The following is a 230686-nucleotide window of genomic DNA, read 5'->3' as shown; positions in this document are numbered from 1 at the left end:
GCTGGTCGGGCACGACTTCTACCTCTTCGTCGACTCCGAGACGAAGGAGCCGAGCGTCGTCTACCGGCGCCACGCCTACGACTACGGCGTCATCCACCTCAACACGGACCCGATGGTCACTCAGGCGGACGCCCCCGAGGCGGGCGGCACGCTGGGCGGCTGACCTCGTCCCCGGTGACTGCTGAACAGGTGCCCCTGGAGCGTGTGTGCGCCCCCAGGGGCACCCGTGTGCGCCCCCTCGGGGACGGCTCTGTCACCGCGTTGTCGTCCGGGCATGGAATCATGGCGGCAACGGCTCAACCGGTGGGTCGTTGCCTTGCGTTGGCGATGGCACTGGACCACGGCCACAGCCTTCAGGGGGAGGAACGATGGCGGACAGCTTCGGACCGATGCATGACGGGGATGCCGTAGGTGGCGTCGTCGGCATGGGCCCGGACGGGGGCGCTCCCCGCAAGGAGCCGATCAGGGTGCTGGTGGTGGACGACCATGCCCTGTTCCGCCGTGGGCTGGAGATCGTGCTCGCCGCGGAGGAGGACATCCAGGTCGTCGGTGAGGCGGGCGACGGGGCGGAGGCCGTGGACAAGGCGGCCGATCTGCTGCCGGACATCGTGCTGATGGACGTACGGATGCCGAAGCGCGGCGGTATCGAGGCGTGCACCTCGATCAAGGAGGTGGCTCCCAGCGCGAAGATCATCATGTTGACGATCAGCGACGAGGAGGCCGATCTCTATGAGGCGATCAAGGCGGGTGCGACGGGTTATCTCCTGAAGGAGATTTCCACGGACGAGGTCGCCACGGCCATTCGCGCGGTGGCGGACGGGCAGTCGCAGATCAGTCCTTCGATGGCGTCGAAACTGCTCACCGAGTTCAAATCGATGATCCAGCGGACCGATGAGCGCAGGCTGGTGCCCGCGCCGAGGCTGACGGACCGTGAGCTGGAAGTGCTGAAGCTCGTGGCCACGGGGATGAACAACCGGGACATCGCCAAGGAGTTGTTCATCTCCGAGAACACCGTGAAGAACCATGTGCGGAACATTCTGGAGAAGTTGCAGCTGCACTCCAGGATGGAAGCGGTGGTGTACGCGATGCGGGAGAAGATTCTCGAGATCCGCTAGGGCTGCGGTCAGTCGAGGGCGCGGGCGAGTTCCCGGGTGAGGGGGACGCGCAGTTCGGGGGCGTCGACGCGCTCCACTCGTACGTCTGTGCAGTCCACCCAGCTCGCCGCCTCGATCAGGGCCTGGGCGACGGCGGGTACGGCCTTGGGGCCGTCCAGGGTGATCTGCCGGGCGACCAGGGTGCGGCCCTCGCGGGCGGGGTCGACGCGGCCGACGAGCCGGCCGCCGGCGAGTACCGGCATGGCGAAGTAGCCGTGGATCCGCTTGGGCTTGGGCACGTAGGCCTCCAGGCGGTGGGTGAAGCCGAAGATCCGCTCGGTGCGGGCCCGCTCCCAGACGAGGGAGTCGAACGGGGACAGCAGGGTGGTGCGGTGGCGGCCGCGCGGAGGTGTCTCCAGGGCGGCCGGGTCGGCCCAGGCCGGTTTGCCCCAGCCCTCGACGGTGACCGGGACGAGGCCGGAGCCGGCGATCACCGCGTCGACCTGTTCGCCCCTGAGGCGGTGGTAGTCGGCGATGTCCGCGCGCGTGCCGACGCCGAGGGAGCGGCCGGCGAGGCCGACCAGGCGGCGCAGGCACTCGGTGTCGTCGAGTTCGTCGTGCAGCAGGTCGGCGGGGACGGCGCGTTCGGCGAGGTCGTAGACGCGTTTCCAGCCGCGGCGTTCGACGCAGACCACTTCGCCGTACATCAGGGCGCGTTCGACGGCGACCTTGGTGCTGGACCAGTCCCACCATTCGCTGGTTCTCTTCGCGCCGCCCAGTTCGGTGGCGGTGAGGGGGCCCTCGGTGCGGAGTTGCTCGATGACCTGCTCGTACGTGCCCGTGGGGAGGGTGTGGTTCCAGTGCGGGCGGTCGCGGTAGGCGCGGCGGCGGAAGGCGAAGTGGGGCCACTCCTCGATGGGGAGGATGCAGGCGGCGTGGGACCAGTACTCGAAGGCGTGGGGCCGGGCCCCGGGGGTGGACTTCCAGTAGGCGTTCTCGACGGTGGTGCGGCCGACGGCTCCGAGGCGGGCGTAGGGGATGAGTTCGTGGGACCGGGCGAGGACGGAGATGGTGTCGAGCTGGACCGCGCCGAGGTGGCGCAGGACGCCGCCGACGCCGGCTCTGCGGTCGGGGGTGCCGAGGAAGCCCTGGGCGCGCAGGGCGATGCGGCGGGCCTCGGCCGCGGAGAGTTCGGTGGCGGGGGGCGGGGTCGTCATGGTGCGCACGATAGGCGGTCGGTCTGACAGCGGGCGGTGAGCTGCGGGTTCGCCCGCGTTCAGGGGTGGGTGGGGTCGGGGGGTGCCGGGAGGTAGGGCGCCGCGGAGGGCAGGCCCAGGTCCGAGGGGAGCAGGGAGGCCACCCAGCAGTCGCGTCGTACGCCTTTGTTGTTGATGGCGGAGCGCAGGGTGCCCTCGAGGGTGAAGCCGGCGTGTTCGGCGACCGCGCGGGAGGCGCTGTTGCCGACTTCGGCGCGCCATTCGACGCGGTCGACGGCGAGGTGGGTGAAGGCCCAGCGGGCGGCGGTGAGGGTGGCCTCGGTGGTGTAGCCGCGGCCGCGGTGTTCCTTGGTGGTCCAGAAGCCGACCTCGGCGGTGCCGAGGGAGCGCATGGTGAGGCTGAGGAGGCCGGTGAGGCTGTTGTCGGGGAGGAAGACGCCGAAGGTGAACATCGAGCGGTTCGTCCAGCCCTCGGGGGCGAGTTGTTCGGTGAAGCTGCGGGCGTGTTCGGGGAGGTAGGGGGAGGGGATGGTGGTCCAGCGCTGGATGTCGGGGTCCTGGGCGGCGGCGTGGACCGCGTCGGCGTCCTGAGGGCCGACCGGGCGCAGGACGAGGCGGCCGGTGGTGAGGGTGACGGGCTCCATCGGCCGATTCTGCGGGTGCGGACGGGCCGGGCGCCATGTTTTTGCGCTGCGTGAGCGGGTGATCACAATTCGCGCAATTCGTCCGGCGGGCGCGGCACCATCGACGGGCCCCGGCCGTTGTGCCTGTGAAGGAGAAATTCGGCGCTGCCGTGAGGCAGTGTGCGGTCCGCGTCACGGCAGGCCTCCCGGCGTGGCGGGGTCCTCGCATACGATGGCCGTTGCTCAGTGAGTCACATGAAACCGACCGTCCCAGGCCCGACCGGCAAGGAGACCAACCCCCGTGTCCGTCCTCTCGAAGATCATGCGTGCAGGCGAAGGCAAGATCCTGCGCAAGCTGCACCGCATCGCGGACCAGGTCAACTCCATCGAAGAGGACTTCGTCGACCTCTCCGACGCCGAGCTGCGGGCCCTCACCGATGAGTACAAGCAGCGGTACGCCGATGGGGAGACGCTGGACGACCTGCTGCCGGAGGCGTTCGCCACGGTGCGTGAGGCCGCCAAGCGTGCTCTGGGCCAGCGTCACTACGACGTGCAGATCATGGGTGGTGCGGCCCTGCACCTCGGCTATGTCGCCGAGATGAAGACCGGTGAGGGCAAGACCCTGGTCGGCACGCTGCCCGCGTATCTGAACGCTCTGTCGGGTGACGGCGTCCACCTGATCACGGTCAACGACTACCTGGCCGAGCGCGACTCCGAGATGATGGGCCGGGTCCACAAGTTCCTCGGTCTGTCCGTCGGTTGCATCCTTGCCAACATGACGCCGGCCCAGCGCCGCGAGCAGTACAGCTGTGACATCACGTACGGCACGAACAACGAGTTCGGCTTCGACTACCTGCGCGACAACATGGCGTGGTCCCAGGACGAGCTGGTCCAGCGCGGCCACAACTTCGCGATCGTCGACGAGGTCGACTCCATCCTGGTCGACGAGGCGCGTACGCCGTTGATCATCTCGGGTCCGGCGGACCAGGCGACGAAGTGGTACGGCGACTTCGCCAAGCTGGTCCAGCGCCTCAAGCGCGGCGAGGCGGGCAACCCGCTGAAGGGCCTGGAGGAGACCGGCGACTACGAGGTCGACGAGAAGAAGCGCACGGTCGCCATCCACGAGGCAGGTGTCGCCAAGGTCGAGGACTGGCTCGGCATCGACAACCTCTACGAGTCGGTGAACACGCCTCTGGTGGGTTACCTGAACAACGCCATCAAGGCGAAGGAACTCTTCAAGAAGGACAAGGACTACGTCGTCATCGACGGCGAGGTCATGATCGTCGACGAGCACACCGGCCGTATCCTCGCGGGCCGCCGCTACAACGAGGGCATGCACCAGGCGATCGAGGCGAAGGAAGGGGTGGACATCAAGGACGAGAACCAGACGCTCGCGACGATCACCCTGCAGAACTTCTTCCGCCTCTACAACAAGCTGTCCGGCATGACCGGTACGGCGATGACCGAGGCCGCCGAGTTCCACCAGATCTACAAGCTCGGTGTGGTGCCGATCCCGACGAACAAGCCCATGATCCGCAAGGACCAGTCGGACCTGATCTACCGCACCGAGGTCGCCAAGTTCGACGCGGTCGTCGACGACATCGCCGAGAAGCACGAGAAGGGTCAGCCGATCCTCGTCGGCACGACGTCGGTCGAGAAGTCGGAGTACCTGTCGCAGCAGCTCAGCAAGCGGGGTGTCCAGCACGAGGTGCTGAACGCCAAGCAGCACGACCGCGAGGCGCAGATCGTGGCGCAGGCGGGCCGCAAGGGCGCCGTGACGGTGGCCACGAACATGGCCGGCCGTGGCACGGACATCAAGCTGGGCGGCAACCCGGAGGACCTCGCCGAGGCGGAGCTGCGTCAGCGCGGTCTCGACCCGGAGGAGCACATCGAGGAGTGGGCCGCGGCGCTGCCGGCCGCCCTGGAGAAGGCCGAGCAGGCCGTCAGGGCGGAGAAGGAGCAGGTCGAGGAGCTGGGCGGGCTGTACGTGCTCGGCACCGAACGGCACGAGTCGCGTCGTATCGACAACCAGCTGCGCGGTCGGTCCGGCCGTCAGGGGGACCCGGGCGAGTCCCGCTTCTACCTGTCGCTGGGCGACGACCTGATGCGTCTGTTCAAGGCGCAGATGGTGGAGCGCGTGATGTCCATGGCGAACGTGCCGGACGACGTGCCGATCGAGAACAAGATGGTCACGCGCGCGATCGCGTCCGCGCAGTCGCAGGTCGAGCAGCAGAACTTCGAGACGCGTAAGAACGTCCTGAAGTACGACGAGGTGCTCAACCGTCAGCGTGAGGTCATCTACGGTGAGCGCCGTCGGGTCCTCGAGGGCGAGGACCTCCAGGAGCAGATCCACCACTTCATGGACGACACGATCGACGCGTACGTGTCGGCGGAGACCGCGGAGGGCTTCGCCGAGGACTGGGACCTCGACCGGCTCTGGGGCGCCTTCAAGCAGCTGTACCCGGTGAAGATCACCGTCGACGAGCTGGAGGAGGCGGCCGGTGACCGTGCGGGGCTGACCGCCGAGTTCATCGCCGAGTCCATCAAGGACGACATCCGTGAGCAGTACGAGTCGCGGGAGAAGCAGCTCGGCTCCGAGATCATGCGCGAGCTGGAGCGGCGTGTCGTGCTGTCGGTCCTGGACCGCAAGTGGCGTGAGCACCTCTACGAGATGGACTATCTCCAGGAGGGCATCGGCCTGCGCGCGATGGCGCAGAAGGACCCGCTGGTCGAGTACCAGCGCGAGGGCTTCGACATGTTCTCCGCGATGATGGACGGCATCAAGGAGGAGTCCGTCGGCTACCTTTTCAACCTGGAGGTCCAGGTCGAGCAGCAGGTCGAGGAGGTGCCGGTCGAGGACGCGGCGCCGGTCGACATGGAGAAGCAGGACGTGGTGCCGGCGCAGGTGCGTCCGGAGATCCGCGCCAAGGGTCTGGATGCCCCGCAGCGGCGGAACCTGCACTTCTCGGCGCCGACCGTGGACGGCGAGGGCGGCACCATCGAGGGCGAGTTCGGCGACGACGAGGAGCCCGTGCGGTCGGAGGCGGACGGTCTGACGCGCGCGGAGCGGCGTAAGCAGGCCAAGGCCGGGCGTCGGCGCAAGAAGTAGTCACGAGCGGTGGCGGGAACGGGCGGCCGCGAACAGCGGCCGCGAGCCGTGGGCTCGTGACCCCTTCCCGTGGCTGCCTCGCGTGAGGAGCCGGGAAGCAGTCGTGGCCGTGTGAGGCGCCGGTTTCGAGGGCCGGATCACCTGTGGGTGGTCCGGCCCTTCGGCGTTCGCGGAGTGGTTCGGGCCCGGTCGGCGCCGCGGGGTGCGGAGACGGGCTCAGTCGTCGTCGGTGTGCGGCCTGCGGGGGCCGCCGAGTTCCACCGCGGTGCAGCGCCAGCGGCGGTCCGCGCCCCGCTCCAGGCGGAACGCCATCGCGCGCAGGCGGTCACCGGCGCCGATGCGGGCGAAGACCTCCAGGGCGCCGGGGCGGGCGACGTAGTAGCCGATGTCACGGACGACGGGGTGGCTGCCGCGGGCGGTGCGCAGGGGGCCGCTCTCGGCGAGGTGCGCCAGGTCGTCGTAGGCGTGGCCGACGGTGTGGCGGAGCATGGAGTGGACGGGGCGGCGGCCGCTGAGGACGGCGAGGAGGCGTTCGGCGAAGAGGTCGGTGGTGCTGGGCTGTCCGGGCTGGGTGAGGGGCCTGCGGGGGCTCTGGGCGGGGACGGTGGGTGTCGTGGTGGGGAGGGCGCGGGGCGGGCCGGCGGCGGCCGGGGGGCGGTTGTCGGCAGGGCGGGTGTGGGCCGAGGCGGTGGTGCCCGGTGAGCCGGGCGGACGGCCGCCGGCGGGCGCGGGGCGGGTCCCGCCGGTGGGGACGCGGGGCGGGGTGCCGGCGGGGCGGCGGGTGTCGCCGCGCCCCGGAGGTCGGCTGCCGGGGGTGCGCTGCGTCCTGGTCATGACCTTGTTCACTGGGTGTCCCCGTTCGCTGAGCCCGGCCGACATCGCCTACCGAGCGGTAACTTGCGTTGTGGATCTTGTACGTGGTCGCGATGCGTGACGGCAAGTGAGCGGAGTGTGGTGGCGGCAGGTCGGGCAGCTTCACCTATCCGGATGGTGGGGAACGGGAAACACCCAGGTGGCAGCGGTGTGCGGGGTGAATTCCGGGGCGTCGGGTGGACGTCCGCAGGGGTGCGGGCAGGGACCCGAAAGGGGACGCCCGCACGTATCCTGGAGCCCCTTCGCAGCTGCGGGGGACACCGAGCGGAGCCTTCGACCACGAAAGAGCGGCCCACCATGCGCGTCTACGTCCCCCTGACCCTCCCCGGTCTCGCCGAGGCGCACAAAACGGGGGAGTTGGGGTCGTCCGGGCCGCTCGTGGCGTACGCGGTCACGCCCGGACTGCGCGAGTGGTACATCTCCGACGACATCGAGGAACTCGAGTACGCGGCCCTCGGCCGGGCCGCGCTCGCCTCGCTGCGGCTGCTGGCGGCGGACCCCGCGGCGCCGCGGCGGCGCGTGGTGATCGCCGTCGACGTACCCGACGGCGCGGCCACGGCCGACCCCGACCGCGCCCTGGAGCCGACGGCGCTCGGCGAGGTCCGCGTCGCCGGGACCGTGCGGCTGGCCAAGGCGGCCGCCGTGCACGTCGACGCCGACGACGCGGAGGCGGACGTGACCGCCGCGGCCGCCGCGCTGCCGGCGTCCGACACCGGGGACGACGACGCCCAGTTCGTCGTCGACGGGGCCGAGGACCACGAGCTGCTGTGGTTCGCCCCGCAGGAGATCGCCAACCTGGTGGGATCGGACGGCTGACGGCGCTCGGGAGGGGGCGCCGGCCTGGAGGCGCGGAGGTCCGTACGCTCGGCGACGCGGCATCCGGATGCCCTTGGCCCGATGGCCGGAGCCGCGTGCCTCGGATCGGCCTTCGGACGGACCCCCGCGCCGGCTCCCAGGTCGGCCTTCGCAACGGACCCCCGCGTCGGTCCCCGAGGTCGCCCCGCGGGCCCACCCCCCGCGTCGGCCCCCGAGTCGCCTTCCAGGCCGACCCGTGCCCCGGTCCCTGTTCTCCCGCCTGTCAGTGGGGGCGGGTACGTTTGCGGGTATGGGGAAGCAGGCTGGGGCGCACATCGTGTGGGACTGGAACGGGACGCTGTTCCACGACAACGACGCCATCATCGGAGCGACGAACGCGGCGTTCGTCGAGTTGGGGCTGGAGCCGATCACGCTCGAGCGGTACCGGGCGCTGTACTGCGTGCCGGTGCCCAAGTTCTACGAGCGGCTGTTGGGAAGACTGCCCACCGACGCCGAGTGGCAGGTCATGGACGAGGTCTTCCACCGGTACTACGCCGAGCACCGGGTGCGGTGCGGGCTCACCGCCGGGGCGGCGGAACTGCTCGCCGGGTGGCGTTCGGCCGGCCGCAGCCAGTCCCTGCTGAGCATGTACGTGCACGACGAACTCGTTCCGCTGGTCCAGGGCTTCGGGATCGAGCCGTACTTCGTCCGGGTCGACGGCCGGACCGGGCCGTCCGGGGGCAGCAAGGCCGAGCACATGGTGCGCCACCTTCGGACGCTGAGCGAGATCGACGTGGAGCGCACCGTGGTGATCGGGGACGCCGCCGACGACGCGGTGGCGGCGCTGCACGTGGGGGCGCGGGCCGTGCTGTACACCGGGGGATCGCACAGCCGGGCCAGTCTGGAGAAGGTCGGCGTGCCCGTGGTGGACAGTCTCCAGGAGGCCGTCGAGACGGCGGAGCGGATCGCCGCCTGACGGTGGCGCCGCCGACGGCTCACGGCCGCGATGCGCGGCCTTGCGATGCGCGGCCTCGCGGCTAGGCGACCCTGCGGCGCGCGGCCCCGGTCGGCTCACGGCTCCATGCCCCGCCGCCCCGCCCCGCCCTGCGATGCCCGCACCGCCGCGCCGTTCGACTGCGCGTGAGGGCTGGGCGGGTGGGCGAGGCGTGAGGACTGGGCATGAGGGCCGGCCGCCCCATGAGCACGCGCCGTCGAGCCAGGCCGGGTCAGGTCACCGGCGCCTTCACGCGCAGTACCTTCAGGAACTCGCGCATCCACGCCGGGTGGTCGGGCCAGGCCCGGGAGGAGACCAGCGTGCCGTCGACGACCACCTCGGTGTCCCGGAAGGTGGCGCCGGCGCTCTGCATGTCGAGTTCCAGCGCCGGGTACGCCGTGACGCGGCGGCCCGTCAGACCGTCCACCGCGGCCGTCAGCAGCGGGCCGTGGCAGATCTGGGCGACGGGCTTGTCCGTGTCGAAGAACGACTTGAGGATCTTGCGCAGCTCGGGATCGTTGCGCAGGTACTCGGGCGCGCGGCCGCCGGGGATCACGACGGCGGCGTACTCGCCGGGGTCGACCTCGGAGAAGGCGAGGTCGGCGGGCCACGTGTAGCCGGGCTTCTCGGTGTACGTGTCGAAGCCGGGTTCGAAGTCGTGGACGACGAAGCGGAGTTGTTTGCGGGCGGGAGCGGCGATGTGGACCTCGTAGCCCTCCTCGCGCAGACGCTGGTAGGGGTAGAGGACTTCCAGGGACTCCGCTGCGTCGCCGGTGACGACGAGGATCTTCGTGGTCATGTCGGGCGGGCTCCTCTCGGGCGGGCGCTCTCCACGGGCGACCTGCCTCTGGCCGGAGGCGCTGCCGGGCGGCGGGCCGCTTCCACGGTCCCGGAGCCGGGGCGGGCGTCGACGAGGCGGTCGCTTCCAGAGTGCCCGCAGCCGGGGCGGGCGTCGACTTCTGTCCTTCGCCGCTCCCGCCCCTCTCGCCGCTTCCGCGCGCCCCGCCCCCTTCACACACCACCCCCCACCGCACCCCTGTGCAGAACGTCAAACTTCCACCCCCGGTTTTGTACACATACGGCTCATGACGGGCCCCCCGTGAGGAGCGATAGCCTGGGTGGCGTGATCAGCGCGATAGCTCGCGGGGGTGCGGTTGCCCCTGCCCCGCGCCCGGAGCGTGCGGACGACATCCGCCGCCGGGCGTCAGTCGCTGATCCTCCAGGGCGGGACGGGGCCACCAGGGCCCCCAGGACGCCGTACACACCCCACGAGCAGACGGCGCGGAGAGCAACGTCACACCTGCGGGGCATGTCGGGAATGGTCGATACCCGTCCGTTGCTCTCATCCTGCGGCATAGCGTCGGAGCAGCCCGGAGACCCCGGGCCGTGGCGTCGAGCCGCAGGGGAAGAGACCGTACTTCCTTCTACGTCACGCAACGGCGCGCGACAGGAGCCAGAGGACAATGCAGACCAAGCTGGACGAAGCCAAGGCCGAGCTGCTCGAACGGGCGGCCCGGGTCGCTGAGAACAGTCCGGTCGGAGGGCACCTACCGACCGGGACGACGGGCGAGGGCGGTCCGGGGATCCCGGGCACACCGGACCACGCGTCCGTGCTCTCGTTCCTCCAGCGCTACTACCTGCACACCGCCCCGGAGGACCTCACCGACCGCGACCCGGTCGATGTCTTCGGAGCCGCCTTCTCGCACTACCGGCTGGCCGAGAACCGGCCCCAGGGCACCGCGAACGTACGCGTCCACACGCCGACCGTCGAGGAGAACGGCTGGACGTGCAGCCACTCCGTCGTCGAGGTCGTCACCGACGACATGCCCTTCCTCGTGGACTCGGTGACGAACGAACTGACCCGTCAGGGCCGCGGGATCCACCTGGTCATCCACCCGCAGGTCGTCGTCCGCCGTGACGTCACCGGCCGGCTCATCGAGGTGCTGGAGGTGCCCCTCGGCGCCGCCGAGCTGCCGCACGACGCGCACATCGAGTCCTGGATCCACGTCGAGACGGACCGCGAGACCGACCGGGCCGACCTCAAGCAGATCACCGCCGACCTGCTGCGCGTCCTGTCCGACGTCCGCGAGGCCGTCGAGGACTGGGAGAAGATGCGCGACGCCGCCCTGCGGATCGCCGACGACCTGCCCGGCGAGCCCGTGCCCGGCGACCTGACCTCGCCCGACGTGGAGGAGGCCCGCGAGCTGCTGCGCTGGCTGGCCGAGAACCACTTCACCTTCCTCGGCTACCGCGAGTACCAGCTGCGCGAGGACGACTCCCTCGCGGCCGTCCCCGGCACCGGGCTCGGCATCCTGCGCGCCGACCCGCATCACGCCGACGGTGACGCCCACCCCGTCAGCCCCTCCTTCGAGCGGCTCCCGGCCGACGCCCGCGCCAAGGCGCGCGAGCACAAGATGCTCATCCTCACCAAGGCCAACAGCCGGGCGACGGTGCACCGGCCGTCGTACCTGGACTACATCGGCGTGAAGAAGTTCGACGCCGAGGGCAACGTCGTGGGCGAGCGCCGGTTCCTCGGTCTGTTCTCCTCCGCCGCCTACACCGAGTCCGTGCTGCGCGTGCCGGTCGTGCGGCGCAAGGTCGACAGTGTGCTGAAGGGCGCCGGCTTCTCGCCCAACAGCCACGACGGACGCGACCTCCTGCAGATCATGGAGACCTACCCGCGCGACGAGCTGTTCCAGACACCGGTCGACGAACTGCGTGCCATCGTCACGTCCGTGCTCTACCTCCAGGAGCGGCGCCGGCTGCGGCTCTACCTGCGCCAGGACGAGTACGGCCGCTACTACTCGGCCCTCGTCTACCTGCCGCGCGACCGCTACACCACCGGCGTACGGCTGCGGATCATCGACATCCTCAAGGAGGAACTGGGCGGCACCAGCGTCGACTTCACCGCCTGGAACACCGAGTCGATCCTGTCCCGTCTGCACTTCGTGGTCCGCGTCCCGCAGGGCACCGAGCTGCCGGAGCTGTCCGACAGCGACAAGGAACGCATCGAGGTGCGTCTCGTCGAGGCGGCCCGCTCCTGGGCCGACGCCTTCCAGGACGCGCTCAACGCCGAACTCGGCGAGGAGCGGACGGCGGAGCTGCTGCGCCGCTACAACAACGCCTTCCCCGAGGGCTACAAGGCCGACCACACCCCCCGCTCCGCGGTCGCCGACCTCGTCCACATCGAGCGGCTCACGGAGGAGCGCAACTTCTCGCTCAGCCTGTACGAGCCGGTCGGCGCCGCCCCCGACGAGCGCCGTTTCAAGATCTACCGCAAGGGCGACGCGATCTCCCTGTCGGCGGTGCTGCCGGTCCTCAACCGCCTCGGCGTCGAGGTCATCGACGAGCGGCCGTACGAACTGCGCTGCTCCGACCGCAGTGTCGCCTGGATCTACGACTTCGGCCTGCGGCTGCCGAAGTCGCTGGGCGGCGGCACCGGCGACCAGCTCGGTGACGACGGGCGCGAGCGGTTCCAGGAGGCGTTCGCCGCCACCTGGACCGGCAAGGCGGAGAACGACAGCTTCAACGCGCTCGTGCTGAGCGCCGGGCTCACCTGGCGCCAGGCGATGGTGCTGCGGGCGTACGCGAAGTACCTGCGCCAGGCCGGTTCCACCTTCAGCCAGGACTACATGGAGGACACCCTCCGCACGAACGTCCACACCACCCGGCTGCTCGTCTCCCTGTTCGAGGCGCGGATGTCGCCCGACCGGCAGCGCGCCGGCCTGGAGATCGTCGACGCGCTGCTGGAGGAGCTGGACGCCGCCCTCGACCAGGTGGCCTCCCTCGACGAGGACCGGATCCTGCGGTCCTTCCTCACCGTCATCAAGGCGACCCTGCGCACGAACTTCTTCCAGCACACCGCGGACGGCACCCCGCACGACTACGTGTCGATGAAGTTCGACCCGCAGGCCATCCCCGACCTGCCGGCGCCGCGCCCCGCGTTCGAGATCTGGGTGTACTCGCCGCAGGTGGAGGGCGTGCACCTGCGGTTCGGGAAGGTCGCGCGCGGCGGTCTGCGCTGGTCCGACCGGCGTGAGGACTTCCGCACCGAGGTCCTCGGCCTGGTCAAGGCGCAGATGGTGAAGAACACCGTCATCGTGCCGGTCGGCGCGAAGGGCGGCTTCGTCGCCAAGCAGCTGCCGGACCCGGGCGTCGACCGGGACGCGTGGCTCGCCGAGGGCATCTCCAGCTACAAGACGTTCATCTCCGCGCTGCTCGACATCACCGACAACATGGTCGCCGGGCAGGTCGTGCCGCCGGCCGACGTCGTCCGGCACGACGAGGACGACACCTATCTGGTGGTCGCCGCCGACAAGGGCACGGCGACGTTCTCCGACATCGCCAACGAGGTCGCGCAGGCCTACGACTTCTGGCTCGGCGACGCCTTCGCCTCCGGAGGGTCCGCGGGCTACGACCACAAGGCGATGGGCATCACCGCGCGCGGCGCCTGGGAGTCCGTGAAGCGGCACTTCCGCGAGCTGGGCGTGAACACGCAGGTCGAGGACTTCACCGTCGTGGGCATCGGTGACATGTCCGGTGACGTGTTCGGCAACGGCATGCTGCTCTCCGAGCACATCAGGCTCGTCGCCGCCTTCGACCACCGGCACATCTTCATCGACCCCGAGCCCGACGCGGCGACCTCCTTCGCCGAGCGCCGCCGCCTGTTCGAGCTGCCCCGCTCCAGCTGGGCCGACTACGACACGGCGCTGCTGTCGGCCGGGGGCGGCGTCTTCCCGCGCACGGCGAAGGCGATCCCCGTCAACGCGCATGTCCGGGCGGCCCTCGGCATCGAGGAGAAGGTCGCCAAGCTGACCCCGGCCGACCTGATGAAGGCCATCCTCAAGGCGCCGGTGGACCTGCTGTGGAACGGCGGCATCGGGACGTACGTCAAGTCGTCGGCGGAGTCGAACGCCGACGTCGGCGACAAGGCGAACGACGCCATCCGCGTCGACGGCGCCGACCTGCGCGCCCGGGTCGTCGGCGAGGGCGGCAACCTCGGCCTGACCCAGCTCGGCCGGATCGAGTACGCCCGCGGCGGCGGCAAGATCAACACCGACGCCATCGACAACAGCGCCGGCGTGGACACCTCCGACCACGAGGTGAACATCAAGATCCTGCTCAACGGCCTGGTCACGGACGGCGACATGACCGTCAAGCAGCGCAACAAGCTGCTCGCCGAGATGACCGACGAGGTCGGCCGGCTCGTCCTGCGCAACAACTACGCGCAGAACACCGCCATCGCGAACGCCCTCGCCCAGTCCAAGGACATGCTCCACGCCCAGCAGCGCTTCATGCGCCACCTGGTCCGTGAGGGTCACCTCGACCGGGCGCTGGAGTTCCTGCCCACCGACCGGCAGATCCGCGAGCGCCTCAGCTCCGGCCACGGCCTGACCGGGCCGGAGACGGCCGTCCTCATGGCGTACACGAAGATCACGGTGTCGGACGAGCTGCTGCGCACCTCGCTGCCCGAGGACCCCTACCTGCGCGGACTGCTCTACGCCTACTTCCCGAGCGCGCTGCGCGAGCGGTTCGCCGAGCAGATCGAGAACCACCCGCTGCGCCGTGAGATCACCACGACGGTCCTGGTCAACGACACCGTCAACACCGGCGGTACGACCTACCTGCACCGTCTGCGGGAGGAGACCGGCGCCTCGCTGGAGGAGATCGTGCGGGCGCAGACCGCGGCCCGGGCGATCTTCCGTTCGGCGCCGGTGTGGGACGCCGTCGAGGCCCTCGACAACCAGGTCGAGGCCGCCGTCCAGACCCGGATCCGGCTGCACTCCCGCCGCCTGGTCGAACGCGGCACGCGCTGGCTGCTGAACAACCGGCCGCAGCCGGTGGAACTCGCCGAGACCGTCGACTTCTTCGCCGACCGCGTCGAGCAGGTCTGGGGGCAGCTGACGAAGCTGCTGCGCGGCGCGGACCTGGAGTGGTGGCAGCAGATCTCCGACGAGCTGACCGGCGCCGGCGTGCCCGACGAGGTCGCCAACCGGGTGGCCGGGTTCTCGTCGGTGTTCCCGGCGCTCGACATCGTGTCGGTGGCCGACCGCATGGACCGGGACCCGCTGGACGTCGCCGAGGTGTTCTACGACCTCGCCGACCGGCTGCACATCACCCAGCTCATGGACCGCATCATCGAGCTGCCGCGCGCCGACCGCTGGCAGTCCATGGCCCGCGCCTCCATCCGCGAGGACCTGTACGCGGCCCACGCGGCGCTCACCGCGGACATCCTGGCCGTCGGCGACGGCGCCTCGACACCCGAGGAGCGCTTCAAGGCGTGGGAGCAGCGGAACTCGGCGATCCTGGGCCGGGCGCGCACCACGCTGGAGGAGATCCAGAGTTCGGAGACCTTCGACCTCGCCAACCTGTCGGTGGCGATGCGGACCATGCGGACACTGCTGCGCACGCACCGGTAGGGCTCGGAGAAGGGAAGGGGGTGCCCCCGAGCCGGTGAGGCTCGGGGGCACCCCCTTCCCTTGCACCGTGGGCGTGGGCGTGGGCGTGGGCGTGGCGTGGGACGGGCGTCAGGCCTTCGCTGCGGCCGGGCGCGGCTTCTTCCTGGGCTCCGTGAAGGCCTCGTACTCCTTGAGGACCTCCTCGGTGGGGCCGTCCATGCGCAGCTCGCCGCGCTCCAGCCACAGCACCCGCTCGCAGGTCTCGCGGATCGATCCGTTGCTGTGGCTGACCAGGAAGACCGTGCCGGCGTGCTCGCGCATCGCGCGGATGCGGTCCGCCGACCGCTGCCGGAACTTCGCGTCACCGGTGGCCAGCGCCTCGTCGATCAGGAGGACGTCGTGGTCCTTGGCCGCGGCGATGGAGAACCGCAGCCGGGAGCCCATGCCGGAGGAATACGTGCGCATGGGCAGGGAGATGAAGTCGCCCTTCTCGTTGATGCCCGAGAAGTCGACGATGTCCTGGTAGCGCTCCTTGATCTGTTCCCGGGTCATGCCCATGGCCAGGCCGCCGAGGTAGACGTTGCGCTCGCCGGTCAGGTCGCTCATCAGGGCCGCGTTGACGCCGAGGAGGGACGGCTGGCCGTCGGTGTAGATCCTGCCGTTCTCCACCGGCAGGAGGCCCGCGACCGCCTTGAGCAGGGTCGACTTGCCCGAGCCGTTGGTGCCGATCAGGCCGATCGCCTCGCCCTTGTACGCCACGAAGGAGACGTTCTTGACGGCGTGCACCGTGCGCACGCCCGCCGCCTTCTCGGTCTTCTTGCGGCGCACGATGCGGTTCAGGGCGGCGGTGGCGGAACCACGGCCGCCGGTGGTGCCGTTGACGCGGTAGACGATGTCGACGTGGTCGGCGATGACGGTGGGGACGGGCTCGTCGGCGGTGCCGGTGCCGGTCATGTCGGTGAACGGTGCGTTGTCAGCCACGGCCGTACGTCTCCTCAGCCTTCCAGAAGTAGATGAAGCCGCCGACGCCCGCCAGCAGCGCCCAGCCGACCGCGGTCGCCCATACGTGCGGCGGGAGGTTGTCGGCGTGGAAACTGTCGATCAGCGCGAACCGCATCAGGTCGATGTAGATGGCCGTCGGGTTGGCCCGCAGCACGTCCGCGACCCAGGACGGCAGGTCGCTGTGCTTGCTGAGCAGGATGTCGATGCTCCACATCACGCCCGAGACGTACATCCATGTGCGCAGGACGAACGGCATCAGCTGGGCGATGTCCGGGGTCTTCGCGCCGAGGCGCGCCAGGATCATCGAGACGCCCGCGTTGAAGGTGAACTGCAACAGTAGCGCCGGGATCGCCAGCAGCCAGGAGACGGCCGGCGGCACCCCCACGACGAGCAGGATCATCACCAGGGCGGCCATCGAGAACAGCAGCTGTTGCAGCTGCTGGAGACAGAACGAGATCGGCAGCGCGGCCCGGGGGAAGTGCAGCGCCCGCACCAGACCGATGTTGCCCGAGATCGCCTTGGTGCCCGCCATGATCGAACTCTGGGTGAACGTCCAGATGAACACACCCGTCACCAGGAACGGGATGTAGTCCGGGACGTTCTTCTTGGTCTGGAGCAGGACGCCGAAGATGAAGTAGTACACGGCCGCGTTCAGCAGCGGGGTCATCACCTGCCAGACCTGGCCCAGCCTCGCCTGGCTGTACTGCGAGGTCAGCTTCGCCGTGGCGAACGCGGTGATGAAGTGGCGGCGCGCCCACAGCTGCCGGATGTACTCGGGCAGGGAGGGGCGGGCGCCGCTGACCGAGAGGCCGTGCCGGGCCGCGAGGGCCGCGAGGTCTTCATGGGCCTCGGCCCGCGCCTGGGGCGGTGTGTGGAGGACCTGACTCACATCCGCTGCTTTCACTCGGGGGTGGGGGTGCGTGCGTCCGGCTGTCCCGCCGCGGGCCGGCGTTTCCTTACACTTCTCATCACGTTTTCTTACGTCGGGACGGCACCGTATCGTCGCAACGTGAGCGTAGGCCGAGTGGGCGTCGGAACGCAACCGTTTCGTCGTCACGGCGGTGTGGTTCCGTTGCGGCGGCGAGACCGTTCCGACGCGGCGGCGAGACCGGGGCGACGCCGGGACGAGACGGATCCGTCGCCGGGACGAGACCGTAGCGTCCCGACGCTGGACCGTGAGGCCGGGTACGCGCCCGTGGCCAGGCCGGCACGGGCGCGACGCCGGGACGGCAGGGGCGGGACGTCGGCTCGGCACGGGCGGCGTCGCCAGGACGGCACTGTTTCGTCGCGACGACACGACGAATTGCGTAAGGACGGGCCCGTATCGTCGTCTCGCCCTATGCTGGTCGGCATGACGACGAACGCCGACGGGCCCCAGACGCGTCCTCGCCGCCGGACCCCCGCGGGAGCGGCCGTGCTCCGCGAGGACGTGACGGAGGCCATCCGCGCGGCCGTGTTCGAGGAGCTGGCGACCGTCGGCTACGCGCGGATGTCCATCGAGGGCATCGCCCGCCGTGCCGGAGTGGGCAAGACCGCCGTGTACCGGCGCTGGCGCTCCAAGCTGCACCTCGTCCTCGACATCGTCTCGGCGATGGCCGTCCAGGGCCTGCCGGCCCCGCAGACCGGCAGTCTGGAGGGCGACCTGCGGGTGCTGTACGAGGTGACGTCACGGGCGCTGCGGCATCCGGTGGCCTCGCAGATCATCCCCGACCTCCAGGCCGAGGCGGCCCGCAACCCGGAGATCGCCGAGGCCATGCAGAAGGCTCTCCGAGACGGACAGGAGGGCGTCGCCCTGAAGATCGTGGCGGCGGCGGCGCAGCGCGGCGAGGTGCGCGGAGAGCTGGACGACGAGTTGGCGCTCGACCTGATCTCCGGTCCCCTCTACTGGCGTTCGGTCGTGATCCGCAGCCCCAAGCTGCCCAAGGGCTATCTGGGCGCACTGGCGCGGGCGACCGCCGAGGCGATCAAGGCGCTGTGAGTGGAGGGGCGGGCACGCCGTAACCCGGCTGCCCGCCACCCTGGCCCGCCACCCTGGCCCGTCGCCCGTCGCCCGTCGCCCCCGGTCCGGCCCGCGTCCCTCGCCGTCGCCCGTCGCGCCCACGCCGGCCCGTCCCCGCCGCCGCCCTCCTCTCCCACTACGTCGAGGAGTCTCCGCGGCGGGGTTGGCCGGCGGTCCCGGAGCCGTCACACCCGAGCCGCCGCCGGGTGCTGCCGTACCCAGCCCTCCCAGGCCGAGGTGATCATGTCCTGGACGTCGAGCTTGGCCTTCCAGCCCAGTTCCGCGGCGATGCGGTCGGCGGAGGCGACCACGCGGGCCGGGTCGCCGGGGCGGCGCGGGGTGACCGTCGGGGGGCGGTCGTAGCCGGTGACGGCGTTGACGCGGTCGATCATCTCGCGGACGGAGACGCCCTCACCGCGGCCGATGTTGAGGGTGAGGTCCTGCCCGGAGGAGGCCTTCAGGGCGTGCGCGGCGGCGACGTGCGCCTCCGCCAGGTCGACCACGTGGATGTAGTCCCGCACGCAGGTGCCGTCGGGCGTGGGGTAGTCGTCGCCGAAGATGCGGGGCGCGGCGTCCTGGGTGAGGCGTTCGAACACCATGGGCACCAGGTTGGACACGCCGGTGTCGGCCAGCTCGGGGCCGGCCGCGCCCGCCACGTTGAAGTAGCGCAGCGAGGCCGTGGACAGGCCGGCGGCCCGTCCGGTCGCGCGGACCAGCCACTCCCCGGCCAGCTTCGTCTCGCCGTAGGGGGAGATCGGCGCGCACGGGGTCTCCTCCGTCACCAGGTCGACGTCCGGCATGCCGTAGACGGCGGCCGAGGAGGAGAACACGAACGACGGGATCTCGGCGGCGGTGACCGCTTCCAGGAGGACGCGCAGCCCCTCCACGTTCTCCCGGTAGTAGTGCAGGGGCCGGTGCACCGACTCGCCGACCTGCTTCTTCCCCGCCAGGTGGACGACCCCGGTGACGGCGTGTCCGGCGAGGGTGCGGGAGAGCAGCGGACCGTCCAGGGTCGAGCCCACCACGAGCGGCACACCGGGCGGCACGCGCTCGGCGACGCCGGTGGACAGGTCGTCGTAGACCACCGCGCGCTCGCCCGCCTCGGCCATCGCCCGTACGACGTGCGCCCCGATGTAGCCGGCACCACCGGTGATCAGCCAGGTCATGTCCTGGTCCCCCCTCGTCGGTGAGTGGCGCGTCCGCCTGGTGAGTGGTCGATTTCACGGGAAAGAATCCATGATGACCCGCGATGACCCATGATGACCCCACCTGGGGTCGTCTCACAGTGAAGCAGGCGCCCGGCACTCCCGCAGGGCCCGTGGACAACCCCCGAGCGCCGGCGATCTCTCACGGACCGGCCGCCCCGCTCACCCCCCGTCGCCCAGTTCCTCCTGTCGGGCGGCCCCGTCCAGCGCGGTGGTGAGCTGGTCCAGGCGGGTGCGCAGCTCGCCGATCTCGTCCAGGCCGAGGCCGGTCGCGGCGACGATCCGGCGTGGCACCCGCAGCGCCCGCTCGCGCAGAGCCGTGCCCTCCTCGGTGAGCCGGACCTCCACCGAGCGTTCGTCGCGGGCGCTGCGCTCGCGTCGCACCAGGCCCGCCGACTCCAGCCGCTTCAGCAGCGGAGAGAGCGTGCCGGAGTCCAGCCGCAGGTGCTCGCCCAGCTTCTTGACGGGCAGTTCGCCCTGCTCCCAGAGGACGAGCATCACCAGGTACTGCGGGTAGGTCAGCCCGAGGTCCCTCAGGATCACGCGGTAGACGCCGTTGAAGGCGCGCGAGGCGGCCTGGAGGGAGAAGCAGATCTGGCTGTCCAGGCGGAGCCAGTTCTCCTCCGGGCCGCCGGTGGCGGCGTCGGCGGCGGGGGTCGACATCGGGGTCATGCCTCCAGGGTAGCTCTTGTCAGCCATTTAGTTGTGCGCAATTTAATTGTGTGCTCTACTTGTCGTCGTGAGGCCGCCCCGACGCGAACGGCGTGAGGGCGGGCCACGACGGACACCCCGAACACGGACTTCCGAGAAGGATGGTTCAGCCATGGACGCGCTCTACACCGCAGTCGCCACCGCCACCCACGGCCGCGAGGGCCGCGCCGTCTCCTCCGACGGCAGGATCGACCTCGGCCTGGCCATGCCGGTGGAGCTGGGCGGCGACGGCCAGGGCACCAACCCCGAGCAGCTCTTCGCCGCCGGGTACGCGGCCTGTTTCGGCAGCGCCCTCGGCCTGGTCGGCCGGCAGGCGAAGGTCGACCTGTCCGACGCCGCCGTGACCGCCGAGGTCGGCATAGGCAAGCAGGGCGAGGGCTTCGGCCTCAAGGTCGCCCTCCGCGTCGAGCTGCCGGACAGCGTGGACGAGGCGACCGGCCGCAAGCTGGTCGAGCAGGCCCACCAGGTCTGCCCGTACTCCAACGCCACCCGCGGCAACATCGAGGTCGACCTCGTCATCGAGTGACCGCCGTCACGGAGCGACCCGCGCCAGGACCTCACCCGTCTCCCGGCTCCACGCCACCACCACGGCCTCCTCGGGCACCCGGTGCCAGCGCGTGAGCAGCAGCCAGCGGACGCGGTGACGGCGGACGATCGCCGACCGCTCGGCGCGGGTCGACTCCGGGGCGAGATAGGCGCGCACGTCCGCCAGCCGCCGGAGCCGCTCCCGCTCGTCCAGGGCCGTATCCGGCCAGGCGGGGGCGGCGAGGTTCGGCCCGTACCCGGCGATCATGTGGACGGCGTAGTACCCGTCGGCGATCACCACCTCGCCGGGCGCCATGTACCGGGCGGCCCAGTCGTACGCCGGCCACCGCGGCGGCTGTGCGAAGCCGACCGGGTCCACCGCGCGCGGGACCACCGCCCCGGCCTGCACCGTGAGGAAGCCGACGCAGGCCGCGACCGCCGCGACCGCCCCCAGCACCCGCCGCCCCGCGCCCCACGGCCGGGGCGCCGCCAGTTCCACCGCGAGCGCGAACTGGAGCGGCACGAGGGTGAGCCCGAGGATCCGCCCGTAGGTGTAGTGGCCGCTGACCCAGCCGTACGCCACCACCAGCAGGTCCAGGGCGAACATCAGCACGAGCGGATCGCGGAGGCCGTTCCTGCGGCCCCGCAGCCACAGCGCCGGTACGCCCAGCAGCGCCAGCCAGAAGTGCCCCGCGAGACCCTCGTACAGCCGCCGGTGCATCGCGTCGACACTGCCGTCGCCGACCAGCGCGAACACGTCGAAGTACGGCCAGGCGACGGCGACCGGCAGAGCCGTCGCACCGGTGAGGGCCCAGCGCAGCACCACCGCCGGGCGCCGTCCGCGCTGGCGGCCCGCCACGAGCGCCACACCCCCGGTCACCGCCGCGACCGCCGTGATCGGGTGCACCAGAACGATCACCGCGTACAGCACGCCCAGCGCCGCGTACCCGGCGAAACCGCGCAGCCCGTTCGGGCCCACGAACCGCACCGCCCGCGCGTCACGCGCGCGCGTGGCCGTCCACGCCCACGCCCAGAACGCCAGCCCGATGGCGAACGTCGAGGGATAGCCGAGGTTGCCGGTCATCGACATCAGGTTGAGATAGCCGCTCCACCAGGCCCGTTCGGTGCCCCACAGCAGGGTCATCGCCGCCAGTGCCAGCACCGGCGCCCACGGCCGCGGGGTCAGCACGCGCGTGAAGCGGCCGATCCCGGTCAGCAGCACCGCCAGGTTCACCGGCCCGGCGACCCGCAGCACCTCCCAGCCCGACAGCCCGGTCAGCCGCGCGAACACTCCCTGCGCCACCGCGTACGGCGAGTAGTAGGGGCTGCCCGCGCCCGGCAGGTCGCCCGTCGGGTGGCGCGGGTCGAACAGGTCGGCCCGCAGCCGCTCGACGACCGCGGCGTGCTGCCCCGCGTCGCAGCACAGCGGCACCCGCCAGTACGCCAGCGACATCACCAGCCAGAACAGGAGTCCGAAGACCTGGTACGGGGTCGGACGCCGGCCACGCCCGCCGTGCAGCGCCGTCGCGCCGCGCACGGGACGCCGGGTCAGGACGGCGACGCTCATCGGACCAGAACAAAGAGGGGCATTGGCGGTATGTTCCCGCCCGCGTCAACGGCCTTACGTCCGTCACCTCATCGAGTGAGCAAGATCGGCCCGTTCCTGCGCCGGCAGGGCCACCCGGCCCCGCACCAGCGGCTCCAGCAGCAGGGGCAGTCCCAGCACCGGCAGCAGCCACGCCAGCACGATCAGCCGGCCGCCCCAGATGGCCATGTCGGGGTGCCCGGCCTGGGTGAGGACCCCGGTGGACGCGGCGGCGACCACCAGCACCCCGAACGCCCGCCGCGGCCCGCGCAGCGCCCCCCACGCCCCGGCCGCCAGCGCCGCCAGGAACAGCGGCTCCCACAGTTGCCGGCGCAGCCACTCCGGCCAGAACCGCTGCTGCAACTGCCAGAACTCCGCCCACGGGCGCTCCCGGTCCGGCCGGGCGAAATGGTGGGTCAGCAGGTCCTGAAGGCTCTCGGACTGGGACGGATGGCGCAGCAGCGCCGCGAGCAGCAGCGTCCCCACCGCCCCGCAGGCCCCTGTCACCGCCACCGCCACGACCCCGCGCCCCACCGGCCGGCCGCGGCGCCGACGCCGTACGGCGATCAGCGCGCCCGCGGCCGCCAGGGTCAGCCCGAGGAACAGGGCCTGCGAGTGCTTGACCGTGAACAGGGCGGCGAGCGCGCCGCCCACCAGCCACACCCCGGCCCGCACCCGCCCGTCCAGGGCCAGCGCGCCGCCCCACACGGCCACGAGCGTCAGCGCGAGCAGCAGGCCCTCCGCCATCGGCCGCATGGCGGTCGCGCCGCACGGCAGGACGTAGTAGAGGGCCTGCCCGGTCAGGCAGACGCCGGCCGGTGCGCGCAGGCTGCGCAGGACGAGGAGGACCAGCACCCCGCCGGCCACCGTCGCCACCACACCCGCCGCCCACATGCCCCACTCCACGCCGAACACGGCGAGGAACGGCACGAGGAACACCGGATAGCCCGGCCGCGCCTCGAAGATCCGCATGAAGCGGTCCGGCATGAACGGCACCGTGTGCCCGCCGGTCTGCCCCGCGGCCAGCCGCGCCCCGACGTTGCGCCACTCCCGCTCCCGGCACCGGGCGAACACCTCGGCGCTCGGGTCGGCGCGGTGGAACCGCACCACGTCCACGCTCTGCCGCCGGGCCGCGATCGACGCCTCCCCCTCGCACGCCCAGTCGATGGCCGCGGCCGCCGCCCGGTGCTTGCCCTCCCCGCGCAGACTCAGCGCGTAGGACAGGTAGTTCTTGCTGTCCGGGGTGGACCGGCCGGTGACGTTCGCGAGCTGGATCAGCGCGTACACCACGGCCAGGACGAGGACCCAGGCGCGCGGGCGCAGCCTCACCTGGAGGCCAGCACGTCGCCCGCGACGGCCGGGGCGGGCACCCGGAGCGTGGCGGGACCGGTCATCTCCTCGCCCAGCAGCAGCGTCCGGACGACCCGCTCGGCGGCCCGCCCGTCGTCGAACACGCAGAACCGTTCCCGGAACACGGCGCGCAGCCGCGCCGACTCCTCGTCGCGCCAGCCACCCGAGTTCATCAGCCGGACCAGCTCCGGATAGCCGCGCGAGACATGGCCGGGCGCCTCGGCGGTGATGTCGAAGTAGGTGCCCCGGCTCGCCGTGTACGCGCCCCAGTCGTCGGCGTGCACCACGATCGGCCGGTCCAGGTTGGCGTAGTCGAACATCAGGGCCGAGTAGTCGGTGACCAGCACGTCCGAGGCGAGCATCACGTCCTCGACGTCCGGGACGTCCGTGGCGTCGACGACGATCCCGCGCCGGTGCAGGTCGGAGAGGCCCGTCCCGCGCGCGTGCCCGGTCGCCAGGGAGGGGTGCAGCCGCACCACCAGGGTGTGGCCCTCGCCGAGGTCGGCGGCGAACCGGGCCAGGTCGATCCGGTCGACGTGGCCGCCGCGGACGTACTCCCGGCGGGTCGGCGCGTACAGCACGACCGTGTGGTCCGCGGGGATGCCGAGGCGGGCGCGGACCCGCGCCCCGGCCTGCGCGTCGGCGGTCACGAGCACGTCGTTGCGCGGACTGCCGGTGCGCGCCGAGGCGAAGTGGCAGGGGTAGGCCCGCTCCCACACCAGCTCGGAGTACGGGTTGGCGACCAGGCTGTGGTCCCAGCGGTCGGCGCGGCGCAGCATCTGCGGCACGTCCACCCCGTACCGGGCACCGGGCCGGTCCAGCAGGTCGGCCGCCATGTACTTGAGCGGGGTGCCCTGATGGGTGTGGATGTGGACGCTGCCGGGCCGCTTGGCGAGCGTGCCGGGCCAGTTGACGTTGTTGACGAAGAAGCCGGCCCGTGCGGTCACCCGGCGGTAGGCGGGGGAGTCCAGCAGCACGTGCTCGACCCCCTCGGGGAGCCCCGCCGCCGTCTCCTCGTCCCGTACGACCCACACCCCGCGCAGGTGCGGGGCGATCTCGCGCGCCTTGCGGTACACGGCGCCCGGATCGCCGAGCACGCCCCGGTGCGAGAACGCCGAGTACACCACCAGCCGCGGATCCAGCGGACGCCTGGCCTGCACGGCGCCCACGCCCCGGCGTACGCGCCCGGCGGCCGACCCGCGCGCCTGCGCCGCGCGCCGGGCGAGTTCCCGCCCCGCCCGCCCGCCCTGCCGCCGGACCACGTAGGCGGCGTACGGCCCTCGCAGCACCCGCAGTCCGGCGGGCACCGGCTCGCCCGCCGGACGGTGCCGGGCGAACAACTCGGCCGTACGGCGGAAGAACTCGCCCCGGTCGCGGGGGGGCAGCCGGTCCGGCTTGGCGAGGATGTCCAGACAGTGCTCGCCCATCTTGCGGTGCAGGTAGGGCCGCCAGCTCGCCAGCTCGGGACGGGAGTCGACGAAGGCGAAGACCCGCTCGTACTGGTCGTGGATGTCGAAGTGCTTGCGGCTGGTGGTGGACAGGATGTTGCCCTGGCGGCGCTGGCGGTAGTTCAGGCAGATCCGGTCCAGCGTGGCGACGCGCCGCGCGCTGAGCATGACCGGGAAGGTCCAGGGGGTGTCCTCGTAGTAGCCGGGCGGGAAACGGAAGCCGTTCTCCTCGACGAAGTCCCGCCGGTACACCTTGTTCCACACGACCATCAGCAGATCGAGGATCTCCGGGTGCTCGGCGGCCGTGAACGCGGCGTCGCCGCAGTCGGCCAGGACGTGCGCGAGGGCGTTGCGGCGGGTGCCGCCCCACCAGTAGGTGCGCGCGTAGTCGAAGACCAGCACGTCGGGGTCGGCCACCTCGTCGAGGCGGTCGGCCATGGCGCGCAGGGCGCCCGGGGTGAGGGTGTCGTCGCTGTCGAGGAAGAACAGGTAGTCGCCGCTCGCGTGCGGCAGGCCCGCGTTGCGGGCGCGGCCGAGGCCGACGTTCTCCGGCAGGTGCAGGACCCGTACCCGGTCGTCGCGGGCCGCGTACTCGTCGAGGATCGCGCCGCAGCCGTCGGGCGAGCGGTCGTCGACGGCGATCACCTCGAGATCCCGGTACGACTGCTCCAGGACCGAGTCGAGGCACTCGCGCAGGAAGCCCTGCACCTTGAAACAGGGGACGATGATGCTGAAGCGGGGCACTGCGGGAGTCAGCTCCTTACGAGGGTGGACGCGGCGGGGGCGGGGACGCGCTCGGCGAGCGGCCGCACGGGTGGGATCGCCTCCGCCGGCTCGCCGAGCAGCACCCGGCGCACCACGCGCTCGGCGGCCCGGCCGTCGTCGAACTGGCAGAAGCGGGTCCGGAAGGCGTTCCTGAGCGACCGGGACGCGTCCGAGGCGTACGAACCGTCGGCGAAGACGCGGGCCAGCTCCTCGGGCGTGCGGGCGACCGGACCGGGCGGGGCCGCCATCAGGTCGAAGTACACGCCCCGCGTCTCGGTGTAGACGTCCCAGTCGTCGGCGTACACGACGATCGGGCGGTCCAGGTTGGCGTAGTCGAACATGATCGACGAGTAGTCGGTGATCAGCGCGTCGGCGGCCAGGCAGACGTCCTCGGAGGAGCGGTGCCCGGTCACGTCGATGATCCGGCCGGAGCCGTGCCGTACGCCCCGGTCGTAGAAGTAGTGCGCCCGCAGCAGCACGACGACGTCCTCGCCGGCCGCCTCGCAGAACGCCTCCAGGTCCAGGCCCGCGTCGAAGCCCGTCCGGTGGTCGCGGTGGGTGGGCGCGTACAGCACGGCCGTCCTCCCCTCCGGGACGCCCAGCTCCCGCCGGACGCGGGCGACGTCCTCGGCGGTCGCCGTGCAGAAGACGTCGTTGCGCGGATAGCCGTACTCCAGATGCTCGTACGAGCCGGGGAAGGCGCGCTCCCACATCTGGGTGGAGTGGGTGTTGGAGGACAGGTTGTAGTCCCAGCGGTCGACGCGGCCCAGCAGTTTGGCGAAGCTGCCGGTCGCCGCCGCCACCACCGGGTACGTCGACTGGTCGACGCCCATCTTCTTCAACGGGGTGCCGTGCTGTGTCTGCACATGCACGCTGCCCGCGCGCTTGACCACGCCCTCCGCGAAGTTCGCGTTGTTGACGAGGTACTTGGCGCGGGCGAGGAGCTGCCAGGCGCGGCGGCTGCCGATCACGGCGTGCTCCACCCCCGGCGGCATGGTGTGCGCCTGGTCGGGCTCGACGAGGAACACCGAGCGGATGTGCGGGGCGAGTTCGGCGACCTTGGCGTGGATCGCGGCGGGGCTGCACGCGTAACCCCGGCCCCAGTACGCGCAGTACACCGCCAGGTCGGGGTCGATGCGCCGGCGCAGCTGGAGCCGGTAGTGGAGGCGGGTGCGCAGTCCGCGGGGGCGCGGGATCCGCTGGACGGCCGCCGACGCCTTCCGGTTGGCGTCCCGCAGCGCGCGGAAGGCGGTGTACGCCCCCGCCGCCAGCAGCCGGTGCTGCACCCCCAGGCTGCCGCCCGGCCGGCGGAACCCGGCCGGCCGGTGGCGCCGGTACAGCGCGGCCGCCCGGCGGAAGAACGCCCGGCGGCCGGCGGCGGGCAGCCGGGCCGGGTGCGCGGCCGTCTTCAGGACGGCGGCGAACAACTGGGCGAACAGGGCCCCGGTGAAGCCGCGTTCGGCGGCCCTGGTCAGCACCAGATCCGTCTGCTCCAGCAGGTCGGCGTGGTGCTCGCCCGGCAGGTTCAGCCGGCTGCCCTGGCGCCGCAGCAGATGCCGTACGACGACGCGGCGCAGCACCGCGGCCCGCTCGGCGTGCACGGTGACCAGGCCGCCGAAGCCGACGTCCGTGAAATGGCCCTCCGGGAAGGCCAGTTCGTGCGCGGTGAGGAAGGAGCGCCGGTAGGCCGCGCTCCACACGGGCAGCTGTACGCCGCTCACCTCGGGGACCTCGGCGGGCGCGAAGGCACCCCCGGGGGCCTTCGCGAACAGCGGGGCCGCCGGGTTGGCCGGCTCGCCCTCCCACCACGGGACGCGCTCGTGCTCGGCGTACAGGACGTCCACCTCGCCCGTCTCCGCCAGCCGGGCGTCCAGCGCGGTCAGCGCGCCCGGCACGAGGGTGTCGTCACCGTCGAGGAACAGCAGGTACGCGCCGGTCGCCGCCCGCGCCCCGGTGTTGCGCGCTCCCGCGAGCCCCGCCGACGGTGGCGAGAACACCGGGGTCACCCGGCTGTCCCGCGCGGCGTACCCGGCGGCGACGGCCGCCGCCGGGACGTCCGGCGCGTCGCAGACCGGGATCAGCTCGAAGTCGCCGAAGGACTGGCCGAGGACGGAGTCCAGCGCCAGGGACAGCCGGCCGGCGACCCCGTGGGAGGGAACGATGATGCTGAAGCGGGGCATGCTGCTCTTTCTGTGTCTGGCTCGGTCGGGTTCGGGCGGGGTGCCGGCACCTGGTGCCGCGGCTCCTAATGGCTGGTGACCCGAGGGCCCGAGGGCTGCGGCACGGTGCTCAGCGCGGGCCGCGTCTGTGCCGCCGCCGCCGACGGCACGGGACGGCGCTCGGCGAGCGGCACCACGGGCGGCAGCTCCGTCTCGCCCAGCACGACCCGCCGTACGACGCGCTCGGCGGCGCGTCCGTCGCCGTACGGGCAGAACCGCTCGCGGAACGTGGCGCGCAGCTGGGCCGAGCGGGAGCCGTGCCAGTGGCCGGTCGCGAAGATGTCGACCAGTTCGTCCTCGGTGCGGGCGACCGCGCCCGGCGGGAAGGCGCGCACGTCGAAGTAGGTGCCGCGGGCCGCCTCGTAGGCCTCCCAGTCACCGGCGTGCACGACGATCGGGCGGTCCAGGTCGGCGTAGTCGAACATGATCGACGAGTAGTCGGTGACCAGGGCGTCCGAGGCCAGGCAGAGGGATTCCACACTCGGGTGGCCGCTGACGTCGATGACCCTGCCGCCGGCGGGCAGGGCGGCGGGCTGCCAGTAGTGGGCGCGGGCCAGGATCACGAAACGCGGGCCCAGCCGGTCCACCAGCCGCTCCAGGTCGAGGGCGGCGTGCTGGGTGCGGCGGTAGTCGCGGTGGGTGGGGGCGTACAGGACCGCCACCGTGTCGCGGGGGATGCCCAGCTCCTCGCGCAGCCGGGAGACATCCTCGGCGGTGGCCCGCTGGAAGACGTCGTTGCGGGGATAGCCGTACTCCAGGGTGGTGTAGCCGCCGGGGTAGACGCGTTCCCAGGTGAGGGTGGTGTGGCGGTTGGCGGACAGGACGTAGTCCCACTTGTCGACGCCCCTCAGCAGCTCCGCGAAGTCCATGTCACGGGCGGCCGCGGGGCGCTCCTGGAGGTCGAGGCCCATGTGCTTGAGCGGTGTGCCGTGCTGGGTCTGCACGAAGACCTGGCCGGGGCGCTTGACCAGCCGGCGGTCGAAGTTGACGTTGTTCACCAGGTACTTGGAGCGGGCCAGCGCCGTCCAGTAGGCGGCCGTGCCGGGCCGCAGCGGGCGCGGGCCCGGCGGGACGGCGTGCTGGTGCTCGGGGCGGGCGATCCACGCCGTGCGCACCTGCGGGGCGAAGGCGCGGAACGCGCTCTCCAGCGCGCCCGGGTTGCAGCCGTGGCCGCGGCCCCAGTAGGCGGCGAAGACCGCCCGGTCGGCGCGCAGCGGGAGCCGCAGCTGGATCCGGTAGTGGACCTGGAGACAGGCGGCCTTGAGGGCGCCGCCGAGTCGCGCGGCGAGCCCGCCGACGCGGCGGCGCAGGGTCGCGGCCGCCTGGAGCGTGCGGTAGGTGCGGTGCAGACCGAGGTGGACGAGGCCGTGGCGCACCCGCGAGCGCAGCGGGACGGGCGCGCCGGGCGTGCGGTAACGGCGGTAGTGGGCGCGGGCCAGGCGCAGGAACTCGCCGCGCGAACCGCGCGGCAGCCGGTCCGGCATGGTGAACACCGTCGTCAGGTGGTCGACCATGCGGCGGAACAGCACCGGCCGCCAGTGCGCGAGTTCGGGCCGCTGGTCGATGAACGCGAACACCCGGTCGTACTGGTCGAGGACGTCGAAGTGCCGGCGGCTGGTGGTGGACAGGATGTTGCCGCCGCGGCGCCGCCGGTAGTGGACGCAGACCCGGTCCAGGGTCGCGATCGACCCGGCGGCCATCAGCGCCGGATAGGTCCACGGCGTGTCCTCGTAGTAGCCGGGGGGGAAGGTCAGGCCGGTCCGCTCGACGAAATCGCGCCGGTAGGCCTTGTTCCAGGCCACCATCAGCACCCTCAGCAGCCCCGGCCGGTCCTCCAGCCGGAAGGGCGCCGGGCCCCGCTCGGTGAGCTGCTCGGCGAACCGGTTGCGCTCGGTCTCACCCGTCCAGAACGCGGTCGCGTAGTCGTACACCAGGACGTCCGGCTCGCCGGTGTTCTTCAACCGGTCGGCGATCGCGCGCAGCGCGTCCGGGGTGAGCGTGTCGTCGGAGTCGAGGAACAGCAGGTAGTCGCCGGTGGCCTGGGCGAGACCCGCGTTGCGCGCCCGTCCCAGACCGGCGTTCTCCGGCAGGTGCAGGGCGCGCACGCGGGGATCGCGGGCCGCGAACTCGTCGATGATCTCGCCGCACGCGTCCGGCGAACCGTCGTCGACGGCGATCAGTTCGAAATCGGTGTACGACTGCGACAGCACGGATGCCAGGCACTCGTGCAGGTACGCCTGAACCTGGTACGCGGGGACGATGACACTGAACCTGGGCAAGGGACATCCATGGGTCGGCGCGGACGACAGGGCCTGGTCCGGGCAACGGCCGATGGAGTGACTTGGTTACGTTCGCCTACGGCATCCGGGGGACACCGGGTGAACGGAAGGGGGGTGGACCGGTGACGTCCACCCCCCTTGCCGTACCGACTACTTGACCGCGCCGGCCATCACGCCGGACACGAACTGGCGCTGGAACGCGAAGAACACGGCCAGCGGGATCACCATCGAGATGAACGCGCCGGGCGCCAGCACGTCGATGTTGTTGCCGAACTGGCGTACCTGGGTCTGCAGGGCCACCGTGATCGGCTGGCTGTCGGCATCGGTGAACACCAGTGCCACCAGCATGTCGTTCCACACCCACAGGAACTGGAAGATGCCCAGGCTCGCGATCGCCGGTCCGCCCAGCGGCATCACGACCCGTGTGAACAGGCGCAGTTCGCCGGCGCCGTCCAGCCGCGCCGCCTCCAGCAGTTCGCGGGGGATCTCGGCGAAGAAGTTCCGCAGCAGGAACACCGCGAACGGCAGGCCGAAGCCCACGTGGAAGAGGATCACGCCCAGCACGGACCCGAAGAGGCCGACCTTGCCGAACAGTTCGGCGATCGGGATCAACGCCACCTGCACGGGCACCACCAACAGGCCCACCACGGCCAGGAACCACCAGTCCCGGCCGGGGAACTCCATCCACGCGAACGCGTATCCGGCGAGCGAGCCGATGACGACGACCAGGACCGTCGCCGGGACGGTGATCAGCACCGTGTTGACGAGGGAGCCGGTGATGTCGCCGTTCTCCAGCAGCTTTCGGTAGCTGTCCACGGTGAGCTGGGACGGCTCGGCGAACACCTTCCACCAGCCGCTCGCGCTCATGTCCTCGGGGGAGCGCAGCGAGGAGATCAACAGGCCGATCGTCGGCACCAGCCAGAACAGGCCGACCAGGATCAGCACCACCCGGACCGCACCGCCGCCCAGCTTCTCCACGATCCGCGCGCCCACCGAACGCTCGGGCTTCACGCTCCCGACGGGGCCCTTCATCGCCTGACCTCCCGCCGCAGCCGCCGTACGTTACTGCGCTCTCCCGGGGGACGACCCCCGGACCCCCAGCCACCCGACGGGTGCGCGCTCATCGCCTGACCTCCCGCCGCAGCCGCCGTACGTTACTGCGTTCACCCGGGGGACGACCCCCGGACCCCCAGCCACCCGACGGGTGCGCGCTCATCGCCTGACCTCCCGCCGCAGCCGCCGTACGTTGAACCACATCACCGGGATCACCAGCAGCAGCAGGAAGACCGCGATGGCGCTGGCGATGCCCGGCTGGTCCTCGGAGAAGCCCTTGCGGTACAGCTCCAGGGCGAGCACGTTCGCGTCGTCCTGGGAGGAGCCGGGGGCGATGATGAAGACCAGGTCGAACACCTTCAGTACGTTGATCATCAGGGTGACGGTGACCACCGCGAGGACCGGCGCGAGCAGGGGCACGGTGACCCTGCGGAACACCTGCCACTCGTTCGCCCCGTCCACCCGGGCCGCCTCCATCAGCTCCCGCGGCACACTCGCCAGCCCGGCCGCGATCAGCACCATCGCGAAGCCCGCCCACATCCAGATGTACGACCCGATGATGGCCGGTGTGACCAGCGACGGGCCCAGCCAGTCCAGGCCGTTGTACGCCTCCTGGAAGTTGCCGGCGGGCAGCCGCAGCCGGGCCCCGTCGGCCGCCTCGGGCAGGGTGAAGGTGCCGTCGCCGGCCGCGGTGGTCGACGCCACGACCTTGCCGTCCTTGACCGCCTCGATCCGCATCCCGGCGTAGCCCAGCTCGGCCGGGTCGGGGGCGCCGAGCGTGCCGACGCCCTTGCCGCGGGTGAAGTCCTGCCAGGTCGTGCCGGTGACCTTGCCCGGCTCGGGCCGGGCCGGCGCCGCCTTCTTCGCGCTGTCGGGCATCTGGTCCGGGGCCACGCCGACGAGCGGCAGCGAGACCGGAACGCCCGCGCGGACCGGCTCCTTGGTGAGGAACGCGCCGCCCTTCGCCGACTCCAGCGGGGACTGGCGGCCCGGGTGGGCCTTGGGGAACGCCGACGACTGCGCGAACGTGTCGTGCACCCCGACCCACACCGCGTTCGCCACGCCCTTGTCCGGGTCCTGGTCGTACACGAGCCGGAAGATGATGCCGGCGGCGAGCATCGAGATCGCCATCGGCATGAAGACGACCAGCTTGAACGCCGTCCCCCAGCGGATGCGTTCGGTCAGCACCGCGAAGATCAGTCCGAGGGCGGTCGCCACGGTCGGCGCGAACACCACCCACAGGACGTTGTTCTTGAGCGCCGTGCGGATGCCGTCGTCGGTGAAGAGGGCCCTGTAGTTGTCGATGCCGGCGAAGCCTTCGCCGGACTGGTCGTAGAAACTGCGGACGACCGAGTACCCGATCGGGTAGACCACGAGCGCGCCCAGCAGCACCAGGGCGGGCAGCAGGAACAGCGCCGCCACCGCCCTGCGGGTGCCGGTCACGCTTTTGCGCGAGCGAGGAGGGGCGGGGGCTCCGGGAGCCCCCGCCACGTCGGCCGATGCCATGACCGGCTCAGTTCCCGTACGCCGCTGCCGCGTCCGACTCCAGCTTCGCCTGGATGCCGGCCACGTCCGTCGGGTTCTTCAGGAAGTCCTGGAGGTCCTTCCACTCGCCCTTGCCGGGCGTACCGCCGAACGCCTGCGGGGCCTGGTCGGACATGTCGAAGCGGAAGTCGTCGCCCGCCGCGACCAGCGCCTCGGCGATCTTGCGCTGCACGTCGTTCGGGTACGCCGCCAGGTCGACGTTCTTGTTCGGCGAGAGGTAGCCACCCAGCTTCGCCTGGATCTCCGCCGCGTCCGGTGAGGCGAGGAAGGTCGCCAGCGCCTGCGCGCCCTTGGAGTCCTTCAGGATGACCGCCGCGTCACCGCCGGAGACCACCGGCGCGGTGTCGCCGACCTTCGGGAACGGGAACACCTTCGCGTCCGTGCCCACCTTCGCGTCCGTCTGCGCGATGTTGACCTGCACGAAGTCGCCCTCGTAGACCATCGCGGCCTTGGGCTGGTCACCGCCGGAGAAGGTCTGGGTGACGGAGTTCGGGAACTGCGTCTGGAGGGCACCGTCGGCGCCGCCCGCCACGTAGTCCTTCTTGCCCCAGATCTGCGCCAGCGTGGTCAGCGCCTCCTTCACGGAAGGGTCCGTCCACTTGATCTCGTGCTTGGCCAGCTGGTCGTACTTCTCCGGGCCCGCCTGCGAGAGGTAGACGTTCTCGAACCAGTCGGTCAGCGGCCAGCCGTCCGCGCCCGGGATCGAGAAGGGGGTGACGCCGGAGTCGTAGACGGTCTGCGCGGTCTTCAGCAGTTCGTCCCACGTCTTGGGTTCGGACGCGCCCGCGTTCTCGAAGACCTTGGTGTTGTACCAGATCAGCGACTTGTTGGCGGCCTTGTAGTAGACGCCGTACTGCTCCGCGCCGACCTTGCCGATGTCCTGCCAGCCCTGCGAGTAGTTCTTCTGCAACTCCTTGAGGGCCTCGGGGCCCAGCGGCTTGGCCCACTTCTTGTCCACGGCCTGCTTGATGGCGCCCGGCTGCGGCAGCATCACCACGTCCGGGGGCTGACCGCCCGCGATCTTGGACCCGAGGAAGTTGATGATCGGGTCCTGCGCCGGTACGAAGGTGACCTTCGCGCCCGTGCGTTTCTCGAACTCGGCCAGCACCTTCTTGAAGTTGGCCTGCTCGGGGCCGGTCCAGACGGCGGCGACCTCCAGCGTCGTGCCGTCCAGCTTCGGAAGGGCCAGGGCGTCGCCGGACGCCTTCGGGCCGGTGCTCTCGTTTCCGCCGCTCTTGTCGTCGTCGCCGCCGCACGCGGTGAGCGAGAGCGCGAGTGCTCCCGCGAGGATCGTGGCGGCCGCCTTTCCGGTCCTGCGGGTCCGGATGGTGTTGCTCGTGCTGCGCATCACTGCCCCGTTCTTCGTTCCTCGTCGAACGTCGAGCGCTGTCCCGTGGCACTGGTCTACGCCGGGTGCGTGGGGTAGGCAAGTGCGCATGCGGTGTCAAGCGGGAGATCGTGACCGCGTCGTAACGCTCTCCCGGACCTTCCCGGGGACGGCACCCCCGGACGGGCCCGGTCGCCCTGCGCGGTGCCCGGCGGCGCTGCCGCTCAGAGCAGCGAGGGCACCTCCGCCGCCGACACCTCGCGCGCCGCCCGCTCCAGGGCGCTGGCGAGCAGGGCGAGGTCGGTGGGGCCGTTGCCCAGTTCGCGGACGGGTCTGCGGGTCGGGGGGTCGCCCATCCGCTGCCACTCCAGGGGGACCACCGTGGGGCGCAGGGTGGCGGTGCGGGGGATGCGGCCGGTGACCCGGCCGCCCTGGAAGGGGGTGAGCCGGCCGTCCGCGCCGCGGAGGCGGCCGCGGCCGGGGGCCGGTTCGTCGGGGCCCGAGCCGGGAGCGTCGAGGAAGATCCGCAGCGTGGCCTGCCGGGCGGGCTCGGACTCGGCCGTACGGCCGCCCGGACCGGTGGCGGCCACCAGGTGCACGCCGAGCCGCTCGCCCTCGCGGGCCACCGCCTCCAGCGCGCGCATGACCGAACCGGCGGCCGGGCGGCCGGGGGAGCCGAGCGCGGGTGAGACCAGGGCGTCCAGATCGTCCACCACGACGGCCAGGCGGGGCAGCGGCGGGGCCGCCTCCGTCCGCCGGCGGGCCGCCGCGCCGGGGCGCAGCCGCAGGGTCGAGCTGGGCGGCGTGTCGAGGTCGGCGGCACCGGTCCCGCCGCCGGCCGCCTGGCGCTGCGGGACGATACGGCCGGACACCGCGCGGTGCGTGTGCCACTCGGCGAAGTCGGACCGCCCGAGCAACTCCGCCCGCCGCTTCAGCTCGGCGCTCAGCGACTGCGCGAACTCCCGCATGCGCACCGGGTCGTTGGCGGTGAGATGCGTGGTGACGTGCGGTACGTCGGTGCAGACCCGCAGGCCCTCGCCGTGGCCGGTGCCCGCCTTGCCGACGGTGTCCCGGCCGTCCAGCAGGACGATGCCGAGCCGGTCGGGGCGCTCGGCGGCGGCCAGCGAGGCGACGACCGCCCGCAGCAGCTCCGTACGCCCGCTGCCGGGCGGGCCCTCGATCAGCAGGTGCGGGCCCTCGGCGGACAGGTCCACGCCGACCGGGCCGCGCGGGCCCGCGCCCAGCACGGCCGAGGCCCGGCCGCCGAGCGCCTCGCTGTCGTCGGCCGCGTCGGCCCAGCGGGCCATCAGGGAGGCCGGGGTCGCGCGCGCCAGGCCCAGCTCGTCCAGCAGGCGGGCCGACTGGGGCAGCGGGACGGACACGCGCGCGGGGCGCTCGCCGCCGGAGACGACCTCCGGGCGCAGCGGCGCCAGGGCCCGCGCGAACCGCTCCGCCCAGGCCGCGGAGACCGCGTCGACGGTGCCGACCGTGCCCTGACCCACCGGGCCCGGCCGCTCGGACTCCGACCCGGCCGGGGCGACCCGCAGCAACCGCAGCGCGGTCGCCACATCACCGCTGAGCAGGGCGACCGCCCCGCACGCGCGGAAGGTGGGTGCCGCCGCGCAGGCCGCCTCGTACATGTCGGTCACCGGCGCGGCGGGGGAGGCGGCGGCCGTCTCGGCCAGACAGAGGACGTGGATCCCGGCCCGGGGGCCGGCCGTCGCCAGCCGGGCCGTCACCTCGCGCAGGTCGGCGCCGCCGGGGTCGCCGTCCACGACGAGGACCGTGTACGGGCCGGGGAAACCGTCCTCGTCCGCCACCGCCCAGGAGGGACGGCGGGGTGTGCCGCGCGGGGCGGGGACGGGCGCCGCCGCACCGTCCGTCAGACGGTCCTCCAGACGGCGCAGCAGTTCGTCGGTGCGGGCGGTCGCCTGGTCGCGGTCGTGGGCGAGGAGGAGACGGCAGTCCTGGCCGTGTCCGGGGCGCAGCTGCGGCAGCCAGCCCAGCCAGGACCACTCGGCGACGCGCTCCTCCTCGGAACGCGCGCGGTCCGTGCTGATCAGGACGATCTCCAGCAGGTCCGGGGAGTGCAGCGCGGCGAGCTGCGCCAGCACCGCGCGGGCCAGCCCGGCCAGCCTCGGGCGCGGTCCGGCGAGGCCCAGGGCGCCGACCTCGCGCAGGCCCACCGTCACCGGCACGGCCGGCAGCAACGATCCGTCGGGCGCCACCCGGTCGGCCGTGCCCAGCCGGACCGCGAGCGTCTCGGGGTGACCCGGTCCGCGCTCCCACAGGCGCGGGCCGGGACCGAGCGCGGTCAGCAGCAGGGCGGCCGGGTCCGGCCAGGTGTCGGGGGCGGGCGGCACCCCGGCGGGTGGTTCCGGCGCCGCCCCGGCCGCCGGTTCGTCGTACGCCTCAGCGTCATCCGGCTCCTGCGGACCGGCGCGTCCGGCGGTCAGCCGGCGGGCCCAGGCGGACAGGCCGCCCCGCCTGCGCAGGCCCTGCGGCACCTCGGTGCCGTGCAGGGGAGTGCCCTTGCGCGAGGTGCCGACGCCGTCCTCCTCCGGCGCCGGCCGCGGGCCGCGCGCCTCGAAGGGGCCGGTGCGGGAGGGGTCGGTGCGGGAGGAGCCGGTGGCGGAGGGCCCGGTGAAGGAGGGGTCCTCGAAGGAGGGACCGGTGAAGGAGCCGAGGCCCGAGCGGCCGCCGTGGGTGGCGCCGTGGTTCTCCAGGGGCGGTGCGCCGCCCTGGCCCGGCACCAGTGCCCCGGGCGCCCGTCCGCCGCGGGCGGGCGCGGAGCCGTGCCAGTCGACCGTGCCGTGGGCGTGGCCGGTCGGGGCGCAGGGCGTGCCGTCGCCCCCCACGCGCGCGTGGGGCGCGTCCGCGGGGGCGGCCCCGGGCTCCGGGCTCGCGCACGCCACCCGGACGTGGCCCTCGCCGTCGGGTGTCGTCTCCACCCGGGCGCCGGGACCGCCGGGCGGTGCCAGCCGCAGGGCCGACTCGCCGACGCGCAGCAGGGCGCCCGGGGCGAACCGGAGCGGGCGGCCCTGCACGCGAGCGCCGTCCAGGGTGGTGCCGTTGGTGGAGCCGAGATCGGCGACCGTGACCCGGCCGTCGGCGGCGAGCGTCACCGCGCAGTGCAGGCGGGAGACGTCCGGGTCGTCGAGGGGGACGTCGGCGTCGGCGGAGCGGCCGACGCGGACCTGGCCGCCGTGCAGCAGATGGACGCCGCCCGCGTCCGGCCCCGCCACCACGTGCAGCCGGGCCGGGGCGTCGTCGACCTCCGGATGCGGCTCGGGCTCCGCCGGGGCGCCCAGGCAGAGCACGGCGCCGTCGATCAGGGGTGGTTCGCCGAGGGTGCAGCGCTGGGCGTCGAGCCGCTGCGCGCCCGCGTACAGCACGGGCTGGGCTCCCCCGGACGGAGCAGTGCCCCCTTCCCCGGAGACCGCCGCGGCCAGGGCGGACGCCACCGCGGCCAGAGCCGTGCCGGCGGGCGCCGTGACCAGCACGTCGCAGCTCGCGGCTCGGCCCCGCGTGTCCCCGGGCGGGCCCTGCGGGTCTACGACGGTCAGCCGGATCTGCATAGCCGTCAGCGGTCCCTTCTGCCCGGGCGCGGACTTTTCCCCCACCCCGCACGAGCACGTCGGCCAGTACTCCAGGCATCCTCGCACCTGTCACTGACAACGCGCCCGCCACCGAGGGACAAGTGATCTTGATTGGTCGGCTCTGCCCGTAAAAGTGATGGACGGATGACTCACGGATGACCGCTTGAGATCGGCCACGGGCGCCTTCGGCAACCAACGGACCGAGGCGAGCGTCTTTCCTTCGAACATGTACGGGGAGGGGCGCGTATCCGTACGCAGGGCGTACGGAACGACCACAGGAAGACGACAGCCCCGTGCCGGGGACACGGCACTACAGTGGGTCGGAACAGAGGCAAGCAAGCAGCAGGGAGCGCGTGACGTGCGGCCAGTCGGCAGCAAGTACCTGCTCGAGGAGCCGCTCGGACGCGGCGCCACGGGCACCGTCTGGCGAGCCCGCCAGCGCGAGACCGCGGGCGCCGAGGCGGCCGTGGCCGGCCAGCCCGGCGAGACCGTGGCCATCAAGGTCCTCAAGGAAGAACTCGCGAGCGACCCGGACATCGTGATGCGCTTCCTGCGGGAACGCTCCGTACTGCTCCGGCTGACCCACCCCAACATCGTCCGGGTCCGCGACCTGGTCGTCGAGGGCGATCTGCTGGCCCTGGTCATGGACCTCGTCGAAGGCCCCGACCTGCACCGCTACCTCCGCGAGAACGGCCCCTTCACGCCCGTCGCCGCCGCGCTGCTCACCGCGCAGGTCGCCGACGCCCTGGCCGCGAGCCACGCCGACGGCGTGGTCCACCGCGACCTGAAGCCGGCCAACGTCCTGCTCCTCCAGAACGGCGGGCAGATGCACCCGCTGCTCACCGACTTCGGCATCGCGCGCCTCGCCGACTCCCCGGGACTGACCCGCACCAGCGAGTTCGTCGGCACGCCCGCGTACGTCGCGCCGGAGTCCGCCGAGGGCCGCCCCCAGACCTCCGCCGTCGACATCTACGGCGCCGGCATCCTGCTGTACGAGCTGGTCACCGGCCGCCCGCCGTTCTCCGGCAGCTCGGCCCTGGAGGTCCTCCACCAGCACCTGAGCGCCGAACCGCGCCGCCCCTCCACGGTGCCCGAGCCGCTGTGGACGGTCATCGAGCGCTGCCTGCGCAAGAACCCCGACGAACGCCCCAGCGCCGAGAACCTCGCGCGCGGGCTGCGCGTCGTCGCCGAGGGCATCGGCGTGCACGCCAACTCGACGCAGATCGCCGCGGCGGACGGCGTGACCCACCTGCTCGCGCCCGACCCGGCGCCCGCGACCGTGCCCGGCGCCCCCGCCGGCGCCTACGACCCGAACGCGGCGACCAGCGTGCTGCCGCACACGGCCGGGCCCGGCAACCCGCCCGGTGCCGCGGACCCCACCGCCGTCCTGCCGCACACCGGCGGCCCGGCGGGAGCCGCCGACCCGACGGCCGTCCTGCCGCCGGTCCCGCCGCACCAGCCCGGCGGACACGGACCCCAGGGCCAGCAGCCGGAGGAGCCGCACCCCTGGCAGAGCCAGCTGCGTGCGGCCCGCGACCGCAACGAACAGACCCAGGTCCAGTACCTCGACCCCAACGAGGACCCGCTGCGCCGCCGCCCCCAGCGGCAGGTCGCCCGTCCGCAGCAGCCTCAGCCGCGCCAGCAGCAGCCGAGGCCCCAGCAGCGGCCCCAGCAGGGTTACGGATACCCCCAGCAGCAGCAGCCGCAGCAGTACGCCCCGCAGCAGCAGCCCCAGCCCCAGCGGTACACCCCGCAGCCTCAGCAGCCCCGGCAGCGGCCCGCGCCGGAGCCCCGGCAGCCGCGCGAGCCCAGGCAGCGAAGCGCCAACCCGATGAAGATTCCCGGCCTCGGCTGCCTGAAGGGCTGCCTGTTCACGGTCGTCATCCTCGTCGTGGCCGGCTGGCTCGTCTGGGAACTGAGCCCGCTCCAGGACTGGATCGGCACCGGCAAGGGGTACTGGGAGCAGCTCGGCGACTGGTTCAAGACCGTGAGCGGCTGGATCGGGGATCTCGGAGGGAACTCCGGCGGCGGAGCCTGACCGGCGGGCCGCTCCTAGGCGGGCCGGTCCCGGGCGGCTCGACGCGAGGCGGCTCGATGCGAGGCGGGCCGGTGCGAGGCGGCAGTCCAGGGCGGCTCGGTCCGAGGCGGGCTGGGTCGGTACAGGTCGTCGGGCGTGGCCGGTTCGGGGCCGCTCCGAGGCGACCCGACCGCGAGTTTGGGGATTTGTCGACTCCTGGCGGGTGATTTCCGTCTCCGAGGCGAGGATTGCCTCGCGGGACGCGTAGCTTTGTCGGCTGGGGTCCGGGGGCCCCGCGGCGCAGCCGCCGATGTCAGCGCCCCCGGATGGCGCAGCGTCGGCAACACGCGTCTGTAGGAGCAGCCTTGGCACGAAAGATCGGCAGCCGGTACACCGCCCACCAGATCCTGGGACGCGGCAGCGCCGGCACGGTGTGGCTGGGCGAGGGGCCGGACGGTCCCGTCGCCGTCAAGCTGCTGCGCGAGGACCTCGCCTCCGACGAGGAACTGGTGGGCCGCTTCGTGCAGGAGCGCACCGCCCTGCTCGGTCTGGAACACCCCCACGTGGTCTCCGTACGGGACCTGGTCGTCGACGGCAACGACCTCGCGCTGGTCATGGACCTGGTCCGCGGCACGGATCTGCGGACCCGTCTCGACCGGGACCGCAGGCTCGCGCCCGAGGCCGCGGTCGCGATCGCCGCGGACGTCGCCGAAGGGCTCGCCGCCGCGCACGCGGCCGGGATCGTCCACCGGGACGTCAAACCGGAGAACATCCTCCTCGACATGCGGGGCCCGCTCGGCCCCGGCGGCTCGCACCGGGCGCTGCTGACCGACTTCGGCGTCGCCAAACTGATCGACACCCCCAAGCGGACCCGCGCCACGAAGATCATCGGTACGCCGGACTACCTCGCGCCCGAGATCGTCGAAGGCCTCCCGCCGCGGGCCTCCGTGGACATCTACGCGCTGGCCACCGTGCTCTACGAGCTGCTCGCGGGCTTCACGCCGTTCGGCGGCGGACATCCGGGCGCGGTGCTGCGCCGGCACGTCACCGAGTCCGTCGCGCCGCTGCCCGGGATCCACGACGAGCTGTGGCAGCTCATCGTGCAGTGCCTGGCCAAGGCGCCGGCCTCCCGGCTGCGCGCCTCCGAGCTGGCCGCCCGGCTGCGCGAGCAGCTGCCGATGCTGGCGGGGATGCCGCCGCTGGACGTGGACGAGCCGGACACCGAGACGGCCCAGGAGGGCGAGCCGGGTGCGAGCCGGGCCGAGACCGCGCAGACGCCGGTCCCCTCCGACACCGCCGGGCGGGCCCGGCGGGGGTCGGTGTCCCTGGTGCCCGGCGCCAAGCCGGACTCCAACCGGGACACGCACACCTCGATGCGGGTGCCGGCGCCGGACGAACTGGCGGGCGGGGCGCACGGGACCGCGCGGGTGCCGCGGGCGGCGGGCGCGCCACGGCCGGGCTCCGCGCGCAATCGCGCGGCCACGCGGCGACGACGGGTCGTGGTGGGGGTGGCCGCGACGGTGCTGGCCGCCGTGGCGGGGGTGGGGACGTGGGTGGCCACGGCCGGGGACGGTGACGGAGACGGGGGTGGATCCGGGCCCGGGGAGTCGGGGAACTCGGCGCCGGTCTCGCCCTGAGCGGGTGCCGCCCTCCCCGCCCTTTCCCTGTCTTCTCCCCTCCTGCCCTGTCCCGGGGCTGCCGCCCGCACGCCCGCCGCTCCGGCTCGGCACGGGCCGCTCCGGGCCCCGCGCCCGCCGCTCCGGGCCCCACGCCCGCCGCTCCGGGCCCGCACCGGCCGCTCCGGGCCCCGCACGGGCCGTGCGCTCGAACGCCGGACGGGCCGGGTGCCGTGGCCACCGGCGCTGCACGCTTGGCGGAGCCGTTACGCTGGAGGCGTGGCAGTCGTCGATGTATCCGAAGAGCTCAAGTCCCTCTCCTCGACCATGGAGTCGATCGAGGCCGTTCTGGACCTCGACAAGCTGAGGGCAGACATCGCCGTGCTCGAGGAGCAGGCGGCAGCGCCGTCCCTGTGGGACAACCCGGACGAGGCGCAGAAGATCACCAGCAAGCTGTCCCACCTCCAGGCGGAGGTCAGGAAGGCCGACGCCCTGCGCGGCCGGATCGACGATCTCTCCGTGATGTTCGAGATGGCCGACGAGGAGGACGACCCCGACGCCCGCGCCGAGGCCGAGTCCGAGCTGGTCGCCGTCAAGAAGGCGCTGGACGAACTGGAAGTCCGGACACTGCTCAGCGGTGAGTACGACTCCCGCGAGGCCCTCGTCAACATCCGCGCCGAGGCCGGTGGCGTCGACGCCGCCGACTTCGCCGAGAAGCTCCAGCGGATGTACCTGCGGTGGGCGGAGCAGAAGGGCTACAAGACCGAGGTCTACGAGACCTCGTACGCCGAGGAGGCCGGCATCAAGTCGACCACCTTCGCCGTGCAGATCCCGTACGCCTACGGCACCCTCTCCGTCGAGCAGGGCACGCACCGGCTCGTGCGCATCTCGCCCTTCGACAACCAGGGGCGCCGCCAGACCTCCTTCGCGGGCGTCGAGATCCTCCCCGTGGTCGAGAAGACCGACCACATCGAGATCGACGAGTCCGAGCTGCGGGTGGACGTGTACCGCTCCTCCGGCCCCGGTGGCCAGGGCGTGAACACCACCGACTCCGCGGTGCGCCTCACCCACCTCCCCACCGGCATCGTCGTCTCCTGTCAGAACGAGCGGTCGCAGATCCAGAACAAGGCGAGCGCGATGAACGTCCTCCAGGCCAAGCTCCTCGACCGGCGTCGCCAGGAGGAGCAGGCCAAGATGGACGCGCTCAAGGGCGACGGCGGCAACTCCTGGGGCAACCAGATGCGTTCGTACGTCCTGCACCCGTACCAGATGGTCAAGGACCTGCGCACCGACTTCGAGGTCGGCAACCCCGAGGCCGTTTTCAACGGTGAGATCGACGGATTCCTGGAGGCCGGCATTCGCTGGCGCAAGCAGCAGGAGAAGTAACTTTGTCGACAAGGCAACTGCCCCCGCGACGGGGGTGGTTGCCTTTTCGCTTGCCCGCGTTTCCCGGCATGTCTGGGTTTTACGTCACACTCACACCTTCAATGTCCGGCAAACAGTGCCGAGTTGGACATTGCGTGCGCAACGGCCTTGACGTTGCTATGAAAAATGGGGAGGGTGCAGTCTGGCATGCGTATCTCCGGGGCGCATGTGAACCGGGGGACTTCAGCATTTCTGGCTACCCCCGTCGATCACCGCTCCGGGCGCGGCCTCACCGACGATTTCGGCTACTGGGGGTAGCAACCATATGACCAAGAAGACGCGCGTCCGTATCGCGCGCATCGCCGCGGGCGCAGTGATCGCCGCGGGCGCTTCGCTGACGGTGGCGGGCGTCGCCTCGGCCACCGGCGACGAGGGCGGCCTGAGCGGGCTGGTCTCGACGGGCGACAACACCGACGTGACCACGCAGGACGGCGACGACCCCTGCCCGATCGTGGTCTGCCCCGGCACGACGGGCGAGACCACCACCGGTGAGACCACCACCACGGGTGAGACCACGACGGGTGAGACCACCACCACGGGTGAGACCACGACGACGGGGGAGACGTCCACCACGGGCGAGACCTCGACGACGGGTGAGACCACCACCACGGGCGAGACCACCACCACCGGTGAGACGTCCAACTCCGGCGGTGACTCGGGCAACGGCGGCAACTCGAACTCCGGCGGCAACTCCGGTAACTCGAACTCCGGTGGCAACTCGGGCAACGGCGGCAACTCCGGCAACGGGGGCAACTCCAACTCCGGCGGCAACTCCGGCAACGGCGGCTCTACCACGGGTGGTTCGAGCACCACGGGTGGTTCGAGCACCACCGGTGGGTCCGCCGACGGCGGTTCCACCGCGGGTGGCGGCTCGGCGACGGGCGGTTCCACCACCGGAGGTTCCGGTACCAGCCCCGACGGCACCGCCGCTCAGGAGGTCGGCAGCTCCGCGCTGACCGACACCTCCGACGCGACCGCCGACAACGCCGCCCAGGGTGGTGGCAAGGAGCTGGCCGAGACCGGCGCCGGGCAGACCACGTTCCTGGTCATCGGCGCTGCCACGATGATCGTCGGTGGCATCGGCTTCCGTGTGCTTCCGCGTCTCGCGGAGGGCCGCGGCGGCGCCGCTGCCTGACGGTAGGCAGCCGCACCGTTACGTGACGTACGCGCGAAGGGCCCGGAGCTGGGAAGCTCCGGGCCCTTCGCGCGTACGGGGGCGGGCTACGCGGTCTGGTGGGCGAGCAGCGCCATCGCCGCGACCAGCACCGCCAGCAGCGCGATCAGCGCCATCGGGTTCAGTCCCCCGAAGAAGTTGTGGTCCTGTTGCAGCCGCTCGCGGTTCGCGCGGCACACTCTGCAGCGGCCCTCGCTCACGGGCGCGGCGCAGTTAGCGCACACCAGCCGGTCGTACGTCATGCGCTCGCCCTCCTTGCACCGGTTCCACGTGGACAACGCCCGCCGTGCCGCGAACGTTCCCCTCCACTCTGCCAGGTTCCGCGGGATTCAGCGCGGGGTCCCGGCAGGAGCTGCCTCACACGGTGGTGGACGCACAAAAACGCACAAGCCGCACCCAACCGTGACCGCTGCCTGCGCACGCCTCCCCGGTTCGCGTATGGTCACGCTCATCTACCCCCGGCGACCCGTGGTGCATCCGTGATCCGATTCGACAATGTCTCCAAGGTCTACCCCAAGCAGACCCGCCCCGCACTCAGGGATGTGTCCCTGGAAGTGGAGAAGGGCGAGTTCGTGTTCCTCGTGGGGTCCTCCGGCTCCGGGAAGTCCACCTTCCTGCGGCTGGTCCTCCGTGAGGAGCGGTGCAGTCACGGTCAGGTGCACGTGCTGGGCAAGGACCTCGCGCGCCTGTCCAACTGGAAGGTGCCGCAGATGCGCCGCCAGTTGGGGACGGTCTTCCAGGACTTCCGGCTGCTGCCCAACAAGACGGTCGCCGAGAACGTCGCCTTCGCGCAGGAGGTGATCGGCAAGTCCCGCGGTGAGATCCGCAAGTCCGTGCCGCAGGTGCTCGACCTCGTCGGGCTGGGCGGCAAGGAGGACCGGATGCCGGGTGAGCTGTCCGGCGGTGAACAGCAGCGGGTGGCCATCGCGCGCGCCTTCGTGAACCGGCCCAAGCTGCTGATCGCCGACGAGCCCACCGGCAACCTCGACCCGCAGACCTCCGTCGGCATCATGAAGCTGCTCGACCGGATCAACCGGACGGGCACGACCGTGGTGATGGCGACGCACGACCAGAACATCGTGGACCAGATGCGCAAGCGCGTCATCGAGCTGGAGAAGGGCCGTCTCGTCCGCGACCAGGCCCGCGGCGTCTACGGCTACCAGCACTGACCGCGACCGTCCACGGAAAGGCTTGAACAACCCGCCATGCGCGCCCAGTTCGTACTGTCCGAGATCGGTGTCGGTCTCCGTCGCAATCTGACGATGACGTTCGCCGTCGTCGTCTCCGTCGCCCTGTCGCTCGCCCTGTTCGGCGGGTCGCTCCTGATGAGCGACCAGGTCAACACGATGAAGGGCTACTGGTACGACAAGGTCAACGTCTCGATCTTCCTCTGCAACAAGAGCGACGCCGAGTCGGACCCCAACTGCGCCAAGGGCGCGGTGACCGAGGACCAGAAGAAGCAGATCAAGTCCGACCTCGGCAAGATGTCGGTCGTCGACTCGGTGAGCTACGAGTCGCAGGACGACGCCTACAAGCACTACAAGGAGCAGTTCGGCGACTCCCCGCTGGCCAGTTCGCTCACACCGGACCAGATGCAGGAGTCGTACCGGATCAAGCTGAAGGACCCGCAGAAGTACGAGGTCATCGCGACCGCCTTCGACGGGCGGGACGGTGTGCAGTCGGTGCAGGACCAGAAGGGCATCCTCGACAACCTCTTCGGGCTGCTCAACGGCATGAACTGGGCGGCGCGGGCGGTGATGGCACTGATGCTGGTGGTGGCGCTGATGCTCATCGTCAACACCGTGCGCGTCTCGGCGTTCAGCCGGCGGCGGGAAACCGGGATCATGCGCCTGGTCGGCGCCTCGGGCTTCTACATCCAGGCGCCGTTCATCGCGGAGGCCGCGGTCGCCGGGCTCATCGGCGGCGGGGTCGCGTGCGGATTCCTGGTGCTCGCCCGGTACTTCATCATCGACAACGGCCTGGCCCTGTCCGAGAAGCTCAACCTGATCAACTTCATCGGCTGGGACGCCGTTCTGACCAAGCTTCCGCTGATCCTCGCCACCAGCCTGCTGATGCCCGCGCTTGCGGCGTTCTTCGCGCTGCGCAAGTACCTGAAGGTGTGACGCATGCCAAGGGGGTCGTACGGTCAAGCGACCGTACGGCCCCTGCGCGTTCCCCTAGACTCACCGCCATGTCAGGCCGCGACCCGCTCTGTTCGCCCCGCCGCTTCGGCCGCGGGGCCGCCCTGACCTTGGTGTTCGCGAGCGTGCTGGTCGCGGGCGCGGCGACCGGCTCGCTGCCCGACGACGAGGCGAAGACCGCGTCCGGAGCGGCCCGCGCCACCGAACGCACCACCTCTCCCGAGGCCGTGACCAGGGCCGCCGAGGAAGCGATGGCCGACGGGAAATCGCCCCTGGAGGCCGCCGAGCGCGCCGTCAGCCGCAGCGGGGACCGCTGGGCGGCGGTGTACTCCGAGGACGAGTACGAGGAGTTCGCGGAGTCCCTCGACGGCCAGTACACCGGCGTCGGCCTGGAGGCGCGGCGGGAGCGGGACGGCCGGATCGAGGTCACCAGGGTGCAGGCGGGGTCGCCGGCGGCCGCCGCCGGGATCCGCGCGGGCGACCGGCTGCGCGCCGTCGACGGCCGCGCCGTCGACGGCCGTCCGGTCACCGACGTCGTCTCCTTACTGCGCGGTGACGCGACGGACGCGCCCGCCGGCACCACCGTCCGCCTCGGCCTGGAGCGCGGCACCCGCGCCTGGACCCAGACGCTGCGCCGGGCCCGCCTGTCCACCGACTCGGTCACGGTGCGCACCCTCGCCGAGGGCGTCACCGTCATCAGGATCACCGCGTTCACCAAGGGCGTCGGCACCGCCGTCCGCACCGCCGTCGGCACGGCCCCGGCCGGCGCCGGCATCGTGCTGGACCTGCGCGGCAACTCCGGCGGCCTGGTCACCGAGGCCGTCTCCACCGCCTCCGCCTTCCTCGACGGCGGCCTCGTCGCCACCTACGACGTCGACGGCGAGCAGCACGCCCTGCACGCCGACTCCGGCGGCGACACCACGCGCCCCCTGGTGGCGCTCGTCGACGGCGGCACCATGAGCGCGGCCGAGCTGCTCACCGGCGCCCTGCGGGACCGCGGCCGGGCGGTCGTCGTCGGCTCCCGCACCTTCGGCAAGGGCTCGGTGCAGATGCCGAGCCGGCTGCCCGACGGGTCGGTCGCCGAGCTGACCGTCGGCCACTACCGCACCCCGTCCGGGCGGACCGTCGACGGCACCGGTGTCACCCCCGACCTGGAGGCGGACGACGGGGCGCTGGAGCGGTCCGAGGCCGTGCTGAGCGGTCTCGGGGACGCGTCCTGAGCGTCCGGTCCCGCCCCTGGTAATCGGCTTTCCCTCAGGCCCCCCGCAGGTGCGAAAATGGCCGGACTATGAACAAGGCAATGTACGTACCCAAGGAGTCCCAGCCGAAGCAGGGCAAGCCGGCCGCGGACCAGACCAAGGGCCAGCGCAAGATCGTCGCGCAGAACAAGAAGGCCCGGCACGACTACGCGATCATCGACGTGTACGAGGCCGGTCTCGTGCTCACCGGCACCGAGGTGAAGTCGCTGCGCCAGGGCCGTGCCTCACTGGCCGACGGCTTCGTGCAGATCGACGGGAACGAGGCGTGGCTGCACAACGCCCACATCCCGGAGTACAGCCAGGGCAGCTGGACCAACCACTCCGCGCGCCGCAAGCGCAAGCTGCTGCTGCACCGCGAGGAGATCGACAAGCTGGCCTCGAAGTCCGAGGAGACGGGCCACACGATCGTGCCGCTCGTCCTGTACTTCAAGGACGGCCGGGCGAAGGCCGAGATCGCCCTGGCCCGAGGCAAGAAGGAGTACGACAAGCGGCAGACGCTGCGGGAGAAGCAGGACCGGCGGGAGTCGGACCGCGCCATCGCGGCGGTCAAGCGGAAGCAGCGGGCGGCCGAGTAGCGGGCGGCCGAGTGGCGGACCGTGGCGGCCCGGCAAGGCCGGGGCCGGCCGGCCGACGGGAATAGGCTGGCATCGTGGCGCGTTGGTCACGTACGATGGCGACAGTCCTCCACAGCGGGGACGAGCCGCCCCCTCGGGGGCATTGAAAAAACAACATGGGGATGATCGGTTTCGACAGCGGCTGTTGAAGCAGGGGAAGCGTGTCGAGGAAGCGGCAATGATCTCGTTAACCATATGTCGCAAAAAATAATCGCCAATTCCAAGAGCGATTCCCAGTCCTTCGCCCTCGCTGCCTAATAAGCAGTGAGTGAAGGACCCTTAATGGGTGTCAGCCCGGGAGTGTTCCCGACCCGGATCCTGGCATAATCTAGGGGACTAAACCATCGAGCCCGGTCACGGGGTTCGATGGGAAACCAAACAGTGACTGGGCCCGTCGGCGACTTGTTCGCGTGATCGCCGGGGCCGAGAAAATCGCAGCGAACTGCACACGGAGAAGCCCTGATTCTGCACCGTTGGACGCGGGTTCGATTCCCGCCATCTCCACCACCCCATGTGAAGAGAGAACCCCGCCCCCCTCAGGGAGGCGGGGTTTTCTGTCGTCCGCCACGGATTTCTCCGTCGTCCGTCGTCCGTCACGCGAGAGCGCGCGGTCCCGTGCTGGACCGTTCCGTCAGACGGGGCGGCAGCAGGGTCGCCTCCGGCACCTCGGTGCCCGCCAGCTTCGTCATCAGCAGCTCCACCGCCCGCGTGCCCACCTCCGCGGACGGCAGGGAGATGGAGGTGACGGGCACTCGCAGGCTCTCGGCGAGTTCGTCGGGGCAGATCGCGGTGACCGACAGATCGCCGGGGACGCGCAGGCCCAGCTGCTCGAAGGCGTCGACCAGTGGTTCCAGGACCGCCTCGTTGTGGACGACCACCCCGGTCAGCGCGGGCTGCTCCCGCAGGAGCTGTTCGGCGACCCGGCGGGCGGCGGCGGGCGTGGCCTCGCAGGGGTGCACGGCGGAGGCGAGCCCGGCCCGGTCCGCGGCCGCCGTGAAACCCTGCACCACCCGCTGCGCGAACGCCGTGCCCCGCACATACACCTCCGGCGGCGACCCGACGAGCGCCACCACCCGGTGCCCGAGCGCCGCCAGATGCTCCACGCAGGCCTCGCCGGCCGCCCGGAAGTCCAGATCGATGCAGGTCAGGCCCACCGCCTCGGAGGGGAACCCGATCATCACGGACGGCAGATCCAGGGAGCGCAGGAGCGGCAGCCTGGGGTCGCGGAGCTGCACGTCCATCAGGATCAGGGCGTCCACCAGCGCGGTGTCCGCGACCCTGCGCAGTCCGTCCTCGCCCTCCTCCTGCGTGAGCAGCAGTACGTCGTGGTCGTGGCGCCGGGCGGCCGTCACCACCGACACCGCGAACTGCATGACGACCGGGACATGCATGCCGGACCGCAGCGGCACCACCAGCGCCAGCACGTTGGAGCGGCTGCTGGCCAGGGCGCGGGCGCCCGCGTGCGGACGGTAGCCCAGCTCGCGGATGGCCGCCTCGACGCGCCGCCTGGTCTCCTCGGAGATCGGACGCTTGCGGCTGAGGGCGTACGACACGGTGCTGGGGGAGACCCCGGCGCGCCGGGCCACATCGGTGATCTTCACCATCGGTCCAGCTCCAGGGTGAGGAACCCGGTGCCCGCCCCGGCGTTCGCCAGCCGGTCCCCGGCCGCCAGTGCCCACGGGGCCGACGGATCACCGGCGGAGGCCCGCAGGGTGTCTCCCTCGCGGACCACGGTGAAGACGGCCTCGCCGACCCGCACCGTCACCTGCGCGCCCCGCCGCAGACCGTAGGCCCGCAGGGTGACCCCGTCGGCGTGCGCGTAGTCGGGCCGGTCGGCGTGCGCGCCCACCGCGAGCACCGCGCCCGGCCGGACCAGCAGCGGCACGCTCATCACGTCGTGCCGCTCGCGCACCCAGCGCGGCCCGGTCACCGTCCGCCCGGTGAGGTAGTGGGTCCAGTCGCCCTCGGGCACGTAGTAGGTGACGTCCCCCTCGTCGCTGAAGACCGGTGCCACCAGCAGGTCGGGGCCGAGCATGTACTGCCGTTCCAGGTGGGCGCAGCCGGGGTCGTCGGGGAACTCCAGGAGCATGGCGCGCATGACCGGCGTGCCCTCCTCGTGGGCCACGCGCGCGGCCTCGTACAGGTAGGGCATGAGGCTCAGCTTCAGCCGGGTGAAGTGCCGCAGCACGTCCACCGACTCCTCGTCGAACAGCCACGGAACCCGGTACGACGAGCTGCCGTGCAGCCTGCTGTGCGAGGAGAGCAGCCCGAAGGCCAGCCACCGCTTGAACAGGGCGGGCGTCGGGGTGCCCTCGAATCCGCCGATGTCGTGGCTCCAGAAGCCGAACCCGGACAGGCCGAGGGACAGCCCGCCGCGCAGCGACTCCGCCATGGAGGCGTAGGTCGCCTCGCAGTCGCCGCCCCAGTGCACCGGGAACTGCTGGCTGCCGGCCGTCGCCGACCGCCCGAAGACCACGGCCTCGCCCTCGCCGCGGTGCTTGCGCAGCACGTCGAAGACGGTCCGGTTGTAGAGGTACGTGTAGTAGTTGTGCATCCGTTCCGGGTCGGAGCCGTCGGACCACTCCACGTCGAGGGGCACCCGCTCGCCGAAGTCGGTCTTGAAGCAGTCGACGCCCTGCGCGAGCAGCGCCTCCAGCTTGGCCGCGTACCAGTCGCGGGCGGCGGGGCTGGTGAAGTCGACGAGCGCCATGCCCGGCTGCCACAGGTCCCACTGCCAGACGCCGCCGTCCGGGCGTCTCAGGAGGTGTCCGAGGGCCTTGCCCTCCGCGAACAGCGGGGAGCGCTGGCCGATGTAGGGGTTGATCCACACGCAGACGCGCAGGTCCTTCGCCTTCAGCCGGGCGAGCATCCCCTCCGGATCGGGGAACACCCGCGGGTCCCACGTGAAGTCGCACCACTGGTGCTCCCGCATCCAGAAGCAGTCGAAGTGGAAGACGGACAGCGGCAGTTCGCGTTCCCGCATGCCCTCGATGAAGGAGGTGACCGTCTCCTCGTCGTAGGAGGTGGTGAAGGAGGTCGACAGCCACAGGCCGAAGGACCAGGCGGGCGGCAGGGCCGGGCGGCCGGTGAGGGCGGTGTACTTGCGGAGGATCTCCTTCGGTGTGGGGCCGTGGATGACGTAGTACGTCAGCTCCTGGGTCTCGGCGCTGAACTGCACCCGCGACACGGTCTCCGAGCCGACCTCGAAGGAGACCTTGCCGGGGTGGTCGACGAAGACGCCGTAGCCGGCGTCCGTGAGGTAGAACGGCACGTTCTTGTAGGCCTGTTCGGTGGCCGTGCCGCCGTCGGCGTTCCAGACGTCGACGGCCTGGCCGTTCCTGACCAGCGGGCCGAACCGCTCGCCGAGGCCGTAGACGCTGGTGCCGACGCCCAGGTCGAGCTGTTCGCGCAGATAGTGGGCGCCGGTCGCGTCCCGCAGGATGCCGAGGCCCTTCGGGCCGCTGGAGGTCAGTGCCCGGCCGTGGGCGAGGAACTCGACCCGCCAGGGCCCGGAGCGGGAGACCCGCACCGACAGGGCCCCGGAGGTGAGGGTCGCGGACCGGTCGTCGTGGGAGATCCGCGGGGTGGTGCCGGCGCCGGTGAGGCCGAAGGCGGGCTCGCGGGACCGCTCGCCGGTGAGGTGGGTCAGGGTGACCCCGACGACGTCGGGCATCGGGGTGTGCGCTCTGATCGTCAGGACCGGTCCCGTCATGAGGTCGCCGCGCGAGCGGATGGGGCGGGTGGGGGCATGGATCTCCAGGGCGCCGTCCGCGTCGGTGACGTCGAGGACCTGGGCGGGGTGGGCGGCTGTGACGCCCTCGCGCAGCAGCCAGTAACCATCGGTGAACTTCACGTGGGGGGTCCTTACTTCACGGCTCCGACCGCGATGCCGCGGGTGAGCGTCCGCTGGAACACGAGGAAGAAGACGAGGGCCGGGAGGATGCCGAGGAGGGCGGCGGCGTTGGTCATCGTGGCGTCCATCAGGCGCTGGCCCTGGAGGACGCCGAGGGCCACCGACACCGTCTGGTTGTCGTTGGAGACCAGCATGACCAGCGGGAGCAGGAACTCGTTCCAGGTCCAGAGGAAGAAGAAGACCATCAGGACGCCCAGCGTCGGGCGGCTCACGGGCACGACGATCCGCCACAGCACCTGCCACTTGTCCGCGCCGTCGATTCGCGCGGCCTCGATGATCTCGCGGGGGAACCGGCCCAGCACCGACGACAGCAGGTACGTGCCGAACGCCGCCTGGACGACGGTGAACACGATGATCACGCTGAGCCGGGTGTCGTACAGGCCGACCTGCTTGGCGAGGTAGTAGACGGGGTAGACCAGCGCCTCCTGCGGCAGCATGTTCGCCAGGACGAAGAAGGCCAGCAGCCAGGTGCGGCCCCTGATCCGGCCGATGCCGATCGCGTACGCGTTCAGCACCGACAGGACGACCGCGAGGACCGCCACCGAGCCGCTGATCACCACCGAGTTGACGAGCTTTCGGCTGTAGTCGACGCGCTCCCAGAAGTCCTTCAGACCGTCCAGGTAGAGGCCGTCCGGGAGGCTGAGCGGGCCGCCGCGGGAGTACTCCGCCGGGGACTTGACCGCGTTCACCGCGACGATCAGGAACGGCACGATCATGAAGAGGGCGGCCAGGCACAGGGCCACCAGGACGGGGTAGCGGCGTAGGGCCCTCCTCATGCGCGCACCCCTTCCTCGGCGTCCTCGGCACGGGTCTGGAGCTTCAGACCGGCCAGCGAGAGGACGAGGATGATCACGGTCAGCACGGTGGAGATCGCGGCACCGTAGCCGGCCTGGGTCTTCTCGAAGAACATGGTGAAGGAGAAGTAGGACGGCACGTTCGTCGCTCCGCCCGGACCGCCCTTCGTCAGGACGTACACCGCGCCGAACACCTTCAGCGCGGCGATCGTGCACCACGTCAGCACGACGTGGATCTCCGGGCGGATCTGCGGGAGCGTGATGTGCGCGAAGCGGCGCCACCAGCCCGCCCCGTCCAGCTCGGCCGCCTCGTACAGGTGCGGGTCGACCCGCTGGAGGCCGGCCATGAAGACGACCAGCGGGAAGCCGAGCTGCACCCACACCATCACGCCCATCACGCTGTACAGGGCGAGGTCGGGGTCGCCGAGCCAGTCCTGCCGGAGGCCGCCGAGCCCGACGGCCTTCAGCAGCTCGTTGAGGGAGCCGTCGTCCGGGGCGAGGATCCAGCTCCAGACGATGCCGGCTACCGCGACGGGCAGCACCTGGGGGAGGTAGAAGCAGGCCCGCAGCACGGCGGCGGTCCGGGGACCGAAGTCCTTGCCGACGTGGTCGAACAGGGCGGCCGCCAGGACCAGTCCGAGGGCGGTGGGGACCGCCGCCATCGCGACGACCATGAGGAGGCTGTGCCGGAAGGACTCCCAGAACTCGGCATCGTCCGTCAGGGCGCGGTAGTTGGCGAGACCGGACCACTCGGGGGCGCCCACCCCCTGCCAGTCGGTGAAGCTCACGCCCGTGTTCATCAGGAACGGGACGACGACGACGGCGAGGAAGGCCAGGGCGCCGGGGAGCAGGAACAGGGCGTACGAGTCACGGGTGCCGGGCGCCTTCATCGCTTCGGCACGCCCTTGTCGTACGCCTCCTGCAACGCGTCCAGGTAGGCGTCCGGATCGGTGCTGCCGGTGAGGAGTCTCTGTGTCTGGGAGACGAGGACGTCGTAGAAGCCGGGGACCGGCCAGTCGGGGTAGAAGGCGAGGCCGTCGCGGTCGGACACGGTGTCGAACTGGGTGATGAGCTGCTTGGCCCTCGGATCGGTGACGGCGGCGGCGTCCGCCGCGACCGGGACGCCGCCCTTGTTGCCGAGCAGGTTCTGGATCTTCTTCGACAGGGTGATGTCGATGAAGTCGTAGGCGAGGTCCTTGTTCTTCGCGTTCTTGGGGACGACCCAGAGGTTGCCCCCGGAGCCCGGCGTGAGCCGGGTGTCCGGCCACAGGGTGGTGCCCCAGTCGAAGGCCGCCTCGTCCTGGAAGCGGCCGTACCACCAGCTGCCGGAGAACAGGATCGGCGCCTTGCCCCGGAGGAAGGAGACACCGGCGTCCTCGGCCTTGGCGCTGGTGGAACTCTTCGCGATGTAGCCCTTCTCCACCCAGTCGGCGAAGGTCTCGGCGGCGTATGTCCAGGCCGCGTCGTGGAAGTCGGCCTCGCCCTTGTACAGCTCGTACGAGTCGACCCAGGCGCGGTCGGCCTTGGAGAGGGCGAGCTGGTAGACGTACTGCTGGGCGAGGTACTCGGCGCCGGAGTTGGCGAGCGGGGTGATGTCGTTCCCGACGAAGGTGTCCATCGCCGCGACCAGGTCGTCGAAGGTCTTCGGTTCGGACAGCCGGTACTTCGCGAACAGGTCCTTGTTGAAGTACACCATCGCGTACTCGGCGTAGTTGGGCACCCCGTACCAGTTGCCGGAGCCCATCACGCCGCTCTTGTCGTACTGGCTGGTGGTGCGCACCCCCGGGCTGAGCAGCTTGTCCCAGCCGCGCTTCGTGGCCTCGGCGGACAGATCGGTGAGCAGCCCTTGCTGGGAGAGCAGGCCGGCCGTGGCGTTGCCCTTGTTGTACTCCATCAGGTCGGGGGCGTCGGAGGAGTTCAGGACCATGGGGGCGGTCTTCTGGATCTGGTCGAAACCCTTCTCCTCGAACTTCACCTCCACGCCCGGGTGCCGGGCCTCGAACTCCTTGATCGCCTCCGTCCAGGCGACACCCATCGCGCTGTTCGGCGCCTCGTAGTGCCACAACCGCAGCGTCCTGGCGTCGGCGGAGCCGCCGCCGTCGGAGCCGCCGCAGGAGGCCAGCGTCAGCGCCCCCGCGAGGACCGCCGCCGCACTCGCCACCACACGCCTTCGTGCCGTCAACATCCTGTGCCTCCGGGGGAGTCGGATGGTTCTCTCGGGCAGGAACTCTCGTCACGCGGGGTGCGTCGAACCCGTTCGATGCGTGACGTCGAAGCGCTTCGACGGGCGAAGGTAGGTGTCTGCCGTGGGCACGTCAATGGGGCGTACGGGATTCGGCCGGGGCCGGACGGGCCGGTCCGGGGGTGTCGGGACCGGGCGTCTCGGAACTGGGCGTCTGCGGTCCGGGCGTTTCGGGACCGGGCGTCTGCGGTCCGGGCGTCTCGGCACCCAGCGTGTCCGAAGCGGGCGTCTGCGGTCCGGGCGTCTCGGCACCCAGCGTGTCCGAAGCGGGCGTCTCCGGATCGGGCGCATCGGCACCCGGCGTCTGCGGACCCGGCGTCTCCCGTGAGGCCCCCCGGACCGCCGTCAAGGAGATCAGCAGGGCCGTCCCCGCCGCGAGCACTGGTATCCCGTAGCCCGCCTGCGGGGACACGTGGTCGGTGACCCAGCCGCCGGCCGCGCTGCCGCAGGCGATGCCGCCGAGCAGCCCCGTCACGGCCAGGGTCATGCCCTCGTTGAGGCGGCCCTCAGGAGTGCGCTCCTGGACCAGCGCCATCGTGGTGACCATCGTCGGCGCGGTCGCCACCCCCGCCACCAGCAGCGCCCCGGCCAGCAACGGCAGCGAACCGGCGACGGCCGCCGCGAACAGGGGCAGCGTCAGCAGGACGGTCATCGCGGCCACGCTCCACGGATGCCGCCGCGCGGCCGGCCCCGTCGGCCGCAGCGCCCCGAACGCCAGTCCCGCCGCGCACGATCCCGCCGCCTGGAGCGCGAGCACCACGCCCGCCGCCGCGGCGTGCCCCCGCGCCTCCGCGAACGCGATCGTCACGACCTCCGTCGCCCCGAAGACCGCCCCCAGCGCCAGACAGCAGACCAGGAGCGGGGCGACGCCGGGCGCGCGCAGCGGCGACGACCCGGCCGCCGTACGGGGACGGGGCGGCGGCTCGGTCGCGCGCTGGGCGGCGAACACCAGGATCCCGGTCACCAGCAGCACGGCCCCGGCCAGCGTGCCGGCCTCCGGGAAGAACGTGCCGCACAGGAAGGCCGCGAGGACCGGTCCCAGCATGAAACACAGCTCGTCGGCGGCCTGTTCGAAGGAGTTCGCGGTGTGCAGTGCGGCCGGGTCGCCCTGGAGCAGATGGCTCCATCGGGCGCGGGACATGCCGCCGGTGTTGGGTGTGGTCGCGGTGGCGGCGTACGCGGCGAACAGGGTCCAGTCCGGGGCGCCGCCGCGCACGCACAGCTCCAGCGCGAGGCTGCCGAGCACCGCGAGCAGCGTGGCCGGTACGGCGATCCGGGCCTGCCCGTACCGGTCGACGAGCCGCGCGATCCAGGGCGCGACCAGCGCGGTCGCGGCGAGCCCGGTCGCGGTGACGGCACCGGCGAGGGCGTATGAACCGCGCGTGCCGGCGATCATCACGACCGCGCTCACGCTGAACATGCCCATGGGCAGGCGGGCCATGAGGTTCCCCGCGGTGAAGGCGCGGGCGCCGGGGACGGCGAAGAGGCGGCGGTAGGGGTTCGGCTGCGGCATGGCCCCACCGTCGCCCGCGGCCGATCAACGGGTCCAACACCTGTTCGGAGCCGATTCACGCACCCCCGTTGTAAATTCGCCGGATGCCCGCTCACCTCGACCCCCGTCTGCTGCGCGCCTTCCTCGCCGTCGCCGAGGAACTCCACTTCACCCGCGCCGCGGCCCGCCTCTACGTCGCCCAGCAGGCCCTCAGCCGGGACGTGCGGCGGCTGGAGCGCGAGCTGGGTGCCGAGCTGTTCCTGCGGACCACCCGGCAGGTGACGCTGACGGCCGACGGCGAACGGCTGGTGCCCCACGCGCGCGAGGTGCTCCGCGCGCTGGACGACCTGCGCGCCGCGTTCGGTCCGGCCCGCGCGCTGCTGGTCGACCTCAACTCCCCTGGGCTGGCCACCGGCCGCAGGGTGCTGCACCGGGCCCGTGAACTCGCCCCGGAGCACGAGCTGATGGCCCGCTTCGAGAGCGGTCTGACCGGCGCGGCCGTGGAGATCGTCGCGGGCCGGCTCGACGCGTCCTTCGGCCGGTACGCGGGGCTGGATCCGGCGCTGCGGGCCCGGCTCGACCACCAGCTCGTGCGCTACGAGCCGATGGCGGTCCTGCTGCCCGAGGGCCATCCGCTGGCGTCGGCGGCGGAGGTGCCGCTGTCCGCGCTGGCCGGGGAGCGGGTGTACGCGGGCGCGGGCAATCCGCGGACCCCGGAGTGGACCGACCTGGCCCGACTCCTGTTCGAGGGACGCGGCATCGAGATCGCGCCGCCCGTCCCGCTCGCCGTGGGGGAGGAGGAGTTCCGGCGGATCATGGCCAAGGAGCCCTCTCCCATCCTCGCGGTAGTAGGTTTTCCGGCCATGCCTGGAGCGGTGCTGCGGCCGCTTGTCGACCCGGTGCCGCTGTCCCCCGTGTCGTTGGTGTGGCGAAAGGGGCTGGTCCATCCGGCGCTCGATGTCCTGCGTCGGGCGGCGGTCGAACTCGGGTTCGCAGAGGGCTGGTTGGAGCCTCCCGTCAAGGGATGGATTCCAGCCATAGACATGAACATGGCGAGTACCCATAAAAGAGACATCACACACATCGGCGTCACGGCTGCGCTAGATTCGTCGCCCTGAGCACGCTGGGTCATCGGGGGTGCGCTGACCGGGTGGGGGCCCGGTTCCGTCGGCATGTGCTCGCCGTCTCAGACGCACCCAGAAACCGATCCGTGGTGTCCCGTGGGGGGAAACGCGCACGTGAAGAATTGGCGGGAAGATGCCCAACCGGAGTGGCCGGAAGCGGCATCGCCGACCGGAAACGTACCGGCCGTGGAAGGAGACGCCCAGGCGTTTCCCGACGGCTTACGGCAGCCCGTGAGGGGCGGATCGGGCGACCGCGCCCCGGACGTGCTCCCGGACGCCGGTGCCGCCGGGGGCAGTGGAGCGGCTGCGGCGGCACTCGCGGATCAGGACGATCCCGGGCGAAACGGCAAGCCGCCGTCCTCGAACAGCCTTTCCGAAAACGAACGCTCGAGCGGCGGACTCCGGGACCCCTGGGAGGAGACCGGCGAAGCGTCCCTCCTCCTCCCCGGCCCGCGGTCGGAGGGCAACGACCCCGACGAGGTGACCGTCCAGCTCGACTCCCCGCACCGGGAGCCGGGCGCGCGCGCCGACGGCCCGGACGCCTCCGACGCACCGGTGTTCGTCGACGAGTCCGGCCGCCGCAGCCGCACCTTCCGGCGGATCGGCATCGCCGTCGGACTCGGCTGCGCCGCCTACGCCGTCGTCATCGTCGCCACCCTCCTGTCCGGGAACGCGGGCGCGCCCTGGCTGCCGGTGCCGGGCCAGAAGGACGACGAGCCGGCCGCCCAGGTCGACATCTCGGACGAAACCGGCTCCTCGCTCACCCCGACCCCGCCCGGCTTCGCGGCGCCCGGCCACCCCGGCCACCCCGCATCCGCGCCCGCGTCGCTCCCGTCGGGCAAGGGCGCGGCGCCCCGCGCCTCCGGCAGCGCCGCCGTGCTGCCGAGCGGGTCCGCCGCCGGCCTGCCGCGGGCCCTGCCCAGCGACTCCGCCCGGCCCAGCCCGGTCCTCACCAGCGCGCCGCCGGCCCCCGCGCCCAGCAGCCAGGCCGCGTCCCCTTCGCCGCCCCCGCCGCCCCCGCCGGTCAGCGCGGAGCCCACCCCGCCGCCCTCGCCCTCCCCGGGGGGAGGCGCGGGCACCGATGTGGCGGGAGGTGCGGTGGATCCCGTGGTCACAGGGTCGGAACCGGGCTCGGGGTCGGGGTCGGGGTCCGGCTCGGGCTCGGGCTCGGGCTCGGGTGAAGAGACCGGTACCGCCGCGGCCTCGGGTGCCGACCCCGGCACCGGTTCCCCGCCCGAGCCGGGCCCGTCCCCGTCCTCCGCCTCGCCCGCGTCGCCCGCCTCGTCGTCGACGTCGGCCTCGTCATCCGGTGCCGATCAGGCGTCCGATCCGGCCGTGGTCTCCGGCGCGAACGTCTGACCCCCGTCCGGCCTCGCCGGCCGTCTCCGCGCACCCGCGGAACGGCCGGCCGATCCGCCACGCCGTCCGCTCCTCGCCGCACCCGGCGACGGCCGGCCCGAGGCCCCGCCCCGAACGCCCGTCGACGCCCGCCCGCGCGGCACCGACCCCGCCGACGCACCCGTACGGCCGTCGGACCCGGCGCCACCCTCCTCCGGCGCGCCCACCGCACCATCGGCCACCCTCCCCGCCCGGCGCCCGGCCGGCCCGTCCTCGTCCCCGAAAGAACGTCCCTCATGGCTCCACGCAGCAGCCGGCACACGACCCGACGGTCCGCCGGACACCCCGCCCGCCCCTCCCACGGTCCGGCCCCGTCCGCGTCGGACGACGGCGAACAGGGCGGCGCACCGCGGCCGCCCGCGGCCGGACACCGTTCCGGCCGGAGCCGGCCGCGCGGCCGCCGGATACCGGCACCCGGCCGGACCCCGGCCGGAGGCGACACCCCGGCCGGCGCCGCCCGCAGGCGCCTGCGGCCGCCCCTGCGGCTGCGCCATCTGCTGCCCCTGGTCGTGCTGTTCGCGATGATGGCGATGCTCCTGCTGCGCGGCTACGTGCACAGCGAGGTCCTCGCCGACTACCGCGTCCGCCCCGACGCCGCCGCCGACCGGGTGCCGCAGGAGATCCTGGACGGCGGCCCCGTCGTCGACACCCGCGGCGGACAGGCCACCAGCCTCGACGTACCGGACCACCGGATCGTCCTCACCTTCGACGACGGCCCCGACCCCCGCTGGACCCCGCAGGTCCTCGACGTCCTGGAGAAGCACCACGCGCACGCCGTCTTCTTCATCACCGGGACGATGGCCAGCCGCTACCCGGACCTGGTGCGGCGCATGGTCGACGAGGGCCACGAGATCGGGCTGCACAGCTTCAACCACCCCGATCTCTCCTACCAGTCGAAAAGGCGCATGGACTGGGAGCTGACCCAGAACCAGCTCGCCCTCACCGGCGCCGCGGGCATCCGCACCTCCCTCTTCCGCCCGCCGTACTCCTCCACCGCCTCCGCCCTCGACAACAACACCTGGCCGGTGACCCAGTACGTCGGCAGCCGCGGCTACCTCACCGTCCTGACCGGCGACGACAGCGAGGACTGGCGCAGGCCGGGCGTCGCGCAGATCATCCGCAACTCCACGCCCACCGACGGCCGGGGCGCCATCGTCCTGATGCACGACTCCGGCGGCGACCGCAGCCAGACGGTCCGGGCGCTCGACACCTACCTGCCCCGGCTGGCGCGGCAGGGCTACACGTTCGAGAACCTCACCGAGGCCCTCGAAGCGCCCAGCGCGCACACCAGGGTCACCGGCCTCGGCCTGTGGAAGGGCCGCGCCTGGACCGCCCTGGTGACGGCCGCCGACGACCTCACCGGCGTGCTCGTCGTCGGCCTCGCCGTCATCGGCTTCCTGGTCTTCGCCCGCTTCGGCCTGATGCTGCTGCTGTCCGCCGTCCACACCCGGCGCACCCGCCGCCCCGACTTCGTGTGGGGCCCCGACGCGCCGGTCACCGAGCCGGTGTCGGTGCTGGTCCCGGCGTACAACGAGGCCAAGTGCATCGAGAGCACGGTCCGTTCGCTGGTCAGGAGCGACCACCCCGTCGAGATCCTCGTCGTCGACGACGGCTCCAGCGACGGCACCGCCCGCATCGTCGAGGACCTGGGCCTGCCCGGCGTCCGCGTGGTCCGCCAGCTCAACGCCGGCAAACCGGCCGCCCTCAACCGGGGCATCGCCAACGCCCGGCACGACCTCATCGTGATGATGGACGGCGACACCGTCTTCGAGCCGTCCACCGTGCGGGAGTTGGTGCAGCCCTTCGCCGATCCGCGCGTCGGCGCCGTCGCAGGCAACGCCAAGGTCGGCAACAAGGACACCCTGATCGGCGCCTGGCAGCACATCGAGTACGTGATGGGCTTCAACCTCGACCGCCGTATGTACGACGTCCTGCGCTGCATGCCGACGATCCCCGGCGCGGTCGGCGCCTTCCGCCGCACCGCCCTCGACCGGGTCGGCGGCATGAGCGACGACACGCTTGCCGAGGACACCGACATCACCATGGCGCTGCACCGCGACGGCTGGCGGGTCGTGTACGCGGAGAAGGCCCGCGCCTGGACGGAGGCGCCCGAGTCGGTGCAGCAGCTGTGGTCCCAGCGCTACCGCTGGTGCTACGGCACCATGCAGGCGATCTGGAAGCACCGCCGCGCCCTGCTGGAGAGGGGTCCGTCGGGCCGCTTCGGCCGGGTCGGCCTGCCCCTGGTCTCCCTGTTCATGGTGGTGGCCCCGCTGCTGGCGCCCCTGATCGACCTGTTCCTGGTCTACGGACTGTTGTTCGGCCCGACGGGCAGGACCATCGCCGCCTGGTTCGCCGTCCTGGCCGTCCAGGCGGCGTGCGCGGCGTACGCGTTCGTCCTGGACCGGGAGCGGCTGACCCCGCTGATCTCCCTGCCCCTGCAACAGCTCCTCTACCGCCAGCTGATGTACATCGTCCTGCTCCAGTCCTGGATCACGGCCCTCACCGGCGGCCGGCTGCGCTGGCAGAAACTCCGCCGGATGGGCCAGGTGGCGGCCCCGCCCGCCGAGGAACCACGGCCCGCCGTGCGCGAGGAGGCGGCCCGATGAGCACGCACCCCTTCGGCCTTCCGACCCGGACGCCTCCCGAGGCCGGCCGGGGGACGGAGGCGTCCCGCGAGGTGGAGGAGGGACGGGAGGTACAGCGGAAACCGGCCTCCCGTGACCGCTACTTCGATCTCCTGCGCGCCGTCGCCCTCTTCCGCGTCGTCTTCTACCACCTCATGGGCTGGGCCTGGCTGCCCGTCGTCTTCCCCTCCATGGGCGTGATGTTCGCCCTGGCCGGCAACCTCATGGCCCGCTCCCTGCGCCGCCGACCCGCGATCGACGTCGTCCGCGGCCGGCTCCGCCGCCTCCTGCCGCCCCTGTGGCTGCTGGGCGCGGTGGGCGTCACCGGCATGCTGCTGGGCGGCTGGGGCCCGGACGAGGAGGGCCACCCCGTCTGGTGGTGGCTCCACCTCGCCTTCTGGATCCTCCCGCTGAGCGACCCGCCGTACGGCGAGGGGCTGCCCGGCGTCCAGGGGCTGATCGGCGCGGACTGGGCGGTCGCCGTCGGCGTACCCCTGTGGTATCTGCGCGCCTACCTCTGGTTCGTGCTGCTGTCCCCGCTGCTGCTGCGCGCCCTGCGGGCCGCGCCCTGGCCGACGGTGCTCTCGCCGGTCGCGCTGTCGGCGGCCCTGGAGTTCGGCGCGTTCACCGTCCCCGGCTGGCGGCTGGAGGCCGCGCTCAGCGACGTCGGCGCGTTCGGCGCGTGCTGGCTGCTGGGCATGGCCCACCAGGAGGGCGTCCTGCGCCGGCTGCCGCGGTACGTCGTCCCCTCCCTCGCGCCGGTGGTGGCGTGCATCGGCCTCTGGTACGCCGTCGCACAGGACCTCAGGGAGGGCCACGACCTCGACGACATGCCGTTCGCGCAGTCCCTGTGGTCCTTCGCCGCCGTCCTCCTCCTCCTGCACCTCAGCCCCGCCTGGCGGGAGTGGCCCCGCCGGCTGCGCCGCTGGGACCGTCCGATCACCCTGCTCAACTCACGGGCCGTGACGATCTACCTCTGGCACAACGTGTGCATCGTGGTCGTGGAGTCGCTCTGGGACCACCTGTGGAGCATCGGCCTCCTGGAGACGGATGCCCACTGGATCCTGGTGAGCCCCTGGCCCCAGCTGCCGGCCGTCTGGCTGCTCACCGCGGGCTGCGTCGTCTGTTTCGGCTGGGTGGAGGACCTGGCGGCGGGACGACGCCCGAGGATCTGGCCGGACGGACGCCCGGGAGCCCATCGGGCCTGACCTCTCATCCCGCCCTCGCGCGAGGTGAGAGCAACGTTCCCTTCCGGTCACCCACAGCCACAGGCCGGAAACGCGCCCTCCCTACCTTCGGGACTCATCACCGCTCATCCCCGCGAAACACCCGAGCCCCGGAGCACGTGGAGGCGTCAATGACAGCCCCTGGTACAGCCCCCGCACCCCCGACCGACCCGAACGCCGCCTCGGCCCCCTCGAAGAAGAGGAGCCGCTGGATCGAGGAGTGGGACCCGGAGAACGAGGCCTTCTGGAACGCCAAGGGCGAGAAGATCGCCCGGCGCAACCTCCTCTTCTCCGTCCTCTCCGAGCACATCGGCTTCTCGATCTGGACCCTGTGGTCGGTGCTGGTGCTCTTCATGGGCCCGGAGTACGGCCTCACCCCCGCCGACAAGTTCCTGCTCACCTCCGTGGTGACCCTCGTCGGCGCCGTCGTCCGGGTGCCGTACACCTTCGCCGTCGCGGTGTTCGGCGGCCGGAACTGGACGATCATCTCCGCCGCCATGCTGCTCATCCCCGCGACCGCCGCGTTCACGGTGATGGAGCCGGGCACCTCGTTCAACACCTTCCTCCTGGTGGGCCTGCTGGCCGGCGTCGGCGGCGGCAACTTCGCCTCCTCGATGACCAACATCAACGCCTTCTTCCCGCTCCGCAAGAAGGGCTGGGCGCTCGGCCTCAACGCCGGCGGCGGCAACATCGGCGTGCCGGTGATCCAGCTGATCGCCCTCGCCGTCATCGGCGCCGGCGGCGGCCCGCGCGTGCTGCTCGGGATCTACATCCCGCTGATCATCGTCGCCGCGTCCCTCGCCGCGCTGTACATGGACAACCTGGCGTCCGTGAAGAACGACACCGGCGCCGCCGTCGACGCCGCGAAGGACGCCCACACCTGGATCATGGCCTTCCTCTACGTCGGCACGTTCGGGTCGTTCATCGGATACTCCTTCGCCTTCGGCCAGGTGCTCACCAACCAGTTCGGCCGTACGCCGCTCCAGGCCGCCTACCTCACCTTCATCGGCCCGCTCCTCGGCTCCCTCATCCGCCCCGTCGGGGGCTGGCTCGCCGACCGGTACGGCGGGGCCCGCATCACCCTCTACAACTACGTCGGCATGGCCGCCGCCACCGCCCTCCTGGTCTTCGCCAGCATGCGGAAGTCGCTGCCGCTGTTCGTCTGCGTCTTCGTCGTCCTCTTCGTCCTCACGGGGCTCGGCAACGGGTCGACGTACAAGATGATCCCCGGCATCTTCCAGACGAAGGCCGTCGCGAAGGGACTCGTCGGCGAGGAGGCGGCCGCCTACGGACGCCGGCTCTCCGGCGCCTCCATGGGCCTCATCGGAGCCGTCGGCGCGCTGGGCGGCGTCGGCATCAACCTCGCCTTCCGGCAGTCCTTCCTCTCCTACGGCACCGGCACCGGCGCCTTCGTCGCCTTCCTCGCCTTCTACGGCGTCTGCTTCCTGGTCACCTGGGCCGTATACCTTCGCCGCCCGGCCGGGCGCATCACCGCCTCCGGCACCGCATCCGAGGCGAAGCCGCAGCTCAGCTACGCCGAGGTATGACGTAACACTGGCGACACGAAGCCGAACCGAGCCTGTCACGCACCCTTGGCAGGCTCGCTCGGCATGTAGGGCCATACGACTCCACTGCGGGACGAGAGTGATGTACGAGCAGCAACAGCAGCGACCGGACCACACCCCGGACGGCCAGGCCGCCGAGCAGCACGGGCCCCTCGCCGGCTTCACGGTGGGGGTGACCGCCGCGCGCCGCGCCGACGAGCTGGGAGTGCTGCTCCAGCGGCGCGGGGCGGCGGTGCTGCACGCGCCCGCGCTGCGGATCGTGCCGCTCGCCGACGACGGCGAACTCCTCGCCGCCACCAAGGACCTCCTCGACCAGGCGCCCGACGTCGTGGTGGCCACCACCGCCATCGGCTTCCGGGGCTGGGTGGAGGCCGCCGACGGCTGGGGGCTCGGCGAGCAGCTGATCGCCCGGCTCGGCGGCGTCGAACTGCTCGCCCGCGGGCCGAAGGTCAAGGGCGCGATCCGCGCCGCCGGGCTCACCGAGGAGTGGTCACCGGCCAGCGAGTCGATGGCCGAGGTCCTCGACCGGCTCCTGGAGGAGGGCGTCGAGGGCCGCCGCATCGCCGTCCAGCTGCACGGTGAACCGCTGCCCGGCTTCGTGGAGGCGCTGCGGGTCGGGGGAGCGGAGGTCGTGGGCGTGCCCGTGTACCGGTGGATGCCGCCGGAGGACATCTCGCCCGTCGACCGGCTGCTGGACGCCGCCGTCTCGCGTGGACTGGACGCGGTGACCTTCACCAGCGCGCCGGCCGCGGCCTCGCTGCTGACCCGCGCCGAGGAGCGCGGGCTGCTGCCGGAGCTGCTCGCCGCCCTGCACCACGACGTGCTGCCCGCCTGCGTCGGCCCCGTCACCGCGCTGCCCCTCCAGGCGCGCGGGGTGGACACCGTCTCGCCCGAGCGGTTCCGGCTCGGACCGCTGGTGCAGCTGCTGTGCAAGGAACTGCCGGGCCGGGCCCGCGCACTGCCCGTCGCCGGGCACCGGGTGGAGATCCGGGGCCACGCCGTTCTGGTCGACGGCTCCCTCCGGCCCGTACCGCCGGCCGGGATGTCCCTGCTGCGGGCGCTGTCACGGCGGCCGGGCTGGGTGGTGCCGCGCGCCGAGCTGCTGCGGGCGCTGCCCGGCACGGGGAAGGACGAGCACGCCGTCGAGACGGCGATGGCACGGCTGCGGACCGCGCTGGGGGCGCCGAAGCTGATCCAGACGGTCGTGAAACGGGGGTACCGGCTGGCGCTGGACCCCGCGGCCGACGAGAAGTACGCCGACGGCTGAGGGGTGACGGCTGACGGGTGACGGGTGAGCCGGGGTCCGTGCGGACGTCGCGGGGCTGCCGCCCCCGGACCGGCCCCCGCCCCCGCCCCCGGCCCGAGCGGCCTCCTCCTCGAACGCCGGACGGGCCGGCAGGCGCGGGCCCGGCACCGGGAAGGGTCCCGGTCAGGCCGGAAGACGGCCCCGTCCAGGGGGTTTCCGCGAACCGCCCCCACCCGCCACTGTGAAAGGCGACGCTTCCCCCTCGCAGCCTTTCCTCGGTGGTGACAGGCACATGGCACTGGGCACGGGCACTCCCCCCTACGACCTCCGCTTCGACGCCGGGCGGATCTGCCTGGACCTTCTCGCCACCGCCCACCCCCTCGAACGCCTCGACTCCCTCCCGCCGTTGTGTGCCTGGATCCACGGGTCCGGTCTCGTGCCGCCCGGTACCCCGCTGTCCCACGCCCGCCCCACCTGGCCGCCCGCCTTCCGGGAACTGCGCGGCAGCGTCCGCCGGTTGGTGTCCGGGTGGCTCACCGGCGAGGCCCGGCCGGTGCACGGCCCCGCGCTCGCGCACGTCAACGCCGTCGCCCGTACCGCACCCCCGGCCCCCCGCGCCGTACGCGCGCCGGACGGCGCTCTGGTGCGGGAGTTGGACGGGGACCCGGAGTGCGCGGCGCTGCTCGCGGTGGTCGCGCGGGACGCGGTGGAGCTGCTCACCGATCCCCTCGCGCGGGCGGCCCTGCGGCAGTGCGCGGGGGACAACTGCCCGATCGTGTACGTCGACACGTCCCGCGGGCGGCGTCGGCGCTGGTGCTCCAGCGAGGTCTGCGGGAACCGCGAACGGGTCGCCCGACACCGCCGGCGCGCGGCGCTCGCGCGCGCCTGAGCGGTGCCGTGCGGCAAGTGGGCTGTCCGCTATGGGGTGTTCGTGACCCCACGGTCGACGTGATTTCGCTTACACGCCGTTTACCTTCGCCCATCGCCGGGCAGGGCGCCGCGACTTCCCGGCTGTGGGGGAAATGTAAAGAAAAAGGGACGGGAATGTGCCTCCATGTTCCTCTTGTCACGTCGACTCGCGGAAATCTGTCCCTCCGGTTTGAACACTCTCCGGACCGCATCCGTACCGGTGGGGGAGCGACCGACTCGGGGGAACCCCCGGACACCGGAGGTGGGCGTGCGCAAGGATGCGGCCGTGGCCAATGAACGTGGATCGAGGGCCCGACATCGCATGTCCCAGCCCTCGGAGCCTGATGAGGAGCTGATGCGTGCTCTGTATCGGGAGCATGCCGGACCCCTGCTCGCCTATGTCCTGAGACTGGTTGCCGGTGACCGGCAGCGCGCCGAGGACGTCGTGCAGGAGACGCTCATCCGTGCCTGGAAGAACGCCGGTCAGCTCAACCGGGCGACCGGATCGGTACGCCCCTGGCTGGTGACGGTCGCGCGTCGCATCGTCATCGACGGCCACCGCAGCCGGCAGGCCCGGCCGCAGGAGGTCGACCCGTCGCCGCTGGAGGTCATCCCCGCGGAGGACGAGATCGACAAGGCGCTGTGGCTGATGACGCTGTCGGACGCTCTCGACGACCTGACCCCGGCCCACCGGGAGGTGCTCGTCGAGACGTATTTCAAGGGGCGTACCGTCAACGAGGCGGCCGAGACGCTGGGCATACCCAGCGGCACCGTGCGCTCACGGGTCTTCTACGCCCTGCGGTCGATGAAGCTGGCTCTCGAGGAGCGGGGGGTGACGGCGTGATGAGTGTTTACGGGGGATTCGGAACGGGTGGTTCGGGTATGTCTGGCCCCATGCAGGGATCTATGCAGGGATCTCCGAGCCCGAGCGAACACGAGACCGTGGGCGCCTACGCCCTCGGGATTCTCGACGACGCCGAGGCAACCGCTTTCGAGGCGCATCTCGCCGGGTGCGAGTGGTGCGCCCAGCAGCTCGACGAACTCGCCGGGATGGAGCCGATGCTGGCCGCGCTCGCGGACCTGCCCGGCGCCGGGACCCCCGCGATCGGTGAGTCCCTGTCCGCGAAGCCGGGCCCGCGACTGGTCGAGAAGCTCGTCGTCGAGGTGTCCGACCGCCGCGCCCAGAAGCGCCGGCGCAGCCTCTACATGATCGCCGCCGGCGTCGCGCTGGTCATCGGCGGACCGCTCGTGGCCGTGGCGGCCGGCGGTGGCGACGACAGCGGCGGCACCGGCATCGAGGCGGGCGTGAGCCCCGCGAAGTCGGCCTTCGAGACGCTCTCCGACAAGGTCACCGGCACCGACCCGGGCACCAAGGTCACCGCGACCGTCGCCATGGGCGAGAAGGCCTGGGGCACCGAGGCCGTGGTCGAACTGAAGAACGTGGCGGGCCCCAACAAGTGCTCGCTCATCGCCGTCGGCAAGAACGGCGAACGGGAGACCATCTCGTCCTGGTCCGTCCCGTCATGGGGCTACGGCCTGCCCAATGCCAAGACCGATCAGGCCAAGAACCCGCTCTACGTCCAGGGCGGCGCCGCGTTCACCCCGAACGAGATCGACCACTTCGAGGTCATGACCTTCGACGGAAAGAAGCTCGTCCAGGTCGACGCGCCGTAGCTTCCAGGGGCCCCCTTCGCGTACGGTTGACGGCTGCCCAGCACGTCAGAAGGGGGCCCGGTGGCCGCTCAGGCTCAGCAGGAATCCGCGGTCGACTCGGTTCAGGACCACTCAGTTCGTGACCGTGAGATCAGCGTCGAACAACAACACCTGGACCGGGTGTACCGGCGCCTCGAGGAGAAGATCCACGAGGCCGAGTTCCTCATGCACGACGCGGCCCGCCGCGGCCAGGTCGGCACGCCCGGCGCCCTGGCCGAGCGGGACGCGCAGGTGTTCCGGGCGGGGGTCCACCTCAACCGCCTCAACAACGAGTTCGAGGACTTCCTCTTCGGCCGGATCGACCTCCTCCCCGGCAAGGACGGCAAGAAGGGACCCGACGGCGCCTACACCGCCGTGGAGCCCGCCGAGGGCGCGATCCGCGCCGACAACACCGCCGACATCGCCGAGACGCTCCACATCGGACGCATCGGGGTCCTCGACGAGGAGTACGCCCCGCTGGTCATCGACTGGCGGGCGCCGGCCGCCGCGCCGTTCTACCGCTCCACACCGGTCGATCCCGGCCGGGTCGTCCGCCGCCGGGTCATCCGGTCCAAGGGGCGCCGCGTCCTCGGCGTCGAGGACGACCTGATGCGCCCCCAGCTGACGGCCCGCCTCGACGGCCGGGAGCTGCCCGTCATCGGCGACGGCGCCCTCATGGCCGCCCTCGGCCAGGCCCGCAGCCACACCATGCGCGACATCGTCGCCTCCATCCAGGCCGAGCAGGACATGGTCATCCGTGCCCCCGCCGCCTCCGTCACCTACGTCGAGGGCGGCCCCGGCACCGGCAAGACCGCCGTCGCCCTGCACCGGGCCGCGTACCTCCTCTACCAGGACCGGCGCCGGTACGCGGGCGGCATCCTGATCGTCTCCCCGACCCCGCTGCTGGTGGCGTACACCGAGGGCGTCCTGCCCTCCCTCGGTGAGGAGGGCCAGGTCGCGATCCGCGCCATCGGCTCCCTCGTCGACGGCATCGAGGCCACCCTGTACGACTCCCCGGCGGTGGCCCGCGCCAAGGGGTCGTACCGCATGCTGAAGGTGCTGCGGAAGGCGGCGCGCGGGGCGCTCGAAGTGGGACGGCCCGGTGAGCCGACCGGACAGCTCGCGTTCGGGGAGGACGACGACGGCCGGCCGGCCGTCCCCGCCGGTCCGCCCGACCGGCTCCGCGTCGTCGCCTTCGGGCGGCGGCTGGAACTGGAGGCCGCCGCCCTCGGCCGGATCCGGGAGAGCGCCCTCAGCGGCACCGCGCCGGTGAACCTGCTGCGCCCCCGCGCCCGCAAGCTCCTCCTGGACGCCCTGTGGGAACGCTCCGGCGCGTCCGGCCGGCACAGCGACCCCGAACTGGCCGCCGAGCTGCGCTCCTCCTTCGACGAGGACGTGACGGGCGAGGACTCCTTCATCGCGTTCCTCGACGCCTGGTGGCCCGAGCTGACCCCGAAGTCGGTCCTCGCCGCCATGTCCGACGAACGCCGGCTCGGGCGCTGGGCCCGCCGGATCCTCAACCCCGGCGAGGTCCGCAAGGTCGCCCGCTCGCTCAAGCGCGGGGGCCACTCGGTGCACGACATCGCGATGCTCGACGAACTGCAGTCGATCCTCGGCGCCCCGGCGCGCCCCCGCAGAAGACGCGAACTCGACCCGCTGGACCAGCTCACCGGCCTGGACGAGCTGATGCCGGTCCGCGAGGAGACGCAGCGCGAGCGGGCCGAGCGCCTCGCCCAGGAGCGCACCGAGTACGCGCACGTCATCGTCGACGAGGCCCAGGACCTCACGCCGATGCAGTGGCGCATGGTCGGCCGCCGCGGCCGGCACGCCACCTGGACGGTCGTCGGTGACCCGGCCCAGTCCTCCTGGTCCGACCCGGAGGAGGCGGCCCAGGCCCGTGACGAGGCGCTCGGCAGCCGCCCGCGCCGTCGCTTCCGGCTCACCGTGAACTACCGCAATCCCGCGGAGATCGCCGAGCTGGCCGCGAAGGTGCTGGCGCTGGCCATGCCCGGCGCCGAGTCCCCGTCCGCCGTGCGGTCGACGGGGGTCGTCCCGCGTTTCGTGGCGGCGGACAAGGCGCCCGGCACGGCGGTGGCGGACACCCTGGGCGGGACCGTCCGCGCGGAGGCCCGGCGTCTTCTGGACCGGGTCGACGGCACCGTCGGCGTCGTCGTGGCCATGAACCGCCGCGAGGAGGCCCGGCGCTGGCTCGCCGGGCTCGGCGACCGGGTCGTGGCCCTCGGCAGTCTGGAGGCCAAGGGCCTGGAGTACGACGCGACGGTGGTCGTCTCCCCGGCCGAGATCGCCGACGAGTCCCCGGCCGGCCTGCGGGTGCTGTACGTGGCCCTGACCAGGGCGACCCAGCAGCTGACGATCGTCTCGGCGGACCGCGACGAACCCGACGAGAACGGTCTGCCCGATCTGCTGAGGGACTGACGGGGGCCGGTCGGGAACTGATCCGGGGCCGGTCGGGCACTGATCGGAGGCCGGTCGGGGACTCGCCGGGGACGGGATTCCCGAGAACTTCCCGCACGGGAATGGTCTTCCGGCATCCGTTTGTTAGCCTGGGTGTGACACCGGCTCGATCCAAGCCCCCGGGCCCAACCTTCGTCGCTACGAGCGACCACTTGCCGCGAGGCGAGCATGGCGGGTCGGTGTCATAGACAGACGGAAGAGGTCCACGTCATGTGACGTGGACCTCTTTCGTTGTGAACTCAACGTTCGCAACCCGGGGTGGCTAACGCCTACCCGGCAGTAGGTGCGACGATCGGACGGCATCCAGCGTCACAGGTGAAAGCAGAGGAAGTCGGCCATGGCAACGGCGCCCAGCGTCTCCTACTCGATGACGGTCCGGCTGGAGGTGCCCGCGAGCGGAACCGCGGTCTCCCAGCTCACCGGGGCCGTCGAGTCCCACGGAGGCTCGGTGACCGGCCTCGACGTCACGGCTTCCGGCCACGAGAAGCTCCGCATCGACGTCACGATCGCGGCCACCTCCACCGCGCACGCCGACGAGATCGTCGAGCAGCTCCGCGGCATCGAGGGCGTCACCCTGGGCAAGGTCTCCGACCGTACGTTCCTGATGCACCTCGGCGGCAAGATCGAGATGGCGTCGAAGCACCCGATCCGCAACCGCGACGACCTGTCGATGATCTACACGCCGGGCGTGGCCCGCGTCTGCATGGCCATCGCCGAGAACCCCGAGGACGCCCGCCGCCTCACCATCAAGCGCAACTCCGTTGCGGTCGTGACGGACGGCTCGGCCGTGCTGGGCCTGGGCAACATCGGCCCGATGGCCGCCCTGCCGGTCATGGAGGGCAAGGCCGCCCTCTTCAAGCGGTTCGCCGGCATCGACGCCTGGCCGATCTGCCTGGACACCCAGGACACCGACGCGATCGTCGAGATCGTCAAGGCGATCGCCCCCGGCTTCGCCGGCATCAACCTGGAGGACATCTCCGCCCCCCGCTGCTTCGAGATCGAGGCCCGGCTGCGCGAGGCCCTCGACATCCCCGTCTTCCACGACGACCAGCACGGCACGGCGATCGTCGTCCTCGCCGCCCTGACGAACGCCCTGCGTGTCGCGGGCAAGGCCGTCGAGAGCATCCGTGTCGTGATGTCCGGAGCGGGCGCGGCCGGCACCGCCATCCTCAAGCTGCTGATCGCGGCCGGCGTGAAGAACGCCGTCGTCGCCGACATCCACGGCGTCGTGCACGCGGGCCGCGAGGACCTCGTCGACGCGGCCCCCGGCTCGGCGCTGCGCTGGATCGCCGACAACACCAACCCCGAGGGCCTCACCGGCACGCTGAGGGAGGCCGTGCGCGACGCGGACGTCTTCATCGGCGTCTCCGCCCCGAACGTCCTGGACGGCGCCGACGTGGCCGCCATGGCCGACGACGCGATCGTGTTCGCGCTCGCGAACCCCGACCCCGAGGTGGACCCGGCCGTCGCCCGTCAGACGGCCGCCGTCGTCGCCACCGGCCGCTCCGACTTCCCGAACCAGATCAACAACGTGCTGGTCTTCCCGGGTGTCTTCCGCGGCCTGCTGGACGCCCAGTCCCGCACCGTCAACACGGAGATGATGCTCGCGGCCGCGAAGGCCCTCGCCGACGTGGTGACCGACGACGAGCTGAACGCGAACTACATCATCCCGAGCGTCTTCAACGACAAGGTCGCCGGCGCGGTGGCCGGGGCCGTGCGGGACGCGGCGAAGGCCGCCGGGGCCACGGTCTGAGGCCCCTGGCCTGCGGGGGCTGTGAGGATCGCCACGACGTGCCATGAAACCGGCGCGTCGTGGAACCCGGTACACATGACCGCCCTCTATGGTAGGCGGCCAGTCAGTGGCGCTTTTCGTGTGACTCCCAAGGGTGTTCTCACGACTCCTGCGGGTGCCGGATTGGCTTTCCCGCCGCAGGTGGGGGCAGGATGCGTCTCTGGGCGCGAGGGTCCGACAAGGGACCCGGTCCGGGGACTGTCCGAGGACCCTGGCAGCATCGGCTTCGCTGTGCCCAACATGCGGCTCCGCCGCGTGGCACGCCTCAACGGCAAGAAGAACACGGGAGTAAGAACATGAACCGCAGTGAGCTGGTGGCCGCGCTGGCCGACCGCGCCGAGGTGACCCGCAAGGACGCCGACGCCGTGCTGGCCGCGTTCGCCGAGGTCGTCGGCGACATCGTCTCCAAGGGCGACGAGAAGGTCACCATCCCCGGCTTCCTGACCTTCGAGCGCACCCACCGTGCCGCTCGCACCGCGCGCAACCCGCAGACCGGCGACCCGATCCAGATCCCGGCCGGCTACAGCGTGAAGGTCTCCGCGGGCAGCAAGCTCAAGGAAGCGGCCAAGGGCAAGTGACGCTCCGCTGAGAGCGCCGTGGGGTGACTGCGGGCCGTCTGTGACCGGTCGCGCAGTTCCCCGCGCCTCTTCGGACGCATCGGAACACGCCGATGGGGCGGCGACCCGGTACCGGGTCGCCGCCCCATCGGCGTGTTCGCGCGGGACCCGCTATCCGAGCGCCTTGCCCGGCAGCTCCACCTTCGCGCCCAGCTCCATCAGCTTGTCCATGAAGTTCTCGTAGCCCCGGTTGATCAGGTCGATCCCGTGGACCCGGGACGTGCCCTGGGCGGCCAGCGCGGCGATCAGGTACGAGAAACCGCCCCGCAGGTCGGGGATGACCAGGTCGGCGCCCTGGAGCTTGGTGGGGCCGGACACCACCGCGGAGTGCAGGAAGTTGCGCTGGCCGAAGCGGCAGTTCGAACCGCCCAGGCACTCGCGGTACAGCTGGATGTGAGCGCCCATCTGGTTGAGCGCGGACGTGAAGCCCAGCCGCGACTCGTAGACCGTCTCGTGGACGATGGACAGGCCCGTGGCCTGGGTGAGGGCGACGACCAGCGGCTGCTGCCAGTCCGTCTGGAAGCCCGGGTGGACGTCCGTCTCCAGGGCGATCGACTTCAACTGGCCGCCCGGGTGCCAGAAGCGAATGCCCTCGTCGTCGATCTGGAAGGCGCCGCCCACCTTGCGGTAGGTGTTCAGGAACGTCATCATCGAGCGCTGCTGGGCGCCGCGGACGTAGATGTCGCCCTCGGTCGCCAGCGCCGCGGACGCCCAGGAGGCGGCCTCCAGCCGGTCCGACAGGGCGGCGTGGTTGTAGCCGCCGAGCTTGTCCACGCCGGTGATGCGGATCGTGCGGTCGGTGTCCATCGCGATGATGGCGCCCATTTTCTGCAGGACGCAGATCAGGTCCTCGATCTCCGGCTCCACGGCCGCGTTCGCGAGTTCCGTGACGCCCTCGGCGAGGACGGCCGTCAGCAGCACCTGCTCGGTCGCGCCGACGGACGGGTACGGCAGCACGATCTTCGTGCCGCGCAGCCGCTGCGGAGCCTCCAGGTACTGGCCGTCCGCGCGCTTCTCGATCTTCGCGCCGAACTGCCGCAGCACGTCGAAGTGGAAGTCGATGGGCCGGCCGCCGATGTCGCAGCCGCCCAGACCCGGGATGAAGGCGTGGCCGAGGCGGTGCAGCAGCGGTCCGCAGAACAGGATCGGGATCCGGCTCGAACCGGCGTGCGCGTCGATGTCGGCGACGTTGGCGCTCTCGACGTAGGTCGGGTCGAGCACCAGCTCACCCGGCTCCTCACCCGGACGGACCGTCACCCCGTGCAGTTGCAGGAGGCCGCGTACGACCCGCACGTCACGGATGTCCGGAACGTTGCGCAGTCGGCTCGGCTCACTGCCCAGCAGGGCGGCGACCATGGCCTTGGGTACGAGGTTCTTCGCACCGCGGACACGGATCTCGCCCTGAAGCGGGGTTCCGCCGTGGACAAGCAGGACGTCGTCTGAGCCGTTGACGGTCATGTATCTCGCGTTCCGTGGAGTGGGGCAGGGCCGGAGAGGACAGAGTAATCGCCGTGGACCCCCGTCCCGTAAGCCCGAGGGCGGCCCGGGGACGTCATGGCTGTGTCACAACACGAACCGTTTCCCGCCGGGCACGTGCGGTCACCGCGGGCGGGCCGGACCGTCCGTGCGCCCGGACCGCGTCCGTGCGCCCGGCCTGCCCTCACTCCCCGGCACCCGGTTGCCTCCCCACGGGCGGGGAAGATGGGGGATCATGTCTGGCATGACCGAGGTGTCCTCGCTCACAGGGCGGCTGCTCGTGGCAACCCCCGCCCTGGCGGACCCGAACTTCGACCGCGCGGTGGTGCTCCTTCTCGACCACGACGAGGAGGGCTCGCTCGGTGTCGTCCTCAACCGCCCCACGCCGGTGGGCGTCGGGGACATCCTGGAGGACTGGGCCGACCTCACCGGCGAGCCGGGTGTCGTCTTCCAGGGCGGCCCGGTCTCCCTCGACTCGGCGCTCGGCGTCGCCGTGATCCCCGGCGGCACGGCCGTCGACGGCGCGCCGCTCGGCTGGCGGCGGGTGCACGGCGCGATCGGCCTCGTCGACCTGGAGGCCCCGCCGGAGCTGCTCGCCTCGGCCCTGGGCTCCCTGCGGATCTTCGCCGGCTACGCCGGCTGGGGCCCCGGCCAGCTGGAGGACGAGCTGACGGAGGGCGCCTGGTACGTGGTGGAGTCCGAACCCGGCGACGTGTCCTCGCCGTCCCCGGAGACCCTCTGGCGCGACGTCCTGCGCCGCCAGCGCAACGAGCTGGCGATGGTGGCGACGTACCCGGACGACCCTTCGCTCAACTGACGGGTGTGACCTTCAGTACCCTTGGCCGTATGAGCACTCTTGAGCCCGAGCGCGGCACCGGAACGGGGACCCTCGTAGAGCCGACGCCGCAGGTGTCGCACGGCGACGGTGACCACGAGCGCTTCGCGCACTACGTCCAGAAGGACAAGATCATGGCGAGCGCGCTCGACGGGACTCCCGTCGTGGCGCTCTGCGGCAAGGTGTGGGTGCCCGGCCGCGACCCGAAGAAGTACCCGGTGTGTCCCATGTGCAAGGAGATCTACGAGTCCATGGGGTCCGGCGGCGACGACGACAAGGGCAAGGGCGACAAGTAGCCGGTGGTCGTCTGATGCTCCCGGAGGCCCTCAAGGTGTGGATCGGCGCGCCCTGAGGGCCTCCGTGCCGCTCGTGGCCGGGCCGCGTTCCCCTTCCCCGCCCTCGCTGCCGGCCCCGGCGGCACGGGCGGGTCCTCCCTCGTTTCCGCGTGAAGCGAATTCGTCTTCGCCAAGTCGTCCGCCATCGGCCTCACTTCGGCCGGCGCGGGGTGGCGGCCGGTCCGGCGGCGGGGCCGGTCGCGACGCCGGTGTTCTTCGTACTCGTGCAGCGACGACTCGCCCGCGGCCCCGCGGCGGTGAAGGACTGACGTGACTTCTGGGAACGAGATCATTCCGGCGCCGCGCGCCGTCGAGGGCCCCCTGCGGTCCACGGTCCTGCTGGACGACTCCACCACCCTGTGGGCCGCGCCCGGCACGGAACGCACCGAACGCTGGCTGCGCACCACCATCGGCGCCGCTCACGCCCTGCCGCTGCGGCCCGGCCCCGAGGAGGCCCGCGACGGCGTGCGGCTGCTCCTCGACGACACGCTGGAGCCCGAGGCGTACCGGCTGAGCGTCGCCGACCGGGGCGTCGAGATCCGCGGCGGCGACCCGGCCGGCGTCTTCTGGGGGGCGCAGACCCTGCGTCAGCTCCTCGGCCCCGAGGCGTTCCGGCGCGCCCCGGTGCGGCCCGCGACGGGTTACGGCATCCCGCACCAGACCGTCGAGGACGGCCCCCGTTTCCGCTGGCGCGGCCTACTCCTCGACGTGGCCCGGCACTTCACGCCCAAGGAGGGCGTCCTGCGCCACCTGGATCTGATGGCCGCGCACAAACTCAACGTCCTCCACCTCCACCTGACCGACGACCAGGGCTGGCGGATCGAGATCGAGCGCCACCCGCGACTGACCGAGGTCGGCTCCTGGCGCTCGCGCACGAAATTCGGCCACCGGGCCTCACCGCTGTGGGACGACAGACCGCACGGCGGTTTCTACACCCAGGACGACATCCGGGAGATCGTCGCCTACGCCGCCGAGCGGCACATCACCGTCGTCCCCGAGATCGACGTACCCGGTCACTCCCAGGCGGCCATCGCCGCCTATCCGGAACTCGGCAACACCGACGTCGTCGACACCCGTGCCCTCGCCGTCTGGGACACCTGGGGGATCAACCCGAACGTACTCGCCCCCACCGACGACACCCTGCGCTTCTACGAGGGGGTCTTCGAGGAGGTCCTGGCACTCTTCCCCTCCGAGTTCATCCACGTCGGCGGCGACGAATGCCCCAAGGAGCAGTGGCGCGCCTCGCCGACGGCGCAGGCCCGCATCGCGGAACTCGGACTCGCCGGCGAGGACGGACTGCAGGCCTGGTTCATCGGGCACTTCGACACCTGGCTCGCCGCGCGCGGGCGGCGGCTCATCGGCTGGGACGAGATCCTGGAGGGCGGCCTCGCCCCCGGCGCCGCGGTGTCGTCCTGGCGGGGCTACGAGGGCGGGATCGCCGCCGCGCGCGCGGGCCACGACGTCGTCATGTGCCCCGAGCAGCAGGTGTACCTGGACCACCGGCAGGACGGCGGCGCCGACGAACCCGTGCCGATCGGCTACGTGCGCGGCCTGGAGGACGTCTACCGGTTCGAGCCCGTGCCGCCCCGGCTGACGCCCGAGGAGGCGCGACACGTGCTGGGCACGCAGGCCAACGTGTGGACCGAGGTGATGGAGGATCCGGCGCGCGTGGACTACCAGGTCTTCCCCCGGCTCGCGGCCTTCGCCGAGGTCGCCTGGAGCCGGCTGCCCGCCCCGGAGCAGCGGGACTTCGCCGACTTCGAGCGGCGGATGGAGGCCCACTACAAGCGGCTCGACGCGCTGGGCGTCGCCTACCGGCCGCCGGGCGGCCCGAAACCCTGGCAGCGGCGGCCGGGCGTGCTGGGCCGGCCGATCGAGGGCGCGCCCCCGAACCGCTGAATGCGGAGCGCTGAGACCGGAGCGCTGACGGCTGAGCGCTGAATCCGAACCGCTGAGCGCTCAGCCCGAACCGCTGAGCCCGGAGCGCTGAATCTGAACCGTCGACGCCTGATCGCGGGGCCGTGCCACCGAGGCCGGATCGTCGAAAGCGGAGTTTCGAGGCCGGGCCGCCGAGGCCGGAGCGCGGAGGCCGGGTCGGCACTCCCCGGTCAAGGAGAAATCACTTCAGGACCACCGAAGAGTGGCGATGCGCGCACACCGGAGATGTCGTGCGAAATCGGGCCATCTCCCGGACGAGACGGGCGAATGCCTCCTGACGGACCCCCGCGTTCGGGCCTTGCGAAGATGTGCCAGAGTTGCCACGTCCGCCCTGTCAGCACGTACCGTACGGCAGCACAGGTGGGACCAGGTGGGGCAGCGGGAAGGGGCAGCCGGTTTTGACCACGCACGCACCGCAGGCGGGGCAGGCCGTCACGCTGCCCGCGACACTGGACGAAGCCGTGGCGGCACTCGCCGTCACGCCGGCCGCCGTGCCCGTGGCGGGCGGCACCGACCTGATGGCCGCCGTCAACTCCGGCCAGCTCAGGCCCGCCGCGCTGGTCGGCCTCGGCCGCATCAGCGAGATCCGCGGCTGGCAGTACCAGGACGGGCACGCCCTGCTCGGCGCCGGACTCACCCACGCCCGCATGGGCCGCCCCGACTTCGCCGCCCTCATCCCGGCGCTCGCCGCCGCCGCGCGCGCCGCCGGCCCGCCGCACATCCGCAACGCGGGCACCCTGGGCGGCAACATCGCCTCCGCCGCCCCCACGGGCGACGCGCTGCCCGTACTGGCCGCGCTGGAGGCGACCCTGATCATCGCGGGCCCCGGCGGAGTCCGCCGCGAGATCCCCGTGTCGCACCTGCTGGCAGGCATGGACATGCTGCGCGGCGGCGAACTCATCGGGTACGTGCGCGTGCCGCTCCTGCACGCCCCCCAGGTCTTCCTGAAGGCGACCGGCCGCACCGGTCCCGGGCGGGCCGTCGCCTCCGTCGCCCTCGTGCTCGACCCCGCCCGGCGCGGCGTCCGGTGCGCCGTCGGCGCCATAGCGCCGATGCCGCTGCGGCCCCTGGAGGCCGAGCAGTGGGTCGCCCGGCTCATCGACTGGGACAACAACCGGGCCCTCGTCCCGGAGGCGCTCAACGCCTTCGGCGAGTACGTCGCCGCCGCCTGCATCCCGGACCCGGTTCCCGCGGAGGACGGTTCCGTGCAACCGCTACCGCCCGCCGTACTGCATCTGCGGCGCACCGTCGCCACGCTGGCCCGACGAGCACTGGGGAGGGCACTGTCATGACCGACGACCAGCACGGACAGGGCACGCCACCGGGCGGCGGCCGCTGGGACCCGCTGCCCCAGGGCGACTACGACGACGGCGCCACCGCCTTCGTGAAGCTTCCCGAGGGCGGCATCGACGCCCTGCTGGCCGCCCGCGGCGACGGCAGCCCGCTCGCTGCGCCCGGCCACGGGTACGTGCCCCCGCGGATCGAGGCGACGCACGACGGGACCGACCCCGCCGCGGCCGGCGACGGCTCCTGGGCGGCCCCCGCCGCCGGCGCCGACTGGCCCGCGCCGGCGAGCGGGACGGTCGGTGGCGACCGGTTCGCCTACCACCCCGGCGCCACCGGGCAGTGGACCTTCGACGACGCCAACGCGCCCGCCGAGCACGCCCCCGCGCCCGGCCACGACGTGACCGGCCAGTGGTCGATCCCCGTCGCGGGCGGCGACCTGCCCGACGAGTCGGGCGAGTTCACGACCTCCGCGCTGGTCGAGCAGTGGGGCGGCGGAACACCCCCGGCCACCCTGCCGGGCGGCGCGTCCGCGCCCTGGGCGACGGAACCCGCGCCGGACGAGCGGTCCTGGAACCCCGGGACCGACGGGGCCGGGGCGCCACTGGCCGAGGACGCCGGAGCGCGACCGGACGCGTCCCTCTTCGGACACGCCCCCGTGCGCGACACCACCGAGCCGGCCTCCGGCGAGCAGCCCGCCCCGCACGAGCACGGACACCCGGGCGAGCTGCCGCCGCCCGGACAGCCGTACGAGGCCGTGTCCGGCCCCGTGGAGGGCCGGCGGCCGTCCCCCGAGGGTCCCGACGACCCCAGTGGCCAGGAGAGCGCCCACGAGCCGCCGGAGGCCGCCGAGGACCTCCCGTCGGCGGCCGCCCCGGAACCGGCCGCCCCCGCGGACGAACTCCCGGAGCACCCGGAGCGCGCGGAACACCCCGAGGGCCTCGGGCAACCCGAACAGGCCGATCTCGGCGCGTCGTCCACGCGCGTGGACGACGACCGCCCGGCGGAGGAGCCCGCGCGCGGGGCGGCTCACCACGAGGACCACCCCCTCGCCTCCTACGTCCTGCGCGTCAACGGCTCCGACCGGCCCGTCACCGACGCCTGGATCGGCGAGTCGCTGCTCTACGTCCTGCGCGAACGGCTCGGTCTCGCCGGCGCCAAGGACGGCTGCTCCCAGGGCGAGTGCGGCGCCTGCAACGTCCAGGTGGACGGGCGCCTCGTCGCCTCCTGCCTGGTCCCGGCCGTCACCACCGCCGGCAGCGAGATCCGTACCGTCGAAGGCCTCGCCGTCGACGGACAGCCCTCCGACGTGCAGCGGGCGCTCGCCCGGTGCGGGGCCGTCCAGTGCGGCTTCTGCGTGCCCGGCATGGCGATGACCGTGCACGACCTGCTGGAGGGCAACCCCGCGCCCACCGAGCTGGAGGCCCGTCAGGCGCTCTGCGGCAACCTGTGCCGCTGCTCCGGCTACCGGGGCGTCCTCCAGGCCGTCCAGGACGTCGTCGCCGAACGCGAGGCACACTCCTCCGCGGACGCTGAGTCGGACGGCGACGAGGCACGTATTCCGCACCAGGCGGGCCCCGGCGGCGGAGGCATCCACGCGTCGGCGTTCGAGAACCCCGCGCAGCCCCACCCGCACGACCCGGCGTACGGCCAGGACGGAGGCCAGGCGTGACGAACGAAGCAGCCACCGCGACGAGCCCCGCGGAGGCCGCCCCGCCCCCCGAGCCGATCCCGCACGGCCTCGGCGCCTCCCTGCCGGCCGCCGACGCCCGCGCGAAGACCGAGGGCACCTTCCCGTACGCGGCCGACCTGTGGGCCGAGGGGCTGCTCTGGGCGGCCGTACTGCGCTCCCCGCACGCCCACGCGCGGATCGTCTCCGTCGACACCACCCACGCGCGGGAGATGCCCGGCGTACGGGCCGTCGTCACGCACGAGGACGTACCCGGCAGCCCGCTGCACGGACGCGGCCGGGCGGACCGCCCGGTGTTCGCCTCCGAGGTCGTACGCCATCACGGCGAGCCGATCGCGGCCGTCGCCGCCGACCACCCCGACACCGCGCGGATGGCCGCCGCGGCCGTCATCGTCGAGTACGAGGTGCTCGACCCGGTCACCGACCCCGAACTCGCCTTCGAGGCCGATCCGCTGCACCCCGACGGCAACCTGATCCGGCACATCCCGCTGCACCACGGCGACCCGGCCGCGTCCGGCGAGATCGTCGTCGAGGGCCAGTACCGCATCGGCCGCGCCGACCCCGCCCCCATCGGCGCCGAGGCCGGACTCGCCGTGCCCAGGCCCGACGGCGGCGTGGAGCTGTACCTGGCCTCCACCGACCCGCACAGCGACCGGGACACCGCCGCGGCCTGCTTCGGCCTGGCACCCGATCAGGTGAAGATCGTCGTCACCGGAGTGCCCGGCGCCACCGCGGACCGCGAGGACCAGGGATTCCAGCTCCCGCTCGGCCTGCTCGCGCTGCGGACCGGCTGCCCGGTCAAACTCACCGCGACCCGCGAGGAGTCCTTCCTCGGCCACGCCCACCGCCACCCCACACTGCTGCGGTACCGCCACCACGCGGACGCCGAGGGCAGACTGGTCAAGGTGGAGGCCCAGATCCTCCTCGACGCGGGCGCCTACGCCGACACCTCCGCCGAGGCCCTCGCCGCCGCCGTCTCCTTCGCCTGCGGCCCCTACGTCGTCCCCAACGCCTTCATCGAGGGCTGGGCCGTCCGCACCAACAACCCGCCCTCCGGCCACGTCCGCGGCGAGGGCGCGATGCAGGTCTGCGCCGCCTACGAGGCGCAGATGGACAAACTGGCGAAGAGACTCGGCGTGGACCCGGCCGAGCTGCGGCTGCGCAACGCCATGGCCACCGGCGACGTCCTGCCGACCGGCCAGACGGTGACCTGCCCGGCGCCCGTCGCCGAACTCCTCCAGGCCGTCCAGGACTTCCCGCTGCCCGCCCTGCCGAAGGACACCCCCGAGGAGGACTGGCTGCTGCCCGGCGGCCCCGAGGGCGCGGGCGAACCGGGCGCGGTGCGCCGGGGCGTCGGCTACGGCCTCGGCATGGTCCACATGCTCGGCGCGGAGGGCACGGACGAGGTCTCCACGGCCACTGTCAAGGTGCAGGACGGCGTCGCGACGGTCCTGTGCGCGGCCGTCGAGAGCGGCCAGGGCTTCACCACACTCGCCCGGCAGATCGTCCAGGAGACGCTCGGCGTCGACGAGGTGCACGTCGCGCCCGTCGACACCGACCAGCCCCCGGCCGGCCCCGGCTGCCGCGGCCGCCACACCTGGGTCTCCGGCGGCGCGGTGGAACGCGCGGCCAAGATGGTCCGCACCCAGCTCCTCCAGCCCCTCGCCCACAAGTTCGGCATGTCCACCGAACTCCTCCAGATCACCGACGGCAAGATCACCTCGTACGACGGCGTCCTGTCGACGACCGTCGCCGAGGAACTGCACGGCAAGGAGCTGTGGGCCACCGCGCAGTGCCGCCCGCACCCCACCGAGCCGCTGGACGGCGCCGGTCAGGGCGACGCGTTCGTCGGTCTCGCCTTCTGCGCCATCCGGGCGGTCGTCGACGTCGACATCGAGCTGGGCTCGGTGCGGGTCGTGGAGCTGGCGGTCGCCCAGGACGTGGGCCGGGTGCTCAACCCGGCGCAGCTCGTCGCCCGGATCGAGGCGGGCGTCACCCAGGGCGTCGGCATCGCCCTGACCGAGAACCTGCGCACCCCGCGCGGCCTGATCCGCCACCCCGACCTCACCGGCTACGCCCTGCCCACGGCCCTGGACGCGCCGGACATCCGGATCGTCAAGCTGGTCGAGGAGCGGGACGTGGTCGCGCCGTTCGGCGCGAAGGCGGCCAGCGCGGTGCCGGTCGTGACGTCCCCGGCGGCGATCGCCTCCGCCGTACGGGCCGCGACCGGCCGCCCGGTGAACCGGCTGCCGATAAGGCCGCAGGCGGCCGTCGTCACCAGCCAGTGAGCGGAGTCACCGGATGAGCGGCGTGGTGCTCGTCACGGGCGGCCCGGCCTCCGGTAGGTCGACGGTCGCACGGGCGCTCGCCGAACCCCTTTCGCGCGCGGCACACGTGCGTGAGGGCGGGACGCCTTCCGCCGGATGAGCGTCTCCGGGCGCGAGGAGTACGCCCCGGCGCCGACCACGGGGCCCAGGAGGGCGCCGCGGACGGGGCCGAGGCCCGGCTCCGGCCCCGCCTGTCGGCGCAGGCCGCGGACACCTGCGCGCGCGGGCTTCACGGCCGTCGTGCGCGACGTGGTGCTCGGCGCCCACCTGAAGGCGTTCACCGCGCCGGTCCGCACCCGCCCGCCGTACGTCGTCGTCCTCCCGCCGGACGGGGCGGTGGCGGCGCGCGAGGCGGCCCGCGAGAGCAACGGCTACGGCACCGCGTGGACCGTCGAGGACCTCGCCACCCAACCGCGCACCCCACCGCGCACCCGAACGTCACGCCTCGGACCCCGGCCGGACACCACGCAGTCGACCGTGGGTGGGACGGTCGGGGCGATCCTCGCGGGAAGGCAACGCGCGCGCGTGGCCCGACGTCCTTCCTGTCGAGGGCCGTTGTCAGTGGTGCCGCGTAGTGTGCGCAGCAGTGGGACGGCGAACTTCACGCACGGGGGACCGATGAGCACGACCAGCACCACCACCGGCACGCCGGTGATCACCCTCTCCGAGGCCGAGCTGGATCCGTACGTCACTCACGCGCCGAGCCGCCGCTGGCTGACCGGCCCCGGACTGCCCGACGTCGGCGCGCTGGTGACGTTCGAGGCGCTGCGCACGGACGGCCTGCGCACGGTCGCGGACTCCGCCGGCGACCCCGGCCACCGGCTCGCCGCCGACCTGCGCGACCAGCTGGTCATCGGCGGACTCGTCGGCGCGGACGGCCCGCGGACCGAGTCGGTGCTGCTCGACGGCGCCACCGGCGAGATCACGACGGCGTACTTCTTCCACGACCGCCCCGAGCTGATGGACCGCCGGCCGCTCGCGCCCTCCCTGGAGAAGCTCGTGCGGTTCGCCACGGCCGCCGACGAACTGGCCGCCCTGAGAGGCCAGTTCGCGGCCTACGCCGGCCGTTTCGGGCCCGAGGCGGTGGCCGAGGCGTCCGGGCAGCTCCTCGCGCTGTACGAGTCGGGGGCTGACGGCGAGGTGCCCCCGTTCTGGCGGCTGGCGGCCGTCATCCGTCCGCTGGCGCTGGTCGCGGGCCCCGGCACCCGCTCCGGGCTCGCCCTGGACCTGCCGCCCCGGCTGCTGGACGAGGAGTTCGACACCGGCGGAATCGTCCGCTTCGAGGAGGTCGACTTCCCGGCCGCACTCTCCCACGAGCCGACCCGCCGCTTCCTGCGGGAGACGGGACTCCCCGAGGAATGCGTCTGGTTCTCCCTCGACATGGACGTCCCGCTGCCCACCCTCGCCGAGCACTGGGCGGACGACCCGCACACCCAACTCCCCGAGGGCGCCGGCCGGCTGATCCGCCTCGGCCACCTCGTGGAGGACACCAGCCTCGTGCTGGACGGCGCCACCGGCGCGGTGCTGGCCTGGAGCGAGGCGGAATCCAGACTCCGCCCGCTGAACGCCGACATCTCGACACTGGCGTTCACCCTCTGGCTCGTCCACCGTGAGCACACCCTCGACGCGGAACACGAACTGACCGAGGCCTACGACCAGTTGGCCGCCACCATGACCCGCACCCTCGCCGTCCTCGACCCGGTGGCCTGCGACCCCACGCCGAGGACGCCCACCGACGACGGCTGGCGCTACTGGCCCGGCATGTTCGAGGACGAGGCGGGCGGCGGCCTCTACGCCTGAGGGCGTCCGGTGGCCCGGCGCCGCACCGTGAGGTCCGCGCAGGGACTGGCGGGCCCGGGGAACACACTGAGCCTGTTCCCACCTGTGGCCAACCCCGATCTGATCGAACGACTGCGGGAACGAGCGGCCGAGCGAGATCAGGTCCCCTCCTGCGGCGAGCAGCCGCTCACCTTCGAGCCTTCCGCCGTCCGCGGGCAGCGGTCCCCCCGCCCCAGTACGAGACCACGAGCAGCCCATGGCAGGCTCATGCCACATGATCGATGAATTCGCGAAGGGCGACCTGCACGGGAGACTGCGGCGGGGCCGCGCGGCGCTGCTCTGGAAACTCGATGGCTTGTCCGAATATGACGCCCGCCGACCTTTGACAGTGACCGGGACCAACCTCCTCGGCCTGGTCAAACACGTGGCCAGCGTCGAGGCCAGGTACTTCGGCGAGGTGTTCGACCGCCCGTCCCCGGAACCACTGCCCCGGTGGCAGGACTCCGACGGCAGCGATCTATGGGCGACCGAGGACGAGACCCGCGATCAGATCATCGGGTTCTACCGGCGCACGTGGGAACACTCGGACGCGACGATCAACGAGCTTCCGCTCGACGCCCCCGGCCATGTGCCGTGGTGGCCGGAGCCTTGTCCCAACACGAACCTCTTCGCCGTCATGGTCCACGTCCTCGGCGAGTCCATCCGGCATACCGGGCACGCCGATATCCTGCGCGAGGGCCTCGACGGCCGGACCGGGATGCGCGCCGAACACGAGAAGCAGATCGACGAGGCAGCCCGTGCCGCCCACTGCGCGAAGATCGAGCAGGCCGCCAGGTCGGCCGCGCGGAACCAGGCTTAGAAAGGGCGGAACCCCTCACGGGGCGCCGCCCTTCTGTTATCGCTGGTCACGCACCAGAGGCCGTGGCGGGATTCGAACCCACGTAACTCGCTTTGCAGGCGAGCCCCTGAACCACTCGGGCACACGGCCGTTCAGCCGGTTGTTCCGGGGAGTGCCTCCCCCTTCGAACCGCTTGGTGATGACCGTAGGCCCGGCGACCGCGGGGCTCAAGAGTGCCGTGGGGGCCGCAACGCGACTGCCATGTGCCGTTCATGAACGGGCGGCCTTCCGGCGGCGGAGGGGGGCGGCGTAGGACCAATGGACGAGGGCCGGTACGGCCTCTCGACAGGGGTCAATGTCGGTTGCGGGCCTTACTCTGGCGGGCATGGCCGTCCATGAACCTCGCGACACCGGTGTCGCAGACGCACCCGAGAAGTCCGGCTCGCTCCCGTCGCGGGAGACCGTGCTGGGGCGGGACCACCGGGCCCTGAGCATCGGGGTCGTGTCCGTCGTGCTGCTGATCGCCTTCGAGGCGACCGCCGTGGGGACGGCTATGCCGGTGGCGGCGCGGGAGCTGGACGGGCTCTCCCTGTACGCCTTCGCGTTCTCGGGGTACTTCACTACCAGCCTGTTCGGCATGGTGCTGGCCGGTCAGTGGTCCGACCGGCGAGGCCCGCTGGCGTCGCTGACCTGCGGAATCGCCGCCTTCGCCGCGGGGCTCGTGCTGTCGGGGACCGCCGGGGTCATGTGGCTGTTCATCCTCGGGCGGGCCGTGCAGGGGTTCGGCGGCGGGCTGGTGATCGTCGCGCTGTACGTCGTCGTGGGACGGGCGTATCCGGAGCGGCTGCGGCCGGCGATCATGGCGGCGTTCGCGGCGAGCTGGGTCGTGCCGTCGGTCGTGGGACCGCTGGCGGCCGGCGCGGTGACCGAGCATCTCGGCTGGCGTTGGGTGTTCCTCGCGATCCCCGCGCTCGTCGTCCTGCCGCTCGCCCTCGCGCTGCCGCAGATCCGGCGGCGGGCCGCGGGCCCGGTCGGCGGGACCGCGAGTGCCTCCTCCGACCGGCGCCGCATCCGCCTCGCCCTCGGCATCTCCCTCGGCGCGGCACTGCTCCAGTACGCCGCCCAGGACCTGCGTCCGCTGTCCGTCCTGCCCGCCGCCGCGGGCATCGCCCTGCTGGTGCCGGCCGTCCTCGGACTGCTGCCGCACGGCACCTGGCGGGCGGCCCGCGGCCTGCCCTCGGTGGTGCTGCTGCGCGGCGTGGCCGCGGGGTCGTTCATCGCCGCCGAGTCCTTCGTTCCGCTGATGCTGGTCACCCAGCGCGGCCTCAGCCCCACCCTCGCCGGGTTCTCCCTCGCGGCCGGCGGGGCGACCTGGGCGCTGGGCTCCTGGGTGCAGTCCCGGCCCCGCGTGGAGCCCTACCGGGACCGGCTGATGACCGGCGGCATGGTGCTCGTGTCCGGGGCCATCGCCGCCGCGCCGAGCGTGCTGATCGAGGCCGTGCCCGCCTGGACGGTCGCCGTCGCCTGGGGCTTCGGCTGCTTCGGGATGGGCCTGGTGATCTCCTCCACGAGTGTGCTCCTGCTCCAGCTGTCCGCCCCCGAGGAGGCCGGTTCGAACTCGGCCGCCCTCCAGATCTCCGACGGCCTGTCCAACGTGCTGCTGCTGGCCGCGGGCGGTGCCGCCTTCGCGGCGCTCGGCGGCGGGACCGTCTCGCACGCGACCACCGATTCCTCCGGCGGCTCGCATCCGGCCGCCTTCGCCGCCGTCTTCCTGCCGATGGCGGCCGTGGCCCTGGTGGGGGCATGGGTGACGACACGGCTGCGACAGAGAGTGAGCGACGGTACGGCTGTGACGTGAGTCCCACCCGGGCGCGACCCGGCCTCGTTCGCGGGGTGGCGGCCGGGCACCGCCGGTAGGGTGGCCCGGTTGTCGTACGCGGCGTGCCGCACGACGGACGGAACCGCACGACGGACCCAGCCGTACGACGCACGCGGCCGCACGGCGCACGCAGCCGTACGACGCACACGCAGCCGCACGACGGACGAAGCCGAACGACCCACGAACCGGAGACCGTGACTACCACCGCCGCCTCCACCTCGCACCACCTCTCTCCCGCCTTCCCCGGCCGGGCCCCCTGGGGTACCGCCGGCAAGCTGCGCGCCTGGCAGCAGGGGGCGATGGAGAAGTACCTCCAGAAGCAGCCGCGCGACTTCCTCGCCGTCGCCACCCCCGGCGCCGGCAAGACGACCTTCGCGCTGACCCTCGCGTCCTGGCTGCTGCACCACCACGTCGTGCAGCAGGTGACCGTGGTCGCGCCGACGGAGCACCTGAAGAAGCAGTGGGCGGAGGCGGCCGCGCGGATAGGGATCCGGCTGGACCCCGAGTACAGCGCCGGTCCGCTCAGCAAGGACTACCACGGCATCGCCGTGACGTACGCGGGCGTCGGCGTGCGGCCGATGCTGCACCGCAACCGCGCCGAGCAGCGCAAGACCCTCGTCATCCTCGATGAGATCCACCACGCCGGGGACTCCAAGTCCTGGGGCGAGGCCTGCCTGGAGGCGTTCGAGCCGGCCACGCGGCGGCTCGCGCTCACCGGTACGCCGTTCCGCTCCGACACCAACCCGATCCCCTTCGTGACGTACGAGGAGGGCAACGACGGCATCCGGCGCTCGTCCGCCGACTACACCTACGGCTACGGCTCCGCCCTCGCGGACAACGTCGTGCGGCCCGTCATCTTCCTCTCCTACAGCGGCAACATGCGCTGGCGCACGAAGGCGGGCGACGAGATCGCCGCACGGCTCGGCGAGCCGATGACGAAGGACGCGATCAGCCAGGCCTGGCGCACGGCGCTCGACCCGCGCGGCGAGTGGATGCCGAGCGTGCTGCGCGCCGCGGACCAGCGGCTCACCGAGGTCAGGAAGGCGATCCCGGACGCGGGCGCGCTGGTCATCGCCTCCGACCAGGATTCGGCCCGCGCCTACGCCAAGCTGATCCGGGAGATCACCGGGTCCAAGGCGACCCTCGTCCTGTCCGACGACACCGGCGCGTCGAACCGGATCGACGAGTTCAGCGCGAGCAACGACCGGTGGATGGTCGCCGTGCGGATGGTGTCGGAGGGCGTCGACGTGCCGCGCCTCGCGGTCGGCGTGTACGCCACCACGATCTCCACGCCGCTGTTCTTCGCGCAGGCCGTGGGCCGGTTCGTACGGTCACGGCGGCGTGGTGAGACCGCCTCCGTGTTCCTGCCGACCGTGCCCGACCTGCTCGGCTTCGCCAACGAGATGGAACGCGAGCGCGACCACGTCCTCGACAAGCCCAAGAAGGACGGCGAGGAGGACCCGTACGCCGAGGAGGACAAGCTCCTCCAGGACGCGGAGAAGCAGCAGGACGAGGACACCGGCGAGCAGGACATGCTGCCCTTCGAGGCGCTGGAGTCCGACGCCGTCTTCGACCGGGTCATGTACAACGGCGCCGAGTTCGGCATGCAGGCCCACCCCGGCAGCGAGGAGGAGCAGGACTACCTCGGCATCCCCGGGCTCCTGGAGCCCGACCAGGTGCAGATGCTTCTCCAGAAGCGGCAGGCCAAGCAGATCGCGCACAGCCGCAAGAAGCCCGACACGGAGGCCGACCTGCTGGAGCTGCCGGCCGAGCGGCGGCCGGTCGTCTCCCACAAGGAGCTGATGGAGCTGCGCAAGCAGCTCAACACGATGGTCGGCGCGTACGTCCACCAGAGCGGCAAGCCGCACGGGGTCATCCACACCGAGCTGCGGCGGGTGTGCGGCGGGCCGCCGAGCGCGGAGGCGACGGCGGGGCAGCTGCGCCAGCGCATCGCCAAGGTCCAGGAGTGGGCGACCCGCATGAAGTGACGCCTCGGGCGTCCACTGCCACGCGGGGCGCCCGGCGCCGCATTGCCGCACGGAGGCGCCCGGCGCCGCACTGCCACGCGGGGGCGCTCGGGACGGCATCGCGCACCGTACGTACCGGGACAAACACAGGTAGCCCCTGTCGGCCACTGCCCGGATTCTGGACGGAGCCTTCCGCTGAGCGAACCTGCTTCGCTACTGTCCCGCTACGCACACGCCCCGTGGCAGCGCCGCCGCGGAGCGCAGCCGTGAAGCGACCGGGTCCGGACACGCCGGACCCCTCCGCCGATCGGCGGCCTCTGACGCGCGTCGCTGACGGGACTCGGTGACGCATCCGCCGCTGTGGAGGCCGCCGACCTCACCACTTAAGGAGTGGGCGTCGTGACCGCGGAGACCTCCCAGACGCTCGACAGGGGACTGAGGGTCCTCAAACTGCTGGCCGATACGGACCACGGGCTGACCGTCACCGAGCTTTCCAACAAACTGGGCGTGAACCGGACCGTTGTGTACCGGTTGCTCGCCACCCTGGAGCAGCACGCACTCGTACGACGTGACCTGGGCGGACGAGCCCGGGTCGGACTCGGGGTGCTGAGGTTGGGCCGCCAGGTGCACCCGCTGGTGCGGGAGGCCGCGCTGCCCGCACTGCGATCGCTGGCCGAGGACATCGGGGCGACCGCGCATCTGACGCTCGTCGACGGGGCGGAGGCGCTGGCCGTCGCCGTGGTCGAGCCGACGTGGACCGACTACCACGTGGCGTACCGGGCCGGGTTCCGGCATCCGCTGGACCGGGGCGCCGCGGGCAAGGCGATCCTGTCCGCCCGGCAGCGGACGGCTTCCGCGGAGCCCGGGTACACCCTGACCCACGGCGAGCTGGAGGCCGGCGCGAGCGGGGCCGCGGCGCCTCTCCTGGGCGTGACGGGCGTGGAGGGCAGCGTGGGTGTCGTGATGCTGGCCGACGCGGTGCCGGAGCGGGTGGGGCAGCGGGTGATGGACGCGGCCCGCGAGGTGGCGGAGGCGTTGCGCTGACCGCCGGGCCGGCTGGGCGAGACGGGTGAGGCGTTGTGCTGACCGCCGGGCCGGCCGGGCGAGATGGGGACGGCGATGTGCTGACCGCCGGGCCGGGCGAGGTGGCGGAGGCGTTGCGCTGACCCCTGGGCCGGCCGGGCGAGGCGGGTGAGGCGTTGTGCTGACTGCCGGGCCGGCCGGGCGAGGTGGGCGTGGAGCGGTCGGCGTGGGGTGCGGGGTGGGCGCGGGTGGCTGCGGGGCCCGGTGGGCCGCGCGGTCCGGCGCTCACAGGGTGCCCGGGCTCTCGGTGTCGCTCGGCGGGGGAGTCCGGCATCGCCCGCCCGTCCGCCCCGGGCGGCCCGCGGCCCGAAGGGGCGGGCCCGCGGCCGGGTGGCCGCGGTGTGCCCGGCCCGCGGCTCGGCACCGGCAGGCGGACGGGGTGGTGGGGCGGGTTAGATTGGGGCCGTGCTCTCACGCCTCACTCGTCCCCAGGCCCTCGCCGTCTGCGCGTTTCCGCTCGTGGCGCTGTTCGCCGCCGTGGGGTTCGCGCCGTTGCCGTTCTCGGTGGCGCAGCCGGGGATGACGGCGAATGTGCTCGGTGAGAACAAGGGCACGCCCGTCATCACGATCTCCGGGGCGCCCACCCGTGACACGACCGGGCAGCTGCGGATGACGACCATCGAGGCGACCGGCCCGGACGCGGACATCACCCTGGGCGATGTGCTCGACGGCTGGTTCCGCACCGACCAGGCCGTGATGCCGCGTGACTCGGTCTACCCCGCCGGGAACAGCACGAAGGAGATCGAGCGGTACAACACCGAGCAGATGAAGGAGTCCCAGGACACCGCGGCCGAGGCCGCCCTGAGGTACCTCGGCCGTACGGACGACGGCATCGAGGTCACGCTGAAGCTCGCCGACGTCGGCGGCCCCAGCGCGGGCCTGCTGTTCTCCCTGGGGATCATCGACCGGCTCGACGGCGACGGCAGCGGAGGTGATCTGACGGGCGGCCGTACGGTCGCCGGTACCGGGACCATCGACGCGGACGGCAAGGTCGGAGCGGTCGGTGGTGTGGCGCTGAAGACGCAGGCCGCCCGCCGGGACGGCGCGACCGTCTTCCTGGTGCCGAAGGCCGAGTGCTCGGACGCCAGGTCGCAACTCCCCGAGGGCCTCCGGCTGGTTCCGGTGTCCACTCTCAAGGGCGCGGTCAGCGCCCTGATCGCGCTGGAGAAGGGGAGCGGCTCCGTCCCGAGCTGCTAGCCCCGTCGTCCCGTCCGGTGCCGGCCTAGTGGGCGAAGGCCGGCCTCGGGGCGGTCGCGAGGCGCAGGCCGATCTCGACGAGGGTCCAGCCGAGGCGGGTGCGCAGTTCACGTGGGCGGGCGGCTTCGGCGGCGAGGCGGTGGGCGTCGGCCCGCGCGCGGAGGTCGGCCGCGCGGAGGTGGGCGAGGTGGTGCTCGGGGTGCATGGCGGTGCCTCTCATTCCGGGGCGTGGGGAAAGAGGTGGGTGTGGACGCGCACCTGCTCGGCCTCGGGGTCCTCGGCGGTCGCGCGGTCGCGGTAGCTCTCGATCAGCTCGTGCATCCTGTCGACCAGCTCGCCGGCGAGGTCGGGTGTGAGGCGCAGGGTCATGTCGCTCATGTCGCTGGACCGTGCCCAGGACGGCGACCAGCGTTCGCGGGTGCTGAGCCAGGTGGACAGCTCGCGGGCGTGGGTGTGGGCGATCTCGTGCAGGAACAGTTCGACGGCGCCCCGTACCTCTGGTCCGGCGTCGATGAACTCCGCGCTGTTGAAGGCCAGTCCGTCGTCCACCGCGCGCCACCACCGCTCGCGCCCCTTGCCGTGTTCCGGGGCGTCCTCGACGAAGCCGTGCGCGGCGAGCTGGCGCAGGTGGTAGCTGGTCGCGCCGCTCGACTCGCCGAACCGCTCGGCGAGTTGGGAGGCGGTCGCCGGGCCGCGCTGCCGCAGCGCGTCGAGCAGTTGCATCCGCAGGGGGTGGGCCAGTCCGCGCAGCGCGCGGGCGTCGAGCACCCGACGTGTCCGGCTCTCATGCTCCGTCATGCCCGCAAAGATAGCGTTGCAAAGAGACCTTTGCAACGACTTCTCTGCAAGTCGCTCCCGGCCGACTGCCGCCCCTGCCGCCCTACTTCACCAGCCCCTCCGCCTTCATCCAGTCCAGCGCGACCTGGTGCGGGTCCTCCCCGGCCACGTCGACCCTGGCGTTCAGCTCCTGGGCGACCGCGTTGTCCAGCTTCGCGGTGACCGGGTCGATGACCTCCGCGATGGCCGGCCACTTCTCGAAGGTCTTGCTGTTGATCACGGGCGCCGCGTTGTAGTTGGGGAAGAACTTCCTGTCGTCCGCCATCACCACCAGGTGCATGGACTTGATGCGGCCGTCGGTGGTGAAGACCTCGCCGTAGGTGCAACTGCCCTTCGCCGCCTGGGTGTAGATGATCCCGGTGTCCATCTGCGTGACGCGGTTCGCCGGGACCTTCATGCCGTACGCCTTCTCCATGCCCGGCAGTCCGTCCGCGCGGTTGGCGAACTCGCTCTCCACGCACAGGCTGACGGCCCTGGGGTCCGACCGGGACAGCTCCGCCACCTCCGACAGCGTCCGCGTGCCGTACTTCTCCTGGTTGGCCCGGTTCATGGCCAGCGCGTAGGTGTTGTTCAGCCGGGACTGCGGCAGCCAGGTCACCCCGTTGCGCACGTCCGCGTCACGCACCGCCTCCCACTGCTTCACCGGGTCCGTCAGAGGCTCGCTGTTGCCCTGGTACGTGATCCAGGCGGTGCCCGTGTACTCGTACATGGCGTCGGCGTCGCCCTTGCGGATCGCCTCGCGGCCGCCGATGGAACCCTGGATGCCGGTCCGGTCCAGGACCTGCGCCCCCGCCGCCTCGAAGGCGATGCCCATCATCGCGCCGAGGATGAGGTTCTCGGTGAACGACTTGGACGTCACGGTGAGATCGGCGCCCTTGAGCGGCTCGCCCTGTCCGATCGAGCCGGGGGAGACGTCGTCGACCATGGGGGAACCGCTGGTCAGGCCGCAGCCGGAGGCCAGCACCAGCAGCCCCGCGAGACAGAACGCCATCCTCCTCACTGCCCCACCTCCAGGCCGCGCGGCCGCAGCAGCACCTCGGCCAGCGAGGCCAGCCAGTCGACCAGCAGGGCCAGCGCCACGGTCAGGACCGAGCCCAGCACCAGGACCGGCATGCGCTGGTTGGTGATGCCGGCCGTGATCAGGACGCCCAGGCCGCCGCCCCCGCCGAAGGTCGCCAGGGTGGCCGTGCCCACGTTCAGGACGAGCGCCGTACGGACGCCGGCCAGGATCAACGGCACCGCCAGCGGCAGCTCCACGCGGTTGAGCACCCCGAGCGGGGACATACCGATCCCGCGGGCGGCCTCCAGCAGCGTCGGGTCGTTCGCCTTCAGGCCCGCGATGGTGTTGGACAGCACCGGCAGGACGGCGTAGGCGATGATCCCGATGAGGGCCGCCCGTCGGCCGATGCCCAGCCAGATCACCAGCAGGGCGAGCAGACCGATCGCGGGTGTCGCCTGGCCCATGTTGGCGAAGGTCATCGCGACGGGGGTGGCCTTGCGGAAGGCCGGCCGGGTCAACAGGATGCCCAGCGGGATCGCGATGATCAGCACGAAGAAGGTGGAGATCACCGTCAGCTGGACGTGCTGCCACAGCGCCTTGGACACCTGCCCGCCGGCCAGCGCGTTCTCGGTGAGGGAGTCCAGCTCGGCCTGCTCGAACCAGAGCCAGGTGGCGAGCAGCATCACGACCAGGAACGCGGGCAGCAGGGTCAGTTTCCGCAGGCCGATGCGGCGGCGCGGGGGAGCGGGCGGCGGCGGCGGAGGCTCCTCCCGGACCGTCCCGTCGTCCGGCCGGTCGTCCAGCTCGACGGTGCTCACGCCGTCGCCTCGCCGCCGGGGCCCTCCTGTTCCGCGTGCGTCTGCGCGGCTCGGGCCTCCTCCAGTTCGTGCTGGGCCTCCAGCGCCTCCAGCCGGTCGGCCTCCAGCAGCTCGTGCACCGAGTTCATCAGCGTCTCCATGTCGACGACCCCCGTGTACTCGCCGCGCCGCCCGGTGACCACGACCCGCCCGGCGTTGTCGGTGAGGACCGCCTCCAGGGCGTCCCGCAGGGTCGCGTCGCGGGTCACGGTGTCGGTGACGAGGGTGCCGGCGCGGGCCAGCGAGCCCCTGGCCCGCATCAGGTCGCCGCGCCGCAGCCACTTGTAGGGCCGGCCGCGCCGGTCGAGGAGCAGGATCTCGTTCGTCCCGCTGGAGCGGATCCGGTTGAAGACGGCCTGGAGCGGGTCGTCGACGCTCACCGTCGGGTACTCGGTGATCTCCACGTCCCTCACCCGCGTGAGGTTGAGCCGTTTCAGGGCAGCGCCGGCGCCCACGAACCCGGACACGAAGTCGTCCGCCGGGTTGGTGAGGATCGCCTCCGGGGTGTCGAACTGGGCGATGTGCGAGCGTTCGCGCAGCACCGCGATCCGGTCGCCCAGCTTGATCGCCTCGTCGAAGTCGTGGGTGACGAACACGATCGTCTTGTGCAACTCGTGCTGGAGCCGGATCAGCTCGTCCTGGAGGTGGTCGCGGGTGATCGGGTCCACGGCGCCGAACGGCTCGTCCATCAGCAGCACCGGCGGATCGGCCGCCAGCGCCCGCGCCACCCCCACCCGCTGCTGCTGGCCACCGGACAACTGGCGCGGATACCGGTGGAGGAACTCCCCGGGGTCCAGCCCGACCAGGTCGAGCATCTCCGCCACCCGGTCCCTGATCCGGCCCTTGGACCAGCCGGTCATCCTCGGCACCAGCGCGATGTTCTGCGCGACCGTCATGTGCGGGAACAGCCCGGACGCCTGGATGGCGTAACCCACCTTGCGGCGCAGCTTGACCGGGTCGATGTCGGTGACGTCCTCGCCGCCGATGCGGATCCGGCCGCCGCTCGGCTCGATCAGCCGGTTGATCATCTTCAGGGTCGTCGACTTCCCGCAGCCGGACGGGCCGACGAAGACGACGGTCTCCCCCGCCTTGATCTCCATGTTCACGCTGTCCACGGCGGGTGCCGCGCTGCCCGGATAGCGCTTGGTGAGGTTCTCCAGCTCGATCGCGGCGCCATGGGACTCAGACACGGATCCCCCTCGGGATGGTCAGCCGGCCGACGAGGACGTACGCGGCATCGAACAGCAGGGCCAGCACGATGATGCCGAGCGTGCCCGACAGGACCTGGTTGAGCGCGTTCTTGCTGCCCAGGGAGGCGAGGCCGCGGAAGATCTCGTTGCCGAGGCCGGGCCCGGAGGCGTAGGCGGCGATGGCCGCGATGCCCATCAGCATCTGCGTGGAGACCCGGATGCCGGTCAGGATCGGCGGCCAGGCCAGCGGCAGCTCGACCCGCGCCAGCCGCATGACCCTGGACATCCCGATGCCCGTGGCCGCGTCCACCAGGGACGGGTCGACGCCGCGCAGCCCCACGACGCAGTTCCGCACGATCGGCAGCAGCCCGTACAGCGTCAGCGCGATCACCGTCGGCGGCACGCCCAGGCCCACCACCGGGATCAGCAGACCGATCATGGCGAGGGACGGGACGGTGAGGATGGTGGAGGTGGCCGTGGTGGCGAGGTTCCCGGCCCAGTCGCTGCGGTAGGTGAGGACTCCGAGCAGCACACCGATCAGGGTCGCCAGCACCATGCACTGGAAGACGGCGCTGGCGTGCTGGTAGGCGTCGGTGAGCAGTTGCTGGTGCCGGTTGCCCAGGTACTCCCAGAAGCTCACACGCCCTCACCCCGTCGTTCGGCCAGATCCTTCCCGGTCGTCCGCGGCCTGCTCCACCAGCGGGATGATCCGCAGCGGAACGGGGTTCTCCATCACGATCGCGGTGGACGCCCGGACGATCCCATCAAATCCGACAACCAGGTCGATGACCCGCTGGAGATCGGCGTTGGAGCGGGCCACCAGACGGCACAGCATGTCCCCGGTGCCGGTGGTGGTGTGCAGCTCCAGCACCTCCGGCACCGACGCCAAGTGGGCCCGTACGTCGGCGCCTTGGCCCTGCCGGATCTGGAGCGTGGCGAACGCGGTGACCGGGTAGCCCAGCGCCGCCGGGTCGACCTCGGGGCCGAATCCGCGGATGACTCCATTCGACTGAAGCCGGTCCAGCCGCGCCTGCGCCGTCCCCCGGGCGACCCCCAGCCGCCGGGACATCTCCAGCACCCCGATCCGCGGCTCCCGCGCCAGCAGCACGATGATCCGCCCGTCCAGATGATCGATCGCCACGCCCGCCTCCGAGATGGTCAGCCTGTACAGAAACACTGCCGCAACCGCCCTGCCACTGAGCAGTATGACCAGCGGTGTCGCGAACTATTGCGCACCTTGCGGGGTCGCGCGACGCTTCGGCCATGACGCAGACCACACACCACACGCCCGACACCGCCCGGCAGGCCGACCCCTTCCCGGTGAAGGGAATGGACGCGGTCGTCTTCGCCGTGGGCAACGCCAAGCAGGCGGCGCACTACTACTCCACCGCCTTCGGCATGAAGCTGGTCGCCTACTCCGGACCGGAGAACGGCAGCCGTGAGACCGCCGCCTACGTCCTGGAGAACGGCTCCGCCCGCTTCGTCCTCACCTCGGTGATCAAGCCCGCCACGACGTGGGGCCACTTCCTCGCCCAGCACGTGGCCGAACACGGTGACGGCGTCGTCGACCTCGCCATCGAGGTCCCCGACGCGCGCGCCGCGTACGCCTACGCCCTGGAGCACGGCGCCCGCTCGGTCGCCGAGCCGTACGAGCTGAAGGACGAGCACGGCACGGTGGTGCTGGCCGCGATCGCCACCTACGGCGAGACCCGCCACACGCTCGTCGAGCGCGGCGGCTACGACGGCCCCTACCTGCCCGGCTACGTGGCCGCGAGCCCGATCGTAGAGCCGCCCGCCCACCGCACCTTCCAGGCGGTCGACCACTGCGTCGGCAACGTCGAACTCGGCCGCATGAACGAGTGGGTCGGCTTCTACAACCACGTCATGGGCTTCACCAACATGAAGGAGTTCGTGGGCGACGACATCGCCACCGAGTACAGCGCCCTCATGTCGAAGGTCGTCGCCGACGGCACGCTCAAGGTCAAGTTCCCGATCAACGAGCCCGCCGTCGCGAAGAAGAAGTCGCAGATCGACGAGTACCTGGAGTTCTACGGCGGCGCGGGCGTCCAGCACATCGCCCTCAACACCAACGACATCGTCCAGACGGTCCGCACCATGCGCGCCGCCGGCGTCCAGTTCCTCGACACCCCCGACTCGTACTACGACACACTCGGCGAGTGGGTCGGCGACACCCGCGTCCCCGTCGAGACCCTGCGGGAGCTGAAGATCCTCGCCGACCGCGACGAGGACGGCTACCTGCTCCAGATCTTCACCAAGCCGGTCCAGGACCGTCCGACCGTCTTCTTCGAGATCATCGAACGCCACGGCTCGATGGGCTTCGGCAAGGGCAACTTCAAGGCCCTGTTCGAGGCGATCGAGCGGGAGCAGGACAAGCGCGGCAACCTGTAGGGCCGCTCCTTCGGATCAGGCCGGATCCGAAGGACCCGGGCAGCGCTCACGTGAACTCCGGCACCCGTGCCACGGACGGCTCGCCCAGCGCCAGCAGCGCCGCGCGGGCCGTCCGCGCGTGCAGCGGGGAGAAGTACGGGTTGATCCGCAGCGCCTCCTCCAGATGCCGCCGCGCGGCCCCGTCCCGCCCCAGCTGCCGCTCGATCATGCCCCGGTGGTAGATGTACGGGGCGCTGCGCACCGTCCCGTCGTGCGCCCGGTCGGTGGCGATCACCGCGTACCGCAGCCCTTCCTCGGGGCGGCCGGCCCGGTGCAGGGCCCAGCCCAGCGCGTCCGCGACCTCGATGCCCGGCTGGCGCCGCCACTCCGCGTCCAGCCGCCGTACCGCGGCCGCCGGATCCCCGTGGTCGGCCTCCCACCGGCCCAGCACCAACTCCCCGTCCACCCCGCCGGCCGCCTCGCGCCGGACCCGCTCGCGCAGCAGGTCGTACTGCACCCGTGCCGCCTGGGCCATCCCCAGCGACTCGTACAGCTCGCCCAGCTCCAGCGCGTACTGCGGCAGCGGCTGCTTGGCGAGCGCCACCTGGTAGGCGCTCAGCGCCTCCGAGGTGCGGCCCAGCGCGGCCAGCGCCCGTCCCTGCCCGGCCTGCGCGGCCCGCTGGTCGGGGTCGAGCCGTACCGCCTCCTGGAAGTGGCGCAGCGCCGGCTCCCGGTCACCGCGCTCCCAGGCGAGCTGCCCGGCCCGCTCCAGCCACTCCGCCCGCTCGGCGGGGGAGTCCGCGCCGGCCGCCGCGTCCGACAGCGCGGCCGCCGCGTCCTCACGCCAGCCCCGGTCCCGGTAGACGGCCGCCGCCCGCCCCAGCACCGCGGGACCCGTGCGCAGCTCCAGCAGCCGGTCCAGCGCGGCCTTCGCCCGCTTGGGGTCACCGAGCCCGGTGTAGGCGTCGATCAGCTGCGCATACACCGTCCAGCGCTTCGGGGCCAGCTCGCGCGCGGCCTCCCCCCAGGACCGCGCGGCCGGGTAGTCCCGGCGGGCGTTGGCGAGGGCGGCCAGCCCGACCAGGGCCTCGGCGTTGCGCGCGGGACGCACCGACAGGGAGGTCCGCAGGGCCCGTTCCGCCTTGGGGTAGAGGGTGGCCGCGTCGGCGGTGCGCCGGCCGTGCTCGACGTAGGCGGCACCGAGGACCGCCCAGGAGCGGGCGTCCGTCGGACGCGCGCGCACCCGGGCCTCGCGCTCACCGATCAGCACCGTGAGATCGGGCAGCGCGGCCGCCACCCCGGTACGGACCGCCGCCTGCGCCTGAGCCCCCGGCGCGGGCGCCGGCGCCGGCCGGTCGGCCTTCTCGCCCGGCAGGCACAGCAGGACCCCGCCCAGCACCAGGCAGCCGGCCAGCGAGCCGGTCAGGACCCGTCGGCGCAGCCGGGCCCGGGCCCGCTCCGGCGCGGGCCGGCTCCCGGCGGTATCGGCGACTTCGGCGGTGGCGGTGTCGGTAGCGCTCTCCATGGCGCTCACTGTGCGTCAGTGCGACGACCGCGCGAGGGTATCCGCCGGGTGCCGCAGACGGGGTTCACACCGATGGCGGCGGGTGCGACGCTGTGATCATGAGCCGTATCGAAGCCCCTCGCGACGAGGTGACGGGCAACCTCCTCGACCGACTGCTCGACGGCCTGCCCGCCGAGGCGGTCCTCACCGACCCCGACGTCACGGCCGCCTACGCCCATGACATGGCGAGCTTCTGCCCGGCCGGCACCCCGGCCGCCGTCGTGCTGCCGCGCACGGTGGAACAGGTGCAACACGTCCTGCGCACCGCCACCGAGCTGCGCGTCCCGGTGGTTCCGCAGGGCGCCCGCACCGGCCTGTCGGGTGCCGCCAACGCCTCCGACGGCTGCCTGGTCCTCTCCCTGACGAAGATGGACCGCATCCTGGAGATCAGTCCCGTCGACCGCGTCGCCGTGGTCGAGCCCGGCGTCGTCAACGCGGTCCTCTCCCGCGCCGTCGCCGAACACGGCCTGTACTACCCGCCGGACCCCTCCAGCTGGGAGACGTGCACGATCGGCGGCAACATCGGCACCGCCTCCGGCGGCCTGTGCTGCGTCAAGTACGGCGTCACCGCCGAGTACGTCCTCGGCCTGGACGTCGTCCTCGCCGACGGCCGGCTGATGTCCACCGGCCGCCGCACCGCGAAGGGCGTCGCCGGGTACGACCTCACCCGTCTGTTCGTCGGCTCCGAGGGCTCCCTCGGCGTCGTCGTCCGGGCCACCCTCGCGCTGAGACCGCAGCCGCCGCGGCAACTGGTCCTGGCCGCCGAGTTCGCCTCCGCTGCCGCCGCCTGCGACGCCGTCTGCCGGATCATGGCCGACGGCCACGTCCCCTCCCTCCTCGAACTGATGGACCGTACGACGGTCAAGGCGGTCAACGAGCTGACCCGCATGGGCCTGCCGGAGACCACCGAGGCCCTCCTCCTCGCCGCCTTCGACACCCCTGACCCGGCCGCCGACCTCGCCGCCGTCGGCGCGCTCTGCGAGGCCGCCGGCGCCACCCAGGTCGTCCCGGCCGCGGACGCGGCCGAGTCCGAACTGCTCCTCCAGGCGCGGCGGTCCTCGCTGGTGGCCCTGGAGGCGGTCAAGGGCACGACGATGATCGACGACGTGTGCGTGCCCCGCTCCCGGCTCGGCGACATGCTCCAGGGCGTGCAACGCGTCGCCGAGAAGTACCGGCTCACCATCGGGGTCTGCGCCCACGCCGGCGACGGCAACACCCACCCCACCGTCTGCTTCGACGCGGCCGACCCCGACGAGGCACGGCGCGCCCGCGAGTCGTTCGACGAGATCATGGCGCTCGGCCTGGAGCTGGGCGGCACCATCACCGGCGAGCACGGCGTCGGCGTGCTGAAGAAGGAGTGGCTGGCCCGCGAACTGGGCCCGGTCGGTCTGGAGATGCAGCGGCGGATCAAGCAGGTCTTCGACCCGCTGGGCATCCTCAACCCCGGCAAGCTGTTCTGAGCCGCGCGCGCTCATCCACCGTCCTTCGACTCGTCCGACGGCCACGGGTCGCGGGGCCGCAGGTCGTCCGCCGGAAGGGGGGCGAGCAGCTGGGACAGAGCCTCGTCGACGCCGAGCCGCCCGCCCTCGGTCCCCGGGGGCACCACCCGCAGCGTCCGCTCCAGCCAGGCCGACACCTGGGCGGCGGGCGCTTCGAGGAGGGCGTCGCCGTCGGGTGAACTCAGCGCCATCAGGACGACGCCGCGCCCGCACACCTTCGTCGGCCACACCCGCACGTCCCCGTGGCCGCACGGCCGGAACACGCCCTCCACGAGGAGTTCGCGGGCGAACGTCCAGTGGACGGGGGAGTCCGAGTCGATGTGGAAGGTGATGTGGACGGCGAAGGGGTCGTCGCTGCGGTAGGCGAGCCGCGCCGGGACCGGGACGCCGCGCTCCGGGTCCAGGACGAGCCTCAGCTCCAGCTCGCGTTCCACCACGGTGTGGTGCATGTCCGTTCTCCTCTCGGTACTGATCCGTACGCGGGGGAGAGCGGGTTCGGCGCCGGGCATTACGCGGGTTCGGCAGACTTCTTCGGCGGCCGACCTCGCGGGCCGACCGAACGTGTGAAGCGCGTGCACGCCGTTGCCCGGAAAGGAGTGGGAACGGCAGGACTGGCGATGGGGGTTGCGCTCGTCTGGTAGATGTGGAGACCCCCTTCCCACCCCCGAGCAGATACGGGACGACGGACATGAGCGCCCCAACCCCGGCACCCGGCGACGACAGGCCCCGCGAGGGGTACTACCCGGACCCGTCCATCCCTGGATACGTCCGGTACTGGAACGGCGCCTCCTGGGTGCCCGGCACCAGTCGGCCGGCCCCGTCCGACGGAGTACCGCTCGCCCCGCCGGGGGCGTCCTCGGCCCCTTCCGCGCCGGCCCCCGCCGCGGCGTCCGTCGAGGAGACGGGCCCGCATTTCTTCGACGAGGATCCGCAGCAGTACGGCAGCCAGCCGGAACCGGCCTCCGCGTGGAGCGCCGACCGCGCCCGCCAGTCCGGCTTCGGCGGTGACCAGGAGCGCCGCGTCTCCTGGGGCAACCCGCAGACCCCCCACCCGCAGACCGCGCCCCCGCAGAGCCCGAACCCGCACGCCCCGGACCCCCGCACGGCGGCGCCGCAGGCCGCGCCCGAAGCCACCTTCATGGACCGCCGCCCGACCACCGGCCCGGCGCCCACGGACGAGGGCACGATGACCTTCCGCACCCCGACCCCGCACACCACGGACCAGGGGGGCCTCGGTCCCCAGGGTCCGGTGGGGGTGGGCGGCCCGGGTGGCTCCGCCGGTGCGGCCGGCTCCGGTGAGCCGCCCGCCGGGGCCTTCGGCCCGCCGGGCTCCGGCGGGTACGGCGAGGCCGGCGGGCAGGGCGGAGCCGGAGGGCCGGCCTCGCCCGGCAAGCCCGGCTTCGGCGCGGGCAAGGCCGCCGCCGAGCGGGCCGCGACGGCCCAGGGCGTACCCGCGCAGGGCACCCCAGGCCCACAGGCCGCGCCAGCACAGGCCGCGCCAGCACAGGTCGCGCACGCGCAGGCCGCACCCGCCGCCCAGGCCGCGCCAGCGCAGGCCGTACCCGCCCAGGCCGCGCCAGCGCACGTCGCACCCGCCCAGGCCGTCCCCGCCCATGCCGTCCCCGCCCATGCCGTCCCCGCGCAGGGCGCACCCGCCCCCCAGCCGGCCGCCCCCGGCACTCCCCACCCGGCCGGCGCCCAGGGCGCCGCCGGCCTCCCGCAGCAGGCCGGCGGGGGACAGGCGGCCGGGCCGGGCGGCGGTGCGCCCATGGCTCCCGGGCCCGGTGGCGGGCAGCACTCCTGGGCGCAGCAGGTGCATCAGCTGGTGGGTGCCGGGGACGAGCAGCCCGTGACGCCGTGGAAGCCGCCGGTGGACGACGTGTTCCAGGCCGCCGCCCGCCGTCAGGCGGCGGCGCGTCCCGCGGGCCTCGGCAGGCGGCTGGGCGCGCGGCTCGTCGACACGCTCGTGCTCGCGGCCGTCACCGGGGCGGCGGCGGTCCCGCTCGGCCGGAAGGCGGTCGACCACGTCAATGACAAGATCGACGCGGCCAAGCTCACCGGCGAGACCGTCACGGTCTGGCTCCTGGACGGCACCACGTCGGTGTACCTCGGGGTCGTGCTGGCCGTCCTCGTGTGCTTCGGCATCGTGTACGAGGCGCTGCCGACCGCCAGGTGGGGGCGCACGCTGGGCAAGAAGCTGTTCGGTCTGGAGGTGCGGGACATCGAGGGCCACCAGCCCCCCTCGTTCGGCCTCGCCCTGCGCCGCTGGCTGGTCTACTGCGTCCCGGGCCTGCTCGCCGTCGGGATCGTCGGCGTCCTGTGGGGTCTGTTCGACCGGCCGTGGCGTCAGTGCTGGCACGACAAGGCCGCCCACACGTTCGTCGCCGGCTAGGGAACCCACCGCGACCGGCCCACGGGACGTCGTACCCCGGACGGCCGCTCGCCGGATGCGGGGGCGGGCGGTTCGCGGTCGACTCGGGCCATGACGACCGAACCGCCCCCCGGTTCCGGCGGCGAGCCGCCGGAGGACGATCCGTTCAGGAAGCAGCCCCCGCAGCCGCCGCAGGGTCACGGGCAGGGCCCGCAGGGTTCCCCGTACGACAGCCCGTACGGCGGGGCGGGCGGGCAGCAGCCCCCGCCGTACGGCGGCGCGGGCGGGCCCTACGGGGGCGACCCCTACGGCGGTTATCCCGCCGACCCGCTCTCCGGGATGCCCCCGCTGGCCGACAGCGGCAGGCGCACGCTGGCGCGGATCATCGACATGATCCTGGTGGCCGTCGTCGTGTGGCTGCTGACGTGGGGCTTCGGGGTCAACGAGTACGACGTCGACGGCGACGGCGTCGAGGTCGGCAAGTCCCTCGCCCAGTCCCTCGTGGCCGCCCTGCTGTACATCGCCTACGACACCGTCATGACCGCCAGGTCCGGCCGGACGCTGGGCAAGAAGTGGCTGGGCCTGCGCGTGGCCAACCTCGACAACGGCTCCACGCCCTCCGTGCAGACCTCGCTGGTGCGCGCCCTGGTCCTGTGGGTGCCGTTCGCGTTCTGCTGCGCCTGCCTGTGGACGGCCGTGTGCGGCGGCTGGAGCTTCTTCGACAAGCCCTACAAGCAGGGGCTGCACGACAAGGCGGCCAAGACGGTCGTGGTCAGCACCGGCTGACGGCCTGCCAGTACGGCGAGGGGGCCCGGCGCGGTACGGGCGCGGCCCCCGCGGCCCCGGCGGTCAGGGGGCCGACGGCTCCCGGACCGGCTCGGGCGCCGCGGCGACGGAGGCCGGCACGGGCTCGGTCACGGTGGAGCGCGCCACGGTGACGGTGACCTGGCGCCGGGGCGCCGGGAGCGTCAGGGCGACGAGTACCCCGAGAGCGAGCGCGGTGACGGCGATGACCGCGACGAGCGAGCCCGAACTCGTCCCCGACAGCAGCAGCATGGCGAGCGTCGAGATGATGACGGTGCAGGAACCGTAGGTGAGCTGTGCGACGGTCGGACGAGGCATGGCAATCGTGTCCTCGGAAGCGGGGGCGGTCTCGACTCTATTCGGCTGCATGCCCGACGGGAACGAGCGGTAAGCGTGAGCTGACACACGGTGCCGGTGCACAGGGGGCGCACGGAGTCATGGCGTCCACTGGGTGGACGGGACCACGCGCCTGTCACGTTACGGTCACGTGTCCGCAATGCGAACCCGCGCTCCCAATAATGCGTTGACCTGTTCAAGTCAAGGTCTGTCTTTTCTGGTGAAGCAGTAGTCAAATGACGGCACTTGACTACACGCGTATAACCGCGCGCGGACTTCCCTTGACATGGATCCCCCTTCCGCGCGTACGGCACGCGTTAGGGGAGGAAATCAAGTGACCAGTAGATCCTGGACGTTCAGGACGGCCGCCTCGGTCGTCGCCCTCGCGGCGGCCTCGGCGACGTTCTCGGCGTTCTCCGTGGCACAGGCGGCCGACAGCGCGCCGGCCGACACCACGGCGGTGGACCGGCACGACCCGCAGCCGGCCAAGGCCCGCGAACACGACTTCGACGGGCCGCTCAGCAAGACGCAGGAAGCCCAGCGCGAGGAAGCCCTCGAGCAGGTCATATCCGGCGAGGCCACGGTCAAGAACCGGGACGGCTCCAAGGTCGTCCAGCTCGACAGCCGCAAGGGCGCGGGCAAGTACGTGGAGCTCGGCCGCGAGAAGACCGACAAGATCTTCACGATCCTCGTCGAGTTCGGCGACCAGATCGACAGCCGCTACGGCGGCACCGCCGGCCCGCTGCACAACCAGATCGCGGCGCCGGACCGGGCCAAGGACAACAGCACCGCCTGGCAGGCGGACTACGACCAGCAGCACTTCCAGGACCTGTACTTCGGCACCGGCAGGAACACCGAGTCGCTGAAGAAGTACTACGAGAAGCAGTCCTCGGGCCGCTACTCGGTCGAGGGCGAAGTGACCGACTGGGTCAAGGTCCCCTACAACGAGGCCCGTTACGGCTCCAACGACGCCGCCACCGGCGCCTGGTACGCCGTGCAGGACGGTGTCAACGCCTGGGTCGCCGAGCGCGAGGCCGCCGGTGACACCGCCGCCGAGATCAAGGCCGAGCTGGCCGAGTTCGACCAGTGGGACCGCTACGACTTCGACGGCGACGGCGACTTCAACGAGTCCGACGGCTACATCGACCACTTCCAGATCGTCCACGCGGGCGAGGACGAGTCCGCGGGCGGCGGCGCCCAGGGCGAGGACGCCATCTGGGCCCACCGCTGGTACGCCTTCGGCACCGACGCCGGTTCGACCGGCCCGGACACCAACAAGCTCGGCGGCACCCAGATCGGCGACACCGGCATCTGGGTCGGCGACTACACCATCCAGCCGGAGAACGGCGGCCTGGGCGTCTTCGCCCACGAGTACGGCCACGACCTCGGCCTGCCCGACGAGTACGACACGGCGGGTGGCGAGAACTCCACCGGCTTCTGGACGCTGATGTCCTCCGGTTCCTGGCTCGGCACCGGCAAGGACTCCATCGGTGACCTGCCCGGCGACATGAACGCCTGGGACAAGCTCCAGCTCGGCTGGCTGGACTACGAGGTCGCCAAGGCGGGCGCGAAGTCCAGGCACACGCTGGGCCTGGCGGAGTACAACACCAAGAACCCGCAGGCCCTCATCGTCGCGCTGCCCGACAAGACGGTCACCACCGACGTCGTCGTGCCGGCGCAGGGCGCCACCCAGTGGTGGAGCGGCAGCGGTGACGACCTGCGCAACACCCTGACCCGCTCGGTCGACCTGACCGGCAGGTCGACGGCGGCGCTGTCGCTGGACGGCTGGTGGGACATCGAGGCCGACTACGACTTCCTCTACACCGAGGTGTCCACGGACGGCTCCAACTGGACGCCGATCGACGGCAAGCTGGCCGACGGCACGGCCGTCCCGCGCGACGGCAGCGGCAAGCCCGCCCTCACCGGCACGGTCGACGCCCACCAGAAGCTGACGTACTCGCTGGACGCCTACGCGGGCCAGAAGATCGACGTCCGCTTCCGCTACGCCACCGACGGCGGCGTGGCCCAGAAGGGCTTCGCGGCCGACGAGATCACGGTGACCGCGGACGGCGCCACCCTGTTCTCCGACAACGCGGAGAGCGCGGACGCCGCGTGGACGGCCAACGGCTTCACCCGCATCGGCGCGGCCATCACGGACGACTACGCGCAGTACTACATCGCCGAGAACCGTCAGTACGTGTCGTACGACAAGGTGCTCAAGGTCGGCCCGTACAACTACGGCTTCTCCACGACCCGTCCGGACTGGGTGGAGCACTACCCGTACCAGAACGGCCTGTTGATCTGGAAGTGGGACACCTCCCAGGGCGACGACAACACCAGCCAGCACCCGGGTGAGGGTCTGATCCTCCCGATCGACTCGCACCCGACCCCGCTGAAGTGGTCCGACGGCACCCTGATGCGCAACCGCATCCAGGCCTTCGACTCCACCTTCAGCTGGTACCCGACCGACGCGATCACGCTGCACAAGGCCGACGTCGCCACGAAGATCAAGGCCCGTCCGGGCGTCCCGGTCTTCGACGACGGCAAGTCGTCCTACTACGACGCGTCGAACCCGCTGGCCGGCGTCAAGATCACTGACACCAACACCTCCATCAAGATCGTCAGCGAGCCCCTGAGCGGCTCGACGGTCACCGTGAAGGTGGGTCCGTCGGCTAAGTAGCCAACGTCTTCCCAGGTCAGACACGTTTCGGCGGCAACCCTCTGGCGGGTTGCCGCCGATCGTGTTTAGGTGCCTCCTGTGCTCTTCTTATTGACAGACCCAGAGACGACCGCTTCGACGCCGACCCGCACGGGGGTGTGACCGCATGGCCGCAGGAGGTTTCTGCACGTTGCCGAACGGCTCGGTGGTGGTGGCGCTCAACCTGCCCAGCCCGGCCGCCGACGGCGCCGCCGCCGTACGCGTTCTCGTCCTCGCCCAGAACCGCGCCCGAGCCCTGACCAGGCTCCGCAACCTGGGCCTGCGCGCCGTCTACCTGCGGGGCAACGCGGCCCCGCCCAGTCCGGACGAGATCACCGCGGTCCTGCACCATCCGGACGGCCTGATATGGCGAACGGCGCCCGACCACGCCGTCTCCGCCCTGGCCGGCGTACCGGAACTGTGGCGTCCGATCCGCGCCCTGCTCCGCCGCCCGGCGGCCACCGGGACGTAGCGGCAGGGCCCGGACGCCAGGACGCCCGGGCCGTGGTGCTCCTTACTGGACGACCGGTTTGCCCGACAGGCCCACGCCCGCCCCGCGCAGCTCCTCCAGGGCCCGCTCGGTGGTCTCCGGAGCGACCCCGGCGGTCAGGTCGAGCAGCACCTGGGTGCGGAATCCCTCGCGGGCCGCGTCCAGCGCCGTGGCCCGGACGCAGTGGTCGGTGGCGATGCCGACCACGTCCACCTCGTCGATCCCCCGGGTGCGCAGCCAGTCGCCCAGCGTGACGCCGTTCTCGTCCGCGCCCTCGAAACCGCTGTACGCGGCGGCGTAGGCGCCCTTGTCGAAGACCGCGTCGACGGCGCCGGAGGCGACCGCCGGGGCGAAGTTCGGGTGGAAGCCCACGCCCTCGGTGCCGGCGACGCAGTGCGCGGGCCAGGAGTGGGCGTAGTCGGGGTTGTCGGCGAAGTGGCCGCCTGGAGCGATGTGGTGATCGCGGGTGGCGACCACGTGGCGGTATCCGGCGGGGGCCTGCCCGATCAGCTCGGTGATCGCGGCGGCCACGTCGGCGCCCCCGGACACCGCGAGGCTGCCCCCCTCGCAGAAGTCGTTCTGCACGTCTACGACGATCAAGGCGCGGCGCATGGTGGGTGTCCTTCGACTGTGGGTGAGGTGATCGAGCCGGGTGATCGAGCCAGCGGACTTCGCGGCCGGCGGGGGAGGGGCGGTTCCGGCCCCGCCCCGCGGTCACTGCGCTCTAGCTACCCGAGCGGCCATGGAGGTACTCCGTCGGAATGACGGGTTCCCCTCGTGAGAGCTGCGTCGCGGACAGCGGCAGCCCGGCCCGGGCGGCCGTGTGCCGGTCGCGGACCACGTCCAGCGACTCGCGGGCCACGACCTCGCCGCTCTTGACCAGCTCGACCAGCAGCTGGTGGTCGACCAGCTCGGCGGGGACCTGGCCGGTGCCGACGACCTCCGCCTCGGCGACCCCGTCCGCGTCCGGGCGGCGCGCGGCCCACTTGCGGCCGCCGATCGACGTCTTGCCGCCGGACGACTTCTTCGCCACCGGCACCAGCGGCGCCCTGGGGTCGTCGGACTCGGCGCGGGCGACCAGCTTGTAGACCATGGAGGCCGTCGGATGCCCGGAGCCGGTCACCAGCTGGGTGCCGACGCCGTACGCGTCCACCGGCGCCGCGGCCAGTGAGGCGATCGCGTACTCGTCGAGGTCCGAGGTCACGATGATCCGGGTGTCCGTCGCGCCCAGCTCGTCCAGCTGCTGGCGCACCCGGTGCGCGACGAGCAGCAGGTCACCGGAGTCGATGCGGACCGCGCCCAGCCCGGGCCCGGCGACCTCCACGGCCGTACGGACGGCCTCGGTGACGTCGTAGGTGTCCACGAGGAGGGTGGTGCCCGCACCCAGCGACTCCACCTGGGCGCGGAAGGCGTCGCGCTCGCTGTCGTGCAGAAGGGTGAAGGCGTGCGCGCTGGTGCCCACCGTGGGGATGCCGTAGCGGAAGCCGGCCGCCAGGTCGGAGGTGGTCGCGAAGCCGCCCACGTAGGCGGCGCGGGACGCGGCCACCGCGGCCAGTTCGTGGGTGCGGCGGGCGCCCATCTCGATCAGCGGACGCCCTCCGGCCGCCGAGGCCATCCGGGAGGCGGCGGCCGCGATCGCCGAGTCGTGGTTGAGGATGGACAGGATCACGGTCTCCAGCAGCACGCATTCGGCGAAGGAGCCCTCCACCCGCATGATCGGCGAGCCGGGGAAGTACACCTCGCCCTCCGGGTAGCCCCAGACGTCGCCCGAGAACCGGTAGGAGGCGAGCCATTCCAGGGTCGCCTCGTCGACGATCCCCCGCTCGCGCAGGAAGCCGAGGACGCCCGCGTCGAAGCGGAAGTTCTCGACGGCGTCCAGGACGCGTCCGGTACCGGCCACCACGCCGTAGCGCCGGCCCTCCGGCAGCCGCCGGGTGAAGACCTCGAAGACGCTGTGCCGATCGGCGGTGCCCGCTCTGAGGGCGGCCTGCAGCATCGTCAGCTCGTACTGGTCCGTGAAGAGCGCCGTCGAGGGAACATCCACCGGCAGCCCGAGATCCGCTGTGTTCATGGCAGGATCGTACTCCCTTTTCGTCGGTGTGACGATTTCCCGGGTGCATGGCAGCATGGTCAGTGTGACGTCACCCGCTCCCCTAGAGATCGAACGCACCGAGTCGGCGGAGGAGGTCTTCGCCGTACCCGAGCCGGACGTCCCCTGGGTCACGATCGTCCACAACGACCCGGTCAACCTCATGAGCTACGTGACGTACGTCTTCCAGATGTACTTCGGCTACTCCAAGGACAAGGCCACCAAGCTCATGCTCGACGTCCACCACAAGGGCCGGGCGGTCGTCTCCAGCGGAACCCGCGAGGAGATGGAACGCGACGTGCAGGCGATGCACGGTTACGGACTGTGGGCCACCCTCCAGCAGGACCGGAAGTAGTCACCTCACCGATGCCAGGACACTTCGAACCGATCCCCGGCGGCGGCGCGGCCGTCGCGCTCGACGACGTCGAGATCTCCATCATCCGGTCGCTGGCCGTCCAGCTCCTGGAGCTGATCGGCCCCGGTCCCGCCGAGGACGCCTCCGCCGACCCGCTCGCCGAGCTGTTCGCCGAGGGCCCGAGCGAACCGCCCTCCGACCCGGTCCTCAGGCGCCTCTTCCCCGACGCCTACACCGACCCCGAGGGCGCCCCGGGGCCCCGCGAGGCGGAGGAACGGCGCTCCCACTCCGCCGAGTTCCGCCGCTTCACCGAGAACGACCTCAGGGCCGGCAAGCGCGAGAACGCCCTCGCGGTCGTGCGCTCCCTGGACGCACTCGTCGCCGAGGGCGACGGCGTGGCGGTGCTCAGGCTGTCGCCCGAGGAGTCCCAGCAGTGGCTCCGCACGCTCAACGACCTGCGGCTGGCGATCGGCTCCCGGCTCGACATCACCGACGAGGACGACACCGACCTCCTCTACCGGCTGCCGGACGAGGACCCGCGCAAGCCGATGGTGATGGCGTACCTGTGGCTCGGCGGCCTCCAGGAGACGCTCGTGACCACGCTCATGGGCTGAGAACCCACCGTTATGGCGTGATCTGTGACGGTGAGGTGTTCGCTCAGAGGACGCTCAAATCCGGATAACGATCGCGTCACCGGCGCGGCCGACTGTGCCCCTTTTGTGTCCAGTTTGGCCGCTTCTCCTTGTGGAATGCGCCACATGCCGACCCGGCGATCATTATTGCGGCCGTGATAAATCTTCACGACCGCCCGGCGAACACCACCCGTATGTCCGCCGGGTGCGCCACCGAGCCGACGGATCGCCGGCCAGGCACAACGCTCCATCAATCCGGGGGGGATCGAGACCCGACCCGCGGCCGACGAAGGCCCGGTTCGGCATGGAGAAAGGCGCACCACACATGACCTCCGCTCAGGTCGACAGGGAAAAGGCCCCGCAGGAGCCGGGAGAGGGCTACGAGCGCGGACTCGGCAGCCGCCAGGTCCAGATGATCGCGATCGGCGGCGCCATCGGCGTCGGCCTGTTCCTGGGAGCCGGGGCGAACATCGCCAAGGCCGGTCCCAGCCTCATCCTCATGTACGCCCTCGCCGGCGTGATCATCTTCTTCATCATGCGGGCGCTCGGCGAGCTGCTCCTGTACCGCCCGGTCTCCGGATCCTTCGCGGAGTACTCCCGCGAGTTCCTCGGTCCGTTCTTCGGCTACTTCACCGGCTGGACGTACTGGCTGATGTGGGTCGTGACCGGCATGGCCGAACTGACGGCCGCCGCGATCTACGTCAACTACTGGTTCCCGGCGGTCCCCCAGTGGGTGACGGCGCTGGTCTTCCTGGTGATCCTCTTCGGCGTCAACCTGATCTCCGTGAAGCTCTTCGGCGAGCTGGAGTTCTGGTTCTCGATGGTCAAGGTCACCGCGCTGATCGGCATGATCGTCATCGGCCTCGGCGTCCTCACCTTCGGCTTCAGCTCCGCCGGCGACACCGCCGCCGTCTCCAACCTGTGGGCCTTCGACGGCTTCTTCCCCAAGGGCGTCGGCTCCTCCCTCATGACCCTGCAGGGCGTCATGTTCGCCTACCTCGCCGTCGAGCTGGTCGGCGTCACCGCGGGTGAGTCCGAGAACCCGGAGAAGACCCTCCCCAAGGCCATCAACACGCTTCCCTGGCGCATCGCGCTGTTCTACGTCGGCGCGCTCACCGTCATCCTGTGCGTCGTCAAGTGGACCGAGTTCGCGCCCGGCGTGAGCCCCTTCGTCGCCGCCTTCGCCAAGATCGGCATCCCGGCCGGCGCCGGCATCGTCAACTTCGTCGTACTGACCGCCGCCCTGTCCTCCTGCAACTCCGGCATGTACTCCACCGGCCGCATGCTGCGGAACCTGGCCGACAGCGGCGAGGCCCCGGCCGTCTTCCGCAAGCTCTCCTCGACCAAGACGCCCGCCCTCGGCATCGCCGTCTCCGTCGCCTTCATGGGCATCGGCGTGGTCCTCAACTACGTCGTCCCCGAGAAGGCCTTCGGCTACGTCACCTCCGTCGCCACCGCCGCCGGCATCTGGACCTGGCTGATGATCCTGATCAGCCACGTCCTCTACCGCCGCGCGGTCGACGCGGGCCGGCTGCCCGCCTCGTCCTTCCCGGCACCCGGCGGCGCCAAGTGCAGCTACGTCGCCATCGCCTTCCTCCTCTTCGTCACCGGCCTCATCGCCTACGACGCCGACTCCCGCGTCTGCCTCTACGTGATGGCCGGCTGGGCCGCCGCCCTCGGCATCGGCTGGGCCGTGCTGAAGTCCCGCAACCCGCAGATCACCCGGCGCCGCGAGCCGGAACCGGAGAAGGTCGGCTGACGGATCCGCACGGCCGGCCCCGTGACCGGGCCGTGTGACGAGGTCGGCTGACGAGGCGGGCCGGCCACCGAGGACGTCCGGCCGCAGGCAGCACTCGTGGCGCCCCCTGCGGCCGTCGCCCAGCACGTCCGGCATTCGGGCCGCCCCGTACCGCTCCTCGGTACGGCGCGGCCCCTCTGCTTATCCTGACGACCATGCTGACCATCACCCGGGCCCTGTTCGACCAGATCGTCGCCCACGCGCGCGCGGACCACCCCGACGAGGCGTGCGGCGTGGTCGCGGGCCCCGCCGGCTCCGACCGCCCCGAGCGGTTCATCCCGATGCTCAACGCGGCCCGCTCGCCCACGTTCTACGAGTTCGAGTCGCAGGACCTGCTCAAGCTCTACCGCGAGATGGACGACCGCGACGAGGAGCCCGTGGTCATCTACCACTCCCACACCGCCACCGAGGCCTACCCCTCCCGCACCGACCTCTCCTACGCCAACGAGCCCGGCGCCCACTACGTCCTCGTCTCCACCGCGGACACCGACGACGCCGGTCCCTTCCAGTTCCGCTCGTACCGGATCGTGGACGGCCAGGTCACGGAGGAGGAGGTCACGGTCGTGGACGCCTACTGATCCCGGCATCCGGTCGGAAACCATCCATCATGTGGGATCACACTCCAGGGCCCGGACCGGGAATCGATACGATGAGCGCATGGTTTCCCACGACGTGAGCGAGAAGACGCCGGGCGCACTGCTCGTGGCGCGGCTGCACGTCGACCTGTGCAGGCTCGCCAGCGCCATCTGTTGACGCCGGCCCCGCCGCCGTACGGCCGTGCGCCGCGGCGCCCTCACCCGCACGTATCCGCGCTGCCACACCATCCGACAGGAGCCCTGAGCCATGGCCATCGAGGTCCGTATCCCGACCATCCTCCGCCAGTACACCGACGGCAACAAGGCGGTGGAGGGCAGCGGTGACACCCTCGCCGACCTGTTCACCGACCTCGAGACCCGGCACACGGGCATCCGGGCCCGCATCGTGGACGACGGCCAGCTGCGCCGCTTCGTCAACGTGTACCTGAACGACGAGGACGTGCGGTTCGTCGACGGCATCAACACCAAGCTGACCGACGGCGACACCGTCACGATCCTGCCGGCCGTGGCCGGCGGCATGGCCTGAGCCGATCCCGATGCGCTACGACTCTCCCCTCGCCGCGGTGGGCAACACCCCTCTGGTGCGCCTGCCGCGGCTCTCGCCGTCCGCCGACGTCCGCGTCTGGGCCAAGCTGGAGGACCGCAACCCCACCGGCTCGGTCAAGGACCGCCCCGCCCTGCACATGATCGAGCAGGCCGAGAAGGACGGCCGGCTCACGCCCGGCTGCACGATCCTCGAACCCACCAGCGGCAACACGGGCATCTCCCTGGCCATGGCGGCCAAGCTCAAGGGCTACCGCATGGTCTGCGTCATGCCCGAGAACACCTCGCAGGAACGCCGTGAGCTGCTCGGCATGTGGGGCGCCGAGATCATCCCCAGCCCCGCCGCGGGCGGCTCCAACACCGCCGTACGCGTCGCCAAGGAGCTGTCCGCCGAGCACCCCGACTGGGTCATGCTCTACCAGTACGGCAACCCGGACAACGCGGGCGCCCACTACGCCACGACCGGCCCGGAGATCCTCGCCGACCTCCCGTCCGTCACCCACTTCGTCGCCGGACTCGGCACCACCGGCACCCTCATGGGCGTCGGCCGCTACCTGCGCGAACACAAGCCGGACGTCAAGATCGTCGCCGCCGAGCCGCGCTACGACGACCTCGTCTACGGCCTGCGCAACCTCGACGAGGGCTTCGTCCCGGAGCTGTACGACGCCTCCGTCCTCACCACCCGCTTCTCCGTCGGCTCCGCCGACGCCGTCACCCGGACCCGCGAGCTGCTCCAGCAGGAGGGCATCTTCGCGGGCGTCTCCACGGGCGCGGCCCTGCACGCCGCGATCGGCGTCGGCAGGAAGGCGCTCAACGCCGGCGAGAGCGCCGACATCGTGTTCGTCGTCGCCGACGGAGGCTGGAAGTACCTCTCCACCGGCGTCTACACCGCCGCCACCACCGAAGAGGCCATCGAAACGCTCCAGGGCCAGCTCTGGGCGTGAGCGGGGTCCGCCGCTAGTCCGCCAGGTGACGGACCTGGTCCCACAGGACCGGGTCCACCACACCCACCCGGCGCCGGAAGCCGCCCAACGGGACCTGCCGCAGTTCGTCCGTCTCCAGGAAACTCGCCCGCCCCCGCGCGTCCCCGACCGCGCCCGGCGGCAGCGGGATCACCCCGGCACGCTCGTCGTGGTGCTTACTGGTGATCTTCGCGACGGTCACCCGGTTCCCCCGCACCACCAGGACCAGGCACGGCCGGTCCTTCGCACCCGGGCCGTCCTCGAACGGCACGGCCGCCCACCAGATCTCCGCCGGCCGCGGCCGCCCCGCCGCCCGCCCGCGCGACCTCTGCGGCCGTCCCGGCGGCCGGGACCTGCGACCGGCCGGACGCCGGCCGCGTCCCCAGCCGTCGACGAGCGTGGCGACGAGCGCGAGCAGCACCACCGCCGCGAGAGCCAGCCACCAGGACGTGTCCATACGCATGACGGTACCGGGGCGCGTCCCACGGCGCGCGCCCTTCCGCGCGCCCCGCGCCCCCGGTCCAGCCGAACCGGTGACAGCACAGGTGAGTTCCCCCACAACGGCCCCTGGCGGAGGAGCGACCGGAGGTTTCGCGCCTTACGCTCGACGGACCGTACGACCCCTGTCGCCCCCTTTTCACGACCGTCCGTTCCCCGATCTTCCCCGGTACTTCTCGCTTTCCCGCCAGCGGAGGTTTCTGCTCTATGAAGCTCACCGTCGTCGGCTGCTCGGGGTCGTTTCCGTCCGCGGAATCGGCCTGCTCGAGCTACCTCCTCGAGGCCGACGGCTTCCGGCTGCTTCTCGACATGGGCAACGGCGCCCTGGGCGAGTTGCAGCGCCACTGCGGTCTCTACGACCTCGACGCGATCTTCCTGAGCCATCTGCACGCCGACCACTGCATCGACATGTGCGCGTACTTCGTGGCCCGCTACTACCGCCACGACGGCGGCCGCTGCGCCCCCATCCCGGTCCACGGGCCCGAGGGCACCGAGCACCGCCTCACCACGGCCTACGCCGACACCCCCTCGGCCTCCTCGATGAGCGAGGTCTTCGACTTCCACACCGTCAAGCCCTCCACCTTCGACATCGGCCCCTTCACGGTCCACACGGAACGCGTGGCCCACCCGGTGGAGGCGTACGGCATCCGTGTCGAGCACGGCGGGCGCACGCTCACCTACTCCGGTGACACCGGAGTCAGCCCGGCCCTCGACGAACTCGCCCGCGACAGCGACCTGTTCCTGTGCGAGGCCGCGTTCACGTACGGCAAGGAGAGCATCCCCGACCTGCACCTCAACGGCCGGGAGGCGGGTGAGACGGCGGCCCGGGCGGGCGCCCGCCGCCTCGTCCTCACCCACATCCCCCCGTGGACCGACCCGCAGGTCAACCTCGCGGACGCCCGTGCCGCGTTCGACGGTCCGGTGGAAGTGGCGAAGCCGAGAGCGACGTACGAGATCTGAGGCGGCGGCGCACGACGAGGCCCCCGGAGCGGTTCAGGGCTCCGGGGGCCTCGTCGTGTGCGTCACGCTGTGCGCGGTCGGCCGGGACTCACGCCTTGGTGAGGTCCTCGACCTCCTCCTCGGGCTCGCGGCCCGGGGTGGTCAGGTTGAACCGCACGATGGCGAAGCGGAAGACCACGTAGTAGATCGCCGCGAAGACCAGGCCGATGGGGATGATGAGCCAGGGCTTGGTGGCCAGGTTCCAGTTGAGGAAGTAGTCGATCGCACCGGCCGAGAAGCTGAAGCCGTGGTGGACGCCCAGGCCCCAGGTGACGGCCATCGACAGGGCCGTCAGCACCGCGTGGATGACGTACAGCAGCGGCGCGATGAACATGAACGAGAACTCGATCGGCTCGGTGATACCGGTGACGAACGAGGTCAGCGCGAGGGAGACCATCAAGCCGCCGACCGCCTTGCGGCGCTCCGGGCGCGCGGTGTGCGTGATGGCGAGGGCGGCGGCGGGCAGCGCGAACATCATGATCGGGAAGAAGCCGGTCATGAACTGGCCCGCGGTGGCGTCACCGTGGAAGAAGCGCGGCAGGTCGCCGTGCCAGACGGCACCGGACGCGTCCTTGTAGGTGCCGATCTCCTGCCAGGCCACCGTGTTGACGAACTGGTGCATGCCCACCGGGAGCAGCGCGCGGTTGACGGCACCGAAGATTCCCGCACCCACCGCGCCGAGACCGGTCATCCACTCGCCGAAGTTGGTGATGACGTCACCGATCGGCTCCCACACCAGGCCGAAGACGACGCCCACGGCGGTGCCGATGAAGGCCATCAGGATCGGGACCAGCCGGCGGCCGTTGAAGAAGCCCAGCCAGTCGGGGAGCTTGGTGCGGTGGAAGCGCTGCCAGGTGACCGCGGCTATGAGGCCCATGATGATGCCGCCGAGGACCTTGGGGTCGTTGTAGGTGGCGGCCACGTCGGCACCGCTGGTGACCTTGGCGTCGGTGATCGGGAACGCGGTCAGGACGTTCTTGTAGACGAGGAAGCCCACGAGCGCGGCGAGCGCGGTCGAGCCGTCGGCCTTCTTGGCGAAGCCGATGGCGATGCCGACGCAGAACAGCAGCGGCAGGTTGGCGAAGACGGCGTCACCGGCGGTGGCGAACACCTTGGCGACCTTGTCCCAGCCGAGGCCGTCCTTGCCGAACACGTCGTCCTGGCCGAGCCGGAGCAGGATGCCCGCGGCCGGCAGCACGGCGATGGGCAGCTGAAGACTGCGGCCGACCTTCTGAAGGCCCTGGAACAGGCCTGATCCCCACTTCTTCGTGGGGGCCGCCGTTGGCGAGGTGGCGGTGCTCATAGACTTCCTCCATCGGGTGGTGGTCTACACCACTCAGTGGTGTAGACCTGTTTCTAGCACGATGAAGGCGATATAAGGAACCCGTCAAAACTGCAACCGGAGCGCTACGCAACGCACCCGCCCGCCCCTCCCCGCCGGGCATGGCGAAGGGCCCCCGGACCAGTGGTCCGAAGGCCCAAAACCTCTGCGACGTAAGGCCTTTCAGGCCTTGGTGGTGTCCTCCCGCTCCTCCTCCGGCTCCCGCCCCGGTGTCTTCAGGTCGAACCGTGTGATCGCGAAGCGGAAGATCACGTAGTAGACGAGGGCGAACCCGAGGCCGATCGGAATGATCGCCCACGGTCGCGTCGCCAGGTTCCAGTTGATGACGTAGTCGATGAGACCCGCCGAGAAACTGAAACCGTCGTGCACCCCCAGCGCCCACGTCACCGCCATCGACACACCCGTCAGCACCGCGTGGATCGCGTACAGCACCGGCGCCACGAACAGGAACGAGTACTCGATCGGCTCCGTGATGCCCGTCACGAACGACGTCAGCGCCACCGACAGCATCAGGCCCCCGACCTCCTTGCGGCGGCCCGGCCGCGCGCAGTGCGTGATCGCCAGCGCCGCCGCGGGCAGCGCGAACATCATGATCGGGAAGAAGCCCGAGGTGAACTGACCCGCGTCCGGGTCGCCCGCCAGGAACATGTTGATGTCACCGTGCACCACCGACCCGTCCGGCTTCGTGAACGAGCCGAACTGGAACCAGATGGGCACGTTCAGGAACTGGTGCAGGCCGATCACCAGCAACGCCCGGTTCGCCACCCCGAAGATGCCGGCGCCCCAGGCGTCCAGGCCGTCCAGCCAGTCGCTGAAGCTCTCCAGCGCGTCCCCGATCGGCGGCCAGACCCACAGGCACAACGCGGCGAAGGCGATGGCCACGAACGCCATGATGATCGGCACCAGCCGGCGCCCGTTGAAGAAGCCCAGCCAGTCCACCAGCTTCGTGCGGTGGAAGCGCTGCCAGAAATAGGCCGCCAGCAGACCGATCACGATGCCGCCGAAGACCCCCGGGTTCTGGTAGGTGAACGCCACCACCGTGCCGTCCTCCGTGCCCTGGCAGCCGATGCCCACCACGGCCTTCGTCCCCTCGCCGCAGTCCTCCGGGAACTGCCGCAGCACGTTGTAGTAGACGAGGAAGCCCGCCACCGCCGCCAGCGCCGTGGAGCCGTCGGACTTCTTCGCCATGCCGATGGCCACACCGACGCAGAACAGCAGCGGCAGTCCGAGCTGGCCGTCCAGCAGGGCGCCACCCGCGCCCGCCATCACCTTGGAGACGTCCGTCCAGCCCAGCCCGTCGGCCCCGAACACGTCCGGCTGGCCCAGCCTGTTGAGGATGCCCGCGGCCGGCAGCACCGCGATCGGCAACTGAAGGCTGCGCCCCATCTTTTGCAGCCCCTGGAACAGACTGTTCCACCGGGCCCGCGAGGAACTGGCCGTGGTGTCGGCGCTCTCGGCACTCATCGTTTGGCGACCGCCTGTCAGGTGGTGTAGACCAGCTACGGACCATTTCGTTGCTGTGACGTCATCCTTCGATACATCCGGCACGATCGCTCGCAAAGATGGGCCAACTGTGGGTTACTGCGACCAAGCGGTCCGGACCAGGTCGCATCAGGCAATTCAGGGACGTCAGGGAGAAGGACATGGCCAGCAAGGCTGAGAAGATCGTCGCCGGGCTCGGCGGCATCGACAACATCGAAGAGGTCGAGGGCTGCATCACCCGCCTGCGCACCGAGGTCATCGACGCCGGCAAGGTCGACGAAGCCGCCCTGAAGGCCGCCGGCGCCCACGGCGTCGTCAAGATGGGCACCGCCATCCAGGTCGTCATCGGCACCGACGCCGACCCCATCGCCGCGGAGATCGAAGACATGATGTGAGCCTCACCGCTCACGCGAAGGGGCCCCACCGCACCCGCGGGAGGGGCCCCTTCCGCACCTGCGGGACAGGCCCCTCCCGCGCCTGCCGCTAGGCTCGACGCCATGTCTCGCATCGACGGCCGCACCCCCGAACAGCTCCGCCCCGTCACCATCGAACGCGGCTGGAGCAAGCACGCCGAAGGCTCCGTCCTCGTCTCCTTCGGCGACACCAAGGTCTTCTGCACCGCCTCGGTCACCGAAGGCGTCCCCCGCTGGCGCAAAGGCAGCGGCGAGGGCTGGGTCACCGCGGAGTACTCCATGCTCCCCCGAGCCACCAACACCCGCGGCGACCGGGAATCCGTCCGCGGCAGGATCGGCGGCCGCACCCACGAGATCTCCCGCCTCATCGGCCGGTCCCTGCGCGCCGTCATCGACTACAAGGCGCTCGGCGAGAACACCATCGTCCTCGACTGCGACGTCCTCCAGGCCGACGGCGGCACCCGCACCGCCGCCATCACCGGCGCCTACGTCGCCCTCGCCGACGCCATCACCTGGGCCAAGGGCCGCAAACTGATCAAGGCCGGCCGCCAGCCCCTCACCGGCACCGTCTCCGCCGTCTCCGTCGGCATCGTCGGCGGCATCCCCCTCCTCGACCTCTGCTACGAGGAGGACGTCCGCGCCGACACCGACATGAACGTCGTCTGCACCGGCGACGGCCGCTTCGTCGAGGTCCAGGGCACCGCCGAGGCCGAGCCGTTCGCCCGCGACGAACTCAACTCCCTGCTGGACCTGGCCGTTTCCGGCTGCACGGAATTGGCCGCGCTCCAGCGCGCCGCACTTGATACCGTCCTGCAAAAGTAAAGAGCACGCCAAAGAGGACCGGACGCGCGGGCAACCGCGCCGTCCGCCCCGGCGTCTTGCGCAGTACGACGGCCCGCGCACGGCCGCACACGACGGGGGCCTCCCGGGGCCTGCCCAAGGGGAGGAACACAGTCATGTCCGAGGTCGCGAGCCGCCACCGACGCCGCCGTACCGCCATCGCCGCCGCAGCCGCGGCCGTCGCGCTCACCATGGGACTCACGGCCACCGGATGCGACGCCGTGAACAAGGCGCTCGACTGCGTCCAGACCGCCGACTCCATCGCCGACAGCGTCACCGACCTCCAGCAGGCCGTGGAGAACGCCGCCAACGACCCGACGCAGACCCAGGAGTCCCTCACCTCCATCGAGAACAACCTCGACAAGATAGGTGACAAGACCGACGACGCCGACGTCGACAAGGCGGTCGACAACCTCCGCGAGGCCGTCACCAACGTCCGCACCGCCGTCGAGAACGGCGACAACACCCCCGACCTCAGCCCCGTCACCGACGCGGCGGGCGAACTGACCAAGGTCTGCACGCCGTAGGACACCGCGCGGGAATCGGGATACTGGGCACATGACCCGCCTGATCCTCGCCACCCGCAACGCCGGAAAGATCACCGAACTCCGGGCGATCCTCGCCGACGCAGGCCTGCCCCACGACCTCGTCGGCGCGGACGCCTACCCCGACATCCCCGACGTCAGGGAAACCGGCGTCACCTTCGCCGAGAACGCCCTGCTCAAGGCCCACGCCCTCGCCCGGGCCACCGGCCACCCCGCCATCGCCGACGACTCCGGTCTCTGCGTCGACGTCCTGGGCGGCGCCCCCGGCATCTTCTCGGCCCGCTGGGCCGGCACACACGGCGACGACCGCGCCAACCTGGAACTCCTCCTCGCCCAGCTCTCCGACATCGCCGACGAACACCGAGCCGCACACTTCGCCTGCGCGGCGGCCCTCGCCCTGCCGGACGGCACGGAGCGGGTGGTCGAGGGGCAGATGCGGGGCGTGCTGCGGCGCGCCCCGGCCGGCGCGAACGGCTTCGGCTACGACCCGATCCTCCAGCCGGAGGGCGAGGCGCGGACGTGCGCCGAGCTGACGGCGGAGGAGAAGAACGCGATCAGCCACCGGGGGAAGGCGTTCCGGGCGCTGGTGCCGGTGATTCGGGAGTTGTTGGGCTGAGACACGGGAGGGGGCCGTCCCGTAGGACGGCCCCCTCCGCAGGTGCGGCCTGAGGGATTCGAACCCTCACGGGATTGCTCCCATCGCGCCCTAAACGCGAGGCGTCTGCCGTTCCGCCAAGGCCGCCGGCCGCCCGTCGTCACGTGTGACGGGCGGCTGTCAGTGTACGGGGATCCGCGACTGTGCGGCGAGCGGTTGCGGCGAGACGGAAGGGCAGCAAAACCGATCGTCCGGCTGGTGGAGCGGCCCGCGGCGACGGGGAGTCGGCGCGGGCCGCGGGGACGGAGGGCTCAGATGCCCAGGTCCTTGATGATCTTCGCTACGTGGCCGGTCGCTCGGACGTTGTAGAAGGCGTGTTCCACCTTGCCCTCTTCGTCGACGACGATCGTCGAGCGGATGACGCCCAGGTACGTCTTGCCGTAGTTCTTCTTCTCGCCGTACGCCGCGTAGGCCTCGGTGACCGTCTTCTCGGGGTCGCCGAGCAGGGTGATCTTCAGGTTCTCCTTCTCGCGGAACTTCGCGAGCTTCTCCGGCTTGTCCGGGGAGATGCCGATGACGTCGTACCCGGCGCCGGCGAGGAGGTCGAGGTTGTCGGTGAAGTCGCAGGCCTGCTTCGTGCAGCCGGGCGTCAGGGCGGCCGGGTAGAAGTAGACGATGACTTTGCGGCCCTTGTGGTCCGACAGGGACACCTCGTGGCCGTCGGCGTCGGGGAGGGTGAAGGCGGGGGCCACGTCGCCGGGCTGGAGTCGCTCGCTCATCGGTCCAGCGTAACCGGGGGTCCTGACAGTGCGGGCGCGCGGGGAACTGACAGACTGTCCAGAACACGTAGGAAACGTCGGCTCACTTCGGAGGCCCCACCGTGGCGGACACGTCGGACACCAGAACCCCGGCGCAGATCGAGGCGGACATCAGGCACCGCCGAGAGACGCTGGCCGAGACGCTCGACGAGATCGGGGTGCGGGTGCATCCGAAGACGATCGTCGGCGATGCCAAGGCCAAGGTCGCGGCCAATGTCGATCACACACTCGGGAAGGCCTACGTGCAGGTCAACCGTGTGGTGAGCGAGGTGCGAGCGCAGTTCGTGGACGAGGAGGGCGCGCCGCGCCTGGAGCGGGTGGTGCCGGTGGCCCTCGTGGTGGTCGGGCTCGTGGGACTGCTCGCGTTCGGTACGCGACGTCGTAAGGGCTGACCCGAGGGCGTCCTCGCCGGGCGCGGGCAGGTAGGTTCGTCGGTGTGAGCGGTAAGAGAAGCGAGCACAGCAGTGACGACGACAAGCTGCCGATCCGGATGCTGCACGACCGGGTCCTGGTGCGCCAGGACGCCAGCGAGGGCGAGCGGCGTTCCGGCGGCGGCATCCTGATCCCGGCGACGGCGGCCGTGGGCCGTCGGCTGGCCTGGGCCGAGGTCGTGGCGGTGGGTCAGAACGTGCGGACCGTGGAGCCGGGCGACCGGGTGCTGTACGACCCGGAGGACCGCGCCGAGGTGGAGGTGCGCGGCATCGCGTACGTGCTGATGCGCGAGCGCGACCTGCACGCGGTGGCCGCGGACCGGTTCGAGGGGTCGGAGGACTCCACGGGCCTGTACCTCTGACGCGCCTCTGTTTCGTAGGCCGAAAAGGGCTGGTGACCATGGTCACCAGCCCTTTTCCCATTCCTTTGCTAGTTTGGAAGGAGCCCGACGAGACGCGCCGTACCGGGATGTGTGCAGGCAAAGACGACGCACCGTTCTGTCGAGAGTTCGTGTCCCGGAGGTGCTGTCATGGCCTGGGTTCTGCTGGTCGTCGCCGGTCTGCTGGAGGTGGGCTGGTCGATCGGGATGAAGTACACCGACGGGTTCACGCGTGTGGTGCCCAGCCTTCTGACCGGCGCGGGGATCGTCGCCAGCATGCTGCTGCTCTCGTACGCCGCGCGTTCGCTGCCGATCGGGACCGCTTATGGCGTGTGGGTGGGGATCGGGGCGGCGGGGGCGGCGGTGTTCGGCATGGTGGTGCTGGGGGAGCCGGCGACCGCCGCCCGGATCTTCTTCGTGTGTCTGCTGCTGGTCGCCGTGGTGGGGCTGAAGGCGACCTCGGGGCACTGAGGGTCTCTCGTTCGGGTCATTGCCGGTCTCGGCCTGACGCCGACGAGAGACCCCGGACCGTCACTCGTCGATCGGCCTTCGGGCCGTGAGCTGCGGGAAGGCGCCGCCCAAGGTGCCGGTGCCGCCGCCGTCCGAGGCGCCGGCGTCGGTGGTGCCGCCCGTGGAGGTGTCTCCGCCGGTGCCGCCGTCGGTGCCGCCACCGGTGGTGGGGGTGCCGCCGGTCGTGGTTCCGCCGTCGGTGGTGCCGCCCGTGGTGGGGGTGCCGCCGGTCGCGCTGCCGCCGGTGGGGCCGTCGGTGCTGCCGCCGTCGGTCCCGCCCTGGTCCGCGCCGGGGGACCGGGTGTTCTGGCCGCCGGTGGTGTCGTCCTCGTCCGCGCTCTCGCTCGGCTCGTTCGGGGAGGGTTCGGAGGACGGGTACGCCGTTTCCTCGGAGCCTTCCTGGATCTGGAGGCTGAAGTCGGTGACCGGGGTGCCCTTGAGGGCCTTCCTGGTGAACTGGGCCCAGATCTCGGTGGGGGCGCCGCCGCCGTTGATGCGGGGCAGGCCCATCACGTTGTAGAGCGACTTGTGGGCGGCGGTGACGGGATCCTGGCCCATGACGGCGACGACGGTGGCGAGGTCGGGGGTGTAGCCGGCGAACCAGGCGGCGGTGTCCTTCTCGGCGGTGCCGGTCTTGCCGGCGGCCGGGCGGCCGGCGGCGAGCGCCGCGGTGGCGGTGCCGTTCTGGACGACGCTGCGGAGCACGGCGGTGGTGGTGTCCGCCGCCTCGCGGCTGACGACCTGCGAGGTCTTGCGCTCGGGGAGGTCGAGGACGTCGGCGCCGTTCCTGGTGATCTTGCTGATCAGGGTGTAGGTGCCGTGCCGGCCGTGGTTGGCGAGGGTGGCGTAGGCCTCCGCCATGTCGAGGACGCTGGCGTTAGCCGTGCCGAGGGCGATCGACGGGTAGGGCTCGAGGTCGGGGGTGTCGCCGGGCAGGCCGAGGGCGACGGCGGTCCGCTCGACCTTCTCGGGGCCGACGTCGACGGCCATCTGCGCGTACACGGAGTTCACGGACTTGTCGGTGGCGGTGCGGACGCTGATGTCGCCGTAGTTGACGTTGTCCTCGTTCTCGGGGGCGTACGTCTCACCGCTCCAGCCCTGCACGGGGCGTCGGTCGGTGCCGTCGTAGACGGTGTTGGGGGTGATGCGGCGGCGGTCCTGGGTCTCGGACTCGTTCTGGACGGCGGAGGTGAGGACGAACGGCTTGAAGGTGGAGCCGACCTGGAAGTCCCGGCGGGTGGCGTTGTTGGTGTACTGCTTGACGTAGTCGATGCCGCCGTACAGGGCGAGGACGTTGCCGGTCCTGGGCTCGACCGCGGCGCCGCCCGCGCGGACGTAGGTGTCGGCCTTGCGGTCCTTCTGGTCGAGCTTGTCCATCAGCTTGTCGTTGACGGCTTCGACGAAGGCGTCCTGCTTCTTCTTGTCCAGGGTCGTGGTGATGCGGTAGCCGCCGGCTTCGAGTTCGTCGGCGGTGGCGATCTTGTTGGTGCGCAGGTAGTCCTTGATGGCGTTGACGAGGTAGCCGCGCTGGCCGGACATGCCGGTGTCGGCGCCGGAGGTCTCCTTGGGGGTGGGGAACTCCAGGCCGGCGCGGTCGGCCTGGCCGAGCCAGCCCTTGGTGACCATGCCGTCGAGCACGTAGTTCCAGCGGGCCTCGGCGGCCTTGCGGTTCTCGGGATGGGCGATGACGTCGTACTCACTGGGCGCGTTGACCAGGGCGGCGAGGTAGGCGCCCTGGGCGGGGGTGAGCGCGGCGGCGTCGACACCGTAGTAGGCCTTGGCGGCGGCCTGCATGCCGTAGGCGTTGCGGCCGAAGTAGCTGGTGTTGAGGTAGCCCTCCAGGATGTCGTCCTTGGAGATCTCGCGGTCCAGCTTGATGGAGATGAAGAACTCCTTCACCTTGCGGGTGACGGTCTGTTCCTGCGCGAGGTAGTAGTTCTTCACGTACTGCTGGGTGATCGTGGAGCCGGACTGCTTGCCCTTGCCGAGGGCGGTGTTCCAGCCGGCCCGCAGCATCGCCTTGGGGTCGATGGCGGACTCGGTGTAGAAGTCGCGGTCCTCGGCGGCGAGGACCGCGTGCTGGGCGGCCTTGGAGATCTGGGAGAGGTCGACGTTCTCGCGGTTGACGGTGCCGTCGCGGGCGATCTCGGTGCCGTCGGCGTAGAGGTAGACGTTGCTCTGCTTGGTGGCGAGGGCGTTGGCGGGCGGGATCTTCACCATGGAGTAGCCGACGAAGAACAGGCCGACGAGGAGGGCCGCGCCGAGGAGGAGGGTGCCGAGGACCATGCGCCAGGTGGGGAAGATCCGGCGCCAGCCGCTGCGCCTGGGGCGTTTGGCCTTGCCGCCGGCGGCGGGGCCTGCCACCGTCCGGGACGTGCCGGATGCAGCGGACGTGCCCGCCGCGACGGACGCGACGGCCACCTCGGGGCTGCGGGCCGACGCGGCAGGTCCGACGGCCTCGGGGCCGGGGGACGCCGCGGGGGCGGGCACCGCCTTCGGCGTGTGCGCCGCCTTGGGCGCGTGGGCCGCACCGGGTGTACGTGCCTCTTCTCGGCGTCCGGCCGTCTCGGGCGCGCGCCCGGTCCGGCGGGCGCCGGCCGCCCCGGAGGCACCGGCCGCCCCGGAGGCACCGGCCGCCCCGGACGCGTCGGCCGACCGGGATGTACCGGCCGACCGGGACGTACCGGCTGCCTCGGACGCGCCGGCCGCGTCGGACGGGCCGGCCTCCTTGCGTGCACCGACCGGGTCGGATGTGCCGGCCGCCCCGGACGTGCGCGCCGCCTCTGACGCGCCGCCCGCCTCGGATGTGCCCGCCGCTTCGGATGTGCCGGCCGCCTCGGGTGTGCCGGTCGCCCGGTCCTCGGTCGGCTGCTTCGGCTGCGGCTCGTCGCTCATGTGTTGCTCGGACTCCTGATTCGCCTCGTACGTTCCCGTACGTCTCGTACGCCTTCCGCGCCCCTTGTTGAAGACTCTCGCACCAGGCGTTCCGTTCCCGGCAATCGGCGCGTGTTGTGCCACACACGCCACATGCCGCACGTACCGCCCGTGTCGGCCGCGCCGTGGGCTGCCCGGAAACCGCGTGGCACACGAGGGGGCCCGCCCACTAAGCTCCTGCGCTTCGCCGCCGTGGCGGGATCGGCGCGGGATCGCCGCGGGTGAGGAGGGCTGGTGCCGTGGGTTCGGTGCGCTTGTACGCGACCGTGGCGGCGGGGAGTTTCCGACGGTACGCGACCTACCGGGTGGCGACGGCGGCGGGGGTGTTCACCAACACGGTTTTCGGCCTCATCCTGGTCTACACCTATCTGGCCTTGTGGGACGAGCGGCCGCGGCTGGGCGGCTATGACCAGGCGCAGGCGGTGACGTACGTGTGGCTGGGGCAGGCGCTGTTCGCGACATTGGCGATGCAGGGCGGCGGCTTCGAGGCCGAGTTGATGGAACGCATTCGTACCGGCGCGGTGGCGATCGATCTGTACCGGCCGGCTGACCTGCAACTGTGGTGGCTGGCGGCCGACTTGGGGCGTTCGTTCTTCCAGCTGCTGGGACGGGGGGTGATCCCGTTCGCGTTCGGCACGCTGTTCTTCCCGACGGCGCTGCCCGCCGACCCGTTGGTGTGGTCGCGGTTCCTGGTCGCGCTGCTGCTGGCGATGGCGGTGAGCTTCGGCATCCGGTTCCTGGTCGCGTTGAGCGGTTTCTGGCTGCTGGACGGCACGGGCGCCCTCCAGATGCTGATGGTGGCGGGGATGTTCTGTACGGGCATGGCGTTGCCGCTCAACGCGTTCCCGGAGCCGTTGGGGGGGATCGTGCGGGCGTTGCCGTGGTCGGCGATGCTCCAGCGGCCGGCCGACCTGCTGATGGGCGAGGCGGGGGCGCTGGATACGTACGCCTTCCAGGCGGGGTGGGCGGTGGCGCTGCTGGCGCTGGGCCGGGTGGTGCAGACGGCGGCGACGCGGCGGGTGGTGGTGCAGGGTGGCTGAGGCCGACCGGATGCGGGAGCCCGGGCCGCTGCGGTGGCCGGAGTGGGTGCGCGAGCCGGAGCGGGGCCGGGTGCGGGAGGGGCTGCGGGCGTACCGGCTGATCGCCGGGATGTGGATCCGCTCGACGATGGCCTACCCGCTGTCGTTCGTGATGACCCTGGTGAGCGGGCTGCTGGTGACGGGTCTGGACTTTGTCGCGATCCTGCTGATGTTCTCGCGGATCGATGTGCTCGGCGGCTACTCGCTGCCCGAGGTGGCCTTCCTGTACGGGCTGTCCGCGACCTCGTTCGGGGTCGCGGACCTGTTGATCGGGTCGGCCGGCCGGCTGGGCTCGCGGGTGCGGGACGGCACGCTCGACACGCTGCTGGTGCGTCCGGCCCCGGTGCTGGCGCAGGTGGCGGCCGACCGGTTCGCGTTGCGCCGGCTCTCCCGGATCGCGCAGGGGCTGCTGGTCCTGGGATACGCGCTGACGGCGGCGGACGTCGACTGGACGCCGGCCAAGGTGCTGCTGGTGCCGGTGATGCTGGTCAGCGGTGCGGTGATCTTCGGTGCGGTGCTGGTGGCGGGGGCCGCGTTCCAGTTCGTGGCGCAGGACGCGGCGGAGGTGCAGAGCGCGTTCACGTACGGCGGTCAGACGCTGCTCCAGTATCCGCCGACGGTGTTCGGGAAGGATCTGGTGCGCGCGGTGACGTTCGTGTTCCCGCTGGCCTTCGTCAACTGGGTGCCGGCGGCGCGGGTGCTGGGGCGGCCGTATCCGCTGGACCTGCCGGGGTGGACGGTGTACGCCCCGCCGTTGGTGGCGGCGGCCTGCTGCGCGTCGGCGGGTCTGGCCTGGCGGGCGGGGGTGAGGTCGTATCGGAGCACGGGAAGCTAGCGGGGGAGTCGCCGTGGACGCGTTCATCGAACTCGACGGTGTGGAGAAGGTCTTCGACGTGCGCAGACGCACCGGATTCCTGCGGCGCGAGCGGCGGCGGGTGCGGGCGGTGGACGGGTTGTCGTTCACCGTGGCGCGCGGCGAGATCGTCGGGTACATCGGGCCGAACGGCGCCGGGAAGTCGACGACGATCAAGATGCTCACGGGCATCCTCACGCCGAGCGGCGGCCGGCTGCGGGTGGCGGGCATCGACCCCGCCCGGGAACGGACCCGCCTCGCGCACCGCATCGGGGTGGTGTTCGGGCAGCGGACGACACTGTGGTGGGACCTTCCCCTGATCGACTCCTACCGGCTCGCGCACCGCATGTACCGCATCCCGGACGCCCGTTACCGCGAGAACCTCGCCCGGCTCGTCGAACTCCTCGGCCTGGAGGACCTGTTGGAGGTACCGGTGCGACAGCTGTCGCTGGGCCAGCGGATGCGCGGCGACATCGCGGCGGCGCTGCTGCACGACCCCGAGGTCCTCTACCTCGACGAGCCGACGATCGGCCTCGACGTCGTCTCCAAGACCCGGGTGCGGGAGTTCCTGGGCGAGTTGAACACCGAGCGGGGCACCACCGTCCTGCTCACCACCCACGACCTCCAGGACATCGAGCGGCTCTGCTCCCGCGTGATGGTCATCGACCACGGACGCATGATGTACGACGGCCCGCTGGCCGGGCTGCACGAGGCGGGGGAGAGCGAACGGACCCTGGTCGTGGACCTGGAACGGGAACTCCCGCCCATCGACGTGGGCCCCGCGGCACGGGTCGTACGGGTGGAGGGGCCGCGTCAGTGGCTGGCCTTCCCGGCGTCGGGGTCGGCGGCCCCGCTGGTGGCGCGGATCGCGGCGGAGTACCCGCTGGTGGACCTGTCGGTGCGGGAGCCGGACATCGAGACGGTGATCGGCCGCATGTACGCGGACAAGGAGACCGTGGTGCCGGCCGCGGGGAACTCGTAGGCTGCCGGTCATGACCGACGACGCAGTCCCGGACCTCCGCGCCTCCGACGCCGACCGCGAGCGGGTCGCCGAGGTGCTGCGGGACGCCCTCGCCGAGGGCCGGCTGGACATGACGGAGTTCGAGGAGCGGCTGGACGCCACGTACCGGGCGCGGACCTACGGCGAGCTGACGCCGGTCACCCGCGACCTGCCCGCCGCGGGCGTCGCTCCGCCGCCTGCCCTGTCCCTGCGCAAGTCCGCGGCGCCGGGCGGCGAGGACGGGGAGTGGGACGGGCGCGTGGTGGGCGGCGAGGGGTCGTCCACGTGGGCGGTGGCCGTCATGTCCGGCTTCCAGCGCAGGGGGCGGTGGACGGTGCCCCGGCGGTTCACGGCCTTCGCCTTCTGGGGCGGCGGGGAGATCGACCTGCGCGAGGCGGACTTCGCCGCCGGGGAGGTCGTGATCAACTGCGTGGCCGTCATGGGCGGGCTGCACGTCGTCGTGCCGCCGGGGGTCGAGGTCGTGGTGCGGGGGATCGGCGTCATGGGCGGGTTCGACCACAGTGCGCAGGGGGTGCCGGCCGCGCCGGGCGCCCCGCGCGTGGTGATCACCGGATTCGCCTTCTGGGGCGGGGTGGGAGTGGAACGCAAGCGGCGGCGCGAGCGGGCGCGGAACCGGGACCGGCACCGTCACCTGGGGCACTGAGCCGGGCGGGCGCCGGGGGGCCGGAGCCGGAGCTACAACTCCGTCCGCCCCGCCCCGCTCAGCTGGCCCCAGCCGATCAGTTCGGCCATCTTCCGGTACCCCCGGTCGCTGGGGTGGAGATGATCGCCGGAGTCGTACTCCGAGCGCAGTCGGCGCGGGTCGTACGGATCGTGCATCGCCCGGTCGACGTCCACGACCGTGTCGTAGACCGACCCGGACCGGATCGCCGCGTTGATCCGCTGCCGTACGTCCTCGCGGGCGTCGGTGTCGCCGCGGTGGCCGCGGAAGGGCAGCAGGGTGGTGCCGACGGCCTTGATGCCGTGGGCGTGGGCGCGGCGGACCAGCTCCCGCAGGCCGTCGAGGACGGCGTCGGGGTCGATGGTGTTCCGGCTGCGCAGGATGTCGTTGACCCCGAGGTCGATGACGACGACCTTGACGGCGGGCCGGCCGAGGACGTCCCGGTCGAAGCGGTCGAGGGCGCTGGGGTTGTTCGCGGGCCGGCCCGGCCCGTCGGTGAGGACGCGGTTGCCGCTGATGCCGGCGTTGACGACGCCGTAGCGCGGGGCGTCGTCGTCGCCGTCGGAGAGGGACGCGCGCAGCCGGTCGGAGAGGACGTCCGGCCAGCGGCGGTTGGCGCCGGGGGTGGAGGTGGCGCCGTCGGTGAGGGAGTCGCCGAACGCGACGACGGTGCCGTCGGCCTCCTGGGTGAGGACGTCCAGCGCGGTGAGGTAGCGCCAGTGGGCGATCCGCCCGGTGTACGGCGCTCCCGTCACGTCGCCCGTGTGCTCGCCCTCGGCGACGTAGCTGGTCTGCTGCGCCCGGCGGTGGAAGGTGACCGGGCCCGCGGAGGTCGGCGTGTAGAGGCTGACCAGCACGTCCGTGTCCGGGGGGACGGCGAGCGCGGCGGCGTCGCTGACGGCCTGCCCGCCCGCCGGGATGGTGACCGTGGGGCGGCCGCCGAAGGTGAGCCGGCGCAGGCTGCCGGGGGCTGCGGCGGGGCCGTCGTCGGCCGCCGCGACGGCGAGGGTGGCAGCGCCGACGGTCAGCGGGCCGGTGCCGTGGAGGTTGGACAGCGTGATGCGGGCACTCGTCCCTCCGACGCTGGTGTGGACGACATCGCGCACCGTGCGCTCCGCCGTGCCGTCGGTCCCGGTGAGCGGCTCGCCGCCGACGGGGGCGGCGGCCCAGCTGCCCACCCAGACGCCGGTGGAGGCGGCCGCCGCGGACTGCGGGCCGGTGCGGGAGGAGGCGAGGGTGTTTTCGCGGCGCCGACCGCCGTCCCCGGCGTCGACCCCGATGTATATGGCGGCCGAGAGGCCCACGATCACGGCGAGGATCGCGGACAGGAGGGCGTGGTGGCGGGCGCGGGGCACCCCGGAACCCGCGCCGTGATGCCTGGTCATGCGGGTGTGTCTCTCCTCGGACGAGGGAGCGCGAGGCTCCGACGGAACATGCAGGAGATCACCGTTGGACTCCCCCGTCTGACAGACGCCGGGAACTCCTGTTCCGTTCCAGGAGTCGGACAGGTGGGGACAATGGTGGCGTGCGGGTCACGGGGGACCGGGAACGGGTGGAGAGCGGATGGAACGTACGGAAACGCAGGACAGGGCGACGCCCGCGGCGCGCGCCATGACCGTCTTCAGCGCCGCCGACGAGGAGCGCCGGCGCGGGGTGCGGCGCATGAAGCTCACCGCGACCGGGATGCTGGGGTTCGTGGCGGTGGTGTACGTCCTCGCCGAGTGGGCCTCCCACCGGGGGGCCGGCGCCTGGGCGGGGTATGTGGCGGCGGCGGCCGAGGCGGGCATGGTGGGCGCGCTCGCCGACTGGTTCGCCGTGACCGCCCTGTTCCGCCATCCGCTGGGACTGCCCATCCCGCACACGGCGATCATCCCGACCAAGAAGGACCAGCTCGGCGTCTCCCTGGGCGAGTTCGTCGGTGAGAACTTCCTCTCCGAGGATGTCGTACGGCAGCGGCTGCGCGCGGTCGGCATCGGGAGCCGGCTGGGGGCGTGGCTGGCCGAGCCGGAGCACGCGGACCGGGTGACGGCGGAGCTGGCGACGGCCCTGCGGGGCGCGCTGACCGTGCTGCGGGACTCCGATGTCCAGGCGGTGGTCGGGGAGGCGATCACGCGGCGGGCGGACGCGCGGGAGATCGGGCCCGGGATGGGCAAGATGCTGGAGAAGATCGTCGCGGACGGCGGTCACCGGCGGGCCGTCGACCTGGTGGTGACGCGGGCGCACGACTGGCTGGTCCAGCACGCCGACTCGGTGATGGACGCCGTGCAGGGCGGCGCGCCCGGCTGGACCCCCAGGTTCGTCGACAAGCGGGTCGGCGAGCGGGTCTACAAGGAGCTGCTGCGGTTCTGCGCGGAGATGCGGGACATGCCGTCCCACCCGGCCCGTGGCGCCCTGGACCGCTTCCTGCGGGACTTCGCCTCCGACCTTCAGTCCGACACCGAGACCCGCGCGAAGGTGGAGCGGCTCAAGGGTGAGGTGCTGGGCCGCGGCGAGGTCCAGGACCTGATCGCGTCGGCCTGGACGGCCGTACGGTCGATGATCGTGGCGGCGGCCGAGGACGAGCGCAGTGAGCTGCGGCTGCGGGTGCGGGCGGCGCTGCTGTCGCTGGGGTCGCGGATGGCCACCGAGCCGAAGGTGCAGGGCAAGGTGGACCACTGGGTGGAGGGCGCGGCGGTGCACGTGGTGTCGACGTACCGCAAGGAGATCACCTTGCTGATCACCGACACGGTGGCGGGCTGGGACGCCGAGCACACCACGCGCAAGATCGAGGCGCACATCGGCCGCGACCTCCAGTTCATCCGCATCAACGGCACGGTGGTCGGCTCGCTGGCGGGCCTGGTGATCTACACGGTGGCGCGGGCGCTGGGGGCGTAGCCGCAGTTCCGCGGGGAAGACGGTGGTGGTTCCGCTCGTCGAGGAGGGAGCCCATGGCCACCACCGAACAGGCCGAGTCCGGCCGCACCATCACCACGAACATCCCTGCCCGCCTGGACCGCCTGCCCTGGTCCCGCTGGCACTGGACGATCGTGTTCGGTCTGGGCACCGTGTGGATTCTCGACGGCCTGGAGGTCACGGTCGTCGGCAACATCGCCGGGCGGCTGTCGGAGCCCGGCAGCGGCCTGCCCATCACCTCCGGGCAGGTCACCGGCATCGCCGCCGCGCTGTACGTGGCGGGTGCCTGCGTCGGCGCCCTGTTCTGGGGACGGCTGACGGACCGCTGGGGCCGTAAAAAACTGTTCATGATCACGCTGGCGGTCTATCTCGCGGCGACCGCGCTGACCGCGATCTCCTTCGACACCTGGTGGTTCCTCCTCTTCCGCTTCCTCACCGGCTTCGGCATCGGCGGCGAGTACGCGGCGATCAACTCCGCGATCGACGAACTGATCCCGGCGGAGTACCGGGGCCGCGTCGACCTGATCATCAACGGCAGCTTCTGGCTGGGCGCGGTCGGCGGTTCGCTGCTGTCGATCGTCGCCCTGAACACGGACCTGTTCGCGGCGAACGTGGGCTGGCGGCTGACGTTCGCGCTCGGCGCCGTCCTCGCCCTGGTCATCCTCCTCGTACGACGGCACGTGCCGGAGAGCCCGCGCTGGCTGCTGATCCACGGCCGGGACCGGGAGGCGGAGGAGATCGTCTCCTCCATCGAACGGCGGATCGAGTCCGAGAAGGGCGCCCCGCTGCCGACGGCCGAGGGCGAACTCACCATCCATCAGCGCCGCGGCGTCTCCTTCGCCGAGATCGCCCGCACGGTCTTCTCCGACTACCGCCGCCGCGCCGTCCTCGGCTTCTCCCTGTTCATCGGGCAGGCCTTCCTCTACAACGCGATCACCTTCGGCTTCGGCGCGATCCTCACCACGTTCTTCGACGTGCCGACCGGTCACACCGGCTACTACTTCGCCGTGATCGCCCTCGGCAACTTCTTCGGCCCGCTGCTGCTCGGAAAGTTGTTCGACACGGTCGGCCGCCGGATCATGATCTCGTCGACGTACCTGCTCTCCGGCCTGCTGCTGTTCGGCACGGCCTGGCTGTTCGACCGGGGTTCGCTGAGCGCGACCACGATGACGGCCTGCTGGTGCGCGGTGCTGTTCTTCGCGTCCGCGGGCGCCTCCAGCGCCTACCTGACGGTCTCCGAGATCTTCCCGATGGAGACCCGGGCGATGTCCATCGCCTTCTTCTACGCCCTCGGCACCGCCGCGGGCGGCATCAGCGGCCCCCTGCTGTTCGCCGACCTCACCGGCACGGGCAAGGTCGGCGACACGGTCCTCGCCTTCCAGATCGGCGCGGCCCTGATGTGCGCGGCGGGCCTGGTCGCCGCGTTCCTCGCGGTACGGGCCGAGCGGCGCTCCCTGGAGGACATCGCCAAGCCCCTGACGGCGGCGGCCTCGAAGGCCCGTACGACGGTGGGGGCCGGGACGGCCGGGAAGCCCGGGGAGTCCGGGGAGGCGGGGGGACCCAAGGGCCCGCAGCCTCCGCAGGGGCCGAAGACGGCCACGGCGTGACGGGTGCGGGCAGCTCTCGCGGGCTCTCCGCGTCCGAGGGGGCGGCCGTCGGCGGCGGGTGCGGCGGTATTCCGGGTGCGGGTGCGGGTGCGCTGACCCGACGTCACCTGACCTGAGGTGACGGCGAGTGGGCGGGGGTGTGCGGCGGCCGGGGCGGGTGGTTTCACGCGCCGGTCGTCGACCCCGGCCGGACGATCATCAGGACGGTGACCGTCGCCCACAGCAGGTTGAAGATCCCGGTGAACATGGCGAGTCGGACGGTCGCCCGGCGGGTCACCGTGCCCACGGTGCCCGTGCCGCCCCCGATGCCCCCGGCGGCCTCCGCGAGGACCTCCTGCCGGGGCAGGACGAGGACGACGAGGACGAGCGCGGCCAGGACGGTCAGCGCGATCGACACGATCAGCCAGGCGTCGCCGAGCACACCCATCGCGCCCGCCGTGAAGAACCCGAAGACGGGGACCGCGATCCCGACGGCGGCGTACACCTGGCAGATCCGGTGCAGCAGTCGTACGGTCTCGGCCGCGCGGGCGTCATCCGGCGCGGCCAGGGCCCGGCGCGCGGCCGGCGGGAACATGCTCGCGGCGACGGTGACGGGACCGATCGCGATGATCGCGGCGAGGACGTGGACGGCGAGGAGGAACTTGGTCACGTGCCGACGGTAGGCATGCGGCCGATCCCGCGGAAGTGACGGGAGTGCCACGGGACAACGGATTCTCGCCAGAAGGCGTCTGCCGGGGCGGGGCGGGCTGCGTCTCGTCGTCTCCCAGGTGGGCATGGTTGGCGGTATCCCGTCGCATGCCTAGGATCTCGCCATGCACACCGTCGCCATCCTGGCCCTGGACGGGGTCATCCCCTTCGACCTGTCCGCCCCGATCGACGTCTTCGGCTGGGCCCGGCTGCCCGACGGCCGTGAGGCGTACCGGGTGCGGGTCTGCTCGCCGTACCCGTCGGGCGAGGTGAGCGCGGGGGCGTTCACGGTGCGGGCACCGTACGGTCTTGAGGCCCTCGCGGAGGCGGACACGATCATCCTGCCCGGCGTCCGGCAGCCGCCGGACCGGCTGCCCGACGGCGTCACGGAGGCGTTGCGCGCGGCGGCGGCGAACGGCACGCGCATCGCGTCGATCTGCGTCGGCGCGTTCCTGTTCGCCGCGACCGGCCTGCTCGACGGCCTGCGCGCGACGACCCACTGGATCGCCGCCCGCGACCTGGCCGAGCGCCACCCGGAGATCACGGTCGACGCGAACGTCCTCTACGTCGACAACGGCCAGTTCCTGACGTCGGCGGGCGCCGCCGCGGCCCTCGACATGTGCCTGCACATGATCCGGGGGGACCACGGTTCGGCCGTCGCCGCGCAGGCCGCCCGCATGTCGGTCATGCCCCTCGAACGCGAGGGCGGGCAGGCCCAGTTCATCGTCCACGACCTGCCGCCCGCGCCGTCCGGGGCCACCCTGGAACCCGTTCTGCGGTGGATGGAGGAGCACTGCGACCGCGACCTCACCCTGGACGAGATCGCGGCCCGTGCGGGTATGAGCACCCGCACCCTGAACCGCCGCTTCCGCGAACAGGCCGGCACGACGCCCCTGCAATGGCTGCACCGGGCGCGGGTCCGACGGGCGCAGTACCTGCTGGAGACCACCGCGCACCCGGTCGAACGGATCGCCTCCCAGACGGGATTCGGCTCGCCTACCGCGTTCCGCGAACGGTTCCGCAAGGTGGTCGGGACGAGCCCGCAGGGGTATCGGCGGGCGTTCCGGTCGGGGTCGGGTTCGGTCTCAATCCCGGGGTCGGTCTCGGGGCCGGTCCCGGGGGCGGTGTCGGTCTCAGGGCCGGTGTCGGCGTCGGCGTCGGGGCCAGGGCCGGTGCCGGCGTCGGCGTCGGGCTGAGGAGAGCCGAGCCGGGCGGCGGTGTCCGGCTCAGGGGGCCACGGCCTGGACGGTCGTCGGCTCAGGCCCGGCGGTCCGCCACGGCCCAGGAGGCCAGCGCGACGGCGCCCGCGACCCCGAGGACGGACGGCCAGGCGCCCACCTTCTTGGCCAGCGGGTGGGACCCGGCGAACGCGGCGACGTACGCGACCGTCAGCGCGCCCGCGGCCTTCCCGCCCGCCCGCTGTCGCCACTGCCGCGCGGCCGCGGCACCGGCCACGGCGAGTACGGCTCCGCCCAGCGGCCGCTTCTTCGTCCAGCGGGCCACCCCGTACCCGCCGACCAGGCCGCCCGCGGCCATCACCGAACCGGGAACCTTCGCCATACCTGCCTCCTCGAAGTCGCTTCGAGGCTAACTCCCGGACCTGGCGAACAGCCGTACCTGAGTCGAGGCTTGTCAACTTTCCTCCTCCGAGCTATATAAGAAGGCGTAGGGCATCGCACCGAGAGAACTGAGGAGAGGAGTGGACTGTGATGCTCATGCGTACCGACCCGTTCCGCGAATTCGACCGACTCGCGCAGCAGGTCTTCGGCACCGGTACCGCCGCCGACCGTCCCGGCGCCATGCCGATGGACGCCTACCGGTCCGGGGACGACTTCCTCGTCCACTTCGACCTTCCCGGCATCGACCCCGAGACGATCGAACTGGACGTCGAACGCAACGTCCTCAACGTCCGCGCCGAGCGACGTACCCCCGCCCCCGAGGGCGCGGAGCTGATCGTCGCCGAGCGCCCGACGGGCACCTTCACCCGCCAGCTCTTCCTCGGCGACACCCTGGACACGGAGCGGATCGACGCCTCGTACGAGGCCGGCGTCCTGACCCTGCGCATCCCGGTGGCCGAGCAGGCCAAGCCGCGCCGCATCCAGATCTCCGGCGGCTCCGGGGACCGTAAGCAGATCAGCGGCTGACGTCCCGCCTCCCGTGGCCCCGGAACCGGCCCCCGGGGCCACGGGAGGCGCCTGCCCATGCCGCACCACACGACACCGCACCACACCGGACTCGGAGGAGGAGCCCGAACGATGACGACGACCGCTCAGACGCCGAGGACGGTCATCCCGGCCCCGCAGCGGCCCGTACGCCCGACAACGGGGGAGGACGACGGCGACAGAAGGCATGCGGACCGGGGCCGGGACCTGGACCACCTGGACCTGGACCACCTGGACCTGGATCGGGACCAGGGCTGGGATGAACTGATCGCGGCCGTAAGGGAGTCGGGTCAGTACCCGACCCTCTCCGACGCCGAGCGCGTCACCCGCGTCGTCCTCTCCGCGCTGGGCGGCCATGTGACGGGCGACGAGCGCGTGGCATTGGCCCGCGCCCTCCCGAGGGAGGCGGCGAGCGTGTTCGCGTCCCAGATCCCGGCGACCCGCCCGCAGTCGGCGAAGGAGTTCGTCGACACGGTGGCGACCCGGACGGAGGGCGCCACCCCCGCCACGGCCCGCTGGGACGTCAGCTCGGTCCTAGGCGTCCTGCCGAACCTGATCGGCGACGACCTGACCGACCGAATCCTGGACCAACTCCCGACGGGCTACGCCCTGCTGTTCGGCCGCGCGGAACTGGTGTCCCGCACGGCTTGACCCACCCGCCCCCTTTCCATCCCCCGCCTGCCGCCGCCGTACGGCAAATCCGCCGGCGGCGGCAGCGGGGCGGGGGAGACGCCGCGGTCCCCGCCGAGCGACCAGGACAGGCAGGCCCCGGAGTTGACCGCGTACCTCACCACCCCCGACGACACCCGCCTGGCCTACTGCGACCACACCCCCGGCGCCCCCGGACCCGACGGCACCCCCCGTCGTCCTCCTCCACGGCCTTGCCGAAATGCGAGCACTCCGTCAGCGGACGCGAGCGGTCAAAGTGTTGATCAAAGCTCGCCAAGCGTGACTGGAAACTGCGAAGGCGGCCCCGTCCCGCTGCTTTGAGTCGCGCACCAGCATGCCGGTATCGACGCGGGCGCACTCCACACACTCCGTGCCGCTGCCGCCGCTGTAGGAGGACTTGAACCACTCGGGGCTAGGGGCCGCCATCACTGTCACTCCCTGCTTATACGCTGGATCAGCTCCGCGGACGACTCAAGGTCGAGTGCCTGCGCGCTTAGGTACTCGAACGCCAATCTATACCGCTCCAGTTCGGGAGCTTTCTCCATGAAAAGGCCGCCGCCGAGCAGGTCGACGTACACCACATCCAGCTCTGGGGCTGGGCCGCGCAGGACTACAAAACTCCCGACGGCAGCGGCGTGGGCGCCTGTGGAGAAGGGCAGCACCTGGATGGTTACGTGTGGCCGCTTTCCCATGGTCAGCAGATGAGCGAGTTGGTCTCTCATGACTGCGCGGCCGCCGACCTGGCGTCTGACCGCGGCCTCGTCAATTACGCACCAGACGTGGGGCGGTTCCGCGCGGTCAATGACTGCAAGGTGACGTGGTGCGAGCTCGCGACCGCATCGACGGCGCCGGCGGGTCGCGTAGGCGGGTTGTCGCGCGTGGCGCGAGCCGAAACTGTCCTCAGTTCCTACCGAGACGGTGAGCTGCTTGGCACTTCCCGGCGAAGTCGGCTGGGTGCGATGGCGGCGGAGGCTGCCGCCATCGATGTCATCGCTGACCTCTTGCACTGGCTACAGGCGCATGGCCACGACACGGACGAGATCCTAGACCGGGCCCAGATGAACTTCGAGGCCGAATGGAACGCGGCGCCAGCCCATCCATGAGGGTCAGCCTGCCGCTACGGCCTTGGCGTAAGTGAGCACGTTTGCCGGAAGTGGGTGGTGGAGCCTCCAAGTGATGGCCATCGGCTTGCTGCCTTCATGCTTGGCGTACTGGGCAGGTCCCAACAGCATCCACGGCTGAGGGCCGCCGATATCGGTGGTTTTGTAGCGACGGACGAACAGCAACACGTGGCTGCCTTGCTGGACGTGGTGCTGGTACCGCAGGCCTGTGGGGGAGGTCTCCGAGGTCTGGTTTTGGGACTCCCAGTGGAACTGGGTGGCACTTAGCGCGAAGTCGCGGTAGCGGGTCTGAGGAGAGAAGTCCTTCTCATCCTTCTCCAGGGTGATCAGTAGTGCGTCGGTCTTGATGGCTTCGCACCACTTGACCCCCTCGCGAAAGTCGCCGGGCATGAAGGCGCCGATGTCGGCCTGACCGAGAGCTGGAAGGATCTCTTCGCGGCTGTAGGAGGCGTGCACCGTCAGTGGGATATCCCTGGCGCCAGTCCCATCGAGGAGCGCGATCGGCACGTGCTCGGTGTGGTCAAGGTTGTACGCCAGTACCTGGCGGAGCTCGCTGCGGAAGGCGTGCTGCTTCCGGAGTGTGGAAAAACCGGCGTCGTAGCTCGCGAAGCCCTTTCTCGTGACTCCTCCCAGCGGCCACAACTGGAAGAACAGCATGCGAGCGTATGCCTTCCCCTGCTCGTCCAGGTCGTTGTAAGCAGGGGCGTCGTCTTCCAACATGCGTGTGTACGAGTCCACGCGCAGCGGGTCATCGACGTGGAGGAAGGCAGATGCTCGCTTGAGGAGTTGAGCCTCGCCCTCGGGTGCCTCGCGGTCGATCAGGCCGGCGCGGCGCAGCAGTCCGACCCATGCGTTCCCGCTGCCTCGGTATACCTCCTTGATGTCGCGGCCGCTCTCTTCCAGATAGCGGCCGAGGCGGAGCTCGCCGTAGTCAGCCACCTCACGGGCTAGCGTGGTGACGTTGACGCTGATTTGTTCCTTGATATTCGAGATGATTCTTTGTTTTGCCTTTTCCTCCAGCATGATCGCGCAGCCGGAGGGGAGCCGCGGGAAGTCGTGCTCGATGTGGTCCAACAACCGCCTGCGGCTGAGATTCGTCAGGGCGCGGAACTGGTTCTCGAAGCGGAACTCCTTGCGGTGCTGGCCGATGAAGTCCAGAACGGTCAGCACGGCCTTGTTGTCAGAGCGGCGAAGCCCTCGTCCGAGTTGCTGGAGGAACACGGTCGCGCTCGAGGTAGGACGGAGCAGGAGCAAGGTATCGACGTCGGGGACATCGATACCTTCGTTGAAGAGGTCGACCGAGAAGACCACCCGCACCGTCCCGGATTTCAGATCGGCGAGCGCCTGACGGCGTTCGTCCGCCGGAGTCTCCCCGGATACAGCGACCGCGTGGAGACCGGACGACCGGAAAGACTCGGCCATGAAGTGGGCGTGGGCGACCGAGACGCAGAACCCCAGCGCTCGCATGCGACTGGGGTCGCCCACCTTCTCCTCTACAGCCTTCAGGATGAGGCCAGCGCGGATCTTGTCGCCGGTCAGAAGTTCGCTGAGTGAGCCCGTGTCGTATGCTCCCCGCTTCCACTGCACAGCGCTTAGATCGGTGTTGTCGCTGACGCCGAAGTAGTGGAAAGGGCAGAGGAGTTCGTTGTCCAGCGCTTCCCACAGGCGCATTTCGGCGGCGATACGGCCGTCGAAGTACTCCTCTTGAATGCTCTTGCCATCCATGCGTTCGGGCGTGGCGGTCAGGCCCAGCAGTTCCGCGGGCTGGAAGTGATCGATGATCTTGCGGTAGGTCGGTGCGGTCCCGTGGTGGAACTCATCGATGACGATGACGTCGAAGTGGTCCGGGGCGAGGCGCTCCAGTGTCTGTGTGTGCAGCGACTGGGCGCTTGCGAAGACGTGAGTCCAACGCTCCGGAATCTCACCGCTGTGCAGCGATTCGCCGAAGTTCGCGTCGAGCAGGATCTCCTGGTAGGTCCGCATGGACTGCTGCAAGATCTCTTTGCGGTGAGCGACGAAGAGGAGACGTAGGTCGCGACCGTGCCTCTGCCGAAGGTGCTTGTAGTCGAGCGCTGCCATGACCGTCTTGCCTGTGCCAGTCGCCGCTACCAACAGGTTGCGGTGCCGATGGTGTACCTCACGCTCTACATCAAGGCGCTCGAGCATGTCGCGCTGATAGGGATAGGGCCGCACTTCGAGGCCGGACAGGGTAATGGGTCGGTCGGCGGAAGGGGCTCCGCCTGCGATGGTCAGCGCCTCCTGAAGGCGGCTGCCGTCAGCGTCGGGGTCGTACCTTTCGAAGGTGGGGTCATTCCAGTACGACTCGAACGTCGCTTCAAACTTCCGCAGCACATCGGGCGTGGCTACGGACGACAGGCGAACGTTCCACTCCAGCCCGTCGAGTAGTGCTGCCTTCGACAGGTTCGAGCTGCCGACGTATGCCGTGTCGTAGCCGCTCTCTCGACGGAACAGCCATGCCTTGGCATGTAGCCGAGTCGATCGCGTCTCGTAGTTGACCTTTACCTCAGCGTTGAAGTCGCGCACCAAGCGGTCTAGGGCTCGTCGCTCGGTGGCGCCGATGTAGGTAGTGGTCAGGACCCGTATGGGCACGCCCCGCGAGTGGGCTGCGTGAAGAGACCGTTCGATGACCCGCAGTCCGTGCCATTTGACGAAGGCACACAGGAGGTCCACGTGGTCAGCGGTTGCCAATTCCGCTCGAAGTTCAAAGCCGAGACTGGGGTCTTCGGGGGCGTTGGTGAGGAGCGCAGTGTCGGACAGTGGGATGCCGGGGCGAACGGCGAAGACTCCTGGTGCTTCCTGCTGCGTCATAGCCAAGAGCTGTCGAGGGCCGTCTGCGACGAGGTCCACCCATTCCTGGGCTCCCTCAAGCGTGCTGACGGACTCCAGAATGTGGTTCGCCGCGTGCACGCGATCTCCGGCAGGCAGATTCCGCAGTACGCGCTGCACGGTGCGAGACACATGTCGAGCAAGCACGTGGGGGACCGACTCGGGTCCGACCGGATCGCTCACCGGGTGCCAACCGAGCCGGGCGAGTTCCTTGAGCTTCTGTTCGAAGCGCAGCGTGATCAGTTGCTCGTACAAGCCCGAGACGGGGCGGGACAGATCGTCCAGCTCAGACATGCAAGCTCCCTTGATCGCTCGAGCAACTGGTGCATGTCTAACAGAGGGCTCTGACGACCAGGACCGACGCTGTCACGTATAGCAAGGCCATGCAGCCCCAACCGGCCTTTGACGGAAGGGGTTTGACAATGTTGATCAGTCTCGCTCAAGTATGGGCGAATGAGAATCGAACGGGTTGGCGGGCATGTGCGAGGCGTCCCGGTGGGTGCGGTCTTCGCCAGACGAAAGGCGGTCCAGCAGGCGAAGCTACACAGGGACAACCAGCGAGGTATCTCCTGGGCCTCCGACGAGGATGGCCTTCAGGTAGGAGACGCGATCGTCCTGCATGGGGGCTACGAAGATGACGAGGATGAGTGGGACACGATCCGCTACACGGGAGCCTCGCCCAGCAAGGACAAAGACCCAAAGACGGGGAAACTCCTCCGTAGTCAGTCATGGTCATACCTGGACAATGCTGCTCTGCTGCGGAGCTTTGAGCGCGGCTACGACATTCGTGTGATCCGTGGGCGCAAGGGGGACGAGCGGTACTCCCCCCGCAAGGCCGATGGGTACCGGTACGACGGTCTGTACAAGATCACCGCTGTGCGTGACGCGATCTCAAAGTCCCTAGCCCCTGACGGTTCAGAGATTCAGATCTGCCAGTTCGACTTGGAGCGCTTGCCTGACGACCTCCAAATGCAGACTGACCTTGAGCGCCAGGTGCTCCAAGCCTTGGATGACCTGGGGGAACAGGAGGCCGCATCCCACGAGCGGGAGCCGGACGGCGACCCCGCGGCGGACGAGGGCAACGAGGAGAAGTTCCCGCTCACGCGGAGCATGCGGGTCTGCCGTCTAGTCCGGGACACCGCTGCGGTGAAGCGCATCAAAAGGCTTTACGAGGGGGAGTGCCAGATGTGTGGCCTCCGGCTGGAAGGGCCGGACGGCAAGCCCTACAGCGAGGGGGCGCACATACGGCCCCTGGGCAAGCCTCATCGGGGACCTGACGTTGAGCCGAACATCCTGTGCCTCTGCCCGAACTGCCATGTACGGCTCGATATTGGCGCAGTCCTCATCGAAACGGACTGGTCGATAGTCGTGCGTGCGGCTCTTTTCGGCACAGCCCTTCGGGCGCAGCTTGAGGTCAGGAAGGGACATACAGTCCACCCGGAGTACGTGCGCTACCACCGTGACTACTGGCGCAATCGCGCGTTGGGTTCATCCCAGTAAGTCATCGGTCGCCTAGGGGCCGGGCGGGGGCCGTCGTTGCGGGGAGTTCCCAGACGACGGCCCTGGTCACCGGCTTCCCGTATCGAAGCAGGGGCGTCAAGCCCCCACCCCATGACACCCCCCGTAAAACTCCCCCGACCCGCACCAACACTCCGCCCCCCGCCCCGGCGGCCAGGCCGCCGCCCTCCCCCTCGCCGCCAGCGTCGTCGCGTACTGGGGCAGGAGGTCGGCGTCTGCGGGCGACGTGCCCTCCGAGGCCGCGAAGGCCTCGTACGAGGGCACCGTGCCCGTCACGATGCCCAGGTTGCCCGTGCCGGAGGCGGCCAGTTCGCGCAGGGATGCCTCTATCACCGCGAGGTGGGTCTCGTGGGACGGGTACTCGTCCGCGAGCGTGGGGTAGGCCGAGACCAGCTCCGCCAGTTCCCCGGCCGGCCAGTGCAGGACGGCCACCGGGAAGGGGCGGGAGAGGGCCTGGCGGAAGGTGCCCAGTTCCGCGCGGAGGCGGGAGATCTCGGCCGCCAGTTCCGCCGGGTTCTCGGAGCCGAGGGACCAGACCCGCTTGGGGTCGTGGAGTTCGTCGAGGGGGACCGGGGACGAGTGCAGGGCGTCGGCGAGGGTGTCCCAGTCGTCGTGGGCCGCGCCCAGCATGCGGCGGACACGGTGGCGGCCGAAGAGGAGGGGATGCGTGGCGTACGGCGGCTCCGGTACGTCCGTCAGGAGCAGCCGGGCCGCTTCCGTGAACGTCGCCTCCGCCGCCTCCAGCTCGTCGTGGGACTCCAGGGACTCCGCGACGATCACCCAGGGGGCCGGGTCGCGCGGGGCGGCCGAGCGGATGCCGTCGATGATCGCGCGGGCCTCGGCCTCGTGGCCGTACTCCCACAGGTTGGACGCCTTGAGGGCGCGGACCAGGTGCGGGGCGTCCAGGCCGGCCGGGGACGACAGCAGGCGGTCGTAGAGGGTCGTCGCGGCGGGGCGGTCGCCGGACAGTTCCAGGTGGGCCGCGGCCTGGACGAGCAGGGCCTCGGCGTCCTCGGGATACCGGCCGGCGGTCCGCTCCAGGCGTGCCGCTTCGGCGGTGTGGTCGACGTTCTCGGCGGGCGTGTCGGGGCGCATGGGTCACACCGTACTGCCGACCGGTGACGAAGAGGAGAGAGCCGCAGGCCAGGCGCTCGACAAGGGAGCGGAGGCCGGCCTGCGGCCACGGGGGCGCCGAGCGGCGCCCCTAGATCGTCACTCCGTCGATCTGCAACGTCTGCACCGCGCCCGCCGCGAACGGCACGCTCACCGACTTGCCGGACAGGTAGGTGTCCGAGCGGGCCGTGTAGAGGTCGCCGCCGCCCGACGTCGCGGTGTTCCAGCGCGGCACCAGGCCGCCCGAGCCGCCGGTCACGGTGGAGAAGCGGGAGAGGTCGAAGGTCAGGGTCTGTGGTGTCGTCGCCGTGTTCACGGCGACGACGACCAGGCGCCGTGCGGCCTTGTCCAGCGCGGCCACGGCATAGCTGACGCCGGTGTCGAGGATCGTCATGCCGGGGCGGATGTGGCGGCTGAACTGGGCCATCACGTAGTACTTCGTGGTGACCGCGCCGGGCTGGAGGGTGGCCGCGTCGTAGGCGATCATCGCCCAGTTCGTCGACGGGTCCATGACCTGCCAGTACACCCAGGCCGTCGGGTGCAGCCAGCGGAAGTCGGAGAGCAGGTTCTTGGCCATGGAGAGGCCGGTGCCGTCGTTGTCGCCGGTCTCCGAGTTCCACAGGGCCTTCCCGGACGTCGTCACGACATCCGTGTACAGCAGGTCCCGGCGGCCGCCCGAGCCCTGGTAGCCGTGCACGTTCACCCGGTTGACGAGGGCCTTCGTGGACGAGCCGAAGGAGTTCCACGTCGTGCGCGCCAGGTCGTAACTCGTCTCGTCCGAGGCGGAGATACGGGTCCCGGTCAGGCCGCGCTTGTCCAGCTCGCTGCGCATGTAGGGCAGTACGGCCGCCTGGACCGTGGAGTCCATGTGGCAGCCCTCCTGCGTGCCGGTCGCCGTCCACCAGGACGAGGAGGGCTCGTTGAAGGGGTCGACCGTCGCGAAGTTCACGCCCCAGTTGTTCTTGGCGCGGAGGGCGACGGCGGCCAGGTGGGAGGCGTGCTGGCGGTAGTTCCACGTCTGGAGGTTGTTGCCGCCGTTCGCCGCGCCCGAGGGGTTGTGGTTCTGGCACATCCACCACATGGGGGAGTTGGCGAACAGCTCGGTCGTGGCGCCCCGCGCGGTCGCCTTGGTCAGCATCGCGCGCTGCTTGGCGTCCGCCGACCAGTTCCACGCGGAGGAGGCGGGGTCCTCGTTGTTCCAGTCCTGCCAGAAGCCCTCGATCTGCTTGAACGCGGGGATGTTGGGGGAGACCGCCATGGTCTGGCCGCCCACGGTGTTCCAGCTGCACGCGCCCAGGTTGTAGCGGGCGATGTTCATGCCGAGGCCGGGCAGCGTCCGGCCGCCGTACGCCACCGACTTGGTGGTGAAGAAGATGTCGGCGAAGTCGTCGCGGGCGCCGAAGACGTTGGCCCACCAGGCGAGGGAGGTTCCCCAGCCCTCCCAGTTGCCGTACGTCGTGGACGGGTTGACGCCGATCGTCGCGTCGGCGTGGGCCGTGCCGGCCGCCAGGCCGGTGCCGAGGAGGGCACCGCCGGTGGCCGCCAGCAGGGTTCTGCGTCGGATCATGACTTCTCCGCTTCACTCGACTGAGGACAGCGCCGGTCGTCCCACCGGCGGCGTCCGTGAACCGAGGACAGGGCCGGCCGTCCCGGCCGGGTCCTTCACTCGTGGCTCGTGCGGGAACGTGAGTGCGTGAGCGCGTCACGAAGCATCGGGGGCGGCGCCCGGTGTTGTCGAGAGATCTGACAGCCCTTTCTCAAACCTGTGGAGGAAGGTTCGAGGGGACGAACGGCGAGGCCCGCGCGAGGGGGTGGCCGCACGGTCGCACGGGCACGGGTCTGGAGTCCTCGCGGCCGCGCGCCTATGGTGCGGGCGGCCCCGGTGAAGGAGGTGGCCCGTGCGGGATCCCGTCGTGCACCACGGCCTGCGGCGGCGGCGCGAACGGCGTCGGCGGGCACTGTGGACCGGTGCCGAACTGCTCGTCACCGCAGGCCTGTTGGGGTTGCTCCTCGTCGTCCACCAGCTGTGGTGGACCAACCGCGAGGCCCGCGAGGGCGCCGAGCGGAGCGTGCAGGCCCTGGAACGGCAGTGGGGCGGGGGTGCCGGTGGCGACGGCTCCGAGGAGGTGCCGGAAACGGTTCCTCCGGAGCGGGTCGCCGGACGGTCGGGGCATCCGCCTCCCCCGGTCGTCTCCGGTCCGCGGCCCCCGGTGGCCCGGCCCTCGCCCGCCCAGGCGTACGCCGTCCTCGTCATCCCCCGCCTCCGTGTCCGCGCTCCCGTCGCCGAGGGCACCGGCAAGCGGAAGGTCCTCGACCACGGTTACGTCGGCCACTACGCCCACACCCAACAGGTCGGCCAGCAGGGCAACTTCGCCCTCGCGGGCCACCGCAACACCCACGGTGAGCCCTTCCGCCACCTGGACCGGCTCAGGCCACGGGACACGGTCGTCGTCGAGACGGCCGACGCGACGTACACGTACGCCGTCGACCTCGTGCTCGCCAGGACCTCGCCCGACGACACCGGCGTCATCCGGCCGGTCCCCCGCTCCCTGACCGTCCCCCGCTACGGCTACGAGGACCCCGGCCACTACCTGACCCTCACCACCTGCACCCCCGAGTACTCCTCCCGCTACCGCCTGGTGGTGTGGGGAAGACTGGTGGAGGTGCGCGGCCGGACGGCGTAGAGCGCGGCCCTCTCCCCACGCCCCCGGTCCGTTCGGGTATAACCGAACAAGAACGGCGCCAACTGCGGCGCCGGCGACGCCCGCACACGGCACGCACCACCAGGACGGGGAGGAGACGGCGGTGATCCGCACCATGGTCCGCACGCCCCTGCTCCGCCGGTGGCCCGGCCTCGCCCTGCTCCTCGCCGTCCTCGGGCTCGCCCTCCTCGACGCGGGCAGCCTCTCCGCGACCGTCGCCCTCGCCGCGACGGCCGCCGCCGGTGCCGCCCTCGCGCTCTGCTCGCTCGTCGCCGCGCGCTGCGCCCCCGCCGTGCCGCGCACCCGGGTGCGGACGGCCATCCGCGACCGTGACCGCTGTACGGCCTTCCTGCCGCAGCGCGATCCCGACGCCTCCGGACGGCCCCGGCCCAGGGCACCGGGACACGCCCTCCCGACGGCCGTCGCGAGGGCAGCACACGGGTAACGACACCCACCGACACCTTCTGCCTCTCGCGCGGGCCGTCATGCCGTCGTCTCCACTTCCCGGCACGACGAGACCCCCGGAGGGCTCTCCACCCATGTCCGTCTTCGCTGTCTTCGTCCATCTCGTCGAGCGGCTCGCCGACGCGCTCGACCCCCTCTTCCACGCCTCCTCGGCCGCCGCCGCGATCGTCCTGTTCACCGCGCTCGTACGGCTGCTCGTCCATCCCCTGTCACGGGCCGCCGCACGCGGCCAGAAGGCGCGCGCCGCTCTCCAGCCGCGGATCGCCGAACTGCGCGGCAAGCACGCCCGCGACCCGGAGGAACTCCGGCGGGCCGTGCTGGAGCTGCACGCGCGGGAGAAGGTGTCCCCGCTCTCCGGCTGCCTGCCCGGCCTGCTCCAGGCGCCCGCCTTCCTCCTCCTCTACTACGTCTTCTCGCACTCCACGATCGGCGGCGAGACCAATGGCCTGCTCACCCACCAGCTCCTTGACGCGCCCCTCGGCGAGCGCTGGGCCGACGCCCTCGCCGCCGGCGGGATGTTCGGCGGGGCCGGGCTGGTCTACCTTGCGCTGTTCGCCGTCGTCACGGCCGTCGCCACCTTCGGATACCGCCTGGCCCGGCGCACGGTGGTCGCCGACGCGACGACGGGCGCGACGGCCGGCGGAGCGGCCGGCGGGGCGGAGGTCCCCGGCCTGGGCGCGGTCACCAGGGTCATGCCGTTCCTGTCCTTCTTCACCCTCGTCACGGTCGCCGTCGTCCCGCTGGCGGCCGCGCTGTACGTCGTCACCAGCACGGCCTGGAGCGTCGTCGAGCGGGCGGCGCTGCACAGGTGACGCGGCCGGGGCAGGCGTGGTGACGGTCCAGTACGTGAACCGGGTCTTGCACAGTGGACACTCAGCTTGGACGATCGACCGGTCCTGCGACGGCCGCACCCGTCGGCGGACGCGCCGCGATCGAGGGAGATTGTGATCATGAAGCTGCTGCGAGTCGGTACGGCGGGCGCGGAGCGTCCCGCGCTGCTCGACGCCCGGGGGACCCTGCGGGACCTGTCGGGCCTCGTGGACGACATCGACGGCGCGCTGCTCGCCGACGACGAGGCGCTCGGCCGGATCCGCGCCGCCGGGGAGTCCGGGGAACTGCCCGCCCTGGACGCGGCCGGGCTGCGCGTGGGCCCGCCGGTCGGCCGGATCGGCAAGGTCGTGTGCATCGGGCTGAACTACCACGACCACGCCCGCGAGACCGGGTCCCAGGCGCCCGCCGAGCCCGTCGTCTTCTTCAAGGCGGCGGACACGGTCGTCGGGCCGTACGACACCGTGCTCGTGCCGCGCGGGTCCACCAGGACCGACTGGGAGGTGGAGCTGGCGGTCGTCATCGGCCGTACCGCCCGCTACCTGGAGTCGGCGCGGGAGGGGCTCGCGCATGTCGCCGGGTACGCCGTCGCGCACGACGTGTCCGAGCGGGAGTTCCAGATGGACCGGGGCGGCACGTGGGACAAGGGGAAGAACTGCGAGACGTTCAACCCGCTCGGCCCGTGGCTGGTGACGGCCGACGAGGTGCCCGACCCGCAGACCCTGGGCCTGCGGCTGTGGGTGAACGGCGAGTTGAAGCAGGACGGCACGACCGCCGAGCAGATCTTCCCCGTCGGCGAAGTCGTGCGGTACGTCAGCCAGTTCATGGTTCTCCGCCCCGGTGACGTCATCAACACGGGAACGCCGGCGGGCGTCGCCTTCGGGCAGCCCGAGCCGAAGCCGTATCTGCGGGCGGGGGATGTCGTCGAGCTGGAGATCGACGGGCTGGGGCGGCAGCGGCAGGAGCTGAAGCCGGCGTAGGACCCGTTCCCGCGGGGAGGCGTCCGCGTCGCCGCGGGCACCTCCCCGCAGGACCCTCGACGGGGTCTCAGCGCCGGTCCGGATCCGTTTCCAGGAACTGTTCCAGGGCCTCCACCACGAACCGGTGGTCCTCCAGCTGCGGCAGGCCCGACACGGTCACCGCGCCGATCACGCCGACGCCGTCGACGTTGATCGGGAAGGAGCCGCCGTGGGCCGCGTACTCGTCCGGGTCCAGGCGCGAGGACTCCTCGAACGTCGTCCCCTTGGCGCGGTGGCGCGAGCCCACCAGGTAGGACGAGGCGCCGTAGCGCTCCACCACCCGGCGCTTGCGCGCGATCCAGGCGTCGTTGTCGGGGGCCGAGCCGGGCAGGGCCGCGTGGAACAGCTGCTGGCCCGCCCGGTGGATGTCGACGGCCACCGGGGCCTGCCGTTCCCGGGCCAGCTCCACCAGCAGCGAGCCGAGCGCCCAGGCGTCGTCGAACGTGAACCGGCGGAAGACCAGGCGCCGTTCCTGCGCCTGCAACTCCTCCAGGGTCGGGGCGATCTCCGGGGTGAACCTGGGGGTGATCTCGTGGGTCACAGCGACACCGCCACTCCGTCTCGTGCCGAACGGCGGGCCGCCTCCAGGACGTCGAGCGCGGCGGCCGCCTCTCCGGCGGTCACCGGGTTGGGACCGCCGTCGATCAGTGCCTTCGCCACCGCAGCGTAATAGGCCGGGTAGTCGCCGGGCAGGGTCCGTACGGGGCGCCCGCCGCCGGTCGGCGGGGACTCGCCCGAGCCGACGTGCCCCCACAGCTCCTCGGGCTCCGTGCCCCAGCCGGCGCCGGGCCGCCCGCCGTCCCGCAGCGCCGCCTCCTGCGGGTCCAGGCCGTACTTCACATAGCCGGCCTCCGAGCCCAGCACCCGGAAACGCGGGCCGAGCTGCGCGGTCGTCGCGGAGGCGTAGAGGTGGGAGCGGACGCCGTTCGCGTGGGTGAGCGCGAGGAACGTGTCGTCGTCGGTCGCCGCGCCGGCGCGGCGGACGACCGACTCGGCGTAGACCCGCGTGACCGGACCGAAGAGGACCAGCGCCTGGTCGACGAGATGGCTGCCGAGGTCGTACAGCAGCCCTCCGATCTCCGCCGGATCGCCGGACTCCCGCCAGCCGCCCTTGAGCTGCGGCCGCCACCGCTCGAACCGCGACTCGAAGCGCCATACGTCGCCCAGCGCGCCCTCGGCGAGGAGGCCGCGCAGGGTGAGGAAGTCGTTGTCCCAGCGGCGGTTCTGGAAGACGGAGAGGAACAGCGAGCGCTTCTCGGCGAGGCCGGCCAGCTCCCGTGCCTCGGCCGCCGTACCGGCCACCGGCTTGTCGACGACGACCGCGAGGCCCGCTTCCAGGGCGGTCCTGGCGAGCGGCACGTGCGTCTTGTTCGGGGACGCGATGACGATCAGGTCCAGGTCCCCGGAGCGGGCGAACAGCTCGTCGGGGGTGTTGGCGACGCGTACGTCCGGGAACCCGGTGCGGGCCTGCTCCTGCCGCTCGGGGTTCGAGGTGACCACCGTGTCGAGGACGAGGCCCTCGGTGGCGGTGATCAGCGGGGCATGGAAGACGGAGCCCGCGAGGCCGTAGCCGATCAGGCCGACGCGGAGGGGAGTACCAGTCATGCGACCTACTTTCGCAACGCTGTTGCCAAAGTGCAAGCGCGGGGCAGAATGGGGCGCGTGAACAGGACGAACGGCGGCACGGCAAGCGGCAGGGACGGCGCGAGCGGCCTGGCGGGCGGGGACGTGGTGGATGCCGGTGCCGGTGTCGCGGGTGCTGGCGTGACCGGTGCCCGTGCCGGTGCCGGTGCGGGAGTGGCCGGTGCGCGAGTGGCGGGTGGCGCCGTCGGCGCGAACCTCCTCGCCGTACGCAGTCACAACGCCGCGCTCGTGCTCGACCTGCTCCGCACGGCCGGACCGGACGGCATCAGCCGGCTCGAACTCGCCGAGCGCACCGGCCTCACCCCGCAGGCCGTCAGCAAGATCACCGCCCGGCTGCGGGAGGAGGGCCTCGCCGCGGAGGCCGGCCGCCGCGCCTCCACGGGGGGCAAGCCGCGCACGGTGCTGCGGCTGGTCCCCGGAGCCGCCCACGCGATCGGCGTCCACCTCGACCGCGACGAACTGCGGGTCGTCCTCACCGACCTCGACGGCGGCGTCGTGGCGGAGCGGCGGGGCCCACTGGACCTGGGCGCCGGCGCGGAGGCGGTGCTGGGGGCCGTCGAGCGGGAGGTCGCCGACGTCATGGGGGCGAGGGGGAGCGGGCGCCTTGACGGGACGGCGTGCGCCGACGCGGACACGGACGCGGACGGCCACGCCGCCGCACCCTCGGACACACGAGCGGACGCGCGGGCGCCGGGTGCGGCGGCGGCGGGCGGGGGTCTCGGGGCGCCGGGCGGACCGAAGCGGGGGCGCCCCGGGGGAACGGGCTTTCCCGTCCGCTCGGCGCTGCTCGGAGTCGGGGTCGCCCTGCCCGGCCCGCTGGACCACACCCACGGCGTACTGCACCGCGTCACCGGCTTCCCCGAGTGGGACGGCTTCCCCCTGCGGGACGCGCTCGCGCGGCGGCTCGGCGTGCCGGTCGTCGTCGACAAGGACACCAACGCGGCCGCCCTCGGCCTCGCCGTCGGCGGCGAACCCGGCTCCTTCGCCTACCTCCACCTCGGTACGGGGCTCGGCGCCGGCCTGGTCATCGGCGGCAGGGTGCACCGCGGGGCCCGGACCGGCGCGGGGGAGTTCGGCCACCAGGTGATCCAACTGGACGGACCGCCCTGCCCCTGCGGCAACCGGGGGTGCGTCGAGACGCTGTGCCTCGCGGCCATCGACCGGGGCGACGTGGGCGAGGCGGCCCGCGTGCTCGGCGTGGCCGCCGCGAACCTCGCCGGCCTGCTCGACATCGACCGGATACTCCTCGGCGGACGCACGATCACCGCCACCCCGGACCCCTTCGTCCGCGGAGTCGCCGCGGTCCTCGCCGCCCGCGCCGCCCGAGAGGGCTCCCCGGAGCCCGCCGTACCGGTACGGCTCGCACCGGGCGAGGTGGCGGAGGGCGCGGCCCACCTGCTCCTGGGACCGGTGTTCGGACGTACGGACGTGTGAGGAGGACTCCGTCGGGGGCGCGGGCGGGTCTTCCACCGGCGTGAGTCGGGCCTCTGCACCGGGCGAGCCCGGCCTGTCCGCCGAGAGTGAGTCGAGCGCCTCCGCCGAACGAATGCATCCGCACGCCCGTACGGTGCGGCGGCCCCCGCTGGGGCGTTCCCTCCGGCAGGCTCACGTGTTCATGCGACTGTGCACGCCCGTTTCCCTCTGCCTCGCCGCAGCCGCCGTTCTGCTGCCCGTGCCCGCCCACGCGGAGGTCGGGCGCAGTTGTGCCGGGGCGGACGCCGGGGACTTCCCGCTCACCACCCGTCTCCACGGCGGGCCCGACTCCTACCGTGCCGGGGGCGGCTACGGCACCTGGTTCCTCGACCTCACCAACACCACCCGCCGTGCCTGCGCCGACGTGCACCCGGTCGTCGTCCTCGTCGACTCCGCGCACGCCCTGAAGCCGTCCCAGGCCCACCTGGAGTTCTACGCCGACGGCCACCCGCACCCGGTCCGCTGGGAGACGACCGACGAGGACGAACTCGTCGGAGCACTCGCGGACGCCCCCGACGAAGGGGCGGAACCCTCCGGTCCCCCGGAGCGGTCCGTGCCCTTCTTCCCCGGCTTCACCGTGCCCCCCGGCCGGACCCTCACCGTGAAACTGCGCCTGTCGCTCACCTCCGACGCCGTGCCCGACCGGGTGACCGCGAACGCGGCGGTCGTCCAGCGGCAGGGCGACGACGGCGAATGGGTCGGACAGTCGAACGACTACCGCTTCACCGTCGAGGCGCGGGACGAGGACGAGAGCGGGGACGAGAGCGAGAGCGGGGACGAGAGCGGGGACGAGAGCGGCTCCCCGACGGGGCCCGCCGACCGGTCGACCACCGCGTCCACCCCCGACACCTCGCCCTCCGCCCCGTCCTCCCTCGCCGACGAGGCCGAGGAGCTGGCGCTCACCGGTCTCGCCTCACCGGCCGGCGTCCTCGCCGTCACCGCCGGTCTCCTCGCCACGGGCGCCGCCCTCGTGCTGGCCCGCAAGCGCCGCTGAGGCGTACCGGCAGGGCCGTGACGGCACGCGGGCGACGTCCGAGCGCGGCCCTTCGCATTCGCTGGTGATCGACGGGTTCCGGATCACGCGGTGCTGATTAGGCTGGGGGCGTCGGTACGCCGTGGTTCCGGCGCCCCCGCACCGCCCGTACGCACGCCAGGAGACGCACCACATGGCAGACCGCAAGCCCATCGAGTCGTGGCTCACCGACATGGACGGGGTGCTCATCCACGAGGGCGTCCCGATCCCCGGCGCAGACTCCTTCCTGAAGAAGCTGCGCGAGTCCGGCCGGCCCTTCCTCGTGCTGACGAACAACTCGATCTACACCCCGCGGGACCTGCACGCCCGACTGCGTCGCATGGGCCTGGACGTGCCGATCGAGAACATCTGGACCTCGGCCCTGGCCACCGCCCAGTTCCTGGACGACCAGCGGCCCGACGGTTCCGCGTACGTCATCGGCGAGGCCGGCCTGACCACGGCGCTGCACGACATCGGCTACGTCCTCACCGACCACGAGCCGGACTACGTCGTCCTCGGCGAGACCCGCACCTACTCCTTCGAGGCGATGACGAAGGCGGTACGGCTGATCAACGACGGCGCCCGCTTCATCGCCACGAACCCGGACGAGACCGGGCCCTCCACCGAGGGCGCGCTTCCCGCCACGGGGGCTGTCGCGGCACTGATCACCAAGGCGACCGGCAAGCAGCCCTACTTCGCGGGCAAGCCCAACCCGCTGATGATGCGCACCGGCCTGAACGCGATCGGCGCCCACTCCGAGACCAGCGCCATGATCGGCGACCGCATGGACACCGACGTGCTGGCCGGCATGGAGGCCGGGATGCAGACGTTCCTGGTGCTCACCGGTCTGACCCGGCCCCAGGACGTGGAGGGCTTCCCGTACCGCCCGTCGAAGGTGGTCGACTCGATCGCGGATCTCGTCGACCGGATCTGAAACCCCTCACCGGCGAGGATCGACCCGAACGGAGTAGCGGTGCCCCGCTGGGGATGCGGGGCACCGGCGCCAGGGGGAGCCTCCAGGTACGGAGGTTCACGATGGGTCAACTGAAAGTCACACTGTGTGCGGGCTTCGCGGCCGTCGCCGCGACGCTCACCCCGACGGCGTACGCCGCGAATCCCGCGGGCGGAGTCGCGGTGATCCCGGCGGCCCCGGCCCCCGGCCACGAGGTGGCCCTCGAGGCCACCGGCTGTTCGGGCAGGAAGGCCACCGCGGAGTCCCACGCGTTCGTCTCCCCGGCACACCTGGTCGGCTCGGGCGGCTCACTGTCCGGTGAGACCCGGGTCCGCACCTCGATCGGCCCCGGCTCCTACGAGGTGACGGTCACCTGCGCCGACCTGGAGATCAGGGGCGCCGTCGAGGTCGTCGCGGCCTCGGCCCGCCCGTCCACGCCCGAGTCCCCGGTCGCGCCGGTCATGGCGGGCGGCGGAGGCGCGGCGCCGCTCCCCGCCGCCGACGAGTCGCGGGTGGCGGGCCCCGGTCTCGCCCACGCGGTCACCGGTCTCCTCCTGGCGGGCGTCGCCGCCGTCGCGGTGGTGCTGCGAGGGACTCGGCGGCGCCGCGGGACGGAATGACCATGTCCGAACGGGAACGCTCCTCCGGCCGCCTCCTGACCGGCCTGGCCTGGGCACTGCTGCTGCTCGGCCTGTGGCTGTGGGGACGAGAGGTGACCGACGTACGGCCCGGCGTGTCCGGCACCGCCACCGCCACCGGTGACATGGCCGCGGTGGGCCGGCCCGCCGACGCCGAGCTGCCGCCCGCCGCCAGACCGCTGGGCGCCGCGCCGCCCCAGCGCGTGGACATCCCGCGGCTGGGCGTGCAGGCCCCGGTCGTGGCCCGCGGCCTGGACCCGCGGGGCGCGGTCGCCGCGCCGCCCTACGACCAGGCCGGCGTCGTCGGCTGGTACGCGGCCGGGGTGAAGCCCGGCGCCGCCGGTGCCGCGCTGATGGTCGGCCATGTCGACACCGAGACCCGCCCCGCCGTCTTCCACGGGCTGAGCACCCTCGCGGCGGGCGAGACGATCCGTGTGGTCCGCGCCGACGGCAGGGTCGCCGAGTTCACCGTCGACGGCGTCGAGGTGGTCCGGCGCGACCGCTTCGACGCCCGCCGGGTCTACGGCACCCGCGAGCCGGGCCGCGCCGAGCTGCGGCTGATCACCTGCGGCGGCACCTTCGACCGGGCGAGCGGCAGCTACACGGCCAACGTGGTCGTGTCGGCGTACCTGACCGGCACCACGCGGTGACGGCCGCTCCGGGCGGCTGCCCGGAACAGCGGAAAGCCCCTCACTCGCGTGAGGGGCTTTCCCGTCTGTGCGCCGCCAGGGACTCGAACCCCGGACCCGCTGATTAAGAGTCAGCTGCTCTAACCAACTGAGCTAGCGGCGCCTGCTGACGAAGGTAACTCTACATGACCTGCGGAGGTGCTCCCGCCCCCTCGAACGGCGGCCCGGACCGGCCCCGCAACCCCTGGGAGGGGCCCGCGTACATCATTCGGACCGTCAGTATGCGCGTCGGCAAGGCAGTTGGTAAAGACTGACGAACGTGCACAGTCGTGGACATATCCAATGGGAGTGTGAGGGGAATCGCATGGCGGCTCCGGTATTCGAGGAATTCGATCCCGCGAGCGACTGCGAGTGCCCCGGATGCGTCGACCGGAGGCGGGCCGCAGCGGCTTTCCCCGCCGCCGGAGCCGGCGGCCGGCCGGCCGCCCATCGCACCGTCGTCGTCGCGGCCGCGGCCTCCGCGGTCCTCGGTGCCGGTCACGCCGTCCCCGCCCTGGCCGCCCCGCAGCAGGCCCCCGGCCGGCCGGGGACCCCGGCGGACGACGGGCCCCAGACCCCGCAGGGCGCCAAGGCGCCCCTGCACGGGCCCGGCGGCAGGCCCGCCGACTCGGTCACGCTGCCGGCGACCACCCGGACGGAGATCATCGACCGCGCCGGGAAGTGGGTGGCGGCGAAGGTGCCGTACAGCATGAGCGCGTACTGGTCGGACGGCTACCGGCAGGACTGCTCCGGCTATGTCTCCATGGCCTGGAAGCTGCCCGGCAACGAGTGGACGGGCAGTCTCCCCACGTACGCGACCCGGATCACCAAGGAGGAGTTGCAGCCCGGCGACATGCTGCTGTTCCACAACCCGGACAACCCGACGAACGGCTCCCACGTCGTCCTCTTCGGCGGCTGGACGGACTACACGCACGGCTACTACCTCGCCTACGAACAGACCCGCCCGGCCACCCGCCGGCTCGCCACCCCCTACGCCTACTGGACCGACTCCGACCGCTACGTCCCCTACCGCTACAAGGGCCTGGTCGCGGATCCGGCGGAGCCGGGCGTGCCCGGGGCGCCCGCGGGCGAGGAGGGCGGCGGGGACGGCGCCAACCCGGGCTCCGGCGCCGGGGCGCCCCCGTATCCGGGACCGGCGGCCTTCGGGCCCGGCGCCGACAACCAGCACGTCACCCTGCTCGGCCGGCTCCTCGTCGAGCGCGGCGCGCGGCGGTTCTACGCCTCGGGGCCCGGCCCGCGCTGGTCGGACGCCGACCGGCGGGCCACCCAGGCATTCCAGCAGGCCCAGGGCTGGCGCGGGGCCGCCGCCGACGGGCTGCCCGGCCCGCTGACCTGGTCGCTGCTCACCACCGGCAAGGGCAAGGACATCGCGCCCGGAGCGGCGGGCGCGCCCGCCCCCGCCCCGGCGCCGCGCGTCCCGGCCTATCCCGGCCGGGGCATGTTCCGCCCCGGCGCGGACAACGCCCACGTCACCCAGCTGGGGAGGCAGCTGGTGAAGAAGGGGTTCGGCAGGTACTACACGAAGGGCCCCGGGCCGCTGTGGGGCGAGGCGGACCGGCGGGGCGTCGAGGCCTTCCAACGGGCCCAGGGCTGGCGCGGCGGGGCGGCCGACGGCTATCCGGGGCCGGAGACCTGGCGGCGGCTGTTCTCGTAGGCCGGACCCGCGACGAACCCGGCCGTCACGGCCACCCGGCGACCCGGCCGTCACGGCCACCCGGCGACCCGGTCGTCAGGGACCCCGGTCCCTCGGCCGTCACGGCCACCCCGGCGACCTCGGTCGCCCCATCCACTGTCATGGCGTATCTGGCGCGGAGGCTGGAGGCACGCATGAGCACGACCACTTCTCAGACGCCCGAATCGGAGGGAGGGCCACCACGGCCCACCCGGCTGATCCAGAACGAGGCGACCACCGAGATCCCCGTCCATCTGCTGTTCCGCGACGAACCCGAGCCGAGGCCGGTGCCGCTGGGCCCCACCGTGGTGGGCAGCCGGGCCGGCACGGGGGAGCAGCCCAGGTTCCGCCGGCCGACCCCGGCGAAGGCCCGGCCGGTCGCGCAGGTCGATCCCGCGCTCGCCGAGCGGCCCGCCCGCGTACTGCCCGGCCTGGTGGGGGTGGCCGCCGGGGCGTGCGGGGCGGCGGGCTGCGCGGTCACCTCCTGGTGGGCGGGTGTGCTGCCACCGGTGGTGGTGGAGGCGCTCGAGGCGCCCGCCTCGGCCGGTGTCGGGCTCGGCCCGGTGCAGTGGGCGGCGTACGCGGGGGCGGGCGTCCTCGGGCTGTTCGGCTTCGGCGGGCTGGCGCGCGCCGGGACCGGGCGGGCCTGGGTGCTCGACCTGTTCGGCCGCTACCGGGGGACGGTCCGGCGCACCGGCCTGCTGTGGGTGAACCCGCTGCTGCTGCGCCGTCGGGTCGACGTGCGGCTGCGGCACTGGCGCAGTGAGGCGATGCCCGCGGCCGACGGCAACGGGGTCGCGCTGCGGGTGGTGGCGCTCGTGGTGTGGCGGGTGCGGGACACCGCGCGGGCCACGCTCGGCGTCGAGGACCACGAGACGTATCTGCGCGAGTGCGTCGAGGCGGCGCTCGCCCGGGTGCCGGTGGAGACGCCGGCTGCCGGGCGGGGGGCGGTCGAGGCGGCCGGGGAGGCGCTGACCCGGCGGGTGGCGCGGGACGCGGGCGCGATCGGCCTGGAGGTGTTCTCCGTGCAGCCGTTGCGCGTCGAGTACGCCCCGGAGGTGGCCGCCGCGATGCACCGGCGCCGGATCGCCGCGCTGGACGCCCAGCAGCGGGCGTCGGTGCTGACGTCGGTGGTGGACTCGGTGGAGGACACGGTGACCCGGCTGACCATGCGCGGGCTGGTGGAACTCGACGACTACGAGCGCAAGGCGCTGGTGAAGGACCTGACGGTGGCGTTCTGCTCGGGACGGGGGGAGCAGTCGCCCTGACCGGCCGTCGGACAAGTCCCCGATCCCGCCCTCCGATTGGTATGGACATGTTCAACGATCAGCAATAATCTCGAACTTGGTCTAGACCTGCACGGCTCACGGAATCTCCCCACGTTCCCCAGGAGCGGCAGCATGCGCAAAAAGACCAAGTGGTACGCCGCCGCGCTCGGCCTCACCACGGCGGGAGCCTTCGTGCTCACCGCCGGAGGCGCGAGCGGACACGGCTACACCGACCTTCCCGTCAGCAGGCAGAAGCTCTGCCAGAACGGCACCGTCGCCAACTGCGGCAACATCCAGTGGGAGCCGCAGAGCGTCGAGGGCCCCAAGGGCTTCCCGGCCGCCGGACCCGCCGACGGCCGGATCTGCTCGGCGAACAACACCCCGTTCGCCCAGCTCGACAGCCCGAGGACGCCCTCGGGCGGGGCCTGGCCGGCCACCCGGGTGACCGGCGGCCAGTCCTACTCGTTCCGCTGGCAGTTCACCGCCATGCACGCCACCACCGACTTCAGGTACTACGTCACCAAGCCGGGCTGGAACCAGAACCACAACCTGACCCGCTCCGACCTCAACCTGACGCCGTTCCTCACGGTGCCCTACGGCGGTCAGCGCCCGCCGCAGACCCTCTCCCACAGCGGCACCCTGCCGTCCGGGCTGAGCGGGCACCACGTCGTCGTCGCGGTGTGGACGGTCGCCGACACGGCCAACGCGTTCTACGCCTGCTCCGACGTCACCTTCTGAGCACCGCCGAGCAGGACGGGCGGCGTGCGCCGGACCGGGAGAACCGGCCCGGCGCACGCGCTCGCCCCGCATCCCGCGACGTCGTCGCCCTCCCCATCTGACGGTGGGTCAACTACCCTGCGCGTCCATGGAGTCGGCCCGGGGCACTGTCGCGGAACTCGTCCACGCCCGCTGGGGCGACCACCGGCCGGGGCTGTGGTGCGGGGACACCGTCCTGACCCACCACCAGGTCGCCGGCGGTGCCGCCGCCCGCGCCGCACTGCTGACGGACCTGCTGCCGGCCGGGGGACACCTGGGGATCCTGCTCGACAACACCCCCGAGTACCCGCTGTGGCTGAGCGCCGCGGCCCTCGCCCGCGCGGCCGTCGCCGGCGTCAACCCCACCCGGCGCGGCCCCGAACTCGCCCGCGACATCCTGCACACCGAGTGCCGCCTGCTGATCACCGAGCGGGCCCACCTGCCGCTGCTCGACGGCCTCGACCTGCCCGGCGTACGGCTCCTGGTGACGGACACCGAGGCGTACGACGCCCTGCTCGCCCCCTACGCCGGCGCCCGCCCCGACCCCTCCCGCGCCACCCCCGCCGACCGGCTGCTCCTCTACTTCACCTCGGGTTCGACCGGCGCCCCCAAGGCCGCCATCTGCACCCAGGGCAGGCTGGCCGCCGCGGGTCGCTCCCTGGCCGGCCAGTTCGCCGTACGCCCCGACGACGTGCACTACGTCTGCATGCCGATGTTCCACGGCAACGCGGTGATCGCCGACTGGGCGCCCGCCCTCGTCGCCGGTGCGGGCGTGGCGCTGCGGCGCCGCTTCTCGGCGTCGGCGTTCCTGGCGGACGTACGACGGCACCGGGCCACCTACTTCACCTACGTGGGCCGGGCGATCCAGTACCTCCTGGCCACCGAGCCCGGCCCGCACGACCGGGACCACCGGCTGCGGCTCGGGTTCGGCACCGAGGCGGGGGCGGTGGCCGCGGCCGCGTTCGAGCGGCGGTTCGGCGTGCGGCTGGTGGAGGGGTACGGCTCCTCGGAGGGCGGTGCGGCGATCCAGTGGCGGCCCGGCACCCCGCCCGGCGCGGTCGGCCCGGCGGCACCCGGTCTGGTCGTCCTGCACCCGGACACCCGCGAGGAGTGCCCGCCGGCCGTCCTCGACGCCCGCGGCCGGCTGCTCAACGGCGAGGAGGCGATAGGCGAGCTGGTGAACCGCGGCCCGCACCACTTCGAGGGGTACTGGCGCAATCCGGAGGCCGAGTCCGAGCGCCGGCACGACGGCGGGTACCGGACCGGCGACCTCTTCTACCGGGACACCGACGGTTTCCTCTACTTCGCGGGCCGTACCGACGACCGGCTCCGCGTCGACGGCGAGAACCTGGCCGCCGCGATGATCGAGAACATCCTCGCCCGCTACCCGGGCGCCGAGGCCGTCGCCGTGTACGCGGTGCCGGACCCGGTGACCGGGGACCAGGTGATGGCGGCGCTCGCGGGCGACTTCGACGCCGGGGACTTCGCCGGTTTCCTGCGCGCCCAGCCCGACCTGGGCACCAAGATGGCGCCCCGGTTCGTGAGGGTGGTCGGGCGGATGCCGGTCACGGCCACGAACAAGATCGACCGGGCGCTGCTCCGTCGGGAGGGGGTGCGGTGCGCCGACCCCGTGTGGTGGCGGCCGCCGGGGGAGGGGACGTATCGCGCGCTGACCCCGGGGAACGCCGAAGGGCCCCTCGTGTCTCCACGAGAGGCCCTTCCTCGGTGCGCCGCCAGGGACTCGAACCCCGGACCCGCTGATTAAGAGTCAGCTGCTCTAACCAACTGAGCTAGCGGCGCATGACTCCCGCCCTCCGCCTTCGGCGGCTGGCGACGAAGAAAATACTACCTGGTCCGCGAGGGTGCTCCGGACCAGGTGCGCGGACCCCGGAGGGCGTCCGGAACGCCCCCCGGGACGGCTGTCTAGAGGGCCATCGAGAGCAGCACCCCCGGCGCGCTCCTGTTCAGGGTGTCGGCCGCCTGGCGCAGTCGGTGGGCGTGTTCGACGGGCAGGGACACGGCCAGGCAGCCCACGCTGGAGCCGGCCGTGATCGGGACGGCCGCGCAGACCGTGCCGACGGCGTACTCCTGGAGGTCGAGCACCGGGACCGTGGGCGGCTGGGACTCCAGGCGGGAGAGGAGCAGCCGGTCGCTAGTGATGGTGCGCGAGGTGAGGCGGGCCATCCTGTGGCGGGAGAGGTGATCGCGGCGGCCGTTGTGGTCGAGCTGGCCGAGAAGGCTCTTGCCGACCGCGGTGGCGTGTGCGGAGGAGCGGAAGTCCACCCACTCGTTGACCGCGGGCGTGGCCGGGCCGTCGGAGTAGTGGGTGACGGTGACCTCGCCGTCGACGTAGCGGCTGAGGTAGACGGCGGCGCCGACCGAGTCGCGCAGCTTGTCCAGGGTCTGCTGGAGCCGGTCCCGGAGGGCCTCCTCGTGGTGGTGCGCGGACGCCAGGCGGGTCAGGGCGTCGCCGGTGACGTACGCCCCGTCGGTGACCTGCTCGACGTATCCCTCGCGGCGCAGCATCCGCAGGAGCGGGGTCAGTCGCTCCGTGCCGAGGCCGGTCTCGCGGGTGAGTCCGGCGTCGGTGACGCCGGTGGTGTGCCGGGCCACCGTCTCCAGGACGCGCAGGGCGTCCTGGGCCGGGTGGTGCGGAGTCTTCGGCTCGTGCTTCAGCGCCACGGTTTCCCCCCGGTCGCTTTTCCTGGCCGTGATCCGGACGGCGGATCACGACCACGATAACCGGCGAGTAGCCACCGGGGAGAGGGTCTTGACGAGATCGCGATGCGGCTTCCCTCGCCCCCAGCTGCGGGACTGATCCTCTGGCATATTCCAGAGGCATGACCCCTCACCGGGACCTGGGGTGATGGGGCGATCACCGAGCGTAGTCGGCGCGGGCGTTCACAGCACGGCGCTGAGAAATTGCCGTGTCCGCTCCTGCTCCGGGTCGCCGAAGATCTGCTCCGGCGGACCGGACTCGATCACCCGGCCGGAGTCGAACATCAGGACCTGGTCGGAGATGTCCCGGGCGAAGTTCATCTCGTGGGTCACGCAGAGCATCGTGATGTCCGTGGAGCGGGCGATGTCCCGCAGGACGTCGAGGACGCCCGCGACCAGCTCGGGGTCGAGCGCCGAGGTCACCTCGTCGAGCAGCAGCACCTGCGGGCGCATCGCCAGCGCCCGGGCGATCGCCACCCGCTGCTGCTGGCCGCCGGAGAGCCGGGAGGGCCTGGCGTCGCACTTGTCGGCGAGGCCGACCATGTCCAGCAGCGTGCGGGCCCGTTCCTCCGCCTCGTCCTTCTCCATGCCGAGCACGGTGACCGGCGCTTCCGTGATGTTCCTGAGCACGCTCATGTTCGGGAACAGGTTGAACTGCTGGAACACCATCCCGATCTTCTTGCGGACCTCGCGGACCTCCTTCTCCGACGCCGGGAAGAGCCGCCGCCCGTCCACGGTGATCGTGCCCTCGTCGGGCCTGGTCAGGGTCATCAGCAGCCGCAGGATCGTGGTCTTGCCGGAACCGGAGGGGCCGATCAGGGTGACGTGCTTGCCCGGCTCCACGGAGAAGTCCAGGTGGTCGAGGACGGTGTTGTCCCCGAACCGCTTGGTGACCTGCTCCAGGCGGATCAGCTCGCTGTCGCCGGGGGTGCCGCCGTGGGCGGGCTGCTTCAGGGTGTCAACGGACAAGGCGTCGCTCCAGGGTGCGCAGAAGAACGGAGGCGAGAGAGGAGATGACGATGAAGGCCACCCCGATCACGGTGACGGGCTCGGTGAACCGGAAGTGCTCCTGGGAGAACAGCCGCGCGCGGCCGAGCATCTCCAGGACGGTGACCGTCATCAGCAGCGGGGTGTCCTTCAGCATCGAGATGACGTAGTTGCCGAGCGCCGGCACCACCCGGCGGACCGCCTGCGGCAGGATCACCGCACGCCAGGTCCGCACGCGCGGCAGGTTCAGCGCGGTCGCGGCCTCCCACTGACCCGCCGGCACCGCCTCGATCCCGGCCCGGTAGACCTGCATCGTGTACGTCGAGTAGTGCAGGCCGATCGCCAGCGTGCCGGTGGCCATCGCCGACATCGTCAGCCCCCACTCGGGCAGCACGTAGAACAGGAAGAACAACTGCACCAGCAGCGGGGTGTTGCGGACGAACTCGGTCACGACCCCGACCGGCCACTGCACCCACCGGGTCGGCGTCCGCATCAGCAGCGCCCACACCAGGCCCAGGCTGAAGGAGATCAGCGAGCCGAGGGCCAGCGCCTGGAGGGTGACCAGCAGACCGTCCCAGAAGTACGGCATGAAGTCGCCGACGGCACTCCAGTCCCAGTTCATCGGAGACCCGCCTTCAGATGGCGCTCGAGTCCGCGCATCAGCCGCGTCAGCAGGAAGGCGATCACGAAGTAGACGAGCAGGACGTACGTGTAGATCTCCGTGCTCTCCTGAAGCGCCAGGCGCACCAGGTTGCCGCTGAAGGCGAGGTCGCCCATGCCCATCACGGACACCAGCGCGGTGCCCTTCAGCAGCTCGATCAGCAGGTTGGAGAAGGGCGCGATCATCTCGGGCACCGCCTGCGGCAGCAGGATCCTGCGCATCCGCTGGCCGGGCGTGAAGCCGAGTGCGATGCCGCCCTCCTTCTGCGCCGGGTCGACGGAGTTCAGCGCGCCGCGCACGATCTCCGCTCCGTAGGCGCCGTAGGTCAGGCCGAGGGCGAGCGTGCCCGCCCACATCGGCACCAGCTGCCAGCCGAAGGCGACGGGCAGGACGAAGAAGACCCAGAAGATCATGACAAGGGCCGAGGTCCCGCGGAACACCTCGGTGTAGAGGCCCGCGAGGAAGCGGACGAACCACAGCCGGTGGGTGCGCGCGACGCCCGCCGCGAAGGAGACGGCGGTGGCCAGCAGGGCGCTGAACACCAGCAGCTGCACGGTGGTCCAGATCCCCTTGAGGACGAGTTCCCAGAGTCCGGAGGTCATCGGCCGCACAGCTCCTTCGCCGTGAGGTCCGTCATCTCGGCCTCGGTGAACCCGAACGGCTTCAGGATCCGCAGCAGCTCGCCGCTCCTCTTCAGCTTGCGCAGCTCGGTGTTGAAGGCGTCACGCAGGCCGGTCTCGGCCGGCCGGAACGCGAACGCGCCCCCGTCGACGTGCGGCTTGCCGTCCACGAGGGGCGCGAAGGGTTCGGTGGCCTCCGCCTTGGCGGACTTCTTCACCACCTCACGGGTGGTCACCGCCGTCCCGGCGAACACGTCGACCCGACCCGCCTCGACGGCGTTCAGACCGGCGACCTGGTCCGGGACGATGAGGATGTCACCCTCGTCGTACCCCGCGTCGACGGCGTACTGGATCTCGGCGTAACCGGTTCCGGTCGCGAACCGTGCCTTCTTCTTCACGACGTCCTGGTAATGGTGGAGATTCTTGGGATTTCCCTTGCGAACGATGAAGGAATCCAGCATCTGGTAGTCGGGGTCGGCGAATATCACCTGCTCGCAGCGGGCCGGATTGACATACATCCCGGCGGCCACGACATCGAACTGCTGCGAATTCAGGCCCGGAATCAGCGACCCGAACTCCGTGGGCACGGGCTGCACCTCGTCGACACCGAGCCGCTTGAATATCACCCGGGCCAGCTCGGGCGCCTCACCCGTCAGCCGGCCGTCCCTGTCGATGTATCCGAACGGGATCTCACCCGCGATCCCGAGCCGTACGACGCCCTGTGCGCGCAGCCGGCCGAGGAGGTCCCCGCCGGGTGCGGACGAGGCCGTGGCCACGCGCGAACAGCCCGCCGCACCCACCGCGCCGAACGCCGCCACCCCCGCGAGGAGCGACCGGCGGGTGGGCGTCGGTGTCCGTGTGTCCTGTCTGACGTGTCGTTTCGGTGGAGCCATGGCGGCGCGGCTACCCGAGTCCATCCGGGTTATGCGCCGAGCACCGGGCGCCCGCAATGGTCACCGCGATTCCCCGGACATCCCCGCCATTTCCCCTTTGCGGAACGGAACCTGGTCATGCGCTTACGGCTACGGCCGCGGCATCAGTGTCCGGGCACGTACCCGCGCTGCTTGTCGACCACGTTCCGCAGCGGCCGGCCCGCCGCCCACCGCTCGAAGAACTCGACGAACTGCGCGCCGAGTTCGTCCCGCCAGCCGACCGTGTCCCCACTCATGTGCGGGGACACCAGCAGCCCCGGCACCCGCCACAACGGGCTGTCGGCGGCCAGGGGTTCGCTGGTCAGGACGTCCAGCGCGGCGCCCGCGATCCATCGTCTCTCCAGCGCCCGCACGAGCGCGTCCTCGACGACGAGCTGCCCCCGGCCGACGTTCACGAAGCACGCGGACGGCTGCATCACGCCGAACCGGCGCAGGTCGAACATGCCGCGCGTCTCCTCCGTCAGCGGGGCCGCGACGATCACCCAGTCGGCGCGGGCGAGCAGCCGGTCGAGGTCGCCGGGTCCGTGGATGCCGGTGCGCGGGACCCGGCCGACCACCGCCGCGGTGACGCCGAGCGCCTTCAGCGTGCGGGCGACCTCGCGGCCGATCGGCCCCGATCCGACGACGACCGCGCGGGTCCCGGCCACCCGCCGGCTCTCCCGGTGCCGCCACACGCGCTCCCGCTGGAGTTCCCAGGTGCGGGGCAGGTCCTTCGCCATGGCCAGGACCAGGGCGGCGACGTACTCGGCGATCGGCGCGTCGAAGATGCCGCGCGCGTTCGTCACCACGGTGTCCGAAGCGGCCAGCTCGGGGCAGAGCAGATGGTCCACGCCCGCGCTCGCCGTGTGCACCCACCCCGGCCGCGGTCCCGCGCCGGGCCACGCGGTGCGCACCGCGTGCGAGGCGAAGTCCCACACCAGCAGGACGTCGGCCTCGGGCAGCCGGCCGGCCAGTCCCGCCTCGTCGGTGTGCACCACCCGGGCCCGCCCGGTGAGCCGGCCCAGGCGCGGCGGCGGCTCGGCGTCGAGGACGAGGAGAGTGGGAAGCGCGGTCATCCGATGCCCCTTCCCGGGCCGGCCCCGGAAGTCCGACTCCCCGGCCAGGGCAGGGGCCTCGATCCCCGGTCGTGACCAAGGGTCCGACGTGCACGGATCGACCACGTTCGCACCCGAGCCCACCGCCGTCAACACGGCCGCCGACACGATGCGTCACGCCGTCCCGTCCCCCGGTGGGGGCGGCCGCCCTGGACGTGACCCGCCTCGGCAGCCTCGACGGCAGGCGCGGCCTTGGCGGTCTCGGCGCCTCTGGCGGCAGGCGCGGCCCTGGCGGTCTCGGTGCCTTCGGCGGCTCCTGCGGCAGGCGTGGCCCTCGCCGTCTCGGCGTTGCGCCGGCCGGGCGGGCGTCACGCTCGCTGACGCGTTGTTCCTCTCCCGCACCGGCGTCCCGGCCTCCCGGCGTCCCGGCGTCCCGGCCTCCCGGCGTCCCGGCGTCCCGGCGTCGCGGCGTCCCGGCCTCGCGGCGTCCCGGCCTCGCGGCGTCCCGGCCTCGCGGCCCCCGGCCACGCCGTCAGGCGCCAACCCGGCCTCCGGGCCACGCCGTCAGCCGCCAACCCCGCCTCCCGGCCACGCCGTCAGGCCCCAACTCGACGTGGAACCGCGCATACCCGCCATCTCGGCCAACCAGGTGACGGATGTGGGCGGCGCTGCGCCGATTGGGTACCCGAGCGGTGGGGCCGCACCGGGCTCCGCTGGGCGAGGGGGCGCGGAACGGCCCCCCGCACTGCCCGAAGAACAGCAGGAAGGCTGGACATGACCGCACTCGGATTCCTCTACCCGGGCCACTCCGCCGAGGACGACTACCCCCGCATCGAGCAGCTCCTGGGCAGTGACATCCGGGTGGACCTGGCCCACACGGACGTCGGCGAGGACGAGCACCGCGTCGACGCCCTGCGGCAGCTGGGCGCGCCCGAACGCCTCGCGGCCGGGGTGGAGCAGCTGCGGCTGTCCGGTGCGGAGGCGATCGTGTGGGCCTCCACCAGCGGCGGCTTCGTGCACGGCTGGGAGGGCGCCCACGAGCAGGTGCGCGCGCTGGCCCGCGCCGCGGGGATGCCCGCCTCCTCCACCTCCTTCGGCTTCGTCCACGCGGCGAAGGAGGTGGGCGCGGCCCGGGTCGCGGTCGGGGCGACCTACCCCGACGACATCACCGCGCTCTTCGCCGAGTTCCTGCGGGCGGGCGGTGTCGAGGTCACGGCGGTGCGCGGCGGCCCGGGGATCGGCACGGCGGCCGAGGCCGGCACCTGGGGCGAGGCGGAGGTGCTGGCCCTGGCCCGCGCGGCCGACACCCCGGACGCGGACGCGGTGCTCCTCCCCGACACCGCCCTGCACACGGCGGCCCACCTCCCCGTACTGGAGAAGGAGCTGGGCAAGCCGGTCCTCACCGCCAACCAGGTCACCGTCTGGGAGGCCCTGCGGCTGGCGGACCGCCGGGTCAACGCGCCGGGCCTGGGGACGCTGTTCACCCGGGAGCCGATCGTGCAGGTGTGAGCGGCCGGGGGTCCGGGGCGCGGCGTCCGCGCCCGGCCGGGAATAAGCGGGGACACCCTCCTGTTAGCGCGCGAAGGACAGCGCACGCCGAGATGCAGGAGGAACCCCGTGGCGGCAGACGAGACGGCGGCAGGCGAGGACAGGGCAGACGGGACGACGGCCGGTGACGCGTCGGCCGACGGGATCCGCGGCGCGGTGCACGGCACCGCACCCGTCCCCCTCTCCGTGCTGGACCTGGTCACCGTCGGCTCCGGGTACACCGCCGGCGACGCCCTGCGCACCGGCGTCGACCTCGCCCGGCTCGCCGAGGCCCGCGGCTTCCACCGCTACTGGGTGGCCGAACACCACTCCATGCCGGGCGTCGCCTCCTCCTCGCCCGCGGTGATCCTCGCCCACCTCGCCGCCCACACCGAACGCATCCGGCTCGGCTCGGGTGGCGTCATGCTGCCCAACCACGCCCCGCTGGTGATCGCCGAGCAGTTCGGCACCCTGGAGGCCCTCGCCCCCGGACGCGTCGACCTCGGCCTCGGCCGCGCCCCCGGTACCGACGGGGCCACCGCCGCCGCCCTGCGCCGCACCGAACGGCTCAACGAGGGCGCCGACGACTTCCCCGAGCAGCTCGCCGAACTGACCCGGTTCCTCGACGACGACTTCCCCGACGGCCACCCCTACCGCCGTATCCACGCGGTCCCGGGCCCCGTCCAGGCCACCGCGCCCGGCGGCGTGCAGTCCCGGCACCGGCCGCCGGTCTGGCTGCTCGGCTCCTCCGGGTTCAGTGCCCGGCTGGCCGGCCTGCTGGGTCTGCCCTTCGCCTTCGCGCACCACTTCTCCGCGCAGAACACCGTCCCGGCCCTCGACCTCTACCGGGAGTCCTTCCGGCCGTCGGCGGCCCTCGACGAGCCGTACGCGCTCATCGGTGTCTCGGTTCTCGCCGCCGACGACGAGCGCGAGGCGCGCCGCCAGGTCCTGGCCACCGGCCTGAACATGGTCCGGCTGCGCGGTGGCCGACCGGGCCTGTTCCCCTCGCCGCAGGAGGCGGAGGCCCATGAATTCACCCCGATGGAGCGTGAGTTCGTCGACTCCTGGACCGCGAACATCATTCACGGCACGCCCGACGAGGTCCGCTCCGGCCTCGACGACCTGCACAAGCGCACCGGCGCCGACGAGTTGATGCTCACCAGCCACGCCCATCGCGGCGACCTGCGCCTGCGCTCCTACGAACTCGTCGCGGACGCCTACGGGTTGCCGACGGCGTAGGACGCCCCGGCCATCAGCTCGGAGATGCGGTCCGGCGGCACCGGACGGGAGTAGAGCCACCCCTGTCCGGTGTCGCAGCCGATGCGGCGCAGCCGGGCGGCCTGCGCCGACGTCTCCACGCACTCCGCGGTCACGGTCAGTCCGAGCCGGTGCGCGAGGTCGATCATCGCCTCGACGACGACCTCGTCGGCCGGATTAGGGGATGCCCCCGTGCCCTCGTACTGGAAGCCCCGCACGAACGACCCGTCCAGCTTCAGCACCGACACCGGCAGCCGGCTCAGATAGGCCAGATTGGAGTAGCCGGTGCCGAAGTCGTCGATGGCGATGTTCACCCCCATGTCGCTGAGCGCCTGGAGTGCCTGCAACGGCCGCCCGGCCGAGCCCATCACCGCGGACTCCGTCAGCTCCAACTGGAGCAGCCCCGGATCGAGTTGGGTATCGGCCAGGATCTCCGCCACATCCGCCACCAGGTCCGAGTCCCACACCTGGCGGACGGCCACGTTGACGCTCACGAACAGCGGCGGATCGTCCGGGTGCGCCAACTGCCAGTCGCGTGCCTGCCGGCAGGCGGTGGCCAGCACCCAGCGGCCCAGCGGCACGATCGAGCCGTCCTCCTCCGCCAGCGCGACGAACCGATTCGGCGGCAGCGGACCGAAGCGGGGGTGGTCCCAGCGCACCAGCGCCTCCACGCCCCGCAGCCGGCCGTCCGACATCCCCACCAACGGCTGGTAGTCGAGCCGGAACTCGCCCCGCTCGATGGCCGGCCGCAGCGTCGAGGCCAGCGCCTGGCGGGTCATCAGATGTGCGTTGCGCTCCGGGTCGAACAGCGTCCAGCGGTCCTTGCCGTCCACCTTCGCCCAGTACAGCGTGGTGTCGGCGGCCTGCATCAGGCCGGTGGCCGTGGTGCCGGCCGCGTGCCGCTCGACGACCCCGATCGAGGCGGAGACGTTGAGCCGCTGACCCGAGAGGTCGAACGGCGCCTGGAGCGCCTTCAGCACGGACTCGGCGAGATCGGCGAGCTGTTCGGTGCCCGTGGAGTCCTCCACCAGCAGCGCGAACTCGTCCCCGCCGAGCCGCGCCACCAGTGGCACGCTGGGCCGGGTCCGCCCGGCCTCCTGCGCGCACGCGGTCAGCCGCTCGGCGACGGCGGCCAGCAGCCGGTCGCCGACCCGGTGGCCGAGGGTGTCGTTGACCGCCTTGAAGCCGTCCAGGTCCAGGTAGCACAGCCCGATCCGGCCGGTCCCGCTCTGCTCGTACGACTCCGCCTCCAGCGCGCCCGTCACCCGCTCGAAGAACAGCGTGCGGTTGGGCAGCCGGGTCACCGGATCGTGCATCTGGAGGTGGCGCAGCCGGGCCTGCAACTCCCGGTGACCGCTGACGTCGGTGATGGACAGCAGCACCCCGCCCGGACCGCCGTCCAGCGGAGCCACCGTGACCTGGGCCCAGAGCGAGCGCCCGTCGGGCCGCTTCAGCCGCCGTGTGCAGCGCAGTTTCGCCTGGCGGCCGCGGAGGACCTCCCGGTAGGCGTGCCAGGTGCGCGCGTCGGAGGCCAGGTCCAGCAGGTCGGCGGCGGACCGCCCGACCAGCCCCGCGGACCCGCCGCCGAGCAGGCCGCCGAGCGCCTCGTTGGCGTCGGTGACCTGGCCCTCCCGGTCCACGACGGCCATGGCCAGGGGTGCGGCCGCGAACACGGAACGGTAGGCCGGTGGCCCTCCGCCGATGTCCTCGACGGCACCTCCACGAGTAGATGCCTTGATGTCACTGACTGTGACGGCCGACCGGTCGAGGTCTGCCGCGGGCGTCGGCCCTTCGGACGTTCCGCTCACCGCTCGCTCCCGCAGTGCACTCGATCTCTGTCCGCGCAGGAAATTCTGCCGATCATAGAGGCTGCTCCCGGACGTGCGCAGCCACTGCCCAGTGTCCCGGAACAACCGGGGTTCCTGACAGATCGTTTCTGCCCCCAGGTGGACCGGTTCTGCGGGCGGGCGACCGCTTGTGACGTTCCGTGAGTATTCCGGGGGTGTCGGCAATGATGCCCCCGTTTCCACGTCCTCACTCGTCTGGGGCAGACAAACAGGGCGTAGTGCGACGAATTCCCACAGGCTGGGTGGCGGTGTCCCGTGAACCGCCCCCGGAGGTCCCCTGTGCCGCGACAGCTCCCGCGTCCCCGACTGCGCAGCACCGCGGCCATGTTCACCACCCTGACAGCACTCGCCGCGACCTGCCTCATCAGCGCCCCCGCGGCAGAACCCTTCTCGGCCACCCCCTGCGCCCTGAAACGCACGAACGCCCATCACTCCGAGGGCCTGGACACCTGGAACGCCGCCTATCCACGGCCCGCCCGCGCCCTCGACGCGGTGATGATCTTCCTGTCGTTCCCGGACTGGACGCCGATGACCCCGCCGGCCGAACTCGCCGCCGACCACTTCCCGGCCACCAGCCGGTACTTCCGGCAGGCCTCCTACGGCAAGTTCGCCCTGCGACCGCACCCCCTGCGACGCTGGATCCGCATGCCGAAGCCGTCCACCGCGTACGCCATACGGCGGGACTGGAACGCCGAGCACCGCGGCGCCTACCTGCGCGACGCCCTCGCCGCGGCCGACGGGCAGGTCGACTTCTCCCGGTACGACGTCGTCTACCTCGTGGCCGACCCGGACGCCCCCGGCGTGGACTCCGACGCCACGAAGGTCGTCAACATGGACCAGCCGCTGCGCGCCGACGGCACCGACATCCGGCGGATCGTCACCGTCTTCGAGCAGCATCCGCCGGACCGGCTGGTCCTCGCCCACGAGACCGGGCACGTGTTCGACCTGCCCGACCTCTACCACCGCCCCACGGACGGCAAGGGCGACTGGGACACGCACGTCGGCGACTGGGACCTGATGGGCAGCCAGTTCGGCCTCGCCCCCGACCTCTTCGCCTGGCACAAGTGGAAACTGGGCTGGCTGGAACCGCGCCAGGTGGTGTGCGTGCCCCGCGGGACACCCACCCGGCTGACGCTGGAGCCGCTGGCCGCCGGACCCGGCGTCCCGGTGAGCCGGGCCTCCGGCTGGCCGGCCTTCGGACTCGGCAACGGCACCAAACTCGCGGTCGTCCGCACCGGCGCCGACAGCGCGCTCGCCTTCGAGGCCCGCGGCCGGATCGGCAACGACCACGCGTCCTGCCGCTCCGGCGTGCTCGTCTACCGTGTCCGCAGCGGCGCCGAGTCCGGCCGCGGCCCGGTGGAGGTGGTCGACGCCCACCCGGGCACCGACGCCTGCTGGGGCGACTCGGTCTACCCGCCCCTCGCGGACGCCCCGGTCGGCGCCGGCGAGACCTTCACGGTCCCGGAGGAGGGCGTACGGGTGGACGTGGAAGGACGCACCGCGGCGGGGGCGTGGACGGTACGGATCACGGCGTAGCCCCGGAGCACGCGAAAGGCCCCCCGCTTCCGCGAGGGGCCTTGCTGTCTGTGCGCCGCCAGGGACTCGAACCCCGGACCCGCTGATTAAGAGTCAGCTGCTCTAACCAACTGAGCTAGCGGCGCCTGCTGACGTCGTAGACCTTAGCATCCGGATCCGAGGCGTGAGAAATCGATATCCGCACGGCCGCGCGGGCCGCCCGGACGGCCGCCCAGAGCAGGATCTCGGGGCCCGGCAGCCACGGGTGGCGGGTGTCCGGGGCGGTGACCCAGCGGGTGGCGGCGCCGGTCCCCTCCACGCCGAGCGGGGCCGGCACGGTGATCGCGTCCCCGTTGCCGTGGCAGAGCAGCGGCGGCACGGTCGCGGTACGGCCGTCCCGGCGGCCGTCGGCGCTCCATTCCTCCCACTCCAGGAGCGAGGGCAGCCGCTGGGCGGTGCCGGGAGCGGCGAACAGCAGCATCCGCCCGCGGAACGCGGCGACCGGTCCCGAGCCCGGCCCCTCGTCCCACAGCCGGTCCAGCATCATCCGCCCGAACATCGCGGGCGCGCTGACGACGTCGAAGACGGAGCCGCAGGGCAGCACGACCGGGGCGTGCGGGCGCTCCTCCCACAGGGCGAGCGTGCTGCGCGGAAACGGGCCGGCGGACGCCAGCCAGGCGGCGCCGTCCGCGGTGACTCCGCAGGCGTCGCGGCGGTCGGGGTCCGGGGCGTCCCATCTGCTGCTCATGCCACCCAGGTCTACAGGGTGTGAGGGATCCGTTCCACAGAGTCGCGGGAAACCGGGACGGGAGGTGCGAGGGGGGAGTATCTTGCCCGCCTGGCATATGCCGAAGCCTGACGCGGTGTGAGCGACGCCGGTTCCGCGGCCGCGTCACACGGGGTCGGCGTGGCCGACTCCCTCGATGTCGCCGCGCATCAGGTGCCGCCCGAACTCGACCATCTTCTTCGCGTAGTCCTCGGTCCACTCGGCCCGGTCCGCGATGTCCGCCGCCGTCAGCCGGTCGAACCGGCGCGGGTCGGCGAGCTGGGCCGCCGCCATGGCCTGAAACTGCATCGCCCGGTCGGCCGCCGCGCGGAAGGCCTCCGTCAGCTCCGTGGCCCGCGTCAGCAGCGCCCCGGGATCGTCTATGGACTCCAGATCGAAGAAGTGCTCCGGATCACCGGCCGCCTCGGCAGGCTCGAAGAGCAGGGGCGCGGGGCGTAGCCGCGGTTCGTTCCGACCCGGCGTGGGCTCCGCCATGTCTTCTCCTCCTCGTACGGTCGTCATGGCACACCGGCAAGTGGGCCACCCCCCATTGTCCCCCGGTGGCACAAGGGGACCGGGGCCCAGCCTTCTCAAGCCGTCCACCCCCGGCGATGTTCCCCAGCCACCGGCACATCCAAGCCACCTGGAGCACTTCAGCCCGTCCGGCGTTCGGGGACGAGGCGCGTTCGGAGCCGAATCGGGGGTCCGGGGGCGCGGCCCCGGGGTCGGACGGGAAGGGGCGGCGGGGGCGGGAACACGGCCCGGCCGGCGGCGGCGCGTCGCCCCTCACGGCGTCCAGGCCACCCGGTGCTCCGCCAGGTGCGCCAGGACCGCGTGGTTCGCCTCCCAGCCGTCCGGGAACTTCACGGCCGTCCCCAGCTGGACCGGTTCCGTCGACGGGTAGGCGTCCAGCAGGTCGGTCACCCCTGCTCGGCAGACGACGACGCACGCGTGGCGGTGGCGGGAGGCCAGGACGCACAGGCGGCCCGTCTCCAGGTGGAAGGCGGTGGCGTCGGGGCGGCCGGACAGGGGATGCAGGACCACCGTGACGTCGTACTCCCGGCCCTGGAGCCGGTTCGCCGTGTCCACGGTGACGTCCGCGACGCCCAGCTCGGCCAGTGCCGCGCGCACCGCCGCCGCCTGGTCGCGGTGGGCGGTGCCGACGGCGATCCGGTCGGCGGTCAGGGCGGTGGGGACGGGGGAGCGCTCGGAGGTGGCCGCGCCGTCCCGGTCGAGGAGGCGCCGGACGACCGTGGCGACCGCGCGGACCGCTTCCGGGTCGGTGCGGGGCGTGTGCCGGGCGGGCAGTTCCAGCAGACCCCAGCCGGATTCGGCCGCCTCGTCGATCACCCGGTCGGGCCCGGAGCCGTCGGAGGCGACGCCGAAGGACAGCGCGCGGTCGCCGTGAGCGGTGCCGCTGCGGAACGGCGTGTACGGGTAGAACGCGTCCGAGACCAGCGGGGCCGCCGAGGCCGGCAGTCGCCAGGACACCGGCAGCCGGTGCTGCGGCAGGTCGGGGTTGTGCGCCAGCAGCGTCGACACGGCCGAGGCCGACGGGTCGTACGACAGGCCGGCCCACTGCTCGCTGCCCACGATCGCGAACGGGTCCAGCTGCCCCGGATCGCCCACGAACAGCGCCCGCTCGAACAGCCCGGCCACGGCCAGCAGCCCGTCCGAGCGCATCTGGTAGGCCTCGTCCACGATCGCGTGCCGCCACGGCTCGTCGGTCCTCACATGCGCCCACTTCGCCGCCGTGGAGATGACGACCGGCAGCCCGGCCAGGTCACCGGCCTTCGCCGACTTCCGTACGTGCGGCAGGGCGTCCAGCGCCTTGTCGTACGCGTCGGTGTCGCTGCTGTGCAGGCGGCCCACGGGCAGCTCGGGGTTCTTCTCGGCGAGCCGCAGCACCAGGTCGTCGACCTGCGCGTTGGTCTGCGCGACCACCATCAGCGGGCGTCCGGCGTCCGCCAGTTCCAGCGCCGCGCGCACGACGAGCGTGGACTTGCCGGCGCCGGGCGGGGAGTCGACGACGACCCCGCGCGCGGTGCCGTGCAGCGTGTCGCGCAGGATCGCGTCGGTGGCGCGGGACGCGGCGGTCCCGGGGTCGACGGCGGCCTCGACGGTCACAGGGCGTCCTCCTCGGTGACGGAATCGGCGGCTTCGGGCACCGGCTCCCCGGGCGGCCCGCCGTGCGTCCACGGCGTGTCCTCCGGGTCGGGCAGCTTCGCGCCGCCGCGCTGCTCGTGCTCGAACAGGGTGAAGCACACCCGGTCGCCCTTCTCCGGCACGGACCCTTCCTCCGGCTCCTTGCTGCGGCCCATCTTGTCGACGACCCGCAGCATGAGAAGACCCTCGTCCTCCGGGCCGTCGGGCCCGTCCGGACCGTCCCGCCGCACGAACTCCGCCGCCTGCGGCTTCCCGCCCAGCGACCGGAACACCTTGACCCGCTCCCCGAGGTGCGGCCGGTCGTCGGTGCGGACGGTGACCAGCGGGCGAGGGCTCGGCCGCTTGCCCTCGCCGTACGCCATGACCACGTCGACGACCTCGCCGGCGAACGCCTCTCCGGCCAGCCGCCGCCCCGCCATCACCAGCGGGTCGTCGAGGGCCTCCTGCGCTTCCAGCCGGGCCTGTTCCCGCTCGCGCGTGGCCAGCTTGTTGGCGGCCGTGACCGCGTCGTCGCGGCGCGGCTGCGGGGGCTCGCCCGCCACCACCCGGTCGCGGTGGCCGGTGAACGACCAGCGGTCGCGCGTCCACCGCTCCTCGACATGCGCGCCCTCGGGCAGCTCCCGGAGCAGGTCGAGGCCCTGCCACACCTTCTCCCAGGTGGGGAGGGTCCGGCTGCGCACGAGTTCGCGGACCGCCCGCTCGGCGGCGGTCAGCTCGCCCAGCCGGTCGTCGGCCTGCAAGCCGTCCTCGGCGGCGGCCAGGGCGGTACGCGCGCGGTCGTAGCGCTCGATGGCCGGGGCGAGCAGCTTGTTGTCGAACGCCGGGTCGGTCGCCGGACCGGCCGGCGGGCACAGCAGCTGGCCCTTGCCGTCACGGGCCAGCTCGGCGCGCAACGCGGCCTCGGCCCCGGTCTCCCCCTCGGGCGGGGCGATCCAGGCGAGCAGCGCCCCCAGGTGCTGGTCCTCCAGGCTGGACTGACCGGTCGCCCAGTGCCGCCCCAGAACCTCCGTGAGTGCGAGCAGCAGCGAGGAGCCGGGCACCCGGGACCGCTCCCCGAAGTGCGTCAGCCACCGCCCGAGCAACGGCACGCGCGGCGGCGCGGGATACGGCGTCTCCGGGTCCTGCTCCGCCGTACGCCGGAAGCGCATGGAGCGGCCCAGGAGGCGGACGTACTCGACGCCCGCGCGGCTCGGGACGATCAGCTGGGGCGCGTCGGAGCACAGCTCGACCTCGACCTTGACGCGTTTCCCGGTCTCCGGGTCGGTCTCGGTGCGCTCGGCGGCCTCGACGTCGTCGGCGTAGGAGTCGAGGTACGGCAGGACGATGTCGGCCAGCTCGGCGAGGAACGCGAACCGCAGGTCGCGGTCGCGCGGCTGCGGCACGACGAGCAGCCGGGGCGCGTCCCGGTCGGTGCCGACGAGCGCGCCGAGCGGGGCGCCCGCCTCACCGGCGGTGGTCAGCGGCACGAACACCAGCGGCCGCTCGGACAGATGCCGGTGGCGGACGGTGGCGGAGGGCCGGGCGCGGCCGGTGGCGACGGCCTCCAGACGGGCGAGGGTGGCGATCAGCGACACGTCGCCCCCAGGGCCTCGTCGCGCAGCCGGGCCGCCCGGCGCAGCGCCGCCACCGCCGGGTCGTCCGGATCACCGGCCTCCCCGCGCGCGGCGGCCAGCACGTCCTCGACCGTGGCCAGACCGCCCAGCTCGGCGCGGACGGGGCGGCCGAGGGCGGTGACCGCGCCGGCCGCGCGGGACCGGTCCCGGCAGTGGAACGCCAGCTCGCAGGCGGCCAGGCACTCGGGCGCGTACGCGGCCGGGACGGCCTCGACGGCCGCCGTGAGCCGCTCGGGCGGCAGCTCGGGCGAGAAACAGGTGCCCTCGGGGAGGGCGTCGGCGATGTCCTCGATCCGGGTGAGCCGGGCCAGCTGCCGGTGGGTGACCGCGCGCTGCTTGCGGATGTCCACGGCGGACGCGGTGGGCAGGTTGGAGAAGTCCTTGGGACACACCAGCAGCACCCGGTGACGCACCCTCGGCGCGGGGTCGAGGCGGGCGGCGACCGCCTCCAGCGCCAGCACGTACACCGCGGCCTGCCGGGCGGCCGCGCCGACCTTCGCCGGGTCCGCGGAGCCGTCCAGCAGGGGGAACGACTTGATCTCCACGACCGTCCAGCTGCCGTCGGGGTGCACCACCACCGCGTCCGGCTCCAGGAACGCCGGGGAGCCGGCGACGTCCAGCGCGAGCATCGGATGGTCGAGGAGGGTCCAAGTGCCGGCCGCGCGGCCGGCCTCGCGCAGCGCCAGCCCGGTCCGCGCCGTGCGGCCCTCGGGGCCGATCGCGGAGAGATCCGGGACACTCGCCCCGGTGGGCGGGTCCGCGCGCGGGTCGAGCTTCTCGTGCACCAGGCGCAGCAGGTCGGCGCCGCCGTCGGCCTTCACCTTGGCCTCGAACGCGTTGCCGCGCGTGAGGGCGAACTGGGACTGGCCGAACGCCGAGGGCGAGCCGAGCGCGTCCGCGAGCGCCGCCTTGTTGACCCCGGCGCCGTCGAGGATCGCGCGCCGGCTGCATCCCGGGTTCGCGGCGAGCGCCGCCAGGGCGCGGGCGTCCAGCGCCTTGGCGGGTACGTCGGGTCCGCGCAGGTCAGCGAGCCGCTGCCGGAGCGCCGTCCCCCGCGTCCGCGGGGGTGGCACCCGGCTCGGCTCCGGGCCCGAACCGTGACTCGCGCTGCCGTGGAATTCGCTCACCCGGGGAAGTCTGGCATCCGCCACTGACAATCGGGGTCTCCGCGCCCCGAGCGGCCACCGGGACGGACGGGAACCGCCCCGCCACCCAGCCCGCGACCCGGTCCGCCCGGCGCGTCACCAGCGGCGCCAGCAGCAGGCCCGCGCCCATCACGGCCGCGCCCGCGGCCGCGTCGAGGAAGTAGTGGTTCGCGGTGCCCATGACCACGATCGTCGTCACCAGCGGGTAGACCACGCCGGCGATCCTCGCCGCGCGCGTGCCGCCGTGCCGCCACAGCATCACCCCGCACCACAGCGCCCAGCCGACGTGCAGGCTCGGCATGGCCGCGTACTGGTTGGTCATGCCGCCCATGCCGCGCGGGGCGCTGGCCTCGCCGCCCCACCAGCCGTACGAGCTGTACTGGGCCATCGTGTCCACGAAGCCGTGGTCCGCGGACAGCAGCCGGGGCGGGCAGGTGGGCAGCAGGGTGAAGCCGATGAGACCGATGAACGTCGACGTCATCAGCCAGGTGCGGGCCGCCCGGTAGTGCCCCGTGCGCGAGCGGAACAGCCAGACGAGGACCACCGGGGTGACCACGTAGTGCAGCGACGCGTACCAGAAGTCGGCCGGCACGCCGATCCACGTGGTGGTCGTGAACAGCCGGTTCAGCGGGTGCTCGGCGTTGATGTGCAGGAACTTCTCGATCCGCAGGATCGCCAGGCCGTGGTCCACCGCACTGGTGACGTCGCCGCGCGCGAGCAGCCGGCCCGCGGAGTAGCAGGCGTACACCAGCACGATCAGGGGCAGTTCGGTCCACCAACGCAGCCTGGTCGGCGAGGCCGCCTCGGTGCCTGGTGTCTCGGTCTGCGGCATCCGATCGCCTCCCCCTTCTGTCGCTGCGGTGCCCATGGCACGGAGGTGCCACTTTACGGCCTGTGCGGGTGCCCGATCCCGGACGCCCCCGGCACTCAAAGACGCTGAGATCGCCCACCGGGTTGCCCCTGTTCGGGGTGCGCGATGATGGAGGTGTTCCGCCCTCGCATTCTCCCGGAAGGGTCCTCCATGGCACCGCGCATCCTGCTGGCCCGGCACGGACAGACGCAGTGGTCGCTGTCCGGCAAGCACACCGGCAGGACCGACGTGCCCCTGCTGGAGGAGGGCCGGCGCGGCGCCAAGCTGCTCGGCGAGCGGCTGCACCGGGCGCCGTTCGACGGCCTTCCCGGTGTCGAGGTCCGCACCAGCCCGCTGGCACGCGCCCGGGAGACCTGCGAACTCGCCGGCTTCGGTGACCGCGCCACCCCGTGGGACACGCTCATGGAGTTCCACTACGGGGCCTACGAGGGCCTGACGCCCGCCGAGATCCAGGCCGCCCGGCCGGGGTGGCTCATCTGGCGCGACGGGGTCCCGGAGGGCGAGAGCCTCGCGGAGGTCACCGCGCGCGCGGACGAGGTCGTCGCGTGGGCGCGGTCCGCCGACCGGGACGTGCTGGTGTTCGCCCACGGGCACATCCTGCGCTCGATAGGAGCGCGGTGGCTGGGCCTCCCGCTGGACTTCGCGGCCCGCATACGCCTGAACCCGACGTCACTGTCCGTCCTGGGCTGGGCGTACGGGGAACCGGCGATCGAGAGCTGGAACGACCTGGGGCACCTGGCGGGCTAGCGGGTGCTGGCGCCGCCTGCGACGGTCACGCCTCGCGCGGGCGTGCGGGCGTGCCGTTCCAGGAACCGTGACACGCCCGAGGCCCGCCGGTGGGGGAGCAGCACCCTGGCCGTCCCGGCGAGCATCGTGTGGATCCGCGACGACTGCACCTGGTCCAGGAGATCCAGCACCCGCGTCCCGGCCGTCGCCGCCTCGTCGGGCCGCCCCCCGCGCGCGAGGTCGTCCGCCAGCTCGGCGGTGTAGAGCGCGATGTTGCGTGTGAAGTGGGGATCCTGGAGCCGCGCCGCCCGCCGCGCGTGCCGGGCCGCCCGCGGCCAGTCCCCGAGCGTGGACCAGCACTGTGCCTCCAGCCCCTCCAGCTCGGCCTCGCCGTAGAAGCTCATCCACTCGGGGTCGGCGTCCGAGGGGCCTCGCTCGTACAGGGCGTGGGCGCGCGCGAGCGCCTGCTCGCAGCCGGTGCGGTCGGCGAGTCCGGCCCAGCCGCCCGCCTCGCGCAGCGCGAGCAGCGACATCAGCCGGGCGGAGCCCAGCGGCCGGGCGACGCGCTGCGCGGCCTGCGCCGCCCGGACGGCCTCGCGCGGGCGGCCCGCGTCACGCGCGAGGAACGCCGTGTTGCAGAAGGCGTGCGCCTCCAGTGCCCGGTCGCCGGTCATCCGGGCGGTCGCGAGCGCCTCCGCGTAGTGCGAGCGGGCGTCGTCGAACCGGCCCGAGTCGTGTGCCAGCCAGCCCACCGAGATGGCCAGTTCGCCCGCGCCGGAGTGGAGCCGGTCGGCGGTCGCCTGCCGTACCGCTCCGGCGTCCAGCAGCGCGTACGCGGCGCGCAGCGGTGTCGCCGCGCGCCGGTAGAGCCCGTCGGCACCGTGCCGGTCGTCCAGCAGCCGGATCCTGCGGACCGCTTCTTCCACGGCGCTCGCCTCGCCCGCCCCGGCGCGCCGCACGGGGCGTTCCGCCGCCGAGGCGTCCAGGACGAGCCCGAGGGGGCCCATCGAGGCGGCGGCCACCGTGGCGCCTCCGCCGGTCATGAATGCGCGACGCAGCACGTCGCTCTCCTCGTCGTTGTGATGCGGGTCGTACGGGTTTTGCGTGTCGTACGGCTCGTACGCCCCGTCCGTCTCACCGGTGTCGGGCGCGTCACCCGTGCTGAGCCGCCGGATCGTGGGGTGTGTGTCCGGCGCCTCCTCGGTCGCGCGCGCCCCCCGGCCGCGGACGGACGAGCGGGGCGCGAACCCCAGATCGGTGAGCGTGCGGCCGGGGAACATGTGCAGGAACACCCGCTCGTACGCGTAGTTGGGGCAGCGGATCTCCCCCGCCTCGACGCGGCCGACATAGCGCGCGTCGCAGCTCACCCGCTCCCCGATCTCGCGCGCGGCCCGCCGCACCAGCGCGGCGAACTCGGCCGGCGAGCGCTGTCCGCGCAGCCGCCGGAAGGCGGGATTGGGCCGTGCCGGCCGGTCGGGCCGAAATGGGGTCACCGGTGACGACGCCATGGCCGGGTCCTCTCGTGCGAACCGTCGAACCATGCCGGAACCAGTACGAGTCGACCGAATCGTCGGTGTGATCACCCTGTTCCCGGCGGGCATGAACGTACCTTCTGTGATTGGTCCGCCACGCAGGGTTTGGCTACAAACGGGATATCTCATCCACGATCTGCCATGAACTGCCATCCTTTTGTGGCGGACTTCCTCGTAGCCGTTGACGGTCTCCCGCGTTGAACCCGGTGGACTTGCACAGTGACCGCGTGAGGGAGGCCGGAAGTGGAGACCAGCCGGAGCAACGATCCCCTCGTGCCGTCGGAGACGGCATGCGATCTCGTGACGGTGCCGACCCGACAAGGGCTGGAGGCGGTCGACATCCTGCGCCGGGGAGCCCGCGACGCCGTGGGGCCCGTACTCCACGACCACGGACACGACACCCTCGCCTTCCTGGTGCCGCCGGGTACCGCCGCCGCCTGGGACGTCCCCGGCAGCACCTGCACGGAGACCGACGGACGAGGACTGAGGCTCGCCCCCGAGCCGCCCGTCGAGGGCTCGGACTGGCTGCTCCCGCCCGGCGAGGCCGACCTCGCGACGGATCCGGCCGTGCTCCAGCGGGCGTTGGGCGAAGCGGCACGGCTCATCGAGGCGGCGGACAGCTGCCGTTAGCCGGCACCCCGCCGGGCGCGCCGCGGGTGTGCGGCCGCCGGTCGTCGGCACGGTGTGCACCCTGCGAAAATGCCTTCATGGCAAGGTCCAGGAACTCCCGGCGCGCACGCGACAGCGACGCGACCGTCAGCGAGGCCGTCGACGGCGGGCTCGCCCAGCTCCTCCCGGACCGCGACCGGGCGCGGGCCTGGACGCTGCTCATCGACGGGGCGCCCCAGTCGCACGTGGACCTCGACGACCCCGGGTACCTCTCCTTCGAGTACCAGCGCCGGCTCGGCCACGTCATCGACCTCGCCGCCCCGGCCGGTCGGCCGTTGCAGGTCCTGCACCTCGGAGGCGGCGCCTTCACCCTCGCCCGCTACGTCGCCGCCACCCGCCCCCGTTCCACCCAGCAGATCGTCGAACGGGACGCGAGCCTCGTGCGACTGGTCCGCCGCGAGCTGCCCCTGGACCCCGGCGCCCGCATCCGGGTCCGGTCCACCGACGCGCGGGAGGGGCTCGGCAAGGTGCCGGACGGGTGGGCCGACCTCGTCATCGCCGACGTGTTCAGCGGGGCCCGCACCCCCGCGCACCTGACCTCGACCGAGTTCCTCGACGAGGTCCGCAGGGCCCTCAAGCCCGGTGGTCTCTACGCCGCCAACCTCGCCGACGGCCCGCCGCTCGCGCATCTGCGCGGCCAGATCGCCACCGCCGCCGCCCGCTTCCCGGAACTGGCGCTGGTCGCCGACCCCACCGTGCTGCGCGGCAAACGGTTCGGCAACGCCGTCCTGGTCGCCGGGGACCTGCCGCTGCCGACCGCCGAGCTGACCCGCAGGGCCGCCTCCGACCCGCATCCCGGCCGCGTCGAGCACGGCAAGGACCTCACCGACTTCACCGGCGGGGCCGTCCCGGTGGCCGACGCCTCGGCGGTGGCGTCACCGGCCCCGCCGCCGTCGGTCTTCCGGTAGGGCCCGCTCAGTAGGTGCCGACCTGCACGCGCGGCGGCCCGTCGTGCCAGGTGCAGAACACCGACACGCGGTCCGCGCCCGAGGCGAACTCCACCCGGATCCAGCTCTGTGTCTTCCACACCTGCATCGACCAGCCCGCGCCCGGCGTCGCCGACACGAGCGACGCCGACGCCCTCCCCAGCTCGAAGACCACCAGCCCGCCGTCGGTGTCGTAGCTCTTGACCTGGCCGGAAGGGCTGGGCGAGGCCACGGGTGCGGCGGGGGACGAGGCCGCCGGGCGGGCGGGGGTCCGGTCCACGGACGGCGAGGCGGACGCCGGGGCGGACGGCGGGGACGGTGTCGGCGCCGGACGGCTGCCGGCCGAGGCCGTCGGCGGCCCCGACTCCTTCGCGGGCACGTCGGCCGCCGTCAACGGCAGGGCGCGCGGCGGGTCGTACGCCGTGCCCGCCATGACCGTGTGGACACCCCACCACGACAGCGTGACCGCCGCGCCCGTGGCGAGCGTCCAGGCCAGCACGTGTACGAGTCCTCTGCGCATCGTGGGCCATCCTGCCTCACCGGTCACAGCCGTGTCGCACGAACGTCCACCGCGGACCGTGGCGCACCCCACCACGAATCCGGACCACCGCGAACCACCGTGAGTCCCCCCGCGAGTTCCGCCGAAGCCGCCGTGCGTCCCGGCGGTTGTCCACAGGCGCGGAGTTGTCCACAGGCCCGAAGGGGCCTTCGCCGCATGGCGTAGGTTGCGGCGCATGGCAAGTGTGCTCGTGGTCGAGGACGACCAGTTCGTCCGCTCGGCGCTCATCCGGCACCTCACCGACGCCTCACACACCGTCCGCAGCGTCGGCACGGCACTGGAGGCGCTGCGCGAGGTCGCCCATTTCCGCTTCGACGTGGTCGTGCTGGACCTCGGACTGCCGGACCTGGACGGCTCCGAGGCCCTGAAGATGCTGCGCGGCATCACGGACGTCCCCGTCATCATCGCCACCGCCAGGGACGACGAGACGGAGATCGTCCGGCTGCTCAACGCGGGCGCGGACGACTACCTGACGAAGCCGTTCTCGGTGGAACACCTCTCCGCGCGCATGGCGGCCGTCCTGCGCCGCGCCCGCTCCGGCACCGGTGAGGCGCCGCCGCCCAGAGTGCTGCGCGTCGGCGGCCTGACCGTCGACCCGCTGCGCCGCCAGGCCGAACTCGACGGCGCCCGCCTCGACCTCACCCGCCGCGAGTTCGACCTGCTGGCCTTCCTCGCCGGCCGACCCGGCGTCGTCGTCGCGCGCCGCGAACTGCTCGCCGAGGTCTGGCAGCAGTCCTACGGCGACGACCAGACCATCGACGTCCATCTGTCGTGGCTGCGCCGCAAACTGGGCGAGACGGCGGCCCGCCCGCGCTACCTGCACACCCTGCGGGGCGTCGGCGTGAAGCTGGAACCGCCCGCCGCGCCGCCCGCCGCGCCGCCCGCCGCGCCGCCGTTCGGGGAGCCGCGATGAGATGGGCCCTCGTCAAGGTCTGCCTGGCCGTCACCACGATGGTCGTGGTCGCCTTCGCCGTGCCACTCGGCCTGGTCATCAAGGAGATGGCCCGCGACCGCGCCTTCTCCAACGCCGAACGGGAGGCCGCCGTCGTCGTCCCGGCGCTGTCCATCACCACCGACCGCGACCAGTTGGAGCGGGTCGTGGCCTCCGCGGGCTCCGACGACGGCATGGCCGTGCACATCCCGGCCGCCGACGGCCGACAGGCCCTCGACCTCGGCCGGCGGCGCGTCACCGCCGCCGACATCGCGGCCGTCCGCGAGCTGGGCCGCGCCTCGACGGCCGAGGTGCCCGGCGGCTCCGCGCTGCTCCAGCCCGTCGCGCTGAGCTTCGGCACCGTCGTCATCGAGGTCTACGTCCCCGAGTCCGAGGTCAGCAACGGAGTGGGGACGGCCTGGGCGGTGCTCGCCGCGGTCGGCGCCGCGCTGGTCGTCGGCTCGGTGGCCGTCGCCGACCGGCTGGGCGTACGCATGGTGCGGCCCGCCCAGCGGCTGGCCGAGGGCGCGCACGAACTGGGGGAGGGGAAACTGGGCTCACGCGTACCGGAGGACGGTCCGAACGAACTGCGCCTGGCGGCGGTCGCGTTCAACTCCATGGCCGACCAGGTCGTCCAACTCCTGGCGAACGAGCGGGAGCTGGCCGCCGACCTCTCCCACCGGCTGCGCACGCCGTTGACCGTCCTGCGGCTCAACGCGGCGTCCCTGGGCGGTTCTCCGGCCGCCGAGCAGACCCGTGCCGCGGTCGCCCAGCTGGAGCGCGAGGTCGACACCATCATCCGTACCGCCCGCGAGGCCAAACCGCAGACCGCGGCCGCCGGACCGGGTGCCGGCTGCGACGCCGCCGAGGTCGTCCGGGAGCGGATGGCGTTCTGGTCGGCGCTCGCGGAGGACGAGGGCCGCAAGGTGCGGGTGGCCGGAGCCGACCGGCCGGTGCGCATACCGGTGGCCCGCGCCGACCTGGTCGCCGCCCTGGACGCCCTGCTCGGCAACGTCTTCCGGCACACCCCCGAGGGCACCGCCTTCGCGGTCGACCTGCACAACGGCGAGGACGCGGCGATCGTGCTGGTCTCGGACGCGGGACCCGGCATACCCGACCCCGGGGCGGCGATGGCCCGCGGCCGGGGTTCCGGGAGCGCCGGGTCGACCGGGCTCGGACTGGACATCGTGCGCCGGCTCGCCGAGTCGACGGGCGGGGACGTACGGATCGGCTCGTCCGTGCTGGGCGGCACCGAGGTGCGGATCTGGATCCAGCTCGACGGGCGGGAGCCGGAGCGCAGGGGACACCGGGGCGCGGTGCGAAGACGCCGGCAGGGCAGACGAGCCGTCACCTTTAACCGGTCCCGATCCCTTCCTTAAGCGCGCCCTAAGATCCCCGACCCCTGCCCCAGTCAGGCGTTTTGCCCGATTCCGGAGCGCTAGCGTGCTGCCGCACCCACCCCCCGTGAGCAGTGAAGGCAGGGCACGCGATGAGCACGCACCGGCGCACCGTCAGAAACAGGAACCGGCTGATCGGGGGCGTGGTCGCCGCGGCCGCCGTGGGCGGTGGCGCCGTGTTCCTCACCGGCACCGCGCAGGCGGCCGGGATCGGAGCCGCGTACACGAGGACCAGCGACTGGTCGACGGGGTACACCGCGCAGTACGTCGTCACGAACAACAGCGGGGGCGCGAAGGCCGACTGGACGCTGGAGTTCGACCTGCCGGCCGGTTCGAGGCTCAGCTCGCTGTGGAACGCCGAGTCGAGCGTCGGCGGACAGCACGTCACCGTCCGTCCGGCCGCGTGGGACAAGGACGGTCTGGCCGCCGGTGAGTCCGTCACCGTCGGATTCGTCGTCAACGGCACCGCCGATCCCGCCGGTTGTCTCATCGACGACGTCACCTGCTCGACGGGCGGCGGCGCGACCCCCGAGCCGAGCGGCCGCCCCACCCGGACCCCGACGACCTCCCCGACGGCCTCCGCCACGCCGACGGCCACCCCGACCCCGAGCCGGACGGCCACCACCGGCCCCTCTCCCTCCCCGTCCGGGACCCCCGGCTCCGGCACCCCGGCCTCCGCTCCCTTCGCCCCCTACGTCGACACCTCCCTCTACCCCGCCTTCGACCTCCTCGCCGCCGCGGCGGCGACCGGCGTGAAGGACTACAACCTGGCCTTCGTCACCGACGGCGGCGGCTGCACACCCAAGTGGGGCGGCGTCACCGAGCTGGCGAGCGACGGAGTGGCCGCCCAGATCGGCGCCCTGCGCGCCGAGGGCGGCGACGTACGCGTCTCCTTCGGCGGCGCGTCCGGCTCCGAGCTGGGCACCACCTGCGCCTCGGCGGACGCCCTGGCCGCCGCCTACGGCAAGGTCGTCGACGCCTACCGGCTCACCAAGGTCGATTTCGACGTCGAGGGCGGCGCACTGCCGAACACGGCCGCCAACACCCGCCGCGCCCAGGCCATAGCCACGCTCCAGCGCCGGCACCCCGGCCTGGACGTCTCCTTCACCCTCCCCGTCATGCCGGAGGGCCTCACCCAGGACGGCGTGAACCTGCTGGCCGACGCCAAGGCCAACGGCGTCCGGATCACCACCGTCAACATCATGGCGATGGACTACGGCCCCGCCTACAGCGGCGACATGGGCACCTACGCCGAGCAGGCGGCCACCGCCACACAGGCCCAGGTCAAGAGCGTGCTGGGCCTCTCCGACACCGCCGCCTGGAAGACGGTCGCCGTCACCCCGATGATCGGCGTGAACGACGTCGCCACCGAGGTCTTCACGGTCGAGGACGCCACCCAGCTGGCGGCCTTCGCCAAGGCCAGGGGGCTCGGCTGGCTCTCCATGTGGTCCGCGACCCGCGACAAGCAGTGCCCGTCGCCGAAGAACACCGCGGACGCGACGTGCAGCTCGGTCACCCAGACCCCGAACGCCTTCACGAAGGCGTTCGCCGCCGGCCGCTGACCACCGCCTCCCCCCACAGCGGGGCGCGGCACGCCCCCACAGCGTGCCGCGCCCCATCCCCTGTTCCCCCGTTCTCCCGGGGTCCCCACCCCGGGGGTCTTCGGTCAGGCGGTCTCGAGCGCCGGGAGGGTCCCCGTGCGAGCCGCCCGGCTGTACCAGAGGGCGCTCGACTTCGGGGTGCGCGCGAGGGTCGCGTAGTCGACGTACACCGCGCCGAACCGCTTCTCGTAGCCGTACGCCCACTCGAAGTTGTCCATCAGCGACCACAGGTAGTAGCCGCGGACGTCCGCGCCCTCCGCGATGGCCCGGCGCACGGCCCGCAGGTGACCGTGCAGGTAGGCGATGCGCTCCGGGTCGTGGACGCGGCCGTCGGAGTCGGGCTTGTCGTCGTAGGCCGCGCCGTTCTCCGTGATGTACAGCGGCAGGCCCGGGGCCTCCTTCGTGTACCGCATGACCAGGTCGTGCAGCCCCGTCGGGTCGATCGTCCAGCCCATCTCGGTGCGCTCGCCCGGCGTCTGGTGGAAGGCGACGTCCTCCGCGCCCGGCCAGGGGGAGTGGTCGCTGGATCCGTGGCCGTCCGCCCGCGGTGCCGACGGGTCGGCGTCCGCCGCGGAGACGAGGGTGGGCGTGTAGTAGTTCAGGCCCAGCGCGTCCAACGGCTGGTGGATGGCCCGCAGATCGCCGTCGAGGACGTGCGACCAGTCGGTGATCGACGAGGTCGCGGCGAGCAGCGTCTCGGGGTAGGCGCCGCGCAGGATCGGGCCGTGGAAGACGCCGTTCGCCAGGTCGTCGATCTTGCGGACCGCGGCGAGGTCGCCCGGGGTCGGTGACAGCGGCCTGACGACCGAGGAGTTGAGGCTGATCGCCACCGAGTTGCGGGTCGGCATCACCGACCGCAGGGCCGAGGTGCCCAGGCCGTGCGCCAGGTTGAGGTGGTGGGCGGCCTTCAGCGAGGCCGCCGGGTCGGTGCGGCCGGGGGCGTGCACTCCGGAGGCGTACCCGAGGAAGGCGCTGCACCACGGCTCGTTGAGCGTGATCCACTGCTCCACGCGGTCGCCGAGTGCCTCTCCGACGATCTTCGCGTACTCGGCGAACCGGTAGGCGGTGTCCCGCTCCGGCCAGCCGCCCGCGTCCTCCAGCTCCTGGGGGAGGTCCCAGTGGTAGAGGGTGACGGCCGGCTTGATGCCCTTGGCCAGCAGCTCGTCGACCAGCCGGCGGTAGAAGTCGAGACCCACCTGGACCGCCGGGCCGCGACCGGTCGGCTGGACCCGCGACCAGGAGACGGAGAAGCGGTACGAGGTCAGGCCCAGCTCGGCCATCAGCGCGACGTCGTCACGGTAGCGGTGGTAGTGGTCGACAGCGATGTCACCGGTATCGCCACCGGCTGTCTTGCCGGGCGTATGGCTGAAGGTGTCCCAGATGGAGGGCGTGCGGCCGTCCTCCCGCACCGCCCCCTCGATCTGGTAGGCGGAGGTGGCCGCGCCCCAGAGGAAGGCGGGAGGAAAGGTCACCGGGGTGGCCGACTGTGCGGACTCATGCATGGAAGCGCTCCCATGAGTGGTCGTCGAGGTCGTCGAGACCGACGAAGGATGGGGGGACGAGGTGCGGAGGGGTGCGGAGGGGCCGGGGCGGCGGTGACCCGGCCCCCGTCGGACACGGCATCGGCGGGGGTGTCACCCCCGCACGGACGCTGGGCCGAGCGGGATTGTCAGCCCTGCGCGGACGCCGGGCCGGCGGGGTGTCGGTCCCGCGGGTCCTGGACCCGCGGGGCTTCGACCCTCTGACGGAGGTGGTCGGCGGGATTGTCAGTCCCGCGCGGAGGCGGTGGGCGGCGAGACGTCGGTCCCGCACGGGTGTGCCGGCGACGGGGCCGCCGGCCCCGCGTGGTCGTTCGTGACCGGCGGAGTGCCGGTCCCACCCGGACCCGCGAGGGCCTGAACCCTGCACGGACGGTGCACCGGCGAGGGTTTTGATCCCGTACGGACGCGGTACCGGCGGGGTCTTGAGCCTGACGGTATTGCACCCGCGGGGGTCTTGATCCCGAACGGACGCGGTACCGGCGGGGGTCTTGAGCCTGACGGTATTGCACCCGCGAGGTCTCGATCCCGCACGGTATTGCACCCGCGAGGGTCTCGATCCGCACGGACGGTGCACCCGCGAGGGTCTGGATCCGGCATGGACGCCGGACCCGCGAGGGTCTCGATCCGCACGGACGCCGGATCCAAGGGATCTCGGTTCGGCGGGGGCTGGTGACCGGCGGGGTTGTCAGTCCCGCGCGAACCCGAAACCGGGGGAGGCTGCCAGTCCGGCGGACGTCGGACCCGTGGGGGACTCGCCCCCGCTCGGGCGCCGGACCGGCTGGGGTCTCAGCCCGCCGCCGTTCCCTAACCCGGCGGTGGTGCGGCAGCGCCCGGTTGCGTGACCCCGGGTGTGACCCGGACCGGTGGCGTTACCCCGCCCGGAGGCGTGGCCCGCCGCGGTGACGGAACGCCGCCGACCGGCATGGCCTGGCCCGCAGGCGAGACCCCGCCGGGAGGCGAGACCCCATCCGCAAGAGTCACCCGGCCCGCAGGCGAGACCCCGCCGGGAGGCGAGACCTCGCCCGAAGGCGAAACCCCGACCGCAAGAGTCACCCGGCCCGCAGGCGAGACTCCACCCGCACGAGTCACCCAGCCCGCCGGTGAAACCCTGCCGGGAGGCGAGACTCCGCCCGCACGAGCCACCCGGCCCGCCGGCGTAACCCCACCGTGAGGCGTAACCCCACCGTGAGGCGAGACCCCACCGTGAGGCGAAACCCCGCCGGGAGGCGAAACCCTGCCCGCAAGAGTCACCCGGCCCGCAGGCGAGACCCCGCCCGAAGGCGAGCCCCCACCCGCACGAGCCGCCCCGCCCGCCCCCACGCACCGGCCGAGGTGCCGGCCCCGTGCGGCCGCGGTCGGCGGCGAGCGCGTCGGCCCCGCGCGGGGCGTCACCGCCGCACGCCCCACTCGGCTGACGGAGCTGACGGAGCTGACGGCGCCCACCGGCGCCGGTCAGGCCGGCACCCGCGCCCAGCAGCCCGGCGGAGCGGCCCATCAGCCCTTCACCGCGCCCTGCATGATGCCGCCCACGATCTGCTTGCCGAAGATCGCGAAGACCAGCAGCAGGGGCAGCGTGCCGAGCAGCGCGCCGGCCATGATCAGGGACTGGTCGGGGGTGTACCCGCGGCCGAGACCCGCGACCGCGACCTGCACGGTCGGGTTGCCCGTCTGGCTCAGCACCAGGAACGGCCACAGGAAGTCGTTCCAGGTCTGCACGAACATCAGCATGCCGAGCACCGCCATCGCGGGGCGCGCCGCGGGGAACACCACGTGCCACACCACCCGCCAGCTGCTCGCGCCGTCCACCCGGGCCGCCTCGATGATCTCGTCCGGCAGCGCCTGGATCAGGTACTGCCGCATGAAGAACACGCCGAACGCGCTGACCAGCGACGGCAGGATCACCGCCTGGAGCTGGTCGGTCCACTCCAGCTTGGCGACCATCATGTACAGCGGGATGATGCTGAGCTGCGGCGGCACCATCATCGTGCCGATCACGATCAGCATCATCGCGCCGCGGCCCCTGAACTTGAGCTTGGCGAAGGCGAATCCGGCGATCGTGGACAGGAACACGATGGTGAAGGCGGAGGTGCCCGCCACGATGGTGGTGTTGACGAACGCCTTGCCGAGGTTGGCGTCGTTCCAGGCGATGTCCAGGTTGTCGAGAAGGTTCCCGCCGAACCAGAACGGCGGTGGTGTCTGCGCCAGCCGGTTGTTGTCGCGGGAGGCGGCGATCGCCGTCCACACCAGCGGGAAGAGCGAGCCGATGGTGAAGAGGGCCAGGATCACGTACGCGATCGGCCCCGCGTGCATCTGCCCGCCGGCCCGCGCCGATCTGGGCCGCCGTACCCGGCCGGGCTTCTTCACGGCCGTATCCGGCGGGGATGAGGGCGGTGTCAGGGAAGTCGTCGTCGTCACGGCCGTACTCCTAACTACTGGCGCGCAGCCGGCGCGAGATGACGTAGTTGACGATGCCGACCACGATCAGGATCAGGAACATGGTCCAGGCGATCGCGGAGGCACGGCCCAGGTGCTGGTTGACCCAGCCCTGCTCGTACAGGTAGAGGCCCAGGGTCTGGAACTGGTGCTCGGAACCGCCCGACGCCCCCTTGTTGGCGTCGAACAGCAGCGGCTCGCCGAACACCTGGGTCGCGCCGATCGTCGAGACGACGACCGTGAACAGGATCGTCGGGCGCAGCGACGGCAGCGTCACGTGGATGAACTGCTTCCAGCGGCTGGCGCCGTCCAGAGCCGCCGACTCGTACAGGTCCTGCGGGATCGCCTGCATCGCGGCCAGGTAGATCAGCGCGTTGTAGCCGGTCCAGCGCCAGATGACGATCGTGGACACCGCGAACTGCGAGGGCCACTTGTCGCTCTGCCAGTCGACCGGGCCGATCCCGACGGTGTCCAGCGCCCAGTTGATCATGCCGTAGTCGCGCCCGAACAGCAGCACGAAGACGAGCGAGGCGGCCGCGATGGACGTCGCGTACGGGGCGAGCATCGCGACCCGGTAGAAGGTCGAGGCGCGCAGCTTGTAGTTGAGGATGTGGGCGAGCCCCATCGCCATCAGCAGCTGCGGAACCGTCGAGATGATGCCGATCGTGAGCGTGTTCTTCGCCGCGTTCCAGAAGAAGTCGTCGTCGAAGATCCGCGTGTAGTTGCGCAGCCCCACCCACTCCATGTCGGTGGGGGCCGTCATCTCCACCTGGTGCAGCGAGGCCCAGCCGGTGTAGATCAGCGGGAACAGACCGAACGCCAGGAACAGCAGGAAGAACGGTGAGACGAAGGCGTACGGGCTCCAGCGCATGTCCCGCTGCCAGCGGCGGGAGAGCCGGGCCCGACGCCGCTCGTCCGCCCCCGCGGGTTCGGCGGGCGGTCGGCCCGGGGCCGCGCCCCCCTCCTTGGTGGGGGGCGCGGCGGTGTCGTGGGTGGCCATACGGGTCACTTGTCCAGGTTGTTGTCGATGGTCTTGGTCGCCGTGTTCCAGGCCTCCTCCGGCGACTTGCCCTTCGTCACCAGGATGACGCCGTTGTCGGTCAGACCCTGCTGGATGATCTGGTCCTTCGGGCCGATCACCTGGACCGGGCTGGACTTCGCCGCCTCGGCGAAGATCGTGCCGATCGGGGCGTCACCCGTCATCTCGTTCTTGGCACCGGTGACCTCGGCCATCGTGTACGTGCCCGGCGCGCTCGGGAAGGAGCCCTGCACCTTGAACAGCTTGGCCTGCTGCGCGGGCGCGGTCAGCCAGGCGGCGAGCTTCTCGGCTTCCTTCACGTTCTTGCCGCTGGAGGGCACGGAGAGGAAGGAACCTCCCCAGTTGCCGGACTTGGGAGCCACGGCCACGTCCCACTTGCCGGCCGCTTCCGGCTTCGACTTGCCCTTGATGTATCCGAGCATCCACGGCGGGCAGGCCATCGCCGCGAACTTGCTGTTCGCGATCGTCGTGTCCCACGCCGGCTGGAACTGGGTCTGCGCCCCGACCAGCCCCTGCTCGGCGGCCTTGGCCGTCAGGTCGAACGCCGACTTCACGGCCGGGTTCGACTTGTAGATGATCTCGCCGGAGGAGTCGTAGAACTTCTCCTTCTCACTGCTGAGAACAGCGTTGAGCAGACCGCCGGGCGAGTCCATGAACGTGGTGCCCTTGGGCGCCTTCGCCTTGTACTGGGTGCCGACGGAGACGAACTTGTTCCAGTCACCCGCCCACAGCTTGCCGACCTCCGCGCGGTCGCTGGGCAGACCGGCCGCCTCGAAGAGGTCCTTGCGGTAGCAGATGGCCATCGGACCGACGTCGGTGCCGAAACCGATCGTCTTGCCGTCCTTGGTCGTGGCCTGCGCCCACTTCCAGTCCAGCCAGTCGCTCTTGTTCACGCCCGAAACCTTGGAGAGGTCCTGGAGCTTGGCGGCCTGGGTGCTGACGACCTCGGCGATGTTGCCGACCTCGACGGCCTGGATGTCCTGCAGACCGCTGTTGGTCGTGAGGTGGTTGACGAGAGCCGGGTAGTAGTTCTCGTTCCGCTCGGTGACGTTCTCAGCGATCTTGATGTTCGGGTTCAGCTTCTCGTACTCGGCGTAGAGACCGGCTTCCTTGAAGCCCATCGTGCCGAAAAGTCCCAGGGTGATCGTGGTTTTGTCCTTGCCACCGCCGGACGACGATCCGTCGGACGCCTTGTCGTCGCCGTCGTCGGCACAGCCGGCCAGCAGTCCGGCGCCCATGGTGGCGACGGTCGCCAGAACTACCACCCGACGGGAGCTTCGGGTACGTGCTCGCATTACGTCCTCCTGTTGCCCTGACGTGCCGACCCCCCGGCCAACTGCATTGTTGGGCCCGTTAGTTTCTCGCTGCGGCTCGGGCGGGGAACGTGCGGGTTGTGTATGTGTCAGGTACCGTGGGAGCGCTCCCACAGGTGATGTGTTGAAGAGTCGTCGGTTCGGGCGAGGGTGTCAAGGGTGGGGACGCGGAGAGACGCGTTCAGTTATCCGGCTGTTAGCTAACGCGCCGGGACGATGCTTTTCGGCCGGGGCCGGCGGCACCCGGGCGCCTCGGGGACGGACGGTCGGGACTGTTAGATTCCAGGCCAGTGTGACGATGACGGCGGGAAGGCGGGGCCCATGGCAAGCCACGGTACGCGCGGACGGAGCGGTGGCAGGCCGACCCTCGAAGAGGTGGCGGCGCGCGCCGGTGTGGGCCGGGGCACGGTCTCCCGTGTGATCAACGGTTCGCCCCGGGTCAGCGACGCCACCCGCGCCGCCGTCGAGGCCGCGGTCGCCGAGCTGGGCTACGTCCCCAACACCGCGGCCCGCGCGCTCGCCGCCAACCGCACGAACGCGATCGCCCTCGTGGTGCCCGAGCCGGAGACCCGCTTCTTCGCCGAACCGTACTTCTCCGACATCCTGCGCGGAGTGGGCGCGGAACTCGCCGACACGGAGATGCAGCTGCTGCTGATCTTCGCGGGCAGTGACCGGGAGCGGCAACGCCTCGCCCAGTACCTGGCCGCCCACCGGGTGGACGGCGTCCTCCTCGTCTCCGTCCACGCCGACGACCCGCTGCCCGACCTCATCGCCCAGCTGGAGATCCCGGCCGTGATCAGCGGTCCCCGCTCCGCCGCGGAGACGCTCCCGTCCGTGGACTCCGACAACTACGGCGGCGCCCGTTCGGCCGTCGAGCACCTGCTGGCCCGCGGCTGCCGGCGCATCGGCCACATCACCGGCCGCCTCGACGTGTACGGCGCCCAGCGACGCGTCGACGGCTACCGTGAAGCCCTGCTCGACGCGGGCCAGGAGGTGGACGAACTCCTCATCGTGCAGGGCGACTTCACCGAGGAGGGGGGCCAGCGCGCGATGCGCGACCTGCTGACCCGCAGCCCCGCCCTCGACGCGGTGTTCGCCGGCTCCGACGTCATGGCGGCCGGCGCCCGCCAGGCCCTGCGCGAGGCCGGGCGTCGCATCCCGGACGACGTGGCCCTGGTCGGCTACGACGACTCGGCGATAGCCCGCCACATGGACCCGCCCCTGACCAGCGTCCGCCAGCCCATCGAGGAGATGGGGCGCCGCATGCTCGACCTGCTCCTCACCGAGATCGCGGACGACCGCCCGGCGGTGTCGCGCGGTCTGGAGCGGCGCCAGGTGGTCCTGGCCACGGAACTGATGGCCCGGGCGTCGGCGTAACAGGTCGCGGCCGCCGGCGCGTCTCGCCGTCCCGCTGCTCACCGGTCGGCGCCGGCCCGGCCGCGGCGGCGACCGCGGCCGAGGCGTGGTGGCAGGGGTGGACGCGCGGGACGACCGTACGGACGCCCTGCTCGCACAGCCCGTCCGGACGACCGTACGGACGTCCTGCTCGCGCAGCCTGTCGACGAGTGTCCGGGCGGCCTCCGCGGCGAGGCCCCGCCCCTGCCCACGGCGTCCCCACCGCCCGGGCGATCTCCGCGAGACGGCACGCGCGGACGAGAGTGGCTGAACGGTGCCGACGGGACGGCCGGTCTCCCGCGGCCTCAGCACCCGGTTCCACCAGGTCCGGGCCGGGGCGGGGGAGTCGGCGACGAGCCGCTCGCAGGGGGGCGCGCGAGGGGGCGAGAGGCTATAGCCGCAGGGTCGGCGTACGTGCGGGGGAAAACGAATCAGCCGGTGACCTTGAGAAGGTCACCGGCTGATTACTCAGGGTGAGTGACGGGACTTGAACCCGCGGCATCCTGGACCACAACCAGGTGCTCTACCAGCTGAGCTACACCCACCACGCCCGGCAGTCGACTTTGTGGTCTCCCTACCGGCCGAGAAAAAGTGTACAGGGTCCGAAGGGGTGCTCGCGCACGCCTTTCATCCGGCGGGCAGGACGTGCTTGGCGGCGATCGCCCTGGCGGTGTCGGAGTCCGGTCCGGGCTGCGGCACGAAGACGGCCTCGCGGTAGTAGCGCAGCTCCGCGATGGACTCGCGGATGTCGGCGAGGGCGCGGTGGTTGCCGTTCTTGTCCGGGCTGTTGAAGTACGCCCGCGGGTACCAGCGCCGGGCCAGCTCCTTGATGGAGGACACGTCGACGATCCGGTAGTGCAGGTAGCTCTCCAGGGTGGGCATGTCCCGCAGCAGGAAGCCGCGGTCGGTGCCGACGGAGTTCCCGCACAGCGGTGCCTTGCCGGGTTCCTTCACGTGTTCGCGGATGTAGGCGAGGACCCGCTCCTCGGCGTCGGCGAGGGTGGTGCCGCCGGCCAGTTCGTCGAGCAGTCCGGAGGTGGTGTGCATCTGACGCACCACTTCCGGCATCGTCTCCAGGGCCGCGTCCGGCGGCCGTACGACGATGTCCACCCCCTCGCCGAGGATGTTCAGCTCGGAGTCGGTGACGAGGGCGGCAACCTCGATGAGCGCGTCGTCGGACAGCGAGAGGCCGGTCATCTCGCAGTCGATCCACACCATGCGATCGTTCATGCGCCCACCCTAAGGGTGACGTGCCCTGATCCGATCCCCCGCGACGTGCCGGAGGTCCTGGGGCTCCGCCCCCTGCCCACCCGACTCGCTGGGAGGAAGGACGACGGCCGGGTGTCCCGGCCCGCCCGGTGACGGAGGTCGAGGCTGTCGGGCGACGGAGGATGAGGCCATCCGGCGACAGAGGGCGAGGCTGTCGGGCGACGGAGATCGAGGCCGCCCGGCGACGGAGGGTGAGGCCGTCGGGCCGGAGCGGGGTCGGGGGCGCGGCCCCCCGGCCGGCACGGGAAAGGGCGAGGGCGGCGGGGGTGAGGAACTCACCCCCGCCGCCCCTTCCTCACATGCCGCCGCGCTGTCCCGGCAATCCGCCCCGGGATCCGGCGTACGCGTCCACCGCACCGACGGGTGCCGAGGCGGAACCCATCGCCCCGGCGCCGGCCCCCGCGGTCCGCCGTATCTGCGGTGGCACTCCCGCGGCCTCGGGGTGCGGAGCGGCACCGCCGCCCGTGAGGACGGACGCCGCCTCACTCTCGGCCGGAGGCACCCGCTCGCTCTGTGGCCGCCGCGCCCGGTACGCCGCCCGGTAGGCCGCCGGCGAAGACCCGAGCTGCCGCCGGAAGTGTCCGCGCAGCGCGACCGGCGAGCGGAACCCGCACCGGCCCGCGACCTCGTCGACGGAGTAGTCCGACGTCTCCAGCAGCCGCTGCGCCTGAAGCACCCGCTGGGTGATCAGCCATTGCAGCGGCGCGCTGCCGGTCAGTGACCGGAAGCGACGGTCGAAGGTCCGCCGGCTCATGTACGCGCGTGCGGCCAGTGTCTCCACGTCGAACTGCTCGTGGAGGTGTTCCAGCGCCCAGGCGACGACCTCCGCGAGCGGGTCGGCGCCGATCTCCTCCGGTAAAGACCGGTCGAGGTAGCGCTCCTGGCCGCCCGTCCGGCGCGGCGGGACCACGAGCCGACGGGCCAGCGCACCGGCCGCCTCGTTGCCGTGGTCCGTCCGCACGATGTGGAGACAGAGATCGATTCCGGCCGCGGTCCCGGCCGACGTCAGCACGTCGCCGTCGTCGACGAACAGCTCACGTGGATCGACGTGCACCGACGGATAGCGCTTGGCCAGCGTCGGTGCGTACATCCAGTGTGTCGTCGCCGGTCGGCCGTCCAGCAGACCTGCCGCGGCCAGCACGAACGCGCCGGTGCACAGGCCCACGATGCGGGCGCCCTCCTCGTGTGCCCGGCGCAGTGCGTCGAGCGCGTCGGCCGGTGGCGGGGAGGTGATCGAGCGCCAGGCCGGTACGACGACCGTGCCCGCCCTCGATATCGCCTCCAGGCCATGCGGCGCGGTGAGTTCCAGGCCCCCTGTGGTCCGCAGCGGGCCGTCCTCGCCCGCGCACACCAACAAGCGGTAGCGGGGCACGCCGGCGTCCTGGCGGTCAATCCCGAACACCGACAGCGGAATGGAACTCTCGAAAATGGGGCCGCCGCTGAACAGCAGCACCGCGACGATCTCCTTGCGGCGTCGCCCGGACAGTTTCCGGGCCGCGGCTTCCGGCGCGGCAGTGGAGTCGTGGCTCATCCTGCTAAGCCCCCCTCGGTGGTCGCGGCTCCTCGGTTGTGTCGCTCCTGCACGTTTCCCCTCGGTCCTGCACGAGTCCCCCGCCGTAGACAGTCAAGATCGAATCTACTGTGTCGCGTGGTGCCGGAGTGGCCAGTTCGTCACCCGGCACATTGTCGACATGGCAACTTGGCGTGAAGCATTCGATCACGAAGCGTTGCACTCGTGGGCCGTGCGGGGAAGTGCGCCTCGTCGCAGTGGCTAATCCACGTAGGGTGCGCAGGCCCCCCGAGGGCCTTTCCGTGCAGGTCGGACGGGGGAAGGGGGGTGGTCGCGGCAAGGGATGCGCGGTATCCGGAAGTTGGCTGAAAACCTTCGGGCGCGTGCGTGAAAACCGGTCAGCCGACCGGTGTGCCTCCGCCGCTGTGACGACCGCCACGGTGCGAGCCCGTTCCGGCGTGCTGACGGCGTCCCCGGTGCGGCACGCCCGGCGGGGGTGGGTCGTCGAGGAGCCGGGCCGCGCACCGCTCCGAGCGGCGCAGCAGCAGCCGGCAGACGGCCGTGACGGCGGCCAGGCCGACGGCGGTGCCCGCGGTCCCGGCCAGGGAGGTGCCGTACCAGAGGAGTACCACCGGGACGAGGACGCAGCTGAAGGCCGCCCAGCGGATCAGTTCCGTCGTCCTTTCGTCGCCGGCGTGGGCCTCGGGGGTCGGGCGGGATGAGGGCATGCGGCGGGCTCCTCCCTGGAGGGTGGTTCAGGGGGTTCAACGCCTGTTCGACCGGTCGGTCACTCACCTGGTGACCGGCGGGTAGGTGAATGCCGTGCGAACCGCCTGTACGGGGCAGCAACCATTGCGTTACGGGCGGCCCCTCGTGCATGCTCCCTGGAACCCCCACGGACCACGGGCGGGACTGGGCCGTGGAGGGGTGGCGCCGTACCCTTGGGGGTATGGGGTTGGGAAGATGATTCCCGGACACGCTCCGCCGCTTACGCTCGTCCCACCCGTATAAGGATCGATACGCCGAGACAGCCATGGCCGGTCACGAATTCTTCGAACCAGCGGACCGCAGGCGGCCCGTCGCCGATCACACGGCGATCGACCCCCTGGCGGCGGAAGAGGCACGCCCCTCCTGTGATCCCGCTTTCCAGCACGGCGTCGTCGTCGGCTTCGACGGATCGACGTCCAGCGAGCGGGCCCTGGCGTACGCCGTCGGTATGGCTCACCGCTCCCGCGCGGGCCTGATCATCGTCCATGTGGCCAACAGACTGCCCACCACGGTGTGGGCGGGCTGCGAGCCACCTGTCTTCGTGGACGTGCCGGACCATCGCACCGAGGTGCTCGGTCTGGAGCTGGCCTGCGCCGAGTATCTGGCCGAAGTGCCCTGGATCCTGGTCGAGCGAGGCGGTGACATCTGCCACGAACTCGAAGAGGTGGGGCGGGAGTACGCGGCGGACGCGATCGTCGTCGGCTCGACGCACGGCCTCGTCGGGCGGATTTTCGGATCGGTCGCGGGGCGGCTCGCCAAGCGGGCGAAGCGGCCCGTCGTCGTCATCCCGTAACGCGCCCTGCGTCCGGGCGAGATGGGTCCCGGACGACTCCAACTCCCTTGTGCCCCGCGGGAAACTACTCGCGCGTAGAGGTGGTTCGTGCCCTTGTGAAGGGCATATAGCGTGCACCGCACCACCGCGCATGCGTGAAGGGAGCCCGCCGTGGACAATGACGTCTCCGCGGGAAGCAGCACCACCGTCGCCGGCCGACTCGCCCTGGGTGTCACCCTGTTGGCCGTCGGCCTCGGGTACACCGGCCTCATCGACGGCGTGACGGCGGCCGACGCCGTGTCGATCGCCCGGTACGTGGGCGGAGTCGCCCTCTTCGTCGCCGGCCTGATGGCCTTGCGGGACCGTGACACCGTCTCCGGTACGGCCTTCGTGACGGTCGGCGCCCTCTGGTTCACCTGGGCCGTCTCGGCCGGCGCCGAGGTCTCCGCGAACGCCTCCGGCCTGTTCCTGCTGCTGTTCGCCCTGGTCGCGCTGACCCTCACGGTCGCCGCCGCCGACCCGCTCGCCAAGGGCACCTACGGGCTGTTCCTGATCGCCCTGATCCTGCTGGCCGTGGCGGACCTCGCCGGTCACGACGGCCTCGCCAGGGCCGGCGGCTGGTTCGCCGTAGCGGCGGGGGCGGTGGCCTGGTACGCCGCGACCGCCGCGCTCGCGCACTGGCCCACGGCGCTTCCGCGACGGGCTGCCCGCCCCGGCGTGACGGCCACGGGCTGATTCGGCAGCCGGGCCGGGGAGTTGGGCGTCCCCGGCGAACGGAGCGGACCCCCCGGTGAGTGGTGGCATCACCCGGGGGGTCCGTTCTGCCGGGAGGGTGGCTACTCGACCGTCACCGACTTCGCCAGGTTCCTCGGCTTGTCGATGTCGCGGCCCAGGGCCTTGGCCGTGTAGTAGGCGAGGAGCTGGAGCGGGATGCCCATGAGGATGGGGTCGAGTTCGTCCTCGTTCTTGGGGACGATGATCGTCTGGTCGGCCTTCTCCTGCTCCTGGTGGGCCACCGCGAGGATGCGCCCGCTGCGGGCCTTGATCTCCTCCAGGGCGGCGCGGTTCTTCTCCAGCAGGTCGTCGTCGGGGACGATCGCGACCGTGGGCAGGGCGGGCTCGATCAGGGCGAGCGGGCCGTGCTTCAGCTCGGAGGCCGGGTAGGCCTCGGCGTGGATGTACGAGACCTCCTTGAGCTTGAGGGAGGCCTCACGGGCCACCGGGTAGCCCCTGACGCGGCCGATGAAGAGCATCGAGCGGGCCTCGGCGAACTGCTCGGCGAGCTTCTTGATCTCCTCCTCGCCCTTGAGGATCTCGGCGATCTGGGCGGGCAGCCGGCGCAGTCCCTCGATGATCCGCTTGCCGTCGCGCACCGACAGGTCGCGGGTGCGGCCGAGGTGCAGCGCGAGCAGGGCGAAGGCGACCGTGGTGTTGGTGAAGCACTTGGTGGAGACGACGCACACCTCGGGCCCGGCGTGCACGTAGACGCCGCCGTCGGCCTCGCGGGCGATGGCCGAGCCGACCACGTTGACGACGCCGAGGACGCGTGCGCCCTTGCGCTTGAGTTCCTGCACGGCGGCCAGCACGTCGTACGTCTCACCGGACTGGGAGACCGCGATGTACAGGGTGTCGGGGTCGACGACCGCGTTGCGGTAGCGGAACTCGGAGGCGGGCTCGGCGTCGGCGGGGATGCGGGCCAGCTCCTCGATCATCTGGGCGCCGATCATGCCCGCGTGGTACGAGGTGCCGCAGCCGAGGATCTTCACGCGGCGGATCTGGCGCGCCTCACGGGCGTCCAGGTTGAGGCCGCCGAGGTGCACGGTGGAGAAGCGGTCGTCGATGCGGCCGCGCAGCACGCGGTCCACGGCGTCGGCCTGCTCGTGGATCTCCTTGTGCATGTAGGTGTCGTGGCCGCCCATGTCGTACGAGGCGGCCTCCCACTCGACGGTGGTGGGCTCGGCCGTGGTGCGGGTGCCCTCGGTGGTGTAGGTGCGGAAGTCGTCGGCCTTCAGGGTGGCCATCTCGCCGTCGTCGAGGGTGACGATCTGGCGGGTGTGGGCGACCAGGGCGGCGATGTCCGAGGCGACGAACATCTCCTTCTCACCGATGCCGAGGACGACCGGGGAGCCGTTGCGGGCGACGACGATCCGGTCGTTGAAGTCCGCGTGCATGACGGCGATGCCGTAGGTGCCCTCGACCACGCGGAGCGCCTCGCGGACCTTGTCCTCGAGCTTCTCGGCCTGGGAGCGGGCGATGAGGTGGACGAGGACCTCGGTGTCGGTCTCGGAGAGGAACTCGACGCCGTCCGCCTCCAGCTTGCGGCGCAGGTCGGAGGCGTTGTCGACGATGCCGTTGTGGACGACGGCGACCTTGAGGTCGGCCGACATGTGCGGGTGGGCGTTCACGTCGGAGGGGGCGCCGTGGGTGGCCCAGCGGGTGTGGGCGATACCGGTGGTGCCCTTGAAGCGGGCCGGGACCTTCGCCTCCAGGTCGCGGACGCGTCCCTTGGCCTTGACCATCTTCAGACCGGCCGTCTTCGGGGAGGTGACGACGATGCCCGCGGAGTCGTAGCCGCGGTACTCCAGGCGCTGGAGGCCCTCCAGGAGCAGGGGCGCGACGTCACGCTTCCCGATGTATCCGACGATTCCGCACATATGTAGGCAATCCCTCTGTAGTTCTCGGTCGGTCCTGGGCCGGTCGCTCAGCCGTAGACCATGCGGCGCAGCTGACGGAGCGTGGGCTCCTGCGGTGCCACCGCCCGGTATTTCAGGTCCGCCGCGATCCGTTCGAAGATCTCCGCGTTGACCAGGCCCTGGGCCTGGAGTTCGCGGTGGCGGCGGCGGACGTACTCCTCGGTCGTCTCGTCGAAGTAGGCGAGAACGTCCTGGATCACCCGCAGTGCCTCACCCCGGTTCAGGGGGGTGGAGCGCGTCAGGTGATCAACGAGTTCGTCGTGCACCCGGTAGATCCTGGGGTACCCGCGCGACTTTCGCAAGAATCTTGCCCGATTCCGGGCAGAGGCCTGTAAGGGATCTTTGGGAGAACGTTGAACCTCTCATGAGTGCCTGTTCGCCGCCCGTCCATGCGGCCGCCCGCGGTTCGTCGCCCGGAGGGACGAGTTTCAGACGCCATGGACATTCCTCGCATGGGCGTACCCGAGCAGCTGGCCGAGCGCATGAGCATGGCCGAGCAGCACGAGTACCTGCGCACCAAGTTCTCCCGCCGCACGATGATCAGAGGCGGCGCGGTCACCGTGGGCGCCGTCACCGGCGGCGCGTTCGTCACCGGCGCCACCGCGCAGGCCGCGCCCCGCACGGCCGCCCGCGCCCAGCAGACGGCCCCCCGCGCCGAGAAGGTCGACGGAGCCCTCGTCGCGCCCTTCGGCCGCCACCTCGCCTACGGCACCGACGCCCGCACCGAGATGACGATCTCCTGGCAGGTCCCGGTCGCCGTCGACAAGCCGTTCGTCCGCATCGGCGCCCATCCCTGGGACCTCTCCCACCGGATCGGGGCCGAGATCCGTACGCTCCACACCCCGGCCGGGATCGGCGCGAGCGGCGACCACACCCAGTACTACGTCCACGCCAGGCTGACCCACCTCAAGCCCGGCCGTACGTACTACTACGGGGTCGGCCACGCGGGCTTCGACCCGGCCGCCGCGCACCTGCTCGGCACCCTCGGCACCTTCACCACCGCCCCCGCGAAGAAGGAGCCGTTCACCTTCACCGCCTTCGGCGACCAGGGCGTCAGCTACCACGGCCTCGCCAACGACGCCCTGATCCTCGGCCAGAACCCGGCCTTCCACCTGCACGCCGGCGACATCGCCTACGCCGACCCGTCCGGCGCCGGCAAAACCGCCGACACCGGCTTCGACTCCCGTACCTGGGACCAGTTCCTCGCCCAGACCGAGTCGGTCGCCAAGCAGGTCCCGTGGATGGTGTCGTACGGCAACCACGACATGGAGGCCTGGTACTCGCCCAACGGCTACGGCGGCGAGGAGGCCCGCTGGGTCCTCCCCGACGACGGGCCCGACGCCGGGAACCTCCCCGGTGTCTACTCCTTCGTCCACGGCAACACGGCGGTCATCTCGCTCGACGCCAACGACGTCTCCTTCGAGATCCCGGCCAACCTCGGCATCTCCGGCGGCACCCAGACCAGGTGGCTGGAGACCCGGCTCAGGAAGTACCGGGCCGACGAGGACATCGACTTCGTCGTGGTGTTCTTCCACCACTGCGCCTACTGCACCTCCACCGCCCACGCCTCCGAGGGCGGCGTACGCCAGGAGTGGGTGCCGCTGTTCGAGAAGTACACCGTCGACCTGGTGATCAACGGCCACAACCACGTCTACGAGCGCACCGACGTCCTCAAGGGGGACCGGGTCGCCAGGAAGCTGCCGATCGGCGGCACCGCCTACCCCGAGACCGACGGCGTCGTCTACGTCACCGCGGGCGCGGCCGGGCGCAGCCTGTACGCCTTCAGCGCCGACCAGTCCTACGAGGGCCACGAGAAGGACCTGGAGTCGGTGGCCTCCTACGTCGTCCGCAAGGACGGCAGGCAGAACGAGACGGTCGCCTGGTCACGGGTGCGCTACCTCGACTACTCCTTCCTGCGCGTGGACGTCACCCCCGCCGCCAGGGGCCGCTACGCCACCCTGACCGTGCGCGGCATCGCCGAGACCGGCGAGCAGATCGACCACTTCACGGTGGCGCGCCGGGCGAAGTAGGTCCAGGTGCCCGGCGGGCGGTCCTCGCCGCGGCCCTCACATGCGCGCGAGGACCGCCTGCTTGGCCAGCGTGAACTCGTCCTCCGTCAGCACCCCGTCGCGGCGCAGCTCGCCCAGCTCCCGCAGCCGGCGCAGCAGCGCGTCATGGCTGTCCTCGGCGGGGGCGGCGGGGGCGGCGGCGACCGCCCGCGGCGCGTCGCCGGGCGGCCGTACGGCGTCCTCGGGGTGCGCCGCCGGGTGCGGGAGCCTGGCCTGTACGGCGGCGGCGACCAGGGCCATCAGCGGGTCCTTCCCGAAGCCCCACAGCTCCACGGCGTTCGGGTCGTACTTCGCCGGGGTCCTCACCGGCGCGCCCCGGACGGTGAACCGCAGATGACCGTTGTCCAGACCGGCCGACGGACACCACTCGACGGCCGTGATCTCGTCGACGGGCAGGGTGCGGGGGCCGGCTGCGGCCTTGGCGTCCTCCGTCCTCCAGTTCCACTCCAGGCGCACCAGTTCGCCGTCGAAGCTCGCGGTGCCGTCCCCGGCGGACACCGACAGGGGCACGGACGGGCCCGGCAGCAGAGGGGAGTCCACCGGGCCGGCGGGGACCCGGTCCAGCAGCAGCGCGTTGCGCACCTCGTCCACGAGGTACTCGGCGACGCCGTGGCGGTCGGGCTCCACCACCAGCTGGTAGGGGTCGTGGGGCTCGGTGAGCCGGCCGCCGGTCGCGTGCAGCAGGGGGCAGGCGCCGTCGCGCAACCGCAGCCTGAGCCGCCCGGACTTCCTGCCCTGCTCGAACGACACGCCCGCCAACGCCCCGAGCGGCACGGTGAGTTCGCCCAGGGTCCTGCGGAGCAGGCTGACGCTCTTGTCCCGTCCCGGCGTCAGCCGCAGGGCATCCCCGTCGAAGACCCAGGTGCCGTCCTTCTGGATGATTTCCGCCATGGGGGGGATTGTTCCATCACCTGTTCGCACCGGGCGGGGTGACGACGGAACGCCCCCCGAGGACCGTACTCGGGGGGCGTCGGCCCGTCGGGGGGTCAGAACCCGGCGATGGGGTTCTTCAGGGTGCCGATCAGCTGGAGGGCACCCGACGGGTCGGCCAGGTCCACCATCTGCCGGTTGTTCCGCAGCTGGAGCCGGTTGAGGCAGGACAGCGCGAACTCGGGGGCGAACATGTCGTACTGGCGGAACCTGTCGGCGAGTTCGGGGTTCGCCTCCTGGTACTCGCGGGTGACCTCGGCCACCGTGCGCCAGAAGTCGTCCTCCTCCAGGATCCCCTCGGCGGCCAGGTCGGCGGCGAGGAAGCGGAAGAAGCAGTCGAAGACGTCCGTGAAGATCGACAGCAGCTTCTTGTCCTCGGGGACCTCGACCCGGATGCGCCGCACCTCGGGCGGCAGCACCGCGGCCGGGTCCAGGACGGCGATCTCCTCGGCGATGTCCTTGTAGACCGCCCGCTGCACGACGCCGTCCTTCAGCACCAGGATGGTGTTCTCGCCGTGCGGCATGAAGACCAGGTCGTAGGCGTAGAAGGTGTGGAGCAGCGGTGTGTAGTAGGCCCGCAGGTAGTGGCGCAGCCACTCGGTGGGGGCCAGGCCGGAGCGCTCGATGAGCGCGCCGGCCACCGACCTGCCCTCGTGGTCCACGTGGACCAGGGCGGCCATCGTGGCCAGCGACTCGCCGTCCCGGAGGGTGGGGACGGGGCTCTCCCGCCACAGCGCGGCCAGCATCTTGCGGTACGGCGAGTAGCGGTCGGTCGCCGCCTCGTACTCCAGGTGCCGGTAGCCGACGGCGGCCCGCTCCCGGATGATCGACAGACCCGTGGACTTCAACACCGGGTCGTTGTCGATCAGCTGGGCCAGCCAGTCGTTGATCGCCGGGGTCGCCTCCATGTACGCCGCCGAGAGGCCGCGCATGAAGCCCATGTTGAGGACGGACAGGGCCGTCTTCACGTAGTGCTTCCCCGGATCGGTCCGGTTGAAGAACGTCCGGATGGACTGCTGGGCCAGGTACTCGTCGTCGCCCTCGCCCAGGCACACCAGGTTCCCGCGGGCGACCTCGGCGGCGAAGGTGACGGTGAGCTTGTTCCACCACTGCCAGGGGTGGACGGGGATGAGGAGGTAGTCCGCCGGGTCCAGGCCCCGCTCGCGCAGCACGCCGTCGAACCGGTCGACGGTCTCCTCACCCAGCTCCTGGCGGACGAACGACTCGTAGTCGATGCCGACGCCCGCCGTGAACGCGGCCCGCGAGCGGTGTGCGGCCAGCCACACCAGGCGGACGGGGCTCGCGGTCTCCGGCGCGTACGACAGGTACTCGTGGACCCCGAAGCCGAGCCGCCCGTTGTTGGCGACGAAACAGGGGTGGCCCTCGGTCATCCCCGTCTCGATGGCCTGGAAGCCGCCGGCGGCCAGTTCGGCGGCCGGCGTCTGCGGCTTGGTGAGCTTATAGCAGGTGCCGGAGAGGGTGGAGGAGATCTCCTCCAGGTAGACCGGCAGGATCTCGTCGCTCAGCCCGAGCGTCCGCTTCAGCTCGATGAAGAAGTCCAGCGCCGCCACGGGCAGCTCGGATCCGTCACGGGTGCGGGTGATCGAGCCGGCGTCGACCTGCCAGTGGTCCAGGGCGCGGCGCGTCGCGGTGAACCGGTAGTACGTCAGGCCGTCGTCGCTGCGGACGGTGTAGCGGTCGCCGGTGGGTTCGGGGGTGATCAGCCGCTCGTGCGCGAACTCCGCGAGAGCCTTGCGGACCAGCAGGCGGTTGGCCTTCTCCCAGCGCTCGGGGGAGAGGTGGGACACGGCGTCGGCGAGGCTCATGCCGCCACCCCCGTGGCCGCGAGGAACTGCTCGCGGGTGCAGAAGCTGAGCAGCGCCGGCTTCTCCGGCTTCTGGATCTCGCGCGCGGGCACGAACCCGACCGCCTCGTTCAGGGCCTGGACGGCCTTGTTGGACACGTCCGGCTCCACGACGACCCGTCGCACCGCCGGGTCCTCGAAGAGGTGCGCCATCACGGCCGTGATGACCGACCGGGTGAACCCGTGCACGGGCCGGTCGGTCGCGGGGGTGAGGAAGTGCATGCCGATGTCGCCCGGCAGCGGCTCGTAGAGGCCGACCAGCTCGCGGTGGGCGGGGTCGTACTTCTCCATCAGGAAGGCGGGGACACCGTCCTTGAGGCCGAGCAGGGCGTGGTGGTGCTCGTCGGCGGCGATCTCCATGTACGCGCGCTCGACATCCTCCAGCCTGGCGTCCTGCATCATCCAGAAGGCCGCCTTGGGGTGCGTCACCCAGGCGTGCAGCAGTTCGGCGTCCTTCAGGGGGTCGAGCGGACGGAACGTGAAGGTCATACGGAAAACTCCTGGAACGCGATGGTCTTCTCGACCGGGTAGTACTCGCTGCCGAGCAGCTCGCGGATGATGTAGCTGTTGCGGTAGGCGCCCATGCCGAGGTCCGGGCTGGTGATGCTGTGCGTGTGCACGCCCGCGTTCTGCAGGAACACACCGCGGCCCGTGGTGTCGATGGCGTAGTTGCGGGCGACGTCGAAGTTGCCCCGTGCGTCGTAGCGCAGTCTGTCGCGGACCGGCTTGAGGAACTCGGGCTCGGCGTACCGGTAGCCGGTGGCCAGGACCAGGCCCTGCGAGGTCAGCTCGAAGTCCTTGCCCTGCTCCTCCTGGCGGAAGGACAGGGTGTACGTGCCGTTCTCGTGACGCGCGCCGTTCAGCGCGGAGTTGGTGATCAGGCGGGTGGGCACCGGACCGCCGAGGTTCTTCTGGTAGAGCAGGTCGAAGATCTCGCTGATGAGGTCGCCGTCGATGCCCTTGAACAGGCCCTTCTGCTCCGCGGTGAGCCGGTAGCGGGTGTCCTCCGGCAGCTCGCGGAAGTAGTCGACGTACTCGGGGGACGTCATCTCCAGCGTGAGCTTGGTGTATTCGAGGGGGAAGAAGCGCGGCGAACGCGTCACCCAGTTCAGCTGGTAGCCGTGGACGTCGATCTCGCTGAGCAGGTCGTGGTAGATCTCGGCGGCCGACTGGCCGGAGCCGACCAGGGTGATCGACTCCTTCTTCTGGAGTTCCGCCTTGTGGCTCAGGTAGCGGGAGTTGTGCAGGAAGTCGCCGCCCAGTCCCTGGCAGGCCTCCGGGACGTACGGCGGGGTGCCGGTGCCCAGGACCAGGTGGCGGGCGCGGAACTCGTCGCCGTCCGTGGTCCGCACGGCGTAGAGCGCGGCGTCCTCGTCGTACGTCACCTCGGCCACCGTCGTCGAGAAGCGCACGCTGCTCAGCTGGTTCGCGGCCCAGCGGCAGTAGTCGTCGTACTCGACGCGCAGCGGGTAGAAGTTCTCGCGGATGTAGAACGCGTACAGCCGCCCCTTCTGCTTCAGGTAGTTGAGGAAGGAGTACGGGGAGGTCGGGTCGGCGAGGGTGACCAGGTCCGACATGAACGGCGTCTGGAGGTGCGCGCCTTCGAGGAACATGCCCGCGTGCCACTCGAAGTCGGGCTTCGACTCCAGGAAGACGCCGTCGAGTTCGTCGATGGGCTCGGTCAGGCAGGCGAGGCCGAGGTTGAAGGGGCCGAGCCCGATCCCGACGAAGTCGTGGGTGGCGGTGGGGCTTTCAGGACGCGCGGTCAAGGGACTCTCCCAGGTACTGCTCGGCGTGGCCGGCGATCAGATCGAGTACGGCGGCCATGTCGTCGACCGTCGTCTCGGGGTTGAGCAGGGTGAACTTCAGGTAGTGGCGGCCGCTGACCTTGGTGCCCGCGACCACGGCGTCGCCGGAGGCGAACAGTGCCTTGCGGGCGTACAGGTTGGCGCGGTCGATCTCGGCCGGGTCGGTCACGGTGCCGGGGATGTAGCGGAAGACCAGGGTGGACAGCGACGGCTCGACGACGACGTCGAAGCGCGGGTCGGCGGCCAGCATTCTCCAGCCCTCCACCGCGAGGTCGCAGACCTCGTCGAAGAGCTGGCCGATGCCGTCGGCGCCCATCGTGCGCAGCGTCATCCACAGCTTGAGCGCGTCGAAGCGGCGGGTCGTCTGGAGGGACTTGTCCACCTGGTTGGGGATACGTTCCTGCACCATGCGGCGGGGGTTCAGGTACTCGGCGTGGTAGGTCGCGTGACGCAGCGTGGCCGCGTCCTTGACCAGCAAGGCCGAGGAGCTCACCGGCTGGAAGAAGGACTTGTGGTAGTCCACGGTGACGGAGTCGGCGTGCTCGATGCCGTCGATCCGGCCGCGGTACTTCACCGAGGCGAGCAGTCCGCAGCCGTAGGCGGCGTCGACGTGCATCCAGGCGCCGTACTGCTGGCACAGCTCGGCGATCTCGGGCAGCGGGTCGATGGAGCCGAAGTCGGTGGTGCCGGCGGTGGCGACGACGGCCATGGGGACCAGGCCCTCGCGCGCGCAGCGCTCCAGCTCGCGGGCGAGGGCGACGGTCTGCATGCGCTTGTCGTGGTCGACGGGGACGGAGACCACGGCGTCCTGGCCCAGGCCCAGCAGCTTCGCCGACTTCTTCACGCTGAAGTGGCTGACGTCGGAGGCGAAGACGCGCAGTTTCTCCAGGGAGTCGGTCTTGGCCTCCTCGCGGGCGAGGAGCAGTGCCTGGAGGTTGGACTGGCTGCCGCCGGAGGTGAACACGCCGTCGGCGGCGGGGCCCAGGCCGATGCGGGCGGCCGTCCAGTCGACCAGCTTCCGCTCGATGAGGGTGCCGCCGGCCGACTGGTCCCAGGTGTCCAGGGAGGAGTTGACGGCGGACAGGACGGCCTCGCCGAGCACGGCCGGGATGACGACCGGGCAGTTGAGGTGGGCGAGGTAGCGGGGGTGGTGGAAGTACACCGCGTCGCGGAGGTAGACCTCCTCCAGCTCGTCCAGTACCGCCGTGGTGGAGCCCAGGGGCCGGTCGAGGTCGATCCGCTCGATGCGGGGAGCGAGGGCGTCGACCGAGACGCCGGTGAACGGACGGTCGGTGGCGGCGAGTTTGGCGGCCACCCGCTCTACTCCTTCGGTCACGGTGCGGCGGTACCGCTCCGCGTTCGTGTCATTGAGCAGGTGCGAGCGCATCGTGGGGGTCCTCCGGGATGGGGACGGGTCCGCCGCGGGACGGGCGCGGGGGCGGAACCTCGGATTCAATTTAGGTTAGCCTAACCTAAGTTGAGTGATGGGGGGAGCGGGGCTTCACCGTGACGGTGATCACGTCCGGGTCCCTCGGTCGACGGCCCCGGTGGACACGTCGGTCGCCTACTCGGCGGCGCGGAGCTGCTCCTCCGTCATGCCCTGACGCCAGTACCCGACGAAGGTGACCCGGCGCCGGTCGACGCCGCGCTCCCGCACGAAGTGCCGGCGCAACGCCTTCACTGAACCCGACTCGCCCGCGATCCAGACGTACGGCCGCTCGGTGGGCGGCAGTCGGGCGTCCCGCAGGGCGTCGAGCGAGGTCCCGCCGGTCAGCCAGGTGATCTCGGCGTCCGCCGCGGTCACCAGGTCCTGCGCGTCGGCGGGGTCGCCCACCTCCAGCCATGCCCGGACGCGCTGACCGGCGGGCAGCGACTTAAGGATCGACGCGATCGCCGGGAGGGCCGTCTCGTCGCCCCACAGCACCACCAGGTCGGTGTCGTGCGGCGGACGGAACCGGATCGCCCGGTTGTCGGCGACGGCGGGCCCGAGCAGCAGCACCCGGTCACCGGCGCGCGCCCGGCCGGCCCAGGCCGAGGCGGGTCCGGCCGGGGTGTGCAGCACGAAGTCGATGTCGACCTCGTCCGGATCCCGGCGCAGCTCCCGGAGCGTGTACGAACGCATCACCGCCCGTACGTCGTCCGGCAGTTCGCGCCAGCCCTGCCACCAGCCGTCCCCCAGCTCCAGCGGAACGGCCGGCGCGTCCTGCCCCGGATGCGGCAGGAACAGCGACAGGGACTGGTCGTAGCCGTCGGAGAAGAAGTGCCGGAGGTCCTCCCCGGCGAAGCTCACCCGGACCAGGGACGGGCCGAGCCTCCTCGTCCGCACGACGTGAAGCGGGAAGAATCGGAACGGGGCGGCAATGGCCGTGGTCATGCGGGCTCCTGTGACGGGGGGAGGGGCAGCCGACCTGCTTCTGGGCGGGCCCGCGCCGGTGCGGCTCGGCCGCTGGACGCGGGCCCCGGGTCACCCTGGTCAGGCGACCTTCTTGGCCTTCTCGAGCGCCTCGGCGAGGGTCTCCAGCAGCGGCACGCACTTGTCGTACGACAGGATCGGCTCGGGGGAGCGGGCGATGACCTGCCCCGCCTTCACCGCGGGGAGCTGCTTCCACGTCGGCTTGGTGATGTCGGCCGGCTGGATCGTCGAGGAGCGGTCGTCCATCATGATGATGTCGGCCTTGTACTTGTCGACGTTCTCCCAGCTCAGCGACTCGTACCAGCCGCCGCCCTCGGCCTTGGCGCTCTCCGGGGGCTCGATGAAGTTGACCCCGAGGGCCTTGAAGTACTCCAGGTCGATGGAGAGGTTGGTGCCGGAGACGTAGAACAGCTGGTCGCTCGCGGAACCGGCCATCACCGTGATGTCGGGCTTGGCCTTGGCGGCGGCGCGCAGCCGGGTGGCGGCCGTCTCGAAGCGCTTCTTGGCGTCGGTGACCTTCGCGGCGGCCATGTCCGCGCCGAGGGACTCGGCCAGCTCCCACATGCGCTCCAGCGGAGCGGTGAGCTGCCGGTCGTAGACGGAGACGGCCACGCTCGGGGCGAGCTTGGCGACCTTGTCCTTGGAGGCCTCGGGGACGTACCAGAGGGTGCCGGCGTTGTCGAACGTCGTGGAGATGAGCACGTCGGGCGCGAGGGCCGCGTACTTCTCGACGTTGAACTCGTCCCAGACGTTGCCGAGGATCTCGACCTTGGTGACGTCCATGTCGCCGGCCTGGACGTCGGCCTTGCCGTCGGTGGTCCTGGTCGGCCCGAAGACGCCCTTGACCTGAACGCCGTAGTCGTACAGGGCGGCCGCGACGCCGGTGAACGCGACGATGTTCGCCGGGATCCTGTCGAGCTTCACGGTGGTTCCGCGGTCGTCCTTGAACGTCCAGGGACCGGACTTGGCGGCAGCGCTCTCCGTCGCCTTCGAGCCACCGCTCTCCGAGTCGTCGTCCCCGCAGGCCGCGAGCACGGCACCGAGACCGAGGGCGCCACCAGCGGCGAGGATGCCGCGACGGGTGAGGTGAGAGGCTCTGGCGTTGGACATGAGTGTGGCTGCTTTCGAACGGGGCGGATCACCGCCGGACAATTCGAAGGTAGGTTAGCCTAACCTCAGAAGTTGTCCAGGGGTGGGGTCGCGGGTGAAGCCGCCCGGCCCCGGCCGGACCCGAGATCCCGGTCCCGCCGATCCCGGTCAACATGCCCCGGCGGACGTCTAGTTGACCGTGAATCACCTCCCGCCGCCACGTCGACGACTGCTCCATGGTCCCCACGGGCGGACGGGCCGGGAGGCTGCGCGCCGCCCAGGCCACCGCCTCCGCGAGTACGTCGCGTTCCCCCCACGGGCTCACGGCGCGCGAGTTCCCGGCATCGACCGCAACTCCGCGTCCGCGCCCACGACTCCAGGAGCGGCGCGGCACGCTCACGCCGGACGCCGAGGGGGCCGTCGACGACAGCCTTCCCGTCGTCGCCGACGCCGCGCACAGCCCGGCGAGCGGCGCGCGGCCCTCGTCGCCCTGTCCCGGGCCCGTCGCCGCGGTCGGGGCGGCGGCGACACCGTACCGGGCCTGATCGAGAGCCTGCGCGGCCTGCTGGGCGGCTGACGCGACCGTCAGCCCACCAGCCCCAACTCCCTGGCGATGAGCATCCGCTGGACCTCGCTCGTGCCCTCGCCGATCTCCAGGATCTTGGAGTCCCGCCACATGCGGGCGACCGGGTACTCGTTCATGAAGCCGTAGCCGCCGTGGACCTGGGTGGCGTCGCGGGCGTTGTCGACGGCGATCGTCGAGGAGTACAGCTTGGCCAGGGCCGCCTCCTTCTTGAAGGGCTCGCCCGACACCAGACGGGACGCCGCGTCACGCCAGGCGAGGCGGGCCGTGTGGGCCTTCATCTCCATGTCGGCGATCTTGAACTGGATCGCCTGGTTGGCGCCGATCGGGCGGCCGAAGGCGTGCCGCTCCTTGGCGTACTTCACCGACTCGTCCACACAGCCCTGCGCGAGGCCCGTCGCCAGCGCCGCGATGGCGACCCGGCCCTCGTCCAGGATGCGCAGGAACTGGGCGTAACCGCGGCCCTCCTGGCCCAGCAGGTTCGCCGCCGGGACCCGGACGTCCGTGAAGGACAGCTCGCGGGTGTCCGAGGCGTTCCAGCCCACCTTGGAGTAGGGCGCGGCGACGGTGAAACCGGGGGTGCCGGACGGGACGACGATGGCGGAGATCAGCGGCCTGCCGTCCGGCTTGCGGCCGGTGACCGCGGTGACCGTGACCAGGCCCGTGACGTCCGTGCCCGAGTTGGTGATGAAGCACTTCGTGCCGTTGATCACCCACTCGTCGGTGTCCGGGTCCAGCCGGGCCGTCGTGCGCGTCGCGCCCGCGTCGCTGCCGCCGTCCGGCTCGGTCAGGCCGAACGCGCCCAGGATCTCGCCGGAGCACAGCCGCGGGAGCCACTCCCGCTTCTGCTCGTCGGTGCCGAAGAGGTGGATCGGCATCGCGCCCAGCGACACCCCCGCCTCCAGGGTGATCGCCACCGACGAGTCGACGCGGGCCAGTTCCTCCAGCGCGATGCCGAGCGCCAGGTAGTCGCCGCCCATGCCGCCGTACTCCTCGGGGAACGGCAGCCCGAACAGGCCCATGCGGCCCATCTCCCGGACGATCTCGTACGGGAACTCGTGCCGCTCGTAGAAGTCGCCGATCTTCGGCGCGACGACGTCGTGCGCGAACTGCTCGACGGTGCGCCGCAGTTCTTCCAGTTCGGGGGAGAGTCGGTGGTCCATGGCGGTCACTGCTCCTTGTGGGCCTCGCGGCCCTCTTGGCCCTCTGCGTCCTCGTGGGACAGGGCGCGGACGGTGCGGGACGGGCTGGGCCGGCCCAGCCGGCCGGCCATCCAGACGCTGGTGGCGACGAGACGGCCGAGGTCGACCCCGGTGTCGATGCCGAGGCCGGTCAGCATCCACACGAGGTCTTCGGTGGCGAGATTGCCGGTGGCGGACTTCGCGAACGGGCAGCCGCCCAGCCCGCCCGCCGAGGCGTCGACGGTGGTGACGCCGTGCCGGAGCGCGGCCAGGGTGTTGGCGAGGGCCTGTCCGTAGGTGTCGTGGAAGTGCACGCCCAGCGCGGAGACGGGGACGCCCTCCTCGTCGAGCGCGGTGAGCAGTTCCTCGACATGGCCGGGGGTCGCGACCCCGATCGTGTCGCCGAGGCTCAGCTCGTCGCAGCCCATGTCGAACAGGGCCCGGCAGACCCGCACGACCTGGGGGACCGGGACCGCCCCCTCCCAGGGGTCGCCGAAGCACATGGAGAGGTAGCCGCGCACATGCACCCCGTCGGCCCTGGCCCGCTCCACCACCGGGTGGAACATGGCCAGCGCCTCGTCCACCGTGCGGTTGAGGTTGGCCTTGGCGAACGACTCGGTGGCGCTGGCGAACACCGCGACCCGCCTCGCTCCCAGGGCCAGCGCCCGGTCCAGCCCGCGTTCGTTCGGCACCAGCACCGGCAGCTCCACCGGCAGGCCGGAGAGCATGGGGAACAGTTCCTCGGCGTCGGCCAGCTGGGGCACCCACCGGGGGTGGACGAAGCTGGTCGCCTCGATCGTGGTCAGCCCGGCCTCGGCGAGCCGGTGCACGAACTCGGCCTTCACGGCCGTGGGCACGGTCGTCCTCTCGTTCTGCAGCCCGTCGCGCGCGCCGACCTCGTGGATCCTGACCCGCGTGGGCAGGCCCGGCGCGGGGACCGCCATCGGAAGCCCTCGCACGGTCATCCCTCCTCCTTCTGCGGCGCGGCCGGGTGCGGCGCGATCACGGCCAGCACCTGGTCCATGGCGACGGTCGTGCCCGCGGTGACGTCCAGTTCGGCGACCGTGCCGGCGTGCGGGGCGGAGATGACGTGCTCCATCTTCATCGCCTCCACCACCAGCAGGCTCTGGCCCGCCGTCACCTCGTCGCCGACGGCGACCTTCACCACCGTCACCGTGCCCGGCATGGGCGCGGTCAGCGAGTCGGCGCCCGCGTGCGCGGCCCCGGTCAGGGACGCGGCCACCGGGTCGTGGTCGCGCACCTGCCAGACGTCGCCCTCGCGGCCCAGCCAGTCACCGGCCCGGTGGAAGGTGTGCCGGACGCCGTCGAGGGTGACGGCGACCTGGTCGTCGGTGACGGCATGGGTGCCACGCGGCGTGTACTCCACCGGGTCGGCGACCCGGAGCGGGAACGCCACCGGTCGGTGCGCCCCGCCCAGCCGCCACCCGCTCGGCACCGAGAAGGGATCCGTCCACCCCGGCCCGGACGGCCTCAGCTGCTCCAGCCGTACGGCCGCGGCGGCCTCGTAGACCTCCTCCGGAACGTCGGCGGGGACCAGGTCGTCCACGACCCGTTCGACCAGGCCGGTGTCCAGCTCGCCCGCCACGACCGCCGGATGGGCCAGCAGCCGGCGCAGGAACCCGGCGTTGGTCTGCACGCCCAGCGTGACCGTGTCCGCCAGGGCGGCCCGGAGCCTGCGCAGCGCCGTGGCCCGGTCGGGGCCGTAGGCGATCACCTTGGACAGCATCGGGTCGTACAGGCTGCCGACCTCGGTGCCCTCGCTCAGCCCCGAGTCGGTGCGCACCCCGTCGCCCTGCGGCTCGCGCAGCCTGAGCACGGTGCCGCCGGACGGCAGGAACCCGCGGGAGGGGTCCTCGGCGCAGACGCGGGCCTCCACGGCGTGCCCCGTGAGACGGATGTCGTCCTGCGTGTACGGCAGTCGCTCACCGGCCGCCACCCGCAGCTGCCACTCCACCAGGTCGAGCCCGGTGACCAGCTCGGTGACGGGGTGCTCCACCTGGAGACGGGTGTTCATCTCCATGAAGTAGTACGCCTTGGGGTCCCCGCCGGGGACGATGAACTCCACCGTGCCCGCGCCCCGGTAGCCGCAGGACAGCGCGGCCTGGACCGCCGCCTCGCCCATCCCGGCGCGGGTCGTCTCGTCGAGGAGCACACTGGGCGCCTCCTCGATGATCTTCTGGTGGCGGCGCTGGAGGGAGCACTCGCGCTCGCCCAGGTGGATCACCTGGCCGTGGCCGTCCGCCAGCACCTGGATCTCGATGTGCCGGGGCCGGTCGATCCACCGCTCGACGAGCAGCGTGTCGTCCCCGAAGGAGGCGCGGGCCTCACGGCGGGCGGCGGCGATCTCGTCCGGGAGGCTGTCGGCCTCGCGCACCAGCCGCATGCCCTTGCCGCCACCGCCGGCCGACGGCTTCAACAGCACGGGCATGCCGATCTCCCGTGCCGCGGCGCCCAGTTCGGCGTCGTCGAGCCCGCTTCCGGTCGACCCCGGGACCACCGGGACGCCCGCCGCCCGCACGGTCTCCTTGGCGCGGATCTTGTCGCCCATGAGGGAGATCGCCTCGGCGGGCGGCCCGATGAAGACGAGCCCGGCGTCGGCGCACGCGCGCGCGAAGCCGGCGTTCTCCGCGAGGAAGCCGTAGCCGGGGTGGACGGCCTGGGCGCCGGTGCGGGCGGCGGCCTCCAGGAGCCGCTCCACCGACAGATAGCTCTCCGCGGCCGGTGCCGGACCGATCCGGACGGCCGTGTCGGCCTCGCGGACGTGCCGGGCGTCGGCGTCCGCGTCGGAGAAGACGGCCACCGAGCGCACGCCCAGCGCCCGCAGGGTGCGGATGACCTGGACGGCGATCTCGCCCCGGTTGGCCACGAGGACTGTGTCGAACATGGTCGTGAAGCCCCTCACATCCGGAAGACGCCGAACTGGGGGTCACCCAGCGGCGCGTTGGCACAGGCGGTCAGGGCCAGACCCAGCACCTGGCGGGTGTCCAGCGGGTCGATGACCCCGTCGTCCCAGAGCCGGGCGGTCGCGTAGTAGGCGTTGCCCTGGCGCTCGTACTGCTCCCGGATCGGGTCCTTGAACGCCTCCTCCTCCGGGGCCGGCCACTCCTGGCCGCGCGCCTCCAGCTGGTCGCGCTTGACCGTGGCGAGGACGGAGGCGGCCTGCTCGCCGCCCATCACGGAGATCTTGGCGTTCGGCCACATCCACAGGAAGCGCGGGGAGTACGCCCGCCCGCACATCGAGTAGTTCCCGGCGCCGTACGACCCGCCGACCACGACCGTCAGCTTGGGCACGCGCGTGCAGGCGACCGCGGTGACCATCTTGGCGCCGTGCTTGGCGATGCCGCCGGCCTCGTAGTCCCGGCCGACCATGAAGCCGGAGATGTTCTGGAGGAACAGCAGCGGGATGCCGCGCTGGTCGCACAGCTCGATGAAGTGGGCGCCCTTCTGGGCGGACTCGGAGAACAGGATGCCGTTGTTGGCGACGATGCCGACCGGGTGTCCGTGGACGCGGGCGAAGCCGGTCACCAGGGTCTGCCCGAACTCGGACTTGAACTCGGCGAACCGGGAGCCGTCGGTGATCCGGGCGATGACCTCCCGTACGTCGTAAGGGGTGCGGGAGTCGACCGGGACCGCGCCGTACAGCCCGTGGGGGTCGGCCTTCGGCTCGACGGTGGGCCGCACCTCCCAGGGGAGCGGGCGGCGGGCCGGGAGGGTGGAGACGATGGTCCGCACGATGCGCAGGGCGTGCGCGTCGTCCTCCGCGAGGTGGTCGGTGACGCCCGACACGCGCGAGTGGACCTCGCCGCCGCCCAGCTCCTCCGCGGTGACGACCTCGCCGGTGGCGGCCTTCACCAGCGGGGGACCGCCGAGGAAGATCGTGCCCTGGCCGCGCACGATGACGGCCTCGTCGCTCATCGCCGGGACGTACGCCCCGCCGGCCGTGCACGAGCCGAGCACGGCCGCGATCTGGGGGATGCCGGCGCCGGACATCCGGGCCTGGTTGTAGAAGATCCGCCCGAAGTGCTCGCGGTCCGGGAACACCTCGTCCTGCAAGGGCAGGAAGGCGCCGCCGGAATCCACCAGGTACAGGCACGGCAGACGGTTCTCGAGAGCCACCTCCTGGGCCCGCAGATGCTTCTTCACCGTCATCGGGTAGTAGGTCCCGCCCTTGACGGTGGCGTCGTTGGCGACGATCACGCACTCGCGGCCGCTGACCCGGCCGATGCCGGCGATCACGCCGGCCGCCGGGGCCTGTCCGTCGTACAGCCCGTCGGCGGCGAGGGGGGCCAGCTCCAGGAACGGCGAGCCGGGGTCGAGGAGGGTGTCCACCCGGTCCCTGGGCAGCAGCTTGCCGCGCGCGGTGTGCCGGGCCCGCGCCTTCTCACCCCCGCCGAGCCGCGCCGCGGCGAGCTTGCCGCGCAGCTCCTCGACGAGTGCGAGGTGGGCCCTCTCATTGGCCCGCCAGGCCTCCGACGCGGGATCTGCCGCGCTGGTCAGCTCCGGTGCCTGCTCCATACCTTGCGGTCCCCTCACCCAGTGGTCGACTGTTAATGAGCGTTAACCATTTCCATCAGGTTAACGAGCGCTAACCTCGATGTCTAGAATTGTTTTCATGGCCACCAGAACCGACGCCCCCACCCGCCGCGAGCAGATCCTCAAGGAGGCCGCGCGGCTGTTCGCCGAACGCGGCTTCCACGGCGTCGGTGTGGACGAGATAGGAGCCGCGGTCGGGATCAGCGGGCCCGGCCTGTACCGGCACTTCCCCGGCAAGGACGCGATGCTCGCCGAGCTGCTGGTCGGCATCAGCGGCCGGCTGCTCACCGGCGCGCGGCGCCGGGTCCAGGAGGCCGACGGGGGCGGGCACGAGACGGTCCTCGACTCGCTCATCGAGGGGCACATCGACTTCGCGCTCGACGACCGTCCCCTCATCACCCTGCACGACCGTGAGCTGGACCGCCTCCGCGACAGCGACCGCAAGCTGGTGCGGCAGTTGCAGCGGCAGTACGTCGAGCTATGGGTGGAGGTCGTCCGCGAGGCCTACCCGGCGCTGGCGGAACCGGCGGCCCGGTCCGCGGTGCACTCGGTCTTCGGGCTGCTGAACTCCACCCCGCACCTGGGGAGGGCGGGCGGGCTCCCCGGCCGGGGGGCCACGGCGGACCTCCTGCACCGGATGGCGAGGGGCGCCTTCGGGGCGGCGGCGCAGGCGTAGGCGGCCCGCCTGCGCGCCGACCGGGCCGGGCGATCCGGGCGGGTCGGCGGCGAGGGTTCCGGGGGACGGGGGGCCCGGGCCGGAGCCCACGGGGCGCGTGCGTGACGAGCGTTACCCCGTACCCACCCTGGACGCACCCTGTACTCGCCGGTACGGTGCTATGAGCAAGCGCTTAGACAGGCCGAGGTACGTGGAGGTGGCGGCGTGCGCCGTACGGTGTTCAACGAGGATCACGAGGCGTTCCGGGAGACCCTTCGCGCCTTCATCGAGGCCGAGGTCGTGCCCGTCTACGACGAGTGGTTCGCCGCCGGCCAGGCCCCGCGGGAGTTCTACTACAAGCTCGGCGAGCTGGGCATCTTCGGAATCAACGTCCCCGAGGAGTTCGGCGGCGCGGGCCTGGACAGCCATAAGTTCGAGGCCGTCCTCTACGAGGAGACCGCCCGCGCCGGCGTCCAGTTCGGCGGTTCCGGCGTGCACGTCCTGCTCGCCCTGCCCTACGTCAAGATGCTCGCCACCGACGAGCAGAAGAAGCGCTACCTGCCGAAGTTCGTCACCGGCGAGGAGATGTGGGCCATCGCGATGACGGAGCCGGGCACCGGTTCCGACCTCGCGGGCATGAAGACCACCGCCAAGCTGAGCGAGGACGGCACGCACTACGTCCTCAACGGCTCCAAGACCTTCATCACCGGCGGCGTCCACGCCGACAAGGTGATCGTCTGCGCCCGGACCTCCGCTCCCACCGCCGAGGACCGCCGCTTCGGCATCTCCCTCTTCGCCGTGGACACCAAGTCCGAGGGCTACTCCATCGGCCGCAAGCTGGACAAGCTGGGCCTGCGCACCTCCGACACGGCCGAGCTGGCCTTCGTCGACGTCAAGGTGCCCGTCGAGGATCTGCTCGGCGAGGAGAACAAGGGCTTCTCCTACCTGGGCCACAACCTGGCCTCCGAGCGCTGGGGCATCGCCTTCGGCGCCTACGCCCAGGCCAAGGCGGCCGTCCGGTTCGCCAAGCAGTACGTGCAGGAGCGCACCGTCTTCGGCAAGCCGGTCGCCCACTTCCAGAACACCAAGTTCGAGCTGGCCGCCTGCCAGGCCGAGGTGGACGCGGCCGAGGCCGTCGCCGACCGCGCCACAGAGGCCCTCGACGCCGGTGAGCTGACCCCCGCCGAGGCCGCCAGCGCCAAGCTGTTCTGCACCGAGGTCGCCCACCGCGTCATCGACCGCTGCCTCCAGCTGCACGGCGGCTACGGCTACATGAACGAGTACCCGATCGCCCGCCTGTACGCGGACAACCGCGTCAACCGCATCTACGGCGGCACCAGCGAGATCATGAAGACGATCATCGCCAAGGACATGGGTCTGTAAGCCGGCCGCGACCCCCGCCGGATACCACCTCTCCCATGAGCCAGGCACTACAGGATCTCCTCGATCTGCTCGACCTCGAGCAGATCGAGGAGAACATCTTCCGCGGCCGGTCCCGCTCCGCCGTCGTCCCCCGCGTCTTCGGCGGTCAGGTCGCGGCCCAGGCGCTGGTCGCCGCCGGGCGCACGGTTCCCGCCGACCGGCACGCCCACTCCCTGCACGCGTACTTCCTGCGCATGGGCGATCCGGGCGCGCCCATCGTCTACAGCGTCGAGCGCATCCGCGACGGCCGCTCCTTCACCACCCGCCGCGCGGTCGCGGTCCAGCACGGCCGGCCGATCTTCACCCTGTCGGCGTCCTTCCAGACGTACGAGGACGGCCTCGACCACCAGGCCCCGATGCCGGCCTCCCCGGACCCGGCGACCCTGCCGACCTCCGAGGAACGCCTGCGCGGCTACGACCATCTCCCGGGGGACGTCGTCGAGCGGTTCCTGGAGGCCCGGCAGGCCATCGACCTGAGGTACGTCGACGAGCCGCCGTACGGGAAGTTCGGCGAGCCGCGCGAGCCGCACAGCCAGGTCTGGTTCCGCACCAACGGCAAGCTCGCGGACGACCCCCTGCTGCACGTCGTCCTCGCCACCTACGTCTCCGACATGACCCTCCTGGACTCGGTGCTCCTCGCGCACGGCCGCGGCGGCTGGGCCGTCGGGGACGTGGTGGGGGCGTCGCTGGACCACGCGATGTGGTTCCACCGCCCCTTCCGCGCCGACGAGTGGCTGCTGTACGACCAGGAGTCGCCGTCGGCGCACGGCGGCCGGGGCCTCGGCCAGGCCCGCATCTACACGCAGGACGGACATCTCGCCGTCTCGGTGATCCAGGAAGGTGTGGTGCGCGTTCCCCGGGAAGACTGAGGGACATGGCCACAGTGGAGGAAAAGGGCGGCGGCGAGAGCACCTTCACGGTGATCGTCGCCGCCGTCGCCAATCTCGGGATCGCGCTCGCCAAGGCGGTCGCCGGCGTGCTCAGCGGATCCAGCGCGATGCTGTCGGAGGCGGCCCACTCGGTCGCCGACACCGTCACCGAGGTCCTGCTGCTGACCGCCCTCAGACGCAGCGGGAAACCGGCCGACGAGGACCACCCCCTCGGCCACGGCGCCGAGCGCTACCTCTGGTCCCTGCTCGCCGCCGTCGCCACCTTCGTCGGCGGCGCGGTCTTCTCCCTCTACGACGGCGTCCACACCCTCGTCGAGGGCGAGGACCTCGGCGATCCGCTGGTGTCGTACCTCGTCCTCGGCGTCGCCTTCCTCCTGGAGGGCTACTCGCTGCGGACCGGACTGCGGCAGGCCCGTGGCGAGGCCGCCCGCGTCAGGGCGCCGTTCCGGCTCTACCTCCGGCACACCCCCGACACCGCCGTGAAGGCCGTCGTGCTGGAGGACTCCGCGGCCCTGGTCGGCCTCCTCCTCGCCGCCGGCGGTCTGCTCGGCGGCCAGCTCACCGGCTCCGGCGTCTGGGACGGCGCCGCCTCCCTCTGCATCGGCGTCCTGCTGCTCTACGTCGCCTGGGTGCTGGGCCGCTCCAACGTGGAGCTTCTCGTCGGCCGCCCGCTGCCGAAGCCGATGCGGCAGCGCATCCGCGCCGAGCTGCTGGAGTCGGTGCACATCGAGGCCGTACTCGAACTGACCACCCTGGTGCAGGGCCCGCGCGAGGCCCTGGTCGCCGCCAAGGTCGACTTCCGGGACGTGTCCACGGCCGCCGAGATCGAGTGGGCCTGCGAGCAGGCGGAGGCCCGGCTGCGGGAGGTCTTCCCGGCCGTCACGCGCGTCTACCTCGACCCGACGCCGGGGTACGCCCAGCGCCGGGCGGAGGGACTCAACCCCTGGCCGTGACGGGACGCCGGCCCGGCCCGTCGTCCTGGGCGAGCCCCGCCTCCGCCAGCAGGTACGCCGTCATCGGGTCGTAGTGGCGGGGGCTCAGGACATGGTCGTCGAGGGGGACCGCCACCTGGACGGTGCCCTCCGCCTCGGCGAGGAACAGCGCGGGGTCGTTGCAGTCGGCGTACCCGACGGAGTCCACGCCGTGCTGTCCGGCGTACCCCGCCCAGCCGTGGTCGGCGACGACCAGGTCCGGCAGCGGACGGCCCTCGCGCTCCAGGGCGGTCAGGATCGCCTTCATCGGCTCGCCCGAATGGGTGTGCCACAACGTGGCGCCGTGCTCCAGCACCGCCACGTCCGCGAACTGCATGACGTAACCCTCGTCGGTCTGGAGCCCGTCCGGAATGACGACGATCTCGCAGCCGGCGGCGCGCAGCGCGTCGGCCGTCGCCCGGTGCACATCGAGGAGACCGCCCGGGTGACCGGTGGCAAACAGCACCCGCTGCCGGTCCTCCGCCGCCTTGCGGAGCCGTCCGGCGAGCCGCTCCAGGCCGTCGACCGTGAGCTGGGGGTCGATGGTGTCCTGGCCGTAGCGGTACTCGGGGTCGTCGTTGACGCCGACCCGCTCCGCCATCACCGCGAGCACGTCCTGCTCGTCGGTCCAGCGGTCGCCGAGTTCCAGGCCCAGCCAGAAGTTGCGGACGCCGTTGGCCAACTGGCGGTAGTGGGAGAGGTTGTTCTCACGCGGGGTGGCGACGTCACCCGCGATACGGGTTCTCACGAGGTGTGCGACGAGCTGGGCGCGGCTGGGTGTCCCGGGTATCGGCATGGTCTCCATTGTGAGGCAGCGGCCGGTGGGAGTCCCCGGTGTCCCGGACGCTGGGACGTGCGTCACTCGCCCTGGCCACGTGCCCTCCGGCGCCGTCGTCGCGCCTACCGCTGCCGCAGCGCGAACCACAGCTCCATCCGTACGTCCGGGTCGTCCAGGTCCGTTCCCAGCAGGGCCGCGCAGCGCGCGATCCGCTGCCGCACGGTGTTGCGGTGCACGCCCAGCGCCACCGCCGTACGGTCCCAGCTGCCGTGCAGCGACAGCCAGCCGCGCAGGGTGTCGGCGAGGGTCGGGCCGAGGGGCGCGAGCAGCGTCCGGGCGTGCGCCTCGGCCTCGTCGGGCGGCACCAGGTCGGCGAGCGCGGGGCGCGCGCCGTGCCGGACCAGAGGCGCGCGGGTGGCGCGGGCGCGGGCCAGCGCACGCCCCGCGCGGGTGTCGGCGGCCGGCCAGTCGGCGGGGGTCGCGGCGTCACCGACCCCCAGCGTCCACCCGGGCTGCGCGAGCGGCTCCCCGTCGCCCGGCACCAGCACCCGCACGACGTCCTCCCCGAGGTCGACCAGCGGCGACCCGAGCGCCGCGCCCAGCGCGGCGGCGGCCATCGCGTCCGGAGCCTGCCCCTCGGGCCGCCCGTGCACGACCTGCCACCGCTCCCCGCCCAGCAGCGGGGCCACGGACTGCGGCGGGGCTCCGAGCAGCAGCCGTACGAGGGCGGAGGCGCGGGCCGCCTCCGTGCCGCTGCGCTGCTCGCCGGTGAGCAGCGAGAGCAGGACGGCGGCGACGGAGGCGACGGTGTCGTCACCGGGTTCCCGGCGCGCGGTCGCGATCCCGAGCACGAAGCCGCGGCCGGGCCCGAGGGCGTAGGCGGCGAGCCGGGAGCCGCCGGTGGTGTCGGTCGCGGAGGCGGGGGCGGGGCGGCTGTCCGGCCGGACCACCCGCGCCAGCCGCGCCAGTGCCCCCCGCACCTCGCCGGTCGGCTCCGTCCCCGCCGTCGCGATCTCCGTGCCCTCCGGCCCGTACAGCACCGCCCGGCCGCCGACCCGCCGGGCCAGTTGCCGCAGCACCGACGGCACCGGGTCGGGGCGGGAGGCGGCGGCGGCGAGGCTCTGCTGGGCCTCGGTGACCCGGCGCAGTTCGGCGTGCCGGGCCTGGGCCATGAGCTGCCAGACCGCGCGGGCCACGCCGGAGAAGGTGGTCTGCGGCGGGACCTCCAGGAGTGGCAGCCCGTGGGTGTCGCAGGCGGTGACCAGGGCGCGCGGCACGGTGTCGTGCACCGGCGCCAGGCCGAAGCCGAGTGCCGCGCCGCCCGCCGCCACGATCCGCGAGACGTACACGTCGAAGTAGTCCCCCGGGGGCGCCGCACGGCCGGGGGCACCCCCGTCCGGCCCCGCCGCCCCCGGAACGTGCACGCCCGCCGTCAGCAGCAGCTCACCGCCCAGCAGATACGGGTACGGGTCGGCCATCTCCGAGGTGTGTGCCCAGTGCACGGCCAGGCCCGGGTCACGGGGCCCGGCGATCTGGCGCAGGGCCAGGTCCTCGCGGGCCAGCAGGGCGGCGAGGGGCACGGGCGGGGTGGGCGGAACCGTGGGCTCCGGCATGGTGTGCGTTCCTTCTGCCTGGTACGGCTGAGATGGAGGAAACGTACACTTCGCAGCCGCCCCGCGGCCGCCTAGGGTCGTCCCGACCGGCTCGCCGACCGGGAGCCCGAACGCGCGTCCGAGCCCGCTCCGGCTTCCCCAGTAGAGTCGTCACCAGGAGTACAGAGCAGTACATACGCGACGGCGCGTAGGAAAGAAGGCAGTAGATGAGCAGCAACGACACGCCCCGCGGTCCGGTCGACTCCTCCCGCGTCCCCCGGTACGCCGGCCCCGCGACCTTCGCCCGGCTGCCCCGTCTCGACGAGGTCGGCCGCGCCGACGTCGCCGTGGTGGGCGTGCCGTTCGACTCCGGCGTCTCCTACCGGCCCGGCGCCCGCTTCGGCGGCAACGCGATCCGCGAGGCGTCCAGGCTGCTGCGGCCCTACAACCCGGCGCAGGACGCCTCCCCCTTCGCCCTCGCCCAGGTCGCGGACGGCGGCGACATCGCCGTGAACCCGTTCAACATCAACGAGGCCGTCGAGACGGTCGAGGCGGCCGCCGACGACCTGCTGGGCACCGGCGCCCGCCTGATGACCCTCGGCGGCGACCACACCATCGCCCTGCCGCTGCTCAGGTCGGTCGCCAAGAAGCACGGCCCGGTCGCCCTGCTCCACTTCGACGCCCACCTCGACACCTGGGACACCTACTTCGGCGCCGAGTACACGCACGGCACGCCGTTCCGCCGGGCGGTCGAGGAAGGCATCCTCGACACCTCCGCGCTCTCCCACGTCGGCACCCGCGGCCCGCTCTACGGCAAGCAGGATCTCACCGACGACGAGAAGATGGGCTTCGGCATCGTCACCTCCGCCGACGTGATGCGGCGCGGCGTCGACGAGATCGCCGATCAGCTGCGCCAGCGCATCGGCGACCGCCCGCTGTACATCTCCATCGACATCGACTGCCTGGACCCGGCACACGCGCCCGGCACCGGCACCCCGGAGGCCGGCGGCATGACCTCCCGCGAACTCCTGGAGATCCTGCGCGGCCTGGCCTCCTGCCACCTCGTCTCCGCGGACGTCGTCGAGGTGGCGCCCGCGTACGATCACGCGGAGATCACCTCGGTGGCGGCGTCGCACACGGCGTACGAACTGACCACGATCATGTCCCGGCAGATCGCGGAGGCGCGCGCGAAGTGACACACGACCACGACCTGGTGCTCCGTCCGACGCCGGCCCAGACGGCGGCCGCGCTGAACCCGCCCCCCGGCCGCACCGGCGGAGACCTGGTCGTGGAGACCCTGGCCGGGCTCGGCGCGACCACCGTCTTCGGGCTGCCCGGCCAGCACGCGCTCGGCGTGTTCGACGCGCTGCGCCGCTCCGACCTGCGCTACATCGGCCTGCGGGTGGAGAACAACGCGGGCTTCGCGGCGGACGCGTACGGCCGCGTCACCGGTGAGGCGGCGCCGCTGCTGCTGTCCACCGGACCCGGCGCGCTGACCTCGCTCGCCGCGCTCCAGGAGGCGGCGGCGGCCTCCGCACCCGTCGTGGCCATCAGCAGCCAGATCCCCACCCGCGGCCTCGGCGGCGGCCGCCACGGCTACCTGCACGAACTCCCCGACCAGGCGGCCTCGTTCCGCGGTGTGGTCAAGTCCGTCCACACGGTCCGCGCCCAGTCCCAGATCCCCTCCGCGCTGGAGGCGGCCTGGAAGTCGGCGCTGACGGCCCCGCACGGCCCGGTGTGGGTGGAGATCCCGCAGGACGTGCTGCTGGCCGGGACGGCGATCCCCGTGGTCACCGTCGGCGACGCCTTCCCCGAGGAACTCCCGCCGCGCCCGGAACTGACCGCGCTCGCCGCCGACCTGCTGTCGAAGGCCGCGCGCCCGGCGATCATCGCCGGCGGCGGGGTGGTCCGCGCGGACGCCTCCGGCAAGCTGCGCACCCTCGCCGAGCGGCTCGACGCCCCCGTGGTCACCACCTTCGGCGGCAAGGGCGCCTTCCCGTGGACCCACCCGCTGTCCCTCCAGTCCTGGCTGGAGGACCGCCACACCACGGACTTCCTGGAGGACGCGGACGTCCTGCTGGTGATCGGCTCGGGCCTCGGCGAACTCTCCTCGAACTACCACACGTTCAGGCCGCGCGGCCGGGTCGTCCAGATCGAGGCCGACCTCGGCAAACTGGAGGCCAACCACCCGGCCCTGGGCATCCACGCGGACGCCCGCCTCGCGATCCAGGCCCTCCTGGAGACCGTCCCCGCACGCACCGACCCGACGGCGGCGGAGCGCGTACGCACGGTGCTCACCCGCGTCTCGGAACGCCTGGCGTCCCAGGAACTGGCCCTGGAGCAGGGGCTCCTGGCGTCCGTGCGCAAGGCACTCCCCGCCGGCTCCCCGTCCTTCTGGGACATGACGATCCTGACCTACTGGGCATGGTCGGCCTTCGACCCGAAGGGCCCGAACCACATGCACTCCGCGCAGGGCGCGGGCGGCCTCGGCTACGGCTTCCCGGCCGCCCTCGGCGCGGCGGTGGCCGACCCGACCCGCCCGGTCCTGGCCGTCTCCGGCGACGGCGGCGCCCTCTACTCGATCGCCGAACTGGCCACGGCCAAGCAGTACGGCCTGGACGTCACCTGGCTCATCGTCGACGACGGCGGCTACGGCATCCTCCGCGAGTACATGACCGACGCGTTCGGCGAGGCGACGGCGACGGAACTGACCCGCCCCGACTTCGTCGCCCTCGCCGAGTCCTTCGCGGTCCCCGCCCTGCGCACCGCCCCGGAAACCCTGGAGGCGGACCTGCGGAAGGCCCTGGCGTCCCCGGGCCCCTCGGTGCTGGTCCTGCCGGCGGTGCTGCGGATGTTCGCACCGACCCACTCGGGCTGACGACGGGGGCCAGGGCGCGTTGCCGGCTGTCACAGCGCCAGTTCGGCCCAGGTCGCCTTGCCGATGCCGTGTCGGCGGGGGCAGCACCCCCATCGCAGCGCCAGAGCCTCGACCAGGGCGAGGCCGCGGCCGTGTTCGTCCTCGCCGGTCGCCTCTCTCGGCTCGGGGCGGGAGTTGTCGGCGTCGGCGACCTCCACGCGCAGGCGCCCGTCGTACGTGGCGATGCGCACGCCGATCTCCCGCCCCTTCGGAACCCGGGCGTGCCGGAGCGAGTTGCTGACCAGCTCCGAGAGCAACAGCTCGGCGGTGAGGGCCACGTCGCCGTCGAGTTCCCATGCGGCGAGTTGACGGCGCAGCAGCTCGCGGGCGTGCCCCGCGCTGCGAAGGGTGTGCGGTAACCGCCACTGGACCTGCGACATTCCGGGTCCGACGAGTGGGTGCGAGACGGGGTGGGCTGACATGTCGACCTCCGAACGGCCTGGGGGACTGCTCCCACATCTCTAGAGACGTAGGAGCAGTGAAGCACCCCTGGCAGACCTCCGCCGCACATCTCTAGAGATGTGAGCGAAATTGCCCGAAGGTCGTCATCGTCCGGCTGTGGGGCGTGACTCTTGGTGCCTAGGATGTCTAGAGATGATCAGAGGAGAGGCTTGGATGAGCGGCCGGGATCCGGGGCGTCAGCCCAAGTACCAGCACATCGCCGCGCAACTGCGGGCGGCCATCGAGGCCGGTGAGTACGGGCCGGGAGAGCGGCTGCCCGGCGAGAACGACCTCATGGCGACCCATGAGGTCGCGCGCATGACGGCCCGGCAGGCGCTCGGGGTTCTCCAGGCCGAGGGCATCGTCGAAGCGCGCAAGGGTGCCGGGGTGTTCGTCCGGGACTTCAAGCCCGTGCGTCGGCTGGGCATCGAACGTCTTGCTCATGCGCGGTGGGGAGAGGGCCGGTCGGTCTGGGAGGCGGATGTCGCGGGCCGTGCACTCGTCGTCGACTCGGTCACGGTGAGCGAGGAGGAGGCCACGGCTGTCGTCGCGGGCGTGCTGGGGCTGGCGGAAGGCGAGCGGGTCTGTGTCCGCCGACGCCGCTACACGCTCGACGGCAAGCCGGTCCTTCTCTCCACGTCGCATCTGTCCGCGGACCTCGTCGTGGGCACCCCGATCACCCAGCCGGACACCGGCCTTGGCGGCGTCTACGCCAGGCTGGAGGAACTGGGCCGCAAGCCCGTCCGCTTCCGCGAGGAGATCCGCTCCCGCATGCCCGGCGCGGACGAAGCCGATCGGCTGGAACTGCCGCCGGGCGTCCCCGTGATGCTGGTCGCCCGCACCGCCTTCGACGCGGACGGTGTCGCCGTCGAGGTGAATGAGATGGTGCTCGACTCGTCGGCGTATGTGCTGGAGTACGGGTTCGACGCCTGAGCGGTGTCGGTCGGCCGCGCGGAGCGCGGGACGGCGGCCGTCCGGGGTGGCGATCCGGGGTCATGAGCCGCACCGAGGACGACCGGGCCTGCGGCCCGACGTGATGGCGACGCGGGTGACTGCCTGGTGGACGCCTGGCGGCCCGGCCGGTGGCGCGGCCCACGTGCAGTCGCCCTCAGGGAACGACGGGGGCCGGTCACGGGGACGGGTCCTCGTGGCCGGCCCGTCGGGCGGTGCGGAACCGGCTGCCTACCAGATCGCCTCGACCCACTCCGGGTGGTCGATGAACGGGTTGCGGTTGTGCTGGTAGGTGTCGTAGATGACCTGGTTGCGCTTCTCCTCGAAGGCGCTCGGCGGGTCCGCCTCGTTCCAGGCCTTGAGGACGGCGAGCTTGCCCATGTAGGGGTTGGAGCCGTTGCCGACCTTCTCGTTGGGCTCCAGGTCGGCGAAGCCGTCGTCACCCTCGTAGCGCACGGCCATGTAGAGGATCATGCGGGCCACGTCGCCCCGGTCCGCGGCGCGCGGCGCGAAGGAGTCGGAGTCGACGGTGCTGCCGCCGCCGTTGGTGACGGCGCTGCCGCCGTTGTCGAAGTCCAGGTTTCCGCGGATGCTGTTGACCTGGACGTCGGCCGGGCGTAGGTGGTGCAGGTCCGTGCCGGGGCCGGTCACCTCGCCGAAGTCGCCGTGGGACTTGGCCCAGGTGTGCTCGCGGTTCCAGTCGCCGAGGTCGCCCCCGTTGAGGGACTTGCTGCGTGAGACGCCGCTGTACAGCAGGATCACGTTGTTGCTGTTGTTCGGATCCTGGTCGGTGACCTTCAGCGCGTTCCAGACCGCGGAGTACGAGATCTTCGTCTGGCTGCTGATGATCGTGTGCAGCGAGGACTTCAGGCTCGTACCCGTCTTGCCGACCGCGTTCTTGTAGTACGTCGAGTCGTACGCCGTCGTGGTCGCCGCGGCGGGGGTCGCGGTGAGCGCGGGCGCGGTGAGGCCGACCAGGACGGCAGTGGTGGCAAGGGCCACC

The 230686-nt window shown here is 72.0% G+C and carries 194 protein-coding genes, 6 tRNA genes, 1 other RNA gene, 2 pseudogenes and 1 riboswitch (2 of these 204 running past the window's edge); of the genes and pseudogenes, 106 read left to right on the top strand and 97 right to left on the bottom strand.

The window, feature by feature from the left end:
* Positions 1-163: the 3' portion of a ribosome hibernation-promoting factor, HPF/YfiA family gene (gene hpf / locus ACFYO5_RS06065; protein ID WP_356569455.1), read on the top strand. 530 nt of this gene lie to the left of the window's left edge; only the last 163 of its 693 coding nucleotides appear in the window; its start codon lies beyond the left edge, outside the window; its stop codon occupies positions 161-163.
* A gap of 205 nt (positions 164-368) precedes the next feature.
* Complete coding sequence (locus ACFYO5_RS06060) at positions 369-1115, top strand: response regulator transcription factor (protein WP_356569457.1); 747 nt, start codon at positions 369-371, stop codon at positions 1113-1115.
* An 8-nt stretch (positions 1116-1123) separates the two neighbouring features.
* On the opposite strand, the gene ACFYO5_RS06055 is transcribed toward ACFYO5_RS06060, so the two are convergent.
* Positions 1124-2311 carry a winged helix-turn-helix domain-containing protein gene (locus ACFYO5_RS06055; RefSeq protein ID WP_388704635.1) on the bottom strand — a complete coding sequence of 396 codons (1188 nt, stop codon included), beginning with the start codon at positions 2309-2311 and terminating at the stop codon, positions 1124-1126.
* Between the two features lie 59 nt (positions 2312-2370).
* Positions 2371-2955: a GNAT family N-acetyltransferase gene (locus ACFYO5_RS06050; protein WP_356569460.1), complete on the bottom strand. Its 585-nt coding sequence runs from the start codon at positions 2953-2955 to the stop codon at positions 2371-2373.
* Between the two features lie 280 nt (positions 2956-3235).
* Here ACFYO5_RS06050 and secA point away from each other — a divergent pair, with 280 nt between their 5' ends.
* Positions 3236-6043, top strand: coding sequence for a preprotein translocase subunit SecA (gene secA, locus ACFYO5_RS06045; RefSeq protein ID WP_356569462.1), 2808 nt, complete (start codon positions 3236-3238; stop codon positions 6041-6043).
* Positions 6044-6259: 216 nt separating this feature from the next.
* Here secA and ACFYO5_RS06040 read toward each other — a convergent pair whose 3' ends face one another.
* Positions 6260-6889, bottom strand: coding sequence for an Rv3235 family protein (locus ACFYO5_RS06040; protein WP_388704632.1), 630 nt, complete (start codon positions 6887-6889; stop codon positions 6260-6262).
* Between the two features lie 324 nt (positions 6890-7213).
* Between ACFYO5_RS06040 and ACFYO5_RS06035 the strand changes: the two genes are divergently transcribed.
* Positions 7214-7732, top strand: coding sequence for a DUF6912 family protein (locus tag ACFYO5_RS06035; protein ID WP_388704630.1), 519 nt, complete (start codon positions 7214-7216; stop codon positions 7730-7732).
* 289 nt (positions 7733-8021) lie between these two features.
* The gene (locus ACFYO5_RS06030) at positions 8022-8687 is read left to right on the top strand and encodes an HAD family hydrolase (protein ID WP_388704628.1); all 666 of its coding nucleotides are present in this window, start codon (positions 8022-8024) and stop codon (positions 8685-8687) included.
* Positions 8688-8937: 250 nt separating this feature from the next.
* Here ACFYO5_RS06030 and ACFYO5_RS06025 read toward each other — a convergent pair whose 3' ends face one another.
* Entirely contained in the window at positions 8938-9504 is a 567-nt protein-coding gene (locus tag ACFYO5_RS06025; RefSeq protein ID WP_388704626.1) for a DJ-1/PfpI family protein, read from the bottom strand.
* A gap of 664 nt (positions 9505-10168) precedes the next feature.
* Here ACFYO5_RS06025 and ACFYO5_RS06020 point away from each other — a divergent pair.
* Entirely contained in the window at positions 10169-15124 is a 4956-nt protein-coding gene (locus ACFYO5_RS06020; RefSeq protein WP_388704624.1) for an NAD-glutamate dehydrogenase, read from the top strand.
* A 108-nt stretch (positions 15125-15232) separates the two neighbouring features.
* On the opposite strand, the gene ACFYO5_RS06015 is transcribed toward ACFYO5_RS06020, so the two are convergent.
* Together ACFYO5_RS06015 and ACFYO5_RS06010 are read right to left on the bottom strand one after the other, a co-directional pair.
* A complete protein-coding gene (locus ACFYO5_RS06015; RefSeq protein WP_356569547.1) occupies positions 15233-16057 on the bottom strand; it encodes an ABC transporter ATP-binding protein in 825 nt (274 codons plus the stop codon).
* Between the two features lie 19 nt (positions 16058-16076).
* Entirely contained in the window at positions 16077-16994 is a 918-nt protein-coding gene (locus ACFYO5_RS06010; RefSeq protein WP_356569473.1) for an ABC transporter permease, read from the bottom strand.
* Positions 16995-17444: 450 nt separating this feature from the next.
* Between ACFYO5_RS06010 and ACFYO5_RS06005 the strand changes: the two genes are divergently transcribed.
* Complete coding sequence (locus tag ACFYO5_RS06005; protein WP_356569475.1) at positions 17445-18083, top strand: TetR/AcrR family transcriptional regulator; 639 nt, start codon at positions 17445-17447, stop codon at positions 18081-18083.
* A 206-nt stretch (positions 18084-18289) separates the two neighbouring features.
* Here the strand turns inward: ACFYO5_RS06005 and galE are convergent, their stop codons facing one another.
* Positions 18290-19270: a UDP-glucose 4-epimerase GalE gene (gene galE / locus ACFYO5_RS06000; RefSeq protein WP_388704621.1), complete on the bottom strand. Its 981-nt coding sequence runs from the start codon at positions 19268-19270 to the stop codon at positions 18290-18292.
* A gap of 201 nt (positions 19271-19471) precedes the next feature.
* Positions 19472-19972, bottom strand: a complete 501-nt coding sequence (locus tag ACFYO5_RS05995) for a MarR family winged helix-turn-helix transcriptional regulator (RefSeq protein ID WP_388704754.1) — start codon at positions 19970-19972, stop codon at positions 19472-19474.
* 160 nt (positions 19973-20132) lie between these two features.
* Here ACFYO5_RS05995 and ACFYO5_RS05990 point away from each other — a divergent pair, with 160 nt between their 5' ends.
* Positions 20133-20546: an organic hydroperoxide resistance protein gene (locus ACFYO5_RS05990; RefSeq protein ID WP_356569479.1), complete on the top strand. Its 414-nt coding sequence runs from the start codon at positions 20133-20135 to the stop codon at positions 20544-20546.
* Positions 20547-20552: 6 nt separating this feature from the next.
* Here the strand turns inward: ACFYO5_RS05990 and ACFYO5_RS05985 are convergent, their stop codons facing one another.
* From ACFYO5_RS05985 to ACFYO5_RS05945, 9 genes are all read right to left on the bottom strand, one after another.
* Positions 20553-22112: a hypothetical protein gene (locus ACFYO5_RS05985; RefSeq protein ID WP_388704618.1), complete on the bottom strand. Its 1560-nt coding sequence runs from the start codon at positions 22110-22112 to the stop codon at positions 20553-20555.
* Between the two features lie 63 nt (positions 22113-22175).
* Entirely contained in the window at positions 22176-23453 is a 1278-nt protein-coding gene (locus ACFYO5_RS05980) for a hypothetical protein (RefSeq protein WP_388704752.1), read from the bottom strand.
* Positions 23454-23455: 2 nt separating this feature from the next.
* The gene (locus ACFYO5_RS05975; protein ID WP_388704616.1) at positions 23456-25672 is read right to left on the bottom strand and encodes a CDP-glycerol glycerophosphotransferase family protein; all 2217 of its coding nucleotides are present in this window, start codon (positions 25670-25672) and stop codon (positions 23456-23458) included.
* 8 nt (positions 25673-25680) lie between these two features.
* On the bottom strand, positions 25681-27873 hold the full coding sequence (locus ACFYO5_RS05970) for a CDP-glycerol glycerophosphotransferase family protein (protein WP_388704614.1): 2193 nt from the start codon (positions 27871-27873) through the stop codon (positions 25681-25683).
* A 65-nt stretch (positions 27874-27938) separates the two neighbouring features.
* Positions 27939-30191 carry a CDP-glycerol glycerophosphotransferase family protein gene (locus ACFYO5_RS05965; protein ID WP_388704612.1) on the bottom strand — a complete coding sequence of 751 codons (2253 nt, stop codon included), beginning with the start codon at positions 30189-30191 and terminating at the stop codon, positions 27939-27941.
* Between the two features lie 150 nt (positions 30192-30341).
* Complete coding sequence (locus ACFYO5_RS05960) at positions 30342-31223, bottom strand: carbohydrate ABC transporter permease (RefSeq protein WP_356569489.1); 882 nt, start codon at positions 31221-31223, stop codon at positions 30342-30344.
* Between the two features lie 180 nt (positions 31224-31403).
* Positions 31404-32750 carry a carbohydrate ABC transporter permease gene (locus tag ACFYO5_RS05955; RefSeq protein ID WP_388704608.1) on the bottom strand — a complete coding sequence of 449 codons (1347 nt, stop codon included), beginning with the start codon at positions 32748-32750 and terminating at the stop codon, positions 31404-31406.
* A 7-nt stretch (positions 32751-32757) separates the two neighbouring features.
* The gene (locus ACFYO5_RS05950) at positions 32758-34137 is read right to left on the bottom strand and encodes an ABC transporter substrate-binding protein (RefSeq protein ID WP_388704606.1); all 1380 of its coding nucleotides are present in this window, start codon (positions 34135-34137) and stop codon (positions 32758-32760) included.
* 203 nt (positions 34138-34340) lie between these two features.
* Positions 34341-37694: an FHA domain-containing protein gene (locus tag ACFYO5_RS05945; protein ID WP_388704603.1), complete on the bottom strand. Its 3354-nt coding sequence runs from the start codon at positions 37692-37694 to the stop codon at positions 34341-34343.
* A 379-nt stretch (positions 37695-38073) separates the two neighbouring features.
* Between ACFYO5_RS05945 and ACFYO5_RS05940 the strand changes: the two genes are divergently transcribed.
* The 4 genes from ACFYO5_RS05940 to ACFYO5_RS05925 all read left to right on the top strand — a co-directional run bounded on the left by ACFYO5_RS05940 (position 38074) and on the right by ACFYO5_RS05925 (position 43908).
* The gene (locus ACFYO5_RS05940; protein WP_388704600.1) at positions 38074-39753 is read left to right on the top strand and encodes a protein kinase; all 1680 of its coding nucleotides are present in this window, start codon (positions 38074-38076) and stop codon (positions 39751-39753) included.
* Between the two features lie 344 nt (positions 39754-40097).
* The gene (locus ACFYO5_RS05935) at positions 40098-41369 is read left to right on the top strand and encodes a serine/threonine-protein kinase (protein ID WP_356569499.1); all 1272 of its coding nucleotides are present in this window, start codon (positions 40098-40100) and stop codon (positions 41367-41369) included.
* Positions 41370-41627: 258 nt separating this feature from the next.
* A complete protein-coding gene (gene prfB, locus ACFYO5_RS05930) occupies positions 41628-42734 on the top strand; it encodes a peptide chain release factor 2 (protein ID WP_356569501.1) in 1107 nt (368 codons plus the stop codon).
* A gap of 304 nt (positions 42735-43038) precedes the next feature.
* Positions 43039-43908: a hypothetical protein gene (locus ACFYO5_RS05925; protein WP_388704596.1), complete on the top strand. Its 870-nt coding sequence runs from the start codon at positions 43039-43041 to the stop codon at positions 43906-43908.
* Positions 43909-43994: 86 nt separating this feature from the next.
* On the opposite strand, the gene ACFYO5_RS05920 is transcribed toward ACFYO5_RS05925, so the two are convergent.
* Entirely contained in the window at positions 43995-44189 is a 195-nt protein-coding gene (locus ACFYO5_RS05920) for a hypothetical protein (RefSeq protein ID WP_356569505.1), read from the bottom strand.
* Between the two features lie 237 nt (positions 44190-44426).
* Here ACFYO5_RS05920 and ftsE point away from each other — a divergent pair, with 237 nt between their 5' ends.
* The 5 genes from ftsE to ssrA all read left to right on the top strand — a co-directional run bounded on the left by ftsE (position 44427) and on the right by ssrA (position 48468).
* Positions 44427-45116 carry a cell division ATP-binding protein FtsE gene (gene ftsE / locus ACFYO5_RS05915; protein ID WP_067235911.1) on the top strand — a complete coding sequence of 230 codons (690 nt, stop codon included), beginning with the start codon at positions 44427-44429 and terminating at the stop codon, positions 45114-45116.
* 36 nt (positions 45117-45152) lie between these two features.
* Positions 45153-46070, top strand: coding sequence for a permease-like cell division protein FtsX (ftsX, locus tag ACFYO5_RS05910; RefSeq protein ID WP_356569508.1), 918 nt, complete (start codon positions 45153-45155; stop codon positions 46068-46070).
* Positions 46071-46138: 68 nt separating this feature from the next.
* Positions 46139-47308, top strand: a complete 1170-nt coding sequence (locus ACFYO5_RS05905) for a S41 family peptidase (RefSeq protein ID WP_388704593.1) — start codon at positions 46139-46141, stop codon at positions 47306-47308.
* A gap of 80 nt (positions 47309-47388) precedes the next feature.
* On the top strand, positions 47389-47922 hold the full coding sequence (gene smpB / locus ACFYO5_RS05900) for an SsrA-binding protein SmpB (protein ID WP_356569512.1): 534 nt from the start codon (positions 47389-47391) through the stop codon (positions 47920-47922).
* A gap of 157 nt (positions 47923-48079) precedes the next feature.
* Positions 48080-48468: a transfer-messenger RNA gene (gene ssrA, locus ACFYO5_RS05895) on the top strand.
* Between the two features lie 86 nt (positions 48469-48554).
* On the opposite strand, the gene ACFYO5_RS05890 is transcribed toward ssrA, so the two are convergent.
* The 6 genes from ACFYO5_RS05890 to ACFYO5_RS05865 all read right to left on the bottom strand — a co-directional run bounded on the left by ACFYO5_RS05890 (position 48555) and on the right by ACFYO5_RS05865 (position 56423).
* Positions 48555-49565 carry a LacI family DNA-binding transcriptional regulator gene (locus ACFYO5_RS05890; RefSeq protein ID WP_388704591.1) on the bottom strand — a complete coding sequence of 337 codons (1011 nt, stop codon included), beginning with the start codon at positions 49563-49565 and terminating at the stop codon, positions 48555-48557.
* A complete protein-coding gene (yicI, locus tag ACFYO5_RS05885) occupies positions 49559-51814 on the bottom strand; it encodes an alpha-xylosidase (protein ID WP_388704588.1) in 2256 nt (751 codons plus the stop codon). The genes ACFYO5_RS05890 and yicI overlap by 7 nt, the downstream gene beginning before the upstream one ends.
* Positions 51815-51825: 11 nt before the next feature.
* Complete coding sequence (locus tag ACFYO5_RS05880) at positions 51826-52650, bottom strand: carbohydrate ABC transporter permease (RefSeq protein WP_356569518.1); 825 nt, start codon at positions 52648-52650, stop codon at positions 51826-51828.
* Positions 52647-53558 carry a carbohydrate ABC transporter permease gene (locus ACFYO5_RS05875; RefSeq protein ID WP_388704585.1) on the bottom strand — a complete coding sequence of 304 codons (912 nt, stop codon included), beginning with the start codon at positions 53556-53558 and terminating at the stop codon, positions 52647-52649. Before ACFYO5_RS05875 ends, ACFYO5_RS05880 begins: the two co-directional genes overlap by 4 nt.
* Entirely contained in the window at positions 53555-54853 is a 1299-nt protein-coding gene (locus ACFYO5_RS05870; RefSeq protein WP_388704583.1) for an ABC transporter substrate-binding protein, read from the bottom strand. The genes ACFYO5_RS05875 and ACFYO5_RS05870 overlap by 4 nt, the downstream gene beginning before the upstream one ends.
* A 130-nt stretch (positions 54854-54983) precedes the next feature.
* Positions 54984-56423: an MFS transporter gene (locus tag ACFYO5_RS05865; protein WP_388704580.1), complete on the bottom strand. Its 1440-nt coding sequence runs from the start codon at positions 56421-56423 to the stop codon at positions 54984-54986.
* A gap of 83 nt (positions 56424-56506) precedes the next feature.
* Here ACFYO5_RS05865 and ACFYO5_RS05860 point away from each other — a divergent pair, with 83 nt between their 5' ends.
* From ACFYO5_RS05860 to ACFYO5_RS05805, 12 genes are all read left to right on the top strand, one after another.
* Positions 56507-57520 (top strand): LysR family transcriptional regulator, encoded by a 1014-nt coding sequence (locus ACFYO5_RS05860; protein ID WP_388704577.1) that lies wholly within the window; start codon positions 56507-56509, stop codon positions 57518-57520.
* Positions 57521-58006: 486 nt separating this feature from the next.
* Complete coding sequence (locus ACFYO5_RS05855; protein WP_388704574.1) at positions 58007-58885, top strand: translation initiation factor IF-2; 879 nt, start codon at positions 58007-58009, stop codon at positions 58883-58885.
* Between the two features lie 560 nt (positions 58886-59445).
* Positions 59446-61530, top strand: a complete 2085-nt coding sequence (locus ACFYO5_RS05850; RefSeq protein ID WP_388704750.1) for a bifunctional polysaccharide deacetylase/glycosyltransferase family 2 protein — start codon at positions 59446-59448, stop codon at positions 61528-61530.
* Positions 61527-62756: an acyltransferase family protein gene (locus ACFYO5_RS05845; RefSeq protein WP_388704571.1), complete on the top strand. Its 1230-nt coding sequence runs from the start codon at positions 61527-61529 to the stop codon at positions 62754-62756. Before ACFYO5_RS05850 ends, ACFYO5_RS05845 begins: the two co-directional genes overlap by 4 nt.
* Positions 62757-62905: 149 nt before the next feature.
* Complete coding sequence (locus ACFYO5_RS05840) at positions 62906-64321, top strand: nitrate/nitrite transporter (protein WP_388704568.1); 1416 nt, start codon at positions 62906-62908, stop codon at positions 64319-64321.
* Positions 64322-64421: 100 nt separating this feature from the next.
* Positions 64422-65606 carry a uroporphyrinogen-III synthase gene (locus ACFYO5_RS05835; RefSeq protein ID WP_388704565.1) on the top strand — a complete coding sequence of 395 codons (1185 nt, stop codon included), beginning with the start codon at positions 64422-64424 and terminating at the stop codon, positions 65604-65606.
* A 271-nt stretch (positions 65607-65877) separates the two neighbouring features.
* A complete protein-coding gene (locus ACFYO5_RS05830) occupies positions 65878-66474 on the top strand; it encodes a CGNR zinc finger domain-containing protein (RefSeq protein WP_388704562.1) in 597 nt (198 codons plus the stop codon).
* A 342-nt stretch (positions 66475-66816) separates the two neighbouring features.
* Positions 66817-67338, top strand: a complete 522-nt coding sequence (locus ACFYO5_RS05825; protein ID WP_010039908.1) for a sigma-70 family RNA polymerase sigma factor — start codon at positions 66817-66819, stop codon at positions 67336-67338.
* Positions 67338-68168, top strand: coding sequence for a zf-HC2 domain-containing protein (locus tag ACFYO5_RS05820; RefSeq protein WP_356569537.1), 831 nt, complete (start codon positions 67338-67340; stop codon positions 68166-68168). Before ACFYO5_RS05825 ends, ACFYO5_RS05820 begins: the two co-directional genes overlap by 1 nt.
* Before the next feature lie 60 nt (positions 68169-68228).
* Positions 68229-70622 carry a HelD family protein gene (locus ACFYO5_RS05815; RefSeq protein ID WP_388704559.1) on the top strand — a complete coding sequence of 798 codons (2394 nt, stop codon included), beginning with the start codon at positions 68229-68231 and terminating at the stop codon, positions 70620-70622.
* Positions 70623-70998: 376 nt separating this feature from the next.
* Complete coding sequence (locus ACFYO5_RS05810; protein WP_388704557.1) at positions 70999-72414, top strand: NAD-dependent malic enzyme; 1416 nt, start codon at positions 70999-71001, stop codon at positions 72412-72414.
* A 335-nt stretch (positions 72415-72749) separates the two neighbouring features.
* Entirely contained in the window at positions 72750-73031 is a 282-nt protein-coding gene (locus tag ACFYO5_RS05805) for an HU family DNA-binding protein (protein WP_004000874.1), read from the top strand.
* Positions 73032-73181: 150 nt separating this feature from the next.
* On the opposite strand, the gene murA is transcribed toward ACFYO5_RS05805, so the two are convergent.
* A complete protein-coding gene (gene murA / locus ACFYO5_RS05800; RefSeq protein ID WP_073492205.1) occupies positions 73182-74528 on the bottom strand; it encodes a UDP-N-acetylglucosamine 1-carboxyvinyltransferase in 1347 nt (448 codons plus the stop codon).
* Positions 74529-74790: 262 nt separating this feature from the next.
* Between murA and ACFYO5_RS05795 the strand changes: the two genes are divergently transcribed.
* The 8 genes from ACFYO5_RS05795 to ACFYO5_RS05760 all read left to right on the top strand — a co-directional run bounded on the left by ACFYO5_RS05795 (position 74791) and on the right by ACFYO5_RS05760 (position 85593).
* Positions 74791-75363: a YqgE/AlgH family protein gene (locus ACFYO5_RS05795; protein WP_356560019.1), complete on the top strand. Its 573-nt coding sequence runs from the start codon at positions 74791-74793 to the stop codon at positions 75361-75363.
* A gap of 29 nt (positions 75364-75392) precedes the next feature.
* Positions 75393-75677: a DUF3039 domain-containing protein gene (locus ACFYO5_RS05790; protein WP_280881958.1), complete on the top strand. Its 285-nt coding sequence runs from the start codon at positions 75393-75395 to the stop codon at positions 75675-75677.
* 309 nt (positions 75678-75986) lie between these two features.
* Positions 75987-77615, top strand: coding sequence for a beta-N-acetylhexosaminidase (locus ACFYO5_RS05785; RefSeq protein WP_388704553.1), 1629 nt, complete (start codon positions 75987-75989; stop codon positions 77613-77615).
* A 437-nt stretch (positions 77616-78052) separates the two neighbouring features.
* Positions 78053-78946, top strand: coding sequence for an FAD binding domain-containing protein (locus tag ACFYO5_RS05780; protein ID WP_388704550.1), 894 nt, complete (start codon positions 78053-78055; stop codon positions 78944-78946).
* Positions 78943-80610, top strand: a complete 1668-nt coding sequence (locus ACFYO5_RS05775) for a 2Fe-2S iron-sulfur cluster-binding protein (RefSeq protein ID WP_388704548.1) — start codon at positions 78943-78945, stop codon at positions 80608-80610. The genes ACFYO5_RS05780 and ACFYO5_RS05775 overlap by 4 nt, the downstream gene beginning before the upstream one ends.
* The gene (locus ACFYO5_RS05770; RefSeq protein WP_388704545.1) at positions 80607-82916 is read left to right on the top strand and encodes a xanthine dehydrogenase family protein molybdopterin-binding subunit; all 2310 of its coding nucleotides are present in this window, start codon (positions 80607-80609) and stop codon (positions 82914-82916) included. The genes ACFYO5_RS05775 and ACFYO5_RS05770 overlap by 4 nt, the downstream gene beginning before the upstream one ends.
* Positions 82917-83573: 657 nt before the next feature.
* The gene (locus ACFYO5_RS05765; RefSeq protein ID WP_388704748.1) at positions 83574-84755 is read left to right on the top strand and encodes an SUKH-4 family immunity protein; all 1182 of its coding nucleotides are present in this window, start codon (positions 83574-83576) and stop codon (positions 84753-84755) included.
* A 253-nt stretch (positions 84756-85008) separates the two neighbouring features.
* Complete coding sequence (locus ACFYO5_RS05760) at positions 85009-85593, top strand: DinB family protein (RefSeq protein ID WP_388704543.1); 585 nt, start codon at positions 85009-85011, stop codon at positions 85591-85593.
* 57 nt (positions 85594-85650) lie between these two features.
* Here ACFYO5_RS05760 and ACFYO5_RS05755 read toward each other — a convergent pair.
* A tRNA-Cys gene (locus tag ACFYO5_RS05755) sits at positions 85651-85722 on the bottom strand.
* A 235-nt stretch (positions 85723-85957) separates the two neighbouring features.
* Here ACFYO5_RS05755 and ACFYO5_RS05750 point away from each other — a divergent pair.
* From ACFYO5_RS05750 to ACFYO5_RS05735, 4 genes are all read left to right on the top strand, one after another.
* The gene (locus ACFYO5_RS05750; protein ID WP_388704540.1) at positions 85958-87430 is read left to right on the top strand and encodes an MFS transporter; all 1473 of its coding nucleotides are present in this window, start codon (positions 85958-85960) and stop codon (positions 87428-87430) included.
* A 215-nt stretch (positions 87431-87645) separates the two neighbouring features.
* Positions 87646-89439, top strand: a complete 1794-nt coding sequence (locus ACFYO5_RS05745) for a DEAD/DEAH box helicase (protein WP_356560012.1) — start codon at positions 87646-87648, stop codon at positions 89437-89439.
* Between the two features lie 378 nt (positions 89440-89817).
* A complete protein-coding gene (locus ACFYO5_RS05740; RefSeq protein ID WP_356560011.1) occupies positions 89818-90462 on the top strand; it encodes a helix-turn-helix domain-containing protein in 645 nt (214 codons plus the stop codon).
* Between the two features lie 444 nt (positions 90463-90906).
* Positions 90907-91698, top strand: coding sequence for a PDZ domain-containing protein (locus ACFYO5_RS05735; protein ID WP_388704536.1), 792 nt, complete (start codon positions 90907-90909; stop codon positions 91696-91698).
* A gap of 25 nt (positions 91699-91723) precedes the next feature.
* Here ACFYO5_RS05735 and ACFYO5_RS05730 read toward each other — a convergent pair whose 3' ends face one another.
* From ACFYO5_RS05730 to ACFYO5_RS05700, 7 genes are all read right to left on the bottom strand, one after another.
* On the bottom strand, positions 91724-91903 hold the full coding sequence (locus ACFYO5_RS05730; RefSeq protein ID WP_388704533.1) for a hypothetical protein: 180 nt from the start codon (positions 91901-91903) through the stop codon (positions 91724-91726).
* 11 nt (positions 91904-91914) lie between these two features.
* Positions 91915-92496 (bottom strand): ArsR/SmtB family transcription factor, encoded by a 582-nt coding sequence (locus tag ACFYO5_RS05725; protein ID WP_388704531.1) that lies wholly within the window; start codon positions 92494-92496, stop codon positions 91915-91917.
* A gap of 82 nt (positions 92497-92578) precedes the next feature.
* Positions 92579-93526, bottom strand: a complete 948-nt coding sequence (locus ACFYO5_RS05720; RefSeq protein WP_388704528.1) for a glycine betaine ABC transporter substrate-binding protein — start codon at positions 93524-93526, stop codon at positions 92579-92581.
* A gap of 5 nt (positions 93527-93531) precedes the next feature.
* Positions 93532-94353, bottom strand: a complete 822-nt coding sequence (locus tag ACFYO5_RS05715) for an ABC transporter permease (protein ID WP_388704525.1) — start codon at positions 94351-94353, stop codon at positions 93532-93534.
* Positions 94350-95582 carry a betaine/proline/choline family ABC transporter ATP-binding protein gene (locus ACFYO5_RS05710; protein ID WP_388704522.1) on the bottom strand — a complete coding sequence of 411 codons (1233 nt, stop codon included), beginning with the start codon at positions 95580-95582 and terminating at the stop codon, positions 94350-94352. The genes ACFYO5_RS05715 and ACFYO5_RS05710 overlap by 4 nt, the downstream gene beginning before the upstream one ends.
* The gene (locus ACFYO5_RS05705) at positions 95575-96222 is read right to left on the bottom strand and encodes an ABC transporter permease (protein WP_356560006.1); all 648 of its coding nucleotides are present in this window, start codon (positions 96220-96222) and stop codon (positions 95575-95577) included. Before ACFYO5_RS05705 ends, ACFYO5_RS05710 begins: the two co-directional genes overlap by 8 nt.
* 6 nt (positions 96223-96228) lie before the next feature.
* Positions 96229-96723 (bottom strand): Lrp/AsnC family transcriptional regulator, encoded by a 495-nt coding sequence (locus tag ACFYO5_RS05700; RefSeq protein WP_356560058.1) that lies wholly within the window; start codon positions 96721-96723, stop codon positions 96229-96231.
* 122 nt (positions 96724-96845) lie between these two features.
* Between ACFYO5_RS05700 and hppD the strand changes: the two genes are divergently transcribed.
* Complete coding sequence (gene hppD / locus ACFYO5_RS05695; protein ID WP_356560005.1) at positions 96846-97991, top strand: 4-hydroxyphenylpyruvate dioxygenase; 1146 nt, start codon at positions 96846-96848, stop codon at positions 97989-97991.
* Positions 97992-98037: 46 nt separating this feature from the next.
* On the opposite strand, the gene ACFYO5_RS05690 is transcribed toward hppD, so the two are convergent.
* A complete protein-coding gene (locus ACFYO5_RS05690) occupies positions 98038-99495 on the bottom strand; it encodes a tetratricopeptide repeat protein (RefSeq protein ID WP_388704518.1) in 1458 nt (485 codons plus the stop codon).
* A 92-nt stretch (positions 99496-99587) separates the two neighbouring features.
* On the opposite strand from ACFYO5_RS05690, the gene ACFYO5_RS05685 reads away from it, so the two are divergent.
* On the top strand, positions 99588-100994 hold the full coding sequence (locus tag ACFYO5_RS05685) for an FAD-binding oxidoreductase (RefSeq protein ID WP_388704516.1): 1407 nt from the start codon (positions 99588-99590) through the stop codon (positions 100992-100994).
* 11 nt (positions 100995-101005) lie between these two features.
* Here ACFYO5_RS05685 and ACFYO5_RS05680 read toward each other — a convergent pair whose 3' ends face one another.
* The gene (locus tag ACFYO5_RS05680) at positions 101006-101482 is read right to left on the bottom strand and encodes an SsgA family sporulation/cell division regulator (protein WP_388704513.1); all 477 of its coding nucleotides are present in this window, start codon (positions 101480-101482) and stop codon (positions 101006-101008) included.
* Positions 101483-101721: 239 nt separating this feature from the next.
* Here ACFYO5_RS05680 and ACFYO5_RS05675 point away from each other — a divergent pair, with 239 nt between their 5' ends.
* Both ACFYO5_RS05675 and ACFYO5_RS05670 read left to right on the top strand, forming a co-directional pair.
* Positions 101722-103425, top strand: a complete 1704-nt coding sequence (locus tag ACFYO5_RS05675) for an RDD family protein (RefSeq protein WP_388704511.1) — start codon at positions 101722-101724, stop codon at positions 103423-103425.
* Positions 103426-103515: 90 nt separating this feature from the next.
* Positions 103516-104190, top strand: a complete 675-nt coding sequence (locus ACFYO5_RS05670; protein WP_388704508.1) for an RDD family protein — start codon at positions 103516-103518, stop codon at positions 104188-104190.
* A gap of 63 nt (positions 104191-104253) precedes the next feature.
* On the opposite strand, the gene ACFYO5_RS05665 is transcribed toward ACFYO5_RS05670, so the two are convergent.
* Positions 104254-104526, bottom strand: coding sequence for a hypothetical protein (locus ACFYO5_RS05665; protein WP_388704505.1), 273 nt, complete (start codon positions 104524-104526; stop codon positions 104254-104256).
* 352 nt (positions 104527-104878) lie between these two features.
* Between ACFYO5_RS05665 and ACFYO5_RS05660 the strand changes: the two genes are divergently transcribed.
* On the top strand, positions 104879-107224 hold the full coding sequence (locus ACFYO5_RS05660) for an immune inhibitor A domain-containing protein (RefSeq protein WP_388704502.1): 2346 nt from the start codon (positions 104879-104881) through the stop codon (positions 107222-107224).
* A 145-nt stretch (positions 107225-107369) separates the two neighbouring features.
* The gene (locus tag ACFYO5_RS05655) at positions 107370-107714 is read left to right on the top strand and encodes a hypothetical protein (RefSeq protein ID WP_356559997.1); all 345 of its coding nucleotides are present in this window, start codon (positions 107370-107372) and stop codon (positions 107712-107714) included.
* Between the two features lie 42 nt (positions 107715-107756).
* On the opposite strand, the gene ACFYO5_RS05650 is transcribed toward ACFYO5_RS05655, so the two are convergent.
* Positions 107757-108344, bottom strand: a complete 588-nt coding sequence (locus ACFYO5_RS05650; protein WP_356559996.1) for a nicotinamidase — start codon at positions 108342-108344, stop codon at positions 107757-107759.
* Between the two features lie 112 nt (positions 108345-108456).
* The gene (locus tag ACFYO5_RS05645; RefSeq protein WP_388704498.1) at positions 108457-109803 is read right to left on the bottom strand and encodes a nicotinate phosphoribosyltransferase; all 1347 of its coding nucleotides are present in this window, start codon (positions 109801-109803) and stop codon (positions 108457-108459) included.
* Positions 109804-109858: 55 nt separating this feature from the next.
* Here ACFYO5_RS05645 and clpS point away from each other — a divergent pair, with 55 nt between their 5' ends.
* From clpS to ACFYO5_RS05610, 7 genes are all read left to right on the top strand, one after another.
* Complete coding sequence (gene clpS, locus ACFYO5_RS05640) at positions 109859-110176, top strand: ATP-dependent Clp protease adapter ClpS (RefSeq protein ID WP_388704496.1); 318 nt, start codon at positions 109859-109861, stop codon at positions 110174-110176.
* Between the two features lie 11 nt (positions 110177-110187).
* Positions 110188-110790 (top strand): DUF2017 domain-containing protein, encoded by a 603-nt coding sequence (locus ACFYO5_RS05635; RefSeq protein WP_356559993.1) that lies wholly within the window; start codon positions 110188-110190, stop codon positions 110788-110790.
* Between the two features lie 343 nt (positions 110791-111133).
* Entirely contained in the window at positions 111134-112567 is a 1434-nt protein-coding gene (locus tag ACFYO5_RS05630) for an amino acid permease (protein ID WP_356559992.1), read from the top strand.
* 194 nt (positions 112568-112761) lie between these two features.
* On the top strand, positions 112762-113184 hold the full coding sequence (locus ACFYO5_RS05625; RefSeq protein ID WP_388704493.1) for a Mov34/MPN/PAD-1 family protein: 423 nt from the start codon (positions 112762-112764) through the stop codon (positions 113182-113184).
* A gap of 79 nt (positions 113185-113263) precedes the next feature.
* Positions 113264-113359, top strand: coding sequence for a putative leader peptide (locus ACFYO5_RS05620; protein ID WP_319180349.1), 96 nt, complete (start codon positions 113264-113266; stop codon positions 113357-113359).
* A 90-nt stretch (positions 113360-113449) separates the two neighbouring features.
* Positions 113450-113728, top strand: a complete 279-nt coding sequence (locus ACFYO5_RS05615) for a MoaD/ThiS family protein (protein ID WP_356559990.1) — start codon at positions 113450-113452, stop codon at positions 113726-113728.
* A 10-nt stretch (positions 113729-113738) separates the two neighbouring features.
* Entirely contained in the window at positions 113739-114689 is a 951-nt protein-coding gene (locus tag ACFYO5_RS05610) for a PLP-dependent cysteine synthase family protein (RefSeq protein WP_388704489.1), read from the top strand.
* Between the two features lie 13 nt (positions 114690-114702).
* Here ACFYO5_RS05610 and ACFYO5_RS05605 read toward each other — a convergent pair whose 3' ends face one another.
* Positions 114703-115164, bottom strand: coding sequence for a type II toxin-antitoxin system PemK/MazF family toxin (locus tag ACFYO5_RS05605; RefSeq protein ID WP_388704486.1), 462 nt, complete (start codon positions 115162-115164; stop codon positions 114703-114705).
* Positions 115165-115412: 248 nt separating this feature from the next.
* Here ACFYO5_RS05605 and ACFYO5_RS05600 point away from each other — a divergent pair, with 248 nt between their 5' ends.
* Positions 115413-116165, top strand: coding sequence for an MBL fold metallo-hydrolase (locus tag ACFYO5_RS05600; RefSeq protein ID WP_388704483.1), 753 nt, complete (start codon positions 115413-115415; stop codon positions 116163-116165).
* A gap of 88 nt (positions 116166-116253) precedes the next feature.
* Here the strand turns inward: ACFYO5_RS05600 and ACFYO5_RS05595 are convergent, their stop codons facing one another.
* Both ACFYO5_RS05595 and ACFYO5_RS05590 read right to left on the bottom strand, forming a co-directional pair.
* Positions 116254-117507, bottom strand: coding sequence for a PTS transporter subunit EIIC (locus ACFYO5_RS05595; protein ID WP_388704480.1), 1254 nt, complete (start codon positions 117505-117507; stop codon positions 116254-116256).
* Positions 117508-117708: 201 nt separating this feature from the next.
* Positions 117709-119010: a PTS transporter subunit EIIC gene (locus ACFYO5_RS05590; RefSeq protein WP_388704477.1), complete on the bottom strand. Its 1302-nt coding sequence runs from the start codon at positions 119008-119010 to the stop codon at positions 117709-117711.
* Between the two features lie 179 nt (positions 119011-119189).
* Between ACFYO5_RS05590 and ACFYO5_RS05585 the strand changes: the two genes are divergently transcribed.
* The 4 genes from ACFYO5_RS05585 to rdgB all read left to right on the top strand — a co-directional run bounded on the left by ACFYO5_RS05585 (position 119190) and on the right by rdgB (position 121442).
* Positions 119190-119423: a glucose PTS transporter subunit EIIB gene (locus ACFYO5_RS05585; RefSeq protein WP_107439586.1), complete on the top strand. Its 234-nt coding sequence runs from the start codon at positions 119190-119192 to the stop codon at positions 119421-119423.
* A gap of 102 nt (positions 119424-119525) precedes the next feature.
* Entirely contained in the window at positions 119526-120263 is a 738-nt protein-coding gene (gene rph / locus ACFYO5_RS05580) for a ribonuclease PH (protein WP_356559984.1), read from the top strand.
* 134 nt (positions 120264-120397) lie between these two features.
* The gene (locus tag ACFYO5_RS05575; protein WP_388704473.1) at positions 120398-120808 is read left to right on the top strand and encodes a hypothetical protein; all 411 of its coding nucleotides are present in this window, start codon (positions 120398-120400) and stop codon (positions 120806-120808) included.
* 31 nt (positions 120809-120839) lie between these two features.
* Positions 120840-121442, top strand: coding sequence for an RdgB/HAM1 family non-canonical purine NTP pyrophosphatase (gene rdgB / locus ACFYO5_RS05570; RefSeq protein ID WP_388704470.1), 603 nt, complete (start codon positions 120840-120842; stop codon positions 121440-121442).
* Positions 121443-121485: 43 nt separating this feature from the next.
* On the opposite strand, the gene ACFYO5_RS05565 is transcribed toward rdgB, so the two are convergent.
* Together ACFYO5_RS05565 and bcp are read right to left on the bottom strand one after the other, a co-directional pair.
* A tRNA-Leu gene (locus ACFYO5_RS05565) sits at positions 121486-121568 on the bottom strand.
* 164 nt (positions 121569-121732) lie between these two features.
* Entirely contained in the window at positions 121733-122200 is a 468-nt protein-coding gene (bcp, locus tag ACFYO5_RS05560; RefSeq protein ID WP_388704467.1) for a thioredoxin-dependent thiol peroxidase, read from the bottom strand.
* A gap of 101 nt (positions 122201-122301) precedes the next feature.
* Here bcp and ACFYO5_RS05555 point away from each other — a divergent pair, with 101 nt between their 5' ends.
* From ACFYO5_RS05555 to ACFYO5_RS05545, 3 genes are all read left to right on the top strand, one after another.
* Complete coding sequence (locus ACFYO5_RS05555; RefSeq protein ID WP_356559980.1) at positions 122302-122631, top strand: DUF3618 domain-containing protein; 330 nt, start codon at positions 122302-122304, stop codon at positions 122629-122631.
* A gap of 44 nt (positions 122632-122675) precedes the next feature.
* Positions 122676-123032, top strand: a complete 357-nt coding sequence (locus tag ACFYO5_RS05550) for a co-chaperone GroES (RefSeq protein ID WP_356559979.1) — start codon at positions 122676-122678, stop codon at positions 123030-123032.
* A 57-nt stretch (positions 123033-123089) separates the two neighbouring features.
* A riboswitch (guanidine-III (ykkC-III) riboswitch) is annotated at positions 123090-123165 on the top strand.
* A 35-nt stretch (positions 123166-123200) separates the two neighbouring features.
* On the top strand, positions 123201-123521 hold the full coding sequence (locus ACFYO5_RS05545; RefSeq protein ID WP_356559978.1) for an SMR family transporter: 321 nt from the start codon (positions 123201-123203) through the stop codon (positions 123519-123521).
* Between the two features lie 60 nt (positions 123522-123581).
* Here ACFYO5_RS05545 and ACFYO5_RS05540 read toward each other — a convergent pair whose 3' ends face one another.
* Positions 123582-126455, bottom strand: coding sequence for a transglycosylase domain-containing protein (locus tag ACFYO5_RS05540; protein WP_388704463.1), 2874 nt, complete (start codon positions 126453-126455; stop codon positions 123582-123584).
* Between the two features lie 278 nt (positions 126456-126733).
* On the opposite strand from ACFYO5_RS05540, the gene ACFYO5_RS05535 reads away from it, so the two are divergent.
* The 4 genes from ACFYO5_RS05535 to ACFYO5_RS05520 are packed head-to-tail and all read left to right on the top strand — an operon-like array spanning position 126734 to position 130090.
* Positions 126734-127534, top strand: a complete 801-nt coding sequence (locus ACFYO5_RS05535) for an ABC transporter permease (RefSeq protein WP_388704460.1) — start codon at positions 126734-126736, stop codon at positions 127532-127534.
* Between the two features lie 10 nt (positions 127535-127544).
* Positions 127545-128408: an ABC transporter permease gene (locus tag ACFYO5_RS05530; protein WP_388704746.1), complete on the top strand. Its 864-nt coding sequence runs from the start codon at positions 127545-127547 to the stop codon at positions 128406-128408.
* Between the two features lie 13 nt (positions 128409-128421).
* Positions 128422-129408, top strand: a complete 987-nt coding sequence (locus ACFYO5_RS05525; RefSeq protein WP_356559975.1) for an ATP-binding cassette domain-containing protein — start codon at positions 128422-128424, stop codon at positions 129406-129408.
* A gap of 10 nt (positions 129409-129418) precedes the next feature.
* On the top strand, positions 129419-130090 hold the full coding sequence (locus tag ACFYO5_RS05520; protein WP_388704457.1) for a DUF1707 domain-containing protein: 672 nt from the start codon (positions 129419-129421) through the stop codon (positions 130088-130090).
* A 32-nt stretch (positions 130091-130122) separates the two neighbouring features.
* Here ACFYO5_RS05520 and ACFYO5_RS05515 read toward each other — a convergent pair whose 3' ends face one another.
* A complete protein-coding gene (locus tag ACFYO5_RS05515) occupies positions 130123-131493 on the bottom strand; it encodes an SGNH/GDSL hydrolase family protein (RefSeq protein ID WP_388704454.1) in 1371 nt (456 codons plus the stop codon).
* Between the two features lie 178 nt (positions 131494-131671).
* Here ACFYO5_RS05515 and ACFYO5_RS05510 point away from each other — a divergent pair, with 178 nt between their 5' ends.
* Positions 131672-132982, top strand: coding sequence for a DUF445 domain-containing protein (locus tag ACFYO5_RS05510; protein ID WP_356559972.1), 1311 nt, complete (start codon positions 131672-131674; stop codon positions 132980-132982).
* Between the two features lie 53 nt (positions 132983-133035).
* The gene (locus ACFYO5_RS05505) at positions 133036-134607 is read left to right on the top strand and encodes an MFS transporter (RefSeq protein ID WP_388704451.1); all 1572 of its coding nucleotides are present in this window, start codon (positions 133036-133038) and stop codon (positions 134605-134607) included.
* 163 nt (positions 134608-134770) lie between these two features.
* On the opposite strand, the gene ACFYO5_RS05500 is transcribed toward ACFYO5_RS05505, so the two are convergent.
* Positions 134771-135256: a DUF2269 family protein gene (locus ACFYO5_RS05500; RefSeq protein WP_388704449.1), complete on the bottom strand. Its 486-nt coding sequence runs from the start codon at positions 135254-135256 to the stop codon at positions 134771-134773.
* A 163-nt stretch (positions 135257-135419) separates the two neighbouring features.
* Here ACFYO5_RS05500 and ACFYO5_RS05495 point away from each other — a divergent pair, with 163 nt between their 5' ends.
* The gene (locus ACFYO5_RS05495; RefSeq protein WP_388704446.1) at positions 135420-136490 is read left to right on the top strand and encodes a GlxA family transcriptional regulator; all 1071 of its coding nucleotides are present in this window, start codon (positions 135420-135422) and stop codon (positions 136488-136490) included.
* 61 nt (positions 136491-136551) lie between these two features.
* Here ACFYO5_RS05495 and ACFYO5_RS05490 read toward each other — a convergent pair whose 3' ends face one another.
* On the bottom strand, positions 136552-136854 hold the full coding sequence (locus ACFYO5_RS05490) for a hypothetical protein (RefSeq protein WP_388704443.1): 303 nt from the start codon (positions 136852-136854) through the stop codon (positions 136552-136554).
* A 149-nt stretch (positions 136855-137003) separates the two neighbouring features.
* Here ACFYO5_RS05490 and ACFYO5_RS05485 point away from each other — a divergent pair, with 149 nt between their 5' ends.
* The gene (locus ACFYO5_RS05485) at positions 137004-137438 is read left to right on the top strand and encodes an Hsp20/alpha crystallin family protein (RefSeq protein WP_388704441.1); all 435 of its coding nucleotides are present in this window, start codon (positions 137004-137006) and stop codon (positions 137436-137438) included.
* 111 nt (positions 137439-137549) lie between these two features.
* Positions 137550-138107: a DUF2267 domain-containing protein gene (locus ACFYO5_RS05480; RefSeq protein ID WP_388704438.1), complete on the top strand. Its 558-nt coding sequence runs from the start codon at positions 137550-137552 to the stop codon at positions 138105-138107.
* A 252-nt stretch (positions 138108-138359) separates the two neighbouring features.
* On the opposite strand, the gene ACFYO5_RS05475 is transcribed toward ACFYO5_RS05480, so the two are convergent.
* Both ACFYO5_RS05475 and ACFYO5_RS05470 read right to left on the bottom strand, forming a co-directional pair.
* Positions 138360-138551 carry a DUF397 domain-containing protein gene (locus tag ACFYO5_RS05475; RefSeq protein WP_388704744.1) on the bottom strand — a complete coding sequence of 64 codons (192 nt, stop codon included), beginning with the start codon at positions 138549-138551 and terminating at the stop codon, positions 138360-138362.
* Between the two features lie 5 nt (positions 138552-138556).
* A pseudogene (locus tag ACFYO5_RS05470) lies at positions 138557-138931 on the bottom strand (DUF5753 domain-containing protein); the annotation flags it as partial.
* Here ACFYO5_RS05470 and ACFYO5_RS05465 point away from each other — a divergent pair.
* The gene (locus ACFYO5_RS05465; RefSeq protein ID WP_388704761.1) at positions 138827-139228 is read left to right on the top strand and encodes a hypothetical protein; all 402 of its coding nucleotides are present in this window, start codon (positions 138827-138829) and stop codon (positions 139226-139228) included. The pseudogene ACFYO5_RS05470 and the gene ACFYO5_RS05465 overlap by 105 nt on opposite strands.
* A 3-nt stretch (positions 139229-139231) precedes the next feature.
* Here ACFYO5_RS05465 and ACFYO5_RS05460 read toward each other — a convergent pair whose 3' ends face one another.
* Positions 139232-142387 carry a DUF3427 domain-containing protein gene (locus tag ACFYO5_RS05460; protein WP_388704436.1) on the bottom strand — a complete coding sequence of 1052 codons (3156 nt, stop codon included), beginning with the start codon at positions 142385-142387 and terminating at the stop codon, positions 139232-139234.
* Between the two features lie 159 nt (positions 142388-142546).
* On the opposite strand from ACFYO5_RS05460, the gene ACFYO5_RS05455 reads away from it, so the two are divergent.
* Positions 142547-143593, top strand: a complete 1047-nt coding sequence (locus ACFYO5_RS05455) for a YDG/SRA domain-containing protein (RefSeq protein ID WP_388704434.1) — start codon at positions 142547-142549, stop codon at positions 143591-143593.
* Positions 143594-143689: 96 nt separating this feature from the next.
* Here the strand turns inward: ACFYO5_RS05455 and ACFYO5_RS05450 are convergent, their stop codons facing one another.
* Positions 143690-144706 (bottom strand): hypothetical protein, encoded by a 1017-nt coding sequence (locus ACFYO5_RS05450; protein ID WP_388704431.1) that lies wholly within the window; start codon positions 144704-144706, stop codon positions 143690-143692.
* A 109-nt stretch (positions 144707-144815) separates the two neighbouring features.
* Positions 144816-146291, bottom strand: coding sequence for a glycoside hydrolase (locus tag ACFYO5_RS05445; protein ID WP_388704428.1), 1476 nt, complete (start codon positions 146289-146291; stop codon positions 144816-144818).
* A 331-nt stretch (positions 146292-146622) separates the two neighbouring features.
* Here ACFYO5_RS05445 and ACFYO5_RS05440 point away from each other — a divergent pair, with 331 nt between their 5' ends.
* The 4 genes from ACFYO5_RS05440 (at position 146623) to ACFYO5_RS05425 (ending at position 149699) form a co-directional block, all read left to right on the top strand.
* Positions 146623-147408, top strand: coding sequence for a class E sortase (locus ACFYO5_RS05440; RefSeq protein WP_388704425.1), 786 nt, complete (start codon positions 146623-146625; stop codon positions 147406-147408).
* 133 nt (positions 147409-147541) lie between these two features.
* Positions 147542-147871 (top strand): DUF6412 domain-containing protein, encoded by a 330-nt coding sequence (locus ACFYO5_RS05435; RefSeq protein ID WP_388704742.1) that lies wholly within the window; start codon positions 147542-147544, stop codon positions 147869-147871.
* Positions 147872-147965: 94 nt separating this feature from the next.
* Positions 147966-148703, top strand: coding sequence for a YidC/Oxa1 family membrane protein insertase (locus ACFYO5_RS05430; protein WP_388704422.1), 738 nt, complete (start codon positions 147966-147968; stop codon positions 148701-148703).
* Positions 148704-148841: 138 nt separating this feature from the next.
* Complete coding sequence (locus tag ACFYO5_RS05425; RefSeq protein ID WP_388704418.1) at positions 148842-149699, top strand: fumarylacetoacetate hydrolase family protein; 858 nt, start codon at positions 148842-148844, stop codon at positions 149697-149699.
* A 67-nt stretch (positions 149700-149766) separates the two neighbouring features.
* On the opposite strand, the gene ACFYO5_RS05420 is transcribed toward ACFYO5_RS05425, so the two are convergent.
* Both ACFYO5_RS05420 and ACFYO5_RS05415 read right to left on the bottom strand, forming a co-directional pair.
* Positions 149767-150279 carry a heme-degrading domain-containing protein gene (locus tag ACFYO5_RS05420; protein ID WP_356559957.1) on the bottom strand — a complete coding sequence of 171 codons (513 nt, stop codon included), beginning with the start codon at positions 150277-150279 and terminating at the stop codon, positions 149767-149769.
* Positions 150276-151343 carry a Gfo/Idh/MocA family oxidoreductase gene (locus tag ACFYO5_RS05415; RefSeq protein WP_388704415.1) on the bottom strand — a complete coding sequence of 356 codons (1068 nt, stop codon included), beginning with the start codon at positions 151341-151343 and terminating at the stop codon, positions 150276-150278. Before ACFYO5_RS05415 ends, ACFYO5_RS05420 begins: the two co-directional genes overlap by 4 nt.
* A gap of 48 nt (positions 151344-151391) precedes the next feature.
* Between ACFYO5_RS05415 and ACFYO5_RS05410 the strand changes: the two genes are divergently transcribed.
* The 5 genes from ACFYO5_RS05410 (at position 151392) to ACFYO5_RS05390 (ending at position 156107) form a co-directional block, all read left to right on the top strand.
* Positions 151392-152816 (top strand): ROK family protein, encoded by a 1425-nt coding sequence (locus ACFYO5_RS05410; RefSeq protein WP_388704413.1) that lies wholly within the window; start codon positions 151392-151394, stop codon positions 152814-152816.
* Between the two features lie 181 nt (positions 152817-152997).
* The gene (locus ACFYO5_RS05405; protein ID WP_388704411.1) at positions 152998-153849 is read left to right on the top strand and encodes a hypothetical protein; all 852 of its coding nucleotides are present in this window, start codon (positions 152998-153000) and stop codon (positions 153847-153849) included.
* Between the two features lie 172 nt (positions 153850-154021).
* Complete coding sequence (locus ACFYO5_RS05400) at positions 154022-154801, top strand: HAD-IIA family hydrolase (RefSeq protein WP_356559954.1); 780 nt, start codon at positions 154022-154024, stop codon at positions 154799-154801.
* Between the two features lie 101 nt (positions 154802-154902).
* Entirely contained in the window at positions 154903-155439 is a 537-nt protein-coding gene (locus ACFYO5_RS05395; RefSeq protein ID WP_388704409.1) for a hypothetical protein, read from the top strand.
* A 2-nt stretch (positions 155440-155441) separates the two neighbouring features.
* Entirely contained in the window at positions 155442-156107 is a 666-nt protein-coding gene (locus tag ACFYO5_RS05390; protein ID WP_388704406.1) for a class F sortase, read from the top strand.
* 68 nt (positions 156108-156175) lie between these two features.
* Here ACFYO5_RS05390 and ACFYO5_RS05385 read toward each other — a convergent pair.
* Positions 156176-156249, bottom strand: a tRNA-Lys gene (locus tag ACFYO5_RS05385).
* Between the two features lie 201 nt (positions 156250-156450).
* On the opposite strand from ACFYO5_RS05385, the gene ACFYO5_RS05380 reads away from it, so the two are divergent.
* The 4 genes and pseudogenes from ACFYO5_RS05380 (at position 156451) to ACFYO5_RS05365 (ending at position 161603) form a co-directional block, all read left to right on the top strand.
* Positions 156451-157800 carry a peptidoglycan-binding protein gene (locus ACFYO5_RS05380; protein WP_388704404.1) on the top strand — a complete coding sequence of 450 codons (1350 nt, stop codon included), beginning with the start codon at positions 156451-156453 and terminating at the stop codon, positions 157798-157800.
* A 173-nt stretch (positions 157801-157973) separates the two neighbouring features.
* Positions 157974-159086 (top strand): SPFH domain-containing protein, encoded by a 1113-nt coding sequence (locus ACFYO5_RS05375; RefSeq protein WP_388704401.1) that lies wholly within the window; start codon positions 157974-157976, stop codon positions 159084-159086.
* A gap of 132 nt (positions 159087-159218) precedes the next feature.
* A complete protein-coding gene (locus ACFYO5_RS05370) occupies positions 159219-159824 on the top strand; it encodes a lytic polysaccharide monooxygenase (RefSeq protein ID WP_356559949.1) in 606 nt (201 codons plus the stop codon).
* Positions 159825-159951: 127 nt separating this feature from the next.
* Positions 159952-161603: pseudogene (locus tag ACFYO5_RS05365) on the top strand (AMP-binding protein).
* On the opposite strand, the gene ACFYO5_RS05360 reads toward ACFYO5_RS05365, so the two are convergent.
* The 7 genes from ACFYO5_RS05360 to ACFYO5_RS05330 form a co-directional block, all read right to left on the bottom strand.
* Positions 161569-161642: transfer RNA gene (locus tag ACFYO5_RS05360), tRNA-Lys, on the bottom strand. The pseudogene ACFYO5_RS05365 and the gene ACFYO5_RS05360 overlap by 35 nt on opposite strands.
* 123 nt (positions 161643-161765) lie before the next feature.
* A complete protein-coding gene (locus ACFYO5_RS05355; protein WP_356559948.1) occupies positions 161766-162524 on the bottom strand; it encodes an IclR family transcriptional regulator C-terminal domain-containing protein in 759 nt (252 codons plus the stop codon).
* A 219-nt stretch (positions 162525-162743) separates the two neighbouring features.
* On the bottom strand, positions 162744-163529 hold the full coding sequence (ehuA, locus tag ACFYO5_RS05350) for an ectoine/hydroxyectoine ABC transporter ATP-binding protein EhuA (RefSeq protein WP_388704397.1): 786 nt from the start codon (positions 163527-163529) through the stop codon (positions 162744-162746).
* On the bottom strand, positions 163519-164169 hold the full coding sequence (ehuD, locus tag ACFYO5_RS05345) for an ectoine/hydroxyectoine ABC transporter permease subunit EhuD (RefSeq protein WP_388704394.1): 651 nt from the start codon (positions 164167-164169) through the stop codon (positions 163519-163521). Before ehuD ends, ehuA begins: the two co-directional genes overlap by 11 nt.
* Positions 164166-164810 carry an ectoine/hydroxyectoine ABC transporter permease subunit EhuC gene (gene ehuC, locus ACFYO5_RS05340; RefSeq protein ID WP_388704391.1) on the bottom strand — a complete coding sequence of 215 codons (645 nt, stop codon included), beginning with the start codon at positions 164808-164810 and terminating at the stop codon, positions 164166-164168. Before ehuC ends, ehuD begins: the two co-directional genes overlap by 4 nt.
* Positions 164807-165721 (bottom strand): ectoine/hydroxyectoine ABC transporter substrate-binding protein EhuB, encoded by a 915-nt coding sequence (gene ehuB, locus ACFYO5_RS05335; protein WP_388704388.1) that lies wholly within the window; start codon positions 165719-165721, stop codon positions 164807-164809. The genes ehuC and ehuB overlap by 4 nt, the downstream gene beginning before the upstream one ends.
* A gap of 143 nt (positions 165722-165864) precedes the next feature.
* The gene (locus tag ACFYO5_RS05330; RefSeq protein WP_388704385.1) at positions 165865-166815 is read right to left on the bottom strand and encodes a D-2-hydroxyacid dehydrogenase; all 951 of its coding nucleotides are present in this window, start codon (positions 166813-166815) and stop codon (positions 165865-165867) included.
* A 753-nt stretch (positions 166816-167568) separates the two neighbouring features.
* On the opposite strand from ACFYO5_RS05330, the gene ACFYO5_RS05325 reads away from it, so the two are divergent.
* Positions 167569-168303: a decarboxylase gene (locus tag ACFYO5_RS05325; protein ID WP_388704382.1), complete on the top strand. Its 735-nt coding sequence runs from the start codon at positions 167569-167571 to the stop codon at positions 168301-168303.
* A 183-nt stretch (positions 168304-168486) separates the two neighbouring features.
* Entirely contained in the window at positions 168487-169560 is a 1074-nt protein-coding gene (locus tag ACFYO5_RS05320; protein ID WP_388704740.1) for an LLM class flavin-dependent oxidoreductase, read from the top strand.
* On the opposite strand, the gene ACFYO5_RS05315 is transcribed toward ACFYO5_RS05320, so the two are convergent.
* Entirely contained in the window at positions 169539-171386 is a 1848-nt protein-coding gene (locus ACFYO5_RS05315) for a putative bifunctional diguanylate cyclase/phosphodiesterase (protein WP_388704379.1), read from the bottom strand. The genes ACFYO5_RS05320 and ACFYO5_RS05315 overlap by 22 nt on opposite strands.
* 318 nt (positions 171387-171704) lie before the next feature.
* Here ACFYO5_RS05315 and ACFYO5_RS05310 point away from each other — a divergent pair, with 318 nt between their 5' ends.
* On the top strand, positions 171705-172961 hold the full coding sequence (locus ACFYO5_RS05310) for a M6 family metalloprotease domain-containing protein (RefSeq protein WP_356559940.1): 1257 nt from the start codon (positions 171705-171707) through the stop codon (positions 172959-172961).
* 51 nt (positions 172962-173012) lie between these two features.
* Here ACFYO5_RS05310 and ACFYO5_RS05305 read toward each other — a convergent pair.
* The 7 genes from ACFYO5_RS05305 to ACFYO5_RS05275 form a co-directional block, all read right to left on the bottom strand.
* A tRNA-Lys gene (locus ACFYO5_RS05305) sits at positions 173013-173086 on the bottom strand.
* The gene (locus tag ACFYO5_RS05300; RefSeq protein WP_388704376.1) at positions 173077-173688 is read right to left on the bottom strand and encodes a bifunctional DNA primase/polymerase; all 612 of its coding nucleotides are present in this window, start codon (positions 173686-173688) and stop codon (positions 173077-173079) included. Before ACFYO5_RS05300 ends, ACFYO5_RS05305 begins: the two co-directional genes overlap by 10 nt.
* 144 nt (positions 173689-173832) lie before the next feature.
* Entirely contained in the window at positions 173833-174201 is a 369-nt protein-coding gene (locus ACFYO5_RS05295) for a hypothetical protein (protein WP_356559938.1), read from the bottom strand.
* 291 nt (positions 174202-174492) lie between these two features.
* The gene (locus ACFYO5_RS05290; RefSeq protein ID WP_388704373.1) at positions 174493-175833 is read right to left on the bottom strand and encodes an AAA domain-containing protein; all 1341 of its coding nucleotides are present in this window, start codon (positions 175831-175833) and stop codon (positions 174493-174495) included.
* Positions 175830-177446 (bottom strand): hypothetical protein, encoded by a 1617-nt coding sequence (locus ACFYO5_RS05285; RefSeq protein ID WP_388704370.1) that lies wholly within the window; start codon positions 177444-177446, stop codon positions 175830-175832. The genes ACFYO5_RS05290 and ACFYO5_RS05285 overlap by 4 nt, the downstream gene beginning before the upstream one ends.
* A complete protein-coding gene (locus ACFYO5_RS05280) occupies positions 177437-178558 on the bottom strand; it encodes a hypothetical protein (RefSeq protein WP_388704737.1) in 1122 nt (373 codons plus the stop codon). Before ACFYO5_RS05280 ends, ACFYO5_RS05285 begins: the two co-directional genes overlap by 10 nt.
* Positions 178509-179462 carry a phosphatase PAP2 family protein gene (locus ACFYO5_RS05275; protein ID WP_388704367.1) on the bottom strand — a complete coding sequence of 318 codons (954 nt, stop codon included), beginning with the start codon at positions 179460-179462 and terminating at the stop codon, positions 178509-178511. The genes ACFYO5_RS05280 and ACFYO5_RS05275 overlap by 50 nt, the downstream gene beginning before the upstream one ends.
* 189 nt (positions 179463-179651) lie before the next feature.
* Here ACFYO5_RS05275 and ACFYO5_RS05270 point away from each other — a divergent pair, with 189 nt between their 5' ends.
* On the top strand, positions 179652-180248 hold the full coding sequence (locus tag ACFYO5_RS05270; RefSeq protein ID WP_388704365.1) for a histidine phosphatase family protein: 597 nt from the start codon (positions 179652-179654) through the stop codon (positions 180246-180248).
* Here ACFYO5_RS05270 and ACFYO5_RS05265 read toward each other — a convergent pair.
* On the bottom strand, positions 180245-181735 hold the full coding sequence (locus ACFYO5_RS05265) for a hypothetical protein (RefSeq protein ID WP_388704363.1): 1491 nt from the start codon (positions 181733-181735) through the stop codon (positions 180245-180247). The genes ACFYO5_RS05270 and ACFYO5_RS05265 overlap by 4 nt on opposite strands.
* Before the next feature lie 267 nt (positions 181736-182002).
* On the opposite strand from ACFYO5_RS05265, the gene ACFYO5_RS05260 reads away from it, so the two are divergent.
* Positions 182003-182389 carry a hypothetical protein gene (locus ACFYO5_RS05260; protein WP_388704361.1) on the top strand — a complete coding sequence of 129 codons (387 nt, stop codon included), beginning with the start codon at positions 182003-182005 and terminating at the stop codon, positions 182387-182389.
* Between the two features lie 77 nt (positions 182390-182466).
* Positions 182467-183336, top strand: coding sequence for a fused MFS/spermidine synthase (locus ACFYO5_RS05255; RefSeq protein ID WP_356559931.1), 870 nt, complete (start codon positions 182467-182469; stop codon positions 183334-183336).
* A gap of 7 nt (positions 183337-183343) precedes the next feature.
* On the opposite strand, the gene ACFYO5_RS05250 is transcribed toward ACFYO5_RS05255, so the two are convergent.
* Positions 183344-183874 carry a hypothetical protein gene (locus ACFYO5_RS05250; protein WP_388704358.1) on the bottom strand — a complete coding sequence of 177 codons (531 nt, stop codon included), beginning with the start codon at positions 183872-183874 and terminating at the stop codon, positions 183344-183346.
* Positions 183875-184088: 214 nt separating this feature from the next.
* On the opposite strand from ACFYO5_RS05250, the gene ACFYO5_RS05245 reads away from it, so the two are divergent.
* From ACFYO5_RS05245 to ACFYO5_RS05235, 3 genes are all read left to right on the top strand, one after another.
* Positions 184089-184826, top strand: a complete 738-nt coding sequence (locus ACFYO5_RS05245; RefSeq protein WP_388704355.1) for a response regulator transcription factor — start codon at positions 184089-184091, stop codon at positions 184824-184826.
* The gene (locus tag ACFYO5_RS05240) at positions 184823-186223 is read left to right on the top strand and encodes an ATP-binding protein (RefSeq protein WP_388704353.1); all 1401 of its coding nucleotides are present in this window, start codon (positions 184823-184825) and stop codon (positions 186221-186223) included. The genes ACFYO5_RS05245 and ACFYO5_RS05240 overlap by 4 nt, the downstream gene beginning before the upstream one ends.
* A 110-nt stretch (positions 186224-186333) precedes the next feature.
* A complete protein-coding gene (locus ACFYO5_RS05235) occupies positions 186334-187803 on the top strand; it encodes a cellulose binding domain-containing protein (RefSeq protein WP_388704350.1) in 1470 nt (489 codons plus the stop codon).
* 104 nt (positions 187804-187907) lie between these two features.
* Here ACFYO5_RS05235 and ACFYO5_RS05230 read toward each other — a convergent pair whose 3' ends face one another.
* The 4 genes from ACFYO5_RS05230 to ACFYO5_RS05215 all read right to left on the bottom strand — a co-directional run bounded on the left by ACFYO5_RS05230 (position 187908) and on the right by ACFYO5_RS05215 (position 194150).
* Positions 187908-189344, bottom strand: coding sequence for a GH1 family beta-glucosidase (locus tag ACFYO5_RS05230; RefSeq protein WP_356559926.1), 1437 nt, complete (start codon positions 189342-189344; stop codon positions 187908-187910).
* 1533 nt (positions 189345-190877) lie between these two features.
* Positions 190878-191798 (bottom strand): carbohydrate ABC transporter permease, encoded by a 921-nt coding sequence (locus ACFYO5_RS05225; RefSeq protein WP_388704348.1) that lies wholly within the window; start codon positions 191796-191798, stop codon positions 190878-190880.
* 10 nt (positions 191799-191808) lie between these two features.
* Positions 191809-192816, bottom strand: a complete 1008-nt coding sequence (locus ACFYO5_RS05220) for a sugar ABC transporter permease (protein ID WP_356560050.1) — start codon at positions 192814-192816, stop codon at positions 191809-191811.
* Between the two features lie 5 nt (positions 192817-192821).
* Positions 192822-194150, bottom strand: a complete 1329-nt coding sequence (locus ACFYO5_RS05215; protein ID WP_356559925.1) for an extracellular solute-binding protein — start codon at positions 194148-194150, stop codon at positions 192822-192824.
* A gap of 339 nt (positions 194151-194489) precedes the next feature.
* Here ACFYO5_RS05215 and ACFYO5_RS05210 point away from each other — a divergent pair, with 339 nt between their 5' ends.
* Positions 194490-195545: a LacI family DNA-binding transcriptional regulator gene (locus ACFYO5_RS05210; RefSeq protein ID WP_356559924.1), complete on the top strand. Its 1056-nt coding sequence runs from the start codon at positions 194490-194492 to the stop codon at positions 195543-195545.
* A gap of 490 nt (positions 195546-196035) precedes the next feature.
* Here ACFYO5_RS05210 and ACFYO5_RS05205 read toward each other — a convergent pair.
* The 4 genes from ACFYO5_RS05205 to ACFYO5_RS05190 all read right to left on the bottom strand — a co-directional run bounded on the left by ACFYO5_RS05205 (position 196036) and on the right by ACFYO5_RS05190 (position 199070).
* A tRNA-His gene (locus ACFYO5_RS05205) sits at positions 196036-196108 on the bottom strand.
* An 82-nt stretch (positions 196109-196190) separates the two neighbouring features.
* Entirely contained in the window at positions 196191-196793 is a 603-nt protein-coding gene (orn, locus tag ACFYO5_RS05200) for an oligoribonuclease (protein WP_356559923.1), read from the bottom strand.
* 334 nt (positions 196794-197127) lie between these two features.
* Positions 197128-198363, bottom strand: coding sequence for a helix-turn-helix domain-containing protein (locus ACFYO5_RS05195; protein WP_356559922.1), 1236 nt, complete (start codon positions 198361-198363; stop codon positions 197128-197130).
* 377 nt (positions 198364-198740) lie between these two features.
* Positions 198741-199070 (bottom strand): hypothetical protein, encoded by a 330-nt coding sequence (locus tag ACFYO5_RS05190; RefSeq protein ID WP_388704344.1) that lies wholly within the window; start codon positions 199068-199070, stop codon positions 198741-198743.
* Between the two features lie 305 nt (positions 199071-199375).
* On the opposite strand from ACFYO5_RS05190, the gene ACFYO5_RS05185 reads away from it, so the two are divergent.
* The gene (locus ACFYO5_RS05185) at positions 199376-199903 is read left to right on the top strand and encodes a universal stress protein (RefSeq protein WP_356559920.1); all 528 of its coding nucleotides are present in this window, start codon (positions 199376-199378) and stop codon (positions 199901-199903) included.
* Positions 199904-200053: 150 nt separating this feature from the next.
* On the top strand, positions 200054-200617 hold the full coding sequence (locus tag ACFYO5_RS05180; protein ID WP_388704341.1) for a GPR1/FUN34/YaaH family transporter: 564 nt from the start codon (positions 200054-200056) through the stop codon (positions 200615-200617).
* Positions 200618-200718: 101 nt separating this feature from the next.
* Here the strand turns inward: ACFYO5_RS05180 and glmS are convergent, their stop codons facing one another.
* Positions 200719-202536, bottom strand: coding sequence for a glutamine--fructose-6-phosphate transaminase (isomerizing) (glmS, locus tag ACFYO5_RS05175; protein WP_388704339.1), 1818 nt, complete (start codon positions 202534-202536; stop codon positions 200719-200721).
* Positions 202537-202583: 47 nt separating this feature from the next.
* Complete coding sequence (locus tag ACFYO5_RS05170) at positions 202584-202841, bottom strand: hypothetical protein (RefSeq protein ID WP_356559917.1); 258 nt, start codon at positions 202839-202841, stop codon at positions 202584-202586.
* 186 nt (positions 202842-203027) lie between these two features.
* On the opposite strand from ACFYO5_RS05170, the gene ACFYO5_RS05165 reads away from it, so the two are divergent.
* Complete coding sequence (locus ACFYO5_RS05165; RefSeq protein ID WP_356559916.1) at positions 203028-204605, top strand: metallophosphoesterase family protein; 1578 nt, start codon at positions 203028-203030, stop codon at positions 204603-204605.
* Between the two features lie 36 nt (positions 204606-204641).
* Here ACFYO5_RS05165 and ACFYO5_RS05160 read toward each other — a convergent pair whose 3' ends face one another.
* The 11 genes from ACFYO5_RS05160 to ACFYO5_RS05110 form a co-directional block, all read right to left on the bottom strand.
* On the bottom strand, positions 204642-205535 hold the full coding sequence (locus tag ACFYO5_RS05160; RefSeq protein WP_388704337.1) for a DUF4429 domain-containing protein: 894 nt from the start codon (positions 205533-205535) through the stop codon (positions 204642-204644).
* 95 nt (positions 205536-205630) lie between these two features.
* Positions 205631-207400, bottom strand: a complete 1770-nt coding sequence (locus ACFYO5_RS05155; protein WP_388704334.1) for an IucA/IucC family protein — start codon at positions 207398-207400, stop codon at positions 205631-205633.
* Positions 207397-207927: a GNAT family N-acetyltransferase gene (locus ACFYO5_RS05150; protein ID WP_388704332.1), complete on the bottom strand. Its 531-nt coding sequence runs from the start codon at positions 207925-207927 to the stop codon at positions 207397-207399. Before ACFYO5_RS05150 ends, ACFYO5_RS05155 begins: the two co-directional genes overlap by 4 nt.
* Positions 207924-209207, bottom strand: coding sequence for a lysine N(6)-hydroxylase/L-ornithine N(5)-oxygenase family protein (locus ACFYO5_RS05145; protein ID WP_388704330.1), 1284 nt, complete (start codon positions 209205-209207; stop codon positions 207924-207926). Before ACFYO5_RS05145 ends, ACFYO5_RS05150 begins: the two co-directional genes overlap by 4 nt.
* A complete protein-coding gene (gene desA, locus ACFYO5_RS05140) occupies positions 209191-210633 on the bottom strand; it encodes a lysine decarboxylase DesA (protein ID WP_388704327.1) in 1443 nt (480 codons plus the stop codon). Before desA ends, ACFYO5_RS05145 begins: the two co-directional genes overlap by 17 nt.
* Positions 210634-210810: 177 nt before the next feature.
* Positions 210811-211620, bottom strand: a complete 810-nt coding sequence (locus ACFYO5_RS05135; protein WP_388704325.1) for a siderophore-interacting protein — start codon at positions 211618-211620, stop codon at positions 210811-210813.
* A gap of 99 nt (positions 211621-211719) precedes the next feature.
* On the bottom strand, positions 211720-212769 hold the full coding sequence (locus ACFYO5_RS05130) for an ABC transporter substrate-binding protein (protein WP_388704323.1): 1050 nt from the start codon (positions 212767-212769) through the stop codon (positions 211720-211722).
* Positions 212770-213333: 564 nt separating this feature from the next.
* Entirely contained in the window at positions 213334-214494 is a 1161-nt protein-coding gene (locus ACFYO5_RS05125) for an acyl-CoA dehydrogenase family protein (RefSeq protein ID WP_356559908.1), read from the bottom strand.
* Between the two features lie 5 nt (positions 214495-214499).
* Positions 214500-215477 carry a hydroxymethylglutaryl-CoA lyase gene (locus ACFYO5_RS05120; RefSeq protein ID WP_388704320.1) on the bottom strand — a complete coding sequence of 326 codons (978 nt, stop codon included), beginning with the start codon at positions 215475-215477 and terminating at the stop codon, positions 214500-214502.
* Positions 215474-217417, bottom strand: a complete 1944-nt coding sequence (locus ACFYO5_RS05115; protein ID WP_388704318.1) for an acetyl/propionyl/methylcrotonyl-CoA carboxylase subunit alpha — start codon at positions 217415-217417, stop codon at positions 215474-215476. The genes ACFYO5_RS05120 and ACFYO5_RS05115 overlap by 4 nt, the downstream gene beginning before the upstream one ends.
* 14 nt (positions 217418-217431) lie before the next feature.
* Complete coding sequence (locus ACFYO5_RS05110; protein WP_356559905.1) at positions 217432-219048, bottom strand: carboxyl transferase domain-containing protein; 1617 nt, start codon at positions 219046-219048, stop codon at positions 217432-217434.
* 97 nt (positions 219049-219145) lie between these two features.
* On the opposite strand from ACFYO5_RS05110, the gene ACFYO5_RS05105 reads away from it, so the two are divergent.
* From ACFYO5_RS05105 to ACFYO5_RS05090, 4 genes are all read left to right on the top strand, one after another.
* Positions 219146-219742 carry a TetR/AcrR family transcriptional regulator gene (locus tag ACFYO5_RS05105; RefSeq protein WP_388704316.1) on the top strand — a complete coding sequence of 199 codons (597 nt, stop codon included), beginning with the start codon at positions 219146-219148 and terminating at the stop codon, positions 219740-219742.
* Positions 219743-219946: 204 nt separating this feature from the next.
* Positions 219947-221104 (top strand): acyl-CoA dehydrogenase family protein, encoded by a 1158-nt coding sequence (locus ACFYO5_RS05100; protein WP_388704314.1) that lies wholly within the window; start codon positions 219947-219949, stop codon positions 221102-221104.
* Between the two features lie 35 nt (positions 221105-221139).
* Entirely contained in the window at positions 221140-222012 is an 873-nt protein-coding gene (locus ACFYO5_RS05095; protein WP_356559902.1) for an acyl-CoA thioesterase II, read from the top strand.
* A 5-nt stretch (positions 222013-222017) separates the two neighbouring features.
* Positions 222018-222986, top strand: a complete 969-nt coding sequence (locus tag ACFYO5_RS05090; protein ID WP_356559901.1) for a cation diffusion facilitator family transporter — start codon at positions 222018-222020, stop codon at positions 222984-222986.
* Here the strand turns inward: ACFYO5_RS05090 and ACFYO5_RS05085 are convergent.
* Complete coding sequence (locus ACFYO5_RS05085) at positions 222970-223800, bottom strand: phosphatase (protein WP_388704310.1); 831 nt, start codon at positions 223798-223800, stop codon at positions 222970-222972. The two genes, ACFYO5_RS05090 and ACFYO5_RS05085, sit on opposite strands and share 17 nt — an antisense overlap.
* Positions 223801-223904: 104 nt before the next feature.
* Positions 223905-225395, bottom strand: a complete 1491-nt coding sequence (locus ACFYO5_RS05080; protein ID WP_388704307.1) for a helix-turn-helix domain-containing protein — start codon at positions 225393-225395, stop codon at positions 223905-223907.
* A gap of 206 nt (positions 225396-225601) precedes the next feature.
* On the opposite strand from ACFYO5_RS05080, the gene speB reads away from it, so the two are divergent.
* A complete protein-coding gene (gene speB / locus ACFYO5_RS05075) occupies positions 225602-226570 on the top strand; it encodes an agmatinase (protein WP_388704304.1) in 969 nt (322 codons plus the stop codon).
* The gene (locus tag ACFYO5_RS05070) at positions 226567-228252 is read left to right on the top strand and encodes a thiamine pyrophosphate-binding protein (RefSeq protein WP_388704301.1); all 1686 of its coding nucleotides are present in this window, start codon (positions 226567-226569) and stop codon (positions 228250-228252) included. The genes speB and ACFYO5_RS05070 overlap by 4 nt, the downstream gene beginning before the upstream one ends.
* Before the next feature lie 29 nt (positions 228253-228281).
* Here the strand turns inward: ACFYO5_RS05070 and ACFYO5_RS05065 are convergent, their stop codons facing one another.
* Positions 228282-228713 (bottom strand): ATP-binding protein, encoded by a 432-nt coding sequence (locus ACFYO5_RS05065; protein WP_388704298.1) that lies wholly within the window; start codon positions 228711-228713, stop codon positions 228282-228284.
* 193 nt (positions 228714-228906) lie between these two features.
* On the opposite strand from ACFYO5_RS05065, the gene ACFYO5_RS05060 reads away from it, so the two are divergent.
* Positions 228907-229665, top strand: a complete 759-nt coding sequence (locus ACFYO5_RS05060) for a GntR family transcriptional regulator (protein ID WP_388704295.1) — start codon at positions 228907-228909, stop codon at positions 229663-229665.
* Positions 229666-229914: 249 nt separating this feature from the next.
* Here ACFYO5_RS05060 and ACFYO5_RS05055 read toward each other — a convergent pair whose 3' ends face one another.
* Positions 229915-230686 carry the 3' portion of an endonuclease gene (locus ACFYO5_RS05055; RefSeq protein WP_356559896.1) on the bottom strand. 32 nt of this gene lie beyond the right edge of the window, so the window shows 772 of its 804 coding nt (coding positions 33-804); the start codon falls outside the window, past its right edge — the gene reads right to left on this strand; it ends in the stop codon at positions 229915-229917.

Source organism: Streptomyces sp. NPDC006259, from assembly GCF_042870975.1.
Lineage (GTDB): Bacteria > Actinomycetota > Actinomycetes > Streptomycetales > Streptomycetaceae > Streptomyces.
The sequence above is the reverse complement of the archived record's forward strand: the minus strand, read 5'-3'. Positions and strand labels throughout refer to the sequence as shown.

Coding starts and splice junctions, on each gene's coding strand:
- ACFYO5_RS06060 (WP_356569457.1), top strand. CDS start 369: ATGGCGGACAGCTTCGGACCGATGCATGACGGGGATGCCGTAGGTGGC.
- ACFYO5_RS06055 (WP_388704635.1), bottom strand. CDS start 2,311: ATGACGACCCCGCCCCCCGCCACCGAACTCTCCGCGGCCGAGGCCCGC.
- ACFYO5_RS06050 (WP_356569460.1), bottom strand. CDS start 2,955: ATGGAGCCCGTCACCCTCACCACCGGCCGCCTCGTCCTGCGCCCGGTC.
- ACFYO5_RS06035 (WP_388704630.1), top strand. CDS start 7,214: ATGCGCGTCTACGTCCCCCTGACCCTCCCCGGTCTCGCCGAGGCGCAC.
- ACFYO5_RS06030 (WP_388704628.1), top strand. CDS start 8,022: ATGGGGAAGCAGGCTGGGGCGCACATCGTGTGGGACTGGAACGGGACG.
- ACFYO5_RS06025 (WP_388704626.1), bottom strand. CDS start 9,504: ATGACCACGAAGATCCTCGTCGTCACCGGCGACGCAGCGGAGTCCCTG.
- ACFYO5_RS06020 (WP_388704624.1), top strand. CDS start 10,169: ATGCAGACCAAGCTGGACGAAGCCAAGGCCGAGCTGCTCGAACGGGCG.
- ACFYO5_RS06015 (WP_356569547.1), bottom strand. CDS start 16,057: ATGACCGGCACCGGCACCGCCGACGAGCCCGTCCCCACCGTCATCGCC.
- ACFYO5_RS06005 (WP_356569475.1), top strand. CDS start 17,445: ATGCTGGTCGGCATGACGACGAACGCCGACGGGCCCCAGACGCGTCCT.
- galE (WP_388704621.1), bottom strand. CDS start 19,270: ATGACCTGGCTGATCACCGGTGGTGCCGGCTACATCGGGGCGCACGTC.
- ACFYO5_RS05995 (WP_388704754.1), bottom strand. CDS start 19,972: ATGTCGACCCCCGCCGCCGACGCCGCCACCGGCGGCCCGGAGGAGAAC.
- ACFYO5_RS05990 (WP_356569479.1), top strand. CDS start 20,133: ATGGACGCGCTCTACACCGCAGTCGCCACCGCCACCCACGGCCGCGAG.
- ACFYO5_RS05985 (WP_388704618.1), bottom strand. CDS start 22,112: ATGAGCGTCGCCGTCCTGACCCGGCGTCCCGTGCGCGGCGCGACGGCG.
- ACFYO5_RS05970 (WP_388704614.1), bottom strand. CDS start 27,873: ATGCCCCGCTTCAGCATCATCGTTCCCTCCCACGGGGTCGCCGGCCGG.
- ACFYO5_RS05960 (WP_356569489.1), bottom strand. CDS start 31,223: ATGAAGGGCCCCGTCGGGAGCGTGAAGCCCGAGCGTTCGGTGGGCGCG.
- ACFYO5_RS05955 (WP_388704608.1), bottom strand. CDS start 32,750: ATGGCATCGGCCGACGTGGCGGGGGCTCCCGGAGCCCCCGCCCCTCCT.
- ACFYO5_RS05950 (WP_388704606.1), bottom strand. CDS start 34,137: ATGCGCAGCACGAGCAACACCATCCGGACCCGCAGGACCGGAAAGGCG.
- ACFYO5_RS05945 (WP_388704603.1), bottom strand. CDS start 37,694: ATGCAGATCCGGCTGACCGTCGTAGACCCGCAGGGCCCGCCCGGGGAC.
- ACFYO5_RS05925 (WP_388704596.1), top strand. CDS start 43,039: ATGACCAAGAAGACGCGCGTCCGTATCGCGCGCATCGCCGCGGGCGCA.
- ACFYO5_RS05920 (WP_356569505.1), bottom strand. CDS start 44,189: ATGACGTACGACCGGCTGGTGTGCGCTAACTGCGCCGCGCCCGTGAGC.
- ftsX (WP_356569508.1), top strand. CDS start 45,153: ATGCGCGCCCAGTTCGTACTGTCCGAGATCGGTGTCGGTCTCCGTCGC.
- ACFYO5_RS05905 (WP_388704593.1), top strand. CDS start 46,139: ATGTCAGGCCGCGACCCGCTCTGTTCGCCCCGCCGCTTCGGCCGCGGG.
- smpB (WP_356569512.1), top strand. CDS start 47,389: ATGTACGTACCCAAGGAGTCCCAGCCGAAGCAGGGCAAGCCGGCCGCG.
- ACFYO5_RS05890 (WP_388704591.1), bottom strand. CDS start 49,565: ATGGTGAAGATCACCGATGTGGCCCGGCGCGCCGGGGTCTCCCCCAGC.
- ACFYO5_RS05880 (WP_356569518.1), bottom strand. CDS start 52,650: ATGAGGAGGGCCCTACGCCGCTACCCCGTCCTGGTGGCCCTGTGCCTG.
- ACFYO5_RS05875 (WP_388704585.1), bottom strand. CDS start 53,558: ATGAAGGCGCCCGGCACCCGTGACTCGTACGCCCTGTTCCTGCTCCCC.
- ACFYO5_RS05870 (WP_388704583.1), bottom strand. CDS start 54,853: ATGTTGACGGCACGAAGGCGTGTGGTGGCGAGTGCGGCGGCGGTCCTC.
- ACFYO5_RS05865 (WP_388704580.1), bottom strand. CDS start 56,423: ATGCCGCAGCCGAACCCCTACCGCCGCCTCTTCGCCGTCCCCGGCGCC.
- ACFYO5_RS05860 (WP_388704577.1), top strand. CDS start 56,507: ATGCCCGCTCACCTCGACCCCCGTCTGCTGCGCGCCTTCCTCGCCGTC.
- ACFYO5_RS05850 (WP_388704750.1), top strand. CDS start 59,446: ATGATGGCGATGCTCCTGCTGCGCGGCTACGTGCACAGCGAGGTCCTC.
- ACFYO5_RS05845 (WP_388704571.1), top strand. CDS start 61,527: ATGAGCACGCACCCCTTCGGCCTTCCGACCCGGACGCCTCCCGAGGCC.
- ACFYO5_RS05840 (WP_388704568.1), top strand. CDS start 62,906: ATGACAGCCCCTGGTACAGCCCCCGCACCCCCGACCGACCCGAACGCC.
- ACFYO5_RS05835 (WP_388704565.1), top strand. CDS start 64,422: ATGTACGAGCAGCAACAGCAGCGACCGGACCACACCCCGGACGGCCAG.
- ACFYO5_RS05830 (WP_388704562.1), top strand. CDS start 65,878: ATGGCACTGGGCACGGGCACTCCCCCCTACGACCTCCGCTTCGACGCC.
- ACFYO5_RS05825 (WP_010039908.1), top strand. CDS start 66,817: ATGTCCCAGCCCTCGGAGCCTGATGAGGAGCTGATGCGTGCTCTGTAT.
- ACFYO5_RS05820 (WP_356569537.1), top strand. CDS start 67,338: ATGAGTGTTTACGGGGGATTCGGAACGGGTGGTTCGGGTATGTCTGGC.
- ACFYO5_RS05810 (WP_388704557.1), top strand. CDS start 70,999: ATGGCAACGGCGCCCAGCGTCTCCTACTCGATGACGGTCCGGCTGGAG.
- ACFYO5_RS05805 (WP_004000874.1), top strand. CDS start 72,750: ATGAACCGCAGTGAGCTGGTGGCCGCGCTGGCCGACCGCGCCGAGGTG.
- murA (WP_073492205.1), bottom strand. CDS start 74,528: ATGACCGTCAACGGCTCAGACGACGTCCTGCTTGTCCACGGCGGAACC.
- ACFYO5_RS05795 (WP_356560019.1), top strand. CDS start 74,791: ATGACCGAGGTGTCCTCGCTCACAGGGCGGCTGCTCGTGGCAACCCCC.
- ACFYO5_RS05790 (WP_280881958.1), top strand. CDS start 75,393: ATGAGCACTCTTGAGCCCGAGCGCGGCACCGGAACGGGGACCCTCGTA.
- ACFYO5_RS05775 (WP_388704548.1), top strand. CDS start 78,943: ATGACCGACGACCAGCACGGACAGGGCACGCCACCGGGCGGCGGCCGC.
- ACFYO5_RS05765 (WP_388704748.1), top strand. CDS start 83,574: ATGAGCACGACCAGCACCACCACCGGCACGCCGGTGATCACCCTCTCC.
- ACFYO5_RS05760 (WP_388704543.1), top strand. CDS start 85,009: ATGATCGATGAATTCGCGAAGGGCGACCTGCACGGGAGACTGCGGCGG.
- ACFYO5_RS05750 (WP_388704540.1), top strand. CDS start 85,958: ATGGCCGTCCATGAACCTCGCGACACCGGTGTCGCAGACGCACCCGAG.
- ACFYO5_RS05730 (WP_388704533.1), bottom strand. CDS start 91,903: ATGCACCCCGAGCACCACCTCGCCCACCTCCGCGCGGCCGACCTCCGC.
- ACFYO5_RS05725 (WP_388704531.1), bottom strand. CDS start 92,496: ATGACGGAGCATGAGAGCCGGACACGTCGGGTGCTCGACGCCCGCGCG.
- ACFYO5_RS05720 (WP_388704528.1), bottom strand. CDS start 93,526: ATGGCGTTCTGTCTCGCGGGGCTGCTGGTGCTGGCCTCCGGCTGCGGC.
- hppD (WP_356560005.1), top strand. CDS start 96,846: ATGACGCAGACCACACACCACACGCCCGACACCGCCCGGCAGGCCGAC.
- ACFYO5_RS05690 (WP_388704518.1), bottom strand. CDS start 99,495: ATGGAGAGCGCTACCGACACCGCCACCGCCGAAGTCGCCGATACCGCC.
- ACFYO5_RS05680 (WP_388704513.1), bottom strand. CDS start 101,482: ATGCACCACACCGTGGTGGAACGCGAGCTGGAGCTGAGGCTCGTCCTG.
- ACFYO5_RS05675 (WP_388704511.1), top strand. CDS start 101,722: ATGAGCGCCCCAACCCCGGCACCCGGCGACGACAGGCCCCGCGAGGGG.
- ACFYO5_RS05670 (WP_388704508.1), top strand. CDS start 103,516: ATGACGACCGAACCGCCCCCCGGTTCCGGCGGCGAGCCGCCGGAGGAC.
- ACFYO5_RS05665 (WP_388704505.1), bottom strand. CDS start 104,526: ATGCCTCGTCCGACCGTCGCACAGCTCACCTACGGTTCCTGCACCGTC.
- ACFYO5_RS05655 (WP_356559997.1), top strand. CDS start 107,370: ATGGCCGCAGGAGGTTTCTGCACGTTGCCGAACGGCTCGGTGGTGGTG.
- ACFYO5_RS05650 (WP_356559996.1), bottom strand. CDS start 108,344: ATGCGCCGCGCCTTGATCGTCGTAGACGTGCAGAACGACTTCTGCGAG.
- ACFYO5_RS05645 (WP_388704498.1), bottom strand. CDS start 109,803: ATGAACACAGCGGATCTCGGGCTGCCGGTGGATGTTCCCTCGACGGCG.
- clpS (WP_388704496.1), top strand. CDS start 109,859: ATGGTCAGTGTGACGTCACCCGCTCCCCTAGAGATCGAACGCACCGAG.
- ACFYO5_RS05635 (WP_356559993.1), top strand. CDS start 110,188: ATGCCAGGACACTTCGAACCGATCCCCGGCGGCGGCGCGGCCGTCGCG.
- ACFYO5_RS05630 (WP_356559992.1), top strand. CDS start 111,134: ATGACCTCCGCTCAGGTCGACAGGGAAAAGGCCCCGCAGGAGCCGGGA.
- ACFYO5_RS05625 (WP_388704493.1), top strand. CDS start 112,762: ATGCTGACCATCACCCGGGCCCTGTTCGACCAGATCGTCGCCCACGCG.
- ACFYO5_RS05620 (WP_319180349.1), top strand. CDS start 113,264: ATGGTTTCCCACGACGTGAGCGAGAAGACGCCGGGCGCACTGCTCGTG.
- ACFYO5_RS05615 (WP_356559990.1), top strand. CDS start 113,450: ATGGCCATCGAGGTCCGTATCCCGACCATCCTCCGCCAGTACACCGAC.
- ACFYO5_RS05610 (WP_388704489.1), top strand. CDS start 113,739: ATGCGCTACGACTCTCCCCTCGCCGCGGTGGGCAACACCCCTCTGGTG.
- ACFYO5_RS05605 (WP_388704486.1), bottom strand. CDS start 115,164: ATGGACACGTCCTGGTGGCTGGCTCTCGCGGCGGTGGTGCTGCTCGCG.
- ACFYO5_RS05600 (WP_388704483.1), top strand. CDS start 115,413: ATGAAGCTCACCGTCGTCGGCTGCTCGGGGTCGTTTCCGTCCGCGGAA.
- ACFYO5_RS05595 (WP_388704480.1), bottom strand. CDS start 117,507: ATGAGCACCGCCACCTCGCCAACGGCGGCCCCCACGAAGAAGTGGGGA.
- ACFYO5_RS05590 (WP_388704477.1), bottom strand. CDS start 119,010: ATGAGTGCCGAGAGCGCCGACACCACGGCCAGTTCCTCGCGGGCCCGG.
- ACFYO5_RS05585 (WP_107439586.1), top strand. CDS start 119,190: ATGGCCAGCAAGGCTGAGAAGATCGTCGCCGGGCTCGGCGGCATCGAC.
- rph (WP_356559984.1), top strand. CDS start 119,526: ATGTCTCGCATCGACGGCCGCACCCCCGAACAGCTCCGCCCCGTCACC.
- ACFYO5_RS05575 (WP_388704473.1), top strand. CDS start 120,398: ATGTCCGAGGTCGCGAGCCGCCACCGACGCCGCCGTACCGCCATCGCC.
- rdgB (WP_388704470.1), top strand. CDS start 120,840: ATGACCCGCCTGATCCTCGCCACCCGCAACGCCGGAAAGATCACCGAA.
- bcp (WP_388704467.1), bottom strand. CDS start 122,200: ATGAGCGAGCGACTCCAGCCCGGCGACGTGGCCCCCGCCTTCACCCTC.
- ACFYO5_RS05545 (WP_356559978.1), top strand. CDS start 123,201: ATGGCCTGGGTTCTGCTGGTCGTCGCCGGTCTGCTGGAGGTGGGCTGG.
- ACFYO5_RS05540 (WP_388704463.1), bottom strand. CDS start 126,455: ATGAGCGACGAGCCGCAGCCGAAGCAGCCGACCGAGGACCGGGCGACC.
- ACFYO5_RS05530 (WP_388704746.1), top strand. CDS start 127,545: ATGCGGGAGCCCGGGCCGCTGCGGTGGCCGGAGTGGGTGCGCGAGCCG.
- ACFYO5_RS05520 (WP_388704457.1), top strand. CDS start 129,419: ATGACCGACGACGCAGTCCCGGACCTCCGCGCCTCCGACGCCGACCGC.
- ACFYO5_RS05515 (WP_388704454.1), bottom strand. CDS start 131,493: ATGACCAGGCATCACGGCGCGGGTTCCGGGGTGCCCCGCGCCCGCCAC.
- ACFYO5_RS05510 (WP_356559972.1), top strand. CDS start 131,672: ATGGAACGTACGGAAACGCAGGACAGGGCGACGCCCGCGGCGCGCGCC.
- ACFYO5_RS05505 (WP_388704451.1), top strand. CDS start 133,036: ATGGCCACCACCGAACAGGCCGAGTCCGGCCGCACCATCACCACGAAC.
- ACFYO5_RS05495 (WP_388704446.1), top strand. CDS start 135,420: ATGCACACCGTCGCCATCCTGGCCCTGGACGGGGTCATCCCCTTCGAC.
- ACFYO5_RS05490 (WP_388704443.1), bottom strand. CDS start 136,854: ATGGCGAAGGTTCCCGGTTCGGTGATGGCCGCGGGCGGCCTGGTCGGC.
- ACFYO5_RS05485 (WP_388704441.1), top strand. CDS start 137,004: ATGCTCATGCGTACCGACCCGTTCCGCGAATTCGACCGACTCGCGCAG.
- ACFYO5_RS05480 (WP_388704438.1), top strand. CDS start 137,550: ATGACGACGACCGCTCAGACGCCGAGGACGGTCATCCCGGCCCCGCAG.
- ACFYO5_RS05475 (WP_388704744.1), bottom strand. CDS start 138,551: ATGGCGGCCCCTAGCCCCGAGTGGTTCAAGTCCTCCTACAGCGGCGGC.
- ACFYO5_RS05465 (WP_388704761.1), top strand. CDS start 138,827: ATGAGCGAGTTGGTCTCTCATGACTGCGCGGCCGCCGACCTGGCGTCT.
- ACFYO5_RS05460 (WP_388704436.1), bottom strand. CDS start 142,387: ATGTCTGAGCTGGACGATCTGTCCCGCCCCGTCTCGGGCTTGTACGAG.
- ACFYO5_RS05455 (WP_388704434.1), top strand. CDS start 142,547: ATGAGAATCGAACGGGTTGGCGGGCATGTGCGAGGCGTCCCGGTGGGT.
- ACFYO5_RS05450 (WP_388704431.1), bottom strand. CDS start 144,706: ATGCGCCCCGACACGCCCGCCGAGAACGTCGACCACACCGCCGAAGCG.
- ACFYO5_RS05445 (WP_388704428.1), bottom strand. CDS start 146,291: ATGATCCGACGCAGAACCCTGCTGGCGGCCACCGGCGGTGCCCTCCTC.
- ACFYO5_RS05435 (WP_388704742.1), top strand. CDS start 147,542: ATGGTCCGCACGCCCCTGCTCCGCCGGTGGCCCGGCCTCGCCCTGCTC.
- ACFYO5_RS05430 (WP_388704422.1), top strand. CDS start 147,966: ATGTCCGTCTTCGCTGTCTTCGTCCATCTCGTCGAGCGGCTCGCCGAC.
- ACFYO5_RS05425 (WP_388704418.1), top strand. CDS start 148,842: ATGAAGCTGCTGCGAGTCGGTACGGCGGGCGCGGAGCGTCCCGCGCTG.
- ACFYO5_RS05415 (WP_388704415.1), bottom strand. CDS start 151,343: ATGACTGGTACTCCCCTCCGCGTCGGCCTGATCGGCTACGGCCTCGCG.
- ACFYO5_RS05410 (WP_388704413.1), top strand. CDS start 151,392: ATGGGGCGCGTGAACAGGACGAACGGCGGCACGGCAAGCGGCAGGGAC.
- ACFYO5_RS05405 (WP_388704411.1), top strand. CDS start 152,998: ATGCGACTGTGCACGCCCGTTTCCCTCTGCCTCGCCGCAGCCGCCGTT.
- ACFYO5_RS05400 (WP_356559954.1), top strand. CDS start 154,022: ATGGCAGACCGCAAGCCCATCGAGTCGTGGCTCACCGACATGGACGGG.
- ACFYO5_RS05395 (WP_388704409.1), top strand. CDS start 154,903: ATGGGTCAACTGAAAGTCACACTGTGTGCGGGCTTCGCGGCCGTCGCC.
- ACFYO5_RS05390 (WP_388704406.1), top strand. CDS start 155,442: ATGTCCGAACGGGAACGCTCCTCCGGCCGCCTCCTGACCGGCCTGGCC.
- ACFYO5_RS05380 (WP_388704404.1), top strand. CDS start 156,451: ATGGCGGCTCCGGTATTCGAGGAATTCGATCCCGCGAGCGACTGCGAG.
- ACFYO5_RS05375 (WP_388704401.1), top strand. CDS start 157,974: ATGAGCACGACCACTTCTCAGACGCCCGAATCGGAGGGAGGGCCACCA.
- ACFYO5_RS05370 (WP_356559949.1), top strand. CDS start 159,219: ATGCGCAAAAAGACCAAGTGGTACGCCGCCGCGCTCGGCCTCACCACG.
- ehuD (WP_388704394.1), bottom strand. CDS start 164,169: ATGAACTGGGACTGGAGTGCCGTCGGCGACTTCATGCCGTACTTCTGG.
- ehuC (WP_388704391.1), bottom strand. CDS start 164,810: ATGACCTCCGGACTCTGGGAACTCGTCCTCAAGGGGATCTGGACCACC.
- ehuB (WP_388704388.1), bottom strand. CDS start 165,721: ATGGCTCCACCGAAACGACACGTCAGACAGGACACACGGACACCGACG.
- ACFYO5_RS05330 (WP_388704385.1), bottom strand. CDS start 166,815: ATGACCGCGCTTCCCACTCTCCTCGTCCTCGACGCCGAGCCGCCGCCG.
- ACFYO5_RS05325 (WP_388704382.1), top strand. CDS start 167,569: ATGACCGCACTCGGATTCCTCTACCCGGGCCACTCCGCCGAGGACGAC.
- ACFYO5_RS05300 (WP_388704376.1), bottom strand. CDS start 173,688: ATGAGCAGCAGATGGGACGCCCCGGACCCCGACCGCCGCGACGCCTGC.
- ACFYO5_RS05295 (WP_356559938.1), bottom strand. CDS start 174,201: ATGGCGGAGCCCACGCCGGGTCGGAACGAACCGCGGCTACGCCCCGCG.
- ACFYO5_RS05275 (WP_388704367.1), bottom strand. CDS start 179,462: ATGCCGCAGACCGAGACACCAGGCACCGAGGCGGCCTCGCCGACCAGG.
- ACFYO5_RS05270 (WP_388704365.1), top strand. CDS start 179,652: ATGGCACCGCGCATCCTGCTGGCCCGGCACGGACAGACGCAGTGGTCG.
- ACFYO5_RS05265 (WP_388704363.1), bottom strand. CDS start 181,735: ATGGCGTCGTCACCGGTGACCCCATTTCGGCCCGACCGGCCGGCACGG.
- ACFYO5_RS05255 (WP_356559931.1), top strand. CDS start 182,467: ATGGCAAGGTCCAGGAACTCCCGGCGCGCACGCGACAGCGACGCGACC.
- ACFYO5_RS05250 (WP_388704358.1), bottom strand. CDS start 183,874: ATGCGCAGAGGACTCGTACACGTGCTGGCCTGGACGCTCGCCACGGGC.
- ACFYO5_RS05245 (WP_388704355.1), top strand. CDS start 184,089: ATGGCAAGTGTGCTCGTGGTCGAGGACGACCAGTTCGTCCGCTCGGCG.
- ACFYO5_RS05240 (WP_388704353.1), top strand. CDS start 184,823: ATGAGATGGGCCCTCGTCAAGGTCTGCCTGGCCGTCACCACGATGGTC.
- ACFYO5_RS05235 (WP_388704350.1), top strand. CDS start 186,334: ATGAGCACGCACCGGCGCACCGTCAGAAACAGGAACCGGCTGATCGGG.
- ACFYO5_RS05230 (WP_356559926.1), bottom strand. CDS start 189,344: ATGCATGAGTCCGCACAGTCGGCCACCCCGGTGACCTTTCCTCCCGCC.
- ACFYO5_RS05220 (WP_356560050.1), bottom strand. CDS start 192,816: ATGGCCACCCACGACACCGCCGCGCCCCCCACCAAGGAGGGGGGCGCG.
- ACFYO5_RS05215 (WP_356559925.1), bottom strand. CDS start 194,150: ATGCGAGCACGTACCCGAAGCTCCCGTCGGGTGGTAGTTCTGGCGACC.
- ACFYO5_RS05210 (WP_356559924.1), top strand. CDS start 194,490: ATGGCAAGCCACGGTACGCGCGGACGGAGCGGTGGCAGGCCGACCCTC.
- orn (WP_356559923.1), bottom strand. CDS start 196,793: ATGAACGATCGCATGGTGTGGATCGACTGCGAGATGACCGGCCTCTCG.
- ACFYO5_RS05195 (WP_356559922.1), bottom strand. CDS start 198,363: ATGAGCCACGACTCCACTGCCGCGCCGGAAGCCGCGGCCCGGAAACTG.
- ACFYO5_RS05190 (WP_388704344.1), bottom strand. CDS start 199,070: ATGCCCTCATCCCGCCCGACCCCCGAGGCCCACGCCGGCGACGAAAGG.
- ACFYO5_RS05185 (WP_356559920.1), top strand. CDS start 199,376: ATGGCCGGTCACGAATTCTTCGAACCAGCGGACCGCAGGCGGCCCGTC.
- glmS (WP_388704339.1), bottom strand. CDS start 202,536: ATGTGCGGAATCGTCGGATACATCGGGAAGCGTGACGTCGCGCCCCTG.
- ACFYO5_RS05165 (WP_356559916.1), top strand. CDS start 203,028: ATGGGCGTACCCGAGCAGCTGGCCGAGCGCATGAGCATGGCCGAGCAG.
- ACFYO5_RS05160 (WP_388704337.1), bottom strand. CDS start 205,535: ATGGCGGAAATCATCCAGAAGGACGGCACCTGGGTCTTCGACGGGGAT.
- ACFYO5_RS05155 (WP_388704334.1), bottom strand. CDS start 207,400: ATGAGCCTCGCCGACGCCGTGTCCCACCTCTCCCCCGAGCGCTGGGAG.
- ACFYO5_RS05150 (WP_388704332.1), bottom strand. CDS start 207,927: ATGACCTTCACGTTCCGTCCGCTCGACCCCCTGAAGGACGCCGAACTG.
- desA (WP_388704327.1), bottom strand. CDS start 210,633: ATGCGCTCGCACCTGCTCAATGACACGAACGCGGAGCGGTACCGCCGC.
- ACFYO5_RS05135 (WP_388704325.1), bottom strand. CDS start 211,620: ATGACCACGGCCATTGCCGCCCCGTTCCGATTCTTCCCGCTTCACGTC.
- ACFYO5_RS05130 (WP_388704323.1), bottom strand. CDS start 212,769: ATGTCCAACGCCAGAGCCTCTCACCTCACCCGTCGCGGCATCCTCGCC.
- ACFYO5_RS05125 (WP_356559908.1), bottom strand. CDS start 214,494: ATGGACCACCGACTCTCCCCCGAACTGGAAGAACTGCGGCGCACCGTC.
- ACFYO5_RS05120 (WP_388704320.1), bottom strand. CDS start 215,477: ATGACCGTGCGAGGGCTTCCGATGGCGGTCCCCGCGCCGGGCCTGCCC.
- ACFYO5_RS05115 (WP_388704318.1), bottom strand. CDS start 217,417: ATGTTCGACACAGTCCTCGTGGCCAACCGGGGCGAGATCGCCGTCCAG.
- ACFYO5_RS05110 (WP_356559905.1), bottom strand. CDS start 219,048: ATGGAGCAGGCACCGGAGCTGACCAGCGCGGCAGATCCCGCGTCGGAG.
- ACFYO5_RS05105 (WP_388704316.1), top strand. CDS start 219,146: ATGGCCACCAGAACCGACGCCCCCACCCGCCGCGAGCAGATCCTCAAG.
- ACFYO5_RS05095 (WP_356559902.1), top strand. CDS start 221,140: ATGAGCCAGGCACTACAGGATCTCCTCGATCTGCTCGACCTCGAGCAG.
- ACFYO5_RS05090 (WP_356559901.1), top strand. CDS start 222,018: ATGGCCACAGTGGAGGAAAAGGGCGGCGGCGAGAGCACCTTCACGGTG.
- ACFYO5_RS05085 (WP_388704310.1), bottom strand. CDS start 223,800: ATGCCGATACCCGGGACACCCAGCCGCGCCCAGCTCGTCGCACACCTC.
- ACFYO5_RS05080 (WP_388704307.1), bottom strand. CDS start 225,395: ATGCCGGAGCCCACGGTTCCGCCCACCCCGCCCGTGCCCCTCGCCGCC.
- speB (WP_388704304.1), top strand. CDS start 225,602: ATGAGCAGCAACGACACGCCCCGCGGTCCGGTCGACTCCTCCCGCGTC.
- ACFYO5_RS05065 (WP_388704298.1), bottom strand. CDS start 228,713: ATGTCAGCCCACCCCGTCTCGCACCCACTCGTCGGACCCGGAATGTCG.
- ACFYO5_RS05060 (WP_388704295.1), top strand. CDS start 228,907: ATGAGCGGCCGGGATCCGGGGCGTCAGCCCAAGTACCAGCACATCGCC.